The organism is Lysobacter capsici (assembly GCF_018732085.1).
Lineage (GTDB): Bacteria > Pseudomonadota > Gammaproteobacteria > Xanthomonadales > Xanthomonadaceae > Lysobacter > Lysobacter capsici_A.
The window spans coordinates 4420062-4647684 of record NZ_CP076103.1 but is presented as its reverse complement, the minus strand read 5'-3'; the positions used below and the strand labels follow the sequence as shown (position 1 = coordinate 4647684).

The 227623-nt window shown below is 66.5% G+C and carries 201 protein-coding genes, 5 tRNA genes and 5 pseudogenes (2 of these 211 only partly in view); 136 read left to right on the top strand and 75 right to left on the bottom strand.

From position 1 onward, the window contains the following. From KME82_RS19395 to KME82_RS19355, 9 genes are all read left to right on the top strand, one after another. Window positions 1-102, top strand: the 3' end of a protein-coding gene (locus KME82_RS19395) for a TPM domain-containing protein (protein WP_252255426.1). The gene continues 1335 nt to the left of window position 1, outside the view; the window shows 102 of its 1437 coding nt (coding positions 1336-1437); its start codon lies beyond the left edge, outside the window; the stop codon is at window positions 100-102. A 43-nt stretch (window positions 103-145) separates the two neighbouring features. Continuing rightward, window positions 146-1045, top strand: coding sequence for a TPM domain-containing protein (locus KME82_RS19390; protein WP_215499136.1), 900 nt, complete (start codon window positions 146-148; stop codon window positions 1043-1045). Next, window positions 1045-1584: a TPM domain-containing protein gene (locus KME82_RS19385; RefSeq protein WP_215495463.1), complete on the top strand. Its 540-nt coding sequence runs from the start codon at window positions 1045-1047 to the stop codon at window positions 1582-1584. Before KME82_RS19390 ends, KME82_RS19385 begins: the two co-directional genes overlap by 1 nt. Before the next feature lie 953 nt (window positions 1585-2537). Beyond that, a complete protein-coding gene (gene lgt, locus KME82_RS19380; protein ID WP_215495462.1) occupies window positions 2538-3452 on the top strand; it encodes a prolipoprotein diacylglyceryl transferase in 915 nt (304 codons plus the stop codon). A 3-nt stretch (window positions 3453-3455) separates the two neighbouring features. Continuing rightward, the gene (locus KME82_RS19375) at window positions 3456-4250 is read left to right on the top strand and encodes a thymidylate synthase (RefSeq protein WP_215495461.1); all 795 of its coding nucleotides are present in this window, start codon (window positions 3456-3458) and stop codon (window positions 4248-4250) included. A 20-nt stretch (window positions 4251-4270) separates the two neighbouring features. Next, window positions 4271-4912 (top strand): hypothetical protein, encoded by a 642-nt coding sequence (locus KME82_RS19370; protein ID WP_215495460.1) that lies wholly within the window; start codon window positions 4271-4273, stop codon window positions 4910-4912. Window positions 4913-4974: 62 nt separating this feature from the next. Further along, a complete protein-coding gene (locus KME82_RS19365) occupies window positions 4975-5592 on the top strand; it encodes a DUF3828 domain-containing protein (protein WP_215495459.1) in 618 nt (205 codons plus the stop codon). 44 nt (window positions 5593-5636) lie between these two features. Next, a complete protein-coding gene (locus tag KME82_RS19360; protein WP_215495458.1) occupies window positions 5637-6143 on the top strand; it encodes a dihydrofolate reductase in 507 nt (168 codons plus the stop codon). Between the two features lie 126 nt (window positions 6144-6269). Beyond that, window positions 6270-8219 (top strand): acyl-CoA synthetase, encoded by a 1950-nt coding sequence (locus tag KME82_RS19355; RefSeq protein WP_215495457.1) that lies wholly within the window; start codon window positions 6270-6272, stop codon window positions 8217-8219. 227 nt (window positions 8220-8446) lie between these two features. On the opposite strand, the gene KME82_RS19350 is transcribed toward KME82_RS19355, so the two are convergent. From KME82_RS19350 to apaG (KME82_RS19340), 3 genes are all read right to left on the bottom strand, one after another. Further along, window positions 8447-9133 carry a DUF1287 domain-containing protein gene (locus KME82_RS19350; protein WP_215495456.1) on the bottom strand — a complete coding sequence of 229 codons (687 nt, stop codon included), beginning with the start codon at window positions 9131-9133 and terminating at the stop codon, window positions 8447-8449. Between the two features lie 124 nt (window positions 9134-9257). Next, complete coding sequence (locus tag KME82_RS19345) at window positions 9258-10121, bottom strand: symmetrical bis(5'-nucleosyl)-tetraphosphatase (RefSeq protein WP_215495455.1); 864 nt, start codon at window positions 10119-10121, stop codon at window positions 9258-9260. Window positions 10122-10134: 13 nt separating this feature from the next. After that, entirely contained in the window at window positions 10135-10521 is a 387-nt protein-coding gene (apaG, locus tag KME82_RS19340) for a Co2+/Mg2+ efflux protein ApaG (protein WP_056112969.1), read from the bottom strand. Between the two features lie 190 nt (window positions 10522-10711). Here apaG (KME82_RS19340) and KME82_RS19335 point away from each other — a divergent pair, with 190 nt between their 5' ends. Together KME82_RS19335 and KME82_RS19330 are read left to right on the top strand one after the other, a co-directional pair. Beyond that, the gene (locus KME82_RS19335; RefSeq protein WP_215495450.1) at window positions 10712-11656 is read left to right on the top strand and encodes a hypothetical protein; all 945 of its coding nucleotides are present in this window, start codon (window positions 10712-10714) and stop codon (window positions 11654-11656) included. Next, the gene (locus KME82_RS19330) at window positions 11653-12030 is read left to right on the top strand and encodes a hypothetical protein (protein WP_215495449.1); all 378 of its coding nucleotides are present in this window, start codon (window positions 11653-11655) and stop codon (window positions 12028-12030) included. Before KME82_RS19335 ends, KME82_RS19330 begins: the two co-directional genes overlap by 4 nt. A 119-nt stretch (window positions 12031-12149) precedes the next feature. Here the strand turns inward: KME82_RS19330 and rsmA (KME82_RS19325) are convergent, their stop codons facing one another. From rsmA (KME82_RS19325) to lptD (KME82_RS19310), 4 genes and pseudogenes are all read right to left on the bottom strand, one after another. Next, entirely contained in the window at window positions 12150-13037 is an 888-nt protein-coding gene (rsmA, locus tag KME82_RS19325) for a 16S rRNA (adenine(1518)-N(6)/adenine(1519)-N(6))-dimethyltransferase RsmA (protein ID WP_215495448.1), read from the bottom strand. After that, window positions 13034-14026: a 4-hydroxythreonine-4-phosphate dehydrogenase PdxA gene (gene pdxA / locus KME82_RS19320; protein WP_215495454.1), complete on the bottom strand. Its 993-nt coding sequence runs from the start codon at window positions 14024-14026 to the stop codon at window positions 13034-13036. The genes rsmA (KME82_RS19325) and pdxA (KME82_RS19320) overlap by 4 nt, the downstream gene beginning before the upstream one ends. Next, window positions 14021-15398 (bottom strand): annotated as a pseudogene (locus KME82_RS19315) (peptidylprolyl isomerase); the annotation flags it as partial. The gene pdxA (KME82_RS19320) and the pseudogene KME82_RS19315, both read right to left, overlap by 6 nt. Beyond that, the gene (gene lptD, locus KME82_RS19310; protein ID WP_215495446.1) at window positions 15395-17950 is read right to left on the bottom strand and encodes an LPS assembly protein LptD; all 2556 of its coding nucleotides are present in this window, start codon (window positions 17948-17950) and stop codon (window positions 15395-15397) included. The gene lptD (KME82_RS19310) and the pseudogene KME82_RS19315, both read right to left, overlap by 4 nt. A gap of 141 nt (window positions 17951-18091) precedes the next feature. On the opposite strand from lptD (KME82_RS19310), the gene msrB (KME82_RS19305) reads away from it, so the two are divergent. After that, complete coding sequence (gene msrB, locus KME82_RS19305; protein ID WP_215495445.1) at window positions 18092-18568, top strand: peptide-methionine (R)-S-oxide reductase MsrB; 477 nt, start codon at window positions 18092-18094, stop codon at window positions 18566-18568. Between the two features lie 1311 nt (window positions 18569-19879). Here the strand turns inward: msrB (KME82_RS19305) and KME82_RS19300 are convergent. From KME82_RS19300 to KME82_RS19290, 3 genes are read right to left on the bottom strand one after another with little or no spacing between them, the layout of a single operon-like run. Then, window positions 19880-20791: a histone deacetylase family protein gene (locus KME82_RS19300; RefSeq protein WP_215495444.1), complete on the bottom strand. Its 912-nt coding sequence runs from the start codon at window positions 20789-20791 to the stop codon at window positions 19880-19882. Window positions 20792-20793: 2 nt separating this feature from the next. Further along, window positions 20794-21348, bottom strand: a complete 555-nt coding sequence (locus KME82_RS19295) for a cob(I)yrinic acid a,c-diamide adenosyltransferase (protein WP_036115608.1) — start codon at window positions 21346-21348, stop codon at window positions 20794-20796. Window positions 21349-21365: 17 nt separating this feature from the next. Next, the gene (locus KME82_RS19290) at window positions 21366-21959 is read right to left on the bottom strand and encodes a hypothetical protein (RefSeq protein ID WP_215495443.1); all 594 of its coding nucleotides are present in this window, start codon (window positions 21957-21959) and stop codon (window positions 21366-21368) included. 345 nt (window positions 21960-22304) lie between these two features. On the opposite strand from KME82_RS19290, the gene KME82_RS19285 reads away from it, so the two are divergent. The 3 genes from KME82_RS19285 to KME82_RS19275 all read left to right on the top strand — a co-directional run bounded on the left by KME82_RS19285 (window position 22305) and on the right by KME82_RS19275 (window position 25388). Beyond that, on the top strand, window positions 22305-23666 hold the full coding sequence (locus tag KME82_RS19285) for a 2-octaprenyl-6-methoxyphenyl hydroxylase (RefSeq protein WP_215495442.1): 1362 nt from the start codon (window positions 22305-22307) through the stop codon (window positions 23664-23666). Then, entirely contained in the window at window positions 23663-24862 is a 1200-nt protein-coding gene (locus KME82_RS19280; protein ID WP_215495441.1) for an FAD-dependent oxidoreductase, read from the top strand. Before KME82_RS19285 ends, KME82_RS19280 begins: the two co-directional genes overlap by 4 nt. A 175-nt stretch (window positions 24863-25037) precedes the next feature. Next, complete coding sequence (locus KME82_RS19275; protein WP_215495440.1) at window positions 25038-25388, top strand: hypothetical protein; 351 nt, start codon at window positions 25038-25040, stop codon at window positions 25386-25388. A gap of 27 nt (window positions 25389-25415) precedes the next feature. On the opposite strand, the gene KME82_RS19270 is transcribed toward KME82_RS19275, so the two are convergent. The 5 genes from KME82_RS19270 to KME82_RS19250 all read right to left on the bottom strand — a co-directional run bounded on the left by KME82_RS19270 (window position 25416) and on the right by KME82_RS19250 (window position 31751). Next, complete coding sequence (locus KME82_RS19270) at window positions 25416-26759, bottom strand: MFS transporter (protein WP_215495439.1); 1344 nt, start codon at window positions 26757-26759, stop codon at window positions 25416-25418. 512 nt (window positions 26760-27271) lie between these two features. After that, window positions 27272-28021, bottom strand: coding sequence for a hypothetical protein (locus KME82_RS19265; protein ID WP_215495438.1), 750 nt, complete (start codon window positions 28019-28021; stop codon window positions 27272-27274). 200 nt (window positions 28022-28221) lie between these two features. Beyond that, a complete protein-coding gene (rlmM, locus tag KME82_RS19260; protein WP_215495437.1) occupies window positions 28222-29292 on the bottom strand; it encodes a 23S rRNA (cytidine(2498)-2'-O)-methyltransferase RlmM in 1071 nt (356 codons plus the stop codon). A gap of 138 nt (window positions 29293-29430) precedes the next feature. Beyond that, complete coding sequence (locus KME82_RS19255; protein WP_036115615.1) at window positions 29431-29985, bottom strand: nucleoside deaminase; 555 nt, start codon at window positions 29983-29985, stop codon at window positions 29431-29433. Between the two features lie 17 nt (window positions 29986-30002). Beyond that, window positions 30003-31751: a glutamine--tRNA ligase/YqeY domain fusion protein gene (locus KME82_RS19250; protein ID WP_215495452.1), complete on the bottom strand. Its 1749-nt coding sequence runs from the start codon at window positions 31749-31751 to the stop codon at window positions 30003-30005. A gap of 215 nt (window positions 31752-31966) precedes the next feature. Between KME82_RS19250 and KME82_RS19245 the strand changes: the two genes are divergently transcribed. Further along, window positions 31967-32248, top strand: a complete 282-nt coding sequence (locus tag KME82_RS19245; RefSeq protein ID WP_215495436.1) for a DUF2007 domain-containing protein — start codon at window positions 31967-31969, stop codon at window positions 32246-32248. Window positions 32249-32501: 253 nt separating this feature from the next. Further along, window positions 32502-33446: a DMT family transporter gene (locus tag KME82_RS19240; RefSeq protein WP_215495435.1), complete on the top strand. Its 945-nt coding sequence runs from the start codon at window positions 32502-32504 to the stop codon at window positions 33444-33446. 665 nt (window positions 33447-34111) lie between these two features. On the opposite strand, the gene KME82_RS19235 is transcribed toward KME82_RS19240, so the two are convergent. Both KME82_RS19235 and apaG (KME82_RS19230) read right to left on the bottom strand, forming a co-directional pair. Continuing rightward, on the bottom strand, window positions 34112-35014 hold the full coding sequence (locus tag KME82_RS19235; protein WP_215495451.1) for a symmetrical bis(5'-nucleosyl)-tetraphosphatase: 903 nt from the start codon (window positions 35012-35014) through the stop codon (window positions 34112-34114). Window positions 35015-35027: 13 nt separating this feature from the next. Next, complete coding sequence (apaG, locus tag KME82_RS19230) at window positions 35028-35414, bottom strand: Co2+/Mg2+ efflux protein ApaG (protein WP_056112969.1); 387 nt, start codon at window positions 35412-35414, stop codon at window positions 35028-35030. A gap of 190 nt (window positions 35415-35604) precedes the next feature. Between apaG (KME82_RS19230) and KME82_RS19225 the strand changes: the two genes are divergently transcribed. Continuing rightward, window positions 35605-36549, top strand: coding sequence for a hypothetical protein (locus KME82_RS19225; RefSeq protein WP_215495450.1), 945 nt, complete (start codon window positions 35605-35607; stop codon window positions 36547-36549). After that, on the top strand, window positions 36546-36923 hold the full coding sequence (locus KME82_RS19220; protein WP_215495449.1) for a hypothetical protein: 378 nt from the start codon (window positions 36546-36548) through the stop codon (window positions 36921-36923). Before KME82_RS19225 ends, KME82_RS19220 begins: the two co-directional genes overlap by 4 nt. 119 nt (window positions 36924-37042) lie before the next feature. Here the strand turns inward: KME82_RS19220 and rsmA (KME82_RS19215) are convergent, their stop codons facing one another. From rsmA (KME82_RS19215) to lptD (KME82_RS19200), 4 genes and pseudogenes are all read right to left on the bottom strand, one after another. Continuing rightward, window positions 37043-37930 (bottom strand): 16S rRNA (adenine(1518)-N(6)/adenine(1519)-N(6))-dimethyltransferase RsmA, encoded by an 888-nt coding sequence (gene rsmA / locus KME82_RS19215; protein WP_215495448.1) that lies wholly within the window; start codon window positions 37928-37930, stop codon window positions 37043-37045. Next, window positions 37927-38920, bottom strand: a pseudogene (gene pdxA / locus KME82_RS19210) (4-hydroxythreonine-4-phosphate dehydrogenase PdxA). The gene rsmA (KME82_RS19215) and the pseudogene pdxA (KME82_RS19210) overlap by 4 nt, the downstream one beginning before the upstream one ends. After that, window positions 38912-40293 (bottom strand): annotated as a pseudogene (locus tag KME82_RS19205) (peptidylprolyl isomerase); the annotation flags it as partial. The pseudogenes pdxA (KME82_RS19210) and KME82_RS19205, both read right to left, overlap by 9 nt. Further along, window positions 40290-42845, bottom strand: coding sequence for an LPS assembly protein LptD (gene lptD, locus KME82_RS19200; protein ID WP_215495446.1), 2556 nt, complete (start codon window positions 42843-42845; stop codon window positions 40290-40292). The pseudogene KME82_RS19205 and the gene lptD (KME82_RS19200), both read right to left, overlap by 4 nt. 141 nt (window positions 42846-42986) lie before the next feature. On the opposite strand from lptD (KME82_RS19200), the gene msrB (KME82_RS19195) reads away from it, so the two are divergent. Then, window positions 42987-43463 (top strand): peptide-methionine (R)-S-oxide reductase MsrB, encoded by a 477-nt coding sequence (gene msrB, locus KME82_RS19195; RefSeq protein ID WP_215495445.1) that lies wholly within the window; start codon window positions 42987-42989, stop codon window positions 43461-43463. Between the two features lie 1311 nt (window positions 43464-44774). On the opposite strand, the gene KME82_RS19190 is transcribed toward msrB (KME82_RS19195), so the two are convergent. The 3 genes from KME82_RS19190 to KME82_RS19180 are packed head-to-tail and all read right to left on the bottom strand — an operon-like array spanning window position 44775 to window position 46854. Beyond that, window positions 44775-45686, bottom strand: coding sequence for a histone deacetylase family protein (locus KME82_RS19190; RefSeq protein WP_215495444.1), 912 nt, complete (start codon window positions 45684-45686; stop codon window positions 44775-44777). A gap of 2 nt (window positions 45687-45688) precedes the next feature. Beyond that, window positions 45689-46243: a cob(I)yrinic acid a,c-diamide adenosyltransferase gene (locus KME82_RS19185; protein WP_036115608.1), complete on the bottom strand. Its 555-nt coding sequence runs from the start codon at window positions 46241-46243 to the stop codon at window positions 45689-45691. Between the two features lie 17 nt (window positions 46244-46260). Continuing rightward, window positions 46261-46854: a hypothetical protein gene (locus KME82_RS19180; RefSeq protein WP_215495443.1), complete on the bottom strand. Its 594-nt coding sequence runs from the start codon at window positions 46852-46854 to the stop codon at window positions 46261-46263. Window positions 46855-47199: 345 nt separating this feature from the next. On the opposite strand from KME82_RS19180, the gene KME82_RS19175 reads away from it, so the two are divergent. From KME82_RS19175 to KME82_RS19165, 3 genes are all read left to right on the top strand, one after another. Further along, the gene (locus KME82_RS19175; RefSeq protein ID WP_215495442.1) at window positions 47200-48561 is read left to right on the top strand and encodes a 2-octaprenyl-6-methoxyphenyl hydroxylase; all 1362 of its coding nucleotides are present in this window, start codon (window positions 47200-47202) and stop codon (window positions 48559-48561) included. Beyond that, window positions 48558-49757 carry an FAD-dependent oxidoreductase gene (locus tag KME82_RS19170; RefSeq protein ID WP_215495441.1) on the top strand — a complete coding sequence of 400 codons (1200 nt, stop codon included), beginning with the start codon at window positions 48558-48560 and terminating at the stop codon, window positions 49755-49757. The genes KME82_RS19175 and KME82_RS19170 overlap by 4 nt, the downstream gene beginning before the upstream one ends. A gap of 175 nt (window positions 49758-49932) precedes the next feature. Beyond that, window positions 49933-50283, top strand: coding sequence for a hypothetical protein (locus KME82_RS19165; protein WP_215495440.1), 351 nt, complete (start codon window positions 49933-49935; stop codon window positions 50281-50283). 27 nt (window positions 50284-50310) lie between these two features. Here KME82_RS19165 and KME82_RS19160 read toward each other — a convergent pair whose 3' ends face one another. The 5 genes and pseudogenes from KME82_RS19160 to KME82_RS19140 all read right to left on the bottom strand — a co-directional run bounded on the left by KME82_RS19160 (window position 50311) and on the right by KME82_RS19140 (window position 56648). Beyond that, a complete protein-coding gene (locus KME82_RS19160; RefSeq protein ID WP_215495439.1) occupies window positions 50311-51654 on the bottom strand; it encodes an MFS transporter in 1344 nt (447 codons plus the stop codon). 512 nt (window positions 51655-52166) lie between these two features. Continuing rightward, window positions 52167-52916, bottom strand: coding sequence for a hypothetical protein (locus tag KME82_RS19155; RefSeq protein WP_215495438.1), 750 nt, complete (start codon window positions 52914-52916; stop codon window positions 52167-52169). 200 nt (window positions 52917-53116) lie between these two features. Then, window positions 53117-54187, bottom strand: a complete 1071-nt coding sequence (gene rlmM, locus KME82_RS19150; RefSeq protein ID WP_215495437.1) for a 23S rRNA (cytidine(2498)-2'-O)-methyltransferase RlmM — start codon at window positions 54185-54187, stop codon at window positions 53117-53119. A 138-nt stretch (window positions 54188-54325) separates the two neighbouring features. Then, the gene (locus KME82_RS19145) at window positions 54326-54880 is read right to left on the bottom strand and encodes a nucleoside deaminase (RefSeq protein ID WP_036115615.1); all 555 of its coding nucleotides are present in this window, start codon (window positions 54878-54880) and stop codon (window positions 54326-54328) included. 17 nt (window positions 54881-54897) lie between these two features. Continuing rightward, a pseudogene (locus KME82_RS19140) lies at window positions 54898-56648 on the bottom strand (glutamine--tRNA ligase/YqeY domain fusion protein). 215 nt (window positions 56649-56863) lie between these two features. Here KME82_RS19140 and KME82_RS19135 point away from each other — a divergent pair. Next, window positions 56864-57145: a DUF2007 domain-containing protein gene (locus KME82_RS19135; protein WP_215495436.1), complete on the top strand. Its 282-nt coding sequence runs from the start codon at window positions 56864-56866 to the stop codon at window positions 57143-57145. A gap of 253 nt (window positions 57146-57398) precedes the next feature. Continuing rightward, on the top strand, window positions 57399-58343 hold the full coding sequence (locus KME82_RS19130; RefSeq protein WP_215495435.1) for a DMT family transporter: 945 nt from the start codon (window positions 57399-57401) through the stop codon (window positions 58341-58343). A gap of 877 nt (window positions 58344-59220) precedes the next feature. Here the strand turns inward: KME82_RS19130 and KME82_RS19125 are convergent. After that, complete coding sequence (locus KME82_RS19125; protein ID WP_215495434.1) at window positions 59221-60870, bottom strand: peptide-N4-asparagine amidase; 1650 nt, start codon at window positions 60868-60870, stop codon at window positions 59221-59223. A 242-nt stretch (window positions 60871-61112) separates the two neighbouring features. Here KME82_RS19125 and msrA point away from each other — a divergent pair, with 242 nt between their 5' ends. Beyond that, complete coding sequence (gene msrA / locus KME82_RS19120; RefSeq protein ID WP_215499135.1) at window positions 61113-61763, top strand: peptide-methionine (S)-S-oxide reductase MsrA; 651 nt, start codon at window positions 61113-61115, stop codon at window positions 61761-61763. Window positions 61764-61851: 88 nt separating this feature from the next. Continuing rightward, entirely contained in the window at window positions 61852-61989 is a 138-nt protein-coding gene (locus KME82_RS27210; protein WP_430538740.1) for a DUF6053 domain-containing protein, read from the top strand. A gap of 239 nt (window positions 61990-62228) precedes the next feature. Here the strand turns inward: KME82_RS27210 and KME82_RS19115 are convergent, their stop codons facing one another. Beyond that, window positions 62229-63176, bottom strand: a complete 948-nt coding sequence (locus KME82_RS19115) for a LysR substrate-binding domain-containing protein (RefSeq protein ID WP_215495433.1) — start codon at window positions 63174-63176, stop codon at window positions 62229-62231. A gap of 155 nt (window positions 63177-63331) precedes the next feature. On the opposite strand from KME82_RS19115, the gene KME82_RS19110 reads away from it, so the two are divergent. The 3 genes from KME82_RS19110 (at window position 63332) to KME82_RS19100 (ending at window position 65411) form a co-directional block, all read left to right on the top strand. Next, window positions 63332-63871: a peroxiredoxin gene (locus KME82_RS19110; protein WP_252255423.1), complete on the top strand. Its 540-nt coding sequence runs from the start codon at window positions 63332-63334 to the stop codon at window positions 63869-63871. Window positions 63872-64202: 331 nt separating this feature from the next. After that, complete coding sequence (locus tag KME82_RS19105; RefSeq protein WP_215495432.1) at window positions 64203-64730, top strand: carboxymuconolactone decarboxylase family protein; 528 nt, start codon at window positions 64203-64205, stop codon at window positions 64728-64730. 489 nt (window positions 64731-65219) lie between these two features. Then, window positions 65220-65411, top strand: a complete 192-nt coding sequence (locus KME82_RS19100) for a hypothetical protein (RefSeq protein ID WP_215495431.1) — start codon at window positions 65220-65222, stop codon at window positions 65409-65411. A gap of 248 nt (window positions 65412-65659) precedes the next feature. On the opposite strand, the gene KME82_RS27205 is transcribed toward KME82_RS19100, so the two are convergent. Further along, entirely contained in the window at window positions 65660-65740 is an 81-nt protein-coding gene (locus tag KME82_RS27205; RefSeq protein ID WP_430538855.1) for a hypothetical protein, read from the bottom strand. A gap of 64 nt (window positions 65741-65804) precedes the next feature. Further along, window positions 65805-67409 carry a PKD domain-containing protein gene (locus KME82_RS19095; RefSeq protein WP_215495430.1) on the bottom strand — a complete coding sequence of 535 codons (1605 nt, stop codon included), beginning with the start codon at window positions 67407-67409 and terminating at the stop codon, window positions 65805-65807. A gap of 410 nt (window positions 67410-67819) precedes the next feature. On the opposite strand from KME82_RS19095, the gene prmC reads away from it, so the two are divergent. Continuing rightward, entirely contained in the window at window positions 67820-68689 is an 870-nt protein-coding gene (gene prmC, locus KME82_RS19090; protein WP_430538854.1) for a peptide chain release factor N(5)-glutamine methyltransferase, read from the top strand. A 24-nt stretch (window positions 68690-68713) separates the two neighbouring features. Here the strand turns inward: prmC and KME82_RS19085 are convergent, their stop codons facing one another. Next, a complete protein-coding gene (locus KME82_RS19085) occupies window positions 68714-69568 on the bottom strand; it encodes an alpha/beta hydrolase (protein WP_215495429.1) in 855 nt (284 codons plus the stop codon). Between the two features lie 509 nt (window positions 69569-70077). On the opposite strand from KME82_RS19085, the gene pip reads away from it, so the two are divergent. The 7 genes from pip to KME82_RS19050 all read left to right on the top strand — a co-directional run bounded on the left by pip (window position 70078) and on the right by KME82_RS19050 (window position 82069). Continuing rightward, window positions 70078-71019: a prolyl aminopeptidase gene (pip, locus tag KME82_RS19080; protein WP_215495428.1), complete on the top strand. Its 942-nt coding sequence runs from the start codon at window positions 70078-70080 to the stop codon at window positions 71017-71019. Between the two features lie 487 nt (window positions 71020-71506). Next, complete coding sequence (locus tag KME82_RS19075; protein WP_215495427.1) at window positions 71507-73846, top strand: glycosyltransferase family 2 protein; 2340 nt, start codon at window positions 71507-71509, stop codon at window positions 73844-73846. Next, entirely contained in the window at window positions 73843-74634 is a 792-nt protein-coding gene (locus tag KME82_RS19070) for an ABC transporter permease (RefSeq protein WP_215495426.1), read from the top strand. The genes KME82_RS19075 and KME82_RS19070 overlap by 4 nt, the downstream gene beginning before the upstream one ends. A gap of 10 nt (window positions 74635-74644) precedes the next feature. Beyond that, window positions 74645-75781, top strand: coding sequence for an ABC transporter ATP-binding protein (locus KME82_RS19065; RefSeq protein ID WP_215495425.1), 1137 nt, complete (start codon window positions 74645-74647; stop codon window positions 75779-75781). A 9-nt stretch (window positions 75782-75790) separates the two neighbouring features. Beyond that, a complete protein-coding gene (locus KME82_RS19060; protein WP_215495424.1) occupies window positions 75791-80029 on the top strand; it encodes a glycoside hydrolase family 99-like domain-containing protein in 4239 nt (1412 codons plus the stop codon). An 82-nt stretch (window positions 80030-80111) separates the two neighbouring features. Next, the gene (locus KME82_RS19055; protein ID WP_215495423.1) at window positions 80112-81587 is read left to right on the top strand and encodes a hypothetical protein; all 1476 of its coding nucleotides are present in this window, start codon (window positions 80112-80114) and stop codon (window positions 81585-81587) included. A 26-nt stretch (window positions 81588-81613) separates the two neighbouring features. After that, entirely contained in the window at window positions 81614-82069 is a 456-nt protein-coding gene (locus KME82_RS19050) for an adenylyltransferase/cytidyltransferase family protein (protein ID WP_215495422.1), read from the top strand. Window positions 82070-82177: 108 nt separating this feature from the next. Here the strand turns inward: KME82_RS19050 and KME82_RS19045 are convergent, their stop codons facing one another. The 6 genes from KME82_RS19045 to KME82_RS19020 all read right to left on the bottom strand — a co-directional run bounded on the left by KME82_RS19045 (window position 82178) and on the right by KME82_RS19020 (window position 88243). Then, window positions 82178-84007 (bottom strand): class I SAM-dependent methyltransferase, encoded by a 1830-nt coding sequence (locus KME82_RS19045; RefSeq protein WP_215495421.1) that lies wholly within the window; start codon window positions 84005-84007, stop codon window positions 82178-82180. Next, window positions 84004-84735 (bottom strand): class I SAM-dependent methyltransferase, encoded by a 732-nt coding sequence (locus tag KME82_RS19040; protein WP_215495420.1) that lies wholly within the window; start codon window positions 84733-84735, stop codon window positions 84004-84006. Before KME82_RS19040 ends, KME82_RS19045 begins: the two co-directional genes overlap by 4 nt. A 51-nt stretch (window positions 84736-84786) precedes the next feature. Then, window positions 84787-85758 (bottom strand): UDP-glucose 4-epimerase GalE, encoded by a 972-nt coding sequence (gene galE, locus KME82_RS19035; protein ID WP_215495419.1) that lies wholly within the window; start codon window positions 85756-85758, stop codon window positions 84787-84789. 192 nt (window positions 85759-85950) lie between these two features. After that, window positions 85951-86517, bottom strand: coding sequence for an NUDIX hydrolase (locus KME82_RS19030; RefSeq protein WP_215495418.1), 567 nt, complete (start codon window positions 86515-86517; stop codon window positions 85951-85953). Window positions 86518-86705: 188 nt separating this feature from the next. Further along, entirely contained in the window at window positions 86706-87635 is a 930-nt protein-coding gene (locus KME82_RS19025) for a 5'-3' exonuclease (protein ID WP_215495417.1), read from the bottom strand. A 23-nt stretch (window positions 87636-87658) separates the two neighbouring features. Next, window positions 87659-88243 carry a nitroreductase family protein gene (locus tag KME82_RS19020; protein WP_215495416.1) on the bottom strand — a complete coding sequence of 195 codons (585 nt, stop codon included), beginning with the start codon at window positions 88241-88243 and terminating at the stop codon, window positions 87659-87661. A gap of 124 nt (window positions 88244-88367) precedes the next feature. On the opposite strand from KME82_RS19020, the gene KME82_RS19015 reads away from it, so the two are divergent. The 3 genes from KME82_RS19015 to KME82_RS19005 all read left to right on the top strand — a co-directional run bounded on the left by KME82_RS19015 (window position 88368) and on the right by KME82_RS19005 (window position 92984). Continuing rightward, window positions 88368-90683 (top strand): DUF1631 family protein, encoded by a 2316-nt coding sequence (locus KME82_RS19015; protein WP_215495415.1) that lies wholly within the window; start codon window positions 88368-88370, stop codon window positions 90681-90683. Window positions 90684-91226: 543 nt separating this feature from the next. Further along, window positions 91227-92330, top strand: a complete 1104-nt coding sequence (locus tag KME82_RS19010) for an NAD(P) transhydrogenase subunit alpha (protein ID WP_215495414.1) — start codon at window positions 91227-91229, stop codon at window positions 92328-92330. A 3-nt stretch (window positions 92331-92333) separates the two neighbouring features. Further along, entirely contained in the window at window positions 92334-92984 is a 651-nt protein-coding gene (locus KME82_RS19005) for a hypothetical protein (RefSeq protein ID WP_215495413.1), read from the top strand. Between the two features lie 477 nt (window positions 92985-93461). On the opposite strand, the gene KME82_RS19000 is transcribed toward KME82_RS19005, so the two are convergent. From KME82_RS19000 to KME82_RS18990, 3 genes are read right to left on the bottom strand one after another with little or no spacing between them, the layout of a single operon-like run. Then, complete coding sequence (locus KME82_RS19000; protein ID WP_215495412.1) at window positions 93462-93941, bottom strand: DUF3106 domain-containing protein; 480 nt, start codon at window positions 93939-93941, stop codon at window positions 93462-93464. A 7-nt stretch (window positions 93942-93948) separates the two neighbouring features. After that, window positions 93949-94401 carry a hypothetical protein gene (locus KME82_RS18995; protein WP_215495411.1) on the bottom strand — a complete coding sequence of 151 codons (453 nt, stop codon included), beginning with the start codon at window positions 94399-94401 and terminating at the stop codon, window positions 93949-93951. Further along, window positions 94398-94910 (bottom strand): RNA polymerase sigma factor, encoded by a 513-nt coding sequence (locus KME82_RS18990; protein WP_036114424.1) that lies wholly within the window; start codon window positions 94908-94910, stop codon window positions 94398-94400. Before KME82_RS18990 ends, KME82_RS18995 begins: the two co-directional genes overlap by 4 nt. A gap of 490 nt (window positions 94911-95400) precedes the next feature. On the opposite strand from KME82_RS18990, the gene KME82_RS18985 reads away from it, so the two are divergent. The 5 genes from KME82_RS18985 to KME82_RS18965 all read left to right on the top strand — a co-directional run bounded on the left by KME82_RS18985 (window position 95401) and on the right by KME82_RS18965 (window position 99106). Next, entirely contained in the window at window positions 95401-95706 is a 306-nt protein-coding gene (locus KME82_RS18985; RefSeq protein ID WP_056113093.1) for an NAD(P) transhydrogenase subunit alpha, read from the top strand. A 128-nt stretch (window positions 95707-95834) separates the two neighbouring features. Beyond that, window positions 95835-97268 carry an NAD(P)(+) transhydrogenase (Re/Si-specific) subunit beta gene (locus tag KME82_RS18980; protein ID WP_215499131.1) on the top strand — a complete coding sequence of 478 codons (1434 nt, stop codon included), beginning with the start codon at window positions 95835-95837 and terminating at the stop codon, window positions 97266-97268. 39 nt (window positions 97269-97307) lie between these two features. Then, window positions 97308-97469 carry a hypothetical protein gene (locus KME82_RS18975; protein ID WP_215495410.1) on the top strand — a complete coding sequence of 54 codons (162 nt, stop codon included), beginning with the start codon at window positions 97308-97310 and terminating at the stop codon, window positions 97467-97469. 135 nt (window positions 97470-97604) lie between these two features. Beyond that, window positions 97605-97811 (top strand): hypothetical protein, encoded by a 207-nt coding sequence (locus KME82_RS18970; RefSeq protein ID WP_215495409.1) that lies wholly within the window; start codon window positions 97605-97607, stop codon window positions 97809-97811. A gap of 131 nt (window positions 97812-97942) precedes the next feature. After that, window positions 97943-99106, top strand: coding sequence for a hypothetical protein (locus KME82_RS18965; protein WP_215495408.1), 1164 nt, complete (start codon window positions 97943-97945; stop codon window positions 99104-99106). A gap of 46 nt (window positions 99107-99152) precedes the next feature. Here the strand turns inward: KME82_RS18965 and KME82_RS18960 are convergent, their stop codons facing one another. From KME82_RS18960 to KME82_RS18945, 4 genes are all read right to left on the bottom strand, one after another. Next, a complete protein-coding gene (locus tag KME82_RS18960; RefSeq protein ID WP_215495407.1) occupies window positions 99153-99623 on the bottom strand; it encodes a DUF1456 family protein in 471 nt (156 codons plus the stop codon). Window positions 99624-100027: 404 nt separating this feature from the next. After that, window positions 100028-100564 carry a cytochrome P460 family protein gene (locus KME82_RS18955; protein ID WP_215495406.1) on the bottom strand — a complete coding sequence of 179 codons (537 nt, stop codon included), beginning with the start codon at window positions 100562-100564 and terminating at the stop codon, window positions 100028-100030. Between the two features lie 85 nt (window positions 100565-100649). Continuing rightward, a complete protein-coding gene (locus KME82_RS18950; protein ID WP_215495405.1) occupies window positions 100650-101147 on the bottom strand; it encodes a hypothetical protein in 498 nt (165 codons plus the stop codon). Window positions 101148-101535: 388 nt separating this feature from the next. Continuing rightward, the gene (locus KME82_RS18945; RefSeq protein WP_215495404.1) at window positions 101536-102408 is read right to left on the bottom strand and encodes a helix-turn-helix domain-containing protein; all 873 of its coding nucleotides are present in this window, start codon (window positions 102406-102408) and stop codon (window positions 101536-101538) included. Between the two features lie 274 nt (window positions 102409-102682). On the opposite strand from KME82_RS18945, the gene KME82_RS18940 reads away from it, so the two are divergent. Beyond that, a complete protein-coding gene (locus KME82_RS18940) occupies window positions 102683-104128 on the top strand; it encodes a PLP-dependent aminotransferase family protein (protein ID WP_215495403.1) in 1446 nt (481 codons plus the stop codon). A 310-nt stretch (window positions 104129-104438) separates the two neighbouring features. Here the strand turns inward: KME82_RS18940 and KME82_RS18935 are convergent, their stop codons facing one another. Beyond that, on the bottom strand, window positions 104439-104936 hold the full coding sequence (locus KME82_RS18935; protein WP_215495402.1) for a hypothetical protein: 498 nt from the start codon (window positions 104934-104936) through the stop codon (window positions 104439-104441). 101 nt (window positions 104937-105037) lie between these two features. Between KME82_RS18935 and sufT the strand changes: the two genes are divergently transcribed. The 3 genes from sufT to KME82_RS18920 all read left to right on the top strand — a co-directional run bounded on the left by sufT (window position 105038) and on the right by KME82_RS18920 (window position 108265). Beyond that, complete coding sequence (gene sufT, locus KME82_RS18930; protein WP_215495401.1) at window positions 105038-105589, top strand: putative Fe-S cluster assembly protein SufT; 552 nt, start codon at window positions 105038-105040, stop codon at window positions 105587-105589. A 102-nt stretch (window positions 105590-105691) separates the two neighbouring features. After that, window positions 105692-105880 carry a proprotein convertase P-domain-containing protein gene (locus KME82_RS18925; protein ID WP_215495400.1) on the top strand — a complete coding sequence of 63 codons (189 nt, stop codon included), beginning with the start codon at window positions 105692-105694 and terminating at the stop codon, window positions 105878-105880. Window positions 105881-106486: 606 nt separating this feature from the next. Continuing rightward, the gene (locus KME82_RS18920) at window positions 106487-108265 is read left to right on the top strand and encodes a S8 family peptidase (protein ID WP_215495399.1); all 1779 of its coding nucleotides are present in this window, start codon (window positions 106487-106489) and stop codon (window positions 108263-108265) included. A 41-nt stretch (window positions 108266-108306) separates the two neighbouring features. Here KME82_RS18920 and KME82_RS18915 read toward each other — a convergent pair whose 3' ends face one another. Continuing rightward, window positions 108307-108510 (bottom strand): hypothetical protein, encoded by a 204-nt coding sequence (locus KME82_RS18915; protein WP_215495398.1) that lies wholly within the window; start codon window positions 108508-108510, stop codon window positions 108307-108309. A 176-nt stretch (window positions 108511-108686) separates the two neighbouring features. Here KME82_RS18915 and KME82_RS18910 point away from each other — a divergent pair, with 176 nt between their 5' ends. The 18 genes and pseudogenes from KME82_RS18910 (at window position 108687) to KME82_RS18830 (ending at window position 142630) form a co-directional block, all read left to right on the top strand. Then, on the top strand, window positions 108687-110486 hold the full coding sequence (locus KME82_RS18910) for a S8 family serine peptidase (RefSeq protein ID WP_215495397.1): 1800 nt from the start codon (window positions 108687-108689) through the stop codon (window positions 110484-110486). 729 nt (window positions 110487-111215) lie between these two features. Beyond that, window positions 111216-113261 carry a S8 family serine peptidase gene (locus KME82_RS18905; RefSeq protein ID WP_215495396.1) on the top strand — a complete coding sequence of 682 codons (2046 nt, stop codon included), beginning with the start codon at window positions 111216-111218 and terminating at the stop codon, window positions 113259-113261. Window positions 113262-113658: 397 nt separating this feature from the next. Then, complete coding sequence (locus KME82_RS18900; protein WP_215495395.1) at window positions 113659-115509, top strand: S8 family peptidase; 1851 nt, start codon at window positions 113659-113661, stop codon at window positions 115507-115509. Window positions 115510-115982: 473 nt separating this feature from the next. Continuing rightward, entirely contained in the window at window positions 115983-118190 is a 2208-nt protein-coding gene (locus KME82_RS18895; protein WP_215495394.1) for a S8 family serine peptidase, read from the top strand. A 519-nt stretch (window positions 118191-118709) separates the two neighbouring features. After that, a complete protein-coding gene (locus KME82_RS18890) occupies window positions 118710-119285 on the top strand; it encodes a TetR/AcrR family transcriptional regulator (protein ID WP_215495393.1) in 576 nt (191 codons plus the stop codon). Between the two features lie 118 nt (window positions 119286-119403). Continuing rightward, entirely contained in the window at window positions 119404-120297 is an 894-nt protein-coding gene (locus tag KME82_RS18885) for an SDR family NAD(P)-dependent oxidoreductase (RefSeq protein ID WP_215495392.1), read from the top strand. 19 nt (window positions 120298-120316) lie between these two features. Then, complete coding sequence (locus tag KME82_RS18880; protein WP_215495391.1) at window positions 120317-121309, top strand: oxidoreductase; 993 nt, start codon at window positions 120317-120319, stop codon at window positions 121307-121309. Beyond that, window positions 121306-121986 carry an NAD-dependent epimerase/dehydratase family protein gene (locus KME82_RS18875; RefSeq protein ID WP_215495390.1) on the top strand — a complete coding sequence of 227 codons (681 nt, stop codon included), beginning with the start codon at window positions 121306-121308 and terminating at the stop codon, window positions 121984-121986. The genes KME82_RS18880 and KME82_RS18875 overlap by 4 nt, the downstream gene beginning before the upstream one ends. A gap of 811 nt (window positions 121987-122797) precedes the next feature. Next, on the top strand, window positions 122798-124579 hold the full coding sequence (locus tag KME82_RS18870; protein ID WP_215495389.1) for a S8 family peptidase: 1782 nt from the start codon (window positions 122798-122800) through the stop codon (window positions 124577-124579). Between the two features lie 592 nt (window positions 124580-125171). After that, window positions 125172-126617: a S8 family serine peptidase gene (locus tag KME82_RS18865; RefSeq protein WP_215495388.1), complete on the top strand. Its 1446-nt coding sequence runs from the start codon at window positions 125172-125174 to the stop codon at window positions 126615-126617. A 291-nt stretch (window positions 126618-126908) separates the two neighbouring features. After that, complete coding sequence (locus KME82_RS18860) at window positions 126909-127439, top strand: hypothetical protein (protein WP_215495387.1); 531 nt, start codon at window positions 126909-126911, stop codon at window positions 127437-127439. 874 nt (window positions 127440-128313) lie between these two features. Continuing rightward, a pseudogene (locus KME82_RS27200) lies at window positions 128314-129228 on the top strand (M12 family metallo-peptidase); the annotation flags it as partial. 27 nt (window positions 129229-129255) lie between these two features. Beyond that, a complete protein-coding gene (locus KME82_RS27195) occupies window positions 129256-129843 on the top strand; it encodes a proprotein convertase P-domain-containing protein (protein WP_430538853.1) in 588 nt (195 codons plus the stop codon). 344 nt (window positions 129844-130187) lie between these two features. Then, window positions 130188-132224, top strand: a complete 2037-nt coding sequence (locus KME82_RS18850; RefSeq protein WP_215495385.1) for a proprotein convertase P-domain-containing protein — start codon at window positions 130188-130190, stop codon at window positions 132222-132224. 789 nt (window positions 132225-133013) lie between these two features. After that, a complete protein-coding gene (locus tag KME82_RS18845; RefSeq protein WP_215495384.1) occupies window positions 133014-135026 on the top strand; it encodes a proprotein convertase P-domain-containing protein in 2013 nt (670 codons plus the stop codon). 359 nt (window positions 135027-135385) lie between these two features. Then, window positions 135386-137674, top strand: a complete 2289-nt coding sequence (locus tag KME82_RS26850; RefSeq protein ID WP_215495383.1) for a M14 family zinc carboxypeptidase — start codon at window positions 135386-135388, stop codon at window positions 137672-137674. 1488 nt (window positions 137675-139162) lie between these two features. Next, window positions 139163-140839, top strand: a complete 1677-nt coding sequence (locus KME82_RS18835; RefSeq protein ID WP_215495382.1) for a M20/M25/M40 family metallo-hydrolase — start codon at window positions 139163-139165, stop codon at window positions 140837-140839. Between the two features lie 477 nt (window positions 140840-141316). Next, entirely contained in the window at window positions 141317-142630 is a 1314-nt protein-coding gene (locus KME82_RS18830) for a M20/M25/M40 family metallo-hydrolase (RefSeq protein ID WP_215495381.1), read from the top strand. A 64-nt stretch (window positions 142631-142694) separates the two neighbouring features. Here KME82_RS18830 and KME82_RS18825 read toward each other — a convergent pair whose 3' ends face one another. The 4 genes from KME82_RS18825 to wrbA form a co-directional block, all read right to left on the bottom strand. Beyond that, entirely contained in the window at window positions 142695-143363 is a 669-nt protein-coding gene (locus KME82_RS18825; RefSeq protein WP_215495380.1) for a hypothetical protein, read from the bottom strand. 218 nt (window positions 143364-143581) lie between these two features. After that, window positions 143582-144067 (bottom strand): asparaginase domain-containing protein, encoded by a 486-nt coding sequence (locus KME82_RS18820; RefSeq protein ID WP_046657652.1) that lies wholly within the window; start codon window positions 144065-144067, stop codon window positions 143582-143584. 249 nt (window positions 144068-144316) lie between these two features. Next, window positions 144317-144682, bottom strand: coding sequence for a DUF2069 domain-containing protein (locus KME82_RS18815; RefSeq protein ID WP_215495379.1), 366 nt, complete (start codon window positions 144680-144682; stop codon window positions 144317-144319). Further along, window positions 144679-145272 (bottom strand): NAD(P)H:quinone oxidoreductase, encoded by a 594-nt coding sequence (gene wrbA, locus KME82_RS18810; RefSeq protein ID WP_215495378.1) that lies wholly within the window; start codon window positions 145270-145272, stop codon window positions 144679-144681. Before wrbA ends, KME82_RS18815 begins: the two co-directional genes overlap by 4 nt. 233 nt (window positions 145273-145505) lie before the next feature. On the opposite strand from wrbA, the gene KME82_RS18805 reads away from it, so the two are divergent. The 4 genes from KME82_RS18805 (at window position 145506) to KME82_RS18790 (ending at window position 148987) form a co-directional block, all read left to right on the top strand. Next, window positions 145506-146777, top strand: coding sequence for a YihY family inner membrane protein (locus tag KME82_RS18805; protein ID WP_215495377.1), 1272 nt, complete (start codon window positions 145506-145508; stop codon window positions 146775-146777). Continuing rightward, the gene (locus KME82_RS18800) at window positions 146777-147451 is read left to right on the top strand and encodes a TlpA family protein disulfide reductase (RefSeq protein WP_215495376.1); all 675 of its coding nucleotides are present in this window, start codon (window positions 146777-146779) and stop codon (window positions 147449-147451) included. The genes KME82_RS18805 and KME82_RS18800 overlap by 1 nt, the downstream gene beginning before the upstream one ends. Continuing rightward, window positions 147448-147717 carry an acylphosphatase gene (locus KME82_RS18795; protein ID WP_215495375.1) on the top strand — a complete coding sequence of 90 codons (270 nt, stop codon included), beginning with the start codon at window positions 147448-147450 and terminating at the stop codon, window positions 147715-147717. Before KME82_RS18800 ends, KME82_RS18795 begins: the two co-directional genes overlap by 4 nt. Before the next feature lie 172 nt (window positions 147718-147889). After that, window positions 147890-148987: a hypothetical protein gene (locus KME82_RS18790; RefSeq protein WP_215495374.1), complete on the top strand. Its 1098-nt coding sequence runs from the start codon at window positions 147890-147892 to the stop codon at window positions 148985-148987. Window positions 148988-149206: 219 nt separating this feature from the next. Here KME82_RS18790 and KME82_RS18785 read toward each other — a convergent pair whose 3' ends face one another. Next, entirely contained in the window at window positions 149207-150070 is an 864-nt protein-coding gene (locus tag KME82_RS18785) for a DUF2145 domain-containing protein (protein ID WP_215495373.1), read from the bottom strand. Between the two features lie 86 nt (window positions 150071-150156). After that, entirely contained in the window at window positions 150157-150531 is a 375-nt protein-coding gene (locus KME82_RS18780; protein WP_215495372.1) for a hypothetical protein, read from the bottom strand. Between the two features lie 185 nt (window positions 150532-150716). On the opposite strand from KME82_RS18780, the gene KME82_RS18775 reads away from it, so the two are divergent. After that, on the top strand, window positions 150717-151460 hold the full coding sequence (locus KME82_RS18775) for a helix-turn-helix domain-containing protein (protein ID WP_215495371.1): 744 nt from the start codon (window positions 150717-150719) through the stop codon (window positions 151458-151460). A 256-nt stretch (window positions 151461-151716) separates the two neighbouring features. Here KME82_RS18775 and ppk2 read toward each other — a convergent pair whose 3' ends face one another. From ppk2 to hemA, 7 genes are all read right to left on the bottom strand, one after another. Beyond that, a complete protein-coding gene (gene ppk2 / locus KME82_RS18770) occupies window positions 151717-152487 on the bottom strand; it encodes a polyphosphate kinase 2 (RefSeq protein ID WP_215495370.1) in 771 nt (256 codons plus the stop codon). Next, window positions 152484-152864 carry a helix-turn-helix domain-containing protein gene (locus KME82_RS18765; protein WP_215495369.1) on the bottom strand — a complete coding sequence of 127 codons (381 nt, stop codon included), beginning with the start codon at window positions 152862-152864 and terminating at the stop codon, window positions 152484-152486. The genes ppk2 and KME82_RS18765 overlap by 4 nt, the downstream gene beginning before the upstream one ends. 5 nt (window positions 152865-152869) lie before the next feature. Beyond that, window positions 152870-153388, bottom strand: a complete 519-nt coding sequence (gene moaB, locus KME82_RS18760) for a molybdenum cofactor biosynthesis protein B (RefSeq protein ID WP_215495368.1) — start codon at window positions 153386-153388, stop codon at window positions 152870-152872. Between the two features lie 75 nt (window positions 153389-153463). Then, window positions 153464-155188: a tetratricopeptide repeat protein gene (locus KME82_RS18755; protein WP_215495367.1), complete on the bottom strand. Its 1725-nt coding sequence runs from the start codon at window positions 155186-155188 to the stop codon at window positions 153464-153466. 22 nt (window positions 155189-155210) lie between these two features. After that, on the bottom strand, window positions 155211-155681 hold the full coding sequence (locus KME82_RS18750) for a GNAT family N-acetyltransferase (RefSeq protein ID WP_215495366.1): 471 nt from the start codon (window positions 155679-155681) through the stop codon (window positions 155211-155213). A gap of 401 nt (window positions 155682-156082) precedes the next feature. Beyond that, window positions 156083-157165 carry a peptide chain release factor 1 gene (prfA, locus tag KME82_RS18745; RefSeq protein WP_215495365.1) on the bottom strand — a complete coding sequence of 361 codons (1083 nt, stop codon included), beginning with the start codon at window positions 157163-157165 and terminating at the stop codon, window positions 156083-156085. 72 nt (window positions 157166-157237) lie between these two features. After that, window positions 157238-158542 (bottom strand): glutamyl-tRNA reductase, encoded by a 1305-nt coding sequence (hemA, locus tag KME82_RS18740; RefSeq protein ID WP_215495364.1) that lies wholly within the window; start codon window positions 158540-158542, stop codon window positions 157238-157240. Between the two features lie 398 nt (window positions 158543-158940). Between hemA and KME82_RS18735 the strand changes: the two genes are divergently transcribed. The 55 genes from KME82_RS18735 to KME82_RS18465 all read left to right on the top strand — a co-directional run bounded on the left by KME82_RS18735 (window position 158941) and on the right by KME82_RS18465 (window position 204125). Continuing rightward, window positions 158941-160548, top strand: coding sequence for a tetratricopeptide repeat protein (locus KME82_RS18735; RefSeq protein WP_430538852.1), 1608 nt, complete (start codon window positions 158941-158943; stop codon window positions 160546-160548). Window positions 160549-160574: 26 nt separating this feature from the next. Next, entirely contained in the window at window positions 160575-161570 is a 996-nt protein-coding gene (gene lolB / locus KME82_RS18730) for a lipoprotein insertase outer membrane protein LolB (RefSeq protein WP_252255419.1), read from the top strand. A 24-nt stretch (window positions 161571-161594) separates the two neighbouring features. After that, window positions 161595-162542: a 4-(cytidine 5'-diphospho)-2-C-methyl-D-erythritol kinase gene (gene ispE / locus KME82_RS18725; protein WP_215495362.1), complete on the top strand. Its 948-nt coding sequence runs from the start codon at window positions 161595-161597 to the stop codon at window positions 162540-162542. Next, window positions 162505-162581: transfer RNA gene (locus KME82_RS18720), tRNA-Gln, on the top strand. The genes ispE and KME82_RS18720 overlap by 38 nt, the downstream gene beginning before the upstream one ends. 135 nt (window positions 162582-162716) lie before the next feature. Further along, window positions 162717-163676 carry a ribose-phosphate diphosphokinase gene (locus KME82_RS18715; RefSeq protein WP_036111835.1) on the top strand — a complete coding sequence of 320 codons (960 nt, stop codon included), beginning with the start codon at window positions 162717-162719 and terminating at the stop codon, window positions 163674-163676. 175 nt (window positions 163677-163851) lie between these two features. Further along, window positions 163852-164511, top strand: a complete 660-nt coding sequence (locus tag KME82_RS18710) for a 50S ribosomal protein L25/general stress protein Ctc (protein WP_036111831.1) — start codon at window positions 163852-163854, stop codon at window positions 164509-164511. A 59-nt stretch (window positions 164512-164570) separates the two neighbouring features. Further along, window positions 164571-165152 (top strand): aminoacyl-tRNA hydrolase, encoded by a 582-nt coding sequence (gene pth, locus KME82_RS18705; RefSeq protein ID WP_215495361.1) that lies wholly within the window; start codon window positions 164571-164573, stop codon window positions 165150-165152. Window positions 165153-165234: 82 nt separating this feature from the next. Further along, window positions 165235-166326, top strand: coding sequence for a redox-regulated ATPase YchF (gene ychF, locus KME82_RS18700; RefSeq protein WP_215495360.1), 1092 nt, complete (start codon window positions 165235-165237; stop codon window positions 166324-166326). Window positions 166327-166447: 121 nt separating this feature from the next. Further along, window positions 166448-166533 (top strand) — tRNA-Tyr (locus tag KME82_RS18695). A gap of 90 nt (window positions 166534-166623) precedes the next feature. After that, window positions 166624-166698: transfer RNA gene (locus tag KME82_RS18690), tRNA-Gly, on the top strand. 68 nt (window positions 166699-166766) lie between these two features. Beyond that, window positions 166767-166842: transfer RNA gene (locus tag KME82_RS18685), tRNA-Thr, on the top strand. 72 nt (window positions 166843-166914) lie between these two features. After that, window positions 166915-168105, top strand: coding sequence for an elongation factor Tu (gene tuf, locus KME82_RS18680; RefSeq protein ID WP_046657641.1), 1191 nt, complete (start codon window positions 166915-166917; stop codon window positions 168103-168105). Window positions 168106-168261: 156 nt separating this feature from the next. Then, window positions 168262-168337 (top strand) — tRNA-Trp (locus tag KME82_RS18675). 96 nt (window positions 168338-168433) lie between these two features. Next, window positions 168434-168811, top strand: a complete 378-nt coding sequence (secE, locus tag KME82_RS18670) for a preprotein translocase subunit SecE (RefSeq protein WP_215495359.1) — start codon at window positions 168434-168436, stop codon at window positions 168809-168811. A 13-nt stretch (window positions 168812-168824) separates the two neighbouring features. Then, window positions 168825-169400, top strand: coding sequence for a transcription termination/antitermination protein NusG (gene nusG / locus KME82_RS18665; protein WP_036115415.1), 576 nt, complete (start codon window positions 168825-168827; stop codon window positions 169398-169400). Between the two features lie 300 nt (window positions 169401-169700). Next, window positions 169701-170129, top strand: a complete 429-nt coding sequence (rplK, locus tag KME82_RS18660; RefSeq protein ID WP_036115418.1) for a 50S ribosomal protein L11 — start codon at window positions 169701-169703, stop codon at window positions 170127-170129. A 3-nt stretch (window positions 170130-170132) separates the two neighbouring features. Beyond that, window positions 170133-170831 (top strand): 50S ribosomal protein L1, encoded by a 699-nt coding sequence (gene rplA / locus KME82_RS18655; protein WP_036115420.1) that lies wholly within the window; start codon window positions 170133-170135, stop codon window positions 170829-170831. Between the two features lie 681 nt (window positions 170832-171512). Continuing rightward, window positions 171513-172046 (top strand): 50S ribosomal protein L10, encoded by a 534-nt coding sequence (rplJ, locus tag KME82_RS18650; RefSeq protein ID WP_215495358.1) that lies wholly within the window; start codon window positions 171513-171515, stop codon window positions 172044-172046. 71 nt (window positions 172047-172117) lie between these two features. Beyond that, window positions 172118-172489: a 50S ribosomal protein L7/L12 gene (gene rplL, locus KME82_RS18645; RefSeq protein WP_215495357.1), complete on the top strand. Its 372-nt coding sequence runs from the start codon at window positions 172118-172120 to the stop codon at window positions 172487-172489. A 346-nt stretch (window positions 172490-172835) separates the two neighbouring features. Further along, window positions 172836-177005: a DNA-directed RNA polymerase subunit beta gene (gene rpoB / locus KME82_RS18640; protein ID WP_056107702.1), complete on the top strand. Its 4170-nt coding sequence runs from the start codon at window positions 172836-172838 to the stop codon at window positions 177003-177005. A gap of 113 nt (window positions 177006-177118) precedes the next feature. Further along, window positions 177119-181351, top strand: coding sequence for a DNA-directed RNA polymerase subunit beta' (rpoC, locus tag KME82_RS18635; RefSeq protein ID WP_215495356.1), 4233 nt, complete (start codon window positions 177119-177121; stop codon window positions 181349-181351). A 414-nt stretch (window positions 181352-181765) separates the two neighbouring features. After that, the gene (gene rpsL, locus KME82_RS18630) at window positions 181766-182140 is read left to right on the top strand and encodes a 30S ribosomal protein S12 (protein WP_036115437.1); all 375 of its coding nucleotides are present in this window, start codon (window positions 181766-181768) and stop codon (window positions 182138-182140) included. 83 nt (window positions 182141-182223) lie between these two features. Continuing rightward, entirely contained in the window at window positions 182224-182691 is a 468-nt protein-coding gene (gene rpsG, locus KME82_RS18625) for a 30S ribosomal protein S7 (RefSeq protein ID WP_036115439.1), read from the top strand. A gap of 143 nt (window positions 182692-182834) precedes the next feature. Next, window positions 182835-184955, top strand: coding sequence for an elongation factor G (gene fusA, locus KME82_RS18620; protein WP_036115441.1), 2121 nt, complete (start codon window positions 182835-182837; stop codon window positions 184953-184955). A gap of 170 nt (window positions 184956-185125) precedes the next feature. Beyond that, window positions 185126-186316 carry an elongation factor Tu gene (gene tuf, locus KME82_RS18615; RefSeq protein WP_046657641.1) on the top strand — a complete coding sequence of 397 codons (1191 nt, stop codon included), beginning with the start codon at window positions 185126-185128 and terminating at the stop codon, window positions 186314-186316. A 709-nt stretch (window positions 186317-187025) separates the two neighbouring features. Further along, window positions 187026-187337 carry a 30S ribosomal protein S10 gene (gene rpsJ / locus KME82_RS18610; protein WP_027070119.1) on the top strand — a complete coding sequence of 104 codons (312 nt, stop codon included), beginning with the start codon at window positions 187026-187028 and terminating at the stop codon, window positions 187335-187337. A gap of 10 nt (window positions 187338-187347) precedes the next feature. Further along, on the top strand, window positions 187348-188004 hold the full coding sequence (gene rplC, locus KME82_RS18605) for a 50S ribosomal protein L3 (protein WP_215495355.1): 657 nt from the start codon (window positions 187348-187350) through the stop codon (window positions 188002-188004). A 2-nt stretch (window positions 188005-188006) separates the two neighbouring features. Next, window positions 188007-188612, top strand: coding sequence for a 50S ribosomal protein L4 (gene rplD, locus KME82_RS18600; protein WP_215495354.1), 606 nt, complete (start codon window positions 188007-188009; stop codon window positions 188610-188612). Then, window positions 188609-188905 (top strand): 50S ribosomal protein L23, encoded by a 297-nt coding sequence (rplW, locus tag KME82_RS18595; protein WP_036111808.1) that lies wholly within the window; start codon window positions 188609-188611, stop codon window positions 188903-188905. Before rplD ends, rplW begins: the two co-directional genes overlap by 4 nt. Before the next feature lie 10 nt (window positions 188906-188915). Further along, complete coding sequence (gene rplB, locus KME82_RS18590) at window positions 188916-189743, top strand: 50S ribosomal protein L2 (RefSeq protein WP_036111804.1); 828 nt, start codon at window positions 188916-188918, stop codon at window positions 189741-189743. 6 nt (window positions 189744-189749) lie between these two features. Continuing rightward, a complete protein-coding gene (gene rpsS / locus KME82_RS18585) occupies window positions 189750-190019 on the top strand; it encodes a 30S ribosomal protein S19 (RefSeq protein WP_031373832.1) in 270 nt (89 codons plus the stop codon). 10 nt (window positions 190020-190029) lie between these two features. Next, on the top strand, window positions 190030-190365 hold the full coding sequence (gene rplV / locus KME82_RS18580; protein ID WP_036111801.1) for a 50S ribosomal protein L22: 336 nt from the start codon (window positions 190030-190032) through the stop codon (window positions 190363-190365). Window positions 190366-190379: 14 nt separating this feature from the next. After that, window positions 190380-191123 carry a 30S ribosomal protein S3 gene (gene rpsC / locus KME82_RS18575; RefSeq protein ID WP_036111800.1) on the top strand — a complete coding sequence of 248 codons (744 nt, stop codon included), beginning with the start codon at window positions 190380-190382 and terminating at the stop codon, window positions 191121-191123. Window positions 191124-191129: 6 nt separating this feature from the next. Then, window positions 191130-191543 carry a 50S ribosomal protein L16 gene (rplP, locus tag KME82_RS18570; protein WP_036111797.1) on the top strand — a complete coding sequence of 138 codons (414 nt, stop codon included), beginning with the start codon at window positions 191130-191132 and terminating at the stop codon, window positions 191541-191543. Beyond that, window positions 191543-191728 (top strand): 50S ribosomal protein L29, encoded by a 186-nt coding sequence (gene rpmC, locus KME82_RS18565; RefSeq protein ID WP_036111794.1) that lies wholly within the window; start codon window positions 191543-191545, stop codon window positions 191726-191728. Before rplP ends, rpmC begins: the two co-directional genes overlap by 1 nt. 9 nt (window positions 191729-191737) lie before the next feature. Beyond that, window positions 191738-192007, top strand: coding sequence for a 30S ribosomal protein S17 (gene rpsQ / locus KME82_RS18560; protein WP_036111791.1), 270 nt, complete (start codon window positions 191738-191740; stop codon window positions 192005-192007). Between the two features lie 14 nt (window positions 192008-192021). Beyond that, window positions 192022-192390: a 50S ribosomal protein L14 gene (gene rplN, locus KME82_RS18555; RefSeq protein ID WP_031373826.1), complete on the top strand. Its 369-nt coding sequence runs from the start codon at window positions 192022-192024 to the stop codon at window positions 192388-192390. Between the two features lie 16 nt (window positions 192391-192406). Further along, on the top strand, window positions 192407-192721 hold the full coding sequence (gene rplX, locus KME82_RS18550) for a 50S ribosomal protein L24 (RefSeq protein WP_036111786.1): 315 nt from the start codon (window positions 192407-192409) through the stop codon (window positions 192719-192721). Window positions 192722-192732: 11 nt separating this feature from the next. Further along, the gene (gene rplE, locus KME82_RS18545; protein ID WP_036111783.1) at window positions 192733-193275 is read left to right on the top strand and encodes a 50S ribosomal protein L5; all 543 of its coding nucleotides are present in this window, start codon (window positions 192733-192735) and stop codon (window positions 193273-193275) included. 15 nt (window positions 193276-193290) lie between these two features. Then, complete coding sequence (rpsN, locus tag KME82_RS18540) at window positions 193291-193596, top strand: 30S ribosomal protein S14 (RefSeq protein ID WP_215495353.1); 306 nt, start codon at window positions 193291-193293, stop codon at window positions 193594-193596. A 145-nt stretch (window positions 193597-193741) separates the two neighbouring features. Beyond that, window positions 193742-194140 (top strand): 30S ribosomal protein S8, encoded by a 399-nt coding sequence (rpsH, locus tag KME82_RS18535; RefSeq protein WP_036111776.1) that lies wholly within the window; start codon window positions 193742-193744, stop codon window positions 194138-194140. Between the two features lie 14 nt (window positions 194141-194154). Further along, window positions 194155-194682 carry a 50S ribosomal protein L6 gene (gene rplF / locus KME82_RS18530; protein WP_036111772.1) on the top strand — a complete coding sequence of 176 codons (528 nt, stop codon included), beginning with the start codon at window positions 194155-194157 and terminating at the stop codon, window positions 194680-194682. Window positions 194683-194748: 66 nt separating this feature from the next. Then, window positions 194749-195102 (top strand): 50S ribosomal protein L18, encoded by a 354-nt coding sequence (rplR, locus tag KME82_RS18525; protein ID WP_036111769.1) that lies wholly within the window; start codon window positions 194749-194751, stop codon window positions 195100-195102. Window positions 195103-195283: 181 nt separating this feature from the next. After that, window positions 195284-195823 carry a 30S ribosomal protein S5 gene (rpsE, locus tag KME82_RS18520; RefSeq protein WP_046657640.1) on the top strand — a complete coding sequence of 180 codons (540 nt, stop codon included), beginning with the start codon at window positions 195284-195286 and terminating at the stop codon, window positions 195821-195823. Then, entirely contained in the window at window positions 195816-196022 is a 207-nt protein-coding gene (rpmD, locus tag KME82_RS18515) for a 50S ribosomal protein L30 (protein WP_056110763.1), read from the top strand. Before rpsE ends, rpmD begins: the two co-directional genes overlap by 8 nt. 10 nt (window positions 196023-196032) lie before the next feature. After that, on the top strand, window positions 196033-196470 hold the full coding sequence (rplO, locus tag KME82_RS18510; protein ID WP_036111758.1) for a 50S ribosomal protein L15: 438 nt from the start codon (window positions 196033-196035) through the stop codon (window positions 196468-196470). Window positions 196471-196477: 7 nt separating this feature from the next. Next, window positions 196478-197851: a preprotein translocase subunit SecY gene (gene secY / locus KME82_RS18505; protein WP_215495352.1), complete on the top strand. Its 1374-nt coding sequence runs from the start codon at window positions 196478-196480 to the stop codon at window positions 197849-197851. A 234-nt stretch (window positions 197852-198085) separates the two neighbouring features. Beyond that, window positions 198086-198442, top strand: a complete 357-nt coding sequence (gene rpsM / locus KME82_RS18500; RefSeq protein ID WP_036111754.1) for a 30S ribosomal protein S13 — start codon at window positions 198086-198088, stop codon at window positions 198440-198442. A gap of 13 nt (window positions 198443-198455) precedes the next feature. Then, window positions 198456-198848, top strand: a complete 393-nt coding sequence (rpsK, locus tag KME82_RS18495) for a 30S ribosomal protein S11 (RefSeq protein WP_036111750.1) — start codon at window positions 198456-198458, stop codon at window positions 198846-198848. 14 nt (window positions 198849-198862) lie between these two features. Further along, window positions 198863-199492: a 30S ribosomal protein S4 gene (rpsD, locus tag KME82_RS18490; RefSeq protein WP_036111747.1), complete on the top strand. Its 630-nt coding sequence runs from the start codon at window positions 198863-198865 to the stop codon at window positions 199490-199492. 158 nt (window positions 199493-199650) lie between these two features. Beyond that, window positions 199651-200649: a DNA-directed RNA polymerase subunit alpha gene (locus tag KME82_RS18485; protein WP_036111743.1), complete on the top strand. Its 999-nt coding sequence runs from the start codon at window positions 199651-199653 to the stop codon at window positions 200647-200649. 294 nt (window positions 200650-200943) lie between these two features. Further along, window positions 200944-201318, top strand: a complete 375-nt coding sequence (gene rplQ / locus KME82_RS18480) for a 50S ribosomal protein L17 (protein ID WP_031373811.1) — start codon at window positions 200944-200946, stop codon at window positions 201316-201318. A gap of 338 nt (window positions 201319-201656) precedes the next feature. After that, the gene (locus KME82_RS18475) at window positions 201657-202157 is read left to right on the top strand and encodes a disulfide bond formation protein B (protein ID WP_215495351.1); all 501 of its coding nucleotides are present in this window, start codon (window positions 201657-201659) and stop codon (window positions 202155-202157) included. A gap of 97 nt (window positions 202158-202254) precedes the next feature. Continuing rightward, on the top strand, window positions 202255-203649 hold the full coding sequence (locus KME82_RS18470) for a class II 3-deoxy-7-phosphoheptulonate synthase (RefSeq protein ID WP_036111723.1): 1395 nt from the start codon (window positions 202255-202257) through the stop codon (window positions 203647-203649). Between the two features lie 32 nt (window positions 203650-203681). Then, window positions 203682-204125, top strand: coding sequence for a hypothetical protein (locus KME82_RS18465; RefSeq protein ID WP_215495350.1), 444 nt, complete (start codon window positions 203682-203684; stop codon window positions 204123-204125). Window positions 204126-204406: 281 nt separating this feature from the next. Here KME82_RS18465 and KME82_RS18460 read toward each other — a convergent pair whose 3' ends face one another. Beyond that, complete coding sequence (locus KME82_RS18460) at window positions 204407-206047, bottom strand: amidase (protein ID WP_215495349.1); 1641 nt, start codon at window positions 206045-206047, stop codon at window positions 204407-204409. 223 nt (window positions 206048-206270) lie between these two features. On the opposite strand from KME82_RS18460, the gene KME82_RS18455 reads away from it, so the two are divergent. Continuing rightward, entirely contained in the window at window positions 206271-206636 is a 366-nt protein-coding gene (locus KME82_RS18455; protein ID WP_215495348.1) for a hypothetical protein, read from the top strand. A 30-nt stretch (window positions 206637-206666) separates the two neighbouring features. Here KME82_RS18455 and pqqE read toward each other — a convergent pair whose 3' ends face one another. From pqqE to typA, 8 genes are all read right to left on the bottom strand, one after another. After that, window positions 206667-207833: a pyrroloquinoline quinone biosynthesis protein PqqE gene (pqqE, locus tag KME82_RS18450; protein ID WP_215495347.1), complete on the bottom strand. Its 1167-nt coding sequence runs from the start codon at window positions 207831-207833 to the stop codon at window positions 206667-206669. Further along, on the bottom strand, window positions 207830-208126 hold the full coding sequence (gene pqqD / locus KME82_RS18445; RefSeq protein WP_215495346.1) for a pyrroloquinoline quinone biosynthesis peptide chaperone PqqD: 297 nt from the start codon (window positions 208124-208126) through the stop codon (window positions 207830-207832). Before pqqD ends, pqqE begins: the two co-directional genes overlap by 4 nt. Beyond that, a complete protein-coding gene (gene pqqC / locus KME82_RS18440) occupies window positions 208123-208884 on the bottom strand; it encodes a pyrroloquinoline-quinone synthase PqqC (RefSeq protein WP_252255835.1) in 762 nt (253 codons plus the stop codon). Before pqqC ends, pqqD begins: the two co-directional genes overlap by 4 nt. A gap of 35 nt (window positions 208885-208919) precedes the next feature. After that, complete coding sequence (gene pqqB, locus KME82_RS18435) at window positions 208920-209849, bottom strand: pyrroloquinoline quinone biosynthesis protein PqqB (protein ID WP_215495345.1); 930 nt, start codon at window positions 209847-209849, stop codon at window positions 208920-208922. A 64-nt stretch (window positions 209850-209913) separates the two neighbouring features. Beyond that, entirely contained in the window at window positions 209914-209997 is an 84-nt protein-coding gene (pqqA, locus tag KME82_RS27190; RefSeq protein ID WP_036111709.1) for a pyrroloquinoline quinone precursor peptide PqqA, read from the bottom strand. A 514-nt stretch (window positions 209998-210511) separates the two neighbouring features. Beyond that, a complete protein-coding gene (locus tag KME82_RS18425) occupies window positions 210512-210985 on the bottom strand; it encodes a DUF2127 domain-containing protein (protein ID WP_215495343.1) in 474 nt (157 codons plus the stop codon). Beyond that, window positions 210982-211509, bottom strand: a complete 528-nt coding sequence (locus KME82_RS18420) for a hypothetical protein (protein WP_215495342.1) — start codon at window positions 211507-211509, stop codon at window positions 210982-210984. Before KME82_RS18420 ends, KME82_RS18425 begins: the two co-directional genes overlap by 4 nt. A gap of 79 nt (window positions 211510-211588) precedes the next feature. After that, window positions 211589-213418: a translational GTPase TypA gene (gene typA / locus KME82_RS18415; RefSeq protein ID WP_056110783.1), complete on the bottom strand. Its 1830-nt coding sequence runs from the start codon at window positions 213416-213418 to the stop codon at window positions 211589-211591. 523 nt (window positions 213419-213941) lie between these two features. On the opposite strand from typA, the gene KME82_RS18410 reads away from it, so the two are divergent. From KME82_RS18410 to KME82_RS18390, 6 genes are all read left to right on the top strand, one after another. Further along, on the top strand, window positions 213942-214448 hold the full coding sequence (locus tag KME82_RS18410; RefSeq protein WP_046657632.1) for a peptidylprolyl isomerase: 507 nt from the start codon (window positions 213942-213944) through the stop codon (window positions 214446-214448). A 42-nt stretch (window positions 214449-214490) separates the two neighbouring features. Next, complete coding sequence (locus KME82_RS27185) at window positions 214491-214787, top strand: DUF6053 domain-containing protein (protein ID WP_430538851.1); 297 nt, start codon at window positions 214491-214493, stop codon at window positions 214785-214787. Window positions 214788-215073: 286 nt separating this feature from the next. Next, the gene (locus KME82_RS18405) at window positions 215074-216279 is read left to right on the top strand and encodes a pyridoxal phosphate-dependent aminotransferase (protein WP_215495341.1); all 1206 of its coding nucleotides are present in this window, start codon (window positions 215074-215076) and stop codon (window positions 216277-216279) included. Window positions 216280-216340: 61 nt separating this feature from the next. Next, window positions 216341-216727, top strand: coding sequence for a glutaredoxin family protein (locus tag KME82_RS18400; RefSeq protein WP_215495340.1), 387 nt, complete (start codon window positions 216341-216343; stop codon window positions 216725-216727). 87 nt (window positions 216728-216814) lie between these two features. Beyond that, on the top strand, window positions 216815-217801 hold the full coding sequence (locus KME82_RS18395) for a malate dehydrogenase (protein WP_215495339.1): 987 nt from the start codon (window positions 216815-216817) through the stop codon (window positions 217799-217801). Between the two features lie 334 nt (window positions 217802-218135). Then, window positions 218136-218792, top strand: a complete 657-nt coding sequence (locus KME82_RS18390; RefSeq protein WP_215495338.1) for a LuxR C-terminal-related transcriptional regulator — start codon at window positions 218136-218138, stop codon at window positions 218790-218792. 118 nt (window positions 218793-218910) lie between these two features. Here the strand turns inward: KME82_RS18390 and KME82_RS18385 are convergent, their stop codons facing one another. From KME82_RS18385 to KME82_RS18370, 4 genes are all read right to left on the bottom strand, one after another. After that, a complete protein-coding gene (locus KME82_RS18385; RefSeq protein WP_252255416.1) occupies window positions 218911-221580 on the bottom strand; it encodes a hybrid sensor histidine kinase/response regulator in 2670 nt (889 codons plus the stop codon). Window positions 221581-221786: 206 nt separating this feature from the next. Further along, on the bottom strand, window positions 221787-222989 hold the full coding sequence (locus KME82_RS18380; RefSeq protein ID WP_215499127.1) for an OprO/OprP family phosphate-selective porin: 1203 nt from the start codon (window positions 222987-222989) through the stop codon (window positions 221787-221789). 137 nt (window positions 222990-223126) lie between these two features. Then, window positions 223127-224449, bottom strand: a complete 1323-nt coding sequence (locus KME82_RS18375; RefSeq protein WP_215495337.1) for a dicarboxylate/amino acid:cation symporter — start codon at window positions 224447-224449, stop codon at window positions 223127-223129. Between the two features lie 76 nt (window positions 224450-224525). Further along, entirely contained in the window at window positions 224526-225854 is a 1329-nt protein-coding gene (locus tag KME82_RS18370) for an MFS transporter (RefSeq protein WP_252255414.1), read from the bottom strand. Between the two features lie 295 nt (window positions 225855-226149). Here KME82_RS18370 and KME82_RS18365 point away from each other — a divergent pair, with 295 nt between their 5' ends. Further along, window positions 226150-227623, top strand: the 5' portion of a protein-coding gene (locus tag KME82_RS18365) for a TonB-dependent receptor (RefSeq protein ID WP_215495336.1). It continues 908 nt past the right edge of the window; only the first 1474 of its 2382 coding nucleotides appear in the window; it begins with the start codon at window positions 226150-226152; the stop codon falls past the right edge of the window.

Here is a 227623-nt window from a genome sequence, read left to right as displayed (position 1 = left end):
TCGGGCTCCAGTTCCGGCAGCTCCAGCAGTTCGGACAGCTCCGACAGTTGGTCCGGCGGCGGCGGACGCAGCGGCGGCGGAGGCGCGAGCGGATCATGGTGAACACATCATGCTGACTGGCCACGACCGTTCGATCGGCCGCACGATGCGGGCGGCGTTCGCGCTGCGCCTGCTGCTTGCGCTGTGCCTGCTGTTGCCGATGGGCAGCGCATTCGCGCAGGCGCTGGCGGCGATCCCGGCGATGCAGTCGCCGGTGGTCGATACCACCGGCACGCTCGACGACGGCGCACGCGCGCAGCTCGATGCGCAGGCGCGCGCGCTGCAGCAGCGCAAGGGCAGCCAGTTGCAGATCCTGATGGTCGCGAGCACCCAGCCCGAGGACATCGATTCCTACGCGGTGCGCGCGTTCGACCAGTTCCAGCTCGGCCGCAAGGGCGTGTCCGACGGCGTTTTGCTGGTGGTCGCCAAGGACGACCGGCGCGTGCGCATCGAAGTCGGCTACGGTCTGGAAGGCGCGATCACCGACGCCCAGGCCGGACGCATCATCCAGGAATACATCACCCCGAAATTCCGCGAAGGCGATTACGCCGGCGGCCTCACCGACGCCACCGCGATGCTGACCAAGTTGATCGACGGCGAACCCTTGCCGCCGCCGCTGGCCGGCGACGAACCGATCGCGGGCCAGGCGGTCGCCTCGGGCATGGGCGGGCTGATCCTGGTGTTCGTCGTGGCGAGTTTCGCCAACGGGATCTTGAATATCTTCATCCGCCGCCTGCCGGCGTTGATTCGTGGCGGCATCTCGGGTGTGGTGTCGGCCTTCGTGGTCTGGCAGTTGTCGTCGTCGTTTTGGTTGGTGGCGGTGGCGGCCGTGGTCGGCCTGGTATTCGGCTTGCTCGGCGGCGGTGGCGGCATGTTCGTCAGCGGCGGCGGCTCGGGCGGCTACAGCGGTGGTGGCGGTTGGGGCGGTGGCGGCAGCAGCGGCGGCGGTGGCTGGTCGGGCGGCGGCGGGTCCAGCGGAGGCGGCGGCGCCTCGGGGAGTTGGTGATGCGTTGGCTGCGCCATTTGTTCGCGCCTTCGTCGCGGCGGGTGTTTCCGGCCGACAGCCTGGAGCGGATCGGCGAGGCGATCGCGGCCGGCGAACGTCACCACGGCGGCCAGTTGTGCTTCGCGGTCGAATCGCGGCTGAGCCTGGGCGAACTGCTCGACGGACGCGATGCGCGCGCCGCGGCGCACATCGCGTTCGCGCAACTGCGGGTGTGGGACACCGCGGCCAACAACGGCGTGCTGCTGTATCTGCTGCTGGCCGATCATCGGATCGAGATCGTCGCCGATCGCGGCTATGCCACGCGGGTCGGCGACGAGCGCTGGCAGGCGGTGTGCGAGGGTATTCAACAGGCCTTGGCCGCGGGCGAGGCCGAGGCGGCGGTGCTGGGCGGGATCGCGGCTTTGTCTGAGATCATCGCCGAGCACTTCCCGCGCGATGAATCTTTCGGTGAGTCGTCGTCGGGCGAGCCGTCTGCTGGCGAGCATGGCGGCGCGACGGGCGAGGGCAATGAGTTGCCGGATCGGCCGGTGCGGTTGTGAGCGATGCGGTGGCCAAACTGATCGAGCTCCAACCCCGATGAACCCCCGAGGTCTTTTGTGGGAGGGGCTTTAGCCCCGATGCTTTTCGCTCGGATCGCCCGAAACTACGCAGCGCCTGATCGGAAAGCGTCGGGGCTGAAGCCCCTCCCACAACAGACTTCGTGCCGGTCGTGACTTGATTTCACGACGGGTTCCGAAGCCCGATCCCGCCCGACCCGATGAAGCCGCGAGGTTTTTTGTGGGAGGGGCTTGAGCCCCGATGCTTTTCGCTCGGATCGCCCGAATCTACGCAGCACAGGATCGAAAAGCGTCCGGGTTCAAGCCCCTCCCACAACAGACTTCGTGCCGGTCGCGACTCGATTTCGCGACGGGTTCCGAAGCCCGATCCCGCCCGACCCGATGAAGCCCCGAGGTTTTTTGTGGGAGTGGCTTGAGCCCCGATGCTTTTCGCTCGGATCGCCCGAAACTACGCAGCGCCTGATCGGAAAGCGTCGGGGTTCAAGCCCCTCCCACAACAGACTTCGTGCCGATCGCGGCTTGATTTCACGATGGGTTCGGAAGCCCGATCCCGCCCGACCCGATGAAGCCGCGAGGTTTTTTGTGGGAGGGGCTTAAGCCCCGATGCTTTTCGCTCGGATCGCCCGAATCTACGCAGCGCCTGATCGAAAAGCGTCGGGGCTCAAGCCCTCCCACAAGGGCCTTCGTGCTGATCGAAGCCTGATTTCAGGATTGATTCCACGCCTCGATCCAGGTCGATTCAAAGGCCGATTCCATAGCCCGACCCGCGCCGATTCAATGCCGACTCAAGGCCGATTCCAAACCAATCCCACCCCCGCCCGAACCCACGCTGAAACCCGATCCGCGCCCGTACCCAGCGGCCGCAACCGGCACCCCGGCTGCGGGCGGCCTGGGGCACAATAAGCCGGTCATCCGCCCCCGAGCCGCCCCGCCGCATGACCATCCTGCACCAGATCGACCCGATCGCACTCCATCTCGGCCCGCTGCAAGTCCATTGGTACGGGATCATGTATCTGCTCGGGTTCGTCAGCGCCTGGTGGCTCGGCCGCCAGCGCGTGCGCGCCGGCCGGCTGCCCGGCGTCAGCGAGCAGGCCTACGGCGATCTGCTGTTCTACGCCATGCTCGGCGTGGTCCTCGGCGGCCGCATCGGCTACGTGTTCTTCTACAACTTCGCCGAACTCGTCAAAGACCCGCTGATGCTGGTGCGCATCTGGGAAGGCGGCATGAGCTTCCACGGCGGCCTGATCGGGGTGATGGTCGCGGCTTGGTGGTGGGCGCGTAGCCACCGCACCCACTTCTTCGACGTGATGGATTTCGTCGCCCCGCTGGTGCCGCCGGGCCTCGGCTTCGGCCGCCTGGGCAACTACATCGGCGGCGAGTTGTGGGGCAAGCCCACCGACGGCGGCTGGGGCGTGATCTTCCCGCGCGCGCCGGAGTTCGCCAACTGGACCACCCAGCAGCTGCAGACCCAGTACGCCGCCGGCGCGCTGGACCGCTACGCGCGGCATCCGTCGCAGTTGTATCAAGCCGCGCTGGAAGGCCTGGCGATGTTCGTGATCCTGTGGTGGTTCTCGCGCAAGCCGCGTCCGCGTTACGCGGTGTCGGGCATGTTCGCGCTGCTGTACGGCTGCTTCCGCTTCATCGTCGAATTCGTGCGCGTGCCCGATGCGCAGATCGGCGATCACGGCTACCTCGCGTTCGGCTGGTTGACCATGGGCCAGGTGCTGAGCACGCCGCTGATCCTGCTGGGCCTGTTCTGGCTGTGGCAGTCGACGCGTTCGCCGACCCTGCAACCGCAGTTGCCGACCGCCGAACCGGCCGACGCCGCCGCAACCGCGAACAAGGGCTGAGCCATGCAAAGCTACCTCGACCTGCTGCGTCACGTCCTCGATCACGGCACCGAAAAATCCGACCGCACCGGCACCGGCACGCGCAGCGTGTTCGGCTGGCAGTTGCGCTACGACTTGAACGCCGGCTTCCCGCTGCTGACCACCAAGAAGCTGCACCTGCGCTCGATCGTGCACGAGCTGCTGTGGTTCCTCAAAGGCGAGACCAACGTCGCTTACCTCAAGGACAACAAGGTCAGCATCTGGGACGAATGGGCCGACGCCGACGGCGAACTCGGCCCGGTCTACGGCAAGCAATGGCGGCGCTGGTCCGGCGCCGACGGCGTGGAGATCGACCAGATCCGCTGGGTGATCGACGAGATCAAACGCAATCCCGATTCGCGCCGGCTGATCGTCAGCGCCTGGAACGTCGCCGACCTGCCGAAGATGGCGCTGATGCCCTGCCACGCGTTGTTCCAGTTCTACGTCGCCGACGGCAAGCTCAGCTGCCAGCTGTACCAGCGCAGCGGCGACATCTTCCTCGGCGTGCCGTTCAACATCGCCAGTTATGCGCTGCTGACCCACATGGTCGCGCAGGTCTGCGGCCTGGGCGTCGGCGATTTCGTGCATACCCTCGGCGATGCGCATCTGTACAGCAACCACTTCGACCAGGCGCGCGAGCAGTTGTCGCGCACGCCGCGCGCGCTGCCGACGCTCAAGCTCAATGCGCAGGTGCGCGACATCTTCGATTTCACTTTCGACGACATCGCCATCGAAGGCTACGACCCGTTGCCGACGATCAAGGCGCCGATCGCGGTGTGATCGGCCAGACGCAGACAACGATGACCACGAGCTTCGGGCCAACCTGCGCACTGTCGGCCACCGTGTTGATGCTGGCGTTGTTGCCCGGGTGCGCGAGGCCGGGCGCGGCTCCGGCAAATTCGAATCCAGCTGCCGCGAGTGCGTCGGCTTCGAATTCGTCCGCTTCGAACCGCACCAAAGCCACGGCGGCGCCCGCCGATCCTGCCGCCACCGCCGAAGCCGCCGCCGACGCGTTCTATCGCGCCCACGCCGAGTTCGGCAGCTCCGGCCTGCCCGAAGGCGAGACGCTGCGGCACTACCGTCCCTTGCTGTCCAGGCGCCTGCTCGCATTGATCGCCGAAGCGACCGGCTATCGCGACGCCTTCGCCGCTGCGCATCCGGGCGACAAACCGCCGTACGGCGACGGCGATCTGTTCACCAGCCTGTTCGAAGGGCCGACCGGTTACAGACTCGGCAAGCGCACCGTGCTGGCGCCCGATCGCGAAAGCATCGAGGTCGAACTGACCTACAGCGAGCCGCGAACGCCGGATACGCACTGGACCGACCGCGCGCTGATGCTGCGCGAGGACGGACAGTGGAAGCTCGACGATATCGAATACGGCGGCCAATGGGATTTCGCCACCCGCGGCCGGTTGTCGGACGCGCTGCGCAGCCAAGAGTGACCATGCCACGGCGTTTGAAAGTCTGCTTTGCATCCTTGCTGGTCCTCGGTTCGATCGGCTGCATGCGCCCGACCGACGACATGGCGGTCGCGGCGCAGGACGCGGTGTCCATCCAGGCGACCGAGCGGAAGCCGCCGATTCCGCCGCCGCCGCCCGCGCCCGTCGTCGAACCGGGCGTGCGCGCCGAAGCGATCGCGGAACCGCCTCCGGTCGGCGACAGCGCGGCCGATGCGGTGCAGGCGTTCTATCGGATGCATAGGGAACTCAAGGCCAGCGGCCTGCCGGTGGGCGAAGACCTCGCGCGCTATCAACCGATGCTGTCCAGCCGCTTGCTCGCGCTGATGGCGCCGGCCGCGCGCGAGCGCGATCGGATGATCGCCGAGGCGCCGGGCATGAAGCCGCCGTACATCGAAGGGGATTTCTTCACCAGCAGGGACGACGGTGTGACCGCCTTCAAACTCGGCAAGCACATCGTACGGGCGGCGGATCTGGAAAGTTTCGAGATCGAATTCAGCTACGCCGAGCCTGCTGGAACCTCGCGCTGGACCGACCGCGTGCAGATGCGGCGCGAGGACGGGCGCTGGAAACTCGACGACGTCGAATACGGCGACGATCGCGATGACGGCCGGGATTTCGCAGTGCGTGGACGCCTGTCCGATACGCTCAAGCAGACCGAATAAACCGGCGTCCGCCCGCCGCGGGCGCCACAGCGCAGGAGTTGAGCATGACCGCCTTGGTACTGATCGCCGCACTCGACCGCAAACACGCCATCGGCCGCGACAACGCGCTGCCGTGGCGTCTGTCCGACGACCTCAAGCGCTTCAAGGCGCTGACTCTCGGCAAACCCCTGCTGATGGGGCGCAAGACCGCGCAATCGCTCGGCCGCGCGCTGCCGGGCCGGCGCAACCTGGTGCTGACCCGCTCAGGCGAGGCGCCGTTCGCCGGCATGGAAGCGGTGGGTTCGACCGAACAGGCGCTGGAGCTGGCGCAGGCCGACGGCGCGGCCGAGCTGTGCGTGATCGGCGGCGGCGAGATCTACGGCCTGTGTCTGCCGTCGGCCTCGCGCATGCACCTGACCCGGGTCGACACCGAGGTCGAAGGCGCCGATGCGTTCTTCCCGCGCTTCGATCGCGACGAATGGCGCGAAGTCTCGCGCGAGTCGCATCGCGCCGACGAACGCAACGAGTTCGGGTTCGAGTTCGTCGATTACGCGCGGATCGGAATGGACTGAGCGGCACCGCCGATCCGCACCGGCGAAGCTTGAAAGCCGTTGCGATCGCGCATCGGCGATTGCGGCACAGTGGCGAGGACGCGAGTGCGGCGACGGTCGCCGCCTCGCGCGCAGGAGAGACGACGCATGAGCGGAATCGGTTCCCTACGCGATATCGAGGCCCTGGAGCGCGCGGGGCCGCCGGCGCTGCCCGCCAGCACGCTCGAGATGATCCGCCAGGGCGCGGCGATCGATCCGGCCGCGCCGGCGCTGTCGTTCTTCCTGCGCACCGCCGACCACGCCCGCGCCGAGCGCTACGACTACGCGCAGTTGCTGCGGCAGATCCATCGCAGCGCCAATGCGTTTCATGCGCTCGGCGCGAATCGCGATTCGGTGATCGCCTACGTGCTGCCGAATCTGCCGGAAACCCATTTCGTGCTGTGGGGCGGCGAGGCCGCGGGGATCGTCATGGCGATCAATCCGCTGCTCGACGCGCAGGCGATCGGCGCGCTGCTGGCGCAGGCCGGCGCGACCCTCCTGGTGACCCTGGCGCCGTTTCCCGGCGTGGATCTGTGGCAGCGCGTATGCGCGGCCTTGCCGATGGCCGGCGACCTGCGGCATGTGCTGCTGGTCGATCTGGCCGCGCATGTGCCCGGGCCCAAGCGCGTGATCGCGCAACTGCTCGGCCGGCGCGAACGCTGGCGATTGCACGGCTGGAGCGGCGTGCGTGGCGCGGTGCCTGCGCGGATCGAGGTTCACGATTTCCACAATGCGTTGCGCGGCCATCATGGCGACGGCCTCGACAGCGGCCGCCGTATCGAACCGGGCGATCGCTCGTCCTACTTCTGCACCGGCGGCACCACCGGTCTGCCGAAGATCGCGGTGCGCACGCACGCCAACGAAGTGGCCAACGCCTGGAGCGCCGGCCAGTTCTTCGGCGACGACATGGGATCGAACAAGAATCTGTTCTGCGGCTTGCCGCTGTTCCACGTCAACGCGGCGATGGCGACCGGGCTGATGCCGTTCTCGCGCGGCGCGCACGTGATCCTCGGTACGCCGCAGGGCTATCGCGGCGAGGGCGTGGTGCCGCGGTTCTGGGAACTGGTCGAGCGTCACCGCATCCATTTCTTCAGCGGCGTGCCGACCTTGTACGCGGCGCTGATGCAGGTGCCGCTGGCCGGCCGCGACGTGTCGTCGCTGGAATACGGCCTGTGCGGCGCCGCGCCGATGCCGGTGGAGGTCATCCGCGGCTTTCAGCAGCGCACCGGGCTGAAGATTCTCGAAGGCTACGGGCTGACCGAATCGACCTGCGTGAGCAGTCTCAATCCGCCGCTGGGCGAACGCCGGATCGGTTCGATCGGCCTGCGCCTGCCCGGACAGCGCATGAAGGCGGTGCTGCTCGACGAGGCGGGCGCGTACCTGCGCGATTGCGCGGTCGACGAGGTCGGGGTGATCGCGATCAGCGGGCCTAACGTGTTCGCCGGTTACAAAGTCGAAGCGCACAATCGCGAGGTGTGGATCGACTGCGGCGACGGCCTGCGCTGGCTCAACACCGGCGATCTGGGCCGGCAGGACGCGGACGGTTATTTCTGGCTGACCGGGCGGCGCAAGGACCTGATCATCCGCGGCGGCCACAACATCGATCCGGCTTCGATCGAAGCGCCGCTGCACCGGCATCCCGCGGTGGCGATGGCGGCGGCGGTCGGGCGTCCCGACGCGCATGCCGGCGAGGTGCCGGTGGCGTATGTGCAGTTGCAGACCGGCGCGTCGGCGAGCGAGGACGAGCTGTTGGCGTTCGCGCGCGAGCACGTGGCCGAACGCGCCGCGGTGCCGCGCGCGATCCATGTGCTCGATGCCTTGCCGCTGACGCCGGTCGGCAAGATCTACAAACCGGCGTTGAAGCAGCGCGAGATCGTCGATGCCCTGGGCGAGGCGCTGCGCGCGGGCGGGGTGGAGGCGCAGGTGAGTGCGCGCGAGGATGGATCGCGCGGGGTCGTGGTCGAGGTGGAACTGCGCGATCAATCGCAGGCCGAGGCGGCGCAGCGGATTCTTGGGCTATTTGCGTTCGCGTTCGAGCTGCATGTGGATCGGGGTTGAGGCGAGCGAATCCGCCGGGTCGGCATGCTATGCCGCGCTGAAGATGCATCGAAATGCTTCGGATTCACGGCTCGGCCAAGAGGTCTTTTGTGGGAGGGAGCTTCAGCCCCGACGCTTTCCGATCCGGCGCGATGATCTGACAGAAAAGCGTCGGGGCTGAAGCCCCTCCCACAAAAAACCCCGCAGCGACTTCGCTGTTGTCTTGTCTGTGTCCAGGCTTGTCGCGATCAACGCGAAGCGGTCGCCGCCGCGTCGTCGCTCAGCACCGGCCGGTAATGCCCGGTGATCGGGTAATCGAACAGCACATCGTCTTCCTGGGTGCCGCGCGCGATGTTGTGCAGGATCAGCGGCCGCTGCCGATCCCAGGATTTGCGGTCCGACACGATGCCGATATGCGGCAGGCCGCCGTTGAGCTCCCAGGTGACCAGATCGCCGGCGCGGTAGTCGGCGGCGCGCGTGCTGACCGGCAGCGACCAGCGTTGGCGTTCGAACCAGCGGCGCAGGTTGGGCACGCGGCGATGGTCGATGTTGCGGTCGGTGGATTTCGCCCGCCAGATCGACGGGTACGCGGCGAAGTTCGCGCGCATGTCCTCGTGCACGGTCTGTTGCAGGTCCAGGCCCTGGCTGCGCAGCGCGCGGATCACTACGTCGGTACACACGCCGCGATCGGCGGCGACGTCGCCGCCGGGATAAGCCAGTTGCACGTAGGCAGGGTCGTACCGCCGCACCACGCCGACCTGGGCGCGCGCGGCGGCGACCAGGGGCGGCGACGCTGCCGCGGGTTCTGCGGATGGCGCCGGCCAGACCCTCACGGTCGTGCGTTCGGCCGGCGGCGAGGCGGGCTGCGAGCATGCGGCGACGAGCGCGGCGATCAGCAACGCAGGGACCGTTCGGGCGAAGGTCGTTGCCGCCATCGGTTTCGCCGTTACTGAAATCCGCGCCACTCGCGCGGGTGTGGCGAAGATTTGCCGCACACTGCGTGCAGGCCACGAGGATGGCTGCGATCGCGACCTTCCCTGGCGCATGCGCGTGCCTGGCTCAGTTAGGCTGACGCGGCGGCCGTGGCCGCGGCGGATGCGCCGGCACGTCGCGACCGGGGACCTGCACCAGCCGCAGTTCGTCGGTGTCGAGCTGCAGCGCGGTGAGCTTGCCGCCCCACACCGCGCCGGTGTCGATCGCATGCACGCCGTGGCCGATGAACAAGCCCAAGGTCGACCAATGCCCGCACACGATCTTGAGATCGCGCTCGGCGCGGCCGGGCACTTCGTACCACGGGTACAGGCCGACCGGCTGGGTGCCGGGGCTGCCCTTGTCCTCGAACGCGATGCGCCCGCGCGGCGTGCAGTAACGCAGGCGGGTGAAGATGTTGATGATCGCGCGGTGGCGGTCGATGCCGGCGAGTTTCGGATTCCAGGCCGGGCGATCGCCGTACATGTTCTTGAGCAGGCGCTTGTACTGATCGCTGTGCAGACGCTCTTCGACTTCGCGCGCGTGCCGCTCGGCCATCGCGGTGGTCCACTTCGGCGCGAGGCCGGCATGCACCATCATCCAGCCGAGCTTGCGGTCGACATGCACCAGTTTCTGCAGGCGCAGCCAGTCGAGCAGGGCCGGGCCGTCCTCGGCCAGGACGATGCGCTGCAGGTCGGGATTGACCTTGCGCTTCTCTTCCTCGGTGCGCTCGCCGATCGCCAGCAGCGACAGGTCGTGGTTGCCGAGCACGGTGGTGCTGTACTCGCGCAGCGAATGCACCAGCCGCAGCGTTTCCAGCGATTGCCCGCCGCGGTTGACCAGATCGCCGCAGAACCACAGCCGATCCTGCGCCGGATCGAACTTGATGCGTTCCAGCAGGCGCTGGGTCGCGTCGTAGCAGCCTTGCAGGTCGCCTATTGCCCAAACAGTCATGTGTCGTCCGCGCTCAGTGCAGGGTGCGCGGAATGGTGAGGGTGAACGTCGGCACCGGCGCTTCGAACTGGGTGCCGTCGTCGGCCACCATCGCGTAGCTGCCTTCCATCGTCCCCAGGCTGGTTTCGAGCACGGCGCCCGAGGTGTATTCGTAATCGTCGCCCGGCCGCAGCCAGGGCTGTTCGCCGACCACGCCGTCGCCGCGCACTTCCTGCACCTTGCCGTTGGCGTCGGTGATCACCCAGTGGCGCGAGATCAGGCGCGCGGGAATCTTGCCGGCGTTGCGGATGTGGATGGTGTAGGCAAAGACATAGCGATCCTGCTCCGGCTCGGACTGGTCGTCCAAGTAGCGGGTCGCGACATCGATGTCGAAGGCGTAGTCGTGGCGTTGCGGTTCCATGGCGGCAGTTTAAGCATATGGAGCGACGACGGGAACGGCTGTGACCGAGATGGCCGCACCGATATTCAGGGCGGGACCATGTGCATTTCGCGTGATGCTCGATTGGAAATTAAGTGTTGAAACTCGAATATTGACTTGAAATCCCAGTCGGGCACGATGTCCGCATTGAGAAAATCGCGGAAATCGTCGAATGTCCGGTCGCTTTCTATTTCTATTTTTAACGCTGGTGGTGACGGTAGGCGGCCTTGCGATCTATCGCCTTGAAGACCGGGCGAGCAGCGAAGAGGGAAAAGCCGAATCAGTACAGTCAGCGACTAATCGGTCGTCGCAACCGGCCCGAGTGGAGGCAATCGGCTTGGGCCCATCGGGTTCAACTGCCCCTGTTACGGTCAATATGGCCCATCAATCGAGATTTGACGCCAGCGAAGACTTGCGAGCGTTGGTGGATCAATTGCAGGCCGCTTCGGCCGGAGGCGACGGAACGGCAACGCGGCTGATCGGCAAAGCTTACGAAGAGTGTTTCATCGTCGCACTCAACGGACTGGCGTCTTTTCAGCGCGATCAAGAGCACAGGCTGAAACTGGAAGCCGATCAACAAGCCCGAGAGGGAACTGCCCTGGCTTTTGCGCGCGTGGCACAGCGCTGCGCGGGTTTCAACGGCGATGCGCTGAAGTTGACGCAAGTCGAGGCCATGAGGGACAAGGCGGCTTCGCAAGGAAATCTGGCCGCGATTGCCGAGCAGTTCCGCCATCGCATGGTAGCGGGCGAGGCGGCCTACGGCGCGAAAGAACAAGCGGACCTGGCCAGACGGATACTCGCATCGAAGGACCCTGAAGCCGTGGCAGCCATGGCTGAACTGATGGGAGATGTTGCGGCGTCGCGCACCAGCGATCTCGCGCCGTTTCCTGCCGGCAGCACTCGCGCTGAAGCTGCGTGGCAGCTAGCTGCTTGCGACCTGGGACGTAACTGCGGTGTGCAGGGCTCGTATTTGAGCACTGTCTGCGTGAGCGTCGGCCTGGGTTGCAGGTCGAGCACTGTCCAAGACCTCTATCGACGGGAGTTGCTGCCGCCCGCGGAGTTTGAGAAGGCAAGGCAGTTGGCCGGTCAATTAGTCAGTTATGGAAGGCAAAAATGAAAGGAATGATTGGAAAGTCTGCGTGGTTTGGAGGGCTGTTGTTTATCAGCGGCGTCGTTCTGGCCGCTGCGATCATTATTCGCGCGAGCGACGAGAATTATGGAAATCTGTCCAATGTGCTGGGCACCAGCATTGCGTCGGAAGCTGAAATTCGAACAGCCGGTCTCTCGCAGGCGGCGGTTCGTTATAGACAGATTTCCGGGCAAAGCAGTCTGCCGGTCGGGTCGGAATTTACCATGGTCTGGGAAGATGGCTCATCCGAACGGGCGTCCATCAACAGTAGAGTTTCCTCTTTGGGCGCCACGCCTATTCCTGGGTCTCAGAGGGGACCCGTTGGCGGTTGCGGCGCCCATGTGGTGTGTTTGCCCCGCTGATTCGGCGACACCAGACGGCATTATGTTCAGTGGAAACAAAAACTGACTTGTTGCGCCGCTGATTTTTCGGCTTGGCCGGCTGCTATCTCTGTGCCCGGTCAACGATCCGGATCACTCGCTTAATCCGGATCGTTGGTCGTTCCGGTATCGGCCTCAACCTGCGCATTGGCCTTGAGCCAATTGGCCAGGGCCACGAAATCGGCGACGTCGATCTGCTCGGCGCGCGCATCCGGGCGCAGGCCGGCGGCTTCGATCGCGGCGCCTTCGCAGATGCGCGACAGGGCGTTGCGCAGGGTCTTGCGGCGTTGGCCGAAGGCGTCGCGGACCACGCGCGCGAACAGCGCGCGGTCGTCGATGCCGATCTTCGCGGGCGGGTGCGGGATCATCCGCACCACCGCCGAATCGACCTTCGGCGGCGGACGGAATGCGCCGGGCGGCACGTCGAACAGCGCGATCACCTGGCAATACGCCTGCAGCATGACGCTGAGCCGGCCATAGACCTTGCTGCCGGGGCCGGCGGCCATGCGGTCGACCACTTCCTTTTGCAGCATGAAGTGCATGTCGACGATCGAGCCGGCGTGGTCCAGGGCATGGAACAGGATCGGCGAGGACAGGTTGTAGGGCAGGTTGCCGACCAGGCGGATCGGGCTTTCGTTGGCGAGCGCGCTGAAATCCACGGTCAGCACGTCGCGGTGGATCACTTCCAGGGTGCCGTGGGCGCGCGCGCCTTCGCTGAGCGGGAAGATCAGGTCGCGGTCGAACTCGATCACGGTCAGTTCGCCGTGGCGGTCCAGCAGCGGGAAGGTGATCGCGCCCTGGCCCGGGCCGATCTCGACCAGGCGGTCGCCGGGCTTGGGGTCCACGGCCTGCACGATCATCGAGATGATGCCCTGGTCGTGCAGGAAGTGCTGGCCCAGGTGCTTTTTCGCCTCGGCGAAAAAGCCTTTGGATGATGCTTTGGTTTCGGGCTTGAAGCCCTTTCCGTGGCTCTTGGCGGTGCCGGTCATGGCGTGCCTCCGGGCAGGTTGCGGCGGGTGCGCGCGATGCGCGCGCAGGTGTCGGCGGCGGCGATCAGGCTGGACGGGTCGGCCAGGCCGCGCCCGGCGAGGTCCAGCGCGGTGCCGTGATCGACCGCGACGCGCGGGTAGGGCAGGCCCAGGGTCAGGTTCACCGCGCGCTCGAAGCCGCTGTATTTGAGCACCGGCAGGCCCTGGTCGTGGTACATCGCCAGGACCGCGTCGAAGCCTTGCAGCTTGGCCGGCAGGAAGGCGGTGTCGGCCGGCAGCGGGCCGATCAGGTCCAGGCCTTCGGCGCGCAGCGCGGCCATGACCGGTTCGATCACTTCGATCTCTTCCATGCCCAGGTGCCCGGCTTCGCCGGCATGCGGGTTCAGGCCGAGCACGGCGATGCGCGGCCGGGCGATGCCGAAATCGCGGCGCAGGGCGGCGTCGACGGTGCGCAAGGTGCGGCTCAGCGCGCCGGGCTCGATCGCGTCGGCGACCGCGCGCAGCGGCAGGTGGGTGGTGGCCAGCGCGACGCGGACGATGTCGTTGGCCAGCATCATCACCACCTCGCGCCCGGCCTGCTGCGCCAGCAGTTCGGTGGTGCCGGTGTAGGCGATGCCGCCGGCGTTGATCACGGCCTTGTGGACGGGACCGGTGACCACGCCGTCGAAACGGCCGTCCAGGCAGCCCTGGGCGCTGTCGAGCAGGGCCTGGATCACCGCCGCGGCGTTGGCCGGCTCGGGCGTGCCGAAGGCCGGGTGGACCGGGTTGGGAATTTCGACCAGGGCCAGTTCGCCGGGCGCCCGCGAGGGGCGATCGGGCGGCAGCAGGGTCAGGGGCAGGCCGAGCGCGTCGGCCGCGGCGCGCAGGCTGCGCGGATCGGCGAAGCCGACCAGATCGTAATCGCGCGGCCGTTGCAGCAGCCGCACGCACAGCTCCGGCCCGACGCCGGCCGGCTCGCCCGGCACCAGCGCGAGCCGGGGCGGGGTCACGTCAGCTGCCGGCGGGCTTGGCGGTCGGCAGGGTGGTCTCGGTGCCGGGCTGGTTGCCCTCCGAACCCTTGCCGACGCGGAAGTCCACGTAGGCTTCGCCGCGCTTCTCGCGCAGGAAGCGGTTCCACTCTTCTTCCAGCTTGCGGCGGCCGATGGTCTCCTGGACCTGGGCGCGCTTGCTCTGGTCGGCGACGTCGCTCTCGCGCGTGCCCAGGCGCTGGACGATGTGGTAGCCGGCGCTGGTGTGGATCGGCTGCGAGACTTCGTTGTCGGCCAGGCCGGTGACGGCGCCGCCGAACTCGGGGCCGAATTCGTCCTTCATGAACCAGCCCAGGTCGCCGCCCTTGCTCTGGGTGCCGAGGTCTTCGGAGCTTTCCTTGACCACGTCCTCGAACTTGGCGCCGCCGGCGATGCGCGCGCGCAGGGTCTCGGCCTTGGCCTTGGCCTGCGCTTCGCTGACCTGGTCGCTGACCCGGACCAGGATGTGGCGGGCGTGGTACTGGGTGACCATCTGCGGCGCCGATTTCGAGGCGTCGCGGACTTCGACCAGCTTGAGCAACTGGAAGCCGCTCGGGCCGCGCATCGGGGCGGTGATCTGGCCCGGCTTCATCTGCTTCATCAGGTCGCTGAACGCGGCCGGGATTTCGTCGGCGTTGCGCCAGCCCAGGTCGCCGCCTTCCAGCGCGTTGGGGCTGTCGGAATAGCGCACGGCGGCGGCGTTGAAGTCCATCTCGCCCTTGTCGATCAGCGCCTTGACGCCGTCGACCTTCTTCTGCGCGGTCGCGATCTGCTCGGCGGTCGCGCCCTCGGGCAGGGCCACGAGGATGTGGGCGAGGTGGTACTGGGTGCCGGTGTTGGCCTGCGCGGACAGCGCGGCGTCGACTTCGGCGTCGCTGACCGTGACCCGGGTCTGGGCGAAACGCTGGCGCAGGCGCTGGACCAGCAGTTCGTCGCGGATCGAGGCGCGGAAATCGGTGTAGCTGCTGCCGTCGCGGGTCAGCTGCTGGCGCAGCTGTTCGACGCTGATCTTGTTGGATTGGGCGATGCCGCCGATGGCCTGATCGATTTCCTGATCGGTCACGCGCACGCCGGTGCCCTGGGCCTGGGCGACCTGGATCTTGAGCAGGATCAGGCGCTCGAGCACCTGCTTTTCCAGCACGTCGCGCGGCGGCAACTGCTCGCTGCGGCCGGCGTACTGGGTCAGGATGTTGGCGACCGCGCGATCGAGCTCGGTCTTGAGGATCACGTCTTCGTCGACGACGGCGGCGATACGATCGATCGGCTGCACGTCCTGGGCGTGGACGGCCCCGCCGAACAGCAGGCCACCGGCAATCAGGCCGGCGAGCAACGGACTCGCGAAAAGTTTGGTCATAGGGTCGGGTCGAGGGTCGAGTCGTCGGCGTCGTTGCCGCTGTTCTGGCGGCTGACCGTGGGGGACGGCGGCGCCAGATACAGGTCGTCGCGGTTATAGCCGAGAATAGCACGGCGCAAAACGCGCTCCGTGTTCTGGCCGGCGGAGCCTAGGCCCTTGAGCTCGAACTCCACCTGAAGCGAGCTGTTGAGGTCTTCGGAACGATTGCGCTGGTAGCGGCGGGCGATCAGGCGCACCGCCAGGCAGCAGCTTTCCCACTGCACGCCGGCGATCTGCTCGAGCGGACGCTTGTCCTTGATCGAGTAGTAGTAGCGGCCGACCATGCTCCAGTTGTTGTTGATCGGGTACAGGAACGAGAAGTCGGCCTGCTCGAACTGATCGCGCTGGTCGCGCGGCGCGGTCGGCGGCACCGACAGGTTGCGGCGGTAGCGGTAGGCGAAGTTGACCACGCCGGCGTCGCCGAACAGATAGCGCGCGCGCAGGGTGGCCAGGTCCTCGCTGCGCAGGCGCGGGTCCCACTGGTAGGTGGCGTTGATCGTCCAGCGGTCGCTCGGCGAGACGCTGACGTCGGCGACCCAGGCCGACTTGCCCTGCTTGATCGGGGTTTCGGCGCCGGCGACCACGCGGATGTCGTCGAAGTACTGGATCTGGCCGATGCTCGCCGCCAGGCGCTCGCGGCCGTCCTCGGAATTGATCAGGCGGGTGGTCAGCGCGGTGGTCAGCTGGTTGGCGTCGGTCTGGCGATCGGCGCCGGAGTAGCGGTTGTCGCGGAACAGCGCGCCCCAGCTGAACGACATCGGGTTGGTGTCGAACAGCGGGATGCCGCCCTGGTCGCGGTACGGCGCGCGCAGGTAGAACACCCGCGGCTCCAGGGTGTGCAGGTAGTTTTCGCCGCGGATTTCGGTCTCGCGGTCGAAGTACATGCCCGCGTCGATCGAGGTGATCGGCAGGCTGCGGCTGGGCGACTTGTCGTAGAAGCTGCGCACCAGCTCGGGCGTGTTGGGCACGTTGTTGTCGGTGGCGAAGGCCGCGGCCTGGCTGACCGCGAGCTGCTGGGCGAGGTCGCCGTCGAGCTCGTACGCGGTATAGCGCCAGGCCAGCTTGGGCCGGATGAACCAGGCCGAGCCTTCCAGCGGGAAGCTCACATAGGGCTTGATGTCGAAACGGCTGCCGCCGGGGATCTCGCGGCGCAGGCCGACCGGCGCGGCCGGATCGCCCGGGGTGAACTTCATGTCCTCGTGCTGGAAGCGCACCGCCTCGGTGTCCAGGCCGGTCTCGACCCACTTGCCCCAGGGCTGGGCCCAGTGGAAGGTCGCGCGCGGCAGGCGGTCGTAGGCCAGCGAGTTTTCCTGCAAGGTGAAGTCGGCCAGCTGGTTGTGGTCGGCGATGATGCTCGCGTCCCAGTAGCGGCCGCGGCCGTACAGGCCGATTTCGCTGCGCAGCGAGATCGCCGACTGGCCGTACAGGCTGTTGCTGAAGTCCTGCAGGTAGTACTTGTCGCTGACCCAGGCCAGGTTGGCGCCGGCGTACCAGGCGCCGTCCAGGCGGTGCTGGGTCTTGAGCGCGAACTCGCCGCGGTTCTTCTCCGGCAGGCGGTCCTTCGGAATCTCGAACAGGCCGTTGGGGTCGTTGCGGCGGTAGTCGGTGTAGCGGCCGCGATCGTTGCCGGGCAGGTCGTCGTTGGGCATCCAGTTGGCCGAGACCTCGCCGGAGCCGCGCTCGTACAGCCAGCGGAACTCGCCGCCCATCGCCACGCCGCGCTTGCTCATGTAGCGCGGGAACAAGGTGGCGTCGTAGTTCGGCGCCAGGTTGAGGTAGATCGGCTGGCGCCAGTCGAAACCGTTCTTGCCCGACAGGCCGATGTTCGGATACAGCAGGCCGGTGCGGCGCTGGTCGTCGATCGGGAACATGAACCACGGCACGTACAGCACCGGGATCTTGCCGATGCGCAAGGTCGCGTTGCGCGCCACGCCCATGCCCCTCTCGGTGTCCAGGTCGATGCGGTGCGCGCGCAGTTCCCAGGCGCGCTGGTTGGGCGCGCAGGTCGAGTAGGTCGAACCGTGCAGGGCGCCCTTGGCGCCGTTCAATTCGATCTGCTCGGCGCCGCCGTTGCCGCGACGCGAGGTCAGCTGGTATTCGACGTCGTCGATGCGGTGCTGGTCGGCGTTCTGGTCGCCCTCGGCGTGCTCGGCGACCATGCGCATGCTCGAGTCCTGGTAGCGCACGTGGCCTTCGGCCGTGTACTTGCCCGACTCCTGGTTGTAGCTGAGCTTGTCGGTGCCCAGGAACTGGTCGCCGCGGCTGAGCCGGACGTTGTCCTGGACCACGATGTTCTGCTCGTCGCTGCCGCGCTGCAGGGTGCCGCCGTCGATGTCGGTCGGCTGGGCGGCGCGCTGGTCGGCGGTGCCGGTGGGCGCGGGGGCGTCGTCGAAGGACGGCACCGCGTCGATCAGCGGGCACAGCCCCCAATTCTCGTTGTCGTCCGCCGCGTAAGCGGGCAGGGCGATGGCGATGCACAACGATAACGGGAGCAGGCGAAAGGGTTTGCGCACGCGAGCATCCGGCAGACGGAAAAACGGCCGTTAGCTTGCCGTATCCCTTGCAAGCGGGCAACGCGAGCGCCATCTATCGGGCTTCGGCGTTCATCTTCCGCGAACGCCGTATCGATCCGCTTGCCTACCCAGGAGGACGTCATGAGCCAGCACCCCCACCCGAACCGGGACCCGTCCGCCCCCGCCGCGGCCGAACCGCAGGCCACCGTGGTCGCCAAGAGTGAAGCTGAATGGCGCGAGCAATTGTCGCCAGAGCAATACGCGGTCTGCCGTTGCTCGGCCACCGAGCGGGCCTTCACCGGCAAGTTCTGGAACCACAAGGAGGCCGGCACCTACACCTGCGTGGCCTGCGGCGAGCCTTTGTTCTCCTCGGACGCCAAGTACGACTCGGGCAGCGGTTGGCCGAGCTACTGGCAGCCGTTGGCACCTGGAGCGGTCAGCGAGCATGCCGACGAGAGTCACGGTATGCGCCGGATCGAGGTCAAATGTGCGCGTTGCGACTCGCACCTGGGGCACTTGTTTCCGGATGGTCCCAAGCCGACCGGGTTGCGGTACTGCATCAACTCGGCGTCGTTGGGGTTCGAAGGGACGGGTGAGGGCAAGGCTTCGGGTGGGTGATTGGCGGTCGGTGGTGAGTGCCGATTGATGAGTCCTGCGCTGCGCTTGGCTGCCGGCGGCTTCGCGGGCGGGTGTGCTGCGCTGCGCGGGTGGCCGCTCGAGGGCGGTCGTGGCTTGGGCCCGCCATAGGCCGCTCTTGCAAGACCTGCGCAGCGGTCATTGCGCCGATCGTGCATGAGCGGATCGCCACCGGCATCGCCTACCTGTAGGAGCGGCGCGAGCCGCGACCGCGCCATCACGACAACCTCGCAAGCTGCGTCGTAGGTGCGGTCCCGCGGTCGCGACTCGCGTCGCTCCTACAGGAAGGCCAGGCAGCTTCGGCTTGAGCCTGATGCCGCGCAGTCCATCCAGCGCTGCGCGGGTGGCCGCCCGATGGCGGTAGTGACTTGGGCTGCCATAGGCCGCCCTTGCAAGACCTGCGCAGTGGTCATTGCGCCGATCGCGCATGAGCGGATCGCAATCCGCATGGCCTCCCTGTAGGAGCGGCGCGAGCCGCGACCGCGCCATCACGACAACCTCGCAAGCTGCGCCGTAGTTGCGGTCCCGCGGTCGCGACTTGCGTCGCTCCTACAGGAAGGCCAGGCAGCTTCGGCTTGAGCCTGATGCCGCGCAGTCCAGCCAGCGCTGCGACGCTTGTAACTCGCGAGAACAAAAGCACACCCGGAGGGCGACGCGCATGGATGCGCGTCGCGCGCCACCGGGACATGGATGTCCCGTGTGGCGCATGCCTGCGTCAGCACCGCACTTGCGGGCACTTGATTCAAAGAAAAGCATTTTTCTTTGGTTACCTTTCTTTTGTTGCTTTAGACAAAAGAAAGTAACTCGGCCGCTTGCGGACGAAAGCCGTTGATCTTGCCTTTGTGGCTTCAAAGGCTCCACGGCTTCAAAGCTATGAAGCCTTTTAGGAGCTGCAAGCAAGATCAAAAGCTTCCGCCACTAAAGCGGCGGGTAACTTTCTTTTGTCCAGAGCCACAAAAGAAAGTCACCAAAGAAAAAGGCGTTCCTGTTTCGAATCAAGAGCCCGCAAGATCGATGCATACGCGGGGGTAGGCCACACAGGACATCCATGTCCTGGGTGGCCTACGGCACGCATCCATGCGTGCCGCCCTTCGGGCCTGCTTTTGCATCGCGAGTTACAAGCCGCGCCGGGCCAAAAGCTCAAGATCAAAGGCAAAGGCAAAGGGGAAGGCGAAGGCGAAGGCGAAGCGGCTTTGCTCGCGTATGCGCGCAATCGCTCAACCGACGGCCTCAATCAGGAAAGGTTGAGAACCTGCTCGCGCAATTCGCGAGCCGCCCGAGCGCAAACCGCACTCAGGCCATCAACGCACCCACATGCGCCACCGCGCTCTCGCGCAACGCCGCCAGGTCGTAGCCGCCTTCCAGCATCGATACCACCCGACCCAAGGCATGCCGATCGGCGATCGCCACCAGTTCGCGGGTGATCCAGGCGAAGTCCTCGCCCTCGAGTTCCACCTGCGCCAGCGGATCGCGCTTGTGCGCATCGAAACCGGCCGAGATCAGCACCAGCTGCGGGCGGAACGAATCGATCGTCGGCAGCAGGCGTTCGCGCCATACGCGGCGGAAGCCGTCGCTGCCGGTGCCGGGCGCGAGCGGGGCGTTGACGATATTGCCCACGCCGCGCTCATGCACCGAACCGGTGTCCGGGTACAGCGGCATCTGGTGCGAGCTGACGTACATCACTCGCGCGTCGCTGTCGAAGATCGCCTGGGTGCCGTTGCCGTGATGCACGTCGAAATCGATCACCGCCACCCGCGACAGGCCGTGCTTCTCGCAGGCGTGCGCGGCGGCTACGGCGATGTTGTTGAACAGGCAGAAGCCCATCGCCACCTCGAAGGTGGCGTGATGGCCGGGCGGGCGCACCGCGCAGAACACGCGCCGGGTTTCGCCCTTGAGCACCGCGTCGACCGCGGCCACGCCGGCGCCGGCCGCGCGCAGCGCGGCTTCGGCCGAGCCGGGCGCGAGCACGGTGTCGGGGTCCAGGTGCATCGGGCCGTCGAGCGCGGTGTCGAGCACCAGCGCCAGCAGTTCGTCGGTGTGCGCGCGCAGCAGCTGGCCGCGGCTGGCGGCGGGCGCTTCGCGCCAATCCAGATCCGGGAAGGCTTCGCGCAATGCTTCGGTGACCGCGACCAGACGCAACGGCCGCTCGGCATGACCCGGGCCGGGATCGTGACGGGTGCAAGCCGGATGCGTGTAGATGCGCACGGTCAGCCCTTGCGGCGTTCGTGGTTCCAGGTGACCTCGCCGTGGCCGCTCGCGCGTGCGAGCACGCGGGCGAGCACGAACAGCAGGTCGGACAGGCGATTGAGATAGCGCACCGCTTCGGGCCGGATGCTTTCCTGCCGCGACAGCGCGACGGTCTCGCGTTCGGCGCGGCGCACCACGGTGCGCGCGATGTGGCAGCGCGCCGCGGCTTCGCCGCCGGCCGGCAGGATGAATTCCTTCAGCGGCGGCAGGTCTTCGTTATGGCCGTCGAGCCACTGTTCCAGCCGATCGATGTCGGCATCGAAGATCGCCGCATGGCCGGGGATACACAGCTCGGCGCCGAGGTCGAACATCTGGTGCTGGATCGCGACCAGTTGATCGCGCACCAGCTGCGGCAACTCGCTCGCCAGCACCAGGCCGATGGTCGAATTGGCTTCGTCGACCGTGCCGTAGGCATCGACGCGCGCCGAATCCTTGCCGGTGCGGCTGCCGTCGCCCAGGCCGGTGCTGCCGTCGTCGCCGGTGCGGGTATAGATTTTCGAAAGACGGTTGCCCATCGATCCGCGCCGCCCGATCAGCGCTTGCGCGCGTCGTCGGAACGGCCCGGCAGCGCGTCGGTCTTGCTCGCGCCGGCGGCGATCGCCTGGACCAGCGTGGCGATGCCGACGTAGGTCGCGGTGGTGCGCAGGTACGGCAGCAGCCATTCGAAATAATTCGCGGCCCAGCCGGCGACCGACTTGTTGGCGACCGAGTCCGACAGCCAGTAGAAGCTGCCCTGGCTCAGCAGCTGGCACAGCGCGACCGACGCGAGCAGCGCGACCGCGGTCAGGCCGAGCGTGCGCCAGCTGCGCGAGTAATTGCGCGCGACCCACAGGCCGCCGGCCCACATCGCGAAGTACGCCGGCACCAGGAACCAGTACGCCGCCGACACGCAGTAGTGCTGCCAGAAGCTCATGCCCTGGCCGGTGATCACCGCGTAGTCGATCGCCACCGCCAGCACCATCAGCAGCGGGAACGCCCAGCGGGTCCAGTTGCGCAGGTAGAAGCCGCCGATGAAGAACACCGCCCACGACGCATCCGGAATCGGCGTCCAGTGATTGACGCGGGTGCCGATCATCAGCACGGCGAGCAGGGCGAGGATGAGGGTGCGTTGGGTGTTCGGCTTCATGGCCAGGGCTCCTGACGCCGGACTGGCGCGTCGATCCGCACATTCTAAGGAACCTGCGGGGAAAGTGCCGGTTTGGTTGGGGCGGGGGCGCAGGTGGGGCGCTAAGTGATTGATTCGACAAGTCTGAGAGAAAGGCGTCGGGCTTGAAAGCCCTCCCACAAAAGACTTCGTGGGTTCCAGGCGCGTGAAGCTGCGATCCTTTGGTGGGAGGGCCTTTCAGGCCCGACGCGGCTGGTTCCGCCGCCGCGCCGCGACGATGTGGCGCCCGCATCCACCCCGATCCGAACAGACGCTGCACGGACGCGGTCGTATCATGAACGCATGACTTCAGATGCAAAGCCGCAGATGCCTTCCACCCCCGCGCCGCACGCCAGTCACGACGTCCTGATCGTCGGTGGCGGCCTGGTCGGGGCCAGTCTCGCGATCGCCCTGGACCGGCTCGGCCTGGATGTGGGCCTGATCGAAGCCGCGCCGCCCGGCGCATTGCCGGCGGTGTTCGACGAACGCAACCTCAGCTTCGCCGAAGCCACCCTCAACGCGCTCAATGCGCTCGGTGTGATGGCCAAGCTGCGCGCGCCGACCGGTTCGATCCGGCGCATCCACATCAGTCGGCGCGGCGATTTCGGTCGCACGGTGCTCGACGCGCAACGCTACGGTCGCGAGGAATTCGGCCGCATCGTGGTGGCGCGCGATTTCGGCGAAGCGCTGGAAGCGCGCTTGGCCGAACTGCCGCGCCTGCATCGCTACCGGCCGGTGCGGTTCGTCGGTCTGGCCGACGAAACCTGCACGCGTGATGCCGGCTCGCTAGATCAAACCCAAGCACGCGACGGCGATGACGCCTCTCGACGCGGCGTAGGCGCTGGTGCCGGCGCGGGCTCCGAGTGGCGTGCGATCCGGGTCGCCGATGGCGCGGGCGAACGCGTCCTGCGCGCGCGGCTGCTGGTCGCCGCCGACGGCACCCGCAGCGGCGTGCGCGACGCGCTGGGCATCGCCGCGGACGAATACGACTACGGCCAGACCTTGTTCGTCACCCGCGTGCGCAGCGAGCGCGCGCCCGACGGCACCGCCTACGAGCGCCTCGGCGACGACGGCCCGACCGCGTTGTTGCCGCGCGGCGATCGCCACTACGGTTTCATCCACGGCGTCGCCAACGACGAGGCCGCCGCGGTGGCCGCGCTCGACGAAGCGGGGTTTCTCGCCCGCGCGCAGGACGCGTTCGGCTGGCGCGCGGGACGCTTCGTGGCCTGCGGCGCGCGCAGTCTGTACCCGGCGATCCGCGTGCTCGCCGCCCGCACCGTCGCACCGCGCGCGGTGCTGGTCGGCAATGCCGCGCAGACCATCCATCCCATCGGCGCGCAGGGTTTCAACCTGGGCTTGCGCGATGCGATGACCCTGGCCGAATTGATCGAACACGATCTTGCCGCGAGCGCGGACAAGGCCGACTGCGGCAGCGCCGATCTGCTCGAGCGTTACGCGCGGCGGCGTCAGCCCGATCGCGACAGCACCATCGAATTCTCCGACGGCCTGGCGCGATTGGGCTCTAACGAAACCGCGTTGATGCGCCCGTTGCGCAGCCTGGGGTTGTTTGCGCTCGATCGTCTGCCGACGGCGCAGTCGCTCTTGGTCGGCGGCGCGATGGGCTATCGCGGCGACGTGCCGGCGCTGTGTCGCGGCGGTGAGCCGGCGCTGCGCGGAGGCCGCGCATGAGCCGGCGCGACGCGTTGGACATCGTCGTGGTCGGCGCGGGCGTGGTTGGCGCAGCGGCGGCGCTGGCGTTCGCTCGCGACGGTTTCGAGGTGGCCTTGGTCGAAGCGCGCGAACCCGCGCCGTGGTCGCCCGAACATCCGGACCTGCGCGTGTACGCGTTCGCGCCCGACAACGCCGCGTTTATGCACGATCTGGGCGTATGGACCGAGGTGCAGGCCGCGCGGCTGCAGCCGTATCGCGCGATGCGGGCGTGGGACGCGGCCGGCGGCGGCGAATTGCATTTCGATGCCGACGCGTTCGGCCGGCGCGAGTTGGGCTGGATCGTCGAGCACGGCGTGTTGGTCGATCGTCTGTGGTCGGCCTTGCCGGCAGCCGGCGTGCATCTGCATTGTCCGGACGCGGTCGAAGCCCTCGAGCACGATGCCGCCGACGGTGTCGGCGTGGTGCTCGCCAGCGGACGCCGCCTGCGCGCGCGGCTGGTGGTCGCGGCCGACGGCGCGCAATCGCGATTGCGCGAACTGGCCGGTATCGAGGCGCCCGCGCACGATTACGGCCAGCGCGGGCTGGTCGCCTACGTCGACAGCGAACTGAGCCACGAAGCGACCTGCTGGCAGCGTTTTCTGCCGGGCGGGCCGCTGGCGTTCCTGCCCGCGGTCGGCGAGCCCGGCGCGCGCGACCGCCGCAGTTCGATCGTCTGGACCTTGCCCAATGCCGAAGCCGAGCGGCTGTTGACGCTGGACGACGCGGCGTTCCTCGACGAACTCGGACGCGCGTTCGCCGGACGTCTGGGCGCCTTGACCGGTGTATCCGAGCGCGCTGCGTTCCCGTTGCGGCGCCAGTTGGCCGAGCGTTATGTCGCCGGCCGCGTGGTCATCGCCGGCGATGCCGCGCACGTGGTGCATCCGCTGGCCGGGCAGGGCGTCAATCTGGGGCTGCGCGACATCTCCGGCCTGCGCGGCGCGCTGGCGCAGGCGCGCAAGCGCGGCCTCGACATCGGCTCGCCCGCGCGCCTGCAACGCTGGGCGCGCGAACGCCGCAGCGAGAACGCGCTGGCGGCGTATGGGTTCGATGGCTTGAACAAGCTGTTCTCGAACGACGACTTCGCCGCGACGATGCTGCGCGGACCGTTGCTCGGACTGGCCGGCAAGCTGCCGCCGTTGACGCATTATTTCTGGCGGCGTGCGGCGGGGGTTTGAGCCACCCCACCCCGCGCAGTTCCGATTTCTTTTGTGGGAGGGAGCTTCAGCCCCGATGCTTTCGGCTCAGATCGCCGCATTCTTCAGTGAAGTTACTGGCGATCGGAAACAAAAGCATCGGAGCTGAAGCTCCCTCCCACAAAAAGCGGCCGCACTGGAATTGGAGAACACGCCCATGGATGAAGCGATACCCGATTCGAACCGGCGGACACGATCGGCCAGCGCGCGCAGGTTCGCGCGCCTGAGCATCGCGGCCTCGACCGCATACCCGATGCTGGCCGCGGCCACCACCCAATGCCCACCGGGCTCCTCCGACAAGAACGCGCTGTTCTGGGCCGTCGGTTTCACCGTGCTGGGCCTGTTCGTGCTGCTGGGGCTGGCCGCGCCGTTCGCCGCGATCCGCTTCACCCGCGTGCGCGGAACCGCGGTGCGGGTGCTGTGGACCTTGGCCGCCTGCGTGCCGATGCTCGGCGTGTGGCTGCTGGGCCTGATCGTGTTCGGCAATGTCTTCATCATGAGCTGCTGACGCGCACGATTGCGCGGGTGCGGATGCTCAGTCCTCGTGAAACCGCCGCTGCGTTTTGAGCAGATACACCGCCACCGCCATGCCGACCAACGCCACGCCCATCACGTAGTAGGCCGGCGCCATGCCGCCCAGGTGCGGCGCCAGATAACCGCTGATCAGCGGCGGGGTGGCGGCGCCGAACAGCGCATAGGCCACGTTGTAGGAAAACGACAGCCCCGAGAACCGTACCGGCGCGGGGAACGCGGCGACCATCACCGCCGGGATCACCCCGACCACGCCGACGAACACACCGGCCAGCGCATACAGCGCGAGAAAATGCTCGGCGCCGTGATTGAGGTCGTAGTACAGCGCGAAGCTGCTGACCAGCACGCCGACCGAACCGATCAACAGCGCGCGCCCGCGTCCGAGCCAGTCCACCAGCAGGCCGCCGCCGATCGCGCTCAAGGTCAGGCAGAACGCCGCCAGACTGTTGCCGAAGAACGCGCGCGCCGGGGCGATGCCGAACTGCTGCTGCACGATGGTCGGGGTCATCAGGATGATCACCACGATCGCCGCGGTCAGCAGCCAGGTCACCAGCATCGACAGCACCACGCCGCCCAGGTGATCGCGCAGCACTTGCTTGAGCGGCAGTTCCCGCACCAGTTGCCGGCGCTCGCGCATCGCCGCGAACACCGGCGTTTCGCTGAGCCAGCGGCGCAGGTATACCGCGAGGAAACCGAACACGCCGCCGAGCACGAACGGCGCGCGCCACACGCCGCTGAGCACTTGCTCGGGGGTGAACCAGGTGTTGATCGCGGTCGAGATCAACGAACCGATCAGGATGCCGGCGGTGAGCCCGGCCGACAGGCTGGCGCAGGCGAAACCGACCCGGCCGCGCGGGACGTGTTCGGCGACGAAGGTCCAGGCGCCCGGCACTTCGCCGCCGATCGCGATGCCCTGCACGATACGCAGCGCCAACAGCAGCAGCGGCGCGGCGATGCCGATCTGCGCATACACCGGCAGCAGGCCGATGCACAGGGTCGGCAGCGCCATCAGCAATACGCTCAGGGTGAACATGCGTTTGCGCCCTGAGCGGTCGCCGAAATGGGCCATGACGATGCCGCCGATCGGCCGCACCAGATAACCGGCGGCGAAGATGCCGTAGAGCTGCAGCGTGCTCAGCCAGCCGGGCATGTCGGGCGGGAAGAACAGGTGGCGCAGGGTCTCGGTCAGGAAGACGAAGATGACGAAATCGTAGAACTCCAGCGCGCCGCCGAGCGCGGCCAGCATCAGCGTGCGTGCGTCCTTGCGATCGAGACGGCGGGCGGGCGCGCGTTCGACCTCAGCGGATTCGATCGAGGCGGAGCCGGTCGGGACGGGGCTTGCGGGCATGGGCGGCGAGGGCGGCGGGGCGGGCAAGGCACTATGCCGCAATGGGGGCGGGGTGCAAGCGGAGTGCAAGCGGGGTGCTTTCGCCGGTGGCGATGTCTGTCGGCTCGGGCGCAATGGGTGTAGCGGGCGCGGGTTGTGCGGGTAGGCGCGAGTGTTTGCGGGGGCGCGCTCGCGGCTTGCGCCGCTCCTACAGGTAGGTCATGTGGGCGGCGGCGCGCGTGGTGAATCAAACAAGCGCGGGTGTCTGTGGATTCGCGGTCGCGGCTTGCGCCGCTCCTACGTGGGCTCCCTGTAGGAGCGACGCAAGCCGCGACACGTAGTTATCCGATCGCCGCGTTATCCGCAGGCCGATATCGCTTGATCACGAGGGTTGGACGCATGCCGGATATCGGCGCGATGCGGCCGGTCCAATCCGTGCCATGCAAACAAGAACGCCTTCGTTGCCGAAGGCGTCCTCGCCCCTGTCGACTTGGTCCGGCGCGCGCTTCGATGCGTCACGCGGGACTCATTGCTTATCGCGGCGCCCAACCGGCCAGTTCGCGCTGACTCAAACGTCCGTCGGCATCGCGGTCGGCGGTGGCGAAGTCGGCGGTCAGCGCCGGACTCAGACTGGCCTCGACCCGGCTGACGCTGCCGTCGCGGTTGGCGTCGAGCGCGCTGAAGTCGATGCGCGGCTCGATCGTTGCATCCATCGCGCGCGGCATCGTCTGCACGTTGGTGGCCGCGCCGGTGTGTTGCACCGCATCCGCGGTCGCCGACGCGGCGGCCTGGGCGGTGGTGGTGGCGTCGGTGGCGATCGAACTGGCGGTCATCGCATCGTTCATCGCCGCGCGCGCTTCGATCGCCGCGCCGGTCGGGTTGTTGCCCGACACCGCCGACGCCTGCGCCGAACGCGCGGCTTCGGCGGCACGACGGGCCTTGATTGCCGCGTCTTGGGCATCGAGCGCCGATTGCTTGGCATCGTAGGCGGTAGCTTCGGCAGTCAAAGCACCGCGTGCGGTCAATGCGCCTTCATCGCGGGTCGCCGCGGCGGCCTGCGCCGCGGCCTGTGCGGTCTGCGCGTCCTGACGCGCGGCGCGCGCTTCGGCCGCGGCCATTTCGGCCTTCTCGATCGCATCGTGCTTCGCCTGGACCTTGGACGGCACCTGCGCCTGCGCGCTGCCGGCGGACAATGCCGTCAGCATCGCTAGGGCGAGGAGGGTGCGCTTGGAGAAAGCGCGCTTGGAAAACGAATGGTTCGAGCGTTTCGCGTGCTGCTGCATGGCGGAGCCTCGCGTCGTTTGAGGGACGCCCCGACGCTAGACCGCGCAATATCAAGGCCGCGTAAATCTTCGCAACCCAGGCTGAACCTGCGCGCGGCGTCGACGCCTAATGCGACGCAGATCGCTCAATGCGTCGCGCGCATCGCCGCGACTGTTTACGCGCGATCAACCGAATGTAAGGTTTTCGTCGCGAGCGCCGCTTACTTCGGCGTGGCGAACACCGTGATCTCTTCGCGATCGTGATACAGCTGGCGCGCGCGCACGATCAGCGGGCGATGGGCCTGGTGTTCGAACGCTTCCAGACAGATGCGGGTTTCTTCCCAGCGCTTCTTCATCGGCAGCTTGAGGTTGAAGATTGCCTGCCGGCACCAGTTCTCGCGGAACCACGTCGCCATGCGCTCGGCCACGCGCGCCGGGGATTCGACCATGTCGCAGACCATCCAGTCCAGGGTGCGCCTGGGCTGCCAGGTGAAGCCGTCGGCGCGCAGATGATCCACGCGGCCGCTGTCGATCAGTTCCTGCTTCAGCGGCCCGTTGTCGACCGAGGTCACCATCATGCCGTTGCGCATCAGCACCCAGGTCCAACCGCCGGGCGCGGCGCCCAGGTCGGCGGCCTGCATGTTGTCGCGCACGCGGCGTTGGCGCTCGTCGGCATCGAGAAAGGTCAGCAGCGCTTCTTCGAGCTTGAGCGCCGAGCGGCTCGGCGCGTCGGGATGCATGCGCAGGCGCGGAATGCCGAGCGGCCACGGCGAGCTGTCGAGCGGATCGGACAGCGCGAGCATGGCGTGATCGCCGGCAACGAAGGCGACATGCAGGCGCGGTCGGCGCGCGTCGTCGGTCTTGCTGAGCCAGCCGGCCTTGCGCAGCGCCGGACGCAGCGCGTTGCCGAAGCTGCGCGCCAGGCCGGACAACTGCTTGCCTTCGTCGGAATCGGGATGTTCGACCAGCAACTCGCCGAACATCGACACGTTCAGGCCCGAGCCGCCGAGCGCATCGAGCGCGGCCAGCATCGGGGTGATGCGATCGGCCGGATTGAGATCGCTCAGGTCGGCGATGCGCACCAGTTTCTGCCGGGCGAAGATCAGCTGCGACCACGGCAGCGCGCGCGACAGGGCGTGGGCGTCCTCGACGATGAATTCGACGTAGCCGCTGTTGCGCTGGGTGCGCGCATAACCCGGGTGGCCGGCGATCGCGGCGCGTTCGTTCAATTCGGCGGCGAGTTCGGGCTCGAAGCCGGCGCGGCACCAACACAGCAGGGCGGACTCGGTCATCGTCGGAACTCACATGGGTTGCGGAGGTGCGGGTGTCTCAATGTAGGAGCGGCGCGAGCCGCGACCGCGACCTCACAGCGACGACGCAGGCGAGAGGTCGCGGTCGCGGCTTGCGCCGCTCCTACATAAAGCGGGGGATCAGTAGGAAACGCCGCTCTCGCCATAACGGCGCAGCACGTCGCAGGCCGCGTCGCGATGCAGGTCGCGACGCACCGCGATGCCGCGGCGTTCGAGTTCGCCGACCCAGTCCGCCGGCAGCGGACCTTCGTCGAATTCGGTCAGCCGCATCACGTCTTCCGAGCGCGCACCGATCAGCAGGTTGTTGATGCCGGCCCAGAAGCTGGCGCCGTAGCACATGCAGCACGGCTGGGCCGAGGTGGCCAGGGTCATCGGCCCGATCTCGTTGAGCCGGAACGCGCTCACCGCGGCCTGCGCGCACATGAAGGCCATCATCTCGGCGTGGGCGACCGAGCAGTTCTGCGGCACCACGCGGTTGACGCCGACGCCGACCACCAGGCCGTTGCCGTCGAACACCGCCGCGCCGAACGGGCCGCCGGTGCCCAGCTCGATGTTGTGCCGCGACAGTTCGATCGCCAGCGCAACCTTGTCGTCGTCGCCCAGGTAAGCGCGCTTGCGGTCGACCACTTCGTCGATCCAGCTCGGCAGCGCCAGGGTGACCGAGGCGGTCAGCAGGTTGGGGATCTTCGGGCTCATTCTTTCGACGCCCAGGTGTCGCGCAGGGTGACGCTGCGGTTGAACACCGGCCGGCCCGGGCTGTGGTCGTAGCGATCGGCGACGAAATAGCCCACGCGCTCGAACTGCAGCGCCTGCTCCGGCGCCACGTCGGCCGCGGACGGCTCGACGTAACCGGTCACGGAGCGACGCGAATTCGGATTCAGATGGTCCTGGTAGGTCTTGCCGTCGCTGTCGTCGTCGGGCGCGGACACGTCGAACAATCGGTCGTACAGCCGCACTTCGGCCTCAACGGCGTGGCGCGCGCTGACCCAGTGGATGGTGCCCTTGATCTTGCGATCGGCGCCGGCCATGCCGGGACGCGATTGGGGGTCGAGGGTGCCGCGTAGTTCGACGATCTCGCCCGCGTCGTTCTTGATCACTTCATCGCAGCGCAGGATGCCGGCGCCGCGCAGGCGCACTTCGCCGCCCGGAATCAGGCGCTTGAAGCCCTTCGGCGGCACTTCCTCGAAATCCTCGCGTTCGATCCACAACTGGTTCGAGAACGGCACCTGGCGCGAGCCGAAGCGCTCGTCCTTGGGGTGGTTGGAGAAGAGCAGCGACTCTTCGTGCGCGTCGTCCAGGTTGGTGATGACCAGCTTGAGCGGATCGATCACCGCCATGCGCCGCGCCGCGGCCGCGTCGAGGTCTTCGCGCAGGCAGCCTTCGAGCACCGAGTAGTCGATGGTCGAGTTCTGCTTGCTCACGCCCAGGCGATCGGCGAACAGGCGCAGCGAGGCGGGGGTGTAGCCGCGCCGGCGGATGCCCTGCAGGGTCGGCATGCGCGGGTCGTCCCAGCCGTCGACCAGACCTTCCTGCACCAGCACCATGAGCTTGCGCTTGCTCATCACGGTGTAGTTGAGGTTGGCGCGCGAGAACTCGATCTGGCGCGGGATCGCCGCTTCGTTCGGGTAACCCTTGGCCAGCAGCGGCGCGAGCAGTTCCGGCGAATTCGGCAGGTCGACCTTGGCCACGCACCAGTCGTACAGCGGGCGGTGGTCTTCGAATTCCAGCGTGCACAGCGAATGGGTGATGCCTTCGCACGAATCGCTGAGCGAATGGGCGAAGTCGTACATCGGGTAGATCGGCCAGGCGTCGCCGGTGTTCTGGTGGTCGACCTTCTTGATCCGGTACAGCGCCGGGTCGCGCAGGTTGATGTTGCCCGAGGCCATGTCGATCTTGGCGCGCAGGGTGCGCGCGCCGTCGGCGAACTCGCCCGCGCGCATGCGCCGGTACAGGTCGAGGTTTTCCTCGACGCTGCGGTCGCGGTACGGCGAATTGCGGCCCGGCTCGTTGAGCGAGCCGCGGTAGGCGCGTACTTCCTCGGCGCTGAGGTCGCACACGAACGCGTCGCCCTGGCGGATCAGCTTCTCGCCGGCCAGGTAGAACACTTCGAAATAGTCCGAGGCGTGGCGCAGCTCGGCCCAGTCGAAGCCGAGCCAGCGCACGTCTTCCTGGATCGCGGCGACGTACTCGGGGTCTTCCTTGGCCGGGTTGGTGTCGTCGAAGCGCAGGTTGCAGCGGCCGCCGAACTCGCCGGCGATGCCGAAGTCCAGCGCGATCGCCTTGGCGTGGCCGATGTGCAGGTAGCCGTTGGGTTCGGGCGGAAAGCGCGTGCGGATCGCTTGGTGCTTGCCGCTGGCCAGGTCGTCGCGAACGATCTGACGGACGAAATCCTGCTTGACCGCGGCCGTGGCGGCGGTGTCGGTCGGAATTTCGGGGGCCATGCGGGAGGGATCGGCAGACATGCTTTGCGGACACAGGAAAGGGAGAACCGGGAGTTTAGCCGTTGCCGGCATTCCGTGCTCCCGGCCCTGAACGGTCGCGGCCCTTGCCGGGTCGGGCCGATCGCCGCGCAGGACACAGCGTTCATGGGCCGGGCGCGCGCGGCCGGCGTATGCTGGGCGCAGACCCCGCAAGGCCCTGCGCCGAAGGAAGGACGATGAAAGTCGTCTACGAAGCCGCCCATCTGATCGATGCTCACCTGGTCCGGCATGCGCTGGAGGACGCCGGGATTCCGGTGTTCCTGCGCGGCGAAGCCCTGCTGGGCGGGATGGGCGAGCTGCCGGTGTTCGGCGCGGTGCAGGTGTGCGTGCCCGAAGCTGCCTGGCCGCAGGCGCGCGAGGTGGTCGACGCCTTGTCGCTGGGCGATCCGCCGCCCGAGGTCGCCGACGAGCCGGACCCGATCGGCGGCCTGCCGCCAACGGGCTGGCTGCCGGCTTGATGCCGCGGTCGCGCGTACTTCGGTCGCGCGCCTGAGCCACAGGCCACGGCGCTCTCGCGGCGCCGGCGGTTCGCGTCCACGGGCCGAACCGCATCCCACCGCTTTCTTATTCGATGCGCCGCCCGCGGCGCGACCGGCCCGCTGCCGGTCGCCGCGGCGGCGCCACCCGTCCGCGGCGATGGCTGTGGGCGGGGACGACCGGAGTCTTCGACATGCGATTGGCCAGTGATCTGTCCCGACTGCGGAGGCGCGCATGAACGCCGCCGCTCCCACTCATCCCTCGCGTACGCCGCTGCTGCAAATGTTGCTGGGCGCCAGCGTCATCAGCAGTTCGGCGGTGTTCGTCAAATGGGTCGAGATCGGCCCGGCCGCGTCGGCGTTCTGGCGCATGGCGCTGGCGGCGGTGATCCTGCTGGTGTTGCTCGGCCAGCCGTGGCGGCGCGGCCGCATGCGTCACTGGCGCCCGGACGGCCGGGTGCTCGGCCTGGTCATGCTCGGCGCGGCGTTCATGGCGCTGGACCTGTGGCTGTGGCATCGCAGCATCCTGTACGTCGGCGTGGGTCTGTCGACGCTGCTGGCGAATTTCCAGGTGTTCGTGCTGGCCGGCGTCGGCGCCTTGTTTCTCGGCGAACGGGCGGGCTGGCGGTTGTGGGTCGGTTTGAGCATGGGCCTGATCGGCCTGGGGCTGTTGCTCGCGCCGGGCTGGGAAAGCATGGACGCGCGTTTCCGCCTGGGCGTGGCGTTCGGCCTGGCCGCGGCTTTGGCCTACGGCGGTTTCCTGCTGGCGTTCCGCGCGGCGCAGGCGCGGCGTGGGTCGACGCCTAACGAGGCCTTGCAGTGGTGGTTGTGTCTGGGCTGCGCGGCGATGCTCGGGGTCAGCGTGCCGTTCGGCGGCGAGACGCTGCTGCCGGCGAGTGCGCACGATTGGTTGATCCTGACGGCGTATGCGGGGATCGCGCAGGTGCTTGGGTGGTTGGTGATCGGCCGGGCGATGCCGAAGTTGCCGGCGGGGGTGGTTGGTCTGTGTCTGTTGTTGCAGCCGTTGCTGGCTTATGTCTGGGATGTTTTGCTGTTCCATAAGTCGCTCGGGGCGATCGAGTTGGTCGGCATTGGCTTGTCGTTGGCGGGTATTTTTCTTGGGTTGGCGCGTGGGGATCAGCCATTGTTTTCGGTGCGGCGGGTTGGCGACGGTAGTTGAGTCGCGGGTGTTCCATGACGATCGCATCGCGACCTGCGCTGTAGCCGTATTCCCGCGGTCGCGGCTCGCGCCGCTCCTACAGGTAGGCCATGCGGCTTGAGCCCGAAGCCGTGCAGTTCATCCAGCGCTGCGAGGCACCTAACTCGCGAGAACAAAAGCACACCCGGAGGGCGGCGCACAGGGATGTGCGCCGTGCGCCACCGGGACAGGATGTCCCGTGTGGCGCATGCCTGCGTCTGCACCGATCGTGCGGGCACTTGATTCAAAGAAAAGCGTTTTTCTTTGGTTACCTTTCTTTTGTCGCTTTAGACAAAAGAAAGTGACCCGCCGCTTTAGTGGCGGAAGCTTTTGATCCTGCTTGCAGCTCTAAAGGCTTCAAAGCTTTGAAGCTCTAGAGCTTATGAAGCCAAAGGCAAGATCAACGGCTTTCGTCCGCAAGCGGCCAAGTTACTTTCTTTTGTCAAAAGCGACAAAAGAAAGGTAACCAAAGAAAAACGCTTTTCTTTGAATCAAGTGCCCGCAAGTGCGGTGCTTACGCGGGCACGCGCCACACGGGACATCCTTGTCCCGGTGGCGCGCGACGCGCATCCATGCGCGTCGCCCTCCGGGTGTGCGTTTGTCAACGCGAGCTACATGCCTCGCAGCGCTGGGAATGAAATCTGACATCAGGAGAAAGCCGCATGGCCCACCTGTAGGAGCGGCGCGAGCCGCGACAGCGCCACAGCGACTACGGCGCAGGTCGCGACGTGTGCGCCATCGCGCAGTCGCGGCTTCCGCCGCTCTTCGTCGGTGTCGAGCTGCAGCGCGGTGAGCTTGCCGCCCCACACCGCGCCGGTGTCGATCGCATGCACGCCGTGGCCGATGAACAAGCCCAAGGTCGACCAATGCCCGCACACGATCTTGAGATCGCGCTCGGCGCGGCCGGGCACTTCGTACCACGGGTACAGGCCGACCGGCTGGGTGCCGGGGCTGCCCTTGTCCTCGAACGCGATGCGCCCGCGCGGCGTGCAGTAACGCAGGCGGGTGAAGATGTTGATGATCGCGCGGTGGCGGTCGATGCCGGCGAGTTTCGGATTCCAGGCCGGGCGATCGCCGTACATGTTCTTGAGCAGGCGCTTGTACTGATCGCTGTGCAGACGCTCTTCGACTTCGCGCGCGTGCCGCTCGGCCATCGCGGTGGTCCACTTCGGCGCGAGGCCGGCATGCACCATCATCCAGCCGAGCTTGCGGTCGACATGCACCAGTTTCTGCAGGCGCAGCCAGTCGAGCAGGGCCGGGCCGTCCTCGGCCAGGACGATGCGCTGCAGGTCGGGATTGACCTTGCGCTTCTCTTCCTCGGTGCGCTCGCCGATCGCCAGCAGCGACAGGTCGTGGTTGCCGAGCACGGTGGTGCTGTACTCGCGCAGCGAATGCACCAGCCGCAGCGTTTCCAGCGATTGCCCGCCGCGGTTGACCAGATCGCCGCAGAACCACAGCCGATCCTGCGCCGGATCGAACTTGATGCGTTCCAGCAGGCGCTGGGTCGCGTCGTAGCAGCCTTGCAGGTCGCCTATTGCCCAAACAGTCATGTGTCGTCCGCGCTCAGTGCAGGGTGCGCGGAATGGTGAGGGTGAACGTCGGCACCGGCGCTTCGAACTGGGTGCCGTCGTCGGCCACCATCGCGTAGCTGCCTTCCATCGTCCCCAGGCTGGTTTCGAGCACGGCGCCCGAGGTGTATTCGTAATCGTCGCCCGGCCGCAGCCAGGGCTGTTCGCCGACCACGCCGTCGCCGCGCACTTCCTGCACCTTGCCGTTGGCGTCGGTGATCACCCAGTGGCGCGAGATCAGGCGCGCGGGAATCTTGCCGGCGTTGCGGATGTGGATGGTGTAGGCAAAGACATAGCGATCCTGCTCCGGCTCGGACTGGTCGTCCAAGTAGCGGGTCGCGACATCGATGTCGAAGGCGTAGTCGTGGCGTTGCGGTTCCATGGCGGCAGTTTAAGCATATGGAGCGACGACGGGAACGGCTGTGACCGAGATGGCCGCACCGATATTCAGGGCGGGACCATGTGCATTTCGCGTGATGCTCGATTGGAAATTAAGTGTTGAAACTCGAATATTGACTTGAAATCCCAGTCGGGCACGATGTCCGCATTGAGAAAATCGCGGAAATCGTCGAATGTCCGGTCGCTTTCTATTTCTATTTTTAACGCTGGTGGTGACGGTAGGCGGCCTTGCGATCTATCGCCTTGAAGACCGGGCGAGCAGCGAAGAGGGAAAAGCCGAATCAGTACAGTCAGCGACTAATCGGTCGTCGCAACCGGCCCGAGTGGAGGCAATCGGCTTGGGCCCATCGGGTTCAACTGCCCCTGTTACGGTCAATATGGCCCATCAATCGAGATTTGACGCCAGCGAAGACTTGCGAGCGTTGGTGGATCAATTGCAGGCCGCTTCGGCCGGAGGCGACGGAACGGCAACGCGGCTGATCGGCAAAGCTTACGAAGAGTGTTTCATCGTCGCACTCAACGGACTGGCGTCTTTTCAGCGCGATCAAGAGCACAGGCTGAAACTGGAAGCCGATCAACAAGCCCGAGAGGGAACTGCCCTGGCTTTTGCGCGCGTGGCACAGCGCTGCGCGGGTTTCAACGGCGATGCGCTGAAGTTGACGCAAGTCGAGGCCATGAGGGACAAGGCGGCTTCGCAAGGAAATCTGGCCGCGATTGCCGAGCAGTTCCGCCATCGCATGGTAGCGGGCGAGGCGGCCTACGGCGCGAAAGAACAAGCGGACCTGGCCAGACGGATACTCGCATCGAAGGACCCTGAAGCCGTGGCAGCCATGGCTGAACTGATGGGAGATGTTGCGGCGTCGCGCACCAGCGATCTCGCGCCGTTTCCTGCCGGCAGCACTCGCGCTGAAGCTGCGTGGCAGCTAGCTGCTTGCGACCTGGGACGTAACTGCGGTGTGCAGGGCTCGTATTTGAGCACTGTCTGCGTGAGCGTCGGCCTGGGTTGCAGGTCGAGCACTGTCCAAGACCTCTATCGACGGGAGTTGCTGCCGCCCGCGGAGTTTGAGAAGGCAAGGCAGTTGGCCGGTCAATTAGTCAGTTATGGAAGGCAAAAATGAAAGGAATGATTGGAAAGTCTGCGTGGTTTGGAGGGCTGTTGTTTATCAGCGGCGTCGTTCTGGCCGCTGCGATCATTATTCGCGCGAGCGACGAGAATTATGGAAATCTGTCCAATGTGCTGGGCACCAGCATTGCGTCGGAAGCTGAAATTCGAACAGCCGGTCTCTCGCAGGCGGCGGTTCGTTATAGACAGATTTCCGGGCAAAGCAGTCTGCCGGTCGGGTCGGAATTTACCATGGTCTGGGAAGATGGCTCATCCGAACGGGCGTCCATCAACAGTAGAGTTTCCTCTTTGGGCGCCACGCCTATTCCTGGGTCTCAGAGGGGACCCGTTGGCGGTTGCGGCGCCCATGTGGTGTGTTTGCCCCGCTGATTCGGCGACACCAGACGGCATTATGTTCAGTGGAAACAAAAACTGACTTGTTGCGCCGCTGATTTTTCGGCTTGGCCGGCTGCTATCTCTGTGCCCGGTCAACGATCCGGATCACTCGCTTAATCCGGATCGTTGGTCGTTCCGGTATCGGCCTCAACCTGCGCATTGGCCTTGAGCCAATTGGCCAGGGCCACGAAATCGGCGACGTCGATCTGCTCGGCGCGCGCATCCGGGCGCAGGCCGGCGGCTTCGATCGCGGCGCCTTCGCAGATGCGCGACAGGGCGTTGCGCAGGGTCTTGCGGCGTTGGCCGAAGGCGTCGCGGACCACGCGCGCGAACAGCGCGCGGTCGTCGATGCCGATCTTCGCGGGCGGGTGCGGGATCATCCGCACCACCGCCGAATCGACCTTCGGCGGCGGACGGAATGCGCCGGGCGGCACGTCGAACAGCGCGATCACCTGGCAATACGCCTGCAGCATGACGCTGAGCCGGCCATAGACCTTGCTGCCGGGGCCGGCGGCCATGCGGTCGACCACTTCCTTTTGCAGCATGAAGTGCATGTCGACGATCGAGCCGGCGTGGTCCAGGGCATGGAACAGGATCGGCGAGGACAGGTTGTAGGGCAGGTTGCCGACCAGGCGGATCGGGCTTTCGTTGGCGAGCGCGCTGAAATCCACGGTCAGCACGTCGCGGTGGATCACTTCCAGGGTGCCGTGGGCGCGCGCGCCTTCGCTGAGCGGGAAGATCAGGTCGCGGTCGAACTCGATCACGGTCAGTTCGCCGTGGCGGTCCAGCAGCGGGAAGGTGATCGCGCCCTGGCCCGGGCCGATCTCGACCAGGCGGTCGCCGGGCTTGGGGTCCACGGCCTGCACGATCATCGAGATGATGCCCTGGTCGTGCAGGAAGTGCTGGCCCAGGTGCTTTTTCGCCTCGGCGAAAAAGCCTTTGGATGATGCTTTGGTTTCGGGCTTGAAGCCCTTTCCGTGGCTCTTGGCGGTGCCGGTCATGGCGTGCCTCCGGGCAGGTTGCGGCGGGTGCGCGCGATGCGCGCGCAGGTGTCGGCGGCGGCGATCAGGCTGGACGGGTCGGCCAGGCCGCGCCCGGCGAGGTCCAGCGCGGTGCCGTGATCGACCGCGACGCGCGGGTAGGGCAGGCCCAGGGTCAGGTTCACCGCGCGCTCGAAGCCGCTGTATTTGAGCACCGGCAGGCCCTGGTCGTGGTACATCGCCAGGACCGCGTCGAAGCCTTGCAGCTTGGCCGGCAGGAAGGCGGTGTCGGCCGGCAGCGGGCCGATCAGGTCCAGGCCTTCGGCGCGCAGCGCGGCCATGACCGGTTCGATCACTTCGATCTCTTCCATGCCCAGGTGCCCGGCTTCGCCGGCATGCGGGTTCAGGCCGAGCACGGCGATGCGCGGCCGGGCGATGCCGAAATCGCGGCGCAGGGCGGCGTCGACGGTGCGCAAGGTGCGGCTCAGCGCGCCGGGCTCGATCGCGTCGGCGACCGCGCGCAGCGGCAGGTGGGTGGTGGCCAGCGCGACGCGGACGATGTCGTTGGCCAGCATCATCACCACCTCGCGCCCGGCCTGCTGCGCCAGCAGTTCGGTGGTGCCGGTGTAGGCGATGCCGCCGGCGTTGATCACGGCCTTGTGGACGGGACCGGTGACCACGCCGTCGAAACGGCCGTCCAGGCAGCCCTGGGCGCTGTCGAGCAGGGCCTGGATCACCGCCGCGGCGTTGGCCGGCTCGGGCGTGCCGAAGGCCGGGTGGACCGGGTTGGGAATTTCGACCAGGGCCAGTTCGCCGGGCGCCCGCGAGGGGCGATCGGGCGCGGCAGCAGGGTCAGGGGCAGGCCGAGCGCGTCGGCCGCGGCGCGCAGGCTGCGCGGATCGGCGAAGCCGACCAGATCGTAATCGCGCGGCCGTTGCAGCAGCCGCACGCACAGCTCCGGCCCGACGCCGCCGGCTCGCCCGGCACCAGCGCGAGCCGGGGCGGGGTCACGTCAGCTGCCGGCGGGCTTGGCGGTCGGCAGGGTGGTCTCGGGTGCCGGGCTGGTTGCCCTCCGAACCCTTGCCGACGCGGAAGTCCACGTAGGCTTCGCCGCGCTTCTCGCGCAGGAAGCGGTTCCACTCTTCTTCCAGCTTGCGGCGGCCGATGGTCTCCTGGACCTGGGCGCGCTTGCTCTGGTCGGCGACGTCGCTCTCGCGCGTGCCCAGGCGCTGGACGATGTGGTAGCCGGCGCTGGTGTGGATCGGCTGCGAGACTTCGTTGTCGGCCAGGCCGGTGACGGCGCCGCCGAACTCGGGGCCGAATTCGTCCTTCATGAACCAGCCCAGGTCGCCGCCCTTGCTCTGGGTGCCGAGGTCTTCGGAGCTTTCCTTGACCACGTCCTCGAACTTGGCGCCGCCGGCGATGCGCGCGCGCAGGGTCTCGGCCTTGGCCTTGGCCTGCGCTTCGCTGACCTGGTCGCTGACCCGGACCAGGATGTGGCGGGCGTGGTACTGGGTGACCATCTGCGGCGCCGATTTCGAGGCGTCGCGGACTTCGACCAGCTTGAGCAACTGGAAGCCGCTCGGGCCGCGCATCGGGGCGGTGATCTGGCCCGGCTTCATCTGCTTCATCAGGTCGCTGAACGCGGCCGGGATTTCGTCGGCGTTGCGCCAGCCCAGGTCGCCGCCTTCCAGCGCGTTGGGGCTGTCGGAATAGCGCACGGCGGCGGCGTTGAAGTCCATCTCGCCCTTGTCGATCAGCGCCTTGACGCCGTCGACCTTCTTCTGCGCGGTCGCGATCTGCTCGGCGGTCGCGCCCTCGGGCAGGGCCACGAGGATGTGGGCGAGGTGGTACTGGGTGCCGGTGTTGGCCTGCGCGGACAGCGCGGCGTCGACTTCGGCGTCGCTGACCGTGACCCGGGTCTGGGCGAAACGCTGGCGCAGGCGCTGGACCAGCAGTTCGTCGCGGATCGAGGCGCGGAAATCGGTGTAGCTGCTGCCGTCGCGGGTCAGCTGCTGGCGCAGCTGTTCGACGCTGATCTTGTTGGATTGGGCGATGCCGCCGATGGCCTGATCGATTTCCTGATCGGTCACGCGCACGCCGGTGCCCTGGGCCTGGGCGACCTGGATCTTGAGCAGGATCAGGCGCTCGAGCACCTGCTTTTCCAGCACGTCGCGCGGCGGCAACTGCTCGCTGCGGCCGGCGTACTGGGTCAGGATGTTGGCGACCGCGCGATCGAGCTCGGTCTTGAGGATCACGTCTTCGTCGACGACGGCGGCGATACGATCGATCGGCTGCACGTCCTGGGCGTGGACGGCCCCGCCGAACAGCAGGCCACCGGCAATCAGGCCGGCGAGCAACGGACTCGCGAAAAGTTTGGTCATAGGGTCGGGTCGAGGGTCGAGTCGTCGGCGTCGTTGCCGCTGTTCTGGCGGCTGACCGTGGGGGACGGCGGCGCCAGATACAGGTCGTCGCGGTTATAGCCGAGAATAGCACGGCGCAAAACGCGCTCCGTGTTCTGGCCGGCGGAGCCTAGGCCCTTGAGCTCGAACTCCACCTGAAGCGAGCTGTTGAGGTCTTCGGAACGATTGCGCTGGTAGCGGCGGGCGATCAGGCGCACCGCCAGGCAGCAGCTTTCCCACTGCACGCCGGCGATCTGCTCGAGCGGACGCTTGTCCTTGATCGAGTAGTAGTAGCGGCCGACCATGCTCCAGTTGTTGTTGATCGGGTACAGGAACGAGAAGTCGGCCTGCTCGAACTGATCGCGCTGGTCGCGCGGCGCGGTCGGCGGCACCGACAGGTTGCGGCGGTAGCGGTAGGCGAAGTTGACCACGCCGGCGTCGCCGAACAGATAGCGCGCGCGCAGGGTGGCCAGGTCCTCGCTGCGCAGGCGCGGGTCCCACTGGTAGGTGGCGTTGATCGTCCAGCGGTCGCTCGGCGAGACGCTGACGTCGGCGACCCAGGCCGACTTGCCCTGCTTGATCGGGGTTTCGGCGCCGGCGACCACGCGGATGTCGTCGAAGTACTGGATCTGGCCGATGCTCGCCGCCAGGCGCTCGCGGCCGTCCTCGGAATTGATCAGGCGGGTGGTCAGCGCGGTGGTCAGCTGGTTGGCGTCGGTCTGGCGATCGGCGCCGGAGTAGCGGTTGTCGCGGAACAGCGCGCCCCAGCTGAACGACATCGGGTTGGTGTCGAACAGCGGGATGCCGCCCTGGTCGCGGTACGGCGCGCGCAGGTAGAACACCCGCGGCTCCAGGGTGTGCAGGTAGTTTTCGCCGCGGATTTCGGTCTCGCGGTCGAAGTACATGCCCGCGTCGATCGAGGTGATCGGCAGGCTGCGGCTGGGCGACTTGTCGTAGAAGCTGCGCACCAGCTCGGGCGTGTTGGGCACGTTGTTGTCGGTGGCGAAGGCCGCGGCCTGGCTGACCGCGAGCTGCTGGGCGAGGTCGCCGTCGAGCTCGTACGCGGTATAGCGCCAGGCCAGCTTGGGCCGGATGAACCAGGCCGAGCCTTCCAGCGGGAAGCTCACATAGGGCTTGATGTCGAAACGGCTGCCGCCGGGGATCTCGCGGCGCAGGCCGACCGGCGCGGCCGGATCGCCCGGGGTGAACTTCATGTCCTCGTGCTGGAAGCGCACCGCCTCGGTGTCCAGGCCGGTCTCGACCCACTTGCCCCAGGGCTGGGCCCAGTGGAAGGTCGCGCGCGGCAGGCGGTCGTAGGCCAGCGAGTTTTCCTGCAAGGTGAAGTCGGCCAGCTGGTTGTGGTCGGCGATGATGCTCGCGTCCCAGTAGCGGCCGCGGCCGTACAGGCCGATTTCGCTGCGCAGCGAGATCGCCGACTGGCCGTACAGGCTGTTGCTGAAGTCCTGCAGGTAGTACTTGTCGCTGACCCAGGCCAGGTTGGCGCCGGCGTACCAGGCGCCGTCCAGGCGGTGCTGGGTCTTGAGCGCGAACTCGCCGCGGTTCTTCTCCGGCAGGCGGTCCTTCGGAATCTCGAACAGGCCGTTGGGGTCGTTGCGGCGGTAGTCGGTGTAGCGGCCGCGATCGTTGCCGGGCAGGTCGTCGTTGGGCATCCAGTTGGCCGAGACCTCGCCGGAGCCGCGCTCGTACAGCCAGCGGAACTCGCCGCCCATCGCCACGCCGCGCTTGCTCATGTAGCGCGGGAACAAGGTGGCGTCGTAGTTCGGCGCCAGGTTGAGGTAGATCGGCTGGCGCCAGTCGAAACCGTTCTTGCCCGACAGGCCGATGTTCGGATACAGCAGGCCGGTGCGGCGCTGGTCGTCGATCGGGAACATGAACCACGGCACGTACAGCACCGGGATCTTGCCGATGCGCAAGGTCGCGTTGCGCGCCACGCCCATGCCCCTCTCGGTGTCCAGGTCGATGCGGTGCGCGCGCAGTTCCCAGGCGCGCTGGTTGGGCGCGCAGGTCGAGTAGGTCGAACCGTGCAGGGCGCCCTTGGCGCCGTTCAATTCGATCTGCTCGGCGCCGCCGTTGCCGCGACGCGAGGTCAGCTGGTATTCGACGTCGTCGATGCGGTGCTGGTCGGCGTTCTGGTCGCCCTCGGCGTGCTCGGCGACCATGCGCATGCTCGAGTCCTGGTAGCGCACGTGGCCTTCGGCCGTGTACTTGCCCGACTCCTGGTTGTAGCTGAGCTTGTCGGTGCCCAGGAACTGGTCGCCGCGGCTGAGCCGGACGTTGTCCTGGACCACGATGTTCTGCTCGTCGCTGCCGCGCTGCAGGGTGCCGCCGTCGATGTCGGTCGGCTGGGCGGCGCGCTGGTCGGCGGTGCCGGTGGGCGCGGGGGCGTCGTCGAAGGACGGCACCGCGTCGATCAGCGGGCACAGCCCCCAATTCTCGTTGTCGTCCGCCGCGTAAGCGGGCAGGGCGATGGCGATGCACAACGATAACGGGAGCAGGCGAAAGGGTTTGCGCACGCGAGCATCCGGCAGACGGAAAAACGGCCGTTAGCTTGCCGTATCCCTTGCAAGCGGGCAACGCGAGCGCCATCTATCGGGCTTCGGCGTTCATCTTCCGCGAACGCCGTATCGATCCGCTTGCCTACCCAGGAGGACGTCATGAGCCAGCACCCCCACCCGAACCGGGACCCGTCCGCCCCCGCCGCGGCCGAACCGCAGGCCACCGTGGTCGCCAAGAGTGAAGCTGAATGGCGCGAGCAATTGTCGCCAGAGCAATACGCGGTCTGCCGTTGCTCGGCCACCGAGCGGGCCTTCACCGGCAAGTTCTGGAACCACAAGGAGGCCGGCACCTACACCTGCGTGGCCTGCGGCGAGCCTTTGTTCTCCTCGGACGCCAAGTACGACTCGGGCAGCGGTTGGCCGAGCTACTGGCAGCCGTTGGCACCTGGAGCGGTCAGCGAGCATGCCGACGAGAGTCACGGTATGCGCCGGATCGAGGTCAAATGTGCGCGTTGCGACTCGCACCTGGGGCACTTGTTTCCGGATGGTCCCAAGCCGACCGGGTTGCGGTACTGCATCAACTCGGCGTCGTTGGGGTTCGAAGGGACGGGTGAGGGCAAGGCTTCGGGTGGGTGATTGGCGGTCGGTGGTGAGTGCCGATTGATGAGTCCTGCGCTGCGCTTGGCTGCCGGCGGCTTCGCGGGCGGGTGTGCTGCGCTGCGCGGGTGGCCGCTCGAGGGCGGTCGTGGCTTGGGCCCGCCATAGGCCGCTCTTGCAAGACCTGCGCAGCGGTCATTGCGCCGATCGTGCATGAGCGGATCGCCACCGGCATCGCCTACCTGTAGGAGCGGCGCGAGCCGCGACCGCGCCATCACGACAACCTCGCAAGCTGCGTCGTAGGTGCGGTCCCGCGGTCGCGACTCGCGTCGCTCCTACAGGAAGGCCAGGCAGCTTCGGCTTGAGCCTGATGCCGCGCAGTCCATCCAGCGCTGCGCGGGTGGCCGCCCGATGGCGGTAGTGACTTGGGCTGCCATAGGCCGCCCTTGCAAGACCTGCGCAGTGGTCATTGCGCCGATCGCGCATGAGCGGATCGCAATCCGCATGGCCTCCCTGTAGGAGCGGCGCGAGCCGCGACCGCGCCATCACGACAACCTCGCAAGCTGCGCCGTAGTTGCGGTCCCGCGGTCGCGACTTGCGTCGCTCCTACAGGAAGGCCAGGCAGCTTCGGCTTGAGCCTGATGCCGCGCAGTCCAGCCAGCGCTGCGACGCTTGTAACTCGCGAGAACAAAAGCACACCCGGAGGGCGACGCGCATGGATGCGCGTCGCGCGCCACCGGGACATGGATGTCCCGTGTGGCGCATGCCTGCGTCAGCACCGCACTTGCGGGCACTTGATTCAAAGAAAAGCATTTTTCTTTGGTTACCTTTCTTTTGTTGCTTTAGACAAAAGAAAGTAACTCGGCCGCTTGCGGACGAAAGCCGTTGATCTTGCCTTTGTGGCTTCAAAGGCTCCACGGCTTCAAAGCTATGAAGCCTTTTAGGAGCTGCAAGCAAGATCAAAAGCTTCCGCCACTAAAGCGGCGGGTAACTTTCTTTTGTCCAGAGCCACAAAAGAAAGTCACCAAAGAAAAAGGCGTTCCTGTTTCGAATCAAGAGCCCGCAAGATCGATGCATACGCGGGGGTAGGCCACACAGGACATCCATGTCCTGGGTGGCCTACGGCACGCATCCATGCGTGCCGCCCTTCGGGCCTGCTTTTGCATCGCGAGTTACAAGCCGCGCCGGGCCAAAAGCTCAAGATCAAAGGCAAAGGCAAAGGGGAAGGCGAAGGCGAAGGCGAAGCGGCTTTGCTCGCGTATGCGCGCAATCGCTCAACCGACGGCCTCAATCAGGAAAGGTTGAGAACCTGCTCGCGCAATTCGCGAGCCGCCCGAGCGCAAACCGCACTCAGGCCATCAACGCACCCACATGCGCCACCGCGCTCTCGCGCAACGCCGCCAGGTCGTAGCCGCCTTCCAGCATCGATACCACCCGACCCAAGGCATGCCGATCGGCGATCGCCACCAGTTCGCGGGTGATCCAGGCGAAGTCCTCGCCCTCGAGTTCCACCTGCGCCAGCGGATCGCGCTTGTGCGCATCGAAACCGGCCGAGATCAGCACCAGCTGCGGGCGGAACGAATCGATCGTCGGCAGCAGGCGTTCGCGCCATACGCGGCGGAAGCCGTCGCTGCCGGTGCCGGGCGCGAGCGGGGCGTTGACGATATTGCCCACGCCGCGCTCATGCACCGAACCGGTGTCCGGGTACAGCGGCATCTGGTGCGAGCTGACGTACATCACTCGCGCGTCGCTGTCGAAGATCGCCTGGGTGCCGTTGCCGTGATGCACGTCGAAATCGATCACCGCCACCCGCGACAGGCCGTGCTTCTCGCAGGCGTGCGCGGCGGCTACGGCGATGTTGTTGAACAGGCAGAAGCCCATCGCCACCTCGAAGGTGGCGTGATGGCCGGGCGGGCGCACCGCGCAGAACACGCGCCGGGTTTCGCCCTTGAGCACCGCGTCGACCGCGGCCACGCCGGCGCCGGCCGCGCGCAGCGCGGCTTCGGCCGAGCCGGGCGCGAGCACGGTGTCGGGGTCCAGGTGCATCGGGCCGTCGAGCGCGGTGTCGAGCACCAGCGCCAGCAGTTCGTCGGTGTGCGCGCGCAGCAGCTGGCCGCGGCTGGCGGCGGGCGCTTCGCGCCAATCCAGATCCGGGAAGGCTTCGCGCAATGCTTCGGTGACCGCGACCAGACGCAACGGCCGCTCGGCATGACCCGGGCCGGGATCGTGACGGGTGCAAGCCGGATGCGTGTAGATGCGCACGGTCAGCCCTTGCGGCGTTCGTGGTTCCAGGTGACCTCGCCGTGGCCGCTCGCGCGTGCGAGCACGCGGGCGAGCACGAACAGCAGGTCGGACAGGCGATTGAGATAGCGCACCGCTTCGGGCCGGATGCTTTCCTGCCGCGACAGCGCGACGGTCTCGCGTTCGGCGCGGCGCACCACGGTGCGCGCGATGTGGCAGCGCGCCGCGGCTTCGCCGCCGGCCGGCAGGATGAATTCCTTCAGCGGCGGCAGGTCTTCGTTATGGCCGTCGAGCCACTGTTCCAGCCGATCGATGTCGGCATCGAAGATCGCCGCATGGCCGGGGATACACAGCTCGGCGCCGAGGTCGAACATCTGGTGCTGGATCGCGACCAGTTGATCGCGCACCAGCTGCGGCAACTCGCTCGCCAGCACCAGGCCGATGGTCGAATTGGCTTCGTCGACCGTGCCGTAGGCATCGACGCGCGCCGAATCCTTGCCGGTGCGGCTGCCGTCGCCCAGGCCGGTGCTGCCGTCGTCGCCGGTGCGGGTATAGATTTTCGAAAGACGGTTGCCCATCGATCCGCGCCGCCCGATCAGCGCTTGCGCGCGTCGTCGGAACGGCCCGGCAGCGCGTCGGTCTTGCTCGCGCCGGCGGCGATCGCCTGGACCAGCGTGGCGATGCCGACGTAGGTCGCGGTGGTGCGCAGGTACGGCAGCAGCCATTCGAAATAATTCGCGGCCCAGCCGGCGACCGACTTGTTGGCGACCGAGTCCGACAGCCAGTAGAAGCTGCCCTGGCTCAGCAGCTGGCACAGCGCGACCGACGCGAGCAGCGCGACCGCGGTCAGGCCGAGCGTGCGCCAGCTGCGCGAGTAATTGCGCGCGACCCACAGGCCGCCGGCCCACATCGCGAAGTACGCCGGCACCAGGAACCAGTACGCCGCCGACACGCAGTAGTGCTGCCAGAAGCTCATGCCCTGGCCGGTGATCACCGCGTAGTCGATCGCCACCGCCAGCACCATCAGCAGCGGGAACGCCCAGCGGGTCCAGTTGCGCAGGTAGAAGCCGCCGATGAAGAACACCGCCCACGACGCATCCGGAATCGGCGTCCAGTGATTGACGCGGGTGCCGATCATCAGCACGGCGAGCAGGGCGAGGATGAGGGTGCGTTGGGTGTTCGGCTTCATGGCCAGGGCTCCTGACGCCGGACTGGCGCGTCGATCCGCACATTCTAAGGAACCTGCGGGGAAAGTGCCGGTTTGGTTGGGGCGGGGGCGCAGGTGGGGCGCTAAGTGATTGATTCGACAAGTCTGAGAGAAAGGCGTCGGGCTTGAAAGCCCTCCCACAAAAGACTTCGTGGGTTCCAGGCGCGTGAAGCTGCGATCCTTTGGTGGGAGGGCCTTTCAGGCCCGACGCGGCTGGTTCCGCCGCCGCGCCGCGACGATGTGGCGCCCGCATCCACCCCGATCCGAACAGACGCTGCACGGACGCGGTCGTATCATGAACGCATGACTTCAGATGCAAAGCCGCAGATGCCTTCCACCCCCGCGCCGCACGCCAGTCACGACGTCCTGATCGTCGGTGGCGGCCTGGTCGGGGCCAGTCTCGCGATCGCCCTGGACCGGCTCGGCCTGGATGTGGGCCTGATCGAAGCCGCGCCGCCCGGCGCATTGCCGGCGGTGTTCGACGAACGCAACCTCAGCTTCGCCGAAGCCACCCTCAACGCGCTCAATGCGCTCGGTGTGATGGCCAAGCTGCGCGCGCCGACCGGTTCGATCCGGCGCATCCACATCAGTCGGCGCGGCGATTTCGGTCGCACGGTGCTCGACGCGCAACGCTACGGTCGCGAGGAATTCGGCCGCATCGTGGTGGCGCGCGATTTCGGCGAAGCGCTGGAAGCGCGCTTGGCCGAACTGCCGCGCCTGCATCGCTACCGGCCGGTGCGGTTCGTCGGTCTGGCCGACGAAACCTGCACGCGTGATGCCGGCTCGCTAGATCAAACCCAAGCACGCGACGGCGATGACGCCTCTCGACGCGGCGTAGGCGCTGGTGCCGGCGCGGGCTCCGAGTGGCGTGCGATCCGGGTCGCCGATGGCGCGGGCGAACGCGTCCTGCGCGCGCGGCTGCTGGTCGCCGCCGACGGCACCCGCAGCGGCGTGCGCGACGCGCTGGGCATCGCCGCGGACGAATACGACTACGGCCAGACCTTGTTCGTCACCCGCGTGCGCAGCGAGCGCGCGCCCGACGGCACCGCCTACGAGCGCCTCGGCGACGACGGCCCGACCGCGTTGTTGCCGCGCGGCGATCGCCACTACGGTTTCATCCACGGCGTCGCCAACGACGAGGCCGCCGCGGTGGCCGCGCTCGACGAAGCGGGGTTTCTCGCCCGCGCGCAGGACGCGTTCGGCTGGCGCGCGGGACGCTTCGTGGCCTGCGGCGCGCGCAGTCTGTACCCGGCGATCCGCGTGCTCGCCGCCCGCACCGTCGCACCGCGCGCGGTGCTGGTCGGCAATGCCGCGCAGACCATCCATCCCATCGGCGCGCAGGGTTTCAACCTGGGCTTGCGCGATGCGATGACCCTGGCCGAATTGATCGAACACGATCTTGCCGCGAGCGCGGACAAGGCCGACTGCGGCAGCGCCGATCTGCTCGAGCGTTACGCGCGGCGGCGTCAGCCCGATCGCGACAGCACCATCGAATTCTCCGACGGCCTGGCGCGATTGGGCTCTAACGAAACCGCGTTGATGCGCCCGTTGCGCAGCCTGGGGTTGTTTGCGCTCGATCGTCTGCCGACGGCGCAGTCGCTCTTGGTCGGCGGCGCGATGGGCTATCGCGGCGACGTGCCGGCGCTGTGTCGCGGCGGTGAGCCGGCGCTGCGCGGAGGCCGCGCATGAGCCGGCGCGACGCGTTGGACATCGTCGTGGTCGGCGCGGGCGTGGTTGGCGCAGCGGCGGCGCTGGCGTTCGCTCGCGACGGTTTCGAGGTGGCCTTGGTCGAAGCGCGCGAACCCGCGCCGTGGTCGCCCGAACATCCGGACCTGCGCGTGTACGCGTTCGCGCCCGACAACGCCGCGTTTATGCACGATCTGGGCGTATGGACCGAGGTGCAGGCCGCGCGGCTGCAGCCGTATCGCGCGATGCGGGCGTGGGACGCGGCCGGCGGCGGCGAATTGCATTTCGATGCCGACGCGTTCGGCCGGCGCGAGTTGGGCTGGATCGTCGAGCACGGCGTGTTGGTCGATCGTCTGTGGTCGGCCTTGCCGGCAGCCGGCGTGCATCTGCATTGTCCGGACGCGGTCGAAGCCCTCGAGCACGATGCCGCCGACGGTGTCGGCGTGGTGCTCGCCAGCGGACGCCGCCTGCGCGCGCGGCTGGTGGTCGCGGCCGACGGCGCGCAATCGCGATTGCGCGAACTGGCCGGTATCGAGGCGCCCGCGCACGATTACGGCCAGCGCGGGCTGGTCGCCTACGTCGACAGCGAACTGAGCCACGAAGCGACCTGCTGGCAGCGTTTTCTGCCGGGCGGGCCGCTGGCGTTCCTGCCCGCGGTCGGCGAGCCCGGCGCGCGCGACCGCCGCAGTTCGATCGTCTGGACCTTGCCCAATGCCGAAGCCGAGCGGCTGTTGACGCTGGACGACGCGGCGTTCCTCGACGAACTCGGACGCGCGTTCGCCGGACGTCTGGGCGCCTTGACCGGTGTATCCGAGCGCGCTGCGTTCCCGTTGCGGCGCCAGTTGGCCGAGCGTTATGTCGCCGGCCGCGTGGTCATCGCCGGCGATGCCGCGCACGTGGTGCATCCGCTGGCCGGGCAGGGCGTCAATCTGGGGCTGCGCGACATCTCCGGCCTGCGCGGCGCGCTGGCGCAGGCGCGCAAGCGCGGCCTCGACATCGGCTCGCCCGCGCGCCTGCAACGCTGGGCGCGCGAACGCCGCAGCGAGAACGCGCTGGCGGCGTATGGGTTCGATGGCTTGAACAAGCTGTTCTCGAACGACGACTTCGCCGCGACGATGCTGCGCGGACCGTTGCTCGGACTGGCCGGCAAGCTGCCGCCGTTGACGCATTATTTCTGGCGGCGTGCGGCGGGGGTTTGAGCCACCCCACCCCGCGCAGTTCCGATTTCTTTTGTGGGAGGGAGCTTCAGCCCCGATGCTTTCGGCTCAGATCGCCGCATTCTTCAGTGAAGTTACTGGCGATCGGAAACAAAAGCATCGGAGCTGAAGCTCCCTCCCACAAAAAGCGGCCGCACTGGAATTGGAGAACACGCCCATGGATGAAGCGATACCCGATTCGAACCGGCGGACACGATCGGCCAGCGCGCGCAGGTTCGCGCGCCTGAGCATCGCGGCCTCGACCGCATACCCGATGCTGGCCGCGGCCACCACCCAATGCCCACCGGGCTCCTCCGACAAGAACGCGCTGTTCTGGGCCGTCGGTTTCACCGTGCTGGGCCTGTTCGTGCTGCTGGGGCTGGCCGCGCCGTTCGCCGCGATCCGCTTCACCCGCGTGCGCGGAACCGCGGTGCGGGTGCTGTGGACCTTGGCCGCCTGCGTGCCGATGCTCGGCGTGTGGCTGCTGGGCCTGATCGTGTTCGGCAATGTCTTCATCATGAGCTGCTGACGCGCACGATTGCGCGGGTGCGGATGCTCAGTCCTCGTGAAACCGCCGCTGCGTTTTGAGCAGATACACCGCCACCGCCATGCCGACCAACGCCACGCCCATCACGTAGTAGGCCGGCGCCATGCCGCCCAGGTGCGGCGCCAGATAACCGCTGATCAGCGGCGGGGTGGCGGCGCCGAACAGCGCATAGGCCACGTTGTAGGAAAACGACAGCCCCGAGAACCGTACCGGCGCGGGGAACGCGGCGACCATCACCGCCGGGATCACCCCGACCACGCCGACGAACACACCGGCCAGCGCATACAGCGCGAGAAAATGCTCGGCGCCGTGATTGAGGTCGTAGTACAGCGCGAAGCTGCTGACCAGCACGCCGACCGAACCGATCAACAGCGCGCGCCCGCGTCCGAGCCAGTCCACCAGCAGGCCGCCGCCGATCGCGCTCAAGGTCAGGCAGAACGCCGCCAGACTGTTGCCGAAGAACGCGCGCGCCGGGGCGATGCCGAACTGCTGCTGCACGATGGTCGGGGTCATCAGGATGATCACCACGATCGCCGCGGTCAGCAGCCAGGTCACCAGCATCGACAGCACCACGCCGCCCAGGTGATCGCGCAGCACTTGCTTGAGCGGCAGTTCCCGCACCAGTTGCCGGCGCTCGCGCATCGCCGCGAACACCGGCGTTTCGCTGAGCCAGCGGCGCAGGTATACCGCGAGGAAACCGAACACGCCGCCGAGCACGAACGGCGCGCGCCACACGCCGCTGAGCACTTGCTCGGGGGTGAACCAGGTGTTGATCGCGGTCGAGATCAACGAACCGATCAGGATGCCGGCGGTGAGCCCGGCCGACAGGCTGGCGCAGGCGAAACCGACCCGGCCGCGCGGGACGTGTTCGGCGACGAAGGTCCAGGCGCCCGGCACTTCGCCGCCGATCGCGATGCCCTGCACGATACGCAGCGCCAACAGCAGCAGCGGCGCGGCGATGCCGATCTGCGCATACACCGGCAGCAGGCCGATGCACAGGGTCGGCAGCGCCATCAGCAATACGCTCAGGGTGAACATGCGTTTGCGCCCTGAGCGGTCGCCGAAATGGGCCATGACGATGCCGCCGATCGGCCGCACCAGATAACCGGCGGCGAAGATGCCGTAGAGCTGCAGCGTGCTCAGCCAGCCGGGCATGTCGGGCGGGAAGAACAGGTGGCGCAGGGTCTCGGTCAGGAAGACGAAGATGACGAAATCGTAGAACTCCAGCGCGCCGCCGAGCGCGGCCAGCATCAGCGTGCGTGCGTCCTTGCGATCGAGACGGCGGGCGGGCGCGCGTTCGACCTCAGCGGATTCGATCGAGGCGGAGCCGGTCGGGACGGGGCTTGCGGGCATGGGCGGCGAGGGCGGCGGGGCGGGCAAGGCACTATGCCGCAATGGGGGCGGGGTGCAAGCGGAGTGCAAGCGGGGTGCTTTCGCCGGTGGCGATGTCTGTCGGCTCGGGCGCAATGGGTGTAGCGGGCGCGGGTTGTGCGGGTAGGCGCGAGTGTTTGCGGGGGCGCGCTCGCGGCTTGCGCCGCTCCTACAGGTAGGTCATGTGGGCGGCGGCGCGCGTGGTGAATCAAACAAGCGCGGGTGTCTGTGGATTCGCGGTCGCGGCTTGCGCCGCTCCTACGTGGGCTCCCTGTAGGAGCGACGCAAGCCGCGACACGTAGTTATCCGATCGCCGCGTTATCCGCAGGCCGATATCGCTTGATCACGAGGGTTGGACGCATGCCGGATATCGGCGCGATGCGGCCGGTCCAATCCGTGCCATGCAAACAAGAACGCCTTCGTTGCCGAAGGCGTCCTCGCCCCTGTCGACTTGGTCCGGCGCGCGCTTCGATGCGTCACGCGGGACTCATTGCTTATCGCGGCGCCCAACCGGCCAGTTCGCGCTGACTCAAACGTCCGTCGGCATCGCGGTCGGCGGTGGCGAAGTCGGCGGTCAGCGCCGGACTCAGACTGGCCTCGACCCGGCTGACGCTGCCGTCGCGGTTGGCGTCGAGCGCGCTGAAGTCGATGCGCGGCTCGATCGTTGCATCCATCGCGCGCGGCATCGTCTGCACGTTGGTGGCCGCGCCGGTGTGTTGCACCGCATCCGCGGTCGCCGACGCGGCGGCCTGGGCGGTGGTGGTGGCGTCGGTGGCGATCGAACTGGCGGTCATCGCATCGTTCATCGCCGCGCGCGCTTCGATCGCCGCGCCGGTCGGGTTGTTGCCCGACACCGCCGACGCCTGCGCCGAACGCGCGGCTTCGGCGGCACGACGGGCCTTGATTGCCGCGTCTTGGGCATCGAGCGCCGATTGCTTGGCATCGTAGGCGGTAGCTTCGGCAGTCAAAGCACCGCGTGCGGTCAATGCGCCTTCATCGCGGGTCGCCGCGGCGGCCTGCGCCGCGGCCTGTGCGGTCTGCGCGTCCTGACGCGCGGCGCGCGCTTCGGCCGCGGCCATTTCGGCCTTCTCGATCGCATCGTGCTTCGCCTGGACCTTGGACGGCACCTGCGCCTGCGCGCTGCCGGCGGACAATGCCGTCAGCATCGCTAGGGCGAGGAGGGTGCGCTTGGAGAAAGCGCGCTTGGAAAACGAATGGTTCGAGCGTTTCGCGTGCTGCTGCATGGCGGAGCCTCGCGTCGTTTGAGGGACGCCCCGACGCTAGACCGCGCAATATCAAGGCCGCGTAAATCTTCGCAACCCAGGCTGAACCTGCGCGCGGCGTCGACGCCTAATGCGACGCAGATCGCTCAATGCGTCGCGCGCATCGCCGCGACTGTTTACGCGCGATCAACCGAATGTAAGGTTTTCGTCGCGAGCGCCGCTTACTTCGGCGTGGCGAACACCGTGATCTCTTCGCGATCGTGATACAGCTGGCGCGCGCGCACGATCAGCGGGCGATGGGCCTGGTGTTCGAACGCTTCCAGACAGATGCGGGTTTCTTCCCAGCGCTTCTTCATCGGCAGCTTGAGGTTGAAGATTGCCTGCCGGCACCAGTTCTCGCGGAACCACGTCGCCATGCGCTCGGCCACGCGCGCCGGGGATTCGACCATGTCGCAGACCATCCAGTCCAGGGTGCGCCTGGGCTGCCAGGTGAAGCCGTCGGCGCGCAGATGATCCACGCGGCCGCTGTCGATCAGTTCCTGCTTCAGCGGCCCGTTGTCGACCGAGGTCACCATCATGCCGTTGCGCATCAGCACCCAGGTCCAACCGCCGGGCGCGGCGCCCAGGTCGGCGGCCTGCATGTTGTCGCGCACGCGGCGTTGGCGCTCGTCGGCATCGAGAAAGGTCAGCAGCGCTTCTTCGAGCTTGAGCGCCGAGCGGCTCGGCGCGTCGGGATGCATGCGCAGGCGCGGAATGCCGAGCGGCCACGGCGAGCTGTCGAGCGGATCGGACAGCGCGAGCATGGCGTGATCGCCGGCAACGAAGGCGACATGCAGGCGCGGTCGGCGCGCGTCGTCGGTCTTGCTGAGCCAGCCGGCCTTGCGCAGCGCCGGACGCAGCGCGTTGCCGAAGCTGCGCGCCAGGCCGGACAACTGCTTGCCTTCGTCGGAATCGGGATGTTCGACCAGCAACTCGCCGAACATCGACACGTTCAGGCCCGAGCCGCCGAGCGCATCGAGCGCGGCCAGCATCGGGGTGATGCGATCGGCCGGATTGAGATCGCTCAGGTCGGCGATGCGCACCAGTTTCTGCCGGGCGAAGATCAGCTGCGACCACGGCAGCGCGCGCGACAGGGCGTGGGCGTCCTCGACGATGAATTCGACGTAGCCGCTGTTGCGCTGGGTGCGCGCATAACCCGGGTGGCCGGCGATCGCGGCGCGTTCGTTCAATTCGGCGGCGAGTTCGGGCTCGAAGCCGGCGCGGCACCAACACAGCAGGGCGGACTCGGTCATCGTCGGAACTCACATGGGTTGCGGAGGTGCGGGTGTCTCAATGTAGGAGCGGCGCGAGCCGCGACCGCGACCTCACAGCGACGACGCAGGCGAGAGGTCGCGGTCGCGGCTTGCGCCGCTCCTACATAAAGCGGGGGATCAGTAGGAAACGCCGCTCTCGCCATAACGGCGCAGCACGTCGCAGGCCGCGTCGCGATGCAGGTCGCGACGCACCGCGATGCCGCGGCGTTCGAGTTCGCCGACCCAGTCCGCCGGCAGCGGACCTTCGTCGAATTCGGTCAGCCGCATCACGTCTTCCGAGCGCGCACCGATCAGCAGGTTGTTGATGCCGGCCCAGAAGCTGGCGCCGTAGCACATGCAGCACGGCTGGGCCGAGGTGGCCAGGGTCATCGGCCCGATCTCGTTGAGCCGGAACGCGCTCACCGCGGCCTGCGCGCACATGAAGGCCATCATCTCGGCGTGGGCGACCGAGCAGTTCTGCGGCACCACGCGGTTGACGCCGACGCCGACCACCAGGCCGTTGCCGTCGAACACCGCCGCGCCGAACGGGCCGCCGGTGCCCAGCTCGATGTTGTGCCGCGACAGTTCGATCGCCAGCGCAACCTTGTCGTCGTCGCCCAGGTAAGCGCGCTTGCGGTCGACCACTTCGTCGATCCAGCTCGGCAGCGCCAGGGTGACCGAGGCGGTCAGCAGGTTGGGGATCTTCGGGCTCATTCTTTCGACGCCCAGGTGTCGCGCAGGGTGACGCTGCGGTTGAACACCGGCCGGCCCGGGCTGTGGTCGTAGCGATCGGCGACGAAATAGCCCACGCGCTCGAACTGCAGCGCCTGCTCCGGCGCCACGTCGGCCGCGGACGGCTCGACGTAACCGGTCACGGAGCGACGCGAATTCGGATTCAGATGGTCCTGGTAGGTCTTGCCGTCGCTGTCGTCGTCGGGCGCGGACACGTCGAACAATCGGTCGTACAGCCGCACTTCGGCCTCAACGGCGTGGCGCGCGCGCTGACCCAGTGGATGGTGCCCTTGATCTTGCGATCGGCGCCGGCCATGCCGGGACGCGATTGGGGGTCGAGGGTGCCGCGTAGTTCGACGATCTCGCCCGCGTCGTTCTTGATCACTTCATCGCAGCGCAGGATGCCGGCGCCGCGCAGGCGCACTTCGCCGCCCGGAATCAGGCGCTTGAAGCCCTTCGGCGGCACTTCCTCGAAATCCTCGCGTTCGATCCACAACTGGTTCGAGAACGGCACCTGGCGCGAGCCGAAGCGCTCGTCCTTGGGGTGGTTGGAGAAGAGCAGCGACTCTTCGTGCGCGTCGTCCAGGTTGGTGATGACCAGCTTGAGCGGATCGATCACCGCCATGCGCCGCGCCGCGGCCGCGTCGAGGTCTTCGCGCAGGCAGCCTTCGAGCACCGAGTAGTCGATGGTCGAGTTCTGCTTGCTCACGCCCAGGCGATCGGCGAACAGGCGCAGCGAGGCGGGGGTGTAGCCGCGCCGGCGGATGCCCTGCAGGGTCGGCATGCGCGGGTCGTCCCAGCCGTCGACCAGACCTTCCTGCACCAGCACCATGAGCTTGCGCTTGCTCATCACGGTGTAGTTGAGGTTGGCGCGCGAGAACTCGATCTGGCGCGGGATCGCCGCTTCGTTCGGGTAACCCTTGGCCAGCAGCGGCGCGAGCAGTTCCGGCGAATTCGGCAGGTCGACCTTGGCCACGCACCAGTCGTACAGCGGGCGGTGGTCTTCGAATTCCAGCGTGCACAGCGAATGGGTGATGCCTTCGCACGAATCGCTGAGCGAATGGGCGAAGTCGTACATCGGGTAGATCGGCCAGGCGTCGCCGGTGTTCTGGTGGTCGACCTTCTTGATCCGGTACAGCGCCGGGTCGCGCAGGTTGATGTTGCCCGAGGCCATGTCGATCTTGGCGCGCAGGGTGCGCGCGCCGTCGGCGAACTCGCCCGCGCGCATGCGCCGGTACAGGTCGAGGTTTTCCTCGACGCTGCGGTCGCGGTACGGCGAATTGCGGCCCGGCTCGTTGAGCGAGCCGCGGTAGGCGCGTACTTCCTCGGCGCTGAGGTCGCACACGAACGCGTCGCCCTGGCGGATCAGCTTCTCGCCGGCCAGGTAGAACACTTCGAAATAGTCCGAGGCGTGGCGCAGCTCGGCCCAGTCGAAGCCGAGCCAGCGCACGTCTTCCTGGATCGCGGCGACGTACTCGGGGTCTTCCTTGGCCGGGTTGGTGTCGTCGAAGCGCAGGTTGCAGCGGCCGCCGAACTCGCCGGCGATGCCGAAGTCCAGCGCGATCGCCTTGGCGTGGCCGATGTGCAGGTAGCCGTTGGGTTCGGGCGGAAAGCGCGTGCGGATCGCTTGGTGCTTGCCGCTGGCCAGGTCGTCGCGAACGATCTGACGGACGAAATCCTGCTTGACCGCGGCCGTGGCGGCGGTGTCGGTCGGAATTTCGGGGGCCATGCGGGAGGGATCGGCAGACATGCTTTGCGGACACAGGAAAGGGAGAACCGGGAGTTTAGCCGTTGCCGGCATTCCGTGCTCCCGGCCCTGAACGGTCGCGGCCCTTGCCGGGTCGGGCCGATCGCCGCGCAGGACACAGCGTTCATGGGCCGGGCGCGCGCGGCCGGCGTATGCTGGGCGCAGACCCCGCAAGGCCCTGCGCCGAAGGAAGGACGATGAAAGTCGTCTACGAAGCCGCCCATCTGATCGATGCTCACCTGGTCCGGCATGCGCTGGAGGACGCCGGGATTCCGGTGTTCCTGCGCGGCGAAGCCCTGCTGGGCGGGATGGGCGAGCTGCCGGTGTTCGGCGCGGTGCAGGTGTGCGTGCCCGAAGCTGCCTGGCCGCAGGCGCGCGAGGTGGTCGACGCCTTGTCGCTGGGCGATCCGCCGCCCGAGGTCGCCGACGAGCCGGACCCGATCGGCGGCCTGCCGCCAACGGGCTGGCTGCCGGCTTGATGCCGCGGTCGCGCGTACTTCGGTCGCGCGCCTGAGCCACAGGCCACGGCGCTCTCGCGGCGCCGGCGGTTCGCGTCCACGGGCCGAACCGCATCCCACCGCTTTCTTATTCGATGCGCCGCCCGCGGCGCGACCGGCCCGCTGCCGGTCGCCGCGGCGGCGCCACCCGTCCGCGGCGATGGCTGTGGGCGGGGACGACCGGAGTCTTCGACATGCGATTGGCCAGTGATCTGTCCCGACTGCGGAGGCGCGCATGAACGCCGCCGCTCCCACTCATCCCTCGCGTACGCCGCTGCTGCAAATGTTGCTGGGCGCCAGCGTCATCAGCAGTTCGGCGGTGTTCGTCAAATGGGTCGAGATCGGCCCGGCCGCGTCGGCGTTCTGGCGCATGGCGCTGGCGGCGGTGATCCTGCTGGTGTTGCTCGGCCAGCCGTGGCGGCGCGGCCGCATGCGTCACTGGCGCCCGGACGGCCGGGTGCTCGGCCTGGTCATGCTCGGCGCGGCGTTCATGGCGCTGGACCTGTGGCTGTGGCATCGCAGCATCCTGTACGTCGGCGTGGGTCTGTCGACGCTGCTGGCGAATTTCCAGGTGTTCGTGCTGGCCGGCGTCGGCGCCTTGTTTCTCGGCGAACGGGCGGGCTGGCGGTTGTGGGTCGGTTTGAGCATGGGCCTGATCGGCCTGGGGCTGTTGCTCGCGCCGGGCTGGGAAAGCATGGACGCGCGTTTCCGCCTGGGCGTGGCGTTCGGCCTGGCCGCGGCTTTGGCCTACGGCGGTTTCCTGCTGGCGTTCCGCGCGGCGCAGGCGCGGCGTGGGTCGACGCCTAACGAGGCCTTGCAGTGGTGGTTGTGTCTGGGCTGCGCGGCGATGCTCGGGGTCAGCGTGCCGTTCGGCGGCGAGACGCTGCTGCCGGCGAGTGCGCACGATTGGTTGATCCTGACGGCGTATGCGGGGATCGCGCAGGTGCTTGGGTGGTTGGTGATCGGCCGGGCGATGCCGAAGTTGCCGGCGGGGGTGGTTGGTCTGTGTCTGTTGTTGCAGCCGTTGCTGGCTTATGTCTGGGATGTTTTGCTGTTCCATAAGTCGCTCGGGGCGATCGAGTTGGTCGGCATTGGCTTGTCGTTGGCGGGTATTTTTCTTGGGTTGGCGCGTGGGGATCAGCCATTGTTTTCGGTGCGGCGGGTTGGCGACGGTAGTTGAGTCGCGGGTGTTCCATGACGATCGCATCGCGACCTGCGCTGTAGCCGTATTCCCGCGGTCGCGGCTCGCGCCGCTCCTACAGGTAGGCCATGCGGCTTGAGCCCGAAGCCGTGCAGTTCATCCAGCGCTGCGAGGCACCTAACTCGCGAGAACAAAAGCACACCCGGAGGGCGGCGCACAGGGATGTGCGCCGTGCGCCACCGGGACAGGATGTCCCGTGTGGCGCATGCCTGCGTCTGCACCGATCGTGCGGGCACTTGATTCAAAGAAAAGCGTTTTTCTTTGGTTACCTTTCTTTTGTCGCTTTAGACAAAAGAAAGTGACCCGCCGCTTTAGTGGCGGAAGCTTTTGATCCTGCTTGCAGCTCTAAAGGCTTCAAAGCTTTGAAGCTCTAGAGCTTATGAAGCCAAAGGCAAGATCAACGGCTTTCGTCCGCAAGCGGCCAAGTTACTTTCTTTTGTCAAAAGCGACAAAAGAAAGGTAACCAAAGAAAAACGCTTTTCTTTGAATCAAGTGCCCGCAAGTGCGGTGCTTACGCGGGCACGCGCCACACGGGACATCCTTGTCCCGGTGGCGCGCGACGCGCATCCATGCGCGTCGCCCTCCGGGTGTGCGTTTGTCAACGCGAGCTACATGCCTCGCAGCGCTGGGAATGAAATCTGACATCAGGAGAAAGCCGCATGGCCCACCTGTAGGAGCGGCGCGAGCCGCGACAGCGCCACAGCGACTACGGCGCAGGTCGCGACGTGTGCGCCATCGCGCAGTCGCGGCTTCCGCCGCTCCTACAGGGGTAGGTGAGATTCTTTCGTGGGAGGGGCTTCAGCCCCGACTCGCATCCTCAAACGAGGACGAACCTAACCCACTCAAGAACACTCAATCAACGAGGCCCACCACAGCGATACCAATCCAGTTGAATGAACCCATTCTCCTGCGCAATCTCGTGGTCATAACACCCCTGCGTCCCCACACTGCGATGCCGCTGCGTCGAATGCCCCGTCGCATGCCGCTCCGGACGCGGGACCCCGTAATTCCAGCCCGCATCGCCCTCGAAACTGTTGCGCGTGGCCTGCGCCACCAGCGTCTGCCCCAGTCCCGGCGTCTGCAAGGCATTGGCTTCGTCGAAAATCTTCATCGTGGTCACGATGCGCTGGTAATTGCCCGACGGCACCACGCTGATCGAACCGTCCAGGCCGAAACGCTGCGACTGCACCGCGACCGTCGGCAAGCCGCGACCGATCCGGGTGACGGTCTGGGTGTCGTTCCATTCCCCCTTCACACCATCGGGATTTTCCTCGGCGCCCCAGGTGTGCAGATTGTCGTTGCCGACGATGCGGTCGATGCTGGTGAATTCGCGGCCCTTGGAGGTGTCGACATAGCCGCTCGCGCGCAAGCGATGGCCGCCGCGGGTGTCGAGCTTGAACGTGCCGTCCGGCAAGGCGGTGTAGACGGATTTGGCCGCCAGCGGGGTGAGTTCATAACTCAGCAGGCGGCCGCCGGTGGCGCCGCGGCGGGCGTCGGTCCAGGCTTGCAGGTTCGGCTGCAAGGTCCAGCCCGACGCGCCGTCGGGCAGGTTGGCGACGCGGAAACGCACCTCGTGCGCGCGGCCGTCGTTGACCAGGCCGATGAAGGGCGTGAGGTCGTAGCGGATCGGTTCGATGTTGAACGCGCGCGGCGCCGGGATCACGTACCACAGGAACGGGTTCGACCAACCGCCGGTGTAGATGTGCGGGTAGGGCATGGCGATGCCGGCGACGCGGCCGTCGATCAGCACCTGCACCTCGCGGTACGGGCCGTGCTGGGCCGGGCAGGAGTAGTTCGCTTCCGGCGGCGCGGTGAAGTACCAGAATTCCTCGCAGCCGCCGCCCGAACCGGTCGCGTAGACCTCGCCGAGCCAGCGCGTGGCATTGGCCGGCAAGGTGTAGTCGCCGATCAGGTCGGCGCCGTCGCGGCGTTCGTTGGCCAGCGGCGTGACCACGTCGGCGCTGTCGAGTGCCCGATGGCGACGATCGGCGGTGTAGAACACCACCCGCGCCTGCACGTAGATCACCCCGGTGTAAGTCTCGTTGACTACGTTGCCTAGGTACATGCGCACTGCCTGCGGCGACTTCAGCAGCGAGGCGTAGGCGCTGATGTCTTTTTCGACATGCCAGCCGATGCCGTCGCGCGAAGGTTCGGGCGTGCTGGTCGACAGCACGGTCATGCCGGCGATCTGCAGATAGCCCAGGCGATCGAATTGAACGCCCTTCACCTGGCCGTCCATTTCCAGCACGACCTTGCTCCACGGCCCGGGGCAGGCGGCCGGCGGCGCGATCGTGCCGGGATGCCAGTCGAAATCGGCGAACGCGGTGTCGAGGATTTCGACCGTGCAGCTGCGGGTGTCGGGACGCGCGACCGCCGGATCGGCGGTGCGCGGATCGTCCCAGTCGCTGCCGAATTCGTCGGCGGCATGGGCGGGCGCGGCGAGCGACAGCGCGGCCGACAGCAGGCCGGCCACGAGCGAGCCGGCGCGGAACAGGTGAGGGTTCATGAGCCAAGTCCTGGAAAGAGGGCGAGGGCCGTCCAGGCGGGCGCAGCACCGTCGCGGTGCGCACGCTCGGACGGGCGGGGCCCTTCGAGCTTCCCGGGTTTGGCCGCGAGCGACAAGCCGTGCGCGCGCGATCGGCGCTTGAATCCTGCGACACATGCCGCATTTCATCGGCAGGGCATTCGCCCGCAGCAATCCCCCGCGACAATCGACGATACGGAGGCGAGACGATGGCCGGTTCATTCATTCCTGGCGTAGGCGCGTTCAAGCAGCGGCTGCCGCAGCGCGAAGACGCGTTGCCCGGGCGCGCGCAGGAACTGCCGTTGCACAACCGTCACTTCGTCAACGGCCAACCCTTGCGCGACGCCTTCGCCGGGCTGGCGCGGGTGCAGTTCGGCATGGGCTGTTTCTGGGGCGCCGAGCGCAAGTTCTGGACCGTGCCGGGCGTGGTCACCACCGCGGTCGGCTATTCGGGCGGTTACACGCCCAATGCGACCTACCGCGAAGTGTGCAGCGGCCAGACCGGTCATACCGAGGCGGTGCTGGTCGTGTACGACCCCAAGCAGATGGCGTTCGAGGATCTGCTGAAAGTGTTCTGGGAAAGCCACGACCCGACCCAGGGCATGCGCCAGGGCAACGATGCCGGCACCCAGTACCGCTCGGCGATCTACTGCGAAGACGAAAGCCAGTACCAGGCCGCGCTGGCCAGCCGCGATGCGTTCCAGGCCAAGCTGCGCGAGGCCGGTTTCGGCGACATCACCACCGAAATTCCCGAGCCGCCGGCACCGGTGTTCTATTACGCCGAGGACGAACACCAGCAGTACCTGGCCAAGAACCCGATGGGGTATTGCGGCCTGGGTGGGACCGGGGTGAGTTGTCCGATCGGGGTGGTGTGATCTTGCGGGTCTGAATCGGCCACGTGAATCGGCGATGTGAATTTGCAAGTGGCTCGGACAGTCCGCGGTAACTGGTAACCCATGATCGATGCAGGCCGCGAGGCCTTTTGTAGGAGGGGCTTCAGCCCCGATGCTCCTTTTTCAGATCGCCGCGTCTGATCGGAAAGCATCGGGGCTGAAGCCCCTTTCACAAAAGACCTCGCGGTTTTTCGTCTGGTGGGTCTGATTCGCTCGCCTGCGAGATCGCCGCACGGCGATGCGAGAGATGCCGACTCGTCGGTGCGGTGAGTTCGCGGTCGCGGCTCGCGCCGCTCCTGCGGTCGGCCTGCGGCGATGCAACGTTTCCGACTGTAGGAGCTGCGCAAGCTGCGACCGCGACACTCGACTGACGACGCAACTCCAACGGCCGATCGACGACACGACTCCAACAGCGCCACCCATCTCAAACAGCCGTATCAAGCCGCCTCAATGCGGCCCGCGCGCACTCTTGCGCTTCTCACCCGCCAACCGCGGCGGCTGCAACAACGACGCCGGCAACTTGCGCAACTCCAGCGCCAGCTGCATCAGGAAGTCCGACATCGCCGAACTGCGCCGCCACAGAATGCCGATCTGCCGATGCGGCGATTCGCCGTTGAAACGCAACAGGTGGATGTCGGGCGAGGGCGGCACCGGCGGCTGCACCGACAGCATCGGCAGCAAGGTGATGCCGACCCCGGACGCGACCATCTGCCGCAGCGTCTCCAAGCTGGTGGCGCGGAACCCGTCGCGTTCGTCGGCGCCGGCCAGGCGGCACACGTCCAGCGCCTGTTCGCGCAGGCAATGGCCTTCTTCGAGCAGCAGCAGGTGCTGGTCGTCGAGATCGTGCAGATCGAGCGAATCGCGCCCGGCCATCGGATGCTGCTGCGGCACGGCGAGCAGGAACGGTTCGTCGAACAGCGGCTCGACATGCAGTTGATCGTCGTGGATCGGCAGCGCGAGCAGCCCGGCGTCGAGTCGGCCGTCGCGCAGGCGCGCGAGGATCTGGTCGGTCTTCTCTTCGACCAGCAGCAATTCCAGGCGCGGAAACCGCTTGCGCAGCCCCGGCACCACATGCGGCAACAGATACGGCCCCAGGGTCGGGAACAGGCCCAGGCGCACCGAGCCGGCCTCCGGGTCCTGGCTGCGGCGGGCGATTTCGCTCATCTGCTCGACATCGGCGATGACCTTGCGCGCGCGCTCGGCGATGTCGCGCCCGACCTGGGTCAGCATGACCCGCCGCGGCGCGCGCTCGACCAGCGACACGCCCAGTTCCTCTTCGAGCTTCTTGATCTGGGTCGACAGCGTGGGCTGGCTCACGAAACTGGCCGCGGCCGCCCGGCCGAAGTGCTTGTGATCGGACAGAGCGACCAGATATTTGAGATCACGAAGGTTCATGCGCGGCCTGTCAATTGAGTGTGGCTATCGGCATAATAGGAACAATTCATTTCATTTATCAATTGCTGTGCCGCAACATACGGCACATAGGTTGCGCCCTTCGGCACTAACCCACCCCTTTCCAACCCCTCCCATCCTTTCAAGGAGTCATCCGCATGCTTTCGATCGGCGAAAAGTTCCCGAAATTCAAGGTCAAGGCCACCGTTGGTATCGACAGTCTCGATAGCGCGTTCGCCGACATCGACAACGACACCTACAAGGGCAAGTGGCTGCTGGTGTTCTTCTACCCGAAGGACTTCACCTTCGTGTGCCCGACCGAGATCAAGGGCTTCGGCGACCTGAACCAGCAGTTCCTCGACCGCGATTGCCAGGTGCTGGCCGCGTCGACCGACAGCGAGTTCGTCCACCTGGCGTGGCGCAAGGACCACAAGGACCTGCGCGACCTGCCGTTCCCCATGCTGGCCGACATCAAGAAGGACCTGACCTCCTCGCTCGGCATCCTGACCGACGATGGCGTCGCCCAGCGCGCGACCTTCCTGGTCGATCCGGACGGCATCATCCGTTTCGTCTACGTCACCGACGGCTCGGTCGGCCGCAACCCGCAGGAAGTCCTGCGTGTGCTCGACGCGCTGCAGACCGACGAGCTGTGCCCGTGCAACTGGAGCCAGGGCGAGAGCACCCTCAAGGTCGCCTGATCCACGCGGTTTTCCGCGCCGATCGTTCGACCGGGAGTGACCTCCCGCGGAGCCGGATTCCGTGACCCGGCTCCCCTCTGGTTCTACTGCGCTGCCGGTTTCGGCCGTCGGCGCAGATTTCTCTGGCAGTACGCCCGCATGTGGCCGCTCGCAGCAGCCAACCTCCCTCCCATGCGGGATGCCCGCAGCCGGGGCTCGCCCCGGCTGCACTTCTTCCGATCCATTTCGTTTCGTCGTCGACCCCGCCAGCCGTGCGCTTGCGCATGCCCGCCAGGCGATGACGCGTGTCCGTCGCACGACGGATCTTTCGCCGCCTTTCAAGGAGCCTTCGATGAGCCTTTCCGATCTTCGCAACTCGCTTCCCGATTACGCCAAGGACCTCAAGCTCAACCTCGACAGCGTGCTCAGCGACGCCGGTTCGCCGGGCCTGGACGCCAAGCAGATTCGCGCCATCGCGCTGGCGTGCGCGATCGCCTCGCGCTACAAGCCGTTCGCCGCGGCGATCGAGGAATTCGCCGCCGAAAAGCTGTCGCCCGAAGAGATCAACGGCGCCAAGGCCGCGGCCGCGGTGATGGCGATGAACAACATCTATTACCGCGCCACCCACCTGATCCAGAACGAAGAGTACGGCCAACTGCGCGCCGGCCTGCGCATGAACGTAATGGCGAACCCGGGCATCGACAAGATGACCTTCGAACTGGCGTCGCTGGCGGTATCGGCGATCAACGGTTGCGGCGCCTGCATGGACTCGCACGAGAAGGTGTTGCGCAAGCACGACATCAGCGCGCAGGGCGTGCAGAGTGCGCTCAAGATCGGCGCGGTGGTGCATGCGGTGGCGGTGACGTTGGAGCAGATGTGATCGGTTGATCGCCCTTGGCGGCCGTATCGCGAAAACGCCGGCGAAAGCCGGCGTTTTTGTTTGCGGCTCATGCCGGGATCAATGCCGTTTTCGGGTGGCGTTTGGATGGCATGGAAACCTGAAATTGCATTTCGGTGCGTCACCGCTATTGCCACCGCACTGGCCTAGCCTGCCTGTGCCTGTGCCTGTGCCTGTGCCTGTGCCTTAGCCTGCGCTTGCGCCTTAGCTTTTGCTTGCGTCTTAGCTGTTGGCTCTTGGCTTGAAGCCGCTCAGTTCATCCAGCGCTGCGAAGCCGCTAACTCGCGTTAGCAACCGCACACCCGGAGGGCGGCGTGCAGGATGCACGCCGTGCGCCACCGGGACATGGATGTCCCGTGTGGCGCATGCCTGCGTCTGCACCGATCGTGCGGGCACTTGATTCAAAGAAAAGCGTTTTTCTTTGGTTACCTTTCTTTTGTCGCTTTAGACAAAAGAAAGTAACTCGGCCGCTTGCGGACGAAAGCTGTTGATCCTGCCTTTGGCTTCAAAGGCTCTAAAGCTTCAAAGCTTCAAAGCTTCAAAGCTTTAAAGCTTCAAAGCTTTAAAGCTTTAAAGCCTCAAGAGCTGCAAGCAGGATCAAAAGCTTCCGCCACTAAAGCGGCGGGTCACTTTCTTTTGTCAAAAGCGACAAAAGAAAGGTAACCAAAGAAAAACGCTTTTTTGTGAATCAAGAGCCCGCGCGTGCGGAGTTGACGCAGGCATGCGCCACACGAGACATCCTGTCTCGGTGGCGCACGGCGCACATCCATGTGCGCCGCCCTCCGGGTGTACTTTTGTTCTCGCGAGGTAGTCGCCTCGCAGCGCTGGATGAGCTGCGCGACTTCAGGCTTAAGCCAAAAGCTGCGTGCCTCCCTGTAGGAGCGGCGCAAGCCGCGACCGCGAAAACACAACTACGACGATGCAAGGAAACCCAACATCGCCGGGACGGCTTTTGTGGGAGGGGCTTCAGCCCCGACGCCTTCCGACCCGATCAGATCGAATCAAGACAAAAAGCCGGCCCGCGACAACATCGCGAACCGGCCCCGCATCCAAACCTCACCGAACCTCGAACTCATAAATCCGCGTAGCCGGATCCCCGTTCTGCGTCGGCGTGGTCACATTGAGCTTGATATAACGCGCCGACGTAGCCGTGATCGCATGCGTCGAACTGCTGGCGGTGTTGGCCGTCGCGCTCACCGGCGTGCTCCAGGTGCTCCCATTGCTTGAAGTCTGGATAGTGAACGCCTTGCTGTTCCAACTCGCCGATTCGCCACCCGCGCCGGCATGCTTGACCGTGAACCCGCTGACGGTCTGCGCCGAACCCAGATCGACCTGCAGCCACGCCGGCGAGGCGAGCGAGCAGAACTTGTCGGTGGTGCCGCCGGAGGTGCTGCCGTTGACCGCCTTCGCCGCCGATTCGTTGCTGTTGCACGCGGCCGAACTGGTGACCGGCTTGTTGAGCGCGAGGTTGACGTTGCCCGCGCCGACCGACACCGTCTGGGTCTTGGTGTTGGTCGCGCCGCCGTTATCGGTCACGGTCAGGGTGACGGTGTAGTTGCCGGCGCTCGCGTAGGTGCGCGAAGGATTGGTCGCGGTGGAGGTGCCGCCGTCGCCGAAGTTCCAACTGCGCGAGACGATGCTGCCGTCGGCGTCGCTGGAGGCGTCGCTGAAATTCGCGGTCAGCGCGCTGATGCTGACGCCGAAGTTGGCCACCGGCGCGGTGTTGCCGCTGAGGGCGTTGTTGATCGCCGCCGCGTACTGCGCGCTGGTGCCTTGCGACCAGCAGGCCTGGATGTCGTCGTACAGCCACAGGAAACCGCCGCTGATGCCGGCGCTGGTCTTCCAGCCGGCCATGCGGGTGTTGACCTGCGCCGGGCTGTCGCCGGCGCTGCAGCCGCTGCCGTGTTTGGTCCACAGGCCGGGCATGACGGTCATGCCCATCGCCGTGTTCCAGGTGGCCGGATTGTTGCCGGCGCCGCCGTCGTAGACCTGCAGATAGATACGGTCGACCGACGCGCCCAGGTTGTCTTTCACGCCCTTCCAGAAGCTTTGATTGGTGTAGGGCGCGAAGGTGATCTTGTAGCCCAGCCCGACCAGCATCTGGCCGAAGGTGGTGGTGTCGGCCACGTTGTAGTGGCTCTCGTCGTCGAAGTTTACCGCGTCGGCGCCGGTGGCGGTCTTCAATGCCTGGAAATTGCGGTACAGGATGCTGCCGCTGCCGGTGCCGCAGGCCACGGTGGTGCCGCAGCCGGCGGCGGTGCCGTTGGCCAGCTTGGACATGCGTTCGAAGTCGGGCACGCCCCAGGCGCCGATCGAGACTTCCACGCGCTTGACCGAGGTCGGCGCGGTTTTCAGCGTCGCCAGTCGCGCCGGCCAATCGGCGTCGGCGCCGACGTAGGCGCCGTTCTTGACGATCGGGATGTCGTTGTAGACCAGATCGCCGTTGTCCTCGATGTGGACGCTCCACAGGAACACCGTGGTGAAGCCCGAGTTGCGCAGATCGTTGATCACGGTCTGGCCGCCGGAATAGAACGGGCCGCCGCCGAAGATCGCCGATTCGGCGCCGATCGCGGCCGGTGCGGCCAGGGCGAGGGTCAACGCGGCGAGGGCGGGAGCGAGGCGGCGATGCGGCCGCGACGAAGGCGTGTTGGAAGTCGACATGGAACGATCCCCTGCGATGGGCGCCGCGAGCGACGCGATGAGCGAATGCGCGCAGGCGCCGGGCGAGCGTCGGCTCGCAGGCGTTCCCTCGCGCTCCTGGCCGCCAACGGCAGCGACGGCGCCGACAGTGCGAGCGCGGATTTCGCCGTGTCAAGATTTAGATCGATTTAAATAGGGTAAAACAGTCTAAACCCGACACCGCGGCGGTTTTTTTCCAGAGCAATCAATGCGCTGCCGTGGCAAGCAGCGAAACTCGCGAATTCGACCGAGTCGACACAATCGGACCGCGCCGCGTTGCGCCGCAACACGCTTGTGCGCGTTGCTGTCGTCGGCCGCATTCGGTTCGGCGCGGACGCCTTGATCGCCGACCGGTGTGTTTCGGCAAGGCCGGCGCGATGCGCTCGCGTACCATGGCGATCCTGCCCGTGAGTCGAGACCGCCCCGCGATGATCCGCGTCGATGCCCTGTTGCGTGATGCGCGCGCGCGCGTGGAGCCGAGCGATGCCGAGTTGCTGCTGTGTCACCTGCTGGGCAAACCGCGTAGTTGGTTGTTCGCGCACGGCGACGACGTGCTCGACACGCAAGCCGCCGCCGCGTTCGCCGCGTTGATCGAACGCCGCGCGACGGGCGAGCCGGTGGCATATCTGACCGGCCGGCGCGGATTCTGGCGCTTCGATCTGCGGGTCAGCGAGGCGACCTTGATCCCGCGGCCGGAAACCGAATTGCTGGTCGAGCTGGCCCTGGATCGCTTGCCCGGATCGGGCGTGCGGCGGGTCGCCGATCTGGGCACCGGCAGCGGCGCGATCGCCCTGGCGCTGGCCTGCGAACGCCCGAGCGCGCGGGTGATCGCCGTCGATGTCAGCCCGGCGGCGCTGGAGATCGCGCGTGGCAACGCGCTTGAGCTTGATTTACACAACATCGAATTCCGTCAGGGCGATTGGTTCGCACCGCTGGCCGGGGAATCGTTCGATCTGATCGCGAGCAACCCGCCGTATATCGAAACCGACGATCCGCATCTGGCGCAGGGCGATCTGCGCTACGAACCGGCCGGCGCGCTGGCCTCGGGCGCCGACGGGCTGGATGCGATCCGGATCATCGCCCGCGAGGCGCCCGCGCATCTGCATGCGGGCGGTTGGCTGTTGATCGAACACGGCTGGGAGCAGGGCGAGGCGGTGCGCGCATTGTTGACCGCCGCGGGCCTGATCGACGCGGCGACGCAGCGCGACTGGGAAGACCGCGACCGGGTGACGCTCGCGCGCAAACCGCTCGATGGCGCGTGACGCGGCCGGCGACGGTCGTGCGTCCTAGGGCGTGTCGCCGTTGACGAAGTCGACGATCGCCGGCACCACCCGCGGCGAGCGCTCATCGCGATACAGGCCGCCCAGCGGCGCCATGTGCCCGGCGCCGGGCAGCAGGATCAATCGCGCCGAACGGCCGTGCGCGTGCAACTTGTCGGCCAGTTCGACGCTGTCGCGCGACTCGACCACGCGGTCGGCATCGCCGTGGATCAACAGGAACGCCGGTTCGTCGCCGTCGACGAAATTCACCGCCTGCGCCCGCGGCCATTGCGCCGGCGATCCGAAGACCTTGCGGTACTGACCGGTGATTTCGAAGTCGTACGGCCCGGACAGGCCGATCACTCCGGCCACTTCGTCGATACCGACCCCGCGACGGCGCAGATAGCGCGCGTCGGTGCCGAGCAGGGCGGCGATCTGCGCGCCGGCCGAGTGCCCGGCGATAAACAAGCGTTGCGTGTCGCCGCCGTACGCACCGGCATTCGCCTTGGCCCAGGCCACCGCGCGCGCGCCGTCGTCGACGAACTCCGGGAAACCGGCGCGCGGCCAGGTGCGGTAATCGGCGACGATCGTCAACACGCCTTGCCGGGCCAGGCGCCGGCCGACGAAACGGTATTGCGCGCGGGTGCCGCGCTGCCAGCCACCGCCGTAGAAGAACACCACCACCGGCGCGGCCCGCGCGGACGCTGGCTGCGGCCGGTAGATGTCCAGCGACAGACCGAGCTCGGGCGCGTACACCGCGCTGGCCTCCGCCGGCGGCAGCCCGCGGTTGATGTAGCCGAACAGCGCGCGCTCGCAGCCGCTGCTGAGCAGCGCGGCCAGCGCGATCATCAAGGTGCTGAACGATCTGAACAATGACGGCATCGTGAGGCGGTCCGGGTGGTGGCGGGTGATGGGCGCTGGTGATCCGCGAGCGATCACTGCTGCCATGGACATACGCCTGCCGGATCGCTGCGGATGCGTTCGATCGCGTTGCATGCCACGCGCCTGCACAGGGCTTTCACTCATGGAGGATGGCTTCGTGCAGTTTGAAAACGGCCGCCTCCAAATGCCTCTGCGCGCTCCTTCCAGACCCTCATTCCCGCGAAAGCGGGAATCCAGAGACTTCAAGCGTTCTCGCACGAAAGGCCCTGGATTCCCGCCTTCGCGGGAATGACGGTCTGGGCGAGGGCGCTGAAGTCTCTGGACGTTCAGCGGTATCGAAACAAACCAAAGCCGGCTTTGTTTTTCGATTCATCGAAGCCACTACCTCCACACGCATCACATCGCGACGACCCGATCGCGCCGCGCCGCGCGCAAATCCCGGCCCTCGCCCTAGCTGCATCCGCATCCCGCTCGTTAGACTGCATGCCTCCCCGACCGCGAGACCTGCGATGCGCACGCTCTATCCCGAGATCGAACCCTTCGACACCGGCACGATCCAGGTCGACGACCGTCACCGCGTGTATTACGAACAGTGCGGCAACCCGAACGGCAAGCCGGTGGTGCTGCTGCACGGCGGCCCCGGCGCGGGCTGCAGCCCCAAGATGCGGCGCTTCCACGACCCGGCCAAGTACCGCATCGTGCTGTTCGACCAGCGCGGCGCCGGCCGTTCCACCCCGCATGCCGATCTGGTCGGCAACACCACCTGGGACCTGGTCGCCGATATCGAAAAACTGCGCGGCCAGCTCGGCATCGAGCGCTGGCAGGTGTTCGGCGGCTCGTGGGGCGCCACGCTCTCGCTGGCGTATGCGCAGACCCATCCGCAACGCGTCACCGAACTGGTCCTGCGCGGCATCTTCATGCTGCGGCGCTGGGAACTGGAATGGTTCTACCAGGAAGGCGCCTCGCGCCTGTTCCCGGATGCGTGGGAGCACTACCTCAAGGCGATTCCGCCGGTCGAGCGCCACGACCTGATCAGCGCCTTCCATCGCCGCCTCACCAGCGACGACGAAAAAACCCAGCTCGACGCCGCGCGCGCCTGGAGCGTGTGGGAAGGCGCGACCAGTTTCCTGCATGTGGACCAGGACTTCGTCAGCGGCCACGAAGACGCCAAGTTCGCCCTGGCTTTCGCCCGCATCGAGAACCACTACTTCGTCAACGGTGGCTTCTTCGAAGTCGAAGACCAGTTGCTGCGCGACGCGCACAAGATCGCCGACATCCCCGGGATGATCGTGCATGGCCGTTACGACGTGGTCTGTCCGCTGCAGAACGCGTGGGATCTCAAAAAGGTCTGGCCGAAGGCGGAACTGAGCATCACCCCGGCTTCGGGCCATTCCGCGTTCGAGATCGAAAACATCGACGCGCTGGTGCAGGCGACCGACCGCTTCGCCTGATCGTCTGGCGACTCGGCCGCGGCGTTGGGCATCGGCCCGACGCCGCCGGCGAAACCGTTCGCGAGTGCGGTGTCTATACCGCGCCCCTCGCTCCGCACCGAGCTTTGCGGCAGCTCTCACTGTCGCTCGCCATCCCGCGGCGTCGGGTTTCGGCGCATTCCCATCGGATGCAGCGTAATTAATGTGCTTGCGCGCGGCCTGTTCAGTGCGCGCCTTCGTTGAATTTCGCGCGAATCGCGGCACAGCCAAGCCGTAGCGCCTCGCCGCGCGGCCTTCGCAGCATTGCCTTTCGGCTGAAAAACACGGTTCGCGCCGCGTCCGTGGCCCCCCAGCCGCTTGCTTGACAGTTCTCCGATCAGGGTGTGATTCTCTAATTAGAATAAATAATTGATGAATTTTTAACGCTGTGGCGCACGGGGAGTTCGCCAGCGGCGATTTGAGCGGGGACGGGCGCGGTGCGTCCGGATCAGGGGAGTGCGGGCAGGGGATGTCGAAGAACAGTTCACTACATGGGCCGGGACAGCCGCTGACGCTGGTGCCGTTGCAGCAGTTGCTCGAACAGCCCGATTCGCAGGGGCGGTCCCGCTACAGCGCGCAGGGCGAGGACCCTCAGTTCGAGGTCCGGCCGACGCGGGACGCCGCGCTGCCGGCGACCGGCTGGTACCTGGTGACGGTGGATTTCGATATCGACGACGGGGCGATCGTCGCGCCGTGTCTGTATCCCGACTACGGCAGCGGCCTCAACGAATCGATCCGCATCGATCTCGCCGACCCGTCCGCGAATGGACGCTCGCGGACGGTGGTGGTGATCGGCCCGTCGCTGCTGGCGCTGCGCTTCGATCCGACCGAATGCAACGCGCGCTTCGGCCTGCGTCGGTTCGGCTTCCAGCGTATTTCGCGGGTGCGTGCGGTGTTCGAAATGCTGCGCGGCATCCAGCGCGTCACCCGGCGATTGCTGTGGGAGGACGCGCTGACCGCGTTCGCGCTGTTCCTCAGCCGGGCCTTGCGTGGCAAGGTCGGCGCCGGCGGCGAACTGCTCGCGCAGCGCTACCGCCGCACCTTGCGGCAGCGCGCGCATTCGTATCAACAGTGGCTGGCGCGTTTCGGCGGCCATCTGTCCGCGCGTCCGGACCCCGCAACGACCGATCCGGCCAGCGACGGCCCGCTGATCTCGATCGTGCTGCCGGTGCGCGATACGCCGTTGCCGTGGCTGCGCCGCTGCATCGACAGCGTCCTGGCCCAGAGCTATCCGAACTGGCAACTGTGCATCGCCGACGACGCGTCCTCCTCGGGCGCGGTCAAGCGCCTGTTGCGCGGCTACGCCGGCCGCGACCCGCGCATCGCCGTGCACTTCCGCGAAAACCACGGGCATATCTGCGAGGCGAGCAACAACGCGATCGATCTGGCGCGCGGCGAGTACCTAGGTTTTCTCGACCACGACGACGAACTGCATCGCGACGCGCTGAGCGAAATGGCGCGGGCGATCGGCGAGCACCATGAACCGAGACTGCTGTACTCCGACGAGGACAAGATCGACGAGTCGGGTAACCGCTACGAGCCGCACTTCAAACCCGCCTGGAATCCCGACCTGCTGTGCGGCCAGAACTATATCTGCCATTTCACCGTGATCCAGACCGAACTGGTCCGCGCGGTGGGCGGCATGCGACCCGGTTACGAAGGCGCGCAGGATCATGATCTGGTGCTGCGCTGCGTCGAGCGCATTCGCCCCGACCAGGTCGTGCATGTTCCCAAAGTGCTCTATCACTGGCGCTCGAGCAGCGAATCCACAGCGCAAAGCGGCGGCAGCAAGCCCTACGCGCTGGAGGCCGGCAGGCGCGCGATCGAAGACCACATGGGACGCACCGGCGTAGAGGCGAGCGTGCAGGTCACCGTGCATGGGTATTACCGGACGGTGCGCAAACCCGGAGCTCGGCAGCCGCTGGTATCGATACTGGTGCCGACCCGCGATCGCGCGGAACTGTTGAGAAAATGCATCGCCAGCATCCTGGAGCGCACTTCATACGGTCGGTTTGAGATCGTCGTGGTCGATAACGGATCTTCGGAATCCTCGGCCCTCGATTATCTGGCCAGATTGCGCGAGCGCGACAAAGTTAAGGTTCTGTCCTACCCGTGCGCGTTCAATTTCTCTTCGATCATCAACCACGCCGCGCGTCACGCCGACGGCGGCATTCTGTGTCTGCTCAACAACGACACTGAAGTCATAAGCACGCAGTGGCTGGACGAATTGGTGTCGCACGCGACGCGTCCGGAAATAGGCGCGGTCGGCGGGATGCTGTACTACCCAAGCGATACGATCCAGCACGCCGGCGTCATCCTCGGAGTAGGCGGCATCGCCGGCCATGCCCATGTGCATATGCGCCGAGGCAGCAACGGCTACCTGGGGCGCGCGGGCGTGGTCCAGAATCTGAGCGCGGTGACCGGCGCCTGCCTGGCGCTGCGTCGCGAGGTGTTCGACGAAGTGGGCGGCATGGACGAAGACCTGGCCGTGGCCTTCAACGACGTCGACCTGTGCCTGCGTATCGACCAGCGCGGCTATCGCAATGTATGGACGCCGTACGCCGAGCTCTACCACCACGAGTCGGCCAGCCGTGGCCACGAAAACACGCCGGAAAAACTCGCGCGATTTCGCGCCGAATCGGAAATCATGCGCCGCCGGTGGGGCAGCCTGTTGCTCAACGATCCGGCCTATAACCCGAACCTCTCCTTGAACAGCCTGCACTTCGAGCTGGCGTTCCCGCCGCGTTCGGCCGATAGCCGAGCGCCGCGTCAATCCCGTCATAGCGTGCCCGCATCGGTGCTTCAATGAGTCTATTGCTGTCTCACTTCAACCAGAGTTTGCGCCGGCCGGATCATTGGATCTACGGAAGCTGGCTGGACACCATCGTCAAATACCGCAAGACCTCGCTGGGCTTGTTATGGATCCCGATCCCGATCGCCGTCTACATCTGGGGCGTGGGCGGTTTCATCGGTGCCTTGCAGCCGGCGGTCGACCAAGGCAATTTCCTGGCCCATGTTGGCGTGGGTTTCCTGATTTTCCGTCTGATGTCGACGGTGATCCTGGATGCGACGACGCTGTATGCCTCGCATCAGTCGTATATCTACGACGGGCATCGAAACCTGACCGATTTCATCCTGCGCTGCATGAGTCGGTCGATGTTCTATTTTTTACTGTCGCTGCCGCTCTTGTTCGTCGCGATGCTCGGCGCCAGCGATCTGGAGATCGCCGGCCTGGGTTGGTCGTTGCTGGGCTTGGCGGTGCTGTTGGTCAACCTGTTTTCGTATTCGGTGCTGTTCTCGTTGCTCGGCGCCCGTTTTGCCGATCTCAACGAGTTCATGGGCAGCGCGATCCTGGCGGCGTTCCTGATCACACCGGTGGTCTGGTACGCGCGTCTGGCTCAGGAAGGCACCACCCAGGGGCTGTTGATGCGCGCCAACCCCCTGTACCACCTGTTGGAAGCGGTGCGCGCGCCCTTGTTCGGCGAGCAGGTGGAGGCGCTGACCGTGCAATACCTCGTGGTCATGACCTTGGTCGGCGTGTTCGCGGCGGCCGCCGCCTACGGCCGCTTCGCGCGCCGCGTACCGACGTGGCTGTGAGATCTATCCCATGACCGCTGTTTTACGTGCCAGCAATATCGTGCTCGAACTGCCCTTGGATCAGCAGCGGGAGTTTCGAGGTGAGTCGGCCTCCAGTTTCCGGGCGACTCTGGGGCGCAGCTCGCGCCGCTACAAGACCATCTTGTCGGGCATCGGCTTCGAGGCGAAGGAAGGCGACCGAATCGCCGTCATGGGCCTCAATGGAGCGGGCAAGAGCACCTTGCTGCGGGTATTGAACGGCGCGTTTCCGCCGACCCATGGGAGCGTGTACAGCCGCGGCAGCATGCAGTCGCTGCTCAATTCCAGCATCGGCTTTCACGAGTACGCGTCGGTCAGCGAAAACGTGTTTCTGCGCGGAACCGCGATGGGACTGCGGATCCGGCAATTGCAGGCGGCGTTGGACGACATCCTGACCTTCGCCGGACTCAAGGACTGCGCGGCGCATCGGCTGCATACCTTGTCGGCCGGTCAACGCACCCGTCTTGGATTTGCGATCTCCACCGCCGTGCAGCCGGACATCCTGCTGATGGACGAATGGCTGGCGACCGGGGACGCCAGCTTCATCGAGCGAGCGCGAGAACGGATGCTCGGCCGATTCCACGACAGCCGTATCGTGGTCCTGGCCAGTCACAGCACCTCGCTGCAACGCGAGATGTGCACCAAGGCGCTGGTACTCGATCAAGGTCGGATGCGCTATTTCGGCGGCATCGAAACCGGCATCGAGTGCTATCGCGAAATCGCCGCTGGGGTGAGCGCGAAGCTGCGCCAACAGCTGGTTGAGTCCGATCCGCTGATCTTCGGCGATTCGATCGGCGCGATCGAGCAGGTACGCGGCGATGGTCGTCGGCTGCTGATCGAAGGCTGGGCGGTCTCCGCCGGCAACGAGGCCAAGTCCTTGAGTTTCGAACTCGATGGTGTGCGCCGGATCGTGGCGCAGTTCGAACGCGTCGAACGCGACGACGTGCGTCGCTTCCTGGCCAAGAAAGCGGGTAAGTACGGATTCCGCTTCACGGTCGACGAGGTGGATATGCACGATCTGCCGGCATTGGCCGCGCGGATCCTGGTAAGCGTGGGCAATTCCCCTCAGAACCTGGGTGCGCCGCTGCCTTTGGTCGCGTCGCCAATCATCAAGTATGGTCTCGAGTGATGCATGCTCATGAATTTTTCATTGCGTAAGTCGGTGCCGGTCGCCGCTGAGCCCGATACCGCAAAGCAAGCCGAACCATTCCCGATCCAGCGCACGCCGGCGGAGATGGTCGTAGACGGTGAGGTGGTCGCCGGGCTCAAGGTCGATGTCGCGGTATGCGATGACGGCCGTGCGCGCGTCGGCGGCTGGCGAGTGGGTGAGCTGGACATCCTGGTCGAGAGCGAAACGGGCAGCGCGACGCCGTTTTGCCATGCGTTCGAACGAATCGATGTGAACGAACACTTCGGCCTGACGCCGGGCATGCTGGCCGGGTTCGCGTTCGAACTTGCCGTTCCATCGGGGGCGCAAACTCTGCGCCTGGGGTGGCGCTTCGCCGGAGGCGAGCCGGGATTCGCCGAACTCACCCTGATGCGGGGGGGCGACATGGCGCCGCGCGACGTCACCTTGCTTGGTCCGCTGGGAACGGCTCCGGGCGAGGACGGCGGGCATCATGGCCGCGATGCTATCAACATCAGCCAGATCGCGCGCTCGGGTCTGTTGGACGAAGCCTGGTATCGCAGCAGCTATCCGGACGTGGAGGCGGCATCCGCCGATCCGGCCACGCATTACTACTTCCGCGGCGCGACCGAGGGCCGCTGTCCCAATTATCTGTTCGACACCCGCTGGTACTGCGATCGGTACCCGGACGTGCTCGCTTCGGGCATGAACCCATTGCTGCACTACCTGCAATTCGGCGAGCGCGAGGGCCGCCAGCCGAGCGTCTACTTCGAGCCCACGTTTTACCGCTATCAGCTCGATCCGTCGCAATCGCCCAGCTGCCTGCTGGCCGATTACCTGGCCGGCGGCTGGCGCCGATACTCGCCGAACGAATATTTCCACGCCGATTACTATCTCGAATCCAACCAGGATGTGCGCGATGCGGATATCGATCCGTTGCTGCACTACACCTTGACCGGCTGGACGGAATCGCGCGACATCAACCGAAGCTATTCGTTCGAGCGATATGGCGAACTGGTGGCCAAGCGCCTGGGACGCCAGGTGGAGCCGTTGAGCTATCACCTGCAGGTCGGACGCGCGAACGGCGAGTCGTTGCCCCGCCACGGCGCGCCGGCGACGGTCGAGACCAGCGATGGCCTGACCCACCAGATCAAGGCGAGCCTGCAGCCTGGATCGCATTTCGAAGAACGCCTGATCGGCCGCGACGGGCTGGCCCAACAAGTGCGCGCGCGTTTGTTCGCGTTCTACCTGCCGCAGTTTCACCCGTTCCCCGAGAACGACCAGTGGTGGGGCAAGGGGTTCACCGAGTGGACCAACGTCACCCGCGCGATGCCGCGCTTCTCGGGCCATCACCAGCCGCAACTGCCCAGGGACCTGGGCTACTACGACCTGCGCAACATTGACAGCATCCGTGCCCAGGTCGATATGGCACGCACTTCCGGCGTGACCGGATTTTGTTTCTATTACTACTGGTTCAACGGCAAGCGTCTGTTGGACAAACCGTTGGATCTGTTCGTCGAGCACGCGGATGTCGAGTTTCCGTTCTGCCTGATGTGGGCGAACGAAAACTGGACGCGCCGCTGGGACGGCATGGAAAGCGATGTGCTCATGTCCCAGGAGTACCGTCCGGCCGACGATGAGGCGCTGATTGCCGATTTCGCGCGTTACTTCGCGGACCCGCGCTACGAGCGGGTCGACGGCCGGCCGTTGCTGATCATCTACCGCCCAGGCCTGATTCCCGAAGCGCGCAAGCGGATCGCGTCCTGGCGACGCGTGTTCCGGCGCAAGCACGGAATGGATCCCTTGATCCTGATGGCGCAGTGCTTCGACGACGACGATCCGCGGCCGTTCGGATTGGACGGAGCGATCGAATTTCCACCGCACAAACTCGCCAAGCACCTGACCCCGGTCAATTCCAAGCTGGAGATCTTCGATCCCGGCTTCAAGGGACATTATCTTGAGTATGACGATCTGGTGCAGAGCAGCCGCGACGTTGAACCGCCGGCGTTCGATCTGATTCGCACGCTGGTCCCGGCCTGGGACAACGAGGCGCGCAAGCCCGGCCGGGGAATGGGCTTCGCCAACGCCGACCCGGAGCGCTACGAGAACTGGCTGCGCTATCTGGTTGGTTGGGCGGCCGAACATCCCATCCAGGACGAGTACCGCTACGTGTTCGTCAATGCCTGGAACGAGTGGGCCGAGGGCGCGCACCTCGAACCGGATCTGCATAACGGGGTCGCCTATCTGAACGCGACTCTGCGCGGCTTGATCGGGATGCCGAAGAGCCGCCAACCCGGCAAGCGCATGCTGTTGGTGGGCCACGACGCACACCGGCACGGCGCGCAGTTGCTGACCTTGAACCTGATGCGGACGCTGCACGATAAATTCGGCGTCGAAGTCACCTTGGTGCTGCTCGAAGGCGGGCCGCTGGTGCCGGACTACCGTCGCTACGGCAAGGTGTTCGTCGTCAGCGAGACGGGCCTGCCGCTGGATCTGTTCCTGGATGTGGTCGCGCGCGAAGCACCGGACAGGGTCGCGATCTGCAACACGGTCGTGGTGGGAGATATCGTCAAGCATCTGCATGAGCGCGGGTTCAAGGTGCTGTCGCTGGTGCACGAATTGCCGCGTTTGATCACCGAGCGCTCCTACGAAGCGCGTGCGCGCGCGATCGCGACCCATGCCGACGAGGTTCTGTTCGCGGCCGAGTACGTGAAGACGGGATTCGAGGAGATCGTGGGCCCGCTCAACGGCAAGGCCGCGATCCAACCGCAAGGCATCTACCAGGACGTCGGCCTCAGGCCTGAGCACGCCGGCTACCTCAGAAGCAAGTTGCAGCTACCGTACGACGCCCGGATCATGATCAATCTGGGTTACGGCGACCTACGCAAGGGCTTCGATCTGTTCGTCGAGGTGGCGCGGCGGGTTACGGCCACCGTCGAACGAGCGCACTTCGTCTGGCTGGGCGAGGTTCACGACGATCTGCGTCTGTGGCTGGACGTGGATCTCGAATCCGAAGCGTTGAGCGGGCGTTTTCATGTGTTGCCGTTCACCGACGATGTGGCGCCTTATCTCAACGGCGCCGATCTGATGGTCATGACCTCGCGGGAAGATCCGTTCCCGTCGATCGTGCTCGAAGCGCTTGCCTGCGGTTTGCCGGTGGTGGCGTTCGATGGGGGCGGGGGCTACGCCGAAGCCATCGCCCGGCATGCCTGCAACGGCGATCTGGTGCCGATGGCGAACACCGAAGCCATGGCGTCCGCGGTGCGTGACTGGCTGAAAAACGATACCGACAGCCTGCGCGATCTGCGTTCGCAGCATGCCGCGCAGGAATACGGCTGGCGCGCCTACGTGTTCGGGTTGCTGCAGCGTCTATATCCCGACCTGAAGAAAGTGTCGGTCGTGCTGCCGAACTACAACTACGCCGCCTATTTGCCCGAGCGGATCGGCTCGATTCTGGCTCAGGATTATCCGATCTACGAGTTGATCGTCCTCGACGACCAGTCGCCGGACAATAGCGTGGCGGTCATCCGCGACTGCCTGGCCGCGGCCGGACGCGATGCCGCCATCGTGGTCAACGCGCGCAACTCGGGCTCGGTGTTCCGGCAATGGGAAAAGGGCGCCCGCATGGCGCAGGGCGAGTATCTGTGGATAGCGGAGGCGGATGACGCCAGTTCGACCCGTTTTCTGTCCAATGTGATGGCGATGTGCGCGGACGGGACGACGCTGGGCTTCACCGACTCGGCGCAACTGGACAAGGACGGAAACCGGATCGGCGATTCCTACGGGTTCTATTATCAGGACTTGCCGAGCAACCCGATGGCCGGCGATTTCGCCATGAAAGGCAGCGATTTCGTCAAAGACGTGCTGTCGATCAAGAACGTGATCCTCAATGTGAGTTCGGTGGTATTCGATCGCAAAGCATTGCTGGAGGTATTCGAACGCTCCGGCAGCGAAGTGCGCGCGTATCGCATGGCCGGGGATTGGCGCCTGTACAGCGAGTTGCTCGCGGACGAGAGCGCCAAGGTCGTCTACAGCGGCACGCCCGACAACCTGCACCGACGGCACGCGGTCAGCGTCACACATTCGCTGGCGGCGCAGCGGCATTTGGATGAGATACGCCAGGTCCAGGGCTACATCGCCGGGCGCATGGGGTTGTCCGAACTCCAATCCGAGCACGCGATGAGGTATCTGGACGAGGTGGCCGCGCAGTTGCTCGACGCCGTTGAGGACCGTCAGGAAGAGGCGCATTGAATGCCCGTGAAGCAGCCGCTTGTTTCATCTGTCTTGGCCGCTATCGCACTGGCCTCTACCCGCGTTGCGGCGAACGGATGCCATGTCTGAACATTTGATCGCGCTACGCGCGTTTCTGGCCGCCATGGCGGACCTTCCGCGGGACGGCGAAGCGGCCGGGACGCTGCGGTTCGCGTTATTGCTCAAGCTCGGACTGCTGGACGTGGTCGAAAAGGAGTTCATCGCGATTCCCGATCGCGAGGCCGCCTGGCGGATGATGAGCGCGGCCACCGAGAGCGTTCATGGGCACGGACATGTATACACCCAGCATGGCGTGAGCGAATCGCTTCGCCACTCGCTGTCGGCCGATCGAAAAAAACAGGTCATGCAACTGGTCGCCGATCTGCTGGCGCGTATTTCCCAGGAGTTCGGCGTGCCGACCTACCTGACGTCCGGGACGCTGCTCGGGTTGGTGCGCGAAGGCGACCTGATCGCCCACGACGACGATGTCGACTGCGCCTATGTCAGTCGCGCCGAGCACTATCTCGACTGGGCGCTGGAATGGCGCGCGCTGACCGACTTCATCAATGCCCAGCCCGGCTACCGGGCGCAGCAGCATCTGCCTGGGCTGTTGCACATTACCGCGGATATCACCGGCGGCGGGTTTCGTTTCGATTTGTTCTCCTCTCTGATCGAAAACAACTATGTGAACGAGTTCCCGCTCGATGTCGGAAAACTCAGGTCCAGCGACGTGGAGCCAACCCGGAACGTGGAGTTCGTCGGCGTGCAGGTGCCGATTCCGAACCAGCCGCAAGCGTTGCTGGAGGTGAACTACGGCCCCGGATGGCGGCAACCCGATCCCTCATTCCGGTTCGATTGGAATCGCGCCGATGTGGCGTACCGAGGCAGATTGCTGGCGATGTCGGAGTTCACCCCGACGCTGCCGTGGTTTCGCGAATGCCTGCCGCTGGTGTGCGGGCGCGCCGCGGCCCACCCGGACTCGGACTTCACCTGGTACAAGATCAAATCGATCGAGTATTGCCTGCGCGATCTGGCGCCCGGGTCGCAGGTGATGATCTTCGGCTTGCGAAATCCGCGTTTCGTGGACTGGTGCGCGCGCAGCTGCGAGAACCTGGGACTGACCTTGTGGCTGGCGGATCTGGATCAGCCGCTGGATGCTCCGTTCGCGTCGCTCAATGCCGGTGACGATTTCGTATTGCGCGACATCCTCACGACGCATCGTCACCGCGATAGCCTGCTGGTGGCCGACGCCGGCACGATCGCGCAGCGTCTGAGCCGTTCGTCCGCCAACCTGGATGCCGTGTTCATGCATACCGGCACCCGCCAGCGGACGGTCGACGCATATGGCGCGATCCGCGCCGCGTTGGCCGAACGTTGCAGCATCGTGTTCGATGACATGCTGCTGGAGAGCTCCGGGGTGTTGCAGAGCGGCCAGTATGCGGCGGTGACCGGTGCCGGCCTGGACGAGCAGCGATCGTTCCGCGCGATCGGACGCAGCAACTGGTCGCAAGTAATTTTCGCCACCCGTCGCGGCCAGCATGCCGCTCACCTCATTTAGATCGAACGATCCGTCCTGGACCCGCGATGAGAACCGTCATTACCTACGGCACCTTCGATTTGCTTCATGTAGGCCACGTCAATCTGCTCTCGCGCCTGCGCGCCCTGGGCGACCGCCTGATCGTGGGCTGTTCGACCGATGAGTTCAACGAAATCAAAGGCAAGCGCACGATCTATCCTTACGCGCAGCGGGTGCGGATACTCAATGCCGTCCGCTTCGTGGACAAGGTCATCGCCGAACAGTGCTGGGAGCAGAAGCGCGACGACGTGGTTCGCGAGGGCGCGGCGGTGTTCGCGATCGGCGACGATTGGGCCGGCAGGTTCGACGACCTGGAAGACGTCTGCGAAGTGATCTATGTGCCGCGTACCGCCGATGTATCCACGACCGAGATCCGGTACCTGGTCAATGCGATGCACGCCGACAAGCTGTCGGAGCTGCGTGTGCAGGTCGAGCGGCTGTCCGATATGGTCAAGCGATTCTGACGTGGGTTCTGAGTTAAGGGCGATCGAATCCGCGTAGCGACCCGGTCGGGCGCAGACGAAGCGACCAGAGCGAAGGGCGATTGGGCCGATGTCGGCCGGTCGCCGAAGTTATGGGGGCGTCGTCGGCATTCTGGCGCGGCGCAGAATATAGGTCTCTGTCATCAGCCCCATGATCCCGTCGTGGCGCGACTGCCAGCGCCGTACTTCGACGTCGAAACCGGTATTGCGCATGATAAGCAAGGGCAGGTCGTAGCCGTAGCGCCAGGTAACCAGGGCGCCGCCGCCCGGATCCTGGGGGTTTCCATGGTATTCGGGCGTACCGACGATGCGCAGCGTGCCGTCGTCGGTCACGAACGCGACCTGTTCGGATTTTTCGCGCTGCGCATAGGTCGGCGCGGTGAACATGCAGTAGCCGCCGGGTTTGAGTGTGCGGTGGATTTCGCGCAAGGCCAGGAACGGATCGAGCAAGTGCTCCAGGACGTCAAGATGCAGCACCAGATCGAAGCTGGCATCAGCAAAGGTCTGGGCGTGCAGGTCTTCATTGCGCAGCCGGCCCACCATCTCGCCGAAGGTTCGATCGGGGTAATAGCCGGACTTTACATAACCCGGGCAATTTTTTTGCAACCACGACGACAAGCCGCGTCCGGCCGGGGCCGCTTCATGGATTGCCAAGGCGCCTATGCGTTCGCGCGGATGCACGGAAAACAACGCACGCGCTAGCGCGCGTTCGCGAGTGATACAACTGCCCATCGGGCAAGCGGCGGCTTTCAGCAATTCCCGGCAGGTCCAATAGTCGTCCGGGGCGGAGAAGTCGACGCGCAGATCGCAGATCGGGCATAACGACTGCGCCGACTCTGCCGAAGCCTTCGCGGCGGGCTGTGCGGGTGTCGGCGCCGCGATTTCGGGCGTGATAGGCGACGCCGATTGCATGCTGGTCGCTACGACCGGTTTGCATGCGAACAGAGCGTGGGCGGATGCGATGGCGGTAGTGGCATCGGCATCCAGCGACAGCACATAGGGCCGGGTTTCCTGGGTGGAAAGCGGGGCCAGCAGCTCGGCGACAGTCAGGGCCGAGAAGCCTTCGCGATGATCGTGCGGCAGGCCAGCCAGGTAGCGTCCTAGCAACCAGTGCAACGACCACAGCGGCCGAAGCGCGCCGTAGACCTCGACCCGGACGTCGGTCAAGGGTTCGAACAGGCTGCGCAGTCCCTGCGCGGTCATGTTGTAGTAATGATGAGGATAGCCGTGCAGCGGCTGCAGGAACGGCGCCACGCACATCAGCTCGCCGCCGGGCTTGAGCACCCGCATCAACTCGCGCGCGGCCTGGAACGGGTCCTTGACGTGTTCGAGCACCGACAGCGACAGCACGGCATCGAAGCTGTCGTCCTTGAACGGCAGCCGTTCGGCGACGCCGAGCACGTCGGTGCTGTCGTAGGCGACCACTTCGTAGTTCACCACGTTCGCATAATAGACATCGCGCTGACCGGCTCCGCAATCGAGCACCAGGCCATCGGCGTGGCGCTCGATCAGTTCCAGCGCGCGCGCATCGTAACTGTGGCCGCTGACGTTATGGGTCGGCACGATGGCGAACGTCGCGCGCAGTGCCTCGCTCAAACCGTCCAGACGCTCGCCATCGTCGTGGATCGCGGCACCTTCGCGTAGCAGCGGCCGCAGTCTGAGCAGTTTTTCCCTGCGTTGCTCGCTCGGAACCGGAAGACGCAAACTGCGCCCTTCGGTGCGCCCGAAGTTGTCGAAATGCGCGCGTCCGGATCGGCAGTCGCCCTTATGCACCGCCGCGGCGACATCCGCGTTGGCGAGCAGATAGGCCTGCTCGTCGAAATTTTCGTCGGTGGCGAGTGCCTGCAGCGCATATGCATTCGTTCGCCGCGATGCGTTCGCGCGCGGCGAGGACGGTTGCTCGTTGACCGGTCCGTTCATGCCGGCCGGCCGAGTACACAGACCGATTGCCCGAGGTTCCCGTGGCCATTCATTTTCCGGCCATCGTCCCAACGTATCACTCGGTCCAGCGGTATATGCGGCAGATTGCCATCCTGGATGTCCAAGATGTCCAGTTCGAGGTGGCGCGCGAATTCGCCGATCATGTCGCGGTCGATGAACTGGTTGAGCACCTTGTCCGGCCGCTCGTCGATAACCGAGTTTTCGAATATGAACCAATGCGAGGGAATGCGGAATTCCAGAAACGAAAACACGATCTTCCCGCCCGGCCTGAGCGCCTGTTTGGCCGCGCACAGATAACGATAGGTTTCCTCGTGCTGCAAATGGGTGAACACCGAGAAGAACACGATGAAATCGGCGCTGCCGTCGGGTTCGGGAATGCTGGTTCCCGGCGCCGCGTAAAAACGCCAATCGCTGCGCCCGCACAGCGTTCGCGCGTAAGCGAACAGCTCGGGCACGACATCGATGCCGATGTAGGCGCCGGTCAGATAATCGGTGAGCTGCTTGGCCAGGCGTCCGCTGCCGCAACCGACATCGATGAGGCGGTGCCCAGGCTGCAATCCCAATTGTTTGAGCAGGCAGAATTCCAGCGCACCCACCGCCTCGAAGTCGCCACCGACGGCCAACGACATCGCACGCTGTTCGCCGTGCGTGTCGAGCAGTTCCTTGCTTTTTTTAAGATAGCTGGTAAGAAAATGCGGTAGTTTCATCGGGAGGCTCGTGCAGCAGGTTGGGCGCATCGCGCCGGATCGGGTGCGATGTCAGTAAGCCGCTGCTCTGTGCCAATCCCAGGCGCTGGCGATGATCTGGTCCAGGCGATCGAAGCGCGGGCTCCACTGCAAGCCGGACCGGGCCTTGTCGCTGGCGGCGACCAGTTCCGCCGGATCGCCGTCGCGGCGCGGAGCGAACGCGAAAGGGATGCGCAGACCGGTGATGTCGCGGGCGGTCTGGATCGTCTGCAATACGCTGAAGCCGTCGCCGTTGCCGAGATTGAAGCGGTGAGCTCCGACGTTGCAGTCCATGAAGTCCAGGGCGAGCGCATGCGCGTCGGCCAGATCCAGTACGTGCACGTAGTCGCGGATGCAGGTGCCGTCCGGCGTCGGATAATCGTCGCCGAATACTTTCAGGGGCGCGCCGATTCCCAGGGCCGAACGCAGTACGTTCGGAATCAGGTGGGTCTCCGGGAAGTGCGATTCGCCGATGCCGGCTTGCGCGGCGGCGCCGGCGGCATTGAAGTAACGCAACGACACCGAGCGTAACGCGTAGGCGCGCGCGGCATCGGCCAGCACGCGCTCGACCATCAGCTTGCTGGCGCCATAGGGATTGATCGGAGATTTCGGGTGGTTCTCTCGAATCCGCCCGGATATCGGCTGCCCGAATACCGCCGCGGTCGATGAAAACACTAGCCGCTCCACGCCGTGACGATGCATGGCGCGCAACAAGTTGAGGCTGCCGACGACGTTGTTGTCGTAGTAGTCGTAAGGCTGGCCGACCGATTCGCCGACCAGCGAGCGCGCGCAGAAATGCATGACCGCATCGACTGGGCGATCGAAGCCGGCCTCGAGCGTTTCGGGCTTCAACAGATCGGCTTCGATCAACCGCCCCCAGCGCACGGCCTGACGATGACCGGTGCTCAGGTTGTCGAGCACCGTGACTTCGTGGCCGCGTTCGGCCAGGACATAGGCAACATGCGAGCCGACATAGCCGGCGCCCCCACACACCAGAATATGCATCGCGACCAACGTGGAACTTAAGACACGCAGGCAGCTTAGTGGCGGAGTACTCGCGGAAATAGGTCGAAAAAACGTGGCTATTTCGTGGTTGGCCTCTCGCCGGTCAGACGATTGAAACGACGCAGGCGCTGGTACGTCGAACGATGGACAGGCGCAGGCGATGTGCTTGGCGAGACGGGCTGGGCGAAAAAATCAACCCACCGCCGACCCATCCGGATTCCGCTCGATCATCCAAAGCCCCGCCCACAGCTTGAGGTCGAGTTCGTAGCCTTCCGCCTGTTTCTGCATCAGCCACATCGGCGCGGAGGCGCGCGGTACCTGGTGGACGATGATGTCCTCGCCGGCCACGCCGCCGCCGTCGCCGACCTTGCGCAGCTGGGTGGCGCGGACGAAGGCGATGCGTTCGCTGCTCATGCCGGCGGAGGTCGGGCCGGTGAGCAGGACTTCGACGCGCGCGGGGTCCCAGCCGGTTTCTTCGATCAGTTCGCGTTGCGCGGCCGATTCGAGGGTGTCGTGGTCGTGGTCGTCGCCGACCAGGCCGGCCGGCATTTCGATGGTGCGCGCGCCCAGCGGGACGCGGTATTGCTCGACGAACAGGATGTTGTCGTCGGGGGTGACGGCGACGATGATCACCGCCATGCCCTTGCCGTGGGTGCGTTCGGCGTATTCCCAATGGCCGCGGCGCATCATGCGCAGCCACTGGCCGGTGTAGATGGTTTCGATCGGTTGGTCGTGCGCGGCGTGATCGGCTGACGTCATTGCGTTCCTCGCAGGGTCGTCTCGCGGCGGGGCGAGGCGCTTGGGCATGGCTGAAAGTGGGTGCGTCGCGGCGAGGCCGGCCGATCGGGACCGGCCGCGGCCGCGCGGCGACGCGTTCATGCCTTCAGCGTACCGCAGCGGGGCGGGGTCGGTCGGTGCCGTGGCGGCCGCGCCGCGGGCGGGTGATGCTACGACGGAACCTGTGACGCGGCGAAGTCCAGGCCGACCGCTTCGTGCAGGCGGCGCCGGGTCATCGGCCCGAAGCGCAGACGGTCGCACAGGTCCAGCAGGCCGGCCGCGTCGGCCTGGCCGCGCACGAAGTGGCCGCTGCTGTCGCCCAGCGGCGCGTCCAGCGCGATCGTGGTCAGCTGCCGGCACAGCAAGGCCTGCGTGCGGTGTTCGCGCAGCCGCGCCGCGGCGCTGGCGGCGCCGCGCAGGCGCAGGAACGGGACTTCCTCCACCCGCGCCAGCAAGGCGTCAAGGGTATCGAAGTGGGCGAGCAGGGCGGCCGCGGTCTTGGCGCCGATCCCGGGCACGCCGGGGATGTTGTCGACCGCGTCGCCGGTCAGGGCCAGGTAATCGGCGACCTGTCGCGCATGCACGCCCTGGCGCGCGTGGACGCCGTCGGCGCCCCAGCGTTGGCCGCGGGCGAAGTCCCATTGTTCGTCGTGGGTATCGAGCAACTGCGACAGGTCCTTGTCGGCCGACACGATCACGCCGCGGTAGCCGTGGCTGCGCATGGTCACGATCGCGCTGCCGATCAGGTCGTCGGCTTCGTACCGCGAATCCGACAGCACCGACAGGCCCAGCGCGCGGCACAGCGCCTGGCAGTGGCCGAACTGGCGCTTGAGCGCGTCCGGCGCGGGATCGCGATTGGCCTTGTAGGCCGGGTAGATCGCGTTGCGGAAGCACGAGTCCAGCGCTTCGTCGAAGGCGATGGCGATATGGCGCGGGCGTTCGCGCTCGATCAGTTCGAGCAGGAAGCGGGCGAAACCGTGGACGGCGTTGGTCGGCCAGCCTTCGGCGTCCTGGAATTCGTCGGGGATCGAGTGCCAGGCGCGGAACACGTACAGGCTGGCGTCGACCAGGTAGACCGGTGTGGGTGCGGCGTTGTTCATGGGCTCATTCAAGCACGCGGCGCTCAGCTCGGCGACCAGGCTTGGGTCAGTTCAAGCGGATCGGGGCGCTCGCGTTCGGGCGCATCGAGCTTGGGCGTGCCGATATGGATGAAGCCGGCGATGCGTTCGTCGGCCTGCAGCCCCAGCCACTGCGCGACCTGCTCGTCGTAGGCCGGCCAGCCGGTCAGCCAGACCGCGCCGAAGCCGCACGCCTGCGCCGCCTGCAACAAGGCGAAGCACACGCTGCCGACAGTGAGCACGCGTTCGAACTCGGGGATTTTTTCGTCGGGGCCGAGTCTGGCGATCACGGTGACGATCAGCGGCGCGGAGGAATACCGGCCGCGATCCTTTTCGACCGCAGCCTCGCCGGCGTCGGGAAACACCTCGATGCCGCGCGCGGCGACGCGTTCGCCCAGGGCGTGGCGCGCCTGTCCTTCGATGGTGAGGAAGCGGAACGGCACGCGCTTGCCGTGATCGGGCACGCGCACGGCCGAGGTCAACATACGTTTAAGGGTGGATTCGTCCGGTCCGGGCGCGGTGAGCTGCTTGGCGGGGACGGATCGGCGGGTGTCGAGGGCGGTGAGCAAGTCGGGGGAGGAGGGCGGCATGTAAGTAAGTTGAACCTCGGTCACAAAAATGAACGGCGACACATAAATGGTCGCATCTAGGCACTATCCTGACCGTGGCAGTCGCAAACAGACGCGACCGCATCCATCAGGGGGAACTCCGTACGTGTCCGGTCATTTGCACGGCGTCGTTCAGACCACGCGCAGCGATCCGTCGCGCGTGCTCGAAGAAATCAAACGACAGACGCTCGAGCAACTCGGGGGGCTGCCGGGCACCCTGTATGGACCGATTGAGGAAGCGCTGAAGGCCGACTCGCTCAAGGGCGACGGTCGCAATCATCATTACGAAGACCAGGCCGCATTGTGGATCCTGCGTCAGCAACAGGCCAGCCATGTCATGGCGTTTCGCCAGCAGGTCGGTCACGGCTTCGACGCGTTCCGCCAGCCCGGCAGCGTGGTCGGCGGGCTCGGCGGTTCGCCGCTGCAGTTGGTCGGCGAACAGCAGCTGGCGTTCGACCTGGACGGCGAGCGCCTGACCGAGGCGCTGGAACAGCGCTATCAGCGCCCGCTGGAAATGATCCGCAGCCGTCTGCAGATGATGTCGCAGGCGATGGGCGCGCCCGAGGGCGACAACCCGTTGGGGCCGTATCGGCTGGTCAAGGCCTTCACCGCCATCTACAGCGAAGCGCAGGTCAACGAAAGCCTGCGCGTGCGCCTGTTCCGCCAGTACGAATACGAACTCGCGCGGCTGCTGGGCGACTTGTACGGCCGCATCAACAATCTAATGGCGACGGCCGGTTACGGTGTCAGCATGGGCGGCGCAGGCGCGCCCGGCACGCCCGCGCGCGCGGCCGAAGAGCGCCGCGACCGCAACACGCTCGACAGCGTGTTCGACACCGTCCCGCATCGCGAGGCTGCTGCGTCCGTGCCCCATGACTACAACGCTCACTCCGCCGCGAGCGGCGGTTACGGTGGCGACGGCCATGCCGCGCATGCCGGCGGTCACGACGGCCAGCCGAACAACCAGCCGATTTCGCAGGCCGATGTGGCCGCGATGGCCAGCGAACTGGCCGAACTGCGCTCGCAGCTGCACGCCTGGCGCGAGGGCATGGTCAAGGCCGGCGGTCTGCCGCCGGGCCAGGCGCCGCAGCGTTCGATGGCGCCGCGGCGCGAGCTGCGCATCGACGAAGTGGTCGGCATGGCCTCGCTGCTGCAGCCCGAACCGCCGGACGCGTACGCGCGTGCATTGGCGGTGTCCGGACGCCTGGGCGAAACCATCCGCGACCAGCTGTTCGACGGCGCGCGCCGGCTCGGCTTCAATCCCGACCAGACCTGCTTCAGCGCCGAAGAAGACGATGCGATCGACCTGGTCGCGTTGCTGTTCGACTCGCTGTTCCGCAACCACGCCCTGCAGGACCGCGCGCGGCGCGTGTATGCGCGGCTGGTGATGCCGTACGTCAAGGTCGCGCTGACCGACAACGAGGTGTTCGTCAAACGCGAGCACCCGGCGCGGCGCCTGCTCGATGCGATCACCGAAGCCTGCGAAGGCAACGACGGCGAAACCCCGCAGGACCGCGATCTGCTCGAGCGCGCTTCGGACATCTCGCAGCGCATCGTCTCGGACTACAACGAAGACCTCGCGGTGTTCGAGCTGGCCCACGCCGAACTCGACGCCTTGCTGTCGCAGCACCGGCGCCGGATCGAATTGCAGGAACAGCGCGCGGCCAAGGCCACCTACGGCCGCGAGCGCCTCGGCGCGGCGCGTAGCCAGGCCGACGCGGCGGTGCGCGAGCGCATCGGCGAAGGCCGGCTGACCCAGGCGGTGGCCGACTTCCTGGCGACGCCGTGGCGGCATCACATGGTCCAGGTGTTGCTGCGCGAAAACGAAGATCCCAAGCGCCGTGCGCAGGCGCTGGCGCTCGGCGACGCGCTGGTGATGGCCGACAAGCTCGCCGCCGAGAACCGCGGACGCGAACTGGCCGACCAGTTGCTCGCGTTGCAGCCCATCATCGTGCAGTGCCTGGCCAGTTCGGGCCTGGACGACAGCGCGGCCCAGCACGGCATGGCCGGCCTGGTGCGGGCGCTGGCGACCCCGGACAGCGAGCGCGACGAACACGCGCCGCCGAGCGCGTCGGAGGTCGAGGAAGACATCGCCGAGGAACGCCGCCTGTACATGGCCGGCGGCGACGGGTCCGGCGCGCACGATCCGTTGCTGGCCGAGCGCATGCGTCAGCTCGAACCGGGCGATTGGCTGCGCCTGACCAACACCCAGGGCGAGACCGTCGCGGTCAAGGTCGCCTGGGTCAGCCCGTTGACCTCGCGTTTCCTGCTGGTCAACCGGCGCGGCGTGCGCGCGCTGGTGGCGTCGGCGGAGGAGTTGGCGGTGTTGGCGGCGTCCGGCCGGTTGCTGGTCGGCGCCGAGCGCACCGCGTTCGACGAGGCGATGCGGCAGGTACGGCGGCATCTGGATCGGGTGATCTGAGCGGCAGGTCCATCGCCGCGGGCCGAATCGGGGCGACATTCCTAATACACCTGCTACACCATCACGACGGGGCGAAAGCCCCGAAGTTTTTTGTGGGAGGGCCTTCAGGCCCGACGCTTTCGGCTCAGGTCGCGTCGCCCTGGCGGGGGCTGGCGGCGATTTGATCGAAAAGCGTCGGGGTTGAAACCCCTCCCATAAAAGACCTCGTGGTTGACTCGCAGTTGATCGGAAGCACTTGCGGCGAAGGCCAGAAGTCTTTTGTGGGAGGGCCTTCAGGCCCGATTCTTTTGGCTCAGGTCGCGTCGCCCTGGCGGGGGCTAGGCGGCGATTTGATCGAAAAGCGTCGGGGTTGAAACCCCTCCCACAAAAGAACCTCGCGGCTTTGCAGCGGCGCGGCGGTGGGACGGCCCAAGAGGCGACGTTGTCGCCACGATGTGACCCCAATCCGTTTCCGCGCCCGCCCGCCGTCGCCGTCATCGATTCGAGATCGCACGGCCGCCGGGCATTCCGCTACGATGCGGTGAACGGGGTACGGAGCGGAGCATGTCGGGCATTACGATTGGCGTTGCGAGCGAAACCGCATCAGGCGAGAAGCGCGTCGCGCTCACGCCGGAAACCTGCAAGAAACTGGTCGCGCGCGGCGCGCGGGTGCGCGTGCAGCGCGGCGCCGGCCGCGCGGCGAGCTTCACCGACGATGCCTATGTCCAGGCCGGCGCCGAACTCGCCGACGACGCGGCCGCGGCCGTGGCCGACGCCGAGGTGGTGCTGTGCGTGCAGGCGCCCGACCCGGCGCGGCTGGCGAGCCTGCGCGAAGGCGCGGCGCTGGTCGGCCTGCTGCAGCCGCAGGCCGACGCCGCGCGCGGCGAGGCCATCGTCGCGCGCAAACTCAATGCCTTCCCGCTCGAACGCCTGCCGCGCACCACCCGCGCGCAGGCCATGGACGTGCTCAGCTCGCAGGCCGGCATGGCCGGGTACAAGGCGGTGTTGATCGCCGCCCAGCTGGCGCCGCGCTTCTTCCCGATGCTGACCACCGCGGCCGGCACGATCCGCCCGTCCAAGGTATTGATCGTCGGCGCCGGCGTCGCCGGCCTGCAGGCGATCGCGACCGCCAAGCGCCTGGGCGCGCAGGTCGAAGGCTTCGACGTGCGTCCGGAAACGCGCGAACAGATCGAATCGCTCGGCGGCAAGTTCCTCGACCTGGGCGTGAGCGCCGCGGGCGAGGGCGGCTACGCGCGCCAGCTCACCGAGGAAGAACGCGCCGAGCAGCAGCGCCGGCTCGGCGAGCACCTCAAGAACATCGACGTGATCGTCTGCACCGCCGCGGTGCCGGGACGCCCGGCGCCGAAGATCGTGACCGCGGCGATGATCGGCGGGATGAAGCCCGGCAGCGTGCTGGTCGACCTGGCCGCCGAAACCGGCGGCAATTGCGAACTGACCCAACCCGGTGAAACCATCGACGTCGACGGCGTGACCATCGCCGGCCCGTTGAACCTCGCCAGCAGCGGCGCGGTCCACGCCAGCGAGATGTACGCGCGCAACGTGTTCAACTTCGTCAGCCTGTTCGTCAACGACGGCGCGGTGAATTTCGACTGGAACGACGAATTGCTGACCAAGACGGTGTGGCCGGAGCGCGCCGCGCCCGCCTGATCGGTGAAGCGGATCGTCACCCGCGAGGATGCGATCGCCTGGTTCAGGGACCAGGGGTTCCTGCATTGGCCGGGCGCCGAGCGCCCGGGCCACATCGGTATCGCCGGCGAAGTCGAACGCGTGGTGTTGGGCGCCGGTCGGCGCGGCCCTGAGGATCCGGGCACGGTGCTCGATCTGCATCACGACACCTTCCTGATCGCTCAGGATGGCGCGCGCTGGCAAGTCGTGGACAGCGCGGCGCAGAGCGAAGACCAGAGTTTCGATTCCCTGCACGAGGCCGCGCTGGAAGTCGGCCGCCGCATCAACGCGCTTCGCAACGAACGCGGCCGCGGCCACGACGCGCTCGCCGATGCGCTGTCGCAGTTGCGCATGCGCGGTTTCGTGGTGCGCAGCGACCGGCATTGGTCGTCATCGCGCATCCTGCTGTTCGACGCGGCGCAGGGCGATGCGGCGGATACCGATGAGCTCAAGCGCAGCCGCGCGGTTTTCAGCCTGAGTTTCGATCCGCGGCGCGGGGATTGGCGGGTGCTGGGCTATCGCGAACCGCATCGCGGCGAGGAAATCCGGTTCGAGGCCGTGCATGACGCGATCGCGTGGTTGGTGGTGCGGCTTGATGGCGCGGTGTCGGGCGATGCGGGTGGGGTATCGCGCTAGGTGGTTCGCGGGTGGCGGCGCTTTGTGGCGGGGCGATCGGGTTTGCACGAGTTCTGAGCGATGCGGCGGCGCGGTGTATTGCAGCATTCCCCTCCTGACGTTCCCCTCCTGAGCGGAAGCGATGGCGTGTCGAAAGCGATCACGCTCGGATGGCTTGGATGTGTGCTGCGAGATGCGGTGACGCCGTGGGCGAGGTGGCGCGGTCGCGGCTCGCGCCGCTCCAGGGGGTAATCGTGGCTGCGATCAAGCCCTGTAGGAGCGGCGCGAGCCGCGACACGCAGGGTTCGGTCGCGACGTTAATCAGATTGCCGGACTAAACGGCTCGCCCGGACTGAACGGCGCGGTGCGCGCTTGTGTGGTCCGCCGGGCCGAGTCAAATCGATCCCGATTCCCGATTCCCGATTCCCGATTCCCAAATCCCAAATCCCAAATCCCAAATCCCGAATCCCGAATCCCGAATCCCGAATCCCCGGCCAATCAATCCCGCGGCGGCCGCCCACCCTCGGGCTTCGGCGGCGCCGGATTCGCCTGCGCCCAGGCGCGGCGCTGGTCCGGGGTCATGGTGCGCCACTTCTCCATCAGCGCGCGGCGCGCGTTGTCGTCCAGGCCACGCATCTTGCCGTACAGGGCGCGCATCTGGCCGCGTTCTTCCGGGTTCAGATGCTCCCAGCGCTTCATGCCGCGGCGTGCGTCCTGGCGTTCGTCGGGGCTCATCTGCTGCCAGCGGCGGGCGTGTTCGAGCATGCGCTCGCGTTCTTCCGGGGCGTTGTTCCAGCGGTCGCGCATCGGCGCGATCAGTTGCTCGCGCTGCGCCTGGCTGAGCTGTTCCCACTTCGGCAGGTTGGCCGCGGAAGCGCCCGCGGGCGGAGGCGGCGGCGCGGCGAAGGCCGGCGCGGCGAACACGACGCCGACGGCCAGGGCCAGGCCGGCGAAGCGGAGCGTAGCGAGGCGAGGCATGGCGGTTTTACTCCGTGTGATGCGGCAGGGCGTCGGTGTTGGACGCCAGCCACAGGTAAAGATCGGGATTTTCGTCGAGCGCGGCGACCGCGGTGTCGGGGTCGTAGCTGATGTCGACGACCGGGTGGGCGAGGTTGGCGTTGCTGGCGAGCGCGGGTACCGCAGTGACGCCGGGCACGGTTCCCGAGCTGCCCGGGTTGCCGGCGAACTGCAGGCCCAGGGCCAGCGCGAACGCGGCCACGCCGCCGCTGGCTAGGGCCCAGCCGAATACGCCGCCGCGGCGGCGCGCGCGCGCGGCGGAATCGTTGCGGATCGCGCGCAGGCGCATGCGGGTATCCGGGCTGACCTGTTCGACCGCCTGCGCGTACATCGCGCGCATCGCCGCGTCGAAGCGCTGCTCCGGGTCGTCGTGCCGTTGGGACCGCGACGGATCGCCGCCGGGTGGGTTTTGAGTGCTCATCGCCATTCCTCCAATTGCCGCTGCAGGGCTTCGCGTGCTCGCGACAGATGGGTTTTCACCGCGCCTTCGCTGCAACCCATCGCCCGCGCGGTCGTGGCGACGTCGAGTTCTTCCAATATGCGCAAGGAAAACGCCTCGCGTTGCCGGCGCGGCAGCTTGGCCAGCGCGTCGGCGAGTTTGCCGTATGCCTCGCGGCCGTCGTGGGTGCGCGAGGGGTCGGGGCCGTCGTCGGCCCAGTCCATCGGCGCATCGTCGTCGTCGCGCGCGGCCGGCATCAGCCAGCGCAGGCGGAAGGTGCGGCGGCGCTGGATGTCGACGATCCGGCTGCGCAGGATGCTCCAGAACAACGGCGTCCATTCCTGCGGCGGACGCTCGCGGTAGCCGAGCATCTTCATCATCGCGTCCTGGACCGCGTCGAGCGCGTCCTCGCGATGGCGCAGGCCCAGTTCGGCGAAACGGAACGCGCGCGTGCCCAGGCCGGCCAGGAACTCCTCGATCGTCGCCGGCAGGCGCGCGGGCGGCGTTTGATCGGCCTGCTCGTGTTGTGCCTGTTCGGGCTGGACCGGTCGGTTCGGGGCGGCGTCCGGCGGCGCGCTGTCGCGCAGCCTGCTCGTGGACGCGGCCGGGTCCGAGGTCGACCCCGGCGCCGTTCGTGGCGTAGACGGCCCGGTCGGCGCGGCCGATTCCGGGCGCACGCCGCCCGCCCGCCGATGCTCGTAGCGGTGTTCCAGCGGATCGCCCGGCGGGTCGTTGTCGACGCTCACGGCCTCCAGCATACGGGCGCTTGGCGGTAGCAGCACCTGGACCTCCTCAACGGCGGCCGGCCGGGCCGGGCGGGCGAGTGTGACGGCGGGTGGTGGTCGGCATGGGCATTCCTGGCACCGGAATGTGCGGCGCTTACACAATCCGCAAACGTCCCCGCCCCGGATCGGTTGACAGCGGTGGCGCTGCATTCACGGACGGTTATGATGCGGCTGACATCGCATGGGGACAGAACGGATGAGCGACGGGTTCGTGGCGCTGTATATCTTCATGCTGGCGGGTATCGCCGGCCACGTCATCATTTCGCGGGTGCCGGTGATCCTGCACACCCCGCTGATGTCGGGTTCCAACTTCATCCACGGGATCGTGCTGATCGGCGCGATCATCGTGCTCGGCCACGCCGACACCACCCTGGAGAAAGCCATCGGCTTCGTCGCGGTGCTGCTCGGCGCGGGCAACGCCGCCGGCGGCTACGTGGTGACCGAACGCATGCTGGAGATGTTCAAGTCCAGCAAGAAGCCGGCCGGCAAGGCGGGCGGTTGAATGAGAACGCCCGTGCATTCGCCGCGATCGCCGCGGCCGTCGTCGGCCTGGCGCTGGTCGCCGGCCTGTCCTTCCTCGGTTACGTCCTGCCGTCCGGGCAGCTGTCTTTCTATGGAGCGCGCGTCCTGATGGATCTGTTGCCGATCTTGGTCAAGAGCAGTTATCTCGTCGCCGCCACCTTGTTCCTGCTGGGCCTGCAGCGCATGGCCTCGCCGGTGACCGCGCGCAGCGGCATCCGCTGGGCCGGCGCGGGCATGGTCATCGCCACGGTGGCCACGTTCGCGCTGCCGGGTATCGAAAACTACGGGCTGATCCTGCTGGCGTTGGTGATCGGCACGGGCCTAGCGTGGGTGTCGGGCAAGAAGGTCGCGATCACCGACATGCCGCAGATGGTCGCGCTGTACAACGGCATGGGCGGCGGTTCGGCGGCCGCGATCGGCGCGGTCGAACTGCTGCGGCTGTCGGCGCGGATGCCGGCCGATCCGCTGCAGGCGCAGATCGAACGCGGCGTGATCGCGATGCAGACCCCGAGCGTGTCGCTGGTGCTGGCGGTGATCGGCGCGGCGATCGGCGCGATCTCGCTGTCGGGTTCGGTGATCGCCTGGGCCAAGCTCGACGGCCGCCTCGACCGGCGCGTGGTGTTTCCGGGCCAGCAGGTGTTCAACGCGATCGTCGCGCTGGCGATGGTCGCGCTGGGCATCGCCGCGTTCATGACCCTCAACGTGCCGATCATCATCGCCTTCTTCGTGGTCGCGCTCGCCCTGGGCGTGCTGATGACGCTGCCGATCGGCGGCGCCGACATGCCGGTGGTGATTTCGCTGTACAACGCGTTCACCGGCCTGGCGGTGGCGTTCGAAGGCTATGTGCTCGGCAACGAGGCATTGATCATCGCCGGCACCATGGTCGGCGCGGCCGGCATGCTGCTGACGCGGTTGATGGCCAAGGCGATGAACCGGCCGATCAGCGGCGTGCTGTTCTCGAATTTCGGCGGCGGCGGCGAAGCGCAGGAAATCAGCGGCACCCAGAAGCCGATCGAAGCCGGCGACGTCGCCGCGATGATGGCCTTCGCCGAACGCGTGGTGATCGTGCCCGGTTACGGCCTGGCGGTCGCGCAGGCGCAGCACAAGATCTGGGAACTCAGCCAGAAGCTGATGGAGCGCGGGGTCAAGGTGAAATTCGCGATCCATCCGGTCGCCGGCCGCATGCCCGGGCACATGAACGTGCTGCTGGCCGAAGCCGGCGTGCCCTACGATCTCATCGTCGACATGGACGACATCAATCCCGAGTTCGCCAACACCGACGTGTCGCTGGTGATCGGCGCCAACGACGTGGTCAACCCGGTCGCCAAGACCGATCCGGCCTCGCCGATCTACGGCATGCCGATCCTGGACGTGATCAATTCCAAGAACACCATCGTGATCAAGCGCGGCAAGGGCACCGGGTTCGCCGGCATCGAGAATGCGCTGTTCTACGCCGACAACACCCGCATGCTGTACGGCGATGGCGCGGAAATGGCCAGCGCGCTGGTGTCGGAATTGAAGGGGCTCGACGGCGGGCATTGACCGCTTCGAACCGATCGCGGATACAGGCGCAGGCAAGGCATGCGCGAGATACGGCTCAGCCCGCTCGGCCAGCATCTTTCGCTGGCCGAGATTCGCGGCATCGTGTATTCGGTCGCCCGACACATCGGCGCGCGGGTGCTGACGATCGACGACCCCAACGCCGCGCGCAGTTTCGTCGCGGTGATGCTGGAAGAGCAGTAGCCGTGGGGAACCTCACGGCGGATCTATCTGTTGTATTCGTTCGACCACGACGCCTGGGCCGTGGTGACGCCGAGCAGACTCGGACTCGGACACGAGCACGAGCACGAGCACGAGCGCGCGCACGGAGCGCCGCCCATGGGCTGGACTCATCTGTACGAACCCGAATTCCTCGATCACGAGGGGCTCATCGCGGCGATGGCCGATTTCCACGGCATCGAGCTGTGGTCGTCGTACGATCCGACCCGGCCGGTGCCCAAGGATTTCCCTGCGCGCGTACCCGGAGACTTGAGCTACTGGCGGCCGCAACGGCTCGGCGACGCCTTGTTCAACTGGTGGGATTGAGCGAACCGGCATCCGCGCCTTGAGCCGATCCCGCGCGCAATCGGCGCAGGGCAAAGTGGTGACGTTTGGGATTGGGGAATCCGCGCCGGGTTGCCGATGATCGACGGCTCAGTCCCGCAGGATTCGTCGTCATGAAGCTACGCGCCGTATCGCTCGCCATCGCCGCGGCCTTGTCGCCGTTCGCCGCCACGAGTCAGGTGATCGGCGTGGCGGTGGATTCGAAGGTGATCCTCAAGGACGGCGCCAGCGCGATCGCGCCCGGCCCGCATCGCGATTCGGCGGTGTTCTTCCGCTTCGCCGACGGCGCGCTGCGCAGGTTCGGCGAAGTCGAGGTGCCGACCAGTTACCTCGGCGCGCCGTCGTCGGTGGCGGTGTCGGGCGACGGCAAGCTGGCGTTGGTCAGCGCGTCCACGCGCTTGGATCCGGCCGATCCAAGCAAATACGCCGACGACGATCGCGTCTCGGTGGTCGACCTGAGCGGCAAGACGCCGAAAGTGACGCAAACGCTGGCGCTGGGCGTGTCGCCGTCCTCGATCAAGTTGAACCCGGCCGGGACGATGGCGCTGGTGCCGTCGAGCCCGGGCAACAGCATCACCGTGCTGTCGGTGCGCGCAGGCCGGATCGCGGTGGTGGATACGGTGAAGATGGCCGCGAACATGGGCGCGCTCGCGGCCGGGTTCTCGCCCGACGGCAAGCAGGTGCTGGTGACCCAGGCCGATGGTCAGCGCGTGGGTTTGTACGCGGTCGAAAACGATCGCCTGCGGCTTCCGGCGATCCGCGAGATGGGCGCGGGCATCACTCCGTTCACGCCGTCGTATTGCGGCGACAGCGGTCTTGCGGTGGTCGCCAATTTCGGCGTTCCCGACAGCGGCAACGGCGATGTCGACACGGTCAGCCTGATCGATCTGTCCGGCGCCAGGCCGCGCGTCATCGACACCGTCAGCGTCGGTTCCGCGCCGGAGGATGTCGCCTGTTCGCCCGATGGCCGTTACGCGGTCGCGGCGGTGCAGAACATGAGCAACCGGCCGAAGGATCATCCCTTCTATTCGCCCGACAGCCTGGCGGTGCTGCTGAAGATCGAAGGCCGGCGCCTGCAGCGCGTGGATCAGGCGCCGTTCGGCGCCTGGGCCGAGGGCATCGGCTTCGCCGACGATTCGCGCACGCTGTTCGCGCAGAGCATCGTCGAGCGCGCGATGTACACGTTCCGGATCGAAGGCGATCGGCTGCAACGCGCGGGCGCGCCGATCGTGTTCGCGAACGGCGCGCCGGTCGGGATCGGCGTGGCCGGACGTTGAGTCGCCGCTTCGCGCCACGCTTGCCGACGCGGAGCGACGAAACCGATCAGCCTCCGCGCACGCGCAAGGTCAGGCCCTTGAGGAAGTTGCGCAGCATCTGATCGCCGCAGGCGCGGAAGTTCTTGTGGTCGCTCTGGCGGAACAGCGCGCTCAGCTCGGGTTTCGACACCGGAAAACCGGCCAGTTCGAACACCTGATGCATGTCGACATCCTTCAGTTCGAAGGCGACGCGCAATTTCTTGAGCACCAGGTTGTTGCTGACCCGCTTCTCCATCGGCCGCGGCGGCGCGTTTTCGTCGCGGCCGCGGTAGTGGAACACCAGCCCGTCGAGGAAGCGCGCGAGCACCGCGTCGCTGCATTCGGCGTAACCCTCGTCTTCGTCCTTCTTGAGGAAGGCCTGCACGTCGGCCTTCTCAATGGCGAAGTCGGGATCGGCGAGCTTGACGATCTCGACCACCTTGAGGTCGCTCAGGTCGAGCATGTAGCGGATGCTGCGCAATACGTCGTTGGTGATCATGGTCTGTCCTGCCGGGCCGCTCGGCCCGGTGATGAAGCTGTCGGCCGGCGCGCGGGGCGCCGCCGTCCGATGGAGTGCCGTCGTCGACGCGGCGCCCGGCGAGAACGCCCGGCGGCCGTCGAGATGGGATGCGAGGGCGGATTCTCGCATTTCGGGCGCGGCTGGGGACGGATGGGGCGCGGATGCGCCGGTTTTGCCCGGATCGGCATGGAGGGCGCGACGGCGCTCGGCGGCTTGGTCGCGGGCTGCCCGAGCGGGCTGGGACGATTTCAATCGTCGGCCGTGCGCGGAACGCGCGGAACAAGGCGGGGCACGGCGCGACCGGGCGCGGCCCGCGCTGCGCCCGGTTCGGCGGAGTATCGATCCGCGCACTCAACGGGCGCGGACATCGAATGCCGCCGCGGCTACGACTCGCCCGGCTGCGGTGCGGTCAGATTCGGCCATTCGCTGAACACATCGCCGTGCGGCCTGCGGCTGGCGTGGCAAGCCGCGCAACCGTCGCGGTCGGCGTTGTTCAGGCGATCGGTGGCGCTGCCGGCGGCGAATTCGGCGTAGCCCCAGCCGCCGGTCGCGGCGAAGCGCCGGCTGTCCTTGACCATCACGTCGATCTGCCGGCGCGGGCCCTGGTCGACGAGGCCGTCGCCGTGGTCGCGGGTTTCGAACAGGTCGTAGACCAGCACCGAGCCGTCGGCGTAGCGGCCGCTGCGATAGCCTTCGAGCGAGGCGGCGTTGGCGTAGATGTGGTGCAGGCCGCCGAAGCGCGCGAAGGCCGGGTGCTTGGCGGTGATCAGGCCGCTGCGGATGTGGGTCCAGCGCGAATAACCGGTCGGGTAGGCGATGCGGTCTTCGGTGCGCGTGGTGGCCGCGACCGCGCTGTCGGCGACGGCCGGCGGTGTGGCGGCGCTGGCCCAGCAGCCAATCGTCAGGGCGAATGCGGCCATGCCGAGCATCGTCGGCGTCCGCGTCGGCCGCGCCGGCGACTGCGTGGATCGCGTACCGCCGGCATTCGCGCTATCCGCGTTGCGATCAACGCCCATGGCGCGAGCCCTGGTTCGACAGCGCGCGATTCACCGCCCAGGCGATCGGCCAGGCCACGAAGACGATATGCACCGCCACGCTGAGCACGATCCACAGCATGTCCGGCGGCAGCCCCTTGGCGCCGGTGCGGGAGAGCGGCACGACGATGAAATTCATCGCCACGAACAGCCACAGGCCGTAGATGGTCGAGGCCAGCCACGGATGGCGGCGCATCCAGTCGAGCTTGCGCGCGGCGACGGCGTACACCGCGGCCATCACCAGGGCGATGAAGTAGTGCAGGAACAGGCCGAGCGACGCGGTCGTCGCACCGCCGGCCAGCGCCGCTTCGCGCCCGACCAGACCGGAGGCGACGCTGTGCAGGATGCGTTGCGCGGGGACGTGCTGGGTCAGGCCCCAGTAGGTGATCGCGTAGACGATGTCGAGGGTGCCGGCGATGAGTCCGCCGATGGCGGTCCACAGGGGCAGGGAGCGGGTGGTGGCGGGCATGGTGGGCTCGGGTTGGAGAGGGTGGGGTGGCTGCCGCTGTTTGAGGTCGATGCGTGGTTCGCTTGCTGCGAGGTGTTGCAGATGCGGTGGTATGCAATTGGCGTGTAGGACGTATGCAGCCAGACCGAGTCATTCAACGGTCTTGAGAAAAAGTCGCTGGATATTCGGCTCCGCCGAAGTACAGCGGAGCCCGCGTTCGCGGGAATGACGGCTTGAAAGTGTTTCGCGCGTTCGTGCTTTTGCTCGTCATTCCCGCGAACGCGGGAATCCAGTGACTTAAGCGTCATGGCTCACGAGCGATTGCATGACCGATGCGCGGCTTTGGAAAATCCGATTCCCGATTCCCGATTCCCGATTCCCGATTCCCGAATCCCGAATCCCCACCCAATCAAGCCGCCCTGACCGCAGCCCGCTCCAACCGCCGAGCCTGCGTCGCCGTCACCCCGAACGAATTCTTGAACGCACGGCAGAACGCGCTCTGGCTTTCGAACCCCAGCGCCTCGGTGATCTCGCACACCGGCATGCGGGTGTCGCGGACCATGCGCCAGGCGCGGTCCGAGCGCAGGCGCGCGGCGTACTCGGTCGGGGTTTCGTCGAACACGTCGCGATAGATGCGGATCAGGTGGCAGGGCGAGTAGTTGGCGCTGCGGGCCAGGCGGTTGAGGTCCAGGCGGATCTCCGGATGCCGGCGGATCAGGTGTTGCACGCGCAGCAGCCGCAGCAAGGTCTGCTGGCGCCGGCGCTGGGTGCGGCCGCTGCAGCGCGGCAGGCGTGCCTGCAGGTCGCGTTGTTGTTCCAGCAGCAGCGAGCACAGGGTGCGGACCAGGGCTTCGCCGTTGGCGGCCAGTTCGTCGGGTTGCGCGACCAGCCGCGCCAGCCGCACCAGCAGCCGTTGCGCGTCGCGCGGGGCCAGGCCTTCCCAGGGGAACAGGTCTTCGGCGCCTTCGTCCGGACCGGTCAGCAGGTGCGGGCGCCACGCCGCTTCCGGGCCGCACAGGCACAGCCACCAGCACGGCACCCGCGCGCTGCTGCGCAGGCGGCCGTCGCGCCAGATCTGCAGGTGCCCGGGCGCCAGTTCCCAGGTGCTGTCGGCCGACTCCAGCCGCAGCGGTCCGCGCAGCGGCAGCCACAGCGACAGCCAGCCGCTCGGCAGGTCCAACTGGACCGCGCGGCCGGAGGCGCGGACCAGGTGCAGGGTCGGGCGGGACGCCGACAGGTCGAGGTGTTCGGCGAAGTGGATGCGGTGGTGATGCAGGCTCATGCGCGCCTCGTGGGGTGTGCGGCAGTGGGGGAGACCACAGCGGTTGGCCCCTAAGCTAGCCATCCGGGGCTGTCATCTGGAGGGCCAATTACCCTGGCCTCGAAGGAGCCAATCGGTGTCGGCCCGGTTCACCCGCGACACCCGGTATTGCGCCGGGGGCGCGCCGTCGATGTGCCGGGACCGACCGACTCGCGCTCCACGCCTCGCAAGTCGCCGATTGGCTTGGCACTATCGGCCGCAAACCCGGTCCGCAGGGGCCAATCCGGAGCACGCCATGTATCTGCCGCTGGACGGCCGGGGGCCTTTGCACGGCCAATTGGTCCGGTCGCTGAAAGAGGCCGTGCTGGGGGGCCGGTTGCCCGCCGGAGTGCGGTTTCCGCCGACCCGGCTGCTGGCCCAGCAGCTCGGGGTGTCGCGCAATACGGTGCTGGCGGCCTACGAGCAACTGCGCGCGGAAGGCTTCATGCAGGCCCGGGTCGGCTCGGGCAGCTACGTGGCCCTGCCCGGCGCGCCGGTGCAGCCGCGCAGCGAGCCGCCGGCGCGGATCGCCGCGCAAAGCGCCTACGCGCGGCGCCTGCGCCGCTATCACGATCACGCCAACATCCCCGGCCGGCGCGCGCCGGGCACCCTGCACAGCTTCCAGTACGGGGTGCCGTTCACCAATCCGCTGCTGACCTCGGCCTGGGCGCGCGCGTTGTCGCATGCGGCTGCGTACCAGCCGCCGAACTACCCGCCCGCGCAGGGCCTGCCGGCGCTGCGCGTGGCGGTGTGCGAGTACCTGTCGCTGCGCCGCGGCGTGCAGGCCGCGCCCGAGGACGTGGTGATCTGCGCCGGCACCCAGCAGGCGATCGGCCTGACCGCGCGGGTGCTGCTCGACGAAGGCGACGAGGTGGCGATCGAGGAGCCGCAGTACTTCGCCGTGCGCGAAGCGCTGCAGATCCACGGCGCGCGCTTGTTGCCGGTGCCGGTCGACGGCGAAGGCCTATGCACCGATCTGTTGCCCGAGCGCCCGCCGCGATTGATCTGCGTGACCCCGTCGCACCAGTTCCCGACCGGCGCGCTGATGTCGCTGCCGCGCCGGCGCGCGCTGCTGGACTACGCCAACCGCCACGAGTGCTGGATCTTCGAAGACGACTACGACGGCGAATTCCGCTACGACGCGCAGCCGCACGCGGCCCTGGCCGGGCTCGACGACGGCCGCCGGGTGATCTACACCGGCACCTTCTCGAAAGTGCTGTTCCCGTCCTTGCGGCTGGGCTACATCGTCGCCCCGCCGGGTTTGCGCGACGATTTCATCAGCGCCAAATGGTGCGACGACTTCGGTTCGCCCGGGATCGAGCAGGCCGCGCTGGCGCATTTCCTCGCCGACGGCGGTTTCGAACGCCACCTGCGCCGCACCGCCAAGACTTTGAAACAGCGGCGCGATGCCCTGCTGGAGGCGCTGCGGCGCCTGACCGGCGACGCGGTGCAGATCGACGATTCGCATGCCGGCATGCACCTGCTGGTGTGGCTGCGCGGCCGCGACGCGGCCCAGGGCGCGGCCTTCATCGCCTTCGCCCAGACCCGAGGATTGGGGCTGTATTCGATCGCGCCGTACTACTTCGAACCGCCCGATCGCGCCGGGTTGTTGTTCGGCTACGGCGCGCTGTCGGTGGCGGAGATCGAGGAGGCGGCGCGGATGTTCGCGCATTGCCTGGAGGCGATGGCGTTCGGGGAGTGACGAGTCGGGACGAAAGCGGCCCGCAGCCCCTGCAGGAGCGGCGCGAGCCGCGACCGCGAAACGCACACACCGCGCATGCCGCGGTTCGATTCGTCATGCAGGCTGCGGCGTTCAGCGGTGCGAACAAGCCGTTTCGATCGCCGGCAGTTGCGACGTCGTTTGGTTTTCGCGGTCGCGGCTCACGCCGCTCCTACAGGGGCTTACGGACGCAATCGCATGGATCGGGCGACCCCGCAGCCCGGGTAGGAGCGGCGTGAGCCGCGACCGCGAACCCCGCACACCGGCGCGGGCCGCACCCTGACCCGCGCCCTCAGCGCGACGCCACCGCCGCAACGACCAACGCAATCCCCAGCCAGATCAGGTCCATGCCGGTATTGGCCAGCTGGAACAGGATCAGGAAGAAGTTCGGCCCCAGCTTGGACGCCGAGTCCAGCGGGTCCAGGCCCATCACCGCGCCGTACTGGCCCGCGGCGATGCCCCAGTTGGCGAACAGCACGATCGCCACGGTCGCCAGCACGCCGAACGCGAGCCGGCGCGGGCCCGGGCGCCAGCCGCCCAGGCGCATCATCCAGGCGATGTCGAGCGCGCCCAGCACCGCCATCCAGCTGCATTGGCGGTCCCAGGCCAGGCTCAGCAGCACCCAGAACGCGGCGAACCCGAAGATGCCCAGCACCAGCAGCAGCCACGACAGCGGGGTCATCCGGCGCTCGGCACCGGCCGGCGGGGCCTCGCTCTGCGACGCCTCGCGTTGGGAAGCGTGGGCGCGCGGGTCGGTCGCGTGGTGGTCGGGCGGGACGGCGACGGTCATGGGCGGAACACTGTGGATGGGGCAAGCCCTACAGCATAGCCGGCCGCGACCGGTAGAATGGCGCGACTTGTGCTGCGGCACGGCATCCCCATCTTTCCGCCATGTATTCCCGCAGCAGCGAACCCGTCCGTTTCGAGCGCGATTGCGCCGCCGTCCTCGTGCCGCAAGGCGAAGAGGTCAATCTGCCTGCCGGCAGCGTGGGTTACATCACCCAGGCGCTCGGCGGCAGCTACACCGTGTTCGTCGAAGGCAACCTGTTCCGCATCGCCGGCCGCGACGCCGACGCGATCGGCAAGGAGCCGCCCGAACCGCTGGAACTGCCCGCGGGCGCCGACGACGAGGCGGTCGAGCAATTGGTGTGGAAGCAACTGCGCACCTGCTTCGATCCGGAAATCCCGATCAACGTGGTCGAGCTGGGTCTGGTCTACGAGGCCGTGGTCAAGCCGCGCGAGGACGGCCAGCGCGTGGTCGAAGTGCGCATGACCCTGACCGCGCCGGCCTGCGGCATGGGCGACATCCTGGTCGACGACGTGCGCAGCAAGCTCGAAATGATTCCGACCGTGGCCGAGGCCGACGTCGAGCTGGTGTTCGATCCGCCGTGGGGCCGGCACATGATGTCCGAGGCCGCGCGCCTGGAAACCGGAATGCTCTGACGCGTCGGCGCGAAGCCGCGTTCGACACCGCTCGTATCGACACTTGAAACATCGCGCTGTGATCCAAGCGTCCTGATCGCGCTTCGGCGATCCAGCGCGCGCATGCCGGTCGCGCCGGACGGTTCGCTCTACAACATCCACAACCGCACCGGCGGCAGCGCCGACAACGTGACCGGCACCTTCACCTTCAACCTGTCGAGCGAGGCGCTCAACGGCGCCTGGACGCTGCGCGCCAACGACAACGCCCTGGGCAATGCCGGCCGCGTCGACAGTTGGAGCATCACGTTCTGATTCGAACCATCTCGCTTCAAGCCGCGCGATTGGAAGCGGCGTGATTTGCAAAGGCGCGATTGAAACGGTGCGATTCAAGGCCACGCGATTCAAAACATCGCGATCCAAAGCGTCACGATCAAAGCGTCACGATCAACGCGGCACCGATCGATAAGCACCGATCGATCGCACGCATGCGCGGCTTGCCGACAGGCGCATGCGCTCGCCCCTCTCCCGCGCGACGCGGGAGAGGGGCGAGGCGACAGCGACACGCGACGATCATGAATTTCATACGAAACAACTAGGAAATCGACGAGCGCGGGATTCGCTTGCCGATTCGCGGCGCGGGTGCTGCGCCGCAGCAACGCCGTTCAGCTGCAGACGATGTGTATCGATCGCATCGAAAAAACCTAAATGTGCAACGCCGCTCACACAACGCCCCCTGCAACCGGACGGCAAACCGCTTGTTGGCACTGTTAGTGCAGCCGTAGCGTGTTACCGCGGACCAGGCAGTCACGAGTCCGTACACAAACAGCGTGGTCGCTGTCGTGTGCAGACATGGATGTGGCCACACCCGCCACGCGTTGAACGCCGCACGACGGCACTTCGTTTTTGGGGGTTTCATCCATGTCCGACCGCACCATGCGCGGCCTGCGCAAGCACGCGCTTGCCGCCGCCACCGTGACCGCTCTGTCCTGCGTCGCGGTATCGGCCTACGCCGCCGACCGCATCAACCTCACCGCCCTGGCCAACGCCGGCCAACAGGACGAGTTCATCGTCAAGTACCGCGACGGCAGCGCCGCGCGCAGCAACGAAGCCACCTTGCTCAAGTCGCTCAGCGCCGCCTCGACCGGTTTCTCCGGCAAGAGCAACGCGCTGGGCCTCAAGCACGTGCGTCGCACCTCGATCGGCGCCGACGTCGTGCGCGCCGGGCGCAAGCTCGATCGCGCCGAAGCCGAATCGCTGATGCGCCAGATCGCCGCCGACCCGAACGTCGAGTTCGTCGAGCCCAACGCGCGCATGACCGCGTTCCTCACCCCCAACGACACCCGCTTCGGCGAGCAGTGGGGCTATACCGCCTCGGGCATCAACGCGACCCAGGCCTGGGACGTGAGCACCGGCACCGGCGTGGTGGTGGCGGTCATCGACACCGGCATCACCAGCCACAGCGATCTCAACGCCAACATCATCGGCGGCTACGATTTCATCAGCGACGCCACCGCCGCGCGCGACAGCAACGGCCGCGATTCCAACCCGGCCGACCAGGGCGACTGGTTCGCCGCCGCCGATTGCGGCTTGGGCTACGCGAGCAATTCCAGCTGGCACGGCACCCACGTCGCCGGCACCATCGCCGCGGTGACCAACAACGCCAAGGGCGTGTCGGGCACCGCGTACAACGCCAAGGTCGTGCCGGTGCGCGTGCTCGGCCGCTGCGGCGGCACCCTGGCCGACATCGCCGACGCGATCACCTGGGCGTCGGGCGGCACCGTGTCCGGCGTGCCGGCCAATCCGAACCCGGCCGAAGTCATCAACATGAGCCTGGGCGGCAGCGGCGCCTGCGGTTCGACCTACCAGACCGCGATCGACGGCGCGGTCTCGCGCGGCGTGACCGTGGTGGTCGCCGCCGGCAACAACAACGGCAACGCCTCCAACGCGCGTCCGGCCAACTGCACCGGCGTGATCACGGTCGGCGCGGTCGACAGCAACGGCGCGCGTTCGGTGTGGAGCAGCACCCAGAAGTCGAACTACGGCGCCGTGGTCGACGTGGCCGCGCCGGGTTCGAACATCCTGTCCACGCTCAACGCCGGCACCACCACGCCGGGCGCGGAAAGCTACGCGTCCTACGGCGGCACCTCGATGGCGACGCCGCACGTCGCCGGCGTGGTCGCGTTGATCCAGGCCAAGGCCACCACGCCGAAGACCCCGGCCGAGATCGAGACCATCCTCAAGAACACCGCGCGCGCGTTCCCGAGCACGCCGGACCAGCCGATCGGCGTGGGCATCGTCAACGCCAAGGCGGCGCTGGATTCGCTCGGCGGCGGCAACCCGAACCCGGGCACGCAGACCTACAGCAACGGCACCGACTACAACATTCCGGACAACAACGCGACCGGCGTGTCGAGCACCATCACCGTGTCGGGCCGCACCGGCAACGCGCCGAGCAACGCCTCGGTGACGATCAACATCATCCATCCGTACAAGGGCGACCTGAAGGTCGACCTGATCGCGCCGGACGGCTCGGTGTACAACCTGCACAACAACACCGGCGGCAGCGCCGACAACGTCGCCGGCACCTACACGGTGAATCTGTCGAGCGAAACCCTCAACGGCGCGTGGAAGCTGCGCGCGGTCGACTCCGGTCCGGCCGACGTGGGCCGCATCGACACCTGGAGCATCACGTTCTGATCCATGCACGACGGGCGCGTCGCGACGCGAGCGCCCTGGCCTCATGAGCGCACCCCGGCTTCGGCCGGGGTGCGTTTTTTTTGCCCATCCATCGCCATCGGCGATGGTTTCGGCACCGCCGGATCCAAGCCCGATCGCATCGCCGAAGTCGCCTTGCGCATGCGGCCAATCGCCAGTCCCCTGAAACCGATCCGCACCGGACCGGGCGCATATCGCGACAGCGAATCCAATCCGGACAGGTGCATTTGAAGTGCGTTAGTTGTGTCGTTTCAGACATGTCTGATGGTTGCGTCCGCACACGCTGAGTAATTTCAATCCCGAGGGTGGCCGTACGAACGTCCATCCGCAGCACGCTCCGCCTTGCACCTGGAGCGCTTCGCCGCCAACGCCGCCGCTCGCGGCCGTCATCGGGATTTACCTCATGCCGCTTCGCGCCTCGCCTCTTTCGCGCATCGTTTCGCTGGTCGCCGCCGTGTCCGCGGCGACGATCGCGGTCGCGACCACGCCGTCGACGGCCGGCGCGCCGGCCGCCGACGCGGCGCGGATGGCCGGCCATCAGCCGCCGGGTTCGACCATGCAAGAGTTCATCGTCAAATACCGCAGCGGCAGCCGCGCGCGATTGGATGCCGACAGCCTGCATCGCACGCTGCGCGAAGCCGAGGCCGGCTTCGCCCACGCCGCCGGTCTGCGCCGGGTGCGCCGCGTGTCCACCGGCGCCGACGTGATCCGCGCCGATCGCGCGCTCGAACGCGCCGAAGCGCTGGCGCTGATGCGGCGCATCGCCAGCGACCCGCAGGTCGAGTACGTCGTGCCCAACGGCAAGGCGCAGGCGGCGTTGTCGCCCAACGACAGCCGCTATTCCGAACTGTGGGCGTTCCACGACTACGACGCCGGCAGCAATACCGGCGAGGCCTGGAACCTGGGCAACGGCAGCGGCGCGGTGGTCGCGGTGATCGACACCGGCATCGTCGCGCACAGCGATCTCAGCGCCAACGTGCTGCCGGGCTACGACTTCATCGCCAGCCCCTGGCGTTCGCGCGACAACGACGCGCGCGACCCCAATCCGCTCGACGAAGGCGACTGGGTCGCGGCCAACGAATGCTACGCCGGCCACGGCGCCGGCGCGTCGGGCTGGCACGGCACCCACGTCGCCGGCACGGTCGCGGCGGTCGGCAACAACCGCAACGGCGTGATCGGCGCCGCCTACGGCGCGCGGATCGTGCCGGTGCGCGTGCTCGGCCGCTGCGGCGGCGATTTCTCCGACATCATCGACGCCATCACCTGGGCCTCGGGCGGCTACGTGCCCGGCGTGCCGGCCAATCCGAATCCGGCCGAGGCGATCAATCTGAGCCTGCTCGGCGCCGGCGTATGCGATGCGGCGACCCAGGACGCGATCAACGGCGCGATCGCGCGCGGCGTCGCGGTGGTGGTCGCCGCCGGCAACGGCAACGCCGATGCCGGCGGCTTCCGGCCCGGCAACTGCAACGGCGCGATCACCGTCGGCGCCACCGATGCCGACGGCCGGCGTTCGATCTGGAGCGGCGGTTACGCCTCCAATTACGGCAGCGCGGTCGACCTGGCCGCGCCCGGCAGCAATATTCTGTCCACCGTCGGCGTGGGCGCGACCAAGGTCGCGGGCGAGGACTACGCTTACTACAACGGCACCTCGATGGCGACGCCGCAGGTGTCGGCGCTGATCGCGATGATGCAATCGCTGGCGGCCACGCCGAAGACGCCGGCGCAGATCGAAGCGCTGCTCAAGCAGACCGCGCGGCGTTTTCCGCTCGCGAACGATCGGCCGATCGGCGCCGGCATTCTCGACGCGAAGGCCGCGATGGAAGCGGTACGCGCGGCCAATCCCGCGCCCGCCGGCGGCAAGCGGCGTTATGTCAACGACGCCGACGTGATCATCCACGACAACGCCACCGTCGAAAGCGCGATCGTCGTATCCGGCCGCAGCGACGCGGCGCCGCTGACCGGCACGCCGGTCAGCCTGACCATCCGCCACAGCTACATCGGCGATTTGAAGGTCGACCTGATCGCGCCTGACGGCAGCGTCTACAACCTGCACAACCGCGGCGGCGGCAATGCCGACGACATCGTCAAGACCGTCGCGGTGAACCTGTGGGGCAAGCCGCTCAACGGTGCATGGCGGCTGCGCGTCAACGACAACTACAGCAACGACACCGGCTGGATCGACAGCTGGAGCATCGAGTTCTGATCCATCGCCGCATCCATCGCGGCGAGTACGACAGGGGGCGGGCCCGGACTTCCGTGGGGGCGGAAGTCCGGGGAACCCGTCGCCGCATGCGATGAGTCATCGAACGAACGCGAAACCGTTTCCTGCGTGGTGTTGGAGGGCGGCTCCCGGACTGCGGCCATGGCCGCAGTCCGGGAATCGGTTCCTCATGCGGATCGCAGCCGCGAGCGATCCATTCGCGCTTCGATCACCGCGTGCGGCATTCGTATCCGGACGATCCGAGTCTTGCGGGGCGATTAATGCGTGCGCCAAAGCAAGGTTGACGAAACGCGCGCCGCATTGCGAAAGCGATCGTTCGAATGTGGTGGATGCGATGCATGAATTTCTAATCGTCGAATGTGTTCTAAGGCACACGGTACTTTTATAAGTCGCACATTTATTGCGTTTTTCCCTTGTTTTAAAGGCTTATTTGGAAAAGTCGTCGACTGGAAGGGTGGGGTGGTCGGATCGTTTTTCGTTCCGCATCGATTCGAAATAACCGTTTCGTACATTGCGACGCAAGTCACTTCGCGAGCCGCCGAATCATTCAAAAACGCTTGCCGGAATTTTCCTCGCGTCGCTAGCGTTGGACCCCGGGTCGCGGCCCCACCCGCATCCATCGCAACGTTCCGCGCGCAGGCGCCGCCACCGCCCGTCCGCCGGAGCGTTCCATCTCACCGCGTCGCGGTGCTCACTTGGGATCATCACGTCATGACGTCTCGTTCGAATCGCATCCATCGCTCGCACCTGCTCGCCGCGGCCACCGCAGTGGCGTTGACCGGCCTGACCGCGCCCGCGTTCGCCGGGCAGGTGTATCTGGGCAACCTCAAGGACCAGGGCAACCAGCAGTTCATCATCAAGTTCAAGAGCGGCAGCGCGCCGGCGGCCAGCCCTGCATCGATGTCCGCTTCGCTGCGCCAGGCCACTTCGATCGCCGCCATGCCCGCCGCGGGCAAGCGTCCGACGCTGCGTCCGTTGCGTCAGATGATCATGCCCGGCGGCCGCGTCGTCGCGTCCGATCGCGCGCTCGATCGCGCCGAAGCGATCGCGCTGATGCGCCAGCTCGCCGCCGATCCGAATGTCGAATTCGTCCAGCTCGACGGCATCAGCAAGGCGCTGATGACCCCGAACGACCCTAGCTTCGGCCAGCAATGGCACTATGCCGATACCGCGTTCGGCATCCGCGCGCCGGTCGCCTGGAACACCAGCAACGGCAGCGGCGTGGTGGTGGCGGTGATCGACAGCGGCATCCTGTCGCATGCCGATCTCAACGCCAACATTCTCCCGGGCTACGACTTCGTCAGCTCGACCACCGGTCTTCCCGAGGCCGAATGCCGCGAAGCCGGCGGGCAACCCGGATGCGGCAAGTCGGACGACGGGGATGGGCGCGACGCCAATCCGCTGGACTCATCGAATATCGTGCACGGTACTCATGTGGCCGGCACCATCGGCGCGGTGACCAACAACGGTGTCGGCGTGGCCGGCGTCGCTTTCGGCGGCAAGGTCCTGCCGATCCGCGCGTTGGGCAATCAGGGCTTCGGCAGCGATTCGGATATCGCCGATGCCGTGGTCTGGGCATCGGGCGGCAGTATTTCCGGCGTGCCGGCCAACCCCAATCCGGCCGAAATCATCAACCTGTCGCTGGGCGGCAACGTGCCGTGCAGCCAGATGCCGGCGTGGCAGGCCGCGGTCAACCTCGCCGCGGCCAACGGTTCGACCGTGATCGCCGCCGCCGGCAACAGCAACAACGACGTCGCAGGCACCACCCCGGCCGGCTGCAACAACGTGATCTCGGTGGCGGCCAGCTCCACGACCGGTTCGCGCGCCTCGTACTCCACCTGGGGCGCGACCATCGACATCACCGCGCCGGGCGGCAACGGTTCGCTGTTCGGCGGCGCCACCGATGTGATCTCCACGCTGTCGAGCAATGGGTACGGCGGGATGTCGGGCACCTCGATGGCCGCGCCGCATGCGGCCGGCGTGGCGGCTTTGATCCTGTCGGTGTCGCCGACGAAGACCGCGGCGCAGATCGAGCAGATCCTGGAAAGCACGGCGCGGCCGATTCCGGCCAACCGCTGCAGCGGCGGTTGCGGCGCGGGCATCATCGACGCGGCCGCCGCGGTCGCCGCCGCGGCTGGCGGCACTCCGGGCAATCAGGTGCCGGTGGCGAACTTCAGCTCGGCGGTCAACGGCTTGAGCGTGAACTTCACCGACAGCTCGAGCGACAGCGACGGCAGCATTGCCTCGCGCAACTGGAGCTTCGGCGACGGCACCAGCTCCACCGCGACCAACCCGAGCAAGACCTACGCGGCCGCCGGCACCTACACCGTCACCCTGACGGTGACCGACAACGCCGGCGCGACCCACAGCAAGAGCTCGACGATCACGGTGAGCGGCGGCAGCGGCGGCGTGCAGACCTACAGCAACGGCACCGACGCGAACATTCCCGACAACAACGCCACCGGCGTGAGCAGCAGCATCGTGGTCTCCGGCCGCAGCGGCAATGCGCCGGGCAATGCCGAAGTGTCGGTCAACATCGTCCACACCTACCAGGGCGATCTGATCGTCGATCTGATCGCGCCGGACGGTTCGGTCTACAACCTGCACAGCCGCACCGGCCAGGGCACCGACAACATCGTCAAGACCTACACGGTGAATCTGTCCAGCGAAGCCCTCAACGGCACCTGGAAGCTGCGCGCCGCCGATCGCGCCGCGCAGGACGTCGGCAAGATCGACAGCTGGAGCATCAAGTTCTGATGTCGACCACGACGCGGCCGCAGCGATGCGGCCGCGTCGTCGCGCTTGCCGCGCAAACCCCGGCTTCGGCCGGGGTGCTTGATTGCGGCCAAGGCGGATGGGCCGCGGCTGTTCGCGCCGTCACGCCGGTGCCGCGAGCAAGCGGCGACGCAACCGGTGGTTGCGATTAGGACTCGTCCTATTCGCCGGCTTCGGTGATAGGCGTCGCAAAAAATCGTGATGGCACGCACGGCGAAACCGCGCCGTGCGGGCGGCGGACGTTCTAGCGTGAATCCCACGGTCCGCGCCGCGGTGCGGGCCTGCTGCATCCGACCCGCGACGCGTAGACGGTTCCGCGCGATCGCGGCCGGTTCATTGCCGCGCATGCGGCCCATGTTCTGTCAGGGGGCTTCAACCGATGTCCGCACGTTCCAACTCGTTCACCCTGCTCGCCGCCGCCACCGCCTTGGCGATCGCCGCCGCGTCGGGTTCCGCGCTCGCCGCCGATCGCGTCGATCTGAGCAGCCTCAATGTCGACGGCAGCCAGCAGTTCGGCCGTTTCGTGCTCAAGTACCGCAGCGGCAGCGCGCCGCGCGGCGACGTCGCCAGCTTCAACAAGGCCATCGCCGGCGCCGCCAGCGCGACCAGCAACCGCCTGGGCGGCGGCAAGCGGGCCGTGCAGCTCAAGCGCCTGCGCCGCACCGCCGGCGGCGCCGACGTGGTGCTCAGCAGCCGCGCGCTCAGCCGCGACGAAGCGGCCGCGCTGATGCGCCAGCTCGCCGCCGATCCGGCGGTGGAGTCGGTGTCCAACGACATCTTCATGGTTCCCTACTTCACCCCGAACGACACCAATTTCAACCAGCAGTTCGGTTTCGGCGCCGGCAACGGCGGCATCCGCGCGACCACCGCCTGGGACGTGACCAAGGGCGAGGGCACGGTGGTGGCGGTGATCGACACCGGCGTGGTCAGCCACACCGATCTCAACGGCAACGTCATCGCCGGCTACGACTTCATCAGCGGCGATCCGCCGGATGAGGGCTTGCCGCCGGGCGGTTTCTTCGTCGCCAACGACGGCGACGGCCGCGACGCCAATCCGGCCGATCCCGGCAACGGTTTCGATGCCGGCCAGTGCGGCCCGGGCACGGCGGCCCGGAACTCCAACTGGCATGGCACCCATGTCGCCGGCACCGTCGCCGCCGTCACCAACAACACCAAGGGCGTGGCCGGCACGGCGCATGCCGCCAAGATCGTGCCGGTGCGCGTGTTGGGCCGCTGCGGCGGTTACGGCTCGGATATTTCCGACGCCATCGTCTGGGCCTCGGGCGGTTCGGTGCCGGGCGTTCCGGCCAATCCCAATCCGGCCGACGTGATCAACATGAGCCTGGGCGGCAGCGCGCCGAGCGCCTGCCCGCAGATCTACAAGGACGCCGTGGTCGACGCGGCCGCGCGCGGCACGATCATCGTGGTCGCGGCGGGCAATTCGAACGCCGACTCCTTGACCGCGCTCGATCGCGCGGGCCAGCCGGTCGGCTACACCCTGACCAATTGCGGGACGGTGATCTCGGTCGGCTCGGTCACTTCCAGCGGCGCGCGCTCGTCCTTCTCCAACTACGGCGCGGGGGTCGATATCGCCGCGCCGGGCTCGGGCATTCTGTCCACCAGCAACAACGGTACCCGTGGACCGACCACGGAAACGTACTTGTCCTACGACGGCACCTCGATGGCCGCGCCGCACGTCGCCGGCGTCGCCGCGCTGGTGCAGTCGGTGGCGCCGACGCCGTTGACCCAGGAACAGATGCGCACCCTGCTCAAGAACACCGCGCGCGCGTTCCCGGTGTCGCCGGGCACCAAGCCGATCGGCGCCGGCATCGTCAATGCCGCCGCCGCGGTCGCCGCGGCGCAGGGCACGGGCAATCCGGGTGCGCAGACCTACAGCAACGACACCGACGCGAACATTCCGGACAACAACGCCACCGGCGTGTCGACCAGCATCACCGTGGCCGGCCGCACCGGCAACGCGCCCGGCAATGCGCAGGTCACGGTCGGCATCGTCCACACCTATCAGGGCGACTTGATCGTCGACCTGATCGCGCCGGACGGCTCGGTCTACAATCTGCACAGCCGCACCGGCGCCGACGCCGACAACATCAACCAGACCTATACGGTCAACCTGTCCAGCGAGGCGCTCAACGGCACCTGGAAGCTGCGCGCGGCCGATCGCGACGCGCAGGACACCGGCCGGATCGACAGTTGGAGCATCAAGTTCTGATCCGCCGCGGGCGCGATCGCCGCGCGCGGTGATTGAGGGTGCGACGCGGCCGCGGCGATGCGGCCGCGTTCGCGCCCTTTCGAACCCGGCTTCGGCCGGGTTTTTTCGTAGTCGCAATGCCCGCCGCGGCGGTGCGATGGCCGACGCGGTCGTGCCAACGTGGCCATGTCCAGCGCATGCGCGAAGGGCATATGGCGGCCACCGATGGGATTGCCGGTGCCAAACGACAAACCACATCAACGCAAGATGTGACCTGCATGCACATGATTTCAGCAGCGGAAAAATTTTCTTGCTGAAAATGTGACCGCACAGACGATTCCACCCCGGCGACATCGATGTCTGCGCCTTCCATTCGCCCACCCCCTCGCGAAGTATGGATTTCGGATCGGGCCAACGGATCCGCGCCCAGCGCCGTGCCGCTTGCCGGCACCGCCGCCTTCGAACGCTGCAAACCACTTACTCGGGGAATCGCAATGCACATCGTGTCCAAACCTCATCCGCGCATCCGCGCGCTTACCGCAGCGGTTGCGCTGTGCATGGCCGGCATCGCCCACGGCGCGCCGCCCGAGCAGCAATCGCCGGGCGATCCGAATCGCGTGTGGATCCGCTTCGCGCCCGGTCAGAAGGCCCAGGTCAAGGCGCAGATCCAGCAGACCGTCAGCACCGTGCGGGCGTTGAGCGCGAGCAGCGCGAAAGCGGCCGGCGTGGTCGCGCCGAGCATCGGCGACGGCAAGACCCATTACGAGTTCGACAATCTCAACGCGGTGGTGATGACCTTGCCGCCCGAGGTGCTGCGCAAGCTGCGCGCCGACAAAAATCTTGTCATCGAGCAGGACGTGCCGCGTTATCCGATGGCCGAATCGCTGCCGTACGGCATCACCAAGGTGCAGGCGCCCGACGTGGTCGCCACCGGCGCCGACGGCACCGGGGTCAAGGTGTGCGTGATCGATTCGGGCATCAAGGCCGATCACGAAGATTTCGCCGGCATCACCATCACCGGCTACGCGCCCAGCGGGCAGTCGTGGAACACCGACACCTGCGGCCACGGCACCCATGTCGCCGGCACCATCGCCGCGGTCGGCGGCAACGGCACCGGCGTGGTCGGCGTCAGCCCCGGCAAGGTATCGCTGCACATCATCAAGTACTTCGACGGCCCGACCTGCGGCTTCAGCTACAGCTCGACCCTGGTCGACGCGGCCAACCGCTGCGCGCAGGCCGGCGCCAAGGTCATCAACATGAGCCTGGGCGGCAGCCTGTCCAGCACCAGCGAGAACACCGCCTTCACCAACCTCTACAACCAGGGCGTGCTGTCGGTGGCCGCGGCCGGCAACGACGGCAATGCGACCAAGAGCTATCCGGCGTCGTACGCCAACGTGATCTCGGTGGCCTCGGTCGACATCAACAACGTCAAGGCGGCGAGCTCGCAGTTCAACGACGCGGTCGACATCGCCGCGCCGGGCGTGGACGTGCTGAGCACCTATCCGAAGAAAGGCACGCCGGTGTCGGTCAACGGCGCCAGCTACGAGGCGACCGGGCTCACCGGCGCGGCGGCGATTTCGGCCAGCGCGCCGATGGTCGACGGCGCGCGCTGCGCCGCGGCCGGCAGCTGGAGCGGCAAGGTCGTGCTGTGCGAACGCGGCGACATCTCCTTCGGCGACAAGGTCGCCAACGCGAAGAACGGCGGCGCGCTGGGCGTGGTGATCTACAACAACGTGCCCGGCGCGTTCTCCGGCACGCTCGGCGACGGCGTCACCTCGACCATTCCCGCGGTCAGCGTCAGCCAGGCCGACGGCGTGAGCTTGCGCGGCCTGGTCGGCCAGACCGCCACGGTCAGCGGCGTGGTGATCTACAACGTCAACGCCTACAGCCTGCTCAGCGGCACCTCGATGGCGAGCCCGCACGTGGCCGGCGTGGCGGCGTTGCTGTACAGCGCCAAGCCGTCGGCGACGACGACTCAAGTGCGCGACGCGATCACCTCCACCGCGCTCGACCTGGGCGCCGCCGGCCGCGACAACGAGTACGGCTTCGGTCTGGTGCGCGCGTTCAATGCGGTCGAAGCGCTGGTCGGCGGCACGCCGGGCAACACCGCGCCGGTGGCGAACTTCAGCTCCAGCGTCAGCGGCCTGACGGCGAGCTTCACCGACAGCTCGACCGACGCCGATGGCACGATCGCTTCGCGCAGCTGGAACTTCGGCGACGGCACCAGCTCGACCGCGACCAACCCGAGCAAGACCTACGCCGCGGCCGGGACCTACACCGTCACCCTGACCGTCACCGACAACGGCGGCGCCACCCACACCAAGACCGCCTCGGTCACGGTCAGCGCCAGCGGCGTGCAGACCTACACCAACGGCACCGACGTCAACATCCCCGACAACAACGCCACCGGCGTGACCAGCGCCATCGTCGTCTCGGGCCGCAGCGGCAACGCGCCGAGCAACGCCGAAGTGACCGTCAACATCATCCACCCGTACAAGGGCGACCTGATCGTCGACCTGGTCGCGCCCGACGGCTCGGTCTACAACATCCACAACCGCACCGGCACCAGCACCGACAACGTCAGCGGCACGTTCACCTTCAACCTGTCGAGCGAAGCCTTGAACGGCACCTGGAAACTGCGTGCGGCCGATCGCGCCGCGAGCGACGTGGGCCGCATCGATACCTGGAGCATCAAGTTCTGAGCGGGCAAGTCGTGGGCAGGCAGGTCCTGAGCGGCTAGATTCCGAGCAGCATCTCCCGAGCACCGGGAAAGGCGACACGGCCGCAGCGATGCGGCCGTGTTCGCGTCGGCGCCATACCGCGCCGGTTCGCAGACAGCGCCATTCCGGATTCCCCCTGCAGGAGCGGCGCAAGCCGCGACCGCGATCGTTCCCGCAGCGGTGCAGCCGCCATCGCGCCCAGCGCTCCGAGCGTTCCCGCGGGCGCCGCCGGCCAAGGTGCTTGTTCCGATCATCCGCACCCAGGGCAGCCGCAGGCAGGGCAGGGATGCGCATCACCCGGGCATGCCGTTCGTCGGCAAATCCACCACTGACCGCGCCCGGCCGTCCAGTCGATATTTGTTTTAAGAACAACGGCTTGTATGCGGTGAGGTCCCCGTTCCGAAGCGAAGCCGTCCCTCGGCCGCTCATCCGACCCTTGCAATCGCCGCCGCCGTAATTATGATTGAGCAATCACTCATTAATTGATTCCAGCCCCGTCCCATGGCCCGTCCCCGCAGCGAAGACAAACGCAACGCCATCCTGCTCGCCGCGACCCGCGTGTTCGCCGAGCAGGGCCTGGCCGCGCCGACGGCGAAGATCGCGCGCGAGGCCGGGGTCGCCGAAGGCACCTTGTTCACCTATTTCGCCAACAAGGACGAACTGCTCAACCAGTTGTATCTCGAACTCAAGTACGAGATGCGCGACGTCATGAGCGCCGGCCTGAGCCGGGTCGACGAAGCCGACCTGCGCGAACTCACCCATCGGTTTTGGGTCGCCTACATCGACTGGGGCGTGGCGCATCCGCACAAGCGCAAGGTCATGAGCACGCTGATGCTGTCGGACCGGGTCAGCGAGGCCAGCCGCGCCGCCGGCGCGAGCGCGTTCGCGGTGTTCAACGCACGCATGAACCAAAGCGTCGAGCTGGGCCTGCTGTGCGGCCCGTCGCCGAGCTTCGTCGGCGCGCTGCTCGGCGCGATCGGCGAGGTCACCATGGATTTCGTCGCGCGCGAACCCGACCAGGCCGAGCGGTATCGCGAGGCCGGGTTCGACGCATTCTGGAAAGCGATCTCCGCCTGAAACCGCCCGAGCGTCAGGCACGGCGCCGACGGCGGTGTTTTTCCGGTCATTTAATGAGTGCGTAATCAGTCATTTTTTTTAGCGTCTTCCCTCACTGCAATCCTCAAGGAGTCATGTCATGTCGAAAGTCTGGTTGGTCACCGGCAGCAACCGCGGCCTGGGTCGCGATATCGCGCAGGCCGTGCTCGCGCGCGGCGATCGTCTGTTCGCCACCGCGCGCGATCCGGCGCAACTCGCCGATCTGGTCGAGCGCCACGGCGAGCGCGTTCGCGCGTTCGCGCTCGATGTCGTCGACGCCCACGCCGCGCATCGCGCCGCGCGCGAAGCGGTGGCCGCGTTCGGCCGCATCGACGTGCTGGTCAACAACGCCGGTTACGGCCGCATGGCGCCGTTCGAACAGACCGGCGAAGGCGAATTCCGCGATCAGATCGAAACCAATCTGTTCGGCGTGGTGAACCTGTCGCGCGCGGTGTTGCCGATCATGCGCGCGCAGCGCAGCGGCCACATCATCCAGATCTCCTCGGTCGGCGGCCGCATCGGCACGCCGGGGCTGTCGGCGTACCAGGCGGCGAAGTGGGCGGTCGGCGGTTTCAGCGAAGTGCTCGCGGCCGAAACCGCGGGTTTCGGGGTCAAGGTCTGCACGCTCGAACCCGGCGGCATGCGCACCGGCTGGGGCGTGGAGGCGATGGCCGATCTGCCGCGGATGCTGCCCGAGTACCAGGAGGCGTTCGGCCCGATGGTCGAACTGTTCCGCGGCCTGCTCGCGGGCGACGCCGCCAACCCGGGCATCAGCGTGGGCGCGTCCGGCGATCCGGCGCGGGTGGCGCAGGTCGTGCTGGGCATCGCCGATCACCCGCAGCCGCCGCTGCATCTGCTGCTCGGCAGCGACGCGCTGCACTACGCATCCAACGTGGAAACCGCGCGCGCGCAGGCCGGCGAACGCTGGCGCGCGGTCAGCCAATCCACCGACGCGGCCGCGAGCGGTCCGATCCCCGCGTTTCCCGCGTTGTGATGCCCAAGGCGCCCGACTCATGAAAACCTTCACCCTCAGCGACATCGAAGCGCAACCCGGCCGTCGCGTGGTCATCACCGGCGCGACCGGCGGCATCGGCCTGCAGACCGCGCTGGCCCTGGCCGGCGCGCGGTTCGAGGTGATCCTCACCGGCCGCAACGCCGACAAGGGCGCGGCCGCGCTGCGCCAGATTCGCGCGGCATATCCGCAGGCGACGGTGCGTTACGAAGACCTGGACCTCGCTAGCCTGGATTCGGTCGCGCGTTTCGCCGAGCGCTTCGCCGCGCAGCACGACGCGCTCGATGTGCTGGTCAACAACGCCGGGGTGATGACGCCGCCGCAACGCCAGACCACCGCCGACGGCTTCGAACTGCAGTTCGGCACCAACTACCTCGGCCACTACGCCTTGACCGCGCGTCTGCTGCCGATGCTGCGCAAGGGCGCCGCGCCGCGCGTGGTCAACGTCAGCAGCGGCGCGCACAAGCTGCTCGCCGACATCCACTTCGACGATCTGCAATGGCAGCGTCGCTACAAGCCGTGGCGCGCGTATGCGCAGTCGAAGCTGGCGATGCTGAGTTTCGCCTTCGAACTGCAGCGGCGCAGCAATGCCGGCGACTGGGGCCTGATCAGCAACGGCGCGCATCCGGGCTATGCGCGCACCGATCTGATCGCCAACGGTCCCGGCAACGACGCGTGGTTGACGCGATTGGGCATGCGCTGGTTTCAGCCATGGGCGAGCCAATCGGCGGCCGACGGCGCACTGCCGACGGTGTACGCCGCCGCCGCGGCGCAGGCCGTAGCGGCGGGTTACTACGGCCCACGCGATCGCTTCGAACTGCGCGGCCCGGTGACCGACGCAACGATCGGCGCGCACGCCAAGGACGAAGCCATCGCCGCGCGGCTGTGGGACGTGTCCGCGCAGCTGACCGGAGTAAGCTGGCCGCGAACCCTGATCGACACCGCCGCACCCGCGCGCGGCGCGATACGGCCCGACCGGGAGCGAACCGCATGAACGTCCTGATCTTCGGCGCGACCGGCATGGTCGGGCAGGGCGTGTTGCGCGAATGCCTGGCCGCGGCCGATGTCGAACTCGTGCAGACCGTCGGCCGCAGCGCGACCGGCGGCGGCGAAGCGAAACTGCGCGAAGTGGTGCATGCCGACTTCCTCGACTTCAGCGCGATCGAAGACCGGTTGCGCGGCTTCGATGCCTGCTTCTTCTGCCTGGGCGTGAGCTCGCTGGGCATGAACGAGGCCGACTACACCCGCATCACCCACGACTACACGATGGCCGCCGCGCGCACCCTGGCGCGCTTGAACCCGGCGATGGTGTTCACCTACGTCACCGGGACCGGCACCGACAGCAGCGAGCAGGGGCGGGTGATGTGGGCGCGGGTCAAGGGCCGCACCGAGAACGAATTGCAGCGGCTCGGCTTCAAGGCGACGTATCTGTTCCGGCCCGGCGCGATCCTGCCGCTCGACGGCATCGCGCCGAAGGACGCGCGCCTGCGCGGCCTGTACCGCTGGACCAAACCGGTCTGGCACCTGGCGCGCGCACTGCTGCCCAATCAGGTCGCGAGTACGCGCACCATCGGCCTGGCGATGCTCGGCGTCGCGCGCAAGGGCGCGGACAAGGCGATTTTGGAACCGGCCGACATCGAGGCGATCGCGCGGCGCGAGCAGGGCGGTTGAGCGTAGCCGGCGTGGACGCGCGTGAGGCGGCGTCCATGCCTGGGACTACGGTGTCGCGTCCTTAATTGGTCGCCGCGTGCGCCACGGCGATTACGACCCGCCGCATCATCGAACTCAGCATGCATGGCGAATGCACGGCGAATGTTCATAATCGTCACCCGGCCAGACTTGCCGCAGGCAACGCATATTCATAGTGGTCGTCCCGACGGACCTCGTCGCGCGTAGCGTTTGTTTGCAATTGCTGTCCCGATGAAAACTGCCGTACACAAGGCATGTTCGTAATGGCCATCCCTGCGGAATTCGCCGTACGCACCGTTTGTTCGTAATCGTCATCCCGACGAAACTTCCGTACGCAGCGAACGTTCGTAGTGATCATCCCGACGGAACCCGTCGGACGCAGCGGATGTGTGTAATCGCCATCCCCGCGAAAGCGGGAATCCAGGGCTTCATCGGGCACAGTTCCGAAGTCGCGACGGCCCCGGTCACAACCACTCCGGCCACCCATTCACAGTCCAGTCCAGACACATGGCGCACATCCCGTGGGTAGGGTGTTTCCGCGCTTCTGCGTTGTGACACTCGGCACACAACCGCGTAATCAATGCGTGATTCGTTTCACCATTGAGGCGTAAAAAATCCCAGAAAAACCCTTGTCCCCGAGTTCGCGCACTCGTTAGCGTGAATCAAAGGACGCTTACCGGCCGCACGCCGGATACGCGTCCGTAAACCGTCCGGGCGACGCGGCTTCTCGTCGTTGCCGTCCTCGCACCGGACCACTGTGCCGCGCTCGCGGCTTTCTCGGGGGTTTCATACGATGTCCGTCCGCACTCATCGCACGCACGCTCTGGCCGTCGCCACGGCTCTGGTATTGGCCAGCACCGCCGGCAGCGCGTTCGCCGCCGAACGCATCAACCTGAGCGGTCTGCAGACCGCGCAGAAATTCGATCGCTTCATCGTCAAGTACAGCAACAACAGCGCGCAGCGCAGCAGCGCGGCGAACGTGCAGAAAGCGCTCAACGCCGCGGCCAGCAGCACCGCCGGCAAGACCCGCGGCGTGGCCGCGTTCGGCCTGAGCCATCTGCGCCGCACCGCGATCGGCGCCGACGTCGTGCGCAGCGACCGCGCGCTCGACCGCAGCCAGGCCGAATCGCTGATGCGCCAGATCGCCGCCGATCCGAACGTGGAATACGTCGAAGTCGACGTGCTGCGCCAGCACAAGCTGACCCCGAACGACACCCACTACGGCGTGCAGTACGGCTTCAACGGCGCCAACGGCGGCATCCGCGCCGACCAGGCCTGGGACGTCGCCACTGGCACCGGTTCGGTGGTCGCGGTGCTCGACACCGGCATCACCCCGCACAGCGATCTCAACGCCAACATCCTGCCCGGTTACGACTTCATCTCCGACACCTTCGTTTCGCGCGACGGCGACGGCCGCGATTCCAATCCGAACGACGAAGGCGACTGGAACAACGCCACCGAATGCGATTCGCCCGGTTACGACGCGCCGGCCGGCGATTCGAGCTGGCACGGCACCCACGTCGCCGGCACCATCGCGGCGGTGACCAACAACGCCAAGGGCGTGGCCGGCACCGCGTTCAACGCCAAGGTCGTGCCGGTGCGCGTGCTCGGCCGCTGCGGCGGTTACGACTCCGACATCTCCGACGCGATCGTGTGGGCTTCGGGCGGCACCGTGTCGGGCATCCCGGCCAACGCCAACCCGGCCGAAGTGATCAACATGAGCCTCGGCGGCGGCGGCGCCTGCCCGAGCAGCTACCAGACCGCGATCAACGGCGCGGTCGGTCGCGGCACCACCATCGTGGTGGCGGCCGGCAACGAAAGCGCGAACGTGTCGACCTCGACCCCGGCCAACTGCGCCAACGTCATCGCGGTCGCGGCGACCACCTCGACCGGCGCCAAGGCCAGCTATTCCAACTACGGCACCGGCATCGACGTGTCCGCGCCGGGCGACCAGATCGCCTCGACCCACAACAGCGGCACCACCACTCAGGGCAGCGAGCAGTACGTGTACATGAGCGGCACCTCGATGGCCTCGCCGCACGTCGCCGGCGTGGTCGCGCTGCTGCAGTCCAAGGCCACCACGCCGAAGACCCCGGCCGAAATCGAAGCCCTGCTCAAGAGCACCGCGCGTGCGCTGCCGGGCGCTTGCTCGGGCGGTTGCGGCGCCGGCATCGTCAACGCCAAGGCCGCGCTCGATGCGGTCAACGGCACCACCCCGCCGACCGGTACGCAGACCTACAGCAACGGCACCGACTACAACATCCCGGACAACAACGCGACCGGCGTGTCGAGCAGCATCGCGGTGTCGGGCCGCACCGGCAACGCGCCGAGCAACGCCTCGGTGACGGTCAACATCATCCACCCGTACAAGGGCGACCTGATCGTCGACCTGATCGCGCCGGACGGTTCGGTCTACAACATCCACAACCGCACCGGCGCCGCCGCCGACAACGTCAGCGGCACCTTCACCCTGAACCTGTCAAGCGAAGCGCTCAACGGCACCTGGAAACTGCGCGCCGCCGATCGCGCCGCGCAGGACGTCGGCCGCATCGACACCTGGAGCATCACCTTCTGATTGCGGTTGCGAGGAACTGACGTTCGACCCGAACCCCGGCCGCGAGGCCGGGGTTTGTTTTTGCTCGTGATCCGGACTCGCGGGTGGTTTTTGCGATCCGCCCGCGACGGCCGGGGCGATCGCCCGCGCGCAGATGCGCGCAACGAGCATGTGCGCGATGCGAACGACAATCCGATAGTGGCAGCTCGAAGCCATCCGGATCCGGATCGATGCATGCACGGGGCCGGGTGCGATGCGGTGGAATGCGACGCATAGATATTCGCACTCGTTACGCATGAATGATGCGCCGAATGCGCAATACGACCTGTCCGCACCGCGAATCGGACGAGTCAGAATAGGGGAAAAACCCGCTATTTCGTTGTGCAAATCGCGCGACGCGCGATGTCGCGATATGTGATCGGCGACGGTTTTCGAACGCGCTCATGTTGTGTCGCCGGCTTGCCGCGGTTTTTTTTTGCTGCCTATCGTCGAGACAAGGACGCGGCATGCGTCGCGTCCGCATCGAATGTCCCGTCGCTCGCCTCGCGCGCGCTGCGAACGCGGGAACGTTGCAGTTCGCCGCCATGCGGCATTCAGTCAGGGGTTCTTTCTCATGAAATCGCGTTCCGATAGTAACCGGCGTGTGCATTCGTTCGCCGCCGCGGCGCTGCTGGCGCTGGGCGGCCTGGCCGCCGTTCCGGCGTTCGCCGGCCAGGCCCATGTGGCGGGCCTGCAGGACGGCCGGACCTACCGGCAGTTGATCGTCAAATTCGTCGCCGGCAGCGCGCCGGCGCGCCACGCCGCCGCGGTCGACGCCTCGTTGCGCCGCGCCGGTCTGGGTCTGGTATCGGGCAAGTCGACGCCGGTGCTCACGCGGCTGCGGCGCATGGCGATCGGCAGCGATGTCGTGGCCAGCGACGTGCCGTTGAGCCGCGCGCAGACCCAGGCGCTGATCCGGCGGATCGCCGACGATCCGAATGTCGAATGGGTGCAGGCGGATCTGCCGGTGGACATCACCGCCTTGCCGAACGACCCGCGCTTCGCCGAGCAATGGGACCTGGCCGACAGCGCGGTCGGCATTCGCGCGCCGAGCGCATGGGCCACCAGCGACGGCAGCGGCGCGGTGGTGGCGGTGGTCGACACCGGCATCGTTTCGCACCCGGATTTGAACGGCAACGTGATCGCCGGCTACGACATGCTGTCGGTGAGCGACGGCAACGGACGCGATCCCAATCCGACCGACACCGTCTACGCGCCGTCGCTGCCGCACGGCACCCACGTCGCCGGCACGGTCGCGGCGGTGACCGGCAACGGCGTCGGCGTCGCCGGCGTGGCGCCGGGCGTCAAGATCGTTCCGGTGCGCGTGCTCGGACAGGGCAGCAACAGCTTCATGTCCGATCTGGCCGACGGCATCGTCTGGGCCTCGGGCGGACGCGTGGCGGGCGTGCCGGCCAATCCCAATCCGGCCGATGTCATCAACCTGTCGGTCGGCACGCCCACGGCGTGTTCGCAGACGCCGGCGTGGCAGGCCGCGATCAACACCGCGACCGCCAACGGCACGATCGTGGCCGCCGCCGCCGGCAACAACAATATCGACGTGCGCGGTTTCACCCCGGCCAGCTGCAACAACGTGATCACCGTGGCCGCCAGCGATCAGGGCAGCCGCCGCGCCTGGTATTCGGGCTACGGCGCCGGCATCGACATCACCGCGCCGGGCGGCGAAAGCTGCTCGCCGTCGACCGAATTCCTGCCGCTGGGCCGCTTCGTCAACAAGCCGCAGGAATGCACGCGCCAGCATCTGACCCAGGGCATCCTGTCGACCTATTCGGGCAGCCGCTACGAATACCTGGACGGCACTTCGATGGCCACGCCGCACGTGGCCGGCGTGATCGCGATGATCCAGGCCGCCGCGCCCACGCCCAGGACCTTCGAACAGGTGCGCCAGATCCTGGCGACGACCGCGCGTCCGATCAGCGCGGCCAACTGCCCCGGCGGTTGCGGCGCCGGTCTGGTCGACGCGGCCGCGGCGGTGGCGAGGGCGCGCTCGGCCACGCCTTGATCCTGCACGACGGCGTCGGTCCGGACTCGGGCCGGCGCGCGTTCAGTCCGCCTGCGCCCTTCACCCGGCGACGATTGCGTCGCCGGGTTCGTCATGCCGGTTGTGCAAGAATGAAACCGGCCTGCTGCGTTCGGCACGGTTTTGGCGTCTACGGCGCCAGCTCGACCCCGATCGGTTCGGGCCTGCGTTGAAACCTGTTCCACCTCAGGAGCTGCCCGCATGTCATCCTCGATCCGCACACGCTGGCTGCCCGCCGTGGCCGTGTTGCTTTCCTTCTCAGTGAGCGCCTGCATGGCATCCGGCACCAATCCCTCCGATCCGAAATCCGCCGATCCGCAGCCCGTGCAGACCGGCTCGCCCGATCCGCGTACGCAACCGGTGCAGCCCGACCGCAACGGCCCCGATCAGAACCAGCCCGAGCAGGCGCCGCCGCAATACGTCCAGCCCGGCGACACACAGCCCAAGCAGGGCGCCGGCCGCGCCCAGGTCGGTGCGCCGGTCGGCGCCGGGCCGTTCGGCCAGTTCATCGTCAAGTACCGCGACGGCACCGGGCCGCTGACCCGGCAAGGCGCGGTGCAGCCGCGCCTGGACCAGACCGCGCAACGCGCCGGCCTGGCCAACAAGAGCGGCCTGAAGCTGACCTGGAAACACCGCATGGGCATCCAGGCCGATGTGTTCAGCGTCAGCCCGGCGCTCGACCGCGCCGATGCGGTGCGGCTGATGGAAACCTTCGCCGACGACCCGGACGTGCAGTTCATCGAGCCCGACAATCACATCGCGCTCGACCCGATTATTCGCGGCCCGGCAGTGATCGACAAATAGGCGCGCTCGCGAGGCGTCGATCGCGTCGCTCGGCCGCGTGCGCGGCCCAACTGGACAGTCAACAAAAACCCCGGCATTGCCGGGGTTTTTCTGTTGCGCCGCAGTAGCGTCGAAGCACCGAAACAGTGTTTATGCGTGCAGAAAATATTCAATTCGCGCAGCAATTTTACGATGCATGACAAACATCACGAACGACGCGCCTGAATCGCGGCCAATCCCGTTGCCGTCGCGTTCCTCCACCGGCTAGCGTCATGACAGGGGCGAGCCGACGACTCGACCCATCATCAGACCGGAACCGCGGGATCGCCTGCCACCGCGCTGTCGCTCAATTCCGGCCACGACCACCGCAATCCGACGCTTCGACCGCGCAAGCGGCTTTCATCCATCGGGGGTTCCACCAATGTCCAGCAAGTCCTCACGCCGCGCGCCCGCGCGCGGTACGGCAACGCTTTGCGCCGCATTGCGCGGCGCCGTGCTCGTCTCCAGCCTGGTCGCCGCGCCGGCGTTCGCCGCGCAGCCGCTGTTCACCGGCGATGCGCCGACGGCGCGCGCCGGCCTAGCCAGCGCGCAAGCCTCGGCGCTGAGCCACGCACAAAGCCTGGCGGCCGCGCCGGCCACCGCATCGCTGCAACTCAAGCGCGCCAACGCCGCGCTGGTCAGCGCGCAGACCCGGGAGATCGAACTGCAACTCGGCGGGCATCGGGTCAACGCCGTGCTCGACAGCGCGCGCGACACCGGCCGCGGCAGCACGGTGTGGCTCGGCCATCTGCGCGATAGCTCTCAGCAAAAGCAGGCCAAACGCGCGAGCGCCGACGTGCGCGAAGTGCGTCACGACGAACTCAATTCGGTCGCGCTGGTCCGCCGCGGCGACGGCGTCACCGGCAACGTGCGCGTCGACGGCCAGCTGTATCGGATCCGTCCGCTCGCTGACGGCAGCCATGCGGTGATCGAAGTCGACGAAAGCAAGATGCCGCCCGATCATCCGCTGGGCTATCGCGACTCGGACCTGCCGCAGATCGACATGCGCGAAGCGTCCCGCATCGCCAACGCCAACGCCAACGCCGCCAGCGCGCGCATCAACAGCGCCGCGGTCGGCCCGGCCGCGATCGATCCGGGCGCGACCGCGACCATCCGCGTGCAGGTCGTGGCGACCAACGAAGCGGTCACCGCATACGGCGGCGACATGCAGGCGCTGGTCGAACTCGCCGTGGCCGAGAGCAACCAGGGTTACGTCAATTCCAATGTCGGCATCCAGCTGGAACTGGCGAACTACCGCACCGTGCAGTACACCTCGGCCGGCGACGGCCACTTCACCGACGAAGAACGCTTCGCCGATCCCAGCGACGGCTACATGGACGACATCCACGCCAGCCGCGACGCGAATGCCGCCGACGTCAGCGTGCTGATCATCAACGACGCCGGCAACTGCGGCCTGGCCCATTCGATCGGTTCGACCGCGGCGACCGCGTTCGCGACCGTGCATTACGACTGCGCCACCGGTTACTACAGCTTCGCCCATGAAATCGGCCACCTGCTGTCGGCGCGTCACGATCCGGCCGCCGATCCGACCAACACGCCGTACGCCTACGGCCACGGTTACCGCTACGAGCCCGCCACCGGCACCAAGTGGCGCACGATCATGGCCTACGCCTGCACCGGCGGCTGCACCCGCCTGAACTACTGGTCGAACCCGGACGTGACCTACAACGGAGTGCCGATGGGAACCGCCGACAAGAACCACAACCAGCGCGTGCTGGTGCAGACCAAGGCCGCGGTCGCCGCATTCCGTGGCGCGCCCGGCGGCAACACCGCGCCGGTGGCGAACTTCAGTTCCTCGGCCAGCGGTTTGACGGTGAACTTCACCGACAGCTCGACCGACGCCGATGGCACGATCGCTTCGCGCAGCTGGAACTTCGGCGACGGCACCAGCTCGACTGCGACCAATCCGAGCAAGACCTACAGCGCCGCGGGCACCTACACCGTCACCCTGACCGTCACCGACAACGGCGGCGCCACCCACACCAAGACCGCCTCGGTCACGGTCAACGCCAGCGGCGTGCAGACCTACACCAACGGCGCCGACGTCAACATCCCCGACAACAACGCCACCGGCGTGACCAGCAACATCGCGGTGTCCGGACGCAGCGGCAACGCACCGAGCAACGCCTCGATCTCGGTCAATATCGTGCATCCGTACAAGGGCGATCTGATCGTCGACCTGATCGCGCCGGACGGCTCGGTCTACAACCTGCACAACCGCACCGGCGGCAGCGCCGACAACGTCAGCGGCAGCTTCAGCAAGAACCTGTCGAGCGAAGCGCTCAACGGCACCTGGAAGCTGCGCGCCGCCGATCGCGCGTCCGCCGACGTGGGCAAGATCGATACCTGGAGCATCACGTTCTGATCGGCTCGCCTTGATCGGGCCGTACCCGCAAAACACAGTCGGTCGGAGCACATGACTGGCAATCAGGGGGGCGTTTTGGGCCGCATTGTCGCCACGCAGCCCAGCGTGATGTCACCGGCCCGCGGATCGCCTCGATCCGCGGGCATCGCAAGCGCAAGACCTCGCAGTTCGAGCGCGCACAGGGGAGCGCCTCATCCCGCGCGGCGTGCCGTCGTGTACGAGGGCGACGTGTCGACCCGGTCCGCCGCGGACGCAGGCCGGCATCCGCCCCACGCGATCCACACCGCCATTCACCGTGGTCCAAACCGAACCATCGCCTGAATCATCAAAGGACACAGACATCCATGAAACGCATCACTCTCACTCTCGGCCTGCTCGCCCTGTCGGTCGGCACCGCGCTGGCCGGCCCGGCGCTGCGCCCGGCCGCGTTCGACAACGCCCGCCTGTCCCGCGTCGACGCCATCGCCGTGCGCGCGATGCCGGCGGTCGACGTGGCCAAGCTGCGCGCCGAAGACCTCAAGCGCGACGCGCGCAACGAAGTGCCGCGCTTCGCCACCGCCTTGCCGGTGAGCATCGACACGCTCAACACCGGCACCTGGGAATCGCTCGACGACGGCAACGTGGTCTGGCGCACCCGCATCGAATCCAAGAACGCGCTGTCGCTGAACTTCCACTTCGATCAGTTCAATCTGCCCGAAGGCGCGCGCATGCTGATCTATCCGGCCGACCAGGCGCCGAACTCCAACGCCGGCCGCGTGCGCAGCTTCACCCCGGCCGACAACAACGCCGTCGGCGAACTGTGGACGCCGGTGGTGCTCGGCGACGAAGCGGTGATCGAAGTGGTGGTGCCGGCGGCGAAGGTCGGGCAACTCAAGCTGCATCTGGCGAAGGTCAACCACGACTACGTCGGCTTCGGCAAGCTCGCGCGCAACGCCGCGCTCGATGTCGGCCCGATGGCGACCTCGGGCAGCTGCGAAATCGACGTGGTCTGCCCGGAAGGCAACGGCTACCGCGACATCATCCGTTCGGTCGCGGCGTACTCGAAGCAGGGCACGATGTGGTGCACCGGCTCGCTGGTCAACAACACCGCCAACGACAAGAAGATGTACTTCCTGACCGCCAACCATTGCGGCATGACCAGCGCCTCGGTCAACAACTCGATGGTCGTGTACTGGAACTACCAGAACAGCACCTGCCGTCTGCCCGGTTCGTCCGCCAGCGGCGCCGACGGCGACGGCTCGCTGTCGCAATCGCAGACCGGCGCGACCCTGCGCGCGACCTACGCGACCTCCGACTTCACCCTGCTCGAACTCAATACCGCCGCCAACCCGGCGTACAACCTGTACTGGGCCGGCTGGGATCGTCGCGACCAGAACTACAACAGTTCGATCGCGATCCACCATCCCAACGTCGCCGACAAGCGCATCAGCTTCTCCGACAGCGCCTCGCGCACCACCAACTACGGCGGCGCCGACTACAACCCGCCGACCGTCGCCAACGGCAGCCACGTGTTCGTGAAATGGGGCGTCAATCGCGGCGTGACCGAGCCGGGTTCGTCGGGCTCGCCGTTGTACAGCCCGGACAAGCGCGTGATCGGCCAGTTGCACGGCGGCCCGTCGAGCTGCACCGTGCCGCAGGAACAAAAGGCCGATTACTACGGCCGCATCTTCACCTCCTGGACCGGCGGCGGCGCCGCGGCCTCGCGCCTGAGCGACTGGCTCGACGCGTCCGCGACCGGCGCGCAGTTCGTCGACGGCCTGGATTCCACCGGCACGCCGCCGGCCAACAACCCGCCGAGCGCGAACTTCACCTCGACCGCCAGCGCGTTGACGGTGAGCTTCACCGACACCTCCAGCGACAGCGACGGCACCATCGCCTCGCGCAGCTGGAACTTCGGCGACGGCACCACCTCGACCGCGACCAATCCGTCGAAGACCTACAGTGCGGCGGGCACCTACACCGTCACCCTGACCGTCACCGACGACGACGGCGCCACCAACACCAAGACCGCCTCGGTCACGGTCAGCGGCGGCAACGGCAGCCAGACCTACAGCAACGGCACCGACGTCGCCATCACCGACAACGCCACCGTGGAAAGCTCGATCGTGGTGTCCGGCCGCAGCGGCAACGCCCCGGCCAGCACGCCGATCGCGGTCAACATCCTGCACACCTACAAGAGCGACCTCAAGGTCGACCTGGTCGCGCCGGACGGCACCGTCTACAACCTGCACAACCGCACCGGCGGCAGCGCCGACAACATCATCCAGACCTACACCAAGAACCTGTCGAGCGAAGCCTTGAACGGAACCTGGAAGCTGCGCGTCAACGACAACGCCGGCGGCGATACCGGCAAGATCGACAGCTGGAGCATCACGTTCTGATTCAACCACGCAATCCGAAGTGATCAAATCAAAACCCCGGCTTCGGCCGGGGTTTTTTGTTTATACGCCTGCGGCGATCGGAACCCGAAGCGTCGCGCTGAAATTCCCTCCCAAAAAAGCGACACACCGCATTGCGATGCGACGGTCAGGTCCGAGCGGCTTGAGCGTCCAGACCGCTTGAGTAGCGATGCTCGGTTGTCGCATCGCCCGCCACCGATGTCCGCGCGACGCAGCCCACGCAGTGTGTTGTGGGAGGGAGCTTCAGCCCCGACGCTTTTCGGTCAGATCGCCTGGCCGATCCACGCATGCATGCGTACCCACGAAAACCCCGAAAGATCAGGCTCCCGACCAGCGCCAGCACTGCTGCTTCATCGCTCGCGCCTGCGAACTTCGCATCACCCTACCTCGAAGTTCCCGCAATTCGTGCGCTGCATTGCATTGTGAATTCGCGCGGCATCTCAGTTTCAATTTCCCGTCATGCACACCGATTTCAACAGCAACAAATCTTCGTCGTATGCGTGACGCGATGCACGGATGCTATGTCGACTCGGCGGGTTTGCGTCTTGTTGTGTGCGACAAGTCTGCCGCAGAGTCACGCCGTGGTCGTCATCGATGCCTCGTTGCGCACCACGCGTCGAAGAACCAACGCACGCTCATGGGGAAGCATGCGGCACCGCCTGCATCAATCGCTGGAGCTTCCAGTTCCCACCACCTGACCCGTCGCCATCGCCATCGGTCACCGGCCCAGCCGGCGGCGCGGTCATGCCTCTACTACGGACGGAGAGACTCATGAAACGCATTTGTGGTTCCTTGCTGTTGCTCGGACTGTCGATCAGCGCCGCTCTCGCCGCGCCGGCCTCGCGCCCGGCGGCTTTCGAATACACCAACGTGTCGAGCGTGGACAAGGTCGCCCTGCGCACCATGCCCGCGGTCGACGTGGCCAAGCTCAAGGCCGAAGACCTGCAACGCGACAAGCGCGGCGACATCCCGCGTTTCGCGTTCCCGATGACGGTCGACATGACCCCGCTCAATTCCGGCGTGTGGGAAGACGTCGACGCCGACACCGTGGTCTGGCGCCAGCGCATCCGTTCGGAAAAAGCGCTGTCGTTGAACTTCGGTTTCACCCAGTACCACATGCCGCAGGGCGGCCGCCTGCTGATCTATCCGGCGACCCAGACCGCCGGCGGCGATCGCGCGCTGATCAGCGAATACACCGCGCGCGAAAACAACGCGCAGGGCCAGCTGTGGACCGCGGTCGTGCCGGGCGCCGAAGCGGTGATCGAAGTGGTGGTGCCGCGCGCCAAGATGGGCGAGCTCAAGCTGCACCTGACCAAGGTCAACCACGACTACGTCGGCTTCGGTCCGCTCGCGCGCCGCCTCGCGCTCGCCGCGGGCGAAAAGGGCGTGTCGGGTTCGTGCAATATCGACGTGGTCTGCCCCGAGGGCGATGGTCGTCGCGACATCATCCGCTCGGTCGCGGCCTACTCGAAGAACGGCTCGCTGGCGTGTACCGGTTCGCTGGTCAACAACACCGCCAACGATCGCAAGATGTACTTCCTAACCGCGCATCACTGCGGCATGACCTCGGCGTCGACCGCGGCCAGCATCGTGGTGTACTGGAACTATCAGAACTCGACCTGCCGCGCGCCGAACACCCCGGCCAGCGGCGCCAACGGCGACGGTTCGATGAGTCAGACCCAGACCGGTTCGACGGTCAAGGCGACCTACGCCGACTCCGACTTCACCCTGCTCGAGTTGAACACCGCGGCCAATCCGGCGTTCAACCTGTTCTGGGCCGGTTGGGACCGCCGCGATCAGAACTATCCCGGCGCGATCGGCATCCATCACCCGAACGTCGCCGAGAAGCGCATCAGCAACTCGACCAGCCCGACCTCGTTCGTGGCCTGGGGCGGCGGCGCCGGCACCACTCACTTGAACGTGCAGTGGCAGCCGAGCGGCGGCGTGACCGAACCGGGTTCCTCGGGTTCGCCGATCTACAGCCCGGAAAAGCGCGTGCTCGGTCAGTTGCACGGCGGTCCGTCGAGCTGCAGCGCGACCGGCACCAACCGCAGCGACCAGTACGGCCGCGTGTTCACCTCGTGGACCGGCGGCGGCGCGGCCTCTTCGCGCCTGAGCGACTGGCTCGATCCGGCCGCGACCGGCGCGCAGTTCATCGACGGCCTGGATTCGGGCGGCGGCACGCCGAACGTTCCGCCGACGGCGAACTTCACCTCGACCACCAGCGGCCTGACCGCGACCTTCACCGACAGCTCCACCGACAGCGATGGCTCCATCGCTTCGCGCAGCTGGAACTTCGGCGACGGCACCACCTCGACCGCGACCAATCCGAGCAAGACCTACAGCGCCGCCGGCACCTACACCGTCACGCTGACCGTCACCGACAACGGCGGCGCCACCAACACCAAGACCGGTACGGTCACGGTGTCCGGCGGCCCGGGTTCGCAGACCTACACCAACGACACCGATGTCGCGATCCCCGACAACGCCACGGTCGAAAGCTCGATCAGCGTGTCCGGCCGCACCGGCAACGGTTCGGCGACCACGCCGATCCAGGTCACGATCTACCACACCTACAAGAGCGATCTGAAGGTGGACCTGGTGGCGCCGGACGGCACGGTGTACAACCTGCACAACCGCACCGGCGGCAGCGCCGACAACATCATCCAGACCTTCACCAAGGACCTGTCGAGCGAAGCGCTCAACGGCACCTGGAAGCTGCGGGTGAACGACAATGCGACCGTCGATACCGGCCGCATCGACAAGTGGAGCATCACGTTCTGATCGAACGGATGTGATCGACACGACGCCGCGGCCTTCGGGCCGCGGCGTTTTTTAAAGGCGCGTGCGATCGGCCGACGGGATCGACTCTCGCGGCGATCGCTTCGCCCGCGCATCGCGATATCGCCGTCGCGCTTGCGACGAAGACCTTCGAGCGCGCGCGATTCGCATCGTTCCCGCATCGCGTCGGTGGTGATGAATTCGTGCGTCAGTCGCCACTACCTCGTTCTGTTGTACGCATCACGAAAGCACGCCGTCCATGCGCCGAGCGGCGCTTGTCAGCGCTTCGATCCGCTCCGCAGCATGGCCTGCAGCGCGCCCTCGCGCCTGCCCACCGCCCATGATCCATGGAGAGTTTCCCAATGCGCTTCCAACCTGCCGCGTTGCCGCTGCTGCTGGCTTTGTCCGCCAGCGCCGTGGCTGCCGATGATCTGCCCGTATTCGTAACCGCCCAGTACGACAACCCGGCGCAGCTGCAACGCATCGCCTCGCGCTTCCAGCATTTGAACGTAGACCGCAACGCCAAGACGGTGAAGGTCGAGGCGATGCCGGAGGATCTGACCGCGCTCACCAAGGCGGGCTTCAAGTATCAAGTCGATCAGGAGGCCACCGCGCGACTGCAGCGTCTGCAGACCGCGCTGCAAGGCTCGCTCAACGGGGTCAAGAGCATCCCGGGCTTCGCCTGTTTCCGCACGGTCGAAGAAACCTATACGACGATGGATAACCTCGTCGCGAGCAAGCCGAATCTTGCGCGCATCACCAACATCGGCCCGACCTGGCAGAAGACCCAGAACCCCGGCACCGGTTACGACATGCGCGTGCTGCGGCTGAGCAATACCGCCACCGACGCGGCCTTGCCGAACAAGCCGACGCTGGTGTTGTTCGGTTCGATCCACGCCCGTGAGTACGCGCCGGCGGAACTGGTCACGCGTTTCGCCGAAGGGCTGGTCAACGGCTACGGCACCGATCCCGAAGCGACCTGGCTGCTCGATAACTTCGCCTTCCAGTTGGTGCTGCAGGCCAATCCCGATGGCCGCAAGAAAGCCGAGGCCGGCGCGTCGTGGCGCAAGAACGTCAACAACAGCAACGGCGGCAGTTGCAGCGCGAGCAGCTACGGCACCGATCTAAACCGCAATTTCCCGTATCACTGGAACACCGCAGCCGGTGGCTCCAGCGGCAACCAGTGCGCGGAAACCTATCGCGGCCCGACCGCGTCGTCGGACCCGGAAACCCAGAACCTGATGCGCCTGGTCGCCGGCACCCGCGGCAGCAACGGCGTCTACACCGGCGGCATCTTCGCCGACCGCCGTCCCGACGACGTCAACACCGCCGCGCCCGACGACACCCAGGGCGTGTTCATCGACATCCACAGCGCGGCCGATCTGGTGCTGTGGTCGTGGGGCGACACCAGCAATCCCGCGCCGAACATGAGTTCGCTGCGCACCCTCGGCCGGCGCATGGCGTACTTCAACGGCTACTACCCACAGCAGTCCGACGAGCTGTACGCCACCGACGGCACCACCGACGACACCATGTACGGCCTGCTCGGCGTGCCGGGCTATACGATCGAACTCGGCGGCAGTTTCTTCGAAAGCTGCAGCAGCTTCACCGGCACCACCTTGCCGAACAACCTCAAGACCCTGCGTTATGTCGCGCGCAGCCTGTGGGCGCCGTACACGCTGCCCAGCGGTCCGGACACCACCGTGGTCAACGTCTCCTCGGCCACCGTGCCCGCGGGTACGCCGGTGACCATCACCGCGAACATCAACGACGGTCTGTTCAACCAGAACAACGGCAGCGAACCGGTGCAGAACATCGCGTCGGCGCGCGCGTACCTGGATGCGCCGCCGTGGGCGAGCGGCGCGACGCCGATCGCGTTGAGCGCCAGCGACGGCAGTTTCAACAGCAGCAACGAGAACGTCACCGGCAGCATCTCCACCACCGGCCTGAGCCAGGGCGTGCATACCGTGTACGTGCAGGGCACCGACGCGGCCGGCAAGCCGGGCACCCCGAACGCGGTGCGCTTCACCGTCGGCGGTACCGGCCCGGTCAACAATCCGCCGGTGGCGAATTTCACCTCGGCGATCAGCGGCTTGAGCGTGAACTTCACCGATACCTCCAGCGACAGCGATGGCGCCATCGCCTCGCGCAGCTGGAACTTCGGCGACGGCACCACTTCGACCGCGGCCAATCCGTCGAAGACCTACAGCGCGGCGGGCACCTACACCGTCACCTTGACCGTCGCCGACGACGACGGCGCGACCAACACCAAGACCGGTTCGGTCACCGTGACCGCGGGTCCGGGCGGCACCCAGACCTACAGCAACGGCACCGACGTCGCGATCACCGACAACGCCACCGTGGAAAGCTCGATCGTGGTGTCCGGCCGCACCGGCAACGGCGCGACGAGCACGCCGGTGCAGGTGACGATCTATCACACCTACAAGAGCGACATCAAAGTCGATCTGGTGGCGCCGGACGGCACGGTCTACAACATCCACAACCGCACCGGCGGCAGCGCCGACAACGTGATCGGCACGTTCAACAAGGATTTGTCGAGCGAGCCGCTCAACGGTACGTGGAAGTTGCGGGTCAACGACAACGCGACCGGCGATACGGGGCGGATCGATACGTGGAGTCTGACGTTCTGATTTGATCCGATTGGCTTTATCCGATCGGTTTGATCTGATTGGTGTGATGCGATCGATCTGGGGCAGGCCCGGGTGTGGCGAGGTGTCGCTGCACCCGGGCTTTTCGGTTTGAGGGGGGATGCTTTGAATCTGCGCATGAGGCGCGATGCGGCGACATCGCCGCCCCTGTAGGAGCGACGCGAGTCGCGACCGCGACATCACGACAACCTCGCAACCTTCGCCGTGGCCGCATTCTCGCGGTCGCGGCTTGCGCCGCTCCTACAGGTAGGTCATCCGGTTTTCGCTTGAAGTCTTGCAGTTCATCCAGCACTGCGAAGCGGCTTACTCGCGAGAACAACAGCACACCCGGAGGGCGGCGCACATGGATGTGCGCCGTGCGCCACCGGGACAGGATGTCCCGTGTGGCGCATGCCTGCGTATGCACCGATCGTGCGGGCACTTGATTCAAAGAAAAGCGTTTTTCTTTGGTTACCTTTCTTTTGTCGCTTTTGACAAAAGAAAGTAACTCGGCCGCTTGCGGACGAAAGCTGTTGACTCTGCCTTTCCGCTTCAAAAGCTCTAGATCTTCAAAGCTTTTAAAGCTGCAAGCAGGATCAAAAGCTTCCGCCACTAAAGCGGCGGGTAACTTTCTTTTGTCCAGAGCCACAAAAGAAAGTCACCAAAGAAAAAGGCGTTCCTGTTTCGAATCAAAAGCCGCACGATCGGTGCTTGCGCGGGCATGCGCCACACGGGACATCCATGTCCCGGTGGCGCACGGCGTGCATCCTGCACGCCGCCCTCCGGGTGTGCTTTTGCTAACGCGAGTTACAGGCCTCGCAGCGCTGGTAGGACGTCTCTGCTTCAGGCTCAAGCCAAAGCCAAAGTCAAATCCAAAGGCAAAGGCAAAGGCAAAGGCAAAGCAAGGCTTACTCAAAAATTAGGTCAAACCAAAGAGGCGAGCCAAAGCGAGGCGCATCATTGGAATTTGCGGCGGGGCGAGGCATTGCCAGCGGAGGTCGAGCGAACCCCATTCGCGGCCGCCATCGATTTACGAAAGCGACTTTTCTACAGCCAATCAAAGCAACAGCTCACTAAAAATGTGATGCAAAGATAACGTCGGACAATAGGAATGAAGCGCGCGAAGTGCCCCCGATGGCCGCATTGTTTCCTTCGACGAAACCCCGAAAATTCCGAGGATTTATCGCGTCAAGCGTCGGCGAAGACCATCCGCATCCGCACCGTAAGCGTTTACTGCACGGTTGCATGACTCAAGTCACGAACGCGAATGTGCGCTCGAACCGATTGCGGCTTGTTCGCATCATGCCTACCCGCTTAGGGTCGAAACCCGGGCGTATCGGAACCTTTCCCCCGCACGGTTCGGCGCCGCTTTCACGCGCAGCAAACCCCTCGCGACGACCGCGCCACGCGCGGTCGTCATCCCAGTCCAGCCGCGTCCCCGCGCCGATGCCGAAACATCGCGCCGGCGACGTCGAACCAGGAGCGCTTTCCGTGAATCAGCAACTTGCCACCGTGCCCGCCTCGCCCTTGCGGACGATGTTCGTTCCGACCCTGCTCGCCCTCGCGCTCGCCGCCGCCGCCGCGCCGGTGTTCGCGCAGGACCATGCGCACGATCACGTGCGTCCGGCCGATGCCACCGACGATCCGTTCAAGCCGGTCTACATCGTGACCTCGCGCGCCACCTTCGATGCCGGGGTCAAGACGCTGACGAACAATGCGCTCGGCCTGAGCAATCCGGCCGGCGCCAAGCTGGTGATCTCCGAACTCAAGACCCACCAACTGGTCGACATCGCCCGCCACGTCCACGAGAAGGAACAGCGCTGCGGCGGTTTCGTTGCGTTCGATTCGCGCGAAGAGGCCGAAACCTTCGTCAAGAACGATCGCAGCGTGCAGGCGATCAACGCCCAGTTCGCGACCTACACCATCGACAACCAGGCCACGGTGACGCCGTGGCTGAGCCAGGTCGCCGAAGCCAATATCCGCGGCACCATCAATCACCTGTCGACCTCGTACCCGAACCGCTACTACGCCTCCACCCACGGCCGCACCTCGGCGACCTGGATCAAGGACACCTGGCTCGGCCTGGCCAACGGCCGCAGCGACGTCAGCGCCGAGCTGTACACCGGTTGCACCAACTGCTCGACCCAGCCGTCGGCGATCCTGACCATCCAGGGCAGCGAGCTGCCGAACGAAGTGGTGGTGCTCGGCGCGCACCTGGACTCGATCTCCAGCAGCGGCAGCGGCGATGCGATGAACGCGCCGGGCGCCGACGACGACGCCTCGGGCATCGCCACCTTGACCGAAGTGCTGCGCGTGGCGCTGGCCAGCGGCTACAAGCCCAAGCGCACGATCAAGTTCATGGGCTACGCGGCCGAGGAAGTCGGCCTGCGCGGATCCAAGGCGATCGCCACCGACTTCCAGACCCGCGGCGTCAACGTGGTCGGCGTGCTGCAGCTGGACATGACCAACTACCGCGTCAGCGGCGCGCCGGCGGTGCGTCTGGTCAGCGATTACTCCAATTCCAGCCTGCAGCAGTTCCTGCGCGATCTGTACACCACCTACCTCGGCGGCACCGTCGGCAGCTACACCTGCGGCTACGGCTGTTCGGATCACGCTTCGTGGACCGCGGCGGGTTTCCCGGCGGCGATCTATTTCGAAGGCGGCACCGCCAACGGCGGCTATTCGCCGTACATCCACACGCCCAACGACACGATGGCCAACATGAGCAACTCGGCGGCCAACAGCGTGCCGTTCGCGAAGCTCGGCCTGGCCTTCCTCGGCGAGCTCGGCAAGACCGCCGGCACCGGTCCGGGCCCGGGTCCGGGCACCCAGACCTACACCAACGGCACCGACGTGGCGATCACCGACAACGCCACGGTCGAAAGCACGATCAACGTGTCCGGCCGCACCGGCAACGCGCCGAGCAATGCCTCGGTGTCGGTCAACATCCTGCATACCTACAAGCAGGACATCAAGGTCGACCTGGTCGCGCCGGACGGTTCGCTCTACAACATCCACAACCGCACCGGCGGCAGCGCCGACAACGTCACCGGCACCTTCACCTTCAATCTGTCCAGCGAAACGCTCAACGGCGCGTGGAAGCTGCGGGTCAACGACAACGCCAGCGGCGATGTCGGCCGCATCGACACCTGGAGCATCACGTTCTGATCGGCGGCGGCGAATCGATGCCGTGCGCATCGGTTCGCCGCATCTGCGCATGAACGAAGACGTTGCGACCCCGGCTCCGGCCGGGGTTTTTTCATGCCGATGCCGATGCCGATCCGATGCATGGCGCTGGCGCTGGCGCTGACGCTTGGGACCCGCGCGGCATCGCGATCGGTCGACACCGCGTGTGGCCACGGGGATGGAATGCGAATGCATCGAAATCCGCTTCGGACTCGTCTGATTCGCCGATTTGCACGACGGCCATCACCGCCGGGCGGCTTCCGCGAAAGCGTGGCCGGCCTGCGCTCGCTGCGCGGCGATCTAGCCTGGGCTTGCGCGCATCGGCGCCGCTCGGACACAGGCGAACCTCGCAGTGCATGGCCGGCGAGTGCGGTCGCGCCGCACGCGGCGCGAAGGCGGCATCGACCCGCGCAATCCGCACCGCCTCGTGTGCGACGCCCTCATCCAAGGAGCCTCACCGTGCAACGTTCGATCCTGCTGTCGCTTTCGCTGCTCTCGCTGACCGTCGCCGCGCCCGCGTTCGCGCAGAGCGCCCCCGCACGCATCGACGCCGCCCGCGTCGTCCCGGCCCAGGCCGACCCCGCCATGGCCGCCGCGTTATCGGATCCGTTCAAGCCGGTGTACGTGGTGACCTCGCGCCAGACTCACGACGCGGGCCTGAGCACGCTCGCGCGCAACGCCAGCGCCCGCGTCGGCCGCAGCGGCGCGGCCCTGGTCGTGTCCGAACTGCAGACCCATCAGCTCGGCGACCTGAGCCGCCACGTGCATGAAAAAGAACGCCGCTGCGGCGGCTACTTCGCCTTCGACAGCCGCGCCGAAGCCGAAGCCTTCGTGCGCAACGACCGCAGCGTGGAAGCGATGACCACCGCCTTCGCCAGCTATGCGATCGACAACCAGGCCACGGTCACGCCCTGGCTGGGGCAGGTCAACGAAGCCAACATCCGCGCGACCATCCAGTCCCTGTCGAGCAACTGGCCGAACCGTCACGCCAGCACCAGCCACGGCCGCAACGCCGCGACCTGGGTTCGCGACCGCTGGGCCGCGCTCGGCAATGGCCGCGGCGACGTCAGCACCGAACTGTTCAACTGCAGCAACTGCGGTTCGCAGCCGTCGGTCATCCTCACCATCGGCGGCAACGAACTGCCGGACGAAGTGGTGGTTCTCGGCGCGCACCTGGACACCGTCTCCAACAGCGGCAGCGGCGAAAGCATGCGCGCGCCCGGCGCCGACGACGATGCGTCCGGCATCGCCACCCTGACCGAGGTGCTGCGCATCGCCATGGCCAGCGGCTACAAGCCCAAGCGCACGATCAAGCTGATGGGATATGCGGCCGAGGAAATCGGCCTGCGCGGTTCCAATGCGATCGCCGCGGACTTCAAGCGCCGCGGCGTCAACGTGGTCGGCGTGCTGCAGCTGGACATGACCAACTACCGCACCAGCACCGCGCCGGACGTGCGGGTGATCAACGACTTCTCCAACGCCGGCCTGCAGCAGTTGCTGCGCGATCTGTTCGCGACCTACCTCGGCGGCAGCCTGCGGCTGGGCAGCTACACCTGCAATTACGGCTGTTCCGATCACGCCTCGTGGACCGCGGCGGGTTATCCGGCGGCGATGTATTTCGAAGGCGGCAACGCCAACGGCGGCTATTCGCCGTACATCCACACCGCCAACGACACCCTGGCCAGCGTGGGCCAGTCGGCGCGCGCGAGCGTGCCGTTCGCCAAGCTGGGACTGGCGTTCCTGGGCGAGGTGGGCAAGACCGCCGGGCGCTGAGGGCAGGGCGGTGGCGACGGCCCGGGCCGAGGGGCCGGGTCGTCGCGGGATACCAAACGCTGGCTCAGCGGGTGCAGCTTTCGTCGGGTTCGATCGCGCCGCGCTTGCCGATGCGCCAGTTGGTGACGCTGCCCAGCGCGTCGGTCTCGAACACCAGCTGGGTGTCCTTGCCGTCCGGCGGCGACACCTGCAGGAACGCGGCGCCTTCGAAGCTCGGGTTGGGGACCTGCTTGACCTTGCCCGGGTAGGCCTTGTTGATCTCGTCGATGCTCATGCCGATGCGGCCGCCGCCGGGAGCGAGCGCCTTGGGATCGTAGACGTCGATGCCGGTCAGGCCGCCGGCGCCCATCAGGAAGCCGTACTGGTGGGTGATCGCGCCGCGCACCGGGTACAGCAGGTAGCACTTGGCGTCGGGGCGCTGGCCGTTGTTGTCCTTCATCTCGCCGCCCCAGGCGCCGCGCACGGCGGCGGCGTCGGCGCCGAACTTGGCGCTGACCGCGCCGGCTTGCGTGCTGCCGTTGAAGCCGTCGTAGCCGATCGCGTCGTTGCGCAGCACGCGCGCGGGCGGTTCCAGCGGGTTGGGGGCGGCGTCGGCCGCGGCGGCGGTCGGCGCCTTGCCGGTGTCGGTCTGGGCCGCAGCGGCGGGCTGGGCGGGTTCGGCGGGTTTCTGGCAGGCCGCCAGCGCGAGCAGCGCCAACGCAGACACCGTCAGGGCCGGAACGATTCGACGCATGAAGATCACCGCAGCAGTGGACAAGCCGTCGATGCTAATCCATCGCGGGGCGGCGCAAGGGCCGAATCCACAGCCGATGTGGACCCAAATGCGCGACGGCGTTGGCGATCCGCGAGACGCCGTTGGAGCTTGCGATGTGATGCGCGGACGGGTTTGCCGATGTTGGCCAAACCCGGAGCCTGGCCGCTTCGGGCCGCGCGATCACGCCGCGGCGCGGTTCACAGCGCTTCGAAACGGTTGGCTTCGACGTTCTTGCGCACCTTGGCCGGGTCCCAGATCCGCCCGTTCATGGCGATGTAGACGCCGGCCGGCAACGACTGCACCGCGCCGACCGCGGTGCCGATGTTGAATTCGGCGTCCGAGCCGCGGAACCGCGCCGGGTTCAGCGCGCCGGTCAGGACGATGGTCTTGCCGGGGATGGTGGCCAGCACCTTGGCGGTCTCGACCATGCTGTCGGTGCCGTGGGTGACCAGCACGTGCTGCGCGTCCTGGGCGGCGATCGCGGCGCGGATCAGCTCGCGGTCGGCGCCGGTGATGTGCAGCGAATCCTTGCGGATGATCGGAATCACGCTGTAGCGGAAGGCCACGCCGAGCTCGTCGAGAATGCGGCCGATCTGCGGTTCGCCGATCTGGTAGTCCGACTTGTCGTCGAAGTAGATCTTGTCGATCGTGCCGCCGGTGGTGACGATGCAGAGCTGGTCCATCTCGAGGGATTCACGTATTCGGGGAAACGCCGATTATAGGTCCAGCGGCATGCGCGCGTTTGCGCCGGCCTGGCGGCGCAATCGAGCGCGGCCCCGTACCGGTACGTGCGGACGCCTCGCCCGGTAGCGGGACATCTTCGCTGCGGCCGTGCGCTCATGTGATTCGCGCATGCCCGGGCTGCTGGTACGAATGCGACGCGGCCATGGCTCGCCACGGTGGCGGGTACGCCGCCTGGAAGCTCCGGGGGATCAGGGTTTCTTTTGGAAGCGCGCTTTTACCCCGGCCAGGTTGGCCGCGAAGATCACCGCCAGCGCCAGCACCACTTCGATCAAGGCATACGCGCGCTCGGGCGGCGACGACCACGCCAGCATGACCCCGTGGCAGAACCAGAACAGCGCGAGCACGCCGGCCCAGTACGCGGCCAGGCGGCTGCGCAGGGCGACGCCGAGCGCGAGCAGCGTCGGCGGCAGCACGAACACGGTCAGGCCGGCGATCGGATGTTGCCGCGGCAGCAGGTACCAGACGCAGAACAGGGCCGCCAGCAACAACAGCGCGGTCAGCAGCACCCAGTCGGCGCGGGTGCGCGGCGCGCGCGCCGGAGCGGGCGCGTTCAACGGCTCACCTTGGCGACCAGGTCGGCGACGCGGCGGCCGAGCGCGCGGGCGAGGATCGCCTCGTCCTCGCTGGGCTGCGGATCGTCCTGGGCGCCGGCGACGTGGCTGGCGCCGTAAGGCGTGCCGCCGCCGCGGGTGTGGCTGAGCGCGGGCTCGGTGTAGGGAATGCCGACGATCACGCAGCCGTGGTGCAGCAGCGGCACCATCATCGTCAGCAGGGTGGATTCCTGGCCGCCGTGCTGGGTGGCGGTCGAGGTGAACACGCCCGCGGGCTTGCCGACCAGGGTGCCGCTGGCCCATTCGGCGCCCAGGCCGTCCAGCCAGTGCTTGACCGGCGCGGCCATGTTGCCGAAGCGGGTCGGGCTGCCGAGCACCAGGCCGGCGCATTCGACCAGGTCGCGCGCGTCCACGTACGGGGCGCCGTCGTCGGGCACCGGCGGCGCGGCGGTCTGGGTGACCGCGGCCACCGGCGGCACGCTGCGCACGCGCGCGCTGACGCCGTCGACTTCGCCGATCCCGCGCGCGATCTGCCGCGCGAGCCGCGCCACCGATCCGCCGCGGCTGTAGTAGAGCACCAGTACTTCGGTCATTGGATTCTCCTTTGCGGGGAAGGATAGAGGAATGCGCTGATGGGGCGGGTGGGCCCTCACCCCAACCCCTCTCCCGCTTTGCGGGAGAGGGGCTTTTATACGTAGCCGCTTTGTTTCCTTCTCCCGCTTGCGGGAGAAGGTGGCCCGCAGGGCCGGATGAGGGCACGCGGCCCGATTCGACTCGAAGCATCACTGCATGCCACCCCCACACCCCATCGGTTACCCTGCGGCGGATGGAACCTTTGGACTCGATCTACCGCTGGGCCGACCGCGTGCGCGACCGCGCGCGCATGAGCACGTTCTTCCGCTTCCTGGCCAAGCGCTTCCTCGACGACAACCTGTTCCAGGCCGCCGGCGCGCTGTCGTACACGACCGTGTTCGCGTTGGTGCCGCTGTCGATGGTGGTGTTCGGCGTGCTCTCGGCGTTCCCGATGTTCGGCGAATGGAGCGACCGGCTCAGCGACTACATCTTCTCCAACTTCGTGCCGTCGGCGGCGCGCTCGGTGGAGAGCTACCTCAAGCAGTTTTCGGCCAACGCCGGCCAGCTCACCACCGCCGGCGTGATCGCGCTGGTGGTCTCGCTGCTGATCACCCTCAACGGCGTGGAAGCCGCGTTCAACCGGATCTGGCGGGTGCCGTCGGCGCGGCCGCGGCTGGGCCGGTTCCTGGTCTACTGGACCGTGCTGACCCTGGGCGCGTTGATCGCCGCCGCCAGCCTGGCGATCTCGGCGCGCTTCTTCGCCATGGAAGTGTTCGCCACCGAACCGGGCCGCTGGCTGGAAAGCCTGATGCTGCGCGTCGCGCCGATGGGCCTGGAATGGCTGGCGTTCGCGGCGATCTTCAAGGTCGTGCCGCATCGCACGGTCAAGTGGCGTCACGCCGTGGCCGGCGCGTTCCTGGCGATGGTGCTGTTCGAATTGATCAAGGGCGGCATCGGCCTGTACCTGGGCAGTTTCGGCTCGTATTCGAAGATCTACGGCACGTTGGCGTTCGTGCCGATCTTCCTGCTGTGGATCTACCTGAGCTGGATCGCGGTGCTGCTCGGCGCCTCGCTGGCCTCCTCGATCGCCGCGTTCCGCTATCAGCCCGCGTCGATGCGGCTGCCGCTGGGCTTCGAGATGTACGGCCTGCTGCGCCTGCTCGCGCGCTTCAACGAGGCGCGCAAGGACGGCCGCGGCCTGCATGTCGACGACATCCAGCAGCGCGAACCGATGCTGACCGACGCCCTGGTCCAGCAGATGCTCGAACAGCTCGGCCAGATCAACGTGGTGCGCCGCGCCGAAAGCGGCGAGTGGCTGCTGGCCCGCGACCTCGACGACTTGTCGCTGGGCGAACTGTACGAAGCGTGCAACCTGCGCATTCCGATCGCCGAGGCGATGCTGCCGTGCCGCGACGACCTGCTCGGTCAGTCCGCGGTCGCGGCGATGGACGAACTGCGCGTGCCGTTGCGCGCGCTCATGAAACGACGCGTGTCCAGCATTCACGCCGAAGAGGAACGATCCTGATGTCCAGCCTCACCCGCGCCACCACCCGCCGCAGCCTGCCGCTGCTCGCCGTCGCGATCGCCGCGGCCTTGCTCGGCGCGTGCCAGAAACCCGCCGAACCCGCTGCGGCCAAGCCCGCCGAAGCCAAGCCCGCCGAAGCCAAGCCCGCCGCGACCGCGCCGGCCGCCGCGCCCACGGCCGACAAGCCGGCGACCGACACGCCCGCTTCCGACACGCCGCAGTTGCGCATCGCGACCATCGACGGCAAGACCTACGACCTGGCCGAACACCGCGGCCGCTGGGTGGTGGTGAATTTCTGGGCGACCTGGTGCGCGCCGTGCATCAAGGAAATGCCCGAGCTGTCGGCGCTGGATACGATGCGCGAACACATCGAGGTCATCGGCCTGGCCTACGAGGAAATCGAACTGCCCGACATGCAGGCGTTCTTGAAGGAGCATCCGGTGTCGTATCCGATCGCGATTTTGGATGTGACCGCGCCGCCGGCCGCGTTCGATACCCCGCGCGGCCTGCCGATGACCTATCTGATCGGTCCCGACGGCAAGGTCGCCGACAAATTCCTCGGCCCGGTCGACGCGAAGAAGATCGAGGAGGCGATCGCCAAGGCCGGTGGGCCGAAGGCAACCGAAGCGGCGCCGCCAGTCGCGAAAGGCGGTGCATCCGCAGGCCATACGTGAGCGCAGCGCGCTTCTTCATCGCCGGCAAGGTCCAGGGCGTGTGGTTCCGCGCGTCCACCCGCGAGCAGGCGGTGGCGCTGGAACTGCGCGGTTACGCCAGCAACCTGCGCGACGGCCGGGTCGAAGTCCTGGCCGTCGGCGAGGAGGCCGCGATCGAACGACTGGCGCAGTGGCTGCATCGTGGCCCGCCGATGGCGAGGGTCGACACCGTGCTGCGCGAAGTGGCGAGCGAGGACGAAGCCGGCGACGGATTCGTCTGCGGCTGAGCGCGGCGCAGCGCGGTTCGATTCGATTTGGCTCAGCGCGGCACCGCTGCGTCGACGGCAAGGCGATACCCGCGCCGTCGCTAGGGTCAGCACTAGCGTGGGCACGCCCTAGCTAGCCGGCGCGACCTGGCAGCGCTTGAATGCTGACAGCGAATCGCCAAGGAGAGCCCCCATGCTGCCGCCCCTCGACCGGTCCTATCCGACCCAGTTCGACACCTGCAAGCCGCCCGTGCCGCCGGCCGATCCGCGCGCGCCGGACCTGCGACCGGTCAACGCCGACTACGGCCCCAATCAATTCGAAATCGGCGTCAAAGGGCCCGACCCGGCGCTCGCCGTCGGTGGCAGCCACGACCAGCAGGAGCAGCAGCGCGACTACATGCTCGCGCTGGCCACGCGCGGCTTCGCCAGCTACCTGACCGGCCACACGCCGGGTACGCCGCGTTATCCCAGCGACGGCGACGTGCGCAACATCCTGGCCGACCTCAACACCAACCCGCCGATCGGCGAGGTCGGCGTCGACGTCACCCGCGCGGTCTATCAAAGCAATATCCCCAACGCGACCGCGCAAGAGGCGTACCAGCATTTCGTCGACAACCCCGAGCAGGTGTTCGGCGCCGGCGGCATGGAAATCCGCCCGCCGGCCAGCCGCCTGGAAGACGGCGGCCGCTACATGCTCGAAACCGGCGGCCCGCCGCCGACCTGGCTGCCAGTCGAGATCCGCCTGGACCCGGGCGCCAACGCGATCACCATCAACACCCTCGACGGCCACGTCCTGCGCGGCACCCAGACCTTCACCTTCACCGACGACTGCAACGGCGGCGCGGTGCTGAGCCAGGACGCGATCTTCCAGGGCAGCACCCAGATGGTCGGCGACATCCAGCAGCTCGCGTCGGTCTCCGGCGGCCAGCACAACGCCTGGGAAAACGCGCACCGCGAGATCTACGGCCAGTTCAACGGCGACCAGGACTACACCGGCATCGGCACCTCCGCGGTCAGCCCGGACCTGATCAAGGGCTGGGGCGAAATGCTCAAGACCATCGCCGCCGACCCGGGCAACTTCGTCGACGTGCTGGTCGACAGCGGCGGCGAACTGGCCAACGAGACCATCGATCACTGGGGCGGCTGGGCCGGCGATTTCCTCGACTGGACCGGCATTCCCGGCGGCGGCGTGGTCCGCGACGTTACCGACACGATCGGCGACGGCGTCAGCAAGGTCGCCGACGTGGGCGGCGATCTGATCGAGCTGGGCTTGAAGGCCAAGTTCTGGTGAGTGATCGGTGCGATGCCGTTTCGTCCGGCATGGACGGCGGCATCAGGCGAATGCGGCAATCGCGTCCTGAACGCCGATAGCAGCGCGCCGCGTCCGACGGCGGCGCGCTGAGCCGCGCGAAGCGATGCGCGGCTCGATACGAACTGCGCTGCATCAATCGCGCGGCGCGCATCGCGGCAGAGACGAAGCATCTGCTGCGAATCCATCGCCGGCCGCTCGCTACAACGCGCCCAGCCGCGTCATCACCTGGCCGTTGCGCCACTCGCGTTGCGCGTCGACATGGCCGCTGCGGTCGAGATACTCGATGATCGAGCGCACCGTCACCACCGGATAATCGCCGGCCAGGCGGGTGCCGATCGGATGATCGGTGAAGGCGACATTCGCGCTGAACAAGCCGCCGAGCACGCGCTTGGAATAGGGGATGTGGATGCGGTCGGGACGAAAGCCGTCGCTTTCGGCCGCGCGGTAGGCGTCGCGCCGATGGCTGCTGAGCCGATGTTCGTCGCTGGTATCGAGCAGGCTCGCGCCGAGTATTTCCACCACCCAGGCGGTGGAGTTTTGATAGTCGGCGCTGCCGGGCCGCGCGATCAGGTTGTAGTGCGGCTGATGCAGCGCGCCGCGCGGCAATGCGCGCAGGTAATCGGCCAGCCGCTGCGCTTGTTCCGGTTGCAGCCAGACGATGCGCGCGTCCTGGTTGACCAGATCGTCGGCGAAGAAATTCACCAGCCCCTGCGTGTACAGATTGGACCGGTCGCTGCCGCATTCGTTGAGCAGATGCACCGCGGTCCAGCGTCCGGCCGGGTGATCGCGCACGACGAAGCCGACATGGCTGTAGACCAGCCCTTGCGCGGACAGGTCGGTGCCCACGCGCGCGACCAGCGCGGCCGGGGCGTCGCGTTGGTCGAGCGCGGCGGCGACGGTCAATGCGGTCTGCGCGGCCGCGGCGGCGCTTTGCGGGCTGATGGTGGCGTTCTCGCAGCGAGTGCCCGCACGTCCTTGTGCGGGCAACAGCCCCGATACCACCACTGCCACTGCCAGCGTGATGGCCAGCGTCCTGCCGGCCGCCGGCATCCTGCCAGCCACGAAGGTTCGAACGAGGAACGAGAGCGCTCTCCTGGAGGCCGCGCTGATGAAAAGCGGGCCGGTGGAAAGCGTTCTGGAAAGCGGGTTCATGCGCCGATTCGCGCGCTGTGCATGAGCGCGCGGGTCTGATCGTTGGGGACGAAGCCGATGAGTTTGAGCGGCTTGCCGCCGCTGATCAGCCAACCGGTCGCGACCACCGCGATCACCACCACCCAGCCGACCTTGATGCCCAGCTCCTTGGCCTGTTGCGCCGACAGCACGATCACGAACGAAGCGCCGGCGGCGGCCGCCGAGAGCGTCACCGCGACGCCCTGCGCACTGGCGGCGACGCCGGTCACCGAAAACTTGGCGCCCTGCGACAAGGCATGCGCCGCCGCCACCGGCACTTCGACCGAGGCGTTGAGACTGGCCTCGGACTGGCGGCTGACCGCGTCCGATTGCCCCGCCGCCCTTGCCGGCATCCCTGCCAGCAAGCCTGCGACGGCCAAACCCACCAAGACCCGGGGGAGCATGCGTTCGGCAATCCGTGGCATTCGAGCAACCTTGTCCTGATGTGGAGCCACCCTCGGCGGGCCCCGCGGCGATTGCAAGAATGATCGACAAGGTGGCTCGGACAGGACTGCCCGGTAGCGTATTGTGATACCCCATGGCCCTCTCTCTAGAACTCGTCGACGCCCTCAAGCGCTTTCTGCGCGCCCAGGACCTGACCTACCGCGATCTCGCCGTGCGGCTGAAACTCAGCGAAGCGGCGGTCAAGCGCATGTTTTCGCGCCGGGCGATGAGCCTGCAGCGGCTGGAGGAGGTGTGCGAGGTGCTCGACATCGGCCTGGCCGAACTCAGCGCCGAGTCGGCGCGCGGACGCCCGCCGATGGCCGCGCTCAGCGAGGCGCAGGAGCAGGCGCTGGTCGACGAACCGGCGCTGCTGCTGGCCTTGTTCCTGACCTTGAACCGCTGGAAGCAGGCCGACGTCCAGGCCCATTTCAATTTCGACAACGCCCAGTGGACCGCGCTGCTGGTGCGGCTGGACCGGCTCGGGATCATCGAACTGATGCCCGGCAACCGCGGCCGGCCGCTGACCGCGCGCAATTTCCGCTGGCGCGCCGACGGGCCGATGGAACGTTATTTCCGCCATCGCCTGCTCGGCGATTTTTTCGCCGACCCGTTCGACGGCGAACAGGACGTGCTGCTGTTGCTCAGCGGCGCGCTGAGCATCGCCGGCATCCGCCAGCTCAAGCAGCGGCTGGGCGAGGTCGCGCGCGAGTTCGATGCGCTGCTGGCGCGCGACGCCTCGCTGAGCGCGCAGGAGCGGGTCGGGGTGAGCCTGGTGCTGGCGCAGAAGCCGTGGCTGCTGCAGTTGTTCCATCCGTATCGGCGGTCGCAGGGCGACTGACCTCGCTATCGGTTGGCTGATGGCGTTTCGACGTCATCGCCATGCACCGCGCGAATCCAGTGGCGCGATGGTTGAATTGGCGCGGTCGCGGCTCGCGCCGCTCCTACATGGGCTCGCTGTAGGAGCGGCGCGAGCCGCGACCGCGTCACCGCATACACGGCGAATACCGCAATAGCGCGTCATCGATAATGCGCGACGACAAAATTCGCAGACGCAGACGCACGCGCACCGCGGCGCAACAGACGCAAACGCGAGCTCAGCCTTTACCGATCGGCTTGAGCACCTTGTACTTCTCCTTCGACGGCTTGCCCTTGAGCGGCGGGAACTCAAGCTCGGTCTCCGGCAGCTTCGTTTCCGGGAGCCGCGATAGCAGATCGCGGATCAAGCTCAGCCGGCCCTGCCGCTGGTCGTTGAAATCCACCAGCGTCCACGGCGCGTGCTTGCTGTGAGTCGCCTCGAGCATCACCTCGCGCGCCTTGGTGTAATCGTCGTAGTGCTTGCGCGCTTCCAGGTCGATCGGCGACAGCTTCCAGCGCTTGAGCGGGTCGTCCAGGCGTTCGGCGAAGCGCTCCTCCTGTTCCTTCTGGTCGCAACACAGCCAGTACTTGAACAGCACGATGCCGTCGTCGGTCAACAGCTTTTCGAAGGCCGGCGCCTGCTTGAGAAAGGCCTTGACCTGCTCGGGCTTGGCGAAGCCCATGACGCTTTCCACGCCGGCGCGGTTGTACCAGCTGCGATCGAACAACGCGATCTCGCCGGCCGCGGGCAGGTGCGGCACATAGCGCTGGAAATACCACTGGCCGCTTTCGCGTTCGCTCGGCTTGGACAGCGCGACGATGTGGCATTGGCGCGGGTTGAGGTGTTCGGACAAGGCGCCGATCGCGCCGCCCTTGCCGGCGGTGTCGCGGCCTTCGAGCAACACCACCACGCGCTTGCCGTGGTGCTGCACCCAGCGCGCCATCGCCGCGAGTTCGAGTTGCAGCGCTTCGAGCTGCTCCTCGTAATCCTTGCGCTTGAGCTTGCTCATCGTCTGGCCTTTTTCGATCCGGAGGATTTCGCCGCGGGTTTGCCGGCCGCGCCGCGCCTGGTGCCGGCCATCGCGGTGGCGACTTCCAGCAGCGCGCCTTGTTGCTTGGTGCTCAGCGCGCGGTACGCGGCGAGCAGGTCGTGTTCGCCCTGGGTGCGGGCCGGATCCAGCGTGCTGGCCAGGTCGGCGAGCAGGGCGCCGGCGGGGACGCCGAACGCGCGCGCGAGCGCATCGACCTGATCGCGGCCGGGCAGCTTGTCGCCGCGCAGCCAGGCGCTGACGGTGGCCGCGCCCGCGCGCGGGATCGCGGTGGCCAGGTCGGTGACGCTCAGGCCGCTGGCCTTGGTCAACAAACGCAGGGTGGTGTCGAGCGGCATGCCGATCACTCCTTGAGGCGGGGACGCAATGTGGCGAGATTGCACGGCCGGGTGCGCGCGTCGAGTTGCGCGCTGACGATCTTTTCCCAGGCGGTGCGGCAGGCCGAGGTCGACCCCGGCAGGCAGAACACGAAGGTGGCGTTGGCCAAACCGGCGAAGGCGCGCGACTGCAGGGTCGAGGTGCCGATTTCGTCGAAGCTGATCGCGCGGAACAGTTCGCCGAAGCCCGGCATTTCCTTGTCCAGCAGCGGCAGCAGCGCCTCGGGCGTGGAGTCGCGGCCGGTGAAGCCGGTGCCGCCGGTGACCAGGATGCCGTCGACGCCTTCGTCGGCGATCCATTGCGACACCGCCGCGCGCAGTTGGTAGCGGTCATCGGGCAGCAGCTTGCGTTCGACCAGGCGATGGCCGGCATCGGTCAGCGACTGGATCAGGTAATCGCCGGAACTGTCTTCGGCCAGGCTGCGGCTGTCGGACACGGTCAGCACGCACAGGTTCAGGGGGATGAAATCGCGTTCTGCGGTCATGGGCGCAGCCTAGCGCAAATGGCGGAAGGGGAGGTTAGAGGCAGGTGCGGCAATGGCCTGCGTCGAGCCGCGGCGCTAACGCGACGGCCCTTGCAGCATCGCCGGCGCCTCGCCCTTGCGTTGCCGCCGCGCCATCGCCATCGTCATCGCGGCGAAATCGATCGCGAACCCGTCCATGTCGAACAGGCCGCTGTCGCGGCGACGCTCGGCCAGCCGATTGCGAAGTTCGGCCAACGCTTCGCGGTCGTTGCCCAGCGCGATCGCACGGGCGACGAAGGCCGCATCGTCGGCCACGTTCATCGACTCCAGGCCCAGATGGTGATTGAGGCTGCCGGCCACGCGCGCGGCGAAGGTCGCGCCGGGGCAGGTCAGCACCGGGCAGCCGGCCCACAGGGCGTCGGACGCGGTGGTGTGGGCGTTGTAGGGATTGGTGTCGAGAAACAGATCGGCATGGCGCAGCCGCGCCAGGTAGTCGGGATGCGGCTGTTTGCGCATGAACACCAGCCGCTCCGGCGACAGGCCCTGCTGCGCGGCGAACTCGCGCAGGCGCTGGTCGGCGCGGCCCGGTCCCGACATCAGCCACAGCACGCTGCCGGGCACGCCGCGCAGCACCGCCAGCGCGCGCGCCATGCTGTGCGGATTGAGTTTGTAACTGTTGTTGAAACAGCAGAACACCACAGCGTCCTCGGGCAGGGCGCAGTCGCCGCGCGGCGGTGGCAGCGGCAATTCGCGGCGGGTGTCGGAGGGTTGGAAACAACGCGGAAGCCAGGCCACGGTTTCGCTGAAATCGGCGCTCAGCGCTTCGGGCAGCACGTAGCGATCGGCGAGCACGTAGTCGATCCACGGCGCGCCCGAAGTGCCCGGGTAGGCGAGCCAGTTGACCTGCACCGGCGCCGGCCGCATCGCCAGCACTTCCGGCGCACCGCCGCCGCCCCAGCCGCGCAGGTCGAACAATACGTCGATGCCGGCGCGGCGGATGGTGGCGGCGACCTGGCCGTGCGGCTGCCGGCTGACGTCGTGCATCACCGCGACCGCGTCGTGCAGGCGGCGCCGGATCGGGCTGTCGTCGTCGCCGTTGAGCGCGAACAACTGCACCTCCAGGCCGCCGCGTTTGCGCAGCGCTTCGAACAAGGCCACCGTCAGCAGGCCGGTGGGATGCGCGCCGAAGCCGTTGGACAGGAACCCGGCGCGTATCGGCGCGGCGAGGTCCTTGGCCGGCGCCGGCGGCAGCGGCCGCACCACGCCGGCGATCTGCGCCGCGCGCAGGCCGGCGCAGCGGCGTTGTTCGGCGGCGCTGGTGTCTTCGCTGAGAAACGCGAACGGTTCGACCGAGGCTTCGCTGCGCGCGACCGCGTCGCGCACCTGGCGGGCGAGCGCATCGACATCGGACCAGTCGCACAGGCGCCGCCGCCACGCGAGCAGGTACGCCGCCAGTTGCGCATGCCCCGGCGCCAGCGCGTGCGCGTGCGCATACGCGGCCAGCGCGCCTTCGCCGTCGCCGATGTCTTCCAGCGCATGCGCCAGCCACACGTTGATGCCCGGATGCTGCGGCGCGCTGCGCGCGGCCGCGCGCAGGCTGGTGACCGCCTGTTCGCGCTGGCCCAGCATCCATTGCGCGCGGCCCAGCCGCGCCAGCGCTTCGGGATGGCCCGGGCGCAGGCTCAGCGCGCGCCGCGCCGCGGTTTCGCCGCCGCGCGCGTCGCCGGCATCGAGTTCGTGATCGGCCAGGCTGACCCAACCCATGGCGTCGCCGGGATTGAGTTGCAGCGCCTGCCGCAGTGGAGTGCGCGGATCGTTCATGCGAGAGAAGCCCGACCGGGGTTCAAGCCGATGCGGCCGGTGGATGCAGCGGCAGATGGTAGCGTTGGGTGCCGTCGAAGCGTTGCCAGCCCGCGGCGTCGTACAGCGCCTGCGCGCCGAGGTTGTCGTGGTTGGTTTCCAGCTCCAGCCGCGCCGCGCCGTCGGCGCGGGCGAACGCCGCGGCCGCGTCCAGCAAGGCCTGGGCGACGCCGCGCCGGCGCGAATGCGCTTGTACGAACAGATCGTTGAGCACCCATACCCGCGCCGCGCGCACCGAGGAGAACATCGGATACAACTGGGTGAAACCGGCGCCGTCGTCGCCGTCCAGCACCGCCAGCAGCAACACCGAATCGCCGCGGCTCAGGCGTTCGCCGAGGAAGGAGCGCGACACCGCCTCGTCGAAACGCTGGGTGTAGAAATGCCGGTAACGGTCGAACAGCGGGGCGAGCAGATCGAGGTCGTCGAGACCGGCGCGGCGGACGGTGAGGCTCATGGCGAAGTCGGTCCGGCGGGAGATGGCCGATTATGGCCGCTGGGGCTGTGCGACGTCATGGCCTGGGATCGTGCATCGGCGCGGGCGGTGTGCGCCATCGCACGAAGCGGCAACGCGGTTGCGCGCGATCGTCCCCGTAGCCCCCTGTAGGAGCGGCGCAAGCCGCGACCGCGCCACCACGCCTACGTCGCAAGCGTGGTGGCGCGGTCGCGGCTTGCGCCGCTCCTACAGAAGGCGCGCGGTATTTCCGGAGAGGCGGGTGCGGCCGCGTCTTGCGAGGGGGCTTCGGCCATAGCCGCGAACGCGAAACCTCACCTGCGTCGTAGGCGAGATTTCGCGGTCGCGGCTTGCGCCGCTCCTACAGGGGGCTCACGGGGGCGACGATCGGCGAAACTTGCGACTCAACTGGCCGACAAGCGCGCCAGTTCGTCGGCCTGATGCTCGTGGATCAGGCGACCGATCAAACCGTCCAGGTCGCCGGCCACGATGTTCGGCAGGTCGTACAGGGTCAGGCCTTCGACGCGGTGGTCGGTGATCCGGCCCTGCGGGAAGTTGTAGGTGCGGATGCGCTGGCTGCGGTCGCCGCTGCCGACCTGCAGGCGCCGGTCCTGCGCCTGCGCGGCCGCGGCCTTGGCCGCCGCGGCGTCCGACAGCATCGCCTGCAGGCGCTTGAGCGCCTTGTCGCGATTGGCGTGCTGGCTGCGCTCGGTCTGGTTCTCGACCACCACGCCGCTGGGGGTATGGGTGATGCGGATCGCCGACTCGGTCTTGTTGACGTGCTGGCCGCCGGCGCCGGAGGAACGGAAGGTGTCGACCTTCAGATCGGCCGGGTTGATCTCGATCGGTTCGCCCTCGGGCTCGACCGCGATGATCGCCACGGTCGCCGCCGAGGTGTGGATGCGGCCCTGCGATTCGGTTTCCGGCACGCGCTGCACGCGGTGGGTGCCGGATTCGAACTTGAGCCGGGAATACGCGCCGCGGCCTTCGACCCGGCCGATGATTTCCTTGTAGCCGCCGTGCTCACCGGGATTGGACGATTCGATCTCGACCTTCCAGCCCTGGCGCTCGGCGTAGCGCGCGTACATCCGGAACAGATCGCCTGCGAAGATCGCCGCTTCGTCGCCGCCGGTGCCGGCGCGCACTTCCAGGTACAGGTCGCCGTCGTCGCGCGGGTCTTTCGGGATCAGGTGCGCGAGCAGTTCGACATCGAGCTGTTCCAGCCGCGCCTGCGCGCCGAGGATTTCCTCGTCGGCCAGCTCGCGCAGCTCCGGATCGTTGCGCATCGCCTCGGCCGCGGCGAGGTCGGCCTTGGCCCGCGCTTCCTCGGCCAGGGCGATCGCGACTGGTTCGAGCTGGGCGAATTCGCGCGACAGCTTGCGGAAGCGGTCGTTGTCGCCGATCACGCCCGGATCGCCGAGCAGCCGTTCGAGTTCTTCGCGGCGTTCGACCAGGGCTTCGAGTTTGCGGCGCAGGGTGGGGGTCATTGGGTTGCCGGGAATGGGGAATAGGGAGTCGGGAATCGGAAGAGCCAGAGCGCGTGCGATGCGATCTGGGCGCTAACGATCGTCCGACGAATCCGCTGTTTCGATTCCCGATTCTCCATTCCCGATTCCCGGCTCCACCGCCGGAAACATCTTGTCCGCCGCCCGCGCCAATTCCGGATTGCCGGTCAGCGCCGCTTCGCGCAGGGCGATGGTCGGCGCGTGCAGCAGGCGGTTGGTCAGGGTGTGGGCGAGGAAGTTGAGGACTTCGGCGGGGTCCTGGCCCGATTGCAGTTGCTGCCGGGCCTTGGCCAGCACTTCTTCGCGCGCGGCCTGGCCGTGATCGCGCAGGCGCTTGATCGGCGCGGTGCGGGTGCTCGCGGCCAGGGTTTCGACGAAGCGCGCGACCTGCAGGTCGACGATGGCCTCGGCCTCGGTCGCCGCTTCGCGGCGGCTGCGGCGGTTGTCTTCGATCGAGCGTTCCAGATCGTCGACGGTGTAGAGGAACACGTCCTTGAGCTCGGCCACGTCGGCGGCGATGTCGCGCGGCACGGCCAGGTCCAGCAGCAGCATCGGCCGGTGCTTGCGCGTGGCCAGGGCGGCGGCGACCTGCGGCCGGCGCAGCACCGGTTCGCGGCTGGCGGTCGCCGACAGCACGATGTCGGCCTCGCCCAGGTGGCGGTCGAGTTCGCTCAACGGCAGCGCGACGCCGCCGTGGCGGGTGGCGAGGTCCTGGGCGTGGGCGAGGGTGCGGTTGGCGATCAGCAGGCGCTTGGCTTTCGCCTGCACCAGATGCCGCGCGGCGAGTTCCACCGTTTCGCCCGCGCCGATCAGCAGCACGGTCGAATCGTCCAGCCGCGCGAACGATTCCTGCGCCAGCCGCACCGCGGCCGAGGCCACCGACACCGGGTTGGCGCCGATGCGGGTGTCGGTGCGCGCGCGCTTGGCGGTCGAGAACGCTTGCTGGAACAGTCGGTCGAGCTGGCTGCCCAGGGTGCCGGCGGCGCGGGCGCTGGCCCAGGCGTCCTTCACTTGGCCCAGAATCTGCGGTTCGCCCAGCACCAGCGAATCCAGCCCGGTCGCGACCCGGAACAGATGCCGCACCGCATCGGCGTCGCGATGGCGGTACAGATACGCGTGCAGATCGCCGGCGTCGTCGGGATGCGTGGCCAGCCACTGCGCCAGCGCATCGCCGCCGTCTTCGGCCACCGCGTACAGCTCGGTGCGGTTGCAGGTCGACAGCAGCGCGACCTCGCGCACCGGCGCCAGCGCGCGCAGCGCGGCGAGCGCGCTGGTCACCGCGTCGCCGGAAAACGCCACGCGTTCGCGCAGGCTGACCGGCGCGGTCTGATGGTTGATGCCGAGGACGAACAAACTCATGACAGACCGCGGCTGAAGGGATGAAAGCCGCGCGCGCGCAGGCGGCGTGCGACCGGGGCGCGGGCACGGGCGACCGCCATCGCAAGGCTGCGAAAAAGTTTCATCGGGCGGTGTGCGGCGCGGGACATCGGTTCAGGTGCTTGCGATAAGCTGCGGGCTGCTGAAGGCCGCCATTCTACCGGCCCACTGGTCTCGCCGTGGTTCTCTACGATTCGATTTGCTCGATCGGTCCAATAGACAGAACTAAACGTAAGCCGGCCGCGGCTGCGGCCCATTCCCTCCGGCGGTTGCCGGTCGCGCTGCTGAGCGTGGTCCTGGCGCTCGCTTCGGGCGCCGTCTCCGCCGCCGCCGCGCCGATCCAGCCCTCCGCCGCCGCGCTCGCCGCCGCCCGCGCCCAGATGCAGGCCCGGGCCGCCAAGGACCCGACCGGCGCGTCGCTGGAATCGCTGCTCAGCGGCGAATTCTCGCTCCAGGCCGGCAAGCTGACCGACGCCGCCACCGCCTATCTGAAGGCCGCGCGCGCCGCCGGCGATGTGGCCCTGGCCGAGCGCGCGACCACCATCGCCATCGTCGCCAAGCAGGACGCGACCGCGTCCGAATCGCTGGCGCTGTGGCGCAAGCTCGGCGGCAAGGGCGCGTCGATCAGCGCGGCCGAGGCGACCCTGGCGCTGCGTCGCGGCGACGAGCGCGACGCGCTGCGCCAGCTCAACAATCTGATGAGCAGCGATCCTGCCACCGGCTGGCGCCAGGCGCTGGGCGTGCTGACCGCCGGGTCCAAGACCCCGCAGCAGGCCGGGCGCATGCTCGAGAAGATCATCGACGGCGGGCAGATGCCGCCGCGCAACCTGATGGCCTGGGTCGCCTTCGGCGGCCTGGCGCAGCGGCTCGACCAGCCCAAGCTGACCGAGCGCATCGTCGAGGAAGTGGTCAGGCGCTTCCCCGGCGAGCCGCGGGTCGGCCTGCTGCGGGTCAGCCAATTGCGCGAGGACGGCAAGACCGAGCAGGCCCAGCAACTGCTGTCGACCCTGGTGCCGCTGGCCGACGGCGACAGCAATCTGCGCGCCTTGATCGCCGAACAGTACGAAGGGCTCAACGATTTCCAGAACGTCGCCGCGGTGCTCGCGCGCGGCCCGCAGGACGAGCAGACCTATGCCTTGCGCGCGTCCTACCTGGCCCGCGCCGAGGACAAGCCGACCCTGACCAAGCTCTACGACGAACTGCGCGCCGACGCCGCCAAGCCCGATCCGGCGCGGCGCCTGCTGCTGGCGCAGATGGCCGAATTCCTCGAACGCAACGAGGAAGCGCTGAGCTGGTACCAGGGCGTGCCCGGCGGCTCGCAGCGTTCGATCGCGCGCCTGCGCAGCGCCAACGTGCTGCACAAGCTGCAACGCGGCGACGAGGCCTACGCCAGCCTGCGCGCGATCCAGTCCGACGCCTCGGCCGAGGACGAAACCCGCCGCGACGCCTACATCCTGGAAGCCAGCCTGCGCGCCGAGGACAAGAGCGACAGCGGCGAAAGCGATGCGTTCGCGCGCGGCCTGGCCGCGTTCCCGGACGAGCCGGAAATCCTCTACGCCCGCGCCCTGAGCTGGGAGCGCCGCGACGACGTGGCCCGCGCCGAAGCCGATTTCCGCCGCATCCTGGTCGCCGAACCCGACAGCGTGGCCGCGCTCAATGCGCTGGGCTACACGCTCGCCGACCGCACCACCCGGTATCAGGAAGCGCTGGAGCTGATCGAGCGCGCCCGCACCGCCGAACCCGACAACTCCGCGATCATCGACAGCTACGGCTGGGTGCTGTATCGCCTGGGCCGGGTGCAGGAAGCCGAGACCGAACTGCGCCGCGCGCTGACCTTGCAGAAAGACGCCGAGATCGCCTCGCACCTAGCCGAAGTGCTGTGGGAAAGCGGTCGCCGCGACGAGGCGCGCAAGTATTTCGAACAGGCGCGCAAGATCGATCCGGAAAATCGCTCGCTGCTGCGGGCGTTGAAGAAGTACGGGCTGTAATGACTGGTTTGATCGCTGTTTTTGGCATGCGCACGGCCGTGGTCGCGATGCTGGCGCTTGGGCTCAGCGCCTGCGTGGGCGGCGCGGTCAAGCCTTCCGCCGGCGAAACCGTCGTGCCCGCCGCCGACGCCGCGCAACGCGAAGCCGCCCGTGCGCTGCGGGTGCGCGCGGGCAGCGAGTGGTCGTTGACCGGCCGCATCGCCGTGTCCAACGCCGGCAAGGGTGGCAGCGGCCGGATCGAATGGACTCAGCGCGGCGAACGCTTCGAAGTCGCGCTCAGCGCGCCGGTGACCCGGCAAAGCTGGCGTCTGGCCGGCGGCCCGGGCGAAGCCCGCCTGGAGGGCCTGGAAGGCGGCCCGCGCAGCGGCGACAACGCCGCCGCCCTGCTGCTGGAAACCACCGGCTGGGACATCCCGGTCGAGGCACTGGGCAACTGGCTGCGCGGCCTGCCGGCCGAAGGAAGCGCTGCGGCGAAACTGACCCCCGGCCCGGACGGCCGCCCGCTGTCGATCGAACAGGGCGGCTGGACCATCGCCTACCAATGGCCGGCCAGCGGCGATCTGCCGTCGCGGCTGGATGCGCGCCGCGCGAGCGCGCGGGTGCGCTTGATCGTGGACGAGTGGGAGGGCGGGGCGGCGGCTGCGCCGGTCGCTTCCCGCGATGAAGTTTGGGAATCTTTGCAGCCCAACGTCGCCAAGTTACGCAATGAGCTGTCGCTGCTGAACCTGGACGATCCGGCTGGCGATGCACGCGCCAACCTGGCGCAGGGGCGTGCGCGATTGATCGGCGTGTGCGGCTTTTCCTGCGTTGCGCCCGGGATCGAAGGCGGCGCCAGCGCAGGCATCGACGGCATCCACTATCTGGAAGGCACCAGCGACGTAGTGGAAGGCGACGAACACGCACGATTGCTGAAGCAGGCCATGCGCTACGCGATCGCCTACAACCAGTCGCTGGTCGCGGCCCTGAAGGCCAATACAGCCAGCGGTTCGGCTGCGGCGCCCTCCGCGTCTGCTTCCCGCTGAGCGGGTTTCTGCGTGATACCGCCCATGTCCCAGCCCGATGCCGACGCCAGCGCGGCTCCCGTCGCCGACCCCGCTGACGATCGCAGGTGGTCGCTCTGGCCCGCCCCGGCCAAGCTGAACCTGTTCCTGCGCATCGTCGGCCGCCGCGCCGACGGCTACCACCTGCTGCAGACCGTGTTCCGCCTGCTGGACTGGGGCGACACGATCCGCCTGCGGCCGCGCGACGACGGCCGCGTGGTCCGTCACGGCGCCTCGGTCGCGGGCGTGGCCGAGCACGAGGACCTCACCGTCCGAGCCGCGCTGCTGCTGCAAAAAGAGGCTAACAGCAGTCAAGGTGCGGACATTCTCATCGAAAAGCGCATTCCGGCCGGAGGCGGTTTTGGCGGCGGCTCGTCCGATGCGGCGACCGTGCTGGTCGCGCTGGATGCCTTGTGGGGCACCGACCTGGGCGTCGACCGGCTGGCCGAACTCGGCCTGCGGCTGGGCGCCGACGTGCCCGTCTTCGTCCGCGGGGAGAACGCCTGGGCCGAAGGCGTCGGTGAAAGCCTGCGCCCGATTGCATTGGCGCCGGCCTGGTACGTGCTGGTCGATCCGGGCGTTCACGCGCCGACCGCGGCCTTATTTCAATCTGCCGAATTGACGCGGGATGCTGCGCCCGCGACAATATCGGACTTCGTTTCGGGTAAGCCGCTCGGGAATGCGTTCGAGCCGGTTCTGCGCAAGCGCGAAACAGCTGTAGAAGCTGCCTTCGCCGCCTTGTCGCGGATCGGTTCGCCGCGTCTGACCGGCTCCGGCAGCGGTTGCTTCGTCGAGTTCGCCACGCGCGAAACCGCCGAAGCGGCGCTGCTGGAACTGCCTTCCGGCCTTCGGGCCTGGACGGCGGGCGGAGCAGGGCGTTCGCCGCTGCATGCCGCACTCGAGACCAGGTTTCCGCAGGGGCGTCGCCAAGAGGCCCAAGGCACCAGGTTTTGATCCTGGCATTCGTAGGTTCGAATCCTACCGCCCCTGCCATTGATGTAGCCCGGGAGTCGGGAATGGAGAATCGAGAATCGTAAGCGCAGCGTCCGCGCCCTGACGATTCCCGATTCTCGATTCCCCATTCTCGGCTTTACAGCCGCCACGGTCAGAGCGAAGCGGAGAAGTACAGTGCAAAACGATCGCAACCTGCTGGTATTCAGCGGCAATGCCAACCGTCCTCTCGCCGAGGCGGTGTGCAAGGAACTCGGCATCCGCATCGGCAAGGCCCTGGTCGGGCGATTCTCCGACGGCGAGGTGCAGGTCGAGATCGAAGAGAACGTGCGTCGCCAGGAAGTCTTCGTCATCCAGTCGACCAATGCGCCGACGGCGGAAAACTTCATGGAGCTGCTGGTCCTGATCGACGCGCTCAAGCGCGCATCGGTGGCCAGCGTGACCGCGGTGGTGCCGTACTTCGGCTACGCCCGCCAGGATCGCCGCCCGCGTTCCTCGCGCGTGCCGATCACCGCCAAGGTCGCGGCCAAGATGTTCAGCGCGGTCGGCGCCGATCGGGTGCTCACGGTCGATCTGCACGCCGATCAGATCCAGGGCTTTTTCGACATCCCGGTCGACAACGTCTACGCCTCGCCGCTGCTGCTCGCCGACATCTGGCGCGCGCACGGCACCGACAACCTGATCGTGGTTTCGCCGGACGTCGGCGGCGTGGTCCGCGCTCGCGCGATCGCCAAGCGCCTGGACGACGCGGAGCTGGCGATCATCGACAAGCGCCGCCCGCGCGCCAACGTCGCCACGGTGATGAACATCATCGGCGACGTGTCGGGCAAGACCTGCGTGCTGGTCGACGACATCGTCGACACCGCCGGCACCTTGTGCGCCGCCGCGGCGGCGCTGAAGGCGCAGGGCGCGCAGAAAGTCGTCGCCTACTGCACCCACCCGGTGCTGTCGGGCGCGGCGATCGACAACGTAACCAAGTCGCAGCTGGACGAGCTGGTGGTAACCGACACCATCCCGCTGACCGCCGCGGCCCGCGCCACCGGCCGCATCCGCCAGCTCAGCGTCGCCGAGCTGCTGGCCGAAACGATCCGCCGCATCGCCTTCGGCGAGTCGGTCAGTTCGTTGTACGTGGATTGAATCCGGGAGTCGGGAATGGGGAATAGGGAATCGTAAAAGCAGTAACGCCGCATCTGCTTCTACCGATTCTCGATTCCCCATTCCCGATTCCCAGCAACAAAGACTCGCCTGGTCGCGGGTGAGTCTCCTAAACCGCCGCGAGGCGGTCCTAACGCTGCAAAGTGAGTAAAAACCAATGTCCGAACACATCATCAAGGCCACTGGCCGCAACGTCGAGGGGAAGGGTGCGAGCCGCCGCCTGCGTCGTGCCGCCAGCATCCCGGCCATCATCTACGGCGGCAAGAATCCGCCGCAGGCGATCCAGCTCGACCACGAGAAGATCTGGCTGGCCAGCCAGCACGAGTGGTTCTACTCCTCGATCCTGAGCCTGGAACTCGACGGCAAGGCGCAGGACGTGCTCCTGCGCGACATGCAGCGCCATCCGTTCAAGCAGATCATCATGCACCTGGACTTCCAGCGCGTTGATGCCAACCAGGCCATCCGCGTCGCGGTGCCGCTGCACTTCCTCAACGAAGACAAGTCGCCGGCCGGCAAGGCCGCCGACGTCGTGGTCACCCACGAGCTCAACGAAGTCGAAGTCAGCTGCCTGCCGAAGGATCTGCCGGAGTTCATCGAGATCGACCTGTCGGCGCTGACCGTCGGCGACATCGTCCACCTGTCGGAGCTCAAGCTGCCGAAGGGCGTCGAAATCCCCGAGCTGAAGCTGGGCAAGGAACACGACGTCGCCGTCGTGATCGCCAAGCACGGCAAGGAAGAAGTCGAAGAAGCCACCGACGCGCCGGAAGCCGATGTGCCGGCCGCGAAGGTCGCCAAGAAGGACGAAGACAAGAAGTGATCGCCGACCGGCGCGCCCTGACCGGCGCGCCGGTTCGCGTTCGCGGACTGTTGTGATCCATGGCGGGACTGCGCCTGATCGTCGGCCTCGGCAATCCGGGGTCGGAATACACCCGGACCCGGCACAACGCCGGGTTCTGGTTTGTGGACGCCTTGAACGAGAAGTTCGGCGGCCGTTTCGGCCTGGAATCCAAGCTGTTCGGCGAGACCTCGAAGATCGAGATCGGCGGCCGTCCGGTGTGGCTGCTCAAGCCGGCCACGTTCATGAATCTTTCCGGTAAGTCGGTCACCGCCGCATTGCGTTACTGGAAGATCGAGCCCGAAGAAGCGCTGCTGGCGCACGACGAGCTGGATCTGTCCCCCGGTACCGCGCGGCTCAAGTTTGACGGCGGCCACGGCGGCCAGAACGGCCTGCGCGACACCATGCAGTTGCTCGGCCACGGCAAGTTCCACCGCCTGCGGGTCGGCATCGGCCATCCTGGCCACAAGGACAAGGTCACTCCCTGGGTGCTCGGCCGTCCCGGCAAGGACGACGAAGCGACCATCCTGCGCGCGATCGACAACGCCATCGAGGTGATGCCGCTGGCGGTGCAGGGCAATTTCATGGATGCGATGACGCAGTTGCATACGGCAAAGCCGTGAATGGGGAATCGGGAATCGGGAATCGTCACGGCCCGCTTCCCGATTCCCGATTCTCGACTCTCTATTCCCGGATTAAAAAGCCATGGGCATCAAATGCGGCATCGTCGGCCTGCCCAACGTCGGCAAGTCGACTCTTTTCAACGCGCTGACCAAGGCCGGTATCGCCGCGGCGAATTTTCCGTTCTGCACCATCGAGCCCAACGTCGGCGCGGTGCCGGTGCCGGATCTGCGCCTGAATGCGCTGGCTGAGATCGTCAAGCCGCAGAAGCTGATCCCGACCGCGGTCGAGTTCGTCGACATCGCCGGCCTGGTCGCCGGCGCGGCGAGCGGGCAGGGTCTGGGCAACAAGTTCCTCGCCCATATCCGCGAAGTCGATGCGATCACCCACGTGGTGCGCTGCTTCGAAAATCCCGACGTCATCCACGTCAACAACAAGGTCGATCCGATCGCCGATATCGAGACCATCGATACCGAGCTGGCCCTGGCCGACCTGGAAAGCGTCGAGAAGGCCTACCAGCGCGCCGAGCGCTCGGCCAAGACCGGCGACAAGGAAGCCGCGGCGCGCAAGGAAGTGCTCGGCCGCGTGCGCGAGGGTCTCAACGCGGGCACCGCGGCGCGCGCGCTGAAGCTGTCGGAAGACGACAAGGCGGCGGTGCGCGACCTGTTCCTGCTGACCCTCAAGCCGGTCATGTACGTGGCCAACGTGCTCGAGGACGGGTTCGAGAACAATCCGCACCTCGACGCCGTGCGCGCGCGCGCCGTGACCGAGGGCGCGCAGGTGGTGCCGGTGTCGGCCGCGATCGAGGAAGAGCTCAGCCAGCTCGACGACGAGGACCGCGACACCTTCCTGGCCGACCTGGGGCTGGCCGAGCCGGGCCTCAATCGCCTGATCCGCGCCGGTTACGAGCTGCTGGGCCTGCAGACCTATTTCACCGCCGGGGTCAAGGAAGTGCGCGCCTGGACGGTCAAGGCCGGTTCGACCGCGCCGCAGGCCGCCGCGGTGATCCACACCGACTTCGAGAAGGGCTTCATCCGCGCCGAAACCATCGCCTATGACGATTTCATCAAGTACAAGGGCGAGTCCGGGGCGCGCGATGCCGGGCGCCTGCGCCTGGAAGGCAAGGAATATCGCGTCCAGGAAGGCGATGTGTTGCACTTCCGGTTCAATGTCTGAGTACACTATGCGGCCGCGTCGGGCCGATGCGCGTCGCCGGGACGGGACGAAAATTTTTCAAGCTTGTATGTGAAAACGCGTTGACAACCTGAAGAACGCACCCCAGAATTACGGGCTCTTTGGAGGGATACCCAAGCGGCCAACGGGGGCAGACTGTAAATCTGCTGGCTTACGCCTTCGGTGGTTCGAATCCACCTCCCTCCACCAAAACATCGGTGGCGCGACGACCGAAAGTTCGGCGCGGTTCCAAGGCAAGGTTTCAAGTAAAGTTCCAACGCTGTAATGGCTGTACGCGGCGCGGGAGTAGTTCAATGGTTAGAGCCTCAGCCTTCCAAGCTGATAATGCGGGTTCGAATCCCGTCTCCCGCTCCATTGAATCCACTCTTGGCGGCCCCCATTGCAGCAAGGCCCGGTGATCGGGCCGCAACACCCGGTTTTACGCTCACGTAGCTCAGTCGGTAGAGCACCTCCTTGGTAAGGAGGAGGTCGAAGGTTCGATTCCTTTCGTGAGCACCATTCAACGCAACACAAGGCTGCTTTACCAACAGCCGCCGCGACATACAGACCCACAAACGAGAAGCGACAGCCATGGCTAAGGGTAAATTCGAGCGCACCAAGCCGCACGTCAACGTCGGCACCATCGGTCACGTCGACCATGGCAAGACCACGCTGACGGCCGCGCTGACCAAGGTGGGCGCCGAGCGTTTTGGTGGCGAGTTCAAGGCGTACGACGCGATCGACGCGGCGCCGGAAGAGAAGGCGCGCGGCATCACGATCTCGACGGCGCACGTGGAATACGAATCGGCTTCGCGTCACTACGCGCACGTCGATTGCCCGGGCCACGCCGACTACGTGAAGAACATGATCACCGGTGCGGCGCAGATGGACGGCGCGATCCTGGTGTGCTCGGCCGCTGACGGCCCGATGCCGCAGACCCGCGAGCACATCCTGCTGTCGCGTCAGGTCGGCGTGCCGTACATCGTCGTGTTCCTGAACAAGGCCGACATGGTGGACGACGCCGAGCTGCTCGAGCTGGTCGAGATGGAAGTGCGCGAGCTGCTGACCAAGTACGACTTCCCGGGCGACGACACCCCGATCATCCACGGTTCGGCGCGTCTGGCGCTGGAAGGCGACCAGAGCGAAATCGGCGTGCCGTCGATCCTGCGCCTGGTCGAAGCGCTGGACACCTTCATTCCGCAGCCGGAACGTGACGTCGACAAGCCGTTCCTGATGCCGGTGGAAGACGTGTTCTCGATCTCGGGCCGCGGCACCGTGGTGACCGGCCGTATCGAGCGCGGCATCATCAAGGTCGGCGACGAAATCGAAATCGTCGGTATCCGCGCGACCCAGAAGACGACCGTCACCGGCGTTGAAATGTTCCGCAAGCTGCTGGACCAGGGTCAGGCGGGCGACAACGCCGGTCTGTTGCTGCGCGGCACCAAGCGTGACGACGTGGAGCGCGGCCAGGTGCTGTGCAAGCCCGGTTCGATCAAGCCGCACACCGACTTCGAAGCCGAAGTGTATGTGCTGTCGAAGGACGAAGGCGGCCGTCACACCCCGTTCTTCAAGGGCTACCGTCCGCAGTTCTACTTCCGCACCACCGACATCACCGGCGCTTGCGAGCTGCCGGAAGGCGTCGAGATGGTGATGCCGGGCGACAACGTGAAGATGGTGGTCACGCTGATCAACCCGGTGGCGATGGACGAAGGCCTGCGCTTCGCGATCCGCGAAGGCGGCCGTACCGTCGGCGCCGGCGTCGTAGCCAAGATCATCAAGTAATGCTTTACTGCGGCGGCCGAAAGGTCGCTGCAAGCCGCGAACGGCGGGCCGGCAACCCGGTCCGCCTTCGTTGTTTAGACGGTCCCTAAAGACGATTCGTCGCTCAGGCCCTGATGCCTGGCCGGATTCGAACGCGGACCGAACACTTCAAGACGTACGCCAGTAGCTCAATTGGCAGAGCAGCGGTCTCCAAAACCGCAGGTTGGGGGTTCGAGTCCCTCCTGGCGTGCCACTCGATACCGAGTCGGGTCGGACGATCCGGCGACTGGAAGGCATTGAAAGGGCCGCGCAACGGATGGGCGGGCTTTCGCGAGGGAATCGCCCCGAGATGAACAGTAAGGCCGAACAACACAAATCCGGCGGCGCCGGTGACATCGTCAAGTACGCGCTGGCTCTGCTGCTTGCGGCTGGCGGTGTGTTCGCCTACCTCTGGTTCGAGAATTGGAGCGGCCCGCTGCGCAGCGGCGCGGTCGTCGCCGGCCTGCTGGCCGGTGCCGCGGTGTTCATGCTGACCGCCAAGGGCGCGCAGACCCGCGAGTTCTTGTCCGAATCGCGGTTCGAACTGCGCAAGGTGGTCTGGCCGACCCGCGAAGAAGCACTCAAGACCACTTGGGTCGTCATGATCGCAGTGGCCATCCTTAGCCTGATCCTGTCCGGTTTCGACTGGGTGATCCAGGCCGCGGTCAAATTCCTGCTGTCGCGCTGAGGAGACGACCGACTTGAATACGCAAGAAAACAAACGTTGGTACGTGGTTCACGCTTATTCCGGCTTCGAGAAGTCGGTGGCGCAGGCGCTGCGCGATCGCATCGTGCGCTTCGAAATGCAGGACCGCTTCGGCGACGTCCTGGTCCCGACCGAAGAGGTCGTGGAAATGCGGTCCGGCCAGAAGCGCCGTTCCGAGCGCAAGTTCTTCCCGGGCTATGTCCTGGTGCAGATTTCCACCCATGACGAAGCCGGCATTCCGCGGATCGACAGCGAAAGCTGGCATCTGATCAAGGAAACCCCGAAGGTCATGGGCTTCATCGGCGGCACCGCCGATCGTCCGCTGCCGATCCAGGACAGCGAAGCCGACCGGATCCTGCAGCGCGTTCAGGAAGGCGTCGAAAAGCCGCGTCCGAAAGTGTTGTTCGAGCCGGGCGAGATGGTTCGCGTGGTCGACGGCCCGTTCGTGGATTTCAACGGCGTGGTCGAGGAAATCAACTACGAGAAGAGCCGCCTGCGCGTCGCGGTGCTGATCTTCGGCCGTTCGACTCCGGTCGAGCTGGAATTTGGTCAGGTCGAAAAGGCCACCTGAGTACGGCCTGGCGTCGGCGGATCGCTGATTCGCCGGTCGCGCCACCCGCTCTGAGCCCAACTCCTCCAAGCTTGTTCAGCTTCCAAGCCCGGTCCTGCCGGGCTTGAGCCTGTTCGATGCAAAAACCTGATATAGTGCGCGGCTCGCTGCCAACTGCGGCGGACCCAAATCATCCAGCTGCCCCCTCTCACAAGGACCGGGGCGGCTGTGTGCGCAAGCAAAACGCGAAGCCGGAACGCGCGATTTCCGGCCCGATGGGGAGCCTGAGGTTCAGGCGCTAGCACCCGGAGAGAAACCAACATGGCAAAGAAAGTAGTCGGCTACATCAAGCTGCAGGTAAAGGCCGGTCAGGCCAATCCCTCGCCGCCGGTCGGTCCTGCGCTGGGTCAGCGCGGCCTGAACATCATGGAGTTCTGCAAAGCGTTCAACGCGGCGACCTCCAAGCTCGAGCCGGGTCTGCCGACGCCGGTCATCATCACGGCCTACTCGGACCGTACCTTCACCTTCGTGACCAAGTCGACCCCGGCTTCGGTGCTGCTGAAGAAGGCCGCGGGCATCACCTCCGGCTCCAAGCGCCCGAACACCGACAAGGTGGGCAAGGTCACCCGCAAGCAGCTCGAAGACATCGCCAAGGCAAAGGAAGCCGACCTGACCGCGGCCGATCTGGACGCGGCGGTCAAGACGATTGCGGGTTCCGCCCGCAGCATGGGTCTCGTGGTGGAGGGCTAAGACATGGCGATCACTAAGCGCGAAAAAGCAATCAAGGCCGCCGTCGTTCCGGGCAAGGCGTACTCCTTCGACGAAGCGGTCAAGATCGTCAAGACCGCCACCAAGGCCAAGTTCGTCGAGTCCGTCGACGTCGCCGTCCGTCTGGGCGTGGACGCGAAGAAGTCCGATCAGCAGGTGCGCGGTTCGACCGTGCTGCCCGCCGGTACCGGCAAGTCCGTGCGCGTGGCGGTGTTCGCCCCGGCCGGCGCCAAGGCCGACGAAGCCCTCGCCGCTGGCGCGGAAGCCGTCGGCATGGACGATCTGGCCGAGAAGATGCAGGCCGGCGATCTGAACTACGACGTCGTCATCGCCACCCCGGACGCCATGCGCGTCGTCGGTAAGCTGGGCCAGGTGCTCGGCCCGCGCGGCCTGATGCCGAACCCGAAGGTCGGCACCGTCTCGGCCAACCCGGCCGAAGCGGTCAAGAACGCCAAGGGCGGCCAGGTGCGTTACCGCACCGACAAGGCCGGCATCATCCACTGCACCATCGGCAAGGCCTCGTTCGAAGACGGCTCGCTGAAGGACAACCTGCAGGCGCTGCTGCTGGACCTGATCAAGGCCAAGCCGGCGACCGCCAAGGGTCAGTACCTGCAGAAGATCTCGATCAGCTCGACCATGGGTCCGGGCGTGATCGTCGATCAGGCCTCGCTGTCGCTGAAGTGACGATCTGACCCGCGCGCTTGCGCGCGGCTTTGTCAGATCGTCATCCTCGCGAAAGCGGGGGTGAGGTGACACCGCTTGCGACATGCGTTGAAGCGCATGTCGCGTGGCACCAAACGCCATCGTGCGATGCGCGATGGCCGGGGTCGAAAAGCGGTAGAGATGAATTTTCGGTTCTGGCTTCGCGGCTCGAACCAGGAACAAAGTCACTGGATTCCCACATTCGCGGGAATGACGGAAGCAAAGGCCGGCGGTGAACCAGTTTCGCCGCAAGCCAAATTTTTGAGGGCATCGCAAGGGAGTTCGCTCCCGACCGGTAGCCGTCAAAGACCGCAGGCGCGGTCAGCGCGTACCGACGACGGGCATGGAAGCTCGATACGGCAAGGAGTCGCCGTCGGTGCAAGCGAGATCGCTTAATTCGGACTCTTCGGAGCCGGGCCCGCGCAGATGGTGCCGCCCCGACTGAATTCAGCAATGAACCTTCAGGAAAGGCCACCACCCGGGACGCCTTCGGCGTCCCCGGCGCCAAGGACGGTCGCCGCCCAGGACCGCAAGCGGCAGGAGCCGTAAGCGGAGTTAATTGGGCTGGGAATGGGGAATAGGGGAGGGAATCGTAAAAGCAGCTCCTGCTTCTACCGACTCTCGACTCTCGATTCTCGACTCCCGGCTTATTGGAGGAGTGCAATGGCTCTTAATCTGTCTCAGAAGCAAGTAGTAGTCGCCGAACTGGCAGAAGTCGCTTCGAAGGCTCACTCCTTGATTGCGGCCGAGTACGCTGGCCTCACGGTTGCTCAACTGACCGCGATGCGCAAGAAGGCTCGTGAAACCGGTGTGTACTTGCGCGTTGTCAAGAACACCCTGGCTTCCCGTGCCGTGGCCGGTACCGAATACGAGTGCGTCCAGGACAAGCTCGTCGGTCCGCTGCTGTATGCGTTCTCGACCGAAGAACCCGGCGCCGCCGGGCGTCTGATCAAGGAATTCGCCAAGGGCAACGACAAGCTGAAGGCTCAGGTCGTCGCGATGGGTGGCCAGGTGTATCCGGCCAGCCACGTCGACGTCCTCGCCTCGCTGCCGACCCTCGACCAGGCCCTGGCCATGCTGGCCCGCGTCCTGTCCGAGCCCGCCAGCATGTTCGCCCGCGCCGTCAAGGCCGTGGCCGACCAGCAGGGCGGTGGCGAAGTCGCTGTCGAAGCGTCGGCCGAAGCGGAACCGGCGTAATCGCCGCCCCGCTCACGCGACCGCTTCACTGAACCCGATTCGTAAGATCAATATTTCCTGAGGTTATTCAAATGTCCCTTTCCAACGAACAAATCGTCGAAGCCATCGCCGAAAAGACCCTGATGGAAGTCATGGAGCTCGTCCGCGCGATCGAAGAGAAGTTCGGCGTTTCCGCCGCTGCTCCGGTTGCCGCCGGCGTCGCCGTGGCTGACGTCGCTCCGGTCGAAGAGCAGACCGAGTTCAACGTCATCCTGAAGGCCGCTGGCGACAAGAAGGTCGAAGTGATTAAGGCCGTCCGCGCCATCACCGGCCTGGGTCTGAAGGAAGCCAAGGACCTGGTCGAAGGCGCTCCGCAGACGGTCAAGGAAGCGGTCAACAAGGCCGACTCCGAGAAGTTCAAGAAGGATCTCGAAGCCGCTGGTGCGACTGTCGAAGTCAAGTAAGCCGTACTTGCGTCGCCGTTTTTACTTGGCGACCACTGAAGGCTGGGGACGAAAGTCCCCGGCCTTTGGCCGTTCCACGGGAATCGGGAATCGAGAATTGGGAATCGTACGAGCAGCCGTTGCTTCTACCGATTCCCAATTCTCGATTCCCGATTCCCGGCCCCAACGAGTTGGCAGTCGGAAGTAGCGGGAGAAGGCGTGCTGGTGCCGGCAATACCAGCGACTTCCCACTGGCAATTTTGTTTTCGCATTAGTCCCCTGAACCGCGGACGCGCGGTTCGCCCGGAAAGACTCGCTGTCAGGCGGCTTTCCCGGCCCATTAGCTAAATCGAGGCGGTAGCTCACCATGACCACAGCTTCCACGACGCAACAATATTCGTTCACCGAAAAGAAGCGCATCCGCAAGGACTTCGGCAAGCGCAAGTCCATCCTCGAAGTGCCGTTCCTGCTCGCGATCCAGGTCGATTCCTATCGCGAATTCCTGCAGGAACACACCGATCCGGCCAAGCGCGCCGATCGTGGCCTGCATGCCGCGCTCAAGTCGGTGTTCCCGATCTCCAGCTACAGCGGCAACGCCGCTCTCGAATACGTCGGCTACAAGCTCGGCGATCCGGTATTCGATGAGCGCGAGTGCCGCAACCGCGGCCTGTCCTACGGCGCCCCGCTGCGCGTGACCGTGCGCCTGGTGATCTACGACCGCGAGTCGTCGACCAAGGCTATCAAGTACGTGAAGGAGCAGGAGGTCTACATGGGCGAGATTCCGCTCATGACCGGCAACGGCACCTTCATCGTCAACGGCACCGAGCGCGTCATCGTCTCGCAGCTGCACCGCTCGCCGGGCGTGTTCTTCGATCACGACCGCGGCAAGACCCACAGCTCGGGCAAGCTGCTGTACAGCGCCCGCATCATTCCGTATCGCGGTTCCTGGCTCGACTTCGAGTACGACCCGAAGGACGCCCTGTTCACCCGTATCGACCGTCGCCGCAAGCTGCCGGTCACCGTGCTGCTGCGCGCGCTGGGCTACAACAACACCGAGATGCTCTCGGAGTTCTTCGAGATCAACACCTTCCACATCATGTCCGAGGGCGTGCAGTGGGAGCTGGTGTCCGAGCGTCTGCGTGGCGAGACCCTGGACTTCGATCTGGCCGACGGCGACAAGGTCATCGTCGAAGCCGGCAAGCGCATCACCGCGCGCCACGTCAAGCAGATGGAACAGTCCGGCATCGCCGCGCTGGCCGTGCCCGACGCGTATCTGGTCGGCCGCATCCTGTCGCACGACGTGGTCGACACCAAGTCGGGCGAGCTGCTGGCTTCGGCCAACGACGAAATCAGCGAAGAGCAGCTGGCCGCGTTCCGCAAGGCCGGTATCGAGCAGGTCGGCACGATCTGGGTCAACGACCTCGATCGCGGTCCGTACATCTCCAACACCCTGCGCATCGATCCGTCGAAGACGCAGCTCGAAGCGCTGGTCGAGATCTACCGCATGATGCGTCCCGGCGAGCCGCCGACCAAGGACGCCGCGCAGAATCTGTTCCACAACCTGTTCTTCACTTTCGAGCGCTACGACTTGTCGGGCGTGGGTCGGATGAAGTTCAACCGCCGCATCGGCCGCAAGGAAACGATCGGCGCATCGGTGCTGTACGACGCGAAGTACTTCTCCGAGCGTAAGGACGAGGAATCGGTGCGCCTGCGCAACGAACTCGGCCAGACCTCGGACATCCTCGACGTCATCCGCGTGCTGACCGAGATCCGCAACGGCCGCGGCGTGGTCGACGACATCGATCACCTGGGCAACCGTCGCGTGCGTTCGGTCGGCGAAATGGCCGAGAACACCTTCCGCGTCGGTCTGGTCCGCGTCGAGCGCGCGGTGAAAGAGCGTCTGTCGATGGCCGAGTCCGAAGGCCTCACGCCGCAGGAACTCATCAACGCCAAGCCCGTTGCCGCCGCGATCAAGGAGTTCTTCGGCTCCTCGCAGCTGTCGCAGTTCATGGATCAGAACAACCCGCTGTCGGAAGTCACGCACAAGCGTCGCGTGTCGGCCCTCGGCCCGGGCGGCCTGACCCGCGAACGCGCCGGCTTCGAAGTGCGCGACGTTCACCCGACCCATTACGGCCGCGTATGCACGATCGAAACGCCTGAAGGCCCGAACATCGGCCTGATCAACTCGCTGGCCGTGTTCGCGCGCACCAACAAGTACGGCTTCCTCGAGACGCCGTACCGCAAGGTCGTGGACGGCAAGGTCACCGACGACGTCGAGTTCCTGTCGGCGATCGAAGAGAACGAGTACGTCATCGCCCAGGCCAACGCGCCGCAGGACGACAAGGGCATGATCAGCTCGCAGTTCGTCGCCTGCCGCTTCCAGGGCGAAACCCTGCTCAAGCCGCCGTCCGAGATCCACTTCATGGACGTCTCGCCGATGCAGACCGTGTCGGTCGCGGCCGCGCTGGTTCCGTTCCTGGAGCACGACGACGCGAACCGCGCGCTGATGGGCGCGAACATGCAGCGCCAGGCCGTTCCGACCCTCAAGGCGCAGAAGCCGCTGGTCGGTACCGGTATCGAGCGCGCCGTGGCGCGCGACTCGGGCGTGACGGTGAATGCGCTGCGCGGCGGCACGATCGAGCAGATCGACGCGGCCCGCATCGTGGTCAAGGTCAACGAGAGCGAGATCTCCGGCGTCACCGATGCCGGCGTCGACATCTACAACCTGATCAAGTACACGCGTTCGAACCAGAACACCTGTATCAACCAGAGCCCGCTGGTCAAGGTCGGCGACGTCATCGCCCGCGGCGACGTGCTGGCCGACGGCCCCTCGACCGACATCGGCGAGCTCGCGCTCGGCCAGAACATGCTGGTCGCGTTCATGCCGTGGAACGGCTACAACTTCGAAGACTCGATCCTGCTGTCCGAGCGCGTGGTCGAAGAGGATCGCTACACCACGATCCACATCGAAGAGCTGACCTGCGTCGCGCGCGACACCAAGCTGGGGCCGGAGGAAATCTCCGCCGACATCCCGAACGTCTCCGAGCAGGCCCTCAACCGCCTCGACGAGTCGGGCGTGGTGTACATCGGCGCGGAAGTGCGCGCCGGCGACATCCTGGTCGGCAAGGTCACGCCGAAGGGCGAGTCGCAGCTGACTCCGGAAGAGAAGCTGCTGCGCGCGATCTTCGGCGAGAAGGCCTCCGATGTTAAGGACAGCTCGCTGCGCGTGCCCCCGGGCATGGACGGCACCGTCATCGACGTGCAGGTCTTCACCCGCGACGGCATCGAGAAGGACAAGCGCGCCCGTCAGATCGAAGAGTCGGAAATCCGCCGGGTCAAGAAGGACTTCGACGATCAGTTCCGCATCCTCGAAGCGGCCATCTACGATCGTCTGCGTTCGCAGCTGATCGGCAAGGTCGCCAACGGCGGCGCCGGCCTGAAGAAGGGCGACACGGTCACCAGCCTGGTGCTCGACGGCCTCAAGCGCACCGATTGGTTCACCCTGCGCATGAAGGACGAGGAAGCGATCGAAGCGATCGAGCGCGCGCAGAAGCAGATCGACGTTCATCAGAAGGAATTCGATCGCCGCTTCGCCGACAAGCGCGGCAAGATCACCCAGGGCGACGACCTCGCGCCGGGCGTGCTGAAGATGGTCAAGGTGTTCCTCGCGGTTAAGCGCCGCATCCAGCCGGGCGACAAGATGGCCGGCCGTCACGGCAACAAGGGTGTCGTGTCGACCATCGTGCCGGTCGAGGACATGCCGTACGCGGCCGACGGTCAGACCGTCGACATCGTGCTGAACCCGCTGGGCGTGCCGTCGCGCATGAACATCGGCCAGATCCTCGAAGTGCATCTGGGCTGGGCCGCCAAGGGCCTGGGTCAGAAGATCCAGCGCATGCTGGAAGCGCAGCAGAAGATCGCCGACCTGCGCAAGTTCCTCGACGACATCTACAACCACGACCAGAAGGTGCACGGTCAGCGCGTCGACCTGAAGCAGTTCTCCGATGAGGAGCTGCTGACGCTCGCGCACAACCTGACCGACGGCGTGCCGATGGCGACGCCGGTGTTCGACGGCGCGGCCGAAGTCGAGATCAAGCGCATGCTCGAGCTGGCGGACCTGCCGCTCAGCGGCCAGACGATCCTGCACGACGGCCGTACCGGCGAAGCGTTCGAGCGTCCGGTCACGATCGGCTACATGCACATGCTCAAGCTGAACCACCTGGTCGACGACAAGATGCACGCGCGTTCGACCGGTCCGTACTCGCTCGTCACCCAGCAGCCGCTGGGCGGCAAGGCGCAGTTCGGCGGTCAGCGTTTCGGCGAAATGGAAGTCTGGGCGCTGGAAGCCTACGGCGCGGCCTACACCCTGCAGGAAATGCTGACGGTGAAGTCCGACGACGTGCAGGGCCGCAACCAGATGTACAAGAACATCGTCGACGGCGAGTACGAGATGGTCGCCGGCATGCCGGAGTCGTTCAACGTGCTGGTCAAGGAAATCCGCTCGCTGGCGATCAACATGGAGCTGGAAGAGAACTGAGGACCGCAGGGAATCGGGAATGGGGAATAGGGAATCGCGAAAGCGTCCCACGCCCCGCCCGAAACCCGCTTTAACGATTCCCCATTCTCGATTCCCGATTCCCGGAGAAACCCATGAAAGACTTGCTCAATCTCTTCAACCAGCAGCGTCCCGCGCTGGACTTCGACGCGATCAAGATCGCGCTGGCCTCGCCGGACCTGATCCGTTCGTGGTCGTTCGGCGAAGTGAAGAAGCCCGAAACCATCAACTACCGTACCTTCAAGCCCGAGCGCGACGGCCTGTTCTGCGCCGCGATCTTCGGACCGATCAAGGACTACGAGTGCCTGTGCGGCAAGTACAAGCGCATGAAGCACCGTGGCGTGGTCTGCGAGAAGTGCGGCACCGAAGTCACCCTGGCCAAGGTGCGCCGCGAGCGCATGGGTCACATCGACCTGGCCTCGCCGGTCGCGCACATCTGGTTCCTCAAGTCGCTGCCCTCGCGCATCGGCCTGATGCTGGACATGACCCTGCGCGACATCGAGCGGATCCTGTACTTCGAAGCGTATGTCGTGACCGAGCCGGGCCTGACCCCGATGGAACGCGGCAACCTGCTGACCGAAGAGCAGTACCTGACCGCGCGCCAGGAACACGGCGACGACTTCGAAGCCGCGATGGGCGCCGAGGCGGTCTACGACCTGCTGCGCACCATCGACCTGCAGGCCGAAATGCTGCAGTTGAAGGAAGACATCGCCTCGACCGGTTCGGAGACCAAGCTCAAGCGCCTCACCAAGCGCATCAAGCTGGTCGAAGCCTTCCTCGAGTCGGGCAACCGTCCCGAGTGGATGGTCATGACCGTGCTGCCGGTGCTGCCGCCGGACCTGCGTCCGCTGGTTCCGCTGGACGGCGGCCGCTTCGCGACCTCCGACCTCAACGACCTGTACCGCCGCGTCATCAACCGCAACAACCGCCTGCGTCGTCTGCTTGAGCTCAATGCGCCCGACATCATCGTGCGCAACGAAAAGCGCATGCTGCAGGAATCGGTCGACGCCCTGATGGACAACGGCCGCCGCGGCCGCGCCATCACCGGCACCAACAAGCGCCCGCTCAAGTCGCTGGCCGACATGATCAAGGGCAAGCAGGGCCGGTTCCGTCAGAACCTGCTCGGCAAGCGCGTGGACTACTCGGGCCGTTCGGTCATCGTGGTCGGCCCGACCCTGCGTCTGCACGAGTGCGGTCTGCCGAAGAAGATGGCGTTGGAGCTGTTCAAGCCCTTCATCTTCGCCAAGCTGCAGCGTCGTGGTCTGGCGACCACGATCAAGGCCGCCAAGAAGCTGGTCGAGCGCGAAGAAGCGGAAGTGTGGGACATCCTCGAAGAGGTGATCCGCGAGCATCCGGTGCTGCTCAACCGCGCGCCGACCCTGCACCGTCTGGGCATCCAGGCGTTCGAGCCGGTGTTGATCGAAGGCAAGGCCATCCAGCTGCACCCGCTGGTCTGCACCGCGTTCAACGCCGACTTCGACGGTGACCAGATGGCCGTCCACGTGCCGCTCTCGCTGGAAGCCCAGCTGGAAGCGCGCGCGCTGATGATGGCGTCGAACAACATCCTGTCGCCGGCCAACGGCGAGCCGATCATCGTGCCGTCGCAGGACGTCGTGCTGGGTCTGTACTACATGACCCGCGCCCTGGAGAACAAGGCGGGCGAGGGCATGGTGTTCGCCAACGTCGCCGAAGTGAAGCGCGCCTACGACAACCGCGTCGTGCAGATCCACGCCAAGGTCAAGGTCCGCATCAGCGAGATCGTGATCAACGAGGACGGCACCCGCGAGCCCAAGACCTCGATCGTCGACACCACCGTCGGCCGCGCGCTGCTGCGCGAGATCCTGCCCGACGGCCTGCCGTACGCGCTGGCCAACACCGAGCTGACCAAGAAGAACATCAGCCGCCTGATCAACTCGTGCTACCGCATGCTCGGCCTGAAGGACACGGTCGTGTTCGCCGACCGCCTGATGTACACCGGCTTCGCTTACGCGACCCGCGCCGGTGTCTCCATCGGCATCGACGACATGATCATCCCGGGCGAGAAGAAGGGCATCCTGGCCGAAGCCGAGACCGAAGTGCTGGAAATCCAGCAGCAGTACCAGTCCGGTCTGGTCACCGCCGGCGAGCGCTACAACAAGGTCGTCGACATCTGGTCGCGCACGAACGAGCGCGTGGCCAAGGCGATGATGGACGCGATCGGCACCGACACCGTCGAGAATGCCGAGGGCAAGCGCGTTCCGCAGAAGTCCATGAACTCGATTTACATCATGGCCGACTCCGGCGCGCGTGGTTCGCAGGCGCAGATCCGTCAGCTGGCCGGTATGCGCGGCCTGATGGCGCGTCCCGACGGCTCGATCATCGAAACGCCGATCACCGCGAACTTCCGCGAAGGCCTGAACGTTCTTCAGTACTTCATCTCGACCCACGGCGCGCGTAAGGGCCTGGCCGATACCGCGCTGAAGACCGCCAACTCCGGTTACCTGACCCGTCGACTCGTCGACGTGGCCCAGGACGTGGTGATCACCGAAGACGATTGCGGCACGCTCGAAGGTCTGATGATGACCCCGATCGTCGAAGGCGGCGACGTGGTCGAACCGCTGCGCGATCGCGTGCTGGGTCGCGTCGTGGCCGAGGACGTGTTCCTGCCGGGTAACGACGAAGATCCGATCGTCACCCGCAACACCCTGCTCGACGAAGCCTGGGTCGCCAAGCTCGAAGAAGCCAGCGTGCAGTCGATCAAGGTCCGCTCCACGATCACCTGCACCAGCAGCTTCGGCGTGTGCGCCAACTGCTACGGTCGCGACCTCGGCCGCGGTCACCTGGTCAACCACGGCGAAGCGGTCGGCGTCGTCGCCGCGCAGTCGATCGGCGAACCCGGCACCCAGCTGACCATGCGTACCTTCCACATCGGTGGTGCGGCGTCGCGAGCGGCTGCGATCGACAACGTCACGGTCAAGACCACCGGTTCGATCAAGTTCAACAACCTCAAGCACGTCGCGCATGCCAACGGCCACCTGGTCGCGGTGTCGCGTTCGGGCGAACTGTCGGTGCTCGACCCGCACGGCCGCGAGCGCGAGCGCTACAAGCTGCCGTACGGCGCGACCGTCGCGGTCAAGGACGGCGCCGAGATCAAGGCCGGCCAGACCGTCGCCAACTGGGACCCGCATAACCACCCGATCGTTTCGGAAGTCGCCGGTTTCATCCGCTTCATCGACTTCGTCGATGGCGTGACCGTGATCGAGAAGACCGACGAACTGACCGGCCTGGCGTCGCGCGAAATCACCGACCCGAAGCGTCGCGGTTCGCAGGGCAAGGATCTGCGTCCGATCGTGCGCATCGTCGACAAGAACGGCAAGGATCTGACGATCCCCAATACCGATCTGCCGGCGCAGTACCTGTTGCCGCCGCGCTCGATCGTCAACCTGCAGGACGGCGCCGCGGTCGGCGTGGGCGACGTGGTCGCCAAGATCCCGCAGGAAGCGTCGAAGACCCGCGACATCACCGGTGGTCTGCCGCGCGTGGCCGACTTGTTCGAAGCGCGCAAGCCCAAGGACCCGGCGATCCTCGCCGAAGTCTCGGGAATCGTCAGCTTCGGCAAGGACACCAAGGGCAAGCAACGCCTGATCATCAAGCAGGCCGACGGTGACGAGCACGAAGAGCTGATCCCGAAGTACCGCCAGATCATCGTGTTCGAAGGCGAGCACGTGGAGAAGGGTGAGACCGTGGTGGACGGCGAGCCGAGCCCGCAGGACATCCTGCGCCTGCTCGGCGTGGAACCCCTGGCCGTGTACCTGACCAAGGAAATCCAGGACGTCTACCGCCTGCAGGGCGTGAAGATCAACGACAAGCACATCGAAGTGATCGTCCGTCAGATGCTGCGCAAGGTCGAAATCACCGACCACGGCGACAGCAAGTTCCTGCACGGCGAGCAGATCGAGCGTCAGCGCTTCGTCGAAGAGAACGCGCGCCTGCTGGCCCGTAACGAGATCCCGGCCAAGTACGATCCGGTCCTGCTGGGCATCACCAAGGCCTCGCTGGCGACCGAATCCTTCATCTCGGCGGCTTCCTTCCAGGAAACCACCCGCGTGCTGACCGAGGCCGCCGTGCGCGGTACTCGCGATGGCCTGCGCGGCCTGAAGGAGAACGTGATCGTCGGTCGTCTGATCCCCGCCGGTACCGGCCTGGCGTATCACACCCAGCGCCGCAAGAACGCCTCGGGTCTGACCGATCAGGAAATGGAAGCGCTGTCGGGTCCGGTCACGGCCGCCCCGGTCGAAGCTCCGGCTCCGGCCGCGGTCGAGACGGTTGCCGGCGACGACAACGCCTAAGCCTGAGCGGTAAGAAGCGATACGAAACAAGGCGGGCAGCGATGCCCGCCTTGTTTTTTTGCCCGAGACCCTGGCGACGACGGGGTCTTCGGTACGGCAATGGCTTAAAGGGCTGGCAAATCCCGAAAAATATGCTATCGTCGCCAGTCGGATGGGCCCGTATGGGTCGAATCCCAGATCACGAAATTAGGTGCATGGAGCGCCTAGTGTTCGGCCCAGGGCAGGGCGGGACCAATCGAATGGGTATGGAAGTCGGCGCCGCAAAGCGCTGATTCTGCTTGTTCGTGTCGCCTGCGTTGACGGAAGCGTTCAGCGCGGGCTATACTTTTTCGTCTCGGCAGGTCGGGTGTATTCGGCGTGCCGTTTGTTTCTCACGAAGCGGCCGCCCGGCCCCTCTCAATACAAGAGTTCTAGATGGCAACCATCAATCAGCTCGTCCGCAAGCCGCGGCAGGCGACCACCTACAAGAGCGCCTCGCCGGCGCTCGCGAACTGCCCGCAGCGTCGCGGCGTTTGCACCCGCGTGTACACCACGACCCCGAAGAAGCCGAACTCGGCGCTGCGCAAGGTCGCCAAGGTGCGCCTGACCAACGGTTACGAAGTCATTTCGTACATCGGCGGCGAAGGCCACAACCTGCAGGAGCACTCGGTCGTGCTGATCCGCGGCGGTCGCGTCAAGGACCTGCCGGGCGTGCGCTACCACACCGTGCGCGGCTCGCTCGATGCCGCCGGTGTCGCCAAGCGTCGCCAGAGCCGTTCCAAGTACGGCGCCAAGCGTCCGAAGTCCTAAGCGCGTCGCTTGCCCGGCGCGCGCCGTCCGGCGCCGCCACCCGCCAGCACGACTGTCAAGAATCACGAATATAGGTACGCACCATGTCGCGTAAAGGCTCCACCCCTCAGCGTTCGGTCCTGCCCGATCCCAAGCACGGCAGCGAGACGATCGCGCGCTTCATCAATATGGTCATGCAGAGCGGCAAGAAGTCCGTCGCCGAGAAGATCGTTTACGGCGCAATGGACGTCATCGGCGAAAAGAGCCCCAACGCTCTGGAGCTGGTCGAGAAGGCGCTGACCAATGTGTCGCCGTCGGTCGAAGTGAAGTCGCGTCGCGTCGGCGGCGCCACCTACCAGGTGCCGGTCGAAGTGCGCACCTCGCGCCGTATGGCCCTGGCGATGCGCTGGTTGATCGAATCCGCGCGCAAGCGTGGCGAGAGCTCGATGCCGCGCAAGCTGGCCGCCGAACTGCTCGACGCCTCGGAAAACCGCGGCGCGGCGATCAAGAAGCGCGAAGAAACCCACCGCATGGCGGAAGCGAACCGCGCGTTCGCTCACTACCGCTGGTGATCGCAGACCCTGGCGACAGGGTCTTCGCAACATCCGCATGAGATGTTGCCGCGGCGGCGAAATGGCCGCCTAGCGAACCGGAGGCCGCCCACGAGGCGGCGTCCGGCCATCTGGAATTCGAAAACTTATTACGAGAGGGTCCCGTGGCTCGCACCACTCCCATCGAGCGTTACCGCAACTTCGGCATCATGGCCCACATCGATGCCGGCAAGACCACCACGTCCGAGCGCATCCTGTTCTACACCGGCGTCAGCCACAAGATCGGCGAAGTGCACGAAGGTGCCGCGACGATGGACTGGATGGAGCAGGAACAGGAACGCGGCATCACCATCACTTCCGCCGCGACCACCGCGTTCTGGAAGGGCATGGACAAGTCGCTGCCCGAACACCGCTTCAACATCATCGACACCCCCGGACACGTCGACTTCACCATCGAAGTGGAGCGCTCGCTGCGCGTCCTCGACGGCGCGGTGTTCGTGCTGTGCGCCGTCGGTGGCGTGCAGCCGCAGTCGGAGACCGTGTGGCGTCAGGCCAACAAGTACTCCGTGCCGCGCATGGCCTTCGTCAACAAGATGGACCGTACCGGCGCCAACTTCGACAAGGTCGTCGAGCAGCTCAAGGCCCGTCTGGGCGCCTACGCCGTGCCGATGCAGGTGCCGATCGGCGCCGAAGAAGGCTTCGAAGGCGTGGTCGACCTGCTCAAGATGAAGGCGATCCATTGGGACGTCGCATCGCAGGGCACCAAGTTCGAGTACCGCGACATTCCGGCCGACCTGCAGTCGCAGGCCGAGACCGCGCGCGCGTTCATGGTCGAAGCCGCGGCGGAAGCCACGGAAGAGCTCATGGACAAGTACCTCAACGAGGGCGAGCTGACCGAAGAAGAGATCGTCGCCGGTCTGCGCGCGCGCACCCTGCGCGTCGAGATCGTCCCGGTGTTCTGCGGCTCGGCGTTCAAGAACAAGGGCGTGCAGGCCATGCTCGACGGCGTGATCAACCTGCTGCCGTCGCCGTCCGATCGTCCGCCGGTTCCCGGCATCGACGAGGACGACAAGGAAGACAGCCGCAAGGCGTCGGACACCGAGCCGTTCTCGGCGCTGGCGTTCAAGATCATGACCGACCCGTTCGTGGGTTCGCTGACCTTCTTCCGCGTCTACTCGGGCGTGCTCAATTCGGGCGACCAGGTGTACAACCCGGTCAAGTCGAAGAAGGAACGCGTCGGCCGCATCCTGCAGATGCACGCCAACCAGCGTGACGAAATCAAGGAAGTCCGCGCCGGCGACATCGCCGCCGCGGTCGGCCTGAAGGACGTGACCACCGGCGACACGCTGTGCGCGCAGGATCACATCATCACCCTGGAACGCATGATCTTCCCGGAGCCCGTCATCTCGATGGCGGTCGAACCCAAGACCAAGTCGGACCAGGAAAAGATGGGTATCGCCCTGGGCCGTCTGGCGCAGGAAGATCCTTCGTTCCGCGTGCGTACCGACGAAGAATCGGGCCAGACCATCATCGCCGGCATGGGCGAGCTGCACCTGGACATCCTCGTCGACCGCATGAAGCGCGAGTTCAACGTCGAAGCCAATGTCGGCAAGCCGCAGGTGGCGTACCGCGAGACCATCCGCAAGTCGGACGTCAAGTCGGATTACAAGCACGCCAAGCAGTCCGGCGGTAAGGGTCAGTACGGTCACGTGGTGATCGAGCTGTCGCCGATGAACGAGAAGGACCGCGCGAACGAGGACGTCGAGAACGATTTCCTGTTCGTCAACGACATCACCGGCGGTGTGATTCCGAAGGAATTCATCCCGGCGATCGAGAAGGGTCTGCGCGAAACCATCACCAGCGGTCCGCTGGCCGGCTTCCCGGTCGTGGGCGTCAAGGTCAAGCTGGTGTTCGGCTCGTACCACGACGTCGACTCCTCGGAAATGGCGTTCAAGCTCGCCGCGTCGATGGCGTTCAAGGAAGGTTTCCGCAAGGCCGATCCGGTCCTGCTGGAGCCGATGATGAAGGTCGAAGTCGTGACGCCGGAAGATTACGTTGGCGACGTGATGGGCGACTTGAGCCGTCGTCGCGGCCTGCTGCAGGGCCAGGACGACACGCCGTCGGGCAAGACCATCAACGCGATGGTGCCGCTGGGCGAGATGTTCGGTTACGCGACCACGATCCGTTCGCTGACCCAGGGCCGCGCCACCTTCACGATGGAATTCGATCACTACGCCGAGGCGCCGAACAACATCGCCGAGACCGTGATCAAGAAGGGCGGCTGATAGACGGGATTCGGGAGTGGGGATTCGGAATTCGCGATGCGGATTCCACCTGCTCCCGGACCTCGCCGCGGACCTGATCGAGCACGACACATTAGTAAGGGATTGGGCGGCCGTTGATCGCCAATCCCCAATCCCGATTCACGAATCACAGAACATTTGAGAGAGATAACATGGCTAAGGGTAAATTCGAGCGCACCAAGCCGCACGTCAACGTCGGCACCATCGGTCACGTCGACCATGGCAAGACCACGCTGACGGCCGCGCTGACCAAGGTGGGCGCCGAGCGTTTTGGTGGCGAGTTCAAGGCGTACGACGCGATCGACGCGGCGCCGGAAGAGAAGGCGCGCGGCATCACGATCTCGACGGCGCACGTGGAATACGAATCGGCTTCGCGTCACTACGCGCACGTCGATTGCCCGGGCCACGCCGACTACGTGAAGAACATGATCACCGGTGCGGCGCAGATGGACGGCGCGATCCTGGTGTGCTCGGCCGCTGACGGCCCGATGCCGCAGACCCGCGAGCACATCCTGCTGTCGCGTCAGGTCGGCGTGCCGTACATCGTCGTGTTCCTGAACAAGGCCGACATGGTGGACGACGCCGAGCTGCTCGAGCTGGTCGAGATGGAAGTGCGCGAGCTGCTGACCAAGTACGACTTCCCGGGCGACGACACCCCGATCATCCACGGTTCGGCGCGTCTGGCGCTGGAAGGCGACCAGAGCGAAATCGGCGTGCCGTCGATCCTGCGCCTGGTCGAAGCGCTGGACACCTTCATTCCGCAGCCGGAACGTGACGTCGACAAGCCGTTCCTGATGCCGGTGGAAGACGTGTTCTCGATCTCGGGCCGCGGCACCGTGGTGACCGGCCGTATCGAGCGCGGCATCATCAAGGTCGGCGACGAAATCGAAATCGTCGGTATCCGCGCGACCCAGAAGACGACCGTCACCGGCGTTGAAATGTTCCGCAAGCTGCTGGACCAGGGTCAGGCGGGCGACAACGCCGGTCTGTTGCTGCGCGGCACCAAGCGTGACGACGTGGAGCGCGGCCAGGTGCTGTGCAAGCCCGGTTCGATCAAGCCGCACACCGACTTCGAAGCCGAAGTGTATGTGCTGTCGAAGGACGAAGGCGGCCGTCACACCCCGTTCTTCAAGGGCTACCGTCCGCAGTTCTACTTCCGCACCACCGACATCACCGGCGCTTGCGAGCTGCCGGAAGGCGTCGAGATGGTGATGCCGGGCGACAACGTGAAGATGGTGGTCACGCTGATCAACCCGGTGGCGATGGACGAAGGCCTGCGCTTCGCGATCCGCGAAGGCGGCCGCACCGTCGGCGCCGGCGTGGTGGCGAAGATCATCAAGTGACGATTTGACCCGGGCGGGCTTTGCGCGCCCGGCTTTGTCAAATCGTCATTCCCGCGAAAGCGGGGTGAGGCGACACCGCTTGCGACATGCGTTGAAGCGCATGTCGCGTGGCGCCGAACGCCATCGCGCTATGCGCGATGGCCGGGGTCGAAAGTCGGTGGCGACGGATCTTCAGCTCCAGCTTCATGTTTCAAGGCGGCAATCCCAGGATCGCCGTCCGTTTCAAGAAACCCGCGACGGCCCAGCCGTCGCCGGTTTTCCCAACCGCAGCCCCGTGGCCACGGTTGGGAAAACCGGTAGTCAAACCCCGCCCGGATGGACAGGGCAGGGGCGCTTCGGCCGTCCAAGGTCGAATGCTTGCACTCTTCTCCAAGGTGCATGTAGAATGCGCGACCACTGTGCCACCCCTGTTCACGCCGGGGCGGCGCAACCAGCGAAATGAGGAGCAGGACGCCCCTCGTATTCGCCAGACAGGGACATGTCGCACGGCAGCGCTCCATACGTTCTGGGCCCGCAAGGGCATCCAAAGAACGCTGATGGGGCCCTTCCTGCGTTCTATTCCGTCTGGGCGGACCGGGTGACCGGGCCGCCTTAGCTTTTCCAGGCAAGGAAGCTCCGGGGCGAGGGTGTTGCCCTGGAGTGTTTGCATTTCGTGGGGTCGGCGCACCCAGAAGCCGTCCCGTCGCTCTTTCAACCAAGGAATTCCGTCATGGCGGACCAAAAGATCCGGATTCGGCTGAAGGCGTACGATCATCGTTTGATCGACCGTTCGGCCAGCGAGATCGTCGAGACGGCTAAGCGGACCGGCGCGCAAGTGCGCGGCCCGATCCCGCTGCCGACCAAGATCGAGCGTTACACCATCCTGGTGTCCCCGCACGTCGACAAAGACGCGCGTGACCAGTACGAAACCCGCACGCACAAGCGTGTGCTCGATATCGTCGACCCGAACGACAAGACCGTGGACGCGCTGATGAAGCTCGAACTCGCGGCTGGCGTCGACGTGCAGATCAAGCTGACCTGAGGCCACCACTATGACCGCGAAGAAATATTCGTTGGGCATCGTCGGTCGCAAGGCCGGCATGAGCCGCTTCTTCACTGAAGACGGCAAGTCGGTTCCGGTGACCCTGATCGAGGCGACCCCGAACCGTATTACCCAGATCAAGACCACGGATACCGACGGCTACAGCGCCGTGCAGGTGACCGTCGGCGTGCGCCGCGCGGCGCTCGTCAACAAGCCCGAAGCCGGACACCTCGCCAAGGCGAAGGTCGAAGCCGGTCGTGGCTTGTGGGAACTGCGCGTGGAAGACGACAAGATCGGTGCGTTCGAAGTCGGCGGCGAGATCAAGGCCGACATCTTCGAAGTGGGCCAGATCGTCGACGTCCAGGGCATCACCAAGGGCAAGGGCTTCCAGGGCACGATCAAGCGCTGGAACTTCAAGATGGGCGACGCGACGCACGGTAACTCGCTGTCGCACCGTTCGCCGGGTTCTATCGGCCAGCGCCAGACGCCGGGCCGCGTTTTCCCGGGCAAGAAGATGTCCGGCCACATGGGTTCGGTTCAGCAGAGCACGCAGGGCCTGGAAGTGGTCAAGGTCGACGCCGAGCGCGGCCTGATCGCGATCAAGGGCGCCGTGCCGGGCGCTCCGGGCGGTGACGTGATCGTCCGCCCGTCGAGCAAGGGAGCATAACGATGGAACTTGCCATCAACGGTAGCGACAAGAAGCTGTCGGTCTCCGACGCCATCTTCGATCGCGAATTCAGCGAAGACCTGATTCACCAGGTGGTCGTGGCCTACCGCAACGCGGGTCGCGCCGGCACCAAGGCGCAGAAGACGCGTTCGGAAGTCAACGGCACCACCAAGAAGTCGAAGAAGCAGAAGGGCGGCGGTGCGCGTCATGGCGCGCTGACGGCTCCGATCTTCGTCGGCGGCGGCGTGACCTTCGCGGCCAAGCCGCGCAGCTTCGCCCAGAAGGTGAACCGCAAGATGTACCGCGCGGCGATCGCGTCGATCCTGTCGGAACTCAACCGCCAGGGCCGTATCACCGTCGTCGAAAAGCTCGACATCGACTCGCCGAAGACCTCGGGCATGATCTCCATGCTCAAGTCCTTGGAAATGGGCCGTCGTCCGCTGCTCGTCACCGAGGAAGCCTCCGAGAATCTGTACCTCTCGGCGCGCAACCTGCCTTACGTGGAAGTCCGCGACGTGCAGGGACTCGATCCGGTCGCCCTCGTCGGCGCCGATTCGATCGTGTTCACCGCCGATGCGGTCAAGAAGATCGAGGAGTGGCTGGCATGAACGACGCCAAGCTTTACAGCATCATCCGTGCGCCGCGCGTGTCCGAAAAGACCGCCCGTCTGCAGGAAGTCTCCAACCAATACGTCTTCGAAGTCGCGACGGACGCTACCAAGGCCGACATCAAGGTCGCCGTGGAAAAGCTGTTCGACGTCAAGGTCGAGGCTGTCAATGTGGTCAACGTGAAGGGCAAGAACAAAGCCTTCAAGTTCCGCATGGGCCGTCGCGCCGACTGGCGCAAGGCGTACGTGAAGCTGGCCGAAGGCCAGTCGATCGACGTGATGGCCAAGGCCTGAGGAAAGATCCATGGCATTGATGACATTCAAGCCCACGTCCGCCGGCCGCCGCAACGCGGTTCGCGTCGTGACCCCGGGCCTGCACAAGGGCGCGCCGCACGCGGCGTTGGTCGAAAAGCAGAGCAAGAGCGGCGGTCGTAACCACCACGGCCGCATCACCACCCGTCACATCGGCGGTGGCCACAAGCAGCATTACCGCATCATCGACTTCAAGCGCGACAAGGTCGGCATTCCGGCCCGCGTCGAGCGGATCGAATACGATCCCAACCGCACCGCGCACATCGCGCTGCTGTGCTACGTCGATGGCGAGCGCCGTTACATCATCGCCCCGAAGGGCCTGAAGGACGGCGATCAGGTGATCGCGGGCCGTGACGCCCCGATCCGCGTCGGCAACACGCTGCCGCTGAGCAACATCCCGGTCGGCTCCACGGTGCATTGCATCGAGATGAAGCCGGGCAAGGGCGCTCAGCTCGCCCGCGCCGCAGGCGCTGGCGTGCAGCTGGTCGCTCGCGAACAGGGTTACGCCACGCTGCGTCTTCGCTCCGGCGAAATGCGCAAGGTGCCGGTCGACTGCTGCGCGACCATCGGCGAAGTCGGCAACGACGAGCACAGCCTCGAGAAGCTCGGCAAGGCCGGCGCCAAGCGCTGGCGCGGTATCAAGCCGACCGTCCGCGGCGCCGCCATGAACCCCGTCGACCACCCGCACGGTGGTGGTGAGGCGAAGGCTGGCCAGGGCAACCCGCATCCGGTCACCCCCTGGGGTGTTCCGACCAAGGGTTACAAGACGCGCAAGAACAAGCGCACCACGCAATTCATCGTGCGCGATCGCAGGGGTTAATCGGCCATGGCACGTTCACTCAAAAAGGGTCCGTTCGTCGACCACCATCTCATCAAGAAGGTGGAGACCGCGGGCAACAACAAGAAGCCGATCAAGACCTGGTCGCGCCGCTCCATGGTGCTGCCGGAAATGGTGGGTTTCACCATCGCCGTGCATAACGGCAAGAACCACATCCCGGTGCTGGTCAACGAGAACATGGTTGGCCACAAGCTTGGCGAATTCGCTTTGACCCGTACGTTCAAGGGTCACGGCGGCGACAAGAAGTCGGGTAAGTAAGGAGATGACCATGGAAGCGAAAGCCATCCTGCGCACCGCGCGCATCTCCCCGCAGAAGGCCCGCCTGGTCGCCGACCAAGTGCGCGGTCTGTCGGCCGAGCGCGCCGTCAACCTGCTGAAGTTCTCGGACAAGAAGGCAGCTGCACTGATCCGCAAGGTCGTGGAGTCCGCCATCGCCAACGCCGAGAACAACCAGGGCGCTGACATCGACGAGCTCAAGGTCACGACCATCATGGTGGACGAGGGTCCCGCACTGAAGCGCTTTATGGCTCGTGCGAAAGGCCGCGGCACCCGCATCCTCAAGCGCACCAGCCACATCACTGTGGTTGTGGGCGCCGGCAAGTAAGGCGGAGTCAGACAATGGGTCATAAAGTTCATCCGACCGGAATCCGCCTTGGTATCTCCAAGGACTGGAATTCCAAGTGGTTTGCCGGCAAGAAGCAGTATGCCGAGTACCTCGCCGCCGACCTGAAGGTCCGCGAGATGCTCCGCAAGAAGCTTGCTCAAGCGGGTATTTCCAAGATCTTCATCGAACGTCCGGCGAACAACGCCCGCGTGACGATCCACACCGCCCGTCCGGGCGTGGTGATCGGCAAGCGCGGCGAGGACATCGAGAAGCTGCGTAAGGAAGTTAGCACCCTGATGGGCGTTCCGGCGCACATCAACGTGACCGAGGTCCGCAAGCCGGAACTCGACGCGCAGCTGGTCGCCGAGTCCATCGCGCAGCAGCTCGAGCGCCGCATCATGTTCCGCCGCGCGATGAAGCGCGCGGTCGGCAACGCGATGCGCCTGGGTGCCCTGGGCATCAAGGTCAACGTCGCCGGCCGCCTCAACGGCGCCGAAATCGCGCGTTCGGAGTGGTACCGCGAAGGTCGCGTGCCGCTGCACACGCTGCGCGCCGACATCGATTACGGCTTCGCTGAAGCCAAGACGACGTACGGCATCATCGGCATTAAGGTATGGGTCTACAAGGGCGAGATCTTCGATTTCTCCCAGGTCGGCCAAGAGAAGCAGGACGATTCGCCGCGCAGCGATCGTGGTGACCGCGGCGATCGCGGTGATCGTAACGACCGCCCGGGCCGTCCTGCCCGCGAACAGAGGTAATCCATCATGTTGCAACCCAAGCGAACCAAGTACCGCAAGGTGCACAAGGGCCGCAATGATGGCCTGAGCTGGAGCGGCAATGCCGTTAGCTTCGGCGAATACGGCCTCAAGGCGACCGCGCACGGTCAGCTGACCGCGCGCCAGATCGAAGCGGCCCGCCGCTCGATCAGCCGCTACGTCAAGCGCGGCGGCAAGATGTGGATCCGCGTGTTCCCGGACAAGCCGATCACCAAGAAGCCGATCGAAGTCCGAATGGGCTCCGGTAAGGGCAACGTCGAGTACTGGGTCGCCCAGATCCAGCCCGGTCGCATGATTTACGAGATTGAAGGCGTGGCCGAAGACGTGGCGCGTGAAGCGTTCCGCCTGGCCGCCGCCAAGCTCTCGGTGACCACCACTTTCGTTACCCGGACGGTGCGCTAATGGAACTCAAGCAACTGCGCCAGAAGTCGGCGGACGAGCTCAAGGCCCACCTGGTCGATCTGCACAAGGAGAGCTTCGCTCTGCGCATGCAGAAGGCCACCGGTCAGCTCGCAAAGACCCATGAAGCCCGCCGTGTGAAGCGCGAGATTGCTCGCGTGAACATGCTGCTGGGCGAGAAGAAGTAAGGACCCGCCATGACCGACAACAATACAGACAAGGCGCTGCGCACGGTTGAAGGCCGGGTCGTCAGCAACAAGATGGACAAGACCGTCACCGTGCTCGTTGAGCGCCAGGTCAAGCACGCGCTGTACGGCAAGTACATCCGTCGCTCGACCAAGCTCCACGCCCACGACGCCGACAACGCCTGCAAAGAAGGCGACATCGTGCGGGTGAAGGAAATTGCTCCGATGTCCAAGACCAAGAACTGGAGCGTGGTTGAAATCGTCAGCCGCGCGGCCATTTAAGAGGAGGCTGAACCATGATCCAGATGCAAAGCTACCTCGGCGTGGCCGACAACTCCGGTGCCAAGGAAGTGATGTGCATCAAGGTGCTCGGCGGCTCCAAGCGCCGTTACGCGCACATTGGCGACATCATCAAGGTCACCGTGAAAGACGCGATCCCGCGTGGCAAGGTCAAGAAGGGCGACGTCTACGACGCCGTCGTGGTTCGCACCCGCAAGGGTGTGCGCCGTCCGGACGGCTCGCTGATCCGCTTCGATGGCAACGCTGCGGTGTTGCTCAACAACAAGCATGAGCCGATCGGCACCCGTATCTTCGGACCCGTGACTCGCGAGCTTCGCTCGGAGAAGTTCATGAAGATCGTCTCGCTCGCGCCTGAAGTGCTCTGAGCGGAGGAACTAGACCATGAACCGTATCAAGAAGGGCGATCAAGTGATCGTCACTGCCGGCAAGGACAAGGGCAAGAAGGGCGATGTGGTGCGCGTGCTCGGCGACAAGGTCGTCGTGTCGAACATCAACATCATCAAGCGCCACACCAAGCCGAATCCGCAGGCCAACCAGCCCGGCGGCGTGATCGAGCGCGAAGCGCCGATTCACATTTCCAACGTCATGCTGTTCAACCCGGCCTCCGGCAAGGGCGAGCGCATCGGTTTCAAGGTACTGGAGGATGGACGCAAACTGCGTGTGTTCCGCTCCAGTGGTGAGGCGGTTGACGCCTGAGGAATGCTGAAATGACCACCCGTCTGGAAGAGTTCTACAAGAAAGAAGTGGTTCCGGTGCTGACTGAAAAGTTCGGCTACAAGAACCCGATGGAAGTGCCGCGCCTCGTCAAGATCACCCTGAACATGGGCGTGGGCGAAGCGGCCACCAACAAGAAGATCCTGGAAAATGCCGTTGCGGACATGACCAAGATCGCCGGCCAGAAGCCGATCGTGACCAAGTCCCGCGTGTCGGTGGCTTCGTTCAAGATCCGCGACGGCTGGCCGATCGGCGCCAAGGTCACCCTGCGCCGCGCCAAGATGTACGAGTTCCTCGACCGCCTGGTCAACATCTCGTTGCCGCGCGTGCGCGACTTCCGTGGTGTCTCGGGCCGTTCGTTCGACGGCCGCGGCAACTACAACATGGGCGTCAAGGAACAGATCATCTTCCCGGAAATCGATTTCGACCAGGTCGACGCGCTGCGCGGCATGGACATCGCGATCACCACGACCGCGAAGACCGATGCCGAGGCCAAGGCCCTGCTCGAAGCCTTCCGCTTCCCGTTCCGTAACTGAGTCTAGGATTGAACAATGGCTAAGACTTCCATGATCAACCGCGACATCAAGCGGACCAAGCTGGTGAAGAAGTTCGCCGGCAAGCGTGATGCGCTCAAGAAGATCATCTCCAGCGACAACTCGTCGTACGAAGAGAAGGCCGAGGCGGTCATCAAGCTGCAGAAGCTGCCGCGCGACTCCTCGCCGAGCCGCCAGCGCAACCGCTGCGTCCTGACCGGCCGTTCGCGCGGCGTCTACAGCAAGTTCGGCCTCGGCCGCAACAAGCTGCGCGAAGCCACCATGCGCGGCGATGTGCCGGGCCTGCGTAAGGCAAGCTGGTAAATCTCTGGTACGATAGCCGGCTACCCGGTTCAACCGCCGCGGCCTTCGGGCCGCGGCGGCGTTATTGAAAGTGCTGCAACCCGTTGTAATTACTACTGAAATTCGCAATCCCGCGGATATCGGTGCTACTCATAGGTGACTCACAATGAGCATGACTGATCCCATCGCCGACATGCTGGTCCGCATCAAGAATGCGGCCGCTGTGCGCAAGCAGACGGTGAAAATGCCCGCTTCCAAGATCAAGGTGGCGATCGCCGCCGTGTTGAAGGACGAGGGTTACATCCTGGATTCGCGCGTGACCGAAATCGGTCCGGGCAAGTCCGAACTCGAAATTTCGCTGAAGTACTACGAAGGCAAGCCGGTGATCGAGCGCCTGCAGCGCTACTCCCGCTCGGGCCTGCGTCAGTACCGCGGCAAGGACGCGATCCCGAAGGTCCTCGGCGGCCTGGGTATCGCGATCATCTCCACCTCCAAGGGCATCATGACCGATGCGCAGGCGCGCCAGCAGGGCGTCGGCGGTGAAGTCCTGTGCTTCGTGGCTTAAGGGAGTAAACGACCATGTCCCGAGTTGCCAAGAAGCCGATCGCTCTCCCGAAGGGCGTCGAACTCAACATCCAGGCCGATTCGATCGCCGCCAAGGGCCCGAAGGGCACCCTGTCGATCGGTAAGCCGGCCGCCATCAGCCTCAAGGTCGAGAACGGCGAAGCGCTGTTCACCACCGAAGACGCCGCGCTGATCCCGCTGACCGGCACCTTGCGCGCGATCCTCGCCAACATGGTGAAGGGCGTGTCCGAAGGCTTCGAGCGCAAGCTCGAGCTGGTCGGCGTCGGTTACCGCGCTTCGATGCAGGGCGCCGACCTGAACCTGGCCCTGGGCTTTTCCCACCCGGTCCTGTTCAAGGCCCCGGAAGGTATCACCATCGCCACCCCGACCCAGACCGAAATCCTGGTCCAGGGCGCGGACAAGCAGCGCGTCGGTGAAGTTGCCGCCAAGATCCGCGGTTTCCGTCCGCCGGAGCCCTACAAGGGCAAGGGTGTGAAGTACGCCGGCGAAGTCATCATCCGCAAGGAAGCCAAGAAGGCCTAACGGGTAGGGCGCCGGTCCCGCACCGGCTCCCACGACACCAAGCCTTCAGCTTTCGGAGATCAGAACATGAACAAGAACATCGCTCGTCTGCGCCGCGCCAAGTCGACCCGGTCGCACATCCGCAACCTCGGCGTCGCCCGTCTGACCGTGCTGCGCACCGGTCAGCACCTGTACGCCCAGGTCTTCACCGCCGACGGCTCCAAGGTCCTGGCTTCGGCCTCGACCGTGCAGGCCGACGTCAAGGAAGGCCTGAAGAACGGCAAGAACGCCGAAGCCGCCGTCAAGGTCGGCAAGATGATCGCCGAGCGCGCCAAGGCCGCGGGCATCGAGAAGGTCGCGTTCGACCGCTCGGGCTACCGCTACCACGGCCGCATCAAGGCGCTGGCCGATGCCGCTCGCGAAGGCGGTCTGCAGTTCTAAGTCCTCGCGGACTTGAAAGCGTGGAGATTCGTCTCCACGCCTTCTGCACCAACCGTTTCAACCTGCCGACGCGGGCCGCGTCGGGCGCCATGGTGGATTCCTGCCATCGGTGCGGCACCCGAACCACTTCACAATCATAAGCGGCCACGCCGCAAATCCCATTAATCAACGAGACACCGAAATGGCAGACGATAGAGCCCCGCGGGGCCGCGACCGTGATCGCAACCGCGAAGAGATCGACGACGGCATGATCGAGAAGCTGATCGCGGTCAACCGCGTCAGCAAGACCGTCAAGGGCGGTCGCCAGTTCACCTTCACCGCGTTGACGGTGGTCGGTGACGGCAACGGCAAGGTCGGCTTCGGCTACGGCAAGGCGCGCGAAGTGCCGGTCGCGATCCAGAAGTCGATGGAATACGCCCGCAAGGCGATGAACAACGTGGACCTCAACGGCGGCACCTTGTGGCATGCCGTGAAGTCGGGCCATGGCGCGGCGCATGTGTACATGCAGCCGGCGTCGGAAGGTACCGGCGTGATCGCCGGCGGCGCGATGCGCGCCGTGCTCGAAGCGGTCGGCGTGAAGAACGTGTTGGCCAAGGCCACCGGTTCGCGTAACCCGATCAACCTGGTTCGCGCTACGCTCAAGGGCCTGACCGGCATGCACTCGCCGGCCAAGATCGCGGCCAAGCGCGGCAAGAAGGTGGAGGATCTCAATCATGGCTAAGGCTGCTAACACGCCCGTCGAAGGCGGCACCGTCACGGTGCGCCTGGTCAAGGGTCTGCGTGGCTGTCAGTCGCGTCACCGCCTGTCGGTGAAGGCGCTCGGCCTGAACAAGCTCAACGACGTGCGGACGCTGAAAGACAGCCCGCAGGTTCGTGGCCTGATCAATACGGTCCACTACCTGGTTCAGGTCGAGGGCTAAGGAGCACATCATGCGTCTCAATACACTCAAGCCGGCTGACGGCGCCCGCGAAGACCGCAAGCGCGTCGGTCGCGGTATCGGTTCGGGCCTGGGCAAGACCGCGGGCCGCGGCCACAAGGGTTCGTTCGCCCGTTCGGGCAAGGGCAAGATCAAGGCCGGTTTCGAAGGCGGCCAGATGCCCATGCAGCGTCGTCTGCCGAAGATCGGCTTCCGCTCCAAGCTGAAGAACGACACGGCCGAAGTCCTGCTGTATCAGCTGGACAAGCTGGAAGCCGGCGAGATCGATTTCGCCGCGCTCAAGGCCGCGAAGCTCGTTCCGAGCAACGCCAAGCAGGCCAAGATCGTGAAAAAGGGCGAGCTGACCAAGAAGTTCGTGCTCAAGGGCGTGCTGGCCACGGCCGGCGCGAAGGCCGCGGTCGAAGCGGCCGGCGGCAAGGTCGAGGAGTAAGGGCTCAATGGCGCGCAGCGGCAACGCAATGGCTGGAATCGGCGGCGGACTCGGTAAGTTCACCGAGTTGCGTCAGCGTTTGCTGTTCGTCATCGGCGCGTTGATCGTCTATCGCATCGGCAGCTACATCCCGGTGCCGGGTATCAACCCGGAAGCGATGGTCAAGTTCATGGAGACCAAGCAGGGCACCATCGTGGACATGTTCAACATGTTCTCCGGTGGCGCTCTGCACCGCTTCAGCCTGTTCGCGCTGAACGTGATGCCGTACATCTCGGCGTCCATCATCGTGCAGTTGCTGGTGCAGATCGTGCCGAGCCTGAAAGCCATCCAGAAGGAAGGCGAATCGGGCCGTCGCAAGATCAACCAATGGTCGCGCATGGGTGCGATTCCGCTGGCGATCTTCCAGGCCTGGGGCATCGCCAACGGCCTGCAGTCGAGCCTGGCGCCCGATGGCACGCCGGTGGTGTACGCACCGGGCATGGGCTTCATCCTGACCGCGGTGATCGCCTTGACGGCGGGCACCATGTTCCTGATGTGGCTGGGCGAGCAGATCACCGAGCGCGGCGTCGGCAACGGCGTTTCGCTGATCATCTTCGCGGGCATCGTCGCCGGCCTTCCGGCCGCGGTGATCCACATGTTCGAGCAGATCCGCAACGGCGACATGAGCCCGATCGTGGCGATCCTGGTCGTCGGTCTGGTGGTGGCCTTCACCTACCTGGTGGTGTTCGTCGAACGCGGCCAGCGTCGGATCACGGTCAACTACGCGCGTCGCCAGGGCGGTCGCAACGCCTACATGAATCAGGCGTCGTTCCTGCCGTTGAAGCTCAACATGTCGGGCGTGATCCCGGCGATCTTCGCCTCCAGCATCGTGATGTTCCCCGCCACCGCCGCGACCTGGTTCGCCCAGGGCAACAGCGGCAGCGGCGTGTCCGGTTTCCTCCAGCGCCTGAGCCAGTGGCTCAGCCCGGGCGAGCCGGTCCACATGATTCTGTATGCCGGCCTGATCATCGGTTTCGCGTTCTTCTACACCGCGCTGGTGTTCAATTCGCAGGAAACCGCCGACAATCTCAAGAAGTCGGGCGCGCTGATCCCGGGCATTCGCCCTGGCAAGGCCACCGCGGACTATGTCGACGGCGTGCTGACCCGCTTGACCGCGGCCGGCGCAATTTACCTGGTGATCGTGTGTCTCCTCCCGGAGGTCATGCGGACCCAGCTCGGCACCTCGTTCTACTTCGGCGGTACCTCGCTGTTGATCGTGGTGGTCGTGATCATGGATTTCATCGCTCAAATCCAGGCTCATCTGATGTCGCATCAGTACGAGAGCCTGTTGAAGAAAGCGAACTTGAAGGGCGGCTCGCGCGGCGGTCTCGCGCGCGGGTGAGTCAGGACCGTTCTGCGCGCCAGAGTAGCGCGCGGGGCTGGGCACGGCGGGTCATCGCATTGTTCAGCCAGTTCAGACTCGTCGCCGGAGCATGGGCACACTCCCCATGCCGTGGTTCCGTGGCGCCCTTGGGTGCCGCGGGGCTTCCTATTAACCCGAGACCTAGATATAATTTCCAGTTCACTCCGCCGGGATTAATCCGTCTCGGCCGCCAAATCAGTTGGAGATCGCCTTATGGCGCGTATTGCGGGCGTTAATTTGCCTGCCCAGAAGCATGTCTGGGTTGGCCTGCAAAGCATTTTCGGCATCGGCCGTACCCGTTCGAAGCAGATCTGCCAGACGGCGGGTGTGACTTCGACCACGAAGATCCGTGACCTGTCCGAACCCGAAGTCGAGCGCTTGCGCGCCGAAGTCGGCAAGTTCGTGGTCGAAGGCGACTTGCGTCGCGAGGTCGGTATTGCGATCAAGCGTTTGATGGACCTGGGCTGCTACCGCGGCCTGCGTCACCGCCGCGGCTTGCCGCTGCGTGGTCAGCGCACGCGTACCAACGCACGTACCCGCAAGGGTCCGCGCAAGGCCATCAAGAAGTAAGGGAACCTAGACCATGGCCAAGCCGGCAGCAGTCAAGACCAAGAAGAAGATCAAGCGCATCGTCACCGACGGTATCGCCCACGTCCACGCTTCTTTCAACAACACCATCATCACGATCACCGACCGCCAGGGCAACGCGCTCTCGTGGGCGACCTCGGGCGGCGCGGGTTTCCGCGGCTCCCGCAAGTCGACCCCGTTCGCCGCCCAGGTGGCAGCCGAAAAGGCTGGCCGTGCTGCGCTCGACTACGGCGTCAAGTCGCTGGAAGTGCGCATCAAGGGCCCGGGTCCGGGTCGTGAGTCCGCCGTTCGTTCCTTGAACAACGTCGGTTACAAGATCATCAACATCATCGACGTGACGCCTATCCCGCACAACGGGTGCCGTCCGCCGAAGAAGCGTCGCGTCTGAGGAGCTGAAGAAAAATGGCTCGTTATATTGGCCCCACCTGTAAGCTCGCCCGTCGCGAAGGCGCCGATCTCGGTCTGAAGTCGTCCGCTCGCGCGCTCGACTCGAAGTGCAAACTGGAGCAGAAGCCCGGTCAGCACGGCCCCACCGCCCGCAAGGGCAAGCTGTCCGACTACGCCACCCAGCTTCGTGAGAAGCAGAAGGTCAAGCGTATCTACGGTCTGCTGGAGCGTCAGTTCCGCAACTACTACAAGAAGGCCTCGACCAAGAAGGGCAACACCGGCGAGAACCTGCTGCAGTTGCTGGAAACCCGTCTGGACAACGTCGTCTACCGCATGGGCTTCGCCGTGACTCGTCCGGCTGCCCGTCAGCTGGTCTCGCACCGCGGCGTCACCGTCAACGGCAAGTCGGTCAACCTTCCGTCGTACCAGGTCAAGGCCGGCGACGCGATCGCGTTGTCCGAGCGCGCCCAGAAGCAGCTTCGCGTGCAGGAATCCCTGACCGTGTCGTCGCAGATGGACCTGTCGCCGTCGTGGGTCGAAGTGGACAGCAAGAAGTTCAGCGGCGTGTTCAAGGCGGTTCCGGATCGTGCGGACCTGCCGGCCGACATCAACGAAGCGCTGATCGTCGAGTTGTACAGCAAGTAATAGTGCAGGGCATCCGCCGGCGTCCCTCAGGATCCGGCGGAGAACCCGCAACCCAGGTCGGTGCGCCATGCGCACCGGCCGCTCTCTCGTTAAGAGAGGGCTCCAAGAGCTAAAGCCTCCCGCCGCCCCCCGGTGGAGGTCATTGGAGACACCGAAACATGACGGTTACCGCCAATCAGGTACTGCGCCCGCGTGGTCCGCAGATCGAACGCCTCACCGGCAATCGCGCGAAGGTCGTGATCGAGCCGCTGGAGCGCGGTTACGGCCATACGCTGGGCAACGCGCTGCGGCGCGTGCTGCTGTCGTCGATCCCGGGTTTCGCCATCACCGAGGTCGAAATCGATGGCGTGCTGCATGAGTACACCACGGTCGAAGGTCTGGAAGAGGACGTGCTTGAGGTTCTGCTGAACCTCAAGGACGTCGCCATCCGCATGCACACCGGCGACGCGTCGACGCTGTCGCTGGCCAAGCAGGGTCCCGGCATCGTCACCGCCGGCGACATCAAGACCGACCACAACGTCGAAATCCTCAACACCGACCACGTGATCTGCCACCTGACCAAGGACACGGCGATCAACATGCGTCTGAAGATCGAACGCGGTTTCGGCTACCAGCCGGCGGCTTCGCGCCGTCGTCCGGACGAAGAAACCCGCGCGATCGGTCGTCTGATGCTGGACGCGAGCTTCTCGCCGGTCCGTCGCGTCGCCTACGCGGTGGAAGCCGCGCGCGTCGAACAGCGCACCGACCTCGACAAGCTGGTGCTGGACATCGAAACCAACGGCACGATCGACGCCGAGGAAGCCGTGCGCACCGCCGCCGACATCCTCACCGATCAGCTGTCGGTGTTCGGCGACTTCACCCACCGCGACCGCGGTGCGGCGAAGCCGGCCACCAGCGGCATCGATCCGATCCTGCTGCGCCCGATCGACGATCTCGAGCTCACCGTGCGTTCGGCCAACTGCCTCAAGGCCGAGAGCATCTACTACGTCGGCGATCTGATCCAGAAGACCGAAGTCGAGCTGCTCAAGACCCCGAACCTGGGCAAGAAGTCGCTTACCGAGATCAAGGAAGTGCTGGCTCAGCGCGGCCTGTCGCTCGGCATGAAGCTGGAAAACTGGCCGCCGGCCGGCATCGCTTCGCACGGCATGATGGGGTGAGCCCGGCTTAGCTCGCGCGGCACTGCCGCGCGGCCGGGCGAACGCCCTGCGCACTGCGCAGGGCCGGGGAACGACAAGAGTCCACGCCGAGGTTTCCCGAAGCGTGGGCTCTTGCTCCATCAGCAACACCGCAATTCGTAACAAGCAGCACGCACCACCCCGTCGACGGATTCAGAACTCCGCGACCAGCCGATCAAGGAACGATCGGTCCGGACCACCCGCAGTCCAAAGCACCAACGCCTGGATGGCGACAGCGAAGTCCAACCGTTTCAACATTCATCAGGAATCACAGTCATGCGCCATCAGAAATCCGGCCGTAAGTTCAGCCGCACCAGTGCCCACCGCGACGCCATGTTCACCAACATGGCCGCCTCGCTGATCAAGCACGGTCTCATCCGCACCACCCTGCCGAAGGCCAAGGAGCTGCGTCGCGTCGCCGAGCCGCTCATCACCCTGGCGAAGAAGGACGGCGTGGCCAATCGCCGCCTGGCGTTCTCGCGCCTGCGCGACAAGGAAGCCGTCGGCACCTTGTTCGTCGAACTCGGCCCGCGCTACGCGTCGCGTCCGGGCGGTTACCTGCGCATCCTCAAGTGCGGTTTCCGCGCTGGCGACAATGCGCCGATGGCCTACGTCGAACTGGTCGATCGTCCGCAAGCCGCGGCCGAGTAAATCCGCCGCGCCGGGCGACCGGCGCAGTGGCGAATCACCCGCAAGCCTCTACCGTCCATGGCCGTTCGCGGTCGTGGCGGCAGCCAGCAAAGCCCCGGCCTCGGCCGGGGTTTTTGCGTTTTCGCAACGGTTACTTCGGCAACGGTTGCGGTCGAAAGCGACGCGCCGTTGTAGGGTGCGGTCATTCCATGCACTGGCGGGGTTTTCAGGGTCGTGAACGGGGCGGCAACTTTTCGTCCCCGGGCGCAGTCGATGTTGCTGCGACGAAATGCCGCGTTGCGATAATACATGCCGATTCGACATTGGCACGACCCGACCCAGACCCGTATGGTGTGAGCATGAACCCCTTCAAAGCCTCCTTCCGGATTCAATTTCTGCTTGGTTTCCTGGCCTGCGCGGGCCTGCTCGCGTATGCCGTCTATCTGCAGGTCTACCAGCACCTCGAGCCGTGCCCGCTGTGCATCTTCCAGCGCGTGGCCTTCGCCGCGCTCGGCGTGGTGTTCCTGCTCGGCGCGTTGCACGGGCCCAAGAAGCCCGGCGGGCGTCGCAGCTACGGCGTGTTGGCCCTGCTAGCGTCGCTGGGCGGCATCGCGGTCGCCGGCAATCACGTGCGCCTGCAGCACCTGCCGCCGGACCAGGTTCCGGCCTGTGGCCCGGGCCTGAACTACATGCTCGATGCGATGCCGATCACCGGCGTGATCAAGAAGGTCATGACCGGTTCGGGCGAATGCGCCAACGTGGACTGGACCTTCCTCGGTCTGGCCATGCCGGCCTGGAGCCTGATCTGTTTCATCGTGCTGGCGCTGTGGGCGGCCTATGCCGCATTCCGCGGCCGTTGAACCCAGTAAGCCTTCGTCGTTTTTCCGCCGTCTTCGTCTTCACCCTCCCATCCACCGCAACCATCCACACACCGCGACACCAACTGGAATCAAGGAAATGAGCGCTTCCGATCGCAACAGCAACCTCCGTGCCGTCAACCTGCCCGCCGACTGGAGCCCGACCTCCTGGCGCGAGCGCACCGCACTGCAGTTGCCCAGCTATCCGGACGCGGCCGATCTTGAATCCGCGTTGCAGGAACTGCGTCAGCTGCCGCCGTTGGTGACCTCGTGGGAGATCCTCTCGCTCAAGCAGCAACTGGCCGAGGCGCAGGAAGGCAAGCGATTTTTGCTGCAGGGCGGCGACTGCGCCGAGAGCTTCGACCAATGCTCCTCGGACGTGATCTCCAACCGTCTGAAAGTGTTGCTGCAGATGAGCCTGGTGCTGGTCCACGGCATGCGCAAGCCGGTCGTGCGGGTCGGGCGTTTCGCCGGCCAGTACGCCAAGCCGCGTTCGGCCGACACCGAGACCATCGACGGGGTGACCTTGCCGAGCTACCGCGGCGACATGGTCAACGCGCCGGCCTTCAACGAGGCCGCGCGCCGGCCCGACCCGCGTCGCATGATCAAGGGCCACGCGCGTTCGGCGATGACGATGAACTTCGTGCGCGCGCTGATCGACGGCGGTTTCGCCGACCTGCACCATCCCGAGTACTGGAACCTGAGCTGGGTCGGTCATTCGCCGCTGGCCGACGAATACCGGCGCATGGTCAACGCGATCGGCGACGCGGTGCGCTTCATGGAGACCTTGTCGGGTTCGGAAGTGCACAACCTCAACCGCGTGGATTTCTACACCTCGCACGAAGCGCTGCTGCTGCCGTACGAAGAGTCGATGACCCGGCAGGTGCCGCGCCACTGGGGCCACTTCAACCTCAGCACCCACTACCCGTGGATCGGCATGCGCACCGCCGCGGTCGACGGCGCCCATGCCGAATACTTCCGCGGCATTCGCAACCCGATCGCGCTCAAGGTCGGTCCGTCGGTCACGCCGGACCAACTGTTGCGCACGATCGACCTGCTCAACCCCGAGGACGAGCCGGGCCGGTTGACCTTCATCCATCGCATGGGCGCGACCGCGGTGGCCGAGAAGCTGCCGCCGCTGCTCGACGCGATGCGCCGCGACGGCCGCCGCGTGCTGTGGGTGTGCGATCCGATGCACGGCAACACCGAGAGCACCAGCAACGGTTACAAGACCCGCCGCTTCCGCAACATCCGCGCCGAGATCGAAACTTCGTTCGAGTTGCATGCCGCGGCCGGCACGCGCCTGGGCGGCGTGCATCTGGAACTGACTGGCGAAGACGTGACCGAATGCCTGGGCGGCGCGCGCGAGTTGACCGAGAGCGATCTCGAGCGCGCGTACCGTTCCACGGTCGATCCGCGCCTGAACTACGAACAGGCGCTGGAAGTGGCGATGCTGATCGTGCGCAAGCAGGCGCAGATCGCGGCGCCGGCCTGAGACGGGCGGTCGGTCATCGGTTCGCAAGGACGATGAGCGGCGAACGTAATCGGGCGTTGTTGGCGGCGGGCACGCTCAGCGCGCTCGCCGCCTTGTTGCATCTGGGCTGCATCGTGTTTGGCGCGCCGTGGTATCGCGCGTTCGGGGCCGGCGAATGGATGGCGCAGGCTTCGATCGCCGGTCATTGGCATCCGGTGGTCGCCACGCTGGCGATCGCCTCGGTGCTGACGGTCTGGTCGTTGTACGCGTTTTCCGCGGCGGGTGCGCTGCACCGCTTGCCGTTGTTGCGCACGGTGCTGTGCCTGGTCACCGCGGTGTATCTGCTGCGCGGGGTGGCCGCGGTGCCGATGATGAGCGTGTTTCCGGGGCGCAGCCTGAATTTCTGGCTGTGGAGTTCCGGGATCTGCCTGGGCATCGGCGTGGTGCATTTGATCGGTTTGCTGCAGGTGTGGAAGCGGCTTGGGCGGTTGTCGTAACGCGAGTTTGGATGCAGGCAGCGAAAACCCGCCGATGAGGCGGGTTTTTGGTTTTCGGGTCGTGGTCGCGGGAACCGGCTTGCGTCGTAATCGTGATGTCGCGGTCGCGGCTTGCGCCGCTCCTACAGGGGGCTGACATGACAACGGTCGCGGGTGATCGTTGCGCGAAAACGCCGCGTGCGGTTTCACGCGAAGGTTTGTCTTCGCGTCATGGGTGATCGCGTCTGGTTTCGATCCCTACGGACGAGGCCGCGCGATCGGCGTCGACGACGGCGACGAACTCAGGGACTCAGCGTCACCCGATACCCCGGCGGCGTGCGTGCCAGGGTCAGCTGTTCGAAGGCGTAGCCCAGCGACAGCAGTTGCGCGTCGCTCCAGCGCTTGCCCATGAACACCAGGCCGATCGGCAGGCCGGAGGCCTCGCCCATCGGCACGGTCAGGCTCGGATACCCGGCGACCGCGGCCGCGCCCCAACTGGCGCCGCCGAAGGGATCGCCGTTGACCGGATCGACCATGAAGGCCGGGGTCGTCGCCGGCGCGATCAGCGCGTCGAGCTTGTGCCGCTTGAGTGTCGCGTCGATGCCCTGCGGGCCGGCGAGCTGACGTGCCTGCGCGGCGAACTTGCGGTAGGCCGGGTCCTTGAGGCTGCCCTTCTTGTCGGCCTGTTCGAACAATTCCTGGCCGAAGTAAGGCTGCTCGCGCGCGGCATGCGTCCGGTTGAACGCGATCAGCTCGCCGAGCGTCTTCACCGGCGCGCCGCTTTCGCGCAGATAGCGCTCCAGGCCGTCCTTGAATTCGTAACGAAGCACCTCGCCCTCGGCGCGGTCCCACTGGCCGGCGGTGGCGATCTTGACCTCGACCACGGTGGCGCCGGCGTCGCGCAGGGTCTTGAGCGCGCGTTCGAGCGCGGCGTCGATCGCCGGCAACTGGCCGACGCCCGATTCGCGCAGCAGGCCCAGGCGCGCGCCGTGCAGCGCGTCGCCGTCGAGGCCGCCGACGTAATCGGCCAGGCGCTTGTCGGCGCTGGCCTGCGCGGCGCTGTCGCCGCCGGCTTCGGCCGATACGAGCACGCTGAGCAACTGCGCGGCGTCGGCGACGCTGCGCGCCATCGATCCGGCGGTGTCCTGGCTGTGCGAGATCGGGATGATGCCCTGGCGGCTGACCAGCCCGACCGTCGGCTTGAACCCGACCAGTCCGTTCATCGCCGCCGGACACAGGATGCTGCCGTCGGTTTCGGTCCCCACGCCGACCGCGGCCAGGCTCGCGGCGATCGCCGCGCCGGTGCCGCTGCTGGAACCGCAGGCGGTGCGGTCGAGCACGTAGGGATTGCGGGTCAGGCCGCCGCGGCCGCTCCAGCCGGAGATCGAATGGGTCGAGCGGAAATTCGCCCATTCGCTGAGGTTGGTCTTGCCCAGGATCACCGCGCCGGCGCGGCGCAGCGCGGCGACGATCGGCGCATCGGTCTTGGGCCGGTGCTCGGCCAGCGCCAGCGAGCCGGCCGAATTGACCATCGGCGTGGCGTCGATGTTGTCCTTGATCAGCACCGGGATGCCGTGCAGCGGGCCGCGCAGTTGGCCGGCCTTGCGTTCTTCGTCGAGCTTGCGCGCTTCGGCGAGCGCGTCGGGGTTGAGTTCGATCACCGCGTTGAGCTGCGGGCCGGCATCGTCGAGCGCGGCGATGCGGTCGAGGTAGCCCTGGGTCAGGCGAACGCTGCTGAGCTCGCCGTTGCTCATGCGCGCGCTCAGCGCGGCGGTGTCGGCTTCGGCCAGGCGCAACGGGTCGGTCGGCAGGAAGCCCTTGGCGGCTTCGTCGGAAGCCACCACCGGCCGCGGCGCGCGCACGGCCTGGGGGCCGGCGCATCCGGCCAGCGCGAGCGTCAGCGCGGCGAGGCCGAGGCGGGCGGTGCAGTGAAAGGCGGGCATGGCCGGTTCCTGATCGTGGCGCGCGAGGGATTCGCTCGAGTATGCCCGCAGTCGGCGACGCGGCAAGCCTGTTCGAACGGCCCAGTGTCCCGGGCGGAACAACGGGGTGTCTGCGCGGTTGCATCGTGCGGGGCGGGTGGCACGGTTACGATGCCTGATGGCGTCGTTGCGGCCTGAACTGGCCGGCCGCGGCCGCGCGTTCTGTGTTCGAAAGGAAGCCGCGATGAATTCAACCACCCCGACGCAAGCCGCGCCGCGCGACCCGCGGATCGACGCGGCCGTCGCCCGTTTGCTCGGCAACCGCGACGACGAGATCGAAGGCACGTTCTGCCATGGGCTGTTCGAGCGCGGCGTGTTCGACGCGGCCTTGTTCGAATCGCTCGTCGGCGACATGCGGTTGGTGGCGTCCGATGCATCCGCGTACCCGGCGCATCGCGCGACGATCGTGTGGATCGCCCTGGGCGTGTGCCGATGCGTGTTTTCCCATTTCGATGCCGACGATGGCTATCGCATCGTCAATCTCGACGACGCGCTGTATTCGAAATGGAGCGGCGATTATTTCGAACGGCTGCGCGAGCTGCTGGACTGACGGTTGCCGGTGCGGATTGCCGAAGCGACGTCAGTCCGTCGCGGCCTTGGCGCCCGTCGCGCGCAGGCGGCGGTAGATGAATTCCGGCGCCGGCGCGGCCGACTCGGCTTGCGCCAAGGCGCGAACCCGCGCGTGATCGGGCGATTTCTCGCACACCGGGTCGAGCGTATCGGCGCGGCCGCTGAGCGCCAGCGCCTGGCAGCGGCAACCGCCCCAGTCGATTTCGCGGCGCTCGCAGCCGCGGCAGGGCTCGGGCATCCAGTCGGTGCCGCGGTAGCGCACGAACGCGTCGGAGTCGCGCCATATGTCGCCCAGGCTGCGGTCGCGCACCGAGTCGAAGCGCAATTCGGTCAGGGTCTCGGCGGCGTGACACGGCAGCACCTTGCCGTCCGGGGTGATGTTGACGAAGCGCTGCGCCCAGCCGCCCATGCAGGCCTTGGGCCGGCGCGCGTAATAGTCCGGGGTGACGTAGTCGATGGTCAGCCGCCCGCGCAGCCGCTGGCGCGCGTCCTCGACCACGGCGGTGACCGCATCGAGCTGCGCGCGCGTGGGCATCAACGCGGCGCGATTGCTCAGGCCCCAGCCGTAGTACTGGGTGTGCGCGACTTCGAGCCGGCCCGCGCCCAGATCGAGCGCGAGATCGATCATCTGCGCGACGCGTTCGGCGTTGTGCCGATGCACGACGGCGTTGAGGGTCAGCGGCAGATCGAGTTCGCCGCACCAGCGCGCCAGCGCGAGCTTGCGTTCGTGGCTGCCGGCGTAACCGGCGATGCGGTCGGCGCCCGCGGCCTGGCTGTCCTGGATGCTCAGTTGCAGATGGTCGAGGCCGGCCTGCTGCAACTCCTGCAGCCGTTCGCGCGTCACGCCGACGCCGGAGGTGATCAGGTTGCAGTACAGGCCGAGCGCGCGCGCGTGGCGCAGCAGTTCGGGCAGGTCCTTGCGCAGGGTCGGCTCACCGCCGGAGTAATGCACTTGCAGCACGCCGAGTTCGGCGGCCTGATCGAGTACGCGCAGCCAGTCGGCGGTGGCCAGTTCCTCGCGCATGCCGACCAGTTGCAGCGGGTTGGAGCAGTACGGGCACGACAGCGGGCAGCGGTGGGTCAGTTCCAGCAGCACCGCGAGCGGCGGCGCGGGCGCCGGCGCCTTGGAGGGCGCAAGTCCGGTGGTGGCGACGACGCTGGCGGCTTCGACGCTCATGGCATCGGCGTACTCAGGGCGAGCATGCGTTTTTCCAGCAAGGTCGCGAACAGTTCGATCACGTCGTCATGCACTTGCGCAGGTTCCGCGCCGTACTCGGCCGCGAGCGCCTGCACGATGGCCTCGACATCGCTGGCGGCGTCGACGCGGGCGAGCACGGCGTGGGCGATCTCGTCGAGTTCGACCACGCGTTCGGGCGCGAGCAGCACCCATTGATCGCGCGCGCGGTCGTGCTGCAGGCGAACCCCGGCCGGGAAACGCGGCACCGCGGTGGCTTCGATCGCCGCGCTCATGCGCCGGCCTCGTCCGGGCCGGCTTCATCCGGGCGGAACGCGCCCGGCGGGATCAAGCGCGGTTCGACATAGGCCAGATGCAAGGCATCGAGCATCGACCACAGCACCTCGCATTTGAATCGCAGCGCCGCGCACACCGCGTCCTGCTGCGCGCGGGTGAGGGCGTGGCGCTTGACGTAGTCGAGGGCGAAGTTGGCGTCCTGCGGCGCCTGGTGCAGGCGCGAATCGAAGTAGGCCAGCGACTGGCGCGAGACGAAATCGTAATTGGCCAGCATGCCGCTGACCCGCTGGCCGATGATGGTCGGCGCGAACAGTTCGGTCAGCGAGGAGGCGATCGCTTCGAGCAGGCTGCGTTCGCGCACGAAGTGGATATACGCCTGCACCGCGAACCGCGTCGCCGGCAGCAGCGCGCGGCCGGATTCGACCGTCGCCCGGTCCAGGCCGAGCGCATCGGTCAGGTGCAGCCAGCGCGCGATGCCGCCGTCGCCGTCGCGCTCGCCGTCGTGATCGACGATGCGCTGGCGCCAGACCCGGCGCAGTTGCGGGTCCTCGATGCGGGCGAGCAGGGCGGCGTCCTTGAGCGGGATGCAACGCTGGTATTCGAAACGGTTGAGCGCCCAGGCCTGGACCTGGCCGCGGTTCAACCGGCCGCTGTGCAGCAGGTGATGGAAGGGGTGTTTGTCGTGATAGCGCTCCGCGCCGATCGCGCGCAGCCGCGCTTCCAGTTGCGCCGGGGTCAACAACGCATCGTCGCCGATGAAGTCGGTGTCGATCGCCTGGGTCGCGCTTGCGTTCACAGCTGCAGCTCCATGCCGTCCTCGGCGACTTCCCAGCCGTGCGCGCGCGCTTGAGCGCGTTCGGGCGAGTGATCGTCGAGCAGCGGGTTGGTGGTGTTGAGATGGATGAACAGTTTGCGCCGTACTTCGAGCGGCGCGAATGCAGCGAGCGTGCCGCCGTCCTCGCCGCCGTCGCCGGCGATGTTCATATGGCCCATGCGCGCGCCGGTCTTGCTGCCGACGCCGGCGCGGACCATTTCGTCGTCGCGCCACAAGGTGCCGTCGAACAACACCAGCGAGGCGCCGTGCAGGCGCCGGCGCAGGTCGTCGGTCATCGCCGCGCAGCCGGGGATGTAGAGGAAACGTTCGCGGCCGTCGCTGATTTCCAGGCCAACCGTTTCTTCGTCGCCGCCTTGCAAATTGCCGTTCGCGCGTGACTCCATGAACAACGGCACCTTGCCGGGCACGCTGAAGGCGGTGACCCGCAGGCCCAGCGGCGCGTCGTGGCCTGCGACCTCGATCGGCGTATCCAGGCTCAGCGCTTTACGCGCGACGTAGTCGGGATGCAGCGAATCGAAGATCGGATTCTGGCTCAGCACATCCAGCACGCGCGCGCTCGCCCACAGGTCGAAGCGCTGGCGTTCGCGCATCGACAGCAATCCTGCGATGTGATCGATCTCGCCGCTGGTCAGCAGCACCGCTTCGATCGGCGAGTGGCGCAGATCGCGTTTGGGCCACAGCGCGGGCTGGGCGAGGATCTGCTGGCGGAAGTCGGGCGAGGCGTTGATCAGCAACCAGCGCTCGTTGTCGGCGCTGACCGCGATGCTGGCCTGGGTGCGGCGTTGATGGCCGGGTTCCTGGCGCCAGGCGCGCTGGCTGCCGGGGGTGTTGCAGTTCCACTGCGGGTAGCCGCCTCCGGCCGCCGCACCGAGTACGAGGATGCGCATCACCGATGATCCATCGAATGGCTGCGCGGCCCCGGGCGCGTTGCGACGGCAGAGGCGGGCATGCTCAGAACAGGTCGCCGGAGGAGTACGAATTGATTTCGCAGCCGACCGAGATTTCGCGGATCTGAGGCTTGGACCAGGTCTTCATGAGCGTTCCTCGTGGTGGGGAATGAGCCGTGCCAGCACATCGACAGCGCGCGCAACGGCCTGCGCGCGTCCGCATCGAATCGTTGTGATGCGCAGGTCGCGCGATGCGGCGCGCGGCGTGCATCGCGGCCGATCGCCGCGACCCGGAAACCATACACCGGCGCGGCGCGCGATGCCTGTGACTGCAGCCCGATCGCGGTGGTACCCAGGCACGGTGCGGTTTAATCAGACGCTAACAAATCGGCCGATCAGGGGCGGGTTCGAGGTTTTTAGTGGGAGGGGCTTGTGCCCCGATGCTTTTCGATCAGGTCATATGAAGCTTCGAAGCGATCTGATCGAAAAGCGTCGGGGCACAAGCCCCTCCCGCAACAGACCTCGCCAGATACGGCGGGCGTATCAAGACGGGGATTGCGAGGGATTTAGCTTGGATCGCGCCGAGAGTTCTCGCGATCTGATCGAAAAGCATCGGGGCTGAAGCCCCTCCCACAACAGACTTCGTCGGATTCGACGCGAGATCACTGCCGCCGCTTGAGAATGTCGCGCGCCAGCACCCACACCACGATCAGGTTGATGATCAGCACCGCGGTGGCCAGCCAGCCGGGGTGGCGGAACATCGCGTAGATGTCGAACGGCAGGTACAGCGCGGCGCCGAGGCAGCCGAGCCACGAGGCCCAGGCCTTCGCCTTCCACAGGCCCCAGGCTTCGACCAGGTGCAGCAATCCGTAGGCGAGCACCACCGCCGCGGCCAGATGCACCGAATGCGGGCTGATGGTGTGGGCGAGCCAGGCCAGCGAGCCGTGCTCGGGGTCCAGATGGAAGCGTTTGATCAACTCGCCGATCCAGCGCTGCAGCGGCGCCGGGCCGAGCAATTCCAGGCCGCTCGCCGCGCTCAGCGCCAGCGCGCCCTTGACCGCTTCGACCGCGGCGATCACATGCAGGCCCGGGTGGGCCTTGGGGTTGGCGTCGTAGTGCGTTTCGGTTTCGGTCATCGGGTTGGATGGGCGACGTAGTGCTCAACCAGACGTTGAGCCAGCGGCATGTCCATATGAGTCTGATCGCACAGCAGGCGGATCGCTTCGAGTTTCTTGTTCGCGTCGGCGAGCTTGCGGATGTCGGCGGGCAGGCGGAACTCGCCTTCGCTCAGGTGTTCGCGCGCGACCTTGCGGGCGACCGGGCCGCCGAGGGTGTTGCGGATTTTCTTGATCGCTTCGATCGTCTCGCCCTTGTCGAACAGCGCCTGCACGTCCGGCGACCATACAGGAACGGCGGGAGCGGGCGGTTCGGCGGCGTGCGCCGCCGGCGCGGCTTCAGGCGCGGGCGTTGCGGGCGCAACGGGCGTTGCTGCGGGCGCGGCTTGCGCGGGTGCGGGCGGCCGTTGCGGTTGCGGCGGGGACGGTGTCGCCGTCGCCTCGACCTGGGTCGTGGCCGGGCGCTTGCGCGCGCCCAGCCACCAGCCCAGCAGCAGTCCGGGCGCGAGGCCCGCGAACCACCAGATCAGATCGCGTAATTCCATTTCACTTCGATCCTTGCAACGCGCGCTGGTTCCCCAAACGCGCGGCTCTTACTGCAATTGCCGGCTTCCAGCCGGGCGATCAGGCCGCGCGCGAGGCGCGCTTGCGATCGCTTTCGGTGAGGAACTTCTTGCGCAGGCGGATTTCCTTCGGCGTGACTTCGACCAGCTCGTCGTCCTCGATGAAGTCCAGCGCCTGCTCCAGCGTGTACTTGATCGCCGGGCTCAGCTGGATCGCATCGTCCTTGCCCGAAGCGCGCATGTTGGTCAGCGGCTTGGTCTTGATCGCGTTGACGGTGAGGTCGTTGTCCTTGGAGTGGATGCCGATCAGCTGGCCCTCGTACACGTTGTCGCCTTCGGCGGCAAACAGCTTGCCGCGTTCCTGCAGCGGCCCAAGCGAATAGGCCGGGGTGGTGCCCGGCGCATTGGCGATCATCACGCCGTTGATGCGCTTGGCGATCGCGCCCTGTTCCTTCGGACCGTAGTGGTCGAACACATGGAACAGCAGGCCCGAACCCTGGGTCAGGGTGCGGAACTCGTTCTGGAAACCGATCAGGCCGCGGGCCGGGATCATGTAGTCCAGGCGCACGCGACCCTTGCCGTCGGACACCATGTCCTTCAACTGGGCCTTGCGGGTGCCGAGCTTCTCCATGACGCCGCCCTGGTGCTGCTCTTCGATGTCGACCACCAGTTGCTCGACCGGCTCCATCAGCTTGCCGTCGATTTCCTTGATGATGACTTCCGGGCGCGACACGGCCAGCTCGAACCCTTCGCGGCGCATGTTCTCGATCAGCACCGACAGGTGCAGTTCGCCGCGGCCCGAGACCAGGAACTTGTCCGGATCGGAGCCTTCTTCGACCTTCAGCGCCACGTTGTGCAGCGTTTCGCGCTGCAGGCGCTCGCGCAGCTGGCGGCTGGTGAGGAACTTGCCGCCGCTGTGTTCCTTCTGGCCGGCGAACGGCGAGTTGTTCACCTGGAAGGTCATGCTGATGGTCGGCTCGTCCACGGTCAGCGCGGGCAGGGCTTCCGGGGTGTCCAGCGCGCACACGGTGTCGGAGATCGACAGGTCGGCGACGCCGGAGATGGCGACGATGTCGCCGGCCTCGGCTTCCTCGGTCTCCAGGCGCTCAAGGCCCATGAAGCCGAGCACCTGCAGGACCTTGCCCTGGCGCTTCTTGCCTTCGCGGTCGACCACGCTGACCGGCATGTTGCGGCGGACCTTGCCGCGCTGGATGCGGCCGATGCCGATCAGGCCGACGAAGTTGCTGTAGTCCAGCTGGCTGATGCGCATCTGGAACGGGCCGTCGAGATCGACTTCCGGCGGCGGGACGTGCTTCATGATCGCTTCGTACAGCGGGGTCATGTCGCCCGAGCGCGCGGCGTCGTCCAGGCTGGCGTAGCCGTGCAGCGCCGAGGCGTAGACGATCGGGAAGTCGAGCTGCTCGTTGGTGGCGCCGAGCTTGTCGAACAGGTCGAACACCTGGTCGATGACCCAGTCCGGACGGGCGCCCGGGCGGTCGATCTTGTTGACCACCACGATCGGCTTGAAGCCCATCGCGAAGGCCTTCTGGGTGACGAAGCGGGTCTGCGGCATCGGGCCGTCCATCGCGTCGACCAGGATCAGCACCGAGTCGACCATCGACAGCACGCGCTCGACCTCGCCGCCGAAGTCGGCGTGGCCCGGGGTGTCGACGATGTTGATGCGGTTGCCCTGCCAGGTGATGGCGGTGTTCTTGGCCAGGATCGTGATGCCACGTTCCTTTTCCTGGTCGTTGCTGTCCATCGCGCGCTCGGCGAGCACCGTGCGTTCGGACAGGGTGCCGGACTGCTTCAACAGGCAGTCGACGAGGGTGGTCTTGCCGTGGTCGACGTGGGCGACGATGGCGATATTGCGCAGGCGTTCGATGGACATGCGATTGGACGCCGGGAGGCGCTATAGCTGAGGAGATAGCCGGCCATTATACCGGGCAAACGTGGCAAGTGCTTGCCGGGGCGGGGATTTGTTCACGAGCGGCGGTTTGGCTGAACAGGGGCGGCCGATTTGGCCCGGACTGCGCCCGCCACGAGGGTGGGAGCGGCGTGAGTCGCGATCCCCGGGGCCCGGTAAAAACAGCCTCCGAGCGCTCTCAAGGTGCTGAATCTCCCTGCGGTGTGCGATTGGAGTCTGCGTTGAAGGCGCCGAGGCCGCCAGCAGCGAAGTCGTGCCCAGGGGGCTTCACCGGCCTCGCGCAGGTCCTTGGCGTACGCCTGGGGCCGGGCATCCTGGATGTTCGCGCCGGCTGGGGTTTCGGCGCTGCGGCCTGTCGCGGCTCACGCCGCTCCTCCCCCGGGAGGTCGGCGGCGAATCCTTTACCCTTGTGGTTTGTCTGCATCGTCGCCATGTCGGCGGGCGAACCGTTTTCCTACTTCCCATCGCTACACCTGGAGTGCGTTGCATGAGCCTGATCGCCACCTTCGACACCTCGCGCGGCCCGATCCGCGTCGAACTCGCCGCCGACAAGGCGCCGCTGACCGTCGCCAACTTCGTCAACCTGGCCCAGCGCGGCTTCTACGACGGCCTGGCCTTCCACCGCGTGATCCCGAACTTCATGGTCCAGGGCGGCTGCCCGCAGGGCACCGGCACCGGCGGCCCGGGCTACCGTTTCGAGGACGAAACCCGCAACGGCCTGAGCCACCAGCGCGGCGTGCTGTCGATGGCCAATGCCGGCCCGGGCACCAACGGCAGCCAGTTCTTCATCACCCACGTCGTGTGCGACTGGCTCGACGGCAAGCACACCGTGTTCGGCAAGGTGCTCGACGGCCAGGAGATCGTCGACACGATCAAGCAGGGCGACGCGATCAACTCGATCAAGATCGAAGGCGACACCGCCGCGGTGCTGGCCGCCAAGGCCGATCGCGTGGCCGACTGGAACAAGATCCTCGACGAGAACAAGCGCCCGTAAGGGTTGCAGGCCGCCGTGCCCGGTTTGGCGGGTGCGGCGGGCATGATGAAAAAGACGGCCAGCGGCCGTCTTTTTCTTTTTCGGCTGGGAACTGTCTGCCGGTGCGGTGATTTCTGCCCCGAGCCTGAGCCTGAGCCCGAGTCCGAGTCCGAGCCCGAGTCCGAGTCCGAGTCCGAGTCCGGCTTTGTAGCGATCTGGACCAAGAGCATCGGGCCTGAAGGCCCTCCCACAAAAGACTTCGAAGCTCTCGAGGTCTTTTGTGGGAGGGGCTATCTGCCCCGACGCCCTCAGATCCGATGCGACGATCTCCGCTCAGATCGCGGCTTCGCCGTGATCTGAGTCAAGAGCGTCTGGCCCGAAGGCCGTCGCACGGAGACTTAGGGCTCCGTGTCTCACCAATCCCCTACGCAAGCGCCAATCACACCTACGCGAACCGCCACATTCGAAACCGGCCCGCCGCCGGCCCTGTGCTACCATTTTGCGGCTAGAACCAGCGGTTCCAGTGCGTCAGGCGACAGCGCCCGTACCCGCGCGCCGCCCTCGTGCCGCCGCTGCCACCAGCGTCCTCCCCAGCACGTCTCCTCCCAGCACGCTCCGTCGTACACCACCCCACGAGGTTTACACGATGCCCCAGCTCGCCCGGCGCATCGGTCGCGCCAAGCCCAGCGCGATCATGCAGGTTGCCGAAAAGGCCAAGCGGCTCAAGGCCGAAGGCCGCGACATCATCAGCTTCTCGATCGGCGTTCCCAACTTCCTGCCCGGCGATCACGTCTACGCCGCCGTGCGCGAAGCCCTGGCCAAGGACAGCGGCCAGTACGGCAGCAACCGCGGCGCCGACGCGCTGCTGGACGCGTTCATCGAGCACATGGGCAAGATCGGCCTGAGCGGCTACGGCCGGGTCAACGTCGCCACCGGCATCGGCGCCAAGCACGTGATCTACAACATCGCCGAGGCGCTGTTGGACGAAGGCGACACCATCGTCTTCCCGACCCCGTACTGGACCAGCTATCTCGACATCGCCGAGATCGTCAACGCCAAGATCGACCTGCTGCCGTGCCCGGCCTCGCAGGACTACAAGCTCACGCCCGAACAGCTCGACGCCGCGCTGGCCAAGAAGCCGCGCGTATTCCTGTTCAACAATCCCTCCAACCCGACCGGCATGGTCTACGGGAAGGAAGAGATCGATGCGCTGGCCGACGTCGTCGCCAAGTACCCGGACACCTGGGTCATCACCGACGACATCTACAACCGCATGGTGTTCGACGGCCTGGGCTATCACAACTTCGTGCACTCGCGTCCCGAGCTGCGCGACCGGGTGATCTTCATCGACTCGCTGTCCAAGACCTACGGCATGCCGGGCTGGCGGGTGGGCTTCATGGCCGGTCCGGAAGTGATCGCGCAGGCCGTGACCACGATGAATTCCAACCACATCACCAACATCCCGGAAATCGTCACCGCCGCCGCCGTGGCCGCGCTGTCGGGTCCGCAGGACGTGCCGACCGCCCGCTGCGCCGAGTTCCAGGCCAAGCGCGATCAGGTCATGGACGTGATGAACTCGATCCCGGGCGTGATCTGCCCGCGTCCGCAGGGCGCGTTCTACGTGTTCCCGGACATCAGCGTCGCGTTCGGCAAGACCCACGGACCGAGCGGGCTGAAGATCGAAAACGACATGGACTTGTGCAACGCATTGCTGGAAACCAAGGGCGTGGCCTGCGTGCCGGGCTCGGCGTTCGGCGAACCACGCGCGCTGCGCATCAGCTACACCTGTCCGACGCCGCAGCTGGCGCCGGGCCTGCAGCGGTTCCAGGAATTCTTCGCCGAGCTCGCCTGAGCCCGGCGCGGAATCGTGGCAACCGGCCCGTCACGGCGATCGTAGAGACAAGGACTTCGACATGCGCGTCACCACCGTGCTCTGGATCGCCCTGGCCGCCGCCGTCGGCATCGGCGGGGTCAAGCTGATCAAGGCGAACGGCTTGGACCTGTTCGCCTCGCGTCCGGCCGAACTCAAGCCGGACGATCCGCGCCACACGACCGGCGACAAGCGCATCGTGATGCTGGCCGCGGACTGGTGCGGCTACTGCGAAAAACTGCGCAAGGATTTCGAACTGGCCAACGTGCGCTACAGCCTGATCGACATCGACACCGAAGCCGGCCAGCGCGCGATGGAGGCCGTCGGCGCGCGCGGCGTGCCGGTCACCATCATCGGCCAGGACATCGTCTACGGTTACAACCTGGACCAGATCAAGGACCGGATGGAGCCGCTCGGCTACCGCCTGTAAGCGCGCGGCGCAGGCTGCGCGCGGTTTGCAATCAACCCCGCGGGCCGCGTGCCCGCCATACCGTTCACTCGTGAAGGAAAGACCCCGATGAAGACCCCCGTCCGCGTTGCCGTCACCGGTGCTGCCGGCCAGATCGGCTACTCGCTGCTGTTCCGCATCGCTTCCGGCGAAATGCTCGGCAAGGATCAGCCCGTCATCCTGCAGTTGCTCGAACTGCCGCTGGAGAAGGCCCAGGCCGCGCTCAAGGGCGTGATCATGGAGTTGGAAGACTGCGCGTTCCCGCTGCTGGCCGGCGTGGTCGGCACCGACGACGCCGAAGTCGCGTTCAAGGACGCCGACATCGCCCTGCTGGTCGGCGCGCGTCCGCGCGGCCCGGGCATGGAGCGCAAGGACCTGCTGCTGGAAAACGCGAAGATCTTCACCGCCCAGGGCGCGGCGTTGAACAAGGTGGCTTCGCGCAACGTCAAGGTGCTGGTGGTCGGCAATCCGGCCAACACCAACGCCTACATCGCGATGAAGTCGGCGCCGGACCTGCCGGCCAAGAACTTCACCGCGATGCTGCGCCTGGACCACAACCGCGCGCTGAGCCAGCTCGCCGCGAAGGCCGGCGTCGCCGTGGGCGACATCGAAAGCCTGGTGGTGTGGGGCAACCACAGCCCGACCATGTACCCGGACTACCGCTTCGCCACCGTCAACGGGCAGTCGCTGAAGGACAAGATCAACGACGCCGAGTGGAACGCGAACACCTTCATCCCGCAGGTCGGCAAGCGCGGCGCGGCGATCATCGAAGCGCGCGGCCTGTCGTCGGCGGCGTCGGCGGCCAATGCCGCGATCGACCACGTGCGCGATTGGGTGCTCGGCAGCAACGGCAAGTGGGTGACCATGGGCGTGCCGTCCGACGGCAGCTACGGCATCCCGGAGACGGTGATGTACGGCGTGCCGGTGATCACCGAAAACGGCGAGTACAAGCGCGTGGAAGGCCTGGAAGTGGACGCGTTCAGCCGCGCCGCGATGGACAAGACCCTGGCCGAGCTCGAGGAAGAGCGCGCCGGCGTGGCGCATCTGCTGGGTTGATCGGCGGACGCGATCGCGAGGCATGAATGGGGCGGCTTCGGCCGCCCCATTTTTTTGAGTCGGGCTTGGTCGCTTACGCGTGCGGGGGACGAATCCTTCTCCCGTTCACGGGAGAAGGTGGCCCGAAGGGCCGGATGAGGGCGCGCGAATCATGGCGAGCGATGCGATCAGCGGCCTCGTGTGCCTTCCCCCGGCTCTCCCGCATATAGCCCCCCGTCGCACGCCGCAAACAGGACCGGGCCTGCAAGCCGATCCAGGCAAAGCAAGCCGAAGTCCCGCACCGTCCCCGACCGTGTAGGATCGGTCCCGCTCCACGTCCGAGGGACCCCATCCGATGAGCGACACCCTGCGCATCCTGATCGCCGACGACCACCCGATGTTCCGGGCGGCGTTGCGCTTCGCGCTGGGCGAGATCGCGCCCGGCGCGGCGATGGTCGAGGTGTCCAGCCAGAGCGCGCTGGAAGCGGCGATCGCCAGCGGCGAGGAGTTCGACCTGGCCATGCTCGACCTGATGATGCCCGGCGCGATGGGTTTCTCCTCGCTGGTGTACGCGCGCGGCGAACGCCCCGAACTGCCGGTGGTGATCATTTCCTCGAACGAACACCCGCGCACGATCCGCCGCGCGCAGCAGTTCGGCGCGTCGGGTTTCGTGCCCAAGTCGGCGCCGTCGACGGTGCTGGCCGAAGCGGTCAACGCGGTGCTCGCCGGCAACATCTGGTTTCCGCCGCAGCAGGTCGAACGCGACGAAGGCGACGCGCAACTCGCCGATCGCCTCGCCCAGCTCACCCCGCAGCAGATGCGGGTGCTGTTGCGACTGGCCGACGGCCTGCTCAACAAGCAGATCGCCTACGAGCTGTCGCTGGCCGAGAACACGGTCAAGATCCATGTCACCGCGATCCTGCGCAAACTCGGCTGCCATTCGCGCACGCAGGCGGCGGTGTTGGTGAAGGGGCTGTCGCTGGAAGACGACGCGGCGGGCTTGCACGACTAGGTTTGCTGCGCGGCGGTCGGGATCGTTGTCGGCAAGTTCTCAATCGCCGCTTTCGCTGTAGACAGTCCATGTGCGGCGCTGGCAAAAAACGAACACTCGCTTCGTATCGGCCTTCGCCTCAACCCCCGCGCATCACCATCCGTGTAACCAGCGCGCGCAGCGCCGCCGGCTTCAGCGGCTTGGGCAGAAAACTCCAGCCGCGTTCGGCCGCGCGCGTGCGCAGGCCGGGATCGGCATCGGCCGACATCAACACCACCGGCGGCATGCGCTTCCATTTGGCTTCCAACTGCGTGCCCAATTCGAAGCCGGTGCTTTCGCCCAGGCGGTAATCGAGCAGCAACAGTTCCGGCATCGGCAGATGATCGGCGTGGGTCAATGCGCAGGCCGCGGTCGCGGCGGTCTCGATCCGGCAACCCCAGTCTTCGAGCAGGCGTTGCGCGGCCTGGCGCGAATGCGGGTCGTCGTCGATCACCCACACCTGGCGTCCGTACAGCGGCGAGTCTTGATCGCGCTCGATGCCGACCGCGTGACCGTCCTGAGTCGCCGATACCAGGCTCGGCGCGGCCTCGTCGACCGCCGCGCTCGCATACGGCACCTCGACCGAGAACACGCTGCCACGCCCCGGCCACGAACGCAGGCCGATGCGATGATCGAGCAACAACGCGACTCGCTGCACGATCGCCAATCCCAGCCCGGCGCCGCGCTGAGGCGCTTCCATGCCGGTATCCAGGCGCTGGAATTCCTCGAAGATCAGCTCGCGCTTGTTCGGCGCGATGCCCGGCCCGGTGTCCCACACCTCGATGCGCACGCCGTCGCGCAAGCGCCGCGCACCGAGCACGATGCGGCCGTCGCGCGGAGTGAACTGCATCGCATTGGAAAGGAAGTTCTGCACGATCCGGCGCAGCAGCACTTCATCGCTGTCGACGATCGCGCTGCTGGGCAGGCAATGCAGATGCAGTCCGCGCGATTCGGCCAGGATGCGGAACTGGCTTTCGATCGCGCTCAGTACGCGCGCCAGCGGCAGCGCGCCGCGCTTGACTTCCAGCGCGCCCGATTCCAGCCGCGAAATATCCAGCAGGCTCGACAGGATGTCGTCCTGCGCGGCCAGCGCGGCCTCGATGTGATCGGTCAGCTCGCGGCCTTCGCTGTCGACGCGCCGCCGCAGCGACGACAGGTACATGCGCGCGGCGTTCAACGGTTGCAGCAGGTCGTGGACCGCGGCGGCGACGAAGCGGGTCTTGGAACGGTTGGCGCGTTCGGCTTCGCCCTTGGCGCTTTGCAGGTCGCTGGTGCGTTGCTCGATGCCGCGTTCCAGGCTGTCGGCGAGCGTGCGCAGATCGCGCGCGGCCTGTTTGTACGCGGTGATGTCGGCGTAACTGGTGACGAAGCCGCCGTCGGGCATGGGATTGCCGCGAATCTCGATCACCGTGCCGTCGGGCCGCTCGCGTTCGTGCAGGTACGGCTGGCCGCGCTGCAGATGATCCAGGCGGCGACGGATCGCGTCTTCCGGATCGGTACCGAGCAGGCCGCGGCGCGCGTTGTAGCGGATCAGGTCTTCGATCGGGCGGCCGACCTGCAGCAGCTCGGGCGGATAACGGAACAGTTCGGCATAGCGCTGATTCCACGCGACCAGACGCAGTTGCGCGTCGACCACGCTGACGCCCTGCGGCAGATGCTCCAGGCTGTGGCCTTCGCCCAGGCTCGCCTGCCGCGCCGCCTGGACCACGCCGTCCTGCGCGTTGCGCAAGGCCTCGGCGTGATGCTCGACCATCTTCTCCAGTTCCTGCCGGCTGCGCAGCCGCAGCGCGGCGATACGGTTGCGCTGCATCAACAGCAGCACGACCGAGACCAGCAGCAGCCACGCGCCGGCCGCGACCGCGCGCGCGATCCAGGCGGTGCGGATGCTCGGCGTGGTATCGCGCAGCAGGTGCAAGGTCCAGTCTTCGCGCGGCAGGTGCAGCGACTGCCACAGCATCGGTTCGCGCATCGGCGGATCGCGCAGGCGCACCACGCGCGCGCCGTCGCCGACTTCGCGCTCGACCCGGATCGTGGCCGGTCGCAGGGTCTGCCCCTGGTATTGGCGGGTGCTTTGCAATTGCAGGTTCTGCGCCGCGGTCGGTGTGCGCAGCAGGCGATAGCGCCACTGCGGTTGCGCGGTCAGGAACACCACGCCGCTGGCGTCGCTGAGCAGGACCAGATCGCCGCGTCCGCTCCAGTCCGAGCGGATGTCCTCGAGCTCGACCTTGACCGCGACCGCACCCACCGCGCCGCCGCGTTCGTCGTGGATCGCGCGGGCGATGAAGTGGCCCGGCACATGCGTGGTCACGCCGATCGCGTAGAACTCGCCGGCGCCGTCGGTCATCGCCTTCTGGAAATACGGACGGAACGCATACGACTGGCCCACGTTGCTGTTGGGCAGGTCCCAGTTGCTCGCGGCGATGCCGATGCCCTTGCTGTCGATCAGGGTCAGGGTGCTGGTGCGGTTGGCGAAGTTGAGCTGGACCAGGCGCTCGTTGGCGCGCTGGCGCTGAGTGCGGTCGTCGGGATAGGCGAGGGTGGCGCGCAGTTGCGGGTCGAGCGACAGCACCGCCGGCATGATCCGGTAGCGGTCGATGTGCTGCTCGATCACCTGCGCGCGCTGGGCCAGCAGCGCGCGCGCTTCGCCGGCCTGGCGTTGCAGCGCCTGCGAATACGCGATGCGTCCGGCGATCAGCATCGACAGCGCCACGCCGATCGCGATCAGGGCGATCCACAGGGCGGTTTGCAGCTGGCGGCGGTGAGGGATCACGGGGGCGGGAATCGGGAATGGGGAGTCGGGAATTGGAAAAGCGCGAGCGACGCGATCGGTCAGGTGCGTTGGGATGGCAGGCGACGATTGCCCTGAATGCCAGCCGCCATGCGCAAGCCATCGTCGCGACCGGAAGCTGCAAAGTCAAAGCGCCCTCGAATCCCCGCTTTTACGATTCCCGATTCCCCATTCCCGACTCCCGGCCCTCAAAACTGCAACTGCGCGCGAACCTCCATCACATCCGGGTCCGCCGACAGCAACCCCTTGTCCGCCTTGACCTGCACCCAGTTGGCCTGGAACTTGAAATGCGTGGTCAGGTACCAGTTCACGCCCAGGGTCAGATCGCGCTGGCGGCCGCCGGCGATGCCGCCGTCGTCGAGATCGAGTTCGCCATAGCGCGCGAGCAGTTCGACCGCGCCATAGCCGTGCGCGGGTTTGATGTTGGCGACGTTGTTGCCGGTGTACGGCCGGGTTTCGCCGGTCAGCACCCAACTGCCGGTGACGTAGTAACCGTCGGCGGTGAAATCGCGCGCGCCGTTTTCGCGCTGCGCGGTGGCGCGCAGGTACTCGGCCTGCACCGACCACGGCCCGTCGATCCACAGCGCTTCCAGGCCGTTGCGCAACACCTTGTCGGTGTTGCGCAGGCTGCCCGAATCGACCAGCCGCACTGCGGTCAGGCCGTTCATCGGCCGCGCGCGGAAGCGGGTCGACGGGCCGAAGTACGCGCCGCGTCCATCGGTGAACCCGTGCGGGTTTTCGACCGACGCGGTCAGGCCCAGATGCACGACATGATCCTTGTCCTTGACCGGCGTCCACACCGCGCGCCCGGCCGCGGTGGTGCCGGGGTTGTCGCCCTGCAGGTCGTGGCCGAAGAAATACGCCGCGCTCACCGCGTAACGCGGCCGCTCCATCGACCATTCCACGCCGGTGCGGCGCGCCTGGTAGATCGCCTGCGACGCGGCCGACAATTCGATCATGCTGCCGCTGCGCGAGGCCGCAACGCTCTCCATGCTGACCGGGGTCTTGAAGTAGCCCACGCGCAGCTTGCCGTAGTCGGCGCCGAACAAGGCCTTGGTTTCCATGCGCAGGGCGACGTCGAGCCAGACCTTGGCTTCGAAATCGAACACCGCGGTGAAGTCGTACACGTCCTTCTTCTTGAGGTTCACGCCGAACTCGCGGCGGCGGAAATGGCCGTCGTCGGACAACGCGGTCGCGGCGGTGCCGTAGCCGTTGTCGCCGGAGAAATCGACCACGTCGTAGGCGACGTTGGCGGTGCCGGAAATCTCGGTGCCGTCGGCGAAGCTGTACTTGGTCGGCCAGTCGTCGAAATTGGCGGCGAGCGCGCTGCACGGCAGCGCGGCGGCGAGGATCGCGGCGGACAGGGCGAAGGCGAGGCGGTCGATACGGATCATCGGTCGGAACTCCAGGTCTTGACCGCCGTCCTGGCAGCAGGAAACCGCGCCGGGCGCAGCGCGTCCGGCTCGTGGTGATTAAGTTGGATGGGCCGGGCCGTATCAAAGGCCCGGCGAAACTCACAACGATGCGCTCAGACGGCTTTGTCGAGCAGCGGCGCGTGATGGTCCGACGGCAGATCGTCGTCGAGATCGGTCGCGCTCGGCGGATTGGCCAGCTCGTGATTGAGCTTGTCGCGATCGAGTTCGTTCTCCCAACGCGCCACCACGATCGTCGCCACGCCGTTGCCGATGAAGTTGGTCAACGCGCGCGCCTCGCTCATGAAGCGGTCGATGCCCAGGATCAAGGCCAGGCCTGCGACCGGCACCGACGGCACCACGGTCAAGGTCGCGGCCAAGGTGATGAAGCCCGCGCCGGTGACGCCCGACGCGCCCTTGGAGGTCAGCATCGCCACCATCAGCAGGGTCAGTTCCTGGGTCAAGGTCAGATCGACGCCGAGCGCCTGGGCGACGAAGATCGTCGCCATGGTCAGGTAGATGTTGGTGCCGTCGAGATTGAACGAGTAGCCGCTGGGCACGACCAGACCGACCACCGACTTGGAGCAGCCCAGGCGTTCGAGCTTGCGCATCAGCGGCACCAGCGCCGATTCCGACGACGAGGTGCCCAGCACCAGCAGCAGTTCGTCGCGGATGTAGCGGATGAAGCGCAGGATGCTGAAACCGGTGAAATGCGCGATCGTGCCGAGCACGATCAGGATGAACAACGCACAGGTCAGGTAGAAGCTGCCCATCAGCTTGGCCAGCGGGCCGAGCGAATCCACGCCGTACTTGCCGATGGTGAAGGCCATCGCCGCGCCCGCGCCGATCGGCGCGAGCTTCATGATCATGCTCATCATGCCGAAGAACACCTTCGACACCGCTTCGAGCAGGTCCATCACCTTCTCGCCGCTCTTGCCCATGTGCAGCAGGGCGAAGCCGAACAGCACCGCCATCAGCAGCACCTGCAGCAGGTCGCCGTTGCCGGTGAAGGCGTCGGTGAAGGTCTTGGGAATGATGTGCAGGATGAAATCGACCGTACTCTGGTCTTTGGCCGCGGCGGCGTATTTCTCCACCGCGCTGGCGTCGAGCGTGGCCGGATCGACGTTGAACCCGGCGCCGGGCTTGAGCGTGTTGACCACGACCAGGCCGATCACCAGGGCGATGGTCGAGACCACTTCGAAATACACGATCGCCTTGACCCCGACCCGGCCGACCTTCTTGACGTCGGATACGCCGGCGATGCCGAGCACCACGGTCAGGAAGATGATCGGCGCGATCAGCATCTTGATCAGCGAGATGAAACCATCGCCGAGCGGCTTGAGTTTGACCGCGATGTCCGGGAAGAAATGCCCGAACACGCCGCCGAGCACGATCGCGCCGAGCACCCACAGGTAGAAACGCGAGCCGGATTTCTTCATGGGTGGGATTCCTGGGTTCGGACGACGACGGAAAGGGTGGGGAAGGCGATTGCGTTCGCGGGCGACACGGTGGGCGTCAGTCGCGATCGATGGTCGAATGCTTGCGCGTATCGGGCATGAAGAAATAGACCAGCAGCGAGCAGGCGATGCAGGCGCTGACGTACCAGAAGAAACCGCTCTCCATGCCGTGCTGCTTGAACTGCAGGGCGATGATCTCGGCGGTGCCGCCGAACAGCGCGACGGTCAGCGCATAGGGCAGGCCGACGCCGAGCGCGCGCACTTCGACCGGGAACAGTTCGGCCTTCACCACCGCGTTGATCGCGGTGTAGCCGCTGACCGCGCCGAGCAGCACCATGATCAGGAAGAACGCTTCCAGCGGCGTTTGCGCGTCGCGGATCCAGTGCATCACCGGCACGGTGAGCACCGCGCCGAGCACGCCGAACGCGATCAGCAGCGGGCGCCGGCCGATGCGGTCCGACAGCGCGCCGATCAGCGGCTGCAGCAGCATGTACACGAACAGGGTCGAGGCGTTGATCAGGGTCGCGGTTTCTTCGCTGAAGCCCGCGCTCAGGCTGAGGAACTTCAGCATGTAGTTGGAGTAGGTGTAGAACGCCAGCGTGCCGCCCATGGTCAGGCCGATCACGGTCAGCACCGCGCGCGGGTGCTGCATCAAGGTGCGCAGCGAACCTTCCTTGCGTTGCGGCGTGTCGCTGGCCTTGAGCTTGGTGAACGACTCGGTCTCGTGCATGTTGCGGCGCAGGTACAGCGCGACCACCGCGGCGATCGCGCCGATCGCGAACGGAATGCGCCAGCCCCACGAGCGCAGTTGTTCGTCGGTCAGCACGAACTGCTGCAGCACCACCAGCACCAGCACCGCGAGCAGTTGGCCCATGATCAAGGTCACGTAGAGGAAGCTCGACCAGAAGCCGCGGTGCTTGCTCGACGCCATCTCGCTCAGGTAGGTGGCCGAGCTGCCGTATTCGCCGCCGACGCTCAGGCCCTGCATCAGGCGCGCGGCCAGCAGCAGGATCGGCGCGAGCAGGCCGATGGTTTCGTAGCCCGGGGTCAGGGTGATGATCAGCGAACCCAGGCACATCATCTGCACCGACAGCATCAGCGAGGCCTTGCGGCCGTGGCGGTCGGCGTAGCGGCCGAACACCCAGCCGCCGATCGGCCGCATCAGAAAACCCACCGCGAAGATCGCCGCGGTCTTGAGGTTCTGGCTGAGCTTGTCGCCGCTGGGGAAGAACACGTGGGAGAAGTACAGCGAGAACGAGGTGTAGACGTACCAGTCGTAGTACTCGACCAGGTTGCCGACCGAGCCGGAGAAGATCGATTTCAGGCGTTGCCCGGGGCTCATGCTCGGAGCGCTGGGCACGGGGTCGGCAAGGGTGACGGCGCTCACGTTATGGCGGCTCCTGGAATAGCGAATACTGAAAATGCGAAAGCGGTGGTCGCGCTGGCCGCGAGGCCGAAACGGGCGTGGAGGCTTTGCACGAATGGCTCGCGGTACATGCAGGCAACGGCAAGGCGAGCGCACGTCCCTGCGTCCGGTGCCGATAGTGGTCCCGGCCGCGGCGGCGACCAATACCACCTTAGGGTTAGGGGGGCCGTTCATCCGCGCCGGTCCGCCATCAACGCGTCATCTGCGCCGACCATGCTTCTCCGGATTTTTGCCCGAACTTCCCCCGGAGATTGCAATGAAGTACCCCCTTGCCACGCCCGCGCTCGTGCTGGCGATCTGGACCGCGCTGTCGACCTCGCCCGTTCATGCCGATCCGCGCGAGGCCGCGCCCGCGCCAGAGACCGCGCTCGACGGCGCCTCGCTCGACGGTGCCGCAGGCGAAGCGGCGGGACGCGACGCGACCACGCTCGACGCGGTGTCGGTGATCGGCATGGGCGAGACCCGCCAGGTGCAGCGGATCAAACTGTCGGATATCGAAAAGCGCGCGCCGGGCACCAGCCCGCAGAAGATCCTCAACAAACTGCCGGGCATTTCGGTGCAGTCCAACGATGCCTACGGCGCCAACGAGGAATCGCAGACCATCAGCCTGCGCGGCTTCAACCAGCGCCTGCTCGGCTACACGCTCGACGGCATTCCGCTCGGCGACAACAGCTACGGCAACTACAACGGCCTGGGCATCAGCCGCGCATTGATCGGCGAGAACCTCGCCGGCGCGGAACTGGCCGCGGGCATCGGCTCGCTCGGCACCGCGTCGACCAGCAACCTCGGCGGCACCTTGCAGTATTTCTCCTCCGATCCGCAGACCGAATTCGGCCTGCGCCTGGCCCAGACCTTCGGCAGCGACAGCACCCGCCGCACCTATGCGCGCTTGGACACCGGCGATCACGGCGGCTTCTCGATGTATCTGTCCGGCTCGCTGCTCAGCGCCGACATGTGGTCCAAGCCCGGCGACAACCAGGATCAGAACCAGGTCAACCTCAAGGCGCTGTATCAGTTCGGCGACGGCAACCGGATCAGCGCGTTCGTGTCGAGCGCGGAAACCAGTCAGGCGAACTTCGCCTACCTGTCCAAGGGTTTGCTGTCGCGCGGCTCGGGTTGGGACTGGAACCTGTACAAGCCCGACTGGCAGCGCGCGCTCGCCGCCGCCTACTGCGCGCCCAAGCCGTGGCCGGCGAACCAGCACCGCGCCGGCGATCCGCGCTGCGGCTTCAGCGGCCCGGCGGCGACCATCGACGATGCCTACTACGCCAGCCGCGCGCTGCGCACCGACCATCTGGCCGCGCTGGCCGGCGAGTTCAATCTCGGCGAAGGCCTGTCGTTGAAGTCGCAGGCCTACTACCACGACGACCGCGGCCAGGGCCATTGGTGGTCGCCGGGCAACTACTCGTATCCGAACACGCCCAAGGCGATTCCGATCTCGATCCGCAGCACCAACTACGGCATCAACCGCTACGGCGTGATGAGTTCGCTGGCCTGGGAGATCGGCAATCACCGCATCGAAGGCGGCTTCTGGTACGAAAGCAACCACCACGACGTGCAGCGCAATTTCTATTTCATCGAAGGCCCGGTCAACGACGACCGTTTCCTCAACGATCCCGACCGCCGCCTGTTCTTCCAGAAGTACCGCATCAACACCCGCCAGGCCTATCTGCAGGACACCATCAGCCTGCTCGACGGCCGCATGACCGTGGATGTCGGCGCCAAGAGCA

What these genes read in the sequence shown, in the direction of transcription:
- KME82_RS19390 (WP_215499136.1), top strand. Translation starts at nt 146, where the DNA reads ATGCGGGCGGCGTTCGCGCTGCGCCTGCTGCTTGCGCTGTGCCTGCTG.
- KME82_RS19385 (WP_215495463.1), top strand. Translation starts at nt 1,045, where the DNA reads ATGCGTTGGCTGCGCCATTTGTTCGCGCCTTCGTCGCGGCGGGTGTTT.
- lgt (WP_215495462.1), top strand. Translation starts at nt 2,538, where the DNA reads ATGACCATCCTGCACCAGATCGACCCGATCGCACTCCATCTCGGCCCG.
- KME82_RS19375 (WP_215495461.1), top strand. Translation starts at nt 3,456, where the DNA reads ATGCAAAGCTACCTCGACCTGCTGCGTCACGTCCTCGATCACGGCACC.
- KME82_RS19370 (WP_215495460.1), top strand. Translation starts at nt 4,271, where the DNA reads ATGACCACGAGCTTCGGGCCAACCTGCGCACTGTCGGCCACCGTGTTG.
- KME82_RS19365 (WP_215495459.1), top strand. Translation starts at nt 4,975, where the DNA reads ATGCGCCCGACCGACGACATGGCGGTCGCGGCGCAGGACGCGGTGTCC.
- KME82_RS19360 (WP_215495458.1), top strand. Translation starts at nt 5,637, where the DNA reads ATGACCGCCTTGGTACTGATCGCCGCACTCGACCGCAAACACGCCATC.
- KME82_RS19355 (WP_215495457.1), top strand. Translation starts at nt 6,270, where the DNA reads ATGAGCGGAATCGGTTCCCTACGCGATATCGAGGCCCTGGAGCGCGCG.
- KME82_RS19350 (WP_215495456.1), bottom strand. Translation starts at nt 9,133, where the DNA reads ATGGCGGCAACGACCTTCGCCCGAACGGTCCCTGCGTTGCTGATCGCC.
- KME82_RS19345 (WP_215495455.1), bottom strand. Translation starts at nt 10,121, where the DNA reads ATGACTGTTTGGGCAATAGGCGACCTGCAAGGCTGCTACGACGCGACC.
- apaG (WP_056112969.1), bottom strand. Translation starts at nt 10,521, where the DNA reads ATGGAACCGCAACGCCACGACTACGCCTTCGACATCGATGTCGCGACC.
- KME82_RS19335 (WP_215495450.1), top strand. Translation starts at nt 10,712, where the DNA reads ATGTCCGGTCGCTTTCTATTTCTATTTTTAACGCTGGTGGTGACGGTA.
- KME82_RS19330 (WP_215495449.1), top strand. Translation starts at nt 11,653, where the DNA reads ATGAAAGGAATGATTGGAAAGTCTGCGTGGTTTGGAGGGCTGTTGTTT.
- rsmA (WP_215495448.1), bottom strand. Translation starts at nt 13,037, where the DNA reads ATGACCGGCACCGCCAAGAGCCACGGAAAGGGCTTCAAGCCCGAAACC.
- msrB (WP_215495445.1), top strand. Translation starts at nt 18,092, where the DNA reads ATGAGCCAGCACCCCCACCCGAACCGGGACCCGTCCGCCCCCGCCGCG.
- KME82_RS19295 (WP_036115608.1), bottom strand. Translation starts at nt 21,348, where the DNA reads ATGGGCAACCGTCTTTCGAAAATCTATACCCGCACCGGCGACGACGGC.
- KME82_RS19290 (WP_215495443.1), bottom strand. Translation starts at nt 21,959, where the DNA reads ATGAAGCCGAACACCCAACGCACCCTCATCCTCGCCCTGCTCGCCGTG.
- KME82_RS19285 (WP_215495442.1), top strand. Translation starts at nt 22,305, where the DNA reads ATGCCTTCCACCCCCGCGCCGCACGCCAGTCACGACGTCCTGATCGTC.
- KME82_RS19280 (WP_215495441.1), top strand. Translation starts at nt 23,663, where the DNA reads ATGAGCCGGCGCGACGCGTTGGACATCGTCGTGGTCGGCGCGGGCGTG.
- KME82_RS19275 (WP_215495440.1), top strand. Translation starts at nt 25,038, where the DNA reads ATGGATGAAGCGATACCCGATTCGAACCGGCGGACACGATCGGCCAGC.
- KME82_RS19270 (WP_215495439.1), bottom strand. Translation starts at nt 26,759, where the DNA reads ATGCCCGCAAGCCCCGTCCCGACCGGCTCCGCCTCGATCGAATCCGCT.
- KME82_RS19265 (WP_215495438.1), bottom strand. Translation starts at nt 28,021, where the DNA reads ATGCAGCAGCACGCGAAACGCTCGAACCATTCGTTTTCCAAGCGCGCT.
- rlmM (WP_215495437.1), bottom strand. Translation starts at nt 29,292, where the DNA reads ATGACCGAGTCCGCCCTGCTGTGTTGGTGCCGCGCCGGCTTCGAGCCC.
- KME82_RS19250 (WP_215495452.1), bottom strand. Translation starts at nt 31,751, where the DNA reads ATGGCCCCCGAAATTCCGACCGACACCGCCGCCACGGCCGCGGTCAAG.
- KME82_RS19245 (WP_215495436.1), top strand. Translation starts at nt 31,967, where the DNA reads ATGAAAGTCGTCTACGAAGCCGCCCATCTGATCGATGCTCACCTGGTC.
- KME82_RS19240 (WP_215495435.1), top strand. Translation starts at nt 32,502, where the DNA reads ATGAACGCCGCCGCTCCCACTCATCCCTCGCGTACGCCGCTGCTGCAA.
- KME82_RS19235 (WP_215495451.1), bottom strand. Translation starts at nt 35,014, where the DNA reads ATGACTGTTTGGGCAATAGGCGACCTGCAAGGCTGCTACGACGCGACC.
- apaG (WP_056112969.1), bottom strand. Translation starts at nt 35,414, where the DNA reads ATGGAACCGCAACGCCACGACTACGCCTTCGACATCGATGTCGCGACC.
- KME82_RS19225 (WP_215495450.1), top strand. Translation starts at nt 35,605, where the DNA reads ATGTCCGGTCGCTTTCTATTTCTATTTTTAACGCTGGTGGTGACGGTA.
- KME82_RS19220 (WP_215495449.1), top strand. Translation starts at nt 36,546, where the DNA reads ATGAAAGGAATGATTGGAAAGTCTGCGTGGTTTGGAGGGCTGTTGTTT.
- rsmA (WP_215495448.1), bottom strand. Translation starts at nt 37,930, where the DNA reads ATGACCGGCACCGCCAAGAGCCACGGAAAGGGCTTCAAGCCCGAAACC.
- msrB (WP_215495445.1), top strand. Translation starts at nt 42,987, where the DNA reads ATGAGCCAGCACCCCCACCCGAACCGGGACCCGTCCGCCCCCGCCGCG.
- KME82_RS19185 (WP_036115608.1), bottom strand. Translation starts at nt 46,243, where the DNA reads ATGGGCAACCGTCTTTCGAAAATCTATACCCGCACCGGCGACGACGGC.
- KME82_RS19180 (WP_215495443.1), bottom strand. Translation starts at nt 46,854, where the DNA reads ATGAAGCCGAACACCCAACGCACCCTCATCCTCGCCCTGCTCGCCGTG.
- KME82_RS19175 (WP_215495442.1), top strand. Translation starts at nt 47,200, where the DNA reads ATGCCTTCCACCCCCGCGCCGCACGCCAGTCACGACGTCCTGATCGTC.
- KME82_RS19170 (WP_215495441.1), top strand. Translation starts at nt 48,558, where the DNA reads ATGAGCCGGCGCGACGCGTTGGACATCGTCGTGGTCGGCGCGGGCGTG.
- KME82_RS19165 (WP_215495440.1), top strand. Translation starts at nt 49,933, where the DNA reads ATGGATGAAGCGATACCCGATTCGAACCGGCGGACACGATCGGCCAGC.
- KME82_RS19160 (WP_215495439.1), bottom strand. Translation starts at nt 51,654, where the DNA reads ATGCCCGCAAGCCCCGTCCCGACCGGCTCCGCCTCGATCGAATCCGCT.
- KME82_RS19155 (WP_215495438.1), bottom strand. Translation starts at nt 52,916, where the DNA reads ATGCAGCAGCACGCGAAACGCTCGAACCATTCGTTTTCCAAGCGCGCT.
- rlmM (WP_215495437.1), bottom strand. Translation starts at nt 54,187, where the DNA reads ATGACCGAGTCCGCCCTGCTGTGTTGGTGCCGCGCCGGCTTCGAGCCC.
- KME82_RS19135 (WP_215495436.1), top strand. Translation starts at nt 56,864, where the DNA reads ATGAAAGTCGTCTACGAAGCCGCCCATCTGATCGATGCTCACCTGGTC.
- KME82_RS19130 (WP_215495435.1), top strand. Translation starts at nt 57,399, where the DNA reads ATGAACGCCGCCGCTCCCACTCATCCCTCGCGTACGCCGCTGCTGCAA.
- KME82_RS19125 (WP_215495434.1), bottom strand. Translation starts at nt 60,870, where the DNA reads ATGAACCCTCACCTGTTCCGCGCCGGCTCGCTCGTGGCCGGCCTGCTG.
- KME82_RS27210 (WP_430538740.1), top strand. Translation starts at nt 61,852, where the DNA reads ATGCAGGCCGCGAGGCCTTTTGTAGGAGGGGCTTCAGCCCCGATGCTC.
- KME82_RS19115 (WP_215495433.1), bottom strand. Translation starts at nt 63,176, where the DNA reads ATGAACCTTCGTGATCTCAAATATCTGGTCGCTCTGTCCGATCACAAG.
- KME82_RS19110 (WP_252255423.1), top strand. Translation starts at nt 63,332, where the DNA reads ATGCTTTCGATCGGCGAAAAGTTCCCGAAATTCAAGGTCAAGGCCACC.
- KME82_RS19105 (WP_215495432.1), top strand. Translation starts at nt 64,203, where the DNA reads ATGAGCCTTTCCGATCTTCGCAACTCGCTTCCCGATTACGCCAAGGAC.
- KME82_RS19095 (WP_215495430.1), bottom strand. Translation starts at nt 67,409, where the DNA reads ATGTCGACTTCCAACACGCCTTCGTCGCGGCCGCATCGCCGCCTCGCT.
- prmC (WP_430538854.1), top strand. Translation starts at nt 67,820, where the DNA reads ATGGCGATCCTGCCCGTGAGTCGAGACCGCCCCGCGATGATCCGCGTC.
- KME82_RS19085 (WP_215495429.1), bottom strand. Translation starts at nt 69,568, where the DNA reads ATGCCGTCATTGTTCAGATCGTTCAGCACCTTGATGATCGCGCTGGCC.
- pip (WP_215495428.1), top strand. Translation starts at nt 70,078, where the DNA reads ATGCGCACGCTCTATCCCGAGATCGAACCCTTCGACACCGGCACGATC.
- KME82_RS19075 (WP_215495427.1), top strand. Translation starts at nt 71,507, where the DNA reads ATGTCGAAGAACAGTTCACTACATGGGCCGGGACAGCCGCTGACGCTG.
- KME82_RS19070 (WP_215495426.1), top strand. Translation starts at nt 73,843, where the DNA reads ATGAGTCTATTGCTGTCTCACTTCAACCAGAGTTTGCGCCGGCCGGAT.
- KME82_RS19065 (WP_215495425.1), top strand. Translation starts at nt 74,645, where the DNA reads ATGACCGCTGTTTTACGTGCCAGCAATATCGTGCTCGAACTGCCCTTG.
- KME82_RS19060 (WP_215495424.1), top strand. Translation starts at nt 75,791, where the DNA reads ATGAATTTTTCATTGCGTAAGTCGGTGCCGGTCGCCGCTGAGCCCGAT.
- KME82_RS19055 (WP_215495423.1), top strand. Translation starts at nt 80,112, where the DNA reads ATGTCTGAACATTTGATCGCGCTACGCGCGTTTCTGGCCGCCATGGCG.
- KME82_RS19050 (WP_215495422.1), top strand. Translation starts at nt 81,614, where the DNA reads ATGAGAACCGTCATTACCTACGGCACCTTCGATTTGCTTCATGTAGGC.
- KME82_RS19045 (WP_215495421.1), bottom strand. Translation starts at nt 84,007, where the DNA reads ATGAACGGACCGGTCAACGAGCAACCGTCCTCGCCGCGCGCGAACGCA.
- KME82_RS19040 (WP_215495420.1), bottom strand. Translation starts at nt 84,735, where the DNA reads ATGAAACTACCGCATTTTCTTACCAGCTATCTTAAAAAAAGCAAGGAA.
- galE (WP_215495419.1), bottom strand. Translation starts at nt 85,758, where the DNA reads ATGCATATTCTGGTGTGTGGGGGCGCCGGCTATGTCGGCTCGCATGTT.
- KME82_RS19030 (WP_215495418.1), bottom strand. Translation starts at nt 86,517, where the DNA reads ATGACGTCAGCCGATCACGCCGCGCACGACCAACCGATCGAAACCATC.
- KME82_RS19025 (WP_215495417.1), bottom strand. Translation starts at nt 87,635, where the DNA reads ATGAACAACGCCGCACCCACACCGGTCTACCTGGTCGACGCCAGCCTG.
- KME82_RS19020 (WP_215495416.1), bottom strand. Translation starts at nt 88,243, where the DNA reads ATGCCGCCCTCCTCCCCCGACTTGCTCACCGCCCTCGACACCCGCCGA.
- KME82_RS19010 (WP_215495414.1), top strand. Translation starts at nt 91,227, where the DNA reads ATGTCGGGCATTACGATTGGCGTTGCGAGCGAAACCGCATCAGGCGAG.
- KME82_RS19000 (WP_215495412.1), bottom strand. Translation starts at nt 93,941, where the DNA reads ATGCCTCGCCTCGCTACGCTCCGCTTCGCCGGCCTGGCCCTGGCCGTC.
- KME82_RS18995 (WP_215495411.1), bottom strand. Translation starts at nt 94,401, where the DNA reads ATGAGCACTCAAAACCCACCCGGCGGCGATCCGTCGCGGTCCCAACGG.
- KME82_RS18985 (WP_056113093.1), top strand. Translation starts at nt 95,401, where the DNA reads ATGAGCGACGGGTTCGTGGCGCTGTATATCTTCATGCTGGCGGGTATC.
- KME82_RS18980 (WP_215499131.1), top strand. Translation starts at nt 95,835, where the DNA reads ATGGATCTGTTGCCGATCTTGGTCAAGAGCAGTTATCTCGTCGCCGCC.
- KME82_RS18975 (WP_215495410.1), top strand. Translation starts at nt 97,308, where the DNA reads ATGCGCGAGATACGGCTCAGCCCGCTCGGCCAGCATCTTTCGCTGGCC.
- KME82_RS18970 (WP_215495409.1), top strand. Translation starts at nt 97,605, where the DNA reads ATGGGCTGGACTCATCTGTACGAACCCGAATTCCTCGATCACGAGGGG.
- KME82_RS18965 (WP_215495408.1), top strand. Translation starts at nt 97,943, where the DNA reads ATGAAGCTACGCGCCGTATCGCTCGCCATCGCCGCGGCCTTGTCGCCG.
- KME82_RS18960 (WP_215495407.1), bottom strand. Translation starts at nt 99,623, where the DNA reads ATGATCACCAACGACGTATTGCGCAGCATCCGCTACATGCTCGACCTG.
- KME82_RS18955 (WP_215495406.1), bottom strand. Translation starts at nt 100,564, where the DNA reads ATGGCCGCATTCGCCCTGACGATTGGCTGCTGGGCCAGCGCCGCCACA.
- KME82_RS18950 (WP_215495405.1), bottom strand. Translation starts at nt 101,147, where the DNA reads ATGCCCGCCACCACCCGCTCCCTGCCCCTGTGGACCGCCATCGGCGGA.
- KME82_RS18945 (WP_215495404.1), bottom strand. Translation starts at nt 102,408, where the DNA reads ATGAGCCTGCATCACCACCGCATCCACTTCGCCGAACACCTCGACCTG.
- KME82_RS18940 (WP_215495403.1), top strand. Translation starts at nt 102,683, where the DNA reads ATGTATCTGCCGCTGGACGGCCGGGGGCCTTTGCACGGCCAATTGGTC.
- KME82_RS18935 (WP_215495402.1), bottom strand. Translation starts at nt 104,936, where the DNA reads ATGACCGTCGCCGTCCCGCCCGACCACCACGCGACCGACCCGCGCGCC.
- sufT (WP_215495401.1), top strand. Translation starts at nt 105,038, where the DNA reads ATGTATTCCCGCAGCAGCGAACCCGTCCGTTTCGAGCGCGATTGCGCC.
- KME82_RS18925 (WP_215495400.1), top strand. Translation starts at nt 105,692, where the DNA reads ATGCCGGTCGCGCCGGACGGTTCGCTCTACAACATCCACAACCGCACC.
- KME82_RS18920 (WP_215495399.1), top strand. Translation starts at nt 106,487, where the DNA reads ATGTCCGACCGCACCATGCGCGGCCTGCGCAAGCACGCGCTTGCCGCC.
- KME82_RS18915 (WP_215495398.1), bottom strand. Translation starts at nt 108,510, where the DNA reads ATGCACCTGTCCGGATTGGATTCGCTGTCGCGATATGCGCCCGGTCCG.
- KME82_RS18910 (WP_215495397.1), top strand. Translation starts at nt 108,687, where the DNA reads ATGCCGCTTCGCGCCTCGCCTCTTTCGCGCATCGTTTCGCTGGTCGCC.
- KME82_RS18905 (WP_215495396.1), top strand. Translation starts at nt 111,216, where the DNA reads ATGACGTCTCGTTCGAATCGCATCCATCGCTCGCACCTGCTCGCCGCG.
- KME82_RS18900 (WP_215495395.1), top strand. Translation starts at nt 113,659, where the DNA reads ATGTCCGCACGTTCCAACTCGTTCACCCTGCTCGCCGCCGCCACCGCC.
- KME82_RS18895 (WP_215495394.1), top strand. Translation starts at nt 115,983, where the DNA reads ATGCACATCGTGTCCAAACCTCATCCGCGCATCCGCGCGCTTACCGCA.
- KME82_RS18890 (WP_215495393.1), top strand. Translation starts at nt 118,710, where the DNA reads ATGGCCCGTCCCCGCAGCGAAGACAAACGCAACGCCATCCTGCTCGCC.
- KME82_RS18885 (WP_215495392.1), top strand. Translation starts at nt 119,404, where the DNA reads ATGTCGAAAGTCTGGTTGGTCACCGGCAGCAACCGCGGCCTGGGTCGC.
- KME82_RS18880 (WP_215495391.1), top strand. Translation starts at nt 120,317, where the DNA reads ATGAAAACCTTCACCCTCAGCGACATCGAAGCGCAACCCGGCCGTCGC.
- KME82_RS18875 (WP_215495390.1), top strand. Translation starts at nt 121,306, where the DNA reads ATGAACGTCCTGATCTTCGGCGCGACCGGCATGGTCGGGCAGGGCGTG.
- KME82_RS18870 (WP_215495389.1), top strand. Translation starts at nt 122,798, where the DNA reads ATGTCCGTCCGCACTCATCGCACGCACGCTCTGGCCGTCGCCACGGCT.
- KME82_RS18865 (WP_215495388.1), top strand. Translation starts at nt 125,172, where the DNA reads ATGAAATCGCGTTCCGATAGTAACCGGCGTGTGCATTCGTTCGCCGCC.
- KME82_RS18860 (WP_215495387.1), top strand. Translation starts at nt 126,909, where the DNA reads ATGGCATCCGGCACCAATCCCTCCGATCCGAAATCCGCCGATCCGCAG.
- KME82_RS18850 (WP_215495385.1), top strand. Translation starts at nt 130,188, where the DNA reads ATGAAACGCATCACTCTCACTCTCGGCCTGCTCGCCCTGTCGGTCGGC.
- KME82_RS18845 (WP_215495384.1), top strand. Translation starts at nt 133,014, where the DNA reads ATGAAACGCATTTGTGGTTCCTTGCTGTTGCTCGGACTGTCGATCAGC.
- KME82_RS26850 (WP_215495383.1), top strand. Translation starts at nt 135,386, where the DNA reads ATGCGCTTCCAACCTGCCGCGTTGCCGCTGCTGCTGGCTTTGTCCGCC.
- KME82_RS18825 (WP_215495380.1), bottom strand. Translation starts at nt 143,363, where the DNA reads ATGCGTCGAATCGTTCCGGCCCTGACGGTGTCTGCGTTGGCGCTGCTC.
- KME82_RS18820 (WP_046657652.1), bottom strand. Translation starts at nt 144,067, where the DNA reads ATGGACCAGCTCTGCATCGTCACCACCGGCGGCACGATCGACAAGATC.
- wrbA (WP_215495378.1), bottom strand. Translation starts at nt 145,272, where the DNA reads ATGACCGAAGTACTGGTGCTCTACTACAGCCGCGGCGGATCGGTGGCG.
- KME82_RS18805 (WP_215495377.1), top strand. Translation starts at nt 145,506, where the DNA reads ATGGAACCTTTGGACTCGATCTACCGCTGGGCCGACCGCGTGCGCGAC.
- KME82_RS18800 (WP_215495376.1), top strand. Translation starts at nt 146,777, where the DNA reads ATGTCCAGCCTCACCCGCGCCACCACCCGCCGCAGCCTGCCGCTGCTC.
- KME82_RS18790 (WP_215495374.1), top strand. Translation starts at nt 147,890, where the DNA reads ATGCTGCCGCCCCTCGACCGGTCCTATCCGACCCAGTTCGACACCTGC.
- KME82_RS18780 (WP_215495372.1), bottom strand. Translation starts at nt 150,531, where the DNA reads ATGCCGGCAAGGGCGGCGGGGCAATCGGACGCGGTCAGCCGCCAGTCC.
- KME82_RS18775 (WP_215495371.1), top strand. Translation starts at nt 150,717, where the DNA reads ATGGCCCTCTCTCTAGAACTCGTCGACGCCCTCAAGCGCTTTCTGCGC.
- ppk2 (WP_215495370.1), bottom strand. Translation starts at nt 152,487, where the DNA reads ATGAGCAAGCTCAAGCGCAAGGATTACGAGGAGCAGCTCGAAGCGCTG.
- KME82_RS18765 (WP_215495369.1), bottom strand. Translation starts at nt 152,864, where the DNA reads ATGCCGCTCGACACCACCCTGCGTTTGTTGACCAAGGCCAGCGGCCTG.
- moaB (WP_215495368.1), bottom strand. Translation starts at nt 153,388, where the DNA reads ATGACCGCAGAACGCGATTTCATCCCCCTGAACCTGTGCGTGCTGACC.
- KME82_RS18755 (WP_215495367.1), bottom strand. Translation starts at nt 155,188, where the DNA reads ATGAACGATCCGCGCACTCCACTGCGGCAGGCGCTGCAACTCAATCCC.
- KME82_RS18750 (WP_215495366.1), bottom strand. Translation starts at nt 155,681, where the DNA reads ATGAGCCTCACCGTCCGCCGCGCCGGTCTCGACGACCTCGATCTGCTC.
- prfA (WP_215495365.1), bottom strand. Translation starts at nt 157,165, where the DNA reads ATGACCCCCACCCTGCGCCGCAAACTCGAAGCCCTGGTCGAACGCCGC.
- hemA (WP_215495364.1), bottom strand. Translation starts at nt 158,542, where the DNA reads ATGAGTTTGTTCGTCCTCGGCATCAACCATCAGACCGCGCCGGTCAGC.
- KME82_RS18735 (WP_430538852.1), top strand. Translation starts at nt 158,941, where the DNA reads ATGCAGGCCCGGGCCGCCAAGGACCCGACCGGCGCGTCGCTGGAATCG.
- lolB (WP_252255419.1), top strand. Translation starts at nt 160,575, where the DNA reads ATGCGCACGGCCGTGGTCGCGATGCTGGCGCTTGGGCTCAGCGCCTGC.
- ispE (WP_215495362.1), top strand. Translation starts at nt 161,595, where the DNA reads ATGTCCCAGCCCGATGCCGACGCCAGCGCGGCTCCCGTCGCCGACCCC.
- KME82_RS18710 (WP_036111831.1), top strand. Translation starts at nt 163,852, where the DNA reads ATGTCCGAACACATCATCAAGGCCACTGGCCGCAACGTCGAGGGGAAG.
- pth (WP_215495361.1), top strand. Translation starts at nt 164,571, where the DNA reads ATGGCGGGACTGCGCCTGATCGTCGGCCTCGGCAATCCGGGGTCGGAA.
- ychF (WP_215495360.1), top strand. Translation starts at nt 165,235, where the DNA reads ATGGGCATCAAATGCGGCATCGTCGGCCTGCCCAACGTCGGCAAGTCG.
- tuf (WP_046657641.1), top strand. Translation starts at nt 166,915, where the DNA reads ATGGCTAAGGGTAAATTCGAGCGCACCAAGCCGCACGTCAACGTCGGC.
- secE (WP_215495359.1), top strand. Translation starts at nt 168,434, where the DNA reads ATGAACAGTAAGGCCGAACAACACAAATCCGGCGGCGCCGGTGACATC.
- rplK (WP_036115418.1), top strand. Translation starts at nt 169,701, where the DNA reads ATGGCAAAGAAAGTAGTCGGCTACATCAAGCTGCAGGTAAAGGCCGGT.
- rplA (WP_036115420.1), top strand. Translation starts at nt 170,133, where the DNA reads ATGGCGATCACTAAGCGCGAAAAAGCAATCAAGGCCGCCGTCGTTCCG.
- rplJ (WP_215495358.1), top strand. Translation starts at nt 171,513, where the DNA reads ATGGCTCTTAATCTGTCTCAGAAGCAAGTAGTAGTCGCCGAACTGGCA.
- rplL (WP_215495357.1), top strand. Translation starts at nt 172,118, where the DNA reads ATGTCCCTTTCCAACGAACAAATCGTCGAAGCCATCGCCGAAAAGACC.
- rpoB (WP_056107702.1), top strand. Translation starts at nt 172,836, where the DNA reads ATGACCACAGCTTCCACGACGCAACAATATTCGTTCACCGAAAAGAAG.
- rpoC (WP_215495356.1), top strand. Translation starts at nt 177,119, where the DNA reads ATGAAAGACTTGCTCAATCTCTTCAACCAGCAGCGTCCCGCGCTGGAC.
- rpsL (WP_036115437.1), top strand. Translation starts at nt 181,766, where the DNA reads ATGGCAACCATCAATCAGCTCGTCCGCAAGCCGCGGCAGGCGACCACC.
- rpsG (WP_036115439.1), top strand. Translation starts at nt 182,224, where the DNA reads ATGTCGCGTAAAGGCTCCACCCCTCAGCGTTCGGTCCTGCCCGATCCC.
- tuf (WP_046657641.1), top strand. Translation starts at nt 185,126, where the DNA reads ATGGCTAAGGGTAAATTCGAGCGCACCAAGCCGCACGTCAACGTCGGC.
- rpsJ (WP_027070119.1), top strand. Translation starts at nt 187,026, where the DNA reads ATGGCGGACCAAAAGATCCGGATTCGGCTGAAGGCGTACGATCATCGT.
- rplC (WP_215495355.1), top strand. Translation starts at nt 187,348, where the DNA reads ATGACCGCGAAGAAATATTCGTTGGGCATCGTCGGTCGCAAGGCCGGC.
- rplD (WP_215495354.1), top strand. Translation starts at nt 188,007, where the DNA reads ATGGAACTTGCCATCAACGGTAGCGACAAGAAGCTGTCGGTCTCCGAC.
- rplW (WP_036111808.1), top strand. Translation starts at nt 188,609, where the DNA reads ATGAACGACGCCAAGCTTTACAGCATCATCCGTGCGCCGCGCGTGTCC.
- rplB (WP_036111804.1), top strand. Translation starts at nt 188,916, where the DNA reads ATGGCATTGATGACATTCAAGCCCACGTCCGCCGGCCGCCGCAACGCG.
- rpsS (WP_031373832.1), top strand. Translation starts at nt 189,750, where the DNA reads ATGGCACGTTCACTCAAAAAGGGTCCGTTCGTCGACCACCATCTCATC.
- rplV (WP_036111801.1), top strand. Translation starts at nt 190,030, where the DNA reads ATGGAAGCGAAAGCCATCCTGCGCACCGCGCGCATCTCCCCGCAGAAG.
- rpsC (WP_036111800.1), top strand. Translation starts at nt 190,380, where the DNA reads ATGGGTCATAAAGTTCATCCGACCGGAATCCGCCTTGGTATCTCCAAG.
- rplP (WP_036111797.1), top strand. Translation starts at nt 191,130, where the DNA reads ATGTTGCAACCCAAGCGAACCAAGTACCGCAAGGTGCACAAGGGCCGC.
- rpmC (WP_036111794.1), top strand. Translation starts at nt 191,543, where the DNA reads ATGGAACTCAAGCAACTGCGCCAGAAGTCGGCGGACGAGCTCAAGGCC.
- rpsQ (WP_036111791.1), top strand. Translation starts at nt 191,738, where the DNA reads ATGACCGACAACAATACAGACAAGGCGCTGCGCACGGTTGAAGGCCGG.
- rplN (WP_031373826.1), top strand. Translation starts at nt 192,022, where the DNA reads ATGATCCAGATGCAAAGCTACCTCGGCGTGGCCGACAACTCCGGTGCC.
- rplX (WP_036111786.1), top strand. Translation starts at nt 192,407, where the DNA reads ATGAACCGTATCAAGAAGGGCGATCAAGTGATCGTCACTGCCGGCAAG.
- rplE (WP_036111783.1), top strand. Translation starts at nt 192,733, where the DNA reads ATGACCACCCGTCTGGAAGAGTTCTACAAGAAAGAAGTGGTTCCGGTG.
- rpsN (WP_215495353.1), top strand. Translation starts at nt 193,291, where the DNA reads ATGGCTAAGACTTCCATGATCAACCGCGACATCAAGCGGACCAAGCTG.
- rpsH (WP_036111776.1), top strand. Translation starts at nt 193,742, where the DNA reads ATGAGCATGACTGATCCCATCGCCGACATGCTGGTCCGCATCAAGAAT.
- rplF (WP_036111772.1), top strand. Translation starts at nt 194,155, where the DNA reads ATGTCCCGAGTTGCCAAGAAGCCGATCGCTCTCCCGAAGGGCGTCGAA.
- rplR (WP_036111769.1), top strand. Translation starts at nt 194,749, where the DNA reads ATGAACAAGAACATCGCTCGTCTGCGCCGCGCCAAGTCGACCCGGTCG.
- rpsE (WP_046657640.1), top strand. Translation starts at nt 195,284, where the DNA reads ATGGCAGACGATAGAGCCCCGCGGGGCCGCGACCGTGATCGCAACCGC.
- rpmD (WP_056110763.1), top strand. Translation starts at nt 195,816, where the DNA reads ATGGCTAAGGCTGCTAACACGCCCGTCGAAGGCGGCACCGTCACGGTG.
- rplO (WP_036111758.1), top strand. Translation starts at nt 196,033, where the DNA reads ATGCGTCTCAATACACTCAAGCCGGCTGACGGCGCCCGCGAAGACCGC.
- secY (WP_215495352.1), top strand. Translation starts at nt 196,478, where the DNA reads ATGGCGCGCAGCGGCAACGCAATGGCTGGAATCGGCGGCGGACTCGGT.
- rpsM (WP_036111754.1), top strand. Translation starts at nt 198,086, where the DNA reads ATGGCGCGTATTGCGGGCGTTAATTTGCCTGCCCAGAAGCATGTCTGG.
- rpsK (WP_036111750.1), top strand. Translation starts at nt 198,456, where the DNA reads ATGGCCAAGCCGGCAGCAGTCAAGACCAAGAAGAAGATCAAGCGCATC.
- rpsD (WP_036111747.1), top strand. Translation starts at nt 198,863, where the DNA reads ATGGCTCGTTATATTGGCCCCACCTGTAAGCTCGCCCGTCGCGAAGGC.
- KME82_RS18485 (WP_036111743.1), top strand. Translation starts at nt 199,651, where the DNA reads ATGACGGTTACCGCCAATCAGGTACTGCGCCCGCGTGGTCCGCAGATC.
- rplQ (WP_031373811.1), top strand. Translation starts at nt 200,944, where the DNA reads ATGCGCCATCAGAAATCCGGCCGTAAGTTCAGCCGCACCAGTGCCCAC.
- KME82_RS18475 (WP_215495351.1), top strand. Translation starts at nt 201,657, where the DNA reads ATGAACCCCTTCAAAGCCTCCTTCCGGATTCAATTTCTGCTTGGTTTC.
- KME82_RS18470 (WP_036111723.1), top strand. Translation starts at nt 202,255, where the DNA reads ATGAGCGCTTCCGATCGCAACAGCAACCTCCGTGCCGTCAACCTGCCC.
- KME82_RS18465 (WP_215495350.1), top strand. Translation starts at nt 203,682, where the DNA reads ATGAGCGGCGAACGTAATCGGGCGTTGTTGGCGGCGGGCACGCTCAGC.
- KME82_RS18460 (WP_215495349.1), bottom strand. Translation starts at nt 206,047, where the DNA reads ATGCCCGCCTTTCACTGCACCGCCCGCCTCGGCCTCGCCGCGCTGACG.
- KME82_RS18455 (WP_215495348.1), top strand. Translation starts at nt 206,271, where the DNA reads ATGAATTCAACCACCCCGACGCAAGCCGCGCCGCGCGACCCGCGGATC.
- pqqE (WP_215495347.1), bottom strand. Translation starts at nt 207,833, where the DNA reads ATGAGCGTCGAAGCCGCCAGCGTCGTCGCCACCACCGGACTTGCGCCC.
- pqqD (WP_215495346.1), bottom strand. Translation starts at nt 208,126, where the DNA reads ATGAGCGCGGCGATCGAAGCCACCGCGGTGCCGCGTTTCCCGGCCGGG.
- pqqB (WP_215495345.1), bottom strand. Translation starts at nt 209,849, where the DNA reads ATGCGCATCCTCGTACTCGGTGCGGCGGCCGGAGGCGGCTACCCGCAG.
- pqqA (WP_036111709.1), bottom strand. Translation starts at nt 209,997, where the DNA reads ATGAAGACCTGGTCCAAGCCTCAGATCCGCGAAATCTCGGTCGGCTGC.
- KME82_RS18425 (WP_215495343.1), bottom strand. Translation starts at nt 210,985, where the DNA reads ATGACCGAAACCGAAACGCACTACGACGCCAACCCCAAGGCCCACCCG.
- KME82_RS18420 (WP_215495342.1), bottom strand. Translation starts at nt 211,509, where the DNA reads ATGGAATTACGCGATCTGATCTGGTGGTTCGCGGGCCTCGCGCCCGGA.
- typA (WP_056110783.1), bottom strand. Translation starts at nt 213,418, where the DNA reads ATGTCCATCGAACGCCTGCGCAATATCGCCATCGTCGCCCACGTCGAC.
- KME82_RS18410 (WP_046657632.1), top strand. Translation starts at nt 213,942, where the DNA reads ATGAGCCTGATCGCCACCTTCGACACCTCGCGCGGCCCGATCCGCGTC.
- KME82_RS27185 (WP_430538851.1), top strand. Translation starts at nt 214,491, where the DNA reads ATGATGAAAAAGACGGCCAGCGGCCGTCTTTTTCTTTTTCGGCTGGGA.
- KME82_RS18405 (WP_215495341.1), top strand. Translation starts at nt 215,074, where the DNA reads ATGCCCCAGCTCGCCCGGCGCATCGGTCGCGCCAAGCCCAGCGCGATC.
- KME82_RS18400 (WP_215495340.1), top strand. Translation starts at nt 216,341, where the DNA reads ATGCGCGTCACCACCGTGCTCTGGATCGCCCTGGCCGCCGCCGTCGGC.
- KME82_RS18395 (WP_215495339.1), top strand. Translation starts at nt 216,815, where the DNA reads ATGAAGACCCCCGTCCGCGTTGCCGTCACCGGTGCTGCCGGCCAGATC.
- KME82_RS18390 (WP_215495338.1), top strand. Translation starts at nt 218,136, where the DNA reads ATGAGCGACACCCTGCGCATCCTGATCGCCGACGACCACCCGATGTTC.
- KME82_RS18375 (WP_215495337.1), bottom strand. Translation starts at nt 224,449, where the DNA reads ATGAAGAAATCCGGCTCGCGTTTCTACCTGTGGGTGCTCGGCGCGATC.